Source organism: Alkalicoccobacillus murimartini, from assembly GCF_030813245.1.
Taxonomy (GTDB): Bacteria; Bacillota; Bacilli; order Bacillales; family Bacillaceae_D; genus Alkalicoccobacillus; species Alkalicoccobacillus murimartini.
In genome coordinates, this window is sequence record NZ_JAUSUA010000001.1 from 689179 (window position 1) to 919864 (window position 230686).

General features: G+C 39.0%; 238 protein-coding genes, 1 tRNA gene, 1 other RNA gene, 2 pseudogenes, 4 riboswitches and 1 other annotated feature (2 of these 247 running past the window's edge). Of the genes and pseudogenes, 115 read left to right on the forward strand and 127 right to left on the reverse strand.

All coding sequences use genetic code 11. From position 1 onward, the window contains the following. Nucleotides 1-2682: the 3' portion of a dynamin family protein gene (locus tag J2S05_RS03740; RefSeq protein WP_306980027.1), read on the forward strand. 882 nt of this gene lie to the left of the window's left edge; only the last 2682 of its 3564 coding nucleotides appear in the window; its start codon lies off the left edge, out of view; it ends in the stop codon at nt 2680-2682. Between the two features lie 43 nt (nt 2683-2725). Here J2S05_RS03740 and J2S05_RS03745 read toward each other — a convergent pair whose 3' ends face one another. Next, on the reverse strand, nt 2726-5491 hold the full coding sequence (locus tag J2S05_RS03745) for a PBP1A family penicillin-binding protein (protein WP_306980029.1): 2766 nt from the start codon (nt 5489-5491) through the stop codon (nt 2726-2728). Between the two features lie 26 nt (nt 5492-5517). Next, entirely contained in the window at nt 5518-6123 is a 606-nt protein-coding gene (recU, locus tag J2S05_RS03750; protein WP_306980031.1) for a Holliday junction resolvase RecU, read from the reverse strand. Nucleotides 6124-6295: 172 nt separating this feature from the next. Here recU and J2S05_RS03755 point away from each other — a divergent pair, with 172 nt between their 5' ends. Then, nucleotides 6296-7255 carry a DUF2515 family protein gene (locus J2S05_RS03755; RefSeq protein WP_306980033.1) on the forward strand — a complete coding sequence of 320 codons (960 nt, stop codon included), beginning with the start codon at nt 6296-6298 and terminating at the stop codon, nt 7253-7255. Nucleotides 7256-7315: 60 nt separating this feature from the next. On the opposite strand, the gene J2S05_RS03760 is transcribed toward J2S05_RS03755, so the two are convergent. After that, entirely contained in the window at nt 7316-7429 is a 114-nt protein-coding gene (locus J2S05_RS03760) for a spore protein (protein ID WP_306980035.1), read from the reverse strand. Nucleotides 7430-7645: 216 nt separating this feature from the next. Here J2S05_RS03760 and racA point away from each other — a divergent pair, with 216 nt between their 5' ends. Further along, the gene (racA, locus tag J2S05_RS03765) at nt 7646-8182 is read left to right on the forward strand and encodes a chromosome-anchoring protein RacA (protein WP_306980037.1); all 537 of its coding nucleotides are present in this window, start codon (nt 7646-7648) and stop codon (nt 8180-8182) included. 42 nt (nt 8183-8224) lie between these two features. Continuing rightward, entirely contained in the window at nt 8225-8596 is a 372-nt protein-coding gene (locus J2S05_RS03770) for a YppE family protein (RefSeq protein ID WP_306980039.1), read from the forward strand. Between the two features lie 48 nt (nt 8597-8644). On the opposite strand, the gene J2S05_RS03775 is transcribed toward J2S05_RS03770, so the two are convergent. Further along, a complete protein-coding gene (locus tag J2S05_RS03775) occupies nt 8645-8836 on the reverse strand; it encodes a hypothetical protein (RefSeq protein WP_306980041.1) in 192 nt (63 codons plus the stop codon). 223 nt (nt 8837-9059) lie between these two features. On the opposite strand from J2S05_RS03775, the gene ilvA reads away from it, so the two are divergent. The 6 genes from ilvA to J2S05_RS03805 all read left to right on the forward strand — a co-directional run bounded on the left by ilvA (nt 9060) and on the right by J2S05_RS03805 (nt 13188). Then, on the forward strand, nt 9060-10307 hold the full coding sequence (ilvA, locus tag J2S05_RS03780) for a threonine ammonia-lyase IlvA (RefSeq protein ID WP_306980043.1): 1248 nt from the start codon (nt 9060-9062) through the stop codon (nt 10305-10307). Between the two features lie 152 nt (nt 10308-10459). Continuing rightward, on the forward strand, nt 10460-10984 hold the full coding sequence (locus tag J2S05_RS03785) for a type 1 glutamine amidotransferase domain-containing protein (protein WP_306980045.1): 525 nt from the start codon (nt 10460-10462) through the stop codon (nt 10982-10984). 25 nt (nt 10985-11009) lie between these two features. Next, a complete protein-coding gene (gene rnz, locus J2S05_RS03790; protein WP_306980047.1) occupies nt 11010-11936 on the forward strand; it encodes a ribonuclease Z in 927 nt (308 codons plus the stop codon). Nucleotides 11937-11970: 34 nt separating this feature from the next. After that, a complete protein-coding gene (locus tag J2S05_RS03795; protein WP_306980049.1) occupies nt 11971-12318 on the forward strand; it encodes a thioredoxin family protein in 348 nt (115 codons plus the stop codon). A 4-nt stretch (nt 12319-12322) separates the two neighbouring features. After that, a complete protein-coding gene (locus J2S05_RS03800; RefSeq protein ID WP_306980051.1) occupies nt 12323-12766 on the forward strand; it encodes a BrxA/BrxB family bacilliredoxin in 444 nt (147 codons plus the stop codon). Nucleotides 12767-12768: 2 nt separating this feature from the next. Then, nucleotides 12769-13188, forward strand: coding sequence for a TlpA family protein disulfide reductase (locus J2S05_RS03805; protein WP_306980053.1), 420 nt, complete (start codon nt 12769-12771; stop codon nt 13186-13188). A gap of 52 nt (nt 13189-13240) precedes the next feature. Here the strand turns inward: J2S05_RS03805 and J2S05_RS03810 are convergent, their stop codons facing one another. After that, nucleotides 13241-13963, reverse strand: a complete 723-nt coding sequence (locus J2S05_RS03810) for a metallophosphoesterase family protein (RefSeq protein WP_306980054.1) — start codon at nt 13961-13963, stop codon at nt 13241-13243. 146 nt (nt 13964-14109) lie between these two features. On the opposite strand from J2S05_RS03810, the gene J2S05_RS03815 reads away from it, so the two are divergent. Genes J2S05_RS03815 through J2S05_RS03830 form a run of 4 tightly spaced genes read left to right on the forward strand, consistent with a single transcriptional unit; the run spans nt 14110 to nt 17414 of the window. Continuing rightward, nucleotides 14110-15252: a conserved virulence factor C family protein gene (locus J2S05_RS03815; protein WP_306980055.1), complete on the forward strand. Its 1143-nt coding sequence runs from the start codon at nt 14110-14112 to the stop codon at nt 15250-15252. Beyond that, on the forward strand, nt 15249-15473 hold the full coding sequence (locus J2S05_RS03820) for a hypothetical protein (RefSeq protein WP_306980057.1): 225 nt from the start codon (nt 15249-15251) through the stop codon (nt 15471-15473). Before J2S05_RS03815 ends, J2S05_RS03820 begins: the two co-directional genes overlap by 4 nt. After that, nucleotides 15473-15949: a PH domain-containing protein gene (locus J2S05_RS03825; RefSeq protein ID WP_306980059.1), complete on the forward strand. Its 477-nt coding sequence runs from the start codon at nt 15473-15475 to the stop codon at nt 15947-15949. The genes J2S05_RS03820 and J2S05_RS03825 overlap by 1 nt, the downstream gene beginning before the upstream one ends. After that, nucleotides 15942-17414 (forward strand): PH domain-containing protein, encoded by a 1473-nt coding sequence (locus tag J2S05_RS03830; protein ID WP_306980060.1) that lies wholly within the window; start codon nt 15942-15944, stop codon nt 17412-17414. The genes J2S05_RS03825 and J2S05_RS03830 overlap by 8 nt, the downstream gene beginning before the upstream one ends. Before the next feature lie 27 nt (nt 17415-17441). Here J2S05_RS03830 and J2S05_RS03835 read toward each other — a convergent pair whose 3' ends face one another. The 3 genes from J2S05_RS03835 to J2S05_RS03845 all read right to left on the reverse strand — a co-directional run bounded on the left by J2S05_RS03835 (nt 17442) and on the right by J2S05_RS03845 (nt 20554). After that, nucleotides 17442-18440: a DUF2777 family protein gene (locus J2S05_RS03835; RefSeq protein ID WP_306980061.1), complete on the reverse strand. Its 999-nt coding sequence runs from the start codon at nt 18438-18440 to the stop codon at nt 17442-17444. A 148-nt stretch (nt 18441-18588) separates the two neighbouring features. Continuing rightward, nucleotides 18589-19503 carry a hypothetical protein gene (locus J2S05_RS03840; RefSeq protein ID WP_306980063.1) on the reverse strand — a complete coding sequence of 305 codons (915 nt, stop codon included), beginning with the start codon at nt 19501-19503 and terminating at the stop codon, nt 18589-18591. Nucleotides 19504-19540: 37 nt separating this feature from the next. Next, on the reverse strand, nt 19541-20554 hold the full coding sequence (locus tag J2S05_RS03845; protein WP_306980065.1) for a toxic anion resistance protein: 1014 nt from the start codon (nt 20552-20554) through the stop codon (nt 19541-19543). Nucleotides 20555-21137: 583 nt separating this feature from the next. On the opposite strand from J2S05_RS03845, the gene gltB reads away from it, so the two are divergent. From gltB to J2S05_RS03875, 6 genes are all read left to right on the forward strand, one after another. Continuing rightward, nucleotides 21138-25730, forward strand: a complete 4593-nt coding sequence (gene gltB, locus J2S05_RS03850; RefSeq protein ID WP_306980066.1) for a glutamate synthase large subunit — start codon at nt 21138-21140, stop codon at nt 25728-25730. A 73-nt stretch (nt 25731-25803) separates the two neighbouring features. Further along, nucleotides 25804-27291 (forward strand): glutamate synthase subunit beta, encoded by a 1488-nt coding sequence (locus J2S05_RS03855; RefSeq protein WP_306980067.1) that lies wholly within the window; start codon nt 25804-25806, stop codon nt 27289-27291. Between the two features lie 44 nt (nt 27292-27335). Further along, nucleotides 27336-27986, forward strand: coding sequence for a YpjP family protein (locus tag J2S05_RS03860; protein ID WP_306980069.1), 651 nt, complete (start codon nt 27336-27338; stop codon nt 27984-27986). A gap of 157 nt (nt 27987-28143) precedes the next feature. Next, the gene (locus J2S05_RS03865; protein ID WP_306980071.1) at nt 28144-28413 is read left to right on the forward strand and encodes a hypothetical protein; all 270 of its coding nucleotides are present in this window, start codon (nt 28144-28146) and stop codon (nt 28411-28413) included. 13 nt (nt 28414-28426) lie between these two features. Further along, complete coding sequence (gene kapB, locus J2S05_RS03870; RefSeq protein WP_306980073.1) at nt 28427-28828, forward strand: sporulation phosphorelay system protein KapB; 402 nt, start codon at nt 28427-28429, stop codon at nt 28826-28828. A gap of 39 nt (nt 28829-28867) precedes the next feature. Beyond that, on the forward strand, nt 28868-29788 hold the full coding sequence (locus J2S05_RS03875; RefSeq protein ID WP_306980075.1) for a DMT family transporter: 921 nt from the start codon (nt 28868-28870) through the stop codon (nt 29786-29788). Nucleotides 29789-29837: 49 nt separating this feature from the next. On the opposite strand, the gene dapA is transcribed toward J2S05_RS03875, so the two are convergent. Together dapA and J2S05_RS03885 are read right to left on the reverse strand one after the other, a co-directional pair. Then, nucleotides 29838-30728, reverse strand: coding sequence for a 4-hydroxy-tetrahydrodipicolinate synthase (gene dapA, locus J2S05_RS03880; RefSeq protein WP_306980078.1), 891 nt, complete (start codon nt 30726-30728; stop codon nt 29838-29840). A gap of 120 nt (nt 30729-30848) precedes the next feature. Then, a riboswitch (Lysine riboswitch) is annotated at nt 30849-31029 on the reverse strand. A gap of 72 nt (nt 31030-31101) precedes the next feature. Then, nucleotides 31102-31266 (reverse strand): aspartyl-phosphate phosphatase Spo0E family protein, encoded by a 165-nt coding sequence (locus J2S05_RS03885; RefSeq protein ID WP_306980080.1) that lies wholly within the window; start codon nt 31264-31266, stop codon nt 31102-31104. Nucleotides 31267-31484: 218 nt separating this feature from the next. On the opposite strand from J2S05_RS03885, the gene J2S05_RS03890 reads away from it, so the two are divergent. From J2S05_RS03890 to J2S05_RS03910, 5 genes are all read left to right on the forward strand, one after another. Beyond that, nucleotides 31485-32354 (forward strand): Cof-type HAD-IIB family hydrolase, encoded by an 870-nt coding sequence (locus J2S05_RS03890; protein WP_306980082.1) that lies wholly within the window; start codon nt 31485-31487, stop codon nt 32352-32354. Between the two features lie 827 nt (nt 32355-33181). Continuing rightward, nucleotides 33182-33343, forward strand: a complete 162-nt coding sequence (locus J2S05_RS03895) for a hypothetical protein (RefSeq protein ID WP_306980083.1) — start codon at nt 33182-33184, stop codon at nt 33341-33343. 134 nt (nt 33344-33477) lie between these two features. Further along, entirely contained in the window at nt 33478-34158 is a 681-nt protein-coding gene (locus J2S05_RS03900) for a ThuA domain-containing protein (RefSeq protein ID WP_306980085.1), read from the forward strand. 37 nt (nt 34159-34195) lie between these two features. Next, complete coding sequence (locus J2S05_RS03905) at nt 34196-35338, forward strand: Gfo/Idh/MocA family protein (protein ID WP_306981086.1); 1143 nt, start codon at nt 34196-34198, stop codon at nt 35336-35338. A gap of 19 nt (nt 35339-35357) precedes the next feature. After that, entirely contained in the window at nt 35358-36320 is a 963-nt protein-coding gene (locus J2S05_RS03910; protein ID WP_306980087.1) for an aldose 1-epimerase, read from the forward strand. Between the two features lie 19 nt (nt 36321-36339). Here J2S05_RS03910 and J2S05_RS03915 read toward each other — a convergent pair whose 3' ends face one another. Then, nucleotides 36340-37515 carry an ROK family transcriptional regulator gene (locus J2S05_RS03915; protein WP_306980088.1) on the reverse strand — a complete coding sequence of 392 codons (1176 nt, stop codon included), beginning with the start codon at nt 37513-37515 and terminating at the stop codon, nt 36340-36342. 126 nt (nt 37516-37641) lie between these two features. Here J2S05_RS03915 and xylA point away from each other — a divergent pair, with 126 nt between their 5' ends. Both xylA and xylB read left to right on the forward strand, forming a co-directional pair. Beyond that, nucleotides 37642-38973: a xylose isomerase gene (gene xylA, locus J2S05_RS03920; protein WP_306980090.1), complete on the forward strand. Its 1332-nt coding sequence runs from the start codon at nt 37642-37644 to the stop codon at nt 38971-38973. A gap of 63 nt (nt 38974-39036) precedes the next feature. Next, entirely contained in the window at nt 39037-40533 is a 1497-nt protein-coding gene (gene xylB, locus J2S05_RS03925) for a xylulokinase (RefSeq protein WP_306980092.1), read from the forward strand. A 77-nt stretch (nt 40534-40610) separates the two neighbouring features. On the opposite strand, the gene J2S05_RS03930 is transcribed toward xylB, so the two are convergent. Next, nucleotides 40611-40811 carry a cold-shock protein gene (locus tag J2S05_RS03930; protein WP_203086826.1) on the reverse strand — a complete coding sequence of 67 codons (201 nt, stop codon included), beginning with the start codon at nt 40809-40811 and terminating at the stop codon, nt 40611-40613. Between the two features lie 184 nt (nt 40812-40995). Beyond that, nucleotides 40996-41193, reverse strand: coding sequence for a hypothetical protein (locus tag J2S05_RS03935; protein WP_306980093.1), 198 nt, complete (start codon nt 41191-41193; stop codon nt 40996-40998). 109 nt (nt 41194-41302) lie between these two features. On the opposite strand from J2S05_RS03935, the gene J2S05_RS03940 reads away from it, so the two are divergent. From J2S05_RS03940 to J2S05_RS03960, 5 genes are all read left to right on the forward strand, one after another. Continuing rightward, nucleotides 41303-41770, forward strand: coding sequence for a MarR family winged helix-turn-helix transcriptional regulator (locus tag J2S05_RS03940; protein ID WP_306980094.1), 468 nt, complete (start codon nt 41303-41305; stop codon nt 41768-41770). Beyond that, nucleotides 41770-42750, forward strand: a complete 981-nt coding sequence (locus tag J2S05_RS03945) for a ring-cleaving dioxygenase (protein WP_306980095.1) — start codon at nt 41770-41772, stop codon at nt 42748-42750. The genes J2S05_RS03940 and J2S05_RS03945 overlap by 1 nt, the downstream gene beginning before the upstream one ends. Before the next feature lie 21 nt (nt 42751-42771). Beyond that, on the forward strand, nt 42772-43386 hold the full coding sequence (locus J2S05_RS03950; protein ID WP_306980096.1) for an alpha/beta hydrolase: 615 nt from the start codon (nt 42772-42774) through the stop codon (nt 43384-43386). Between the two features lie 190 nt (nt 43387-43576). After that, nucleotides 43577-44290, forward strand: a complete 714-nt coding sequence (locus J2S05_RS03955) for a hypothetical protein (RefSeq protein ID WP_306980097.1) — start codon at nt 43577-43579, stop codon at nt 44288-44290. Nucleotides 44291-44390: 100 nt separating this feature from the next. Continuing rightward, entirely contained in the window at nt 44391-44546 is a 156-nt protein-coding gene (locus J2S05_RS03960; RefSeq protein WP_306980099.1) for a hypothetical protein, read from the forward strand. Between the two features lie 200 nt (nt 44547-44746). On the opposite strand, the gene J2S05_RS03965 is transcribed toward J2S05_RS03960, so the two are convergent. Next, complete coding sequence (locus tag J2S05_RS03965) at nt 44747-45022, reverse strand: hypothetical protein (RefSeq protein ID WP_306980101.1); 276 nt, start codon at nt 45020-45022, stop codon at nt 44747-44749. A gap of 122 nt (nt 45023-45144) precedes the next feature. Between J2S05_RS03965 and J2S05_RS03970 the strand changes: the two genes are divergently transcribed. Genes J2S05_RS03970 through J2S05_RS03980 form a run of 3 tightly spaced genes read left to right on the forward strand, consistent with a single transcriptional unit; the run spans nt 45145 to nt 47114 of the window. Next, complete coding sequence (locus J2S05_RS03970) at nt 45145-45951, forward strand: ABC transporter ATP-binding protein (RefSeq protein WP_306980103.1); 807 nt, start codon at nt 45145-45147, stop codon at nt 45949-45951. Nucleotides 45952-45955: 4 nt separating this feature from the next. Further along, nucleotides 45956-46501, forward strand: coding sequence for a GNAT family N-acetyltransferase (locus tag J2S05_RS03975; protein WP_306980105.1), 546 nt, complete (start codon nt 45956-45958; stop codon nt 46499-46501). A gap of 16 nt (nt 46502-46517) precedes the next feature. Next, nucleotides 46518-47114, forward strand: a complete 597-nt coding sequence (locus J2S05_RS03980) for a DJ-1/PfpI family protein (protein WP_306980107.1) — start codon at nt 46518-46520, stop codon at nt 47112-47114. Nucleotides 47115-47337: 223 nt separating this feature from the next. Here the strand turns inward: J2S05_RS03980 and pepF are convergent, their stop codons facing one another. Continuing rightward, nucleotides 47338-49143, reverse strand: a complete 1806-nt coding sequence (pepF, locus tag J2S05_RS03985) for an oligoendopeptidase F (RefSeq protein WP_306980108.1) — start codon at nt 49141-49143, stop codon at nt 47338-47340. Between the two features lie 149 nt (nt 49144-49292). On the opposite strand from pepF, the gene J2S05_RS03990 reads away from it, so the two are divergent. Further along, complete coding sequence (locus J2S05_RS03990; protein ID WP_306980110.1) at nt 49293-51581, forward strand: DEAD/DEAH box helicase; 2289 nt, start codon at nt 49293-49295, stop codon at nt 51579-51581. 20 nt (nt 51582-51601) lie between these two features. Then, complete coding sequence (locus J2S05_RS03995; protein WP_306980112.1) at nt 51602-53170, forward strand: bifunctional metallophosphatase/5'-nucleotidase; 1569 nt, start codon at nt 51602-51604, stop codon at nt 53168-53170. A 57-nt stretch (nt 53171-53227) separates the two neighbouring features. Here the strand turns inward: J2S05_RS03995 and phnE (J2S05_RS04000) are convergent, their stop codons facing one another. The 4 genes from phnE (J2S05_RS04000) to J2S05_RS04015 all read right to left on the reverse strand — a co-directional run bounded on the left by phnE (J2S05_RS04000) (nt 53228) and on the right by J2S05_RS04015 (nt 56650). Next, nucleotides 53228-54010: a phosphonate ABC transporter, permease protein PhnE gene (phnE, locus tag J2S05_RS04000; protein WP_306980113.1), complete on the reverse strand. Its 783-nt coding sequence runs from the start codon at nt 54008-54010 to the stop codon at nt 53228-53230. Beyond that, on the reverse strand, nt 54007-54807 hold the full coding sequence (gene phnE, locus J2S05_RS04005; protein WP_306980115.1) for a phosphonate ABC transporter, permease protein PhnE: 801 nt from the start codon (nt 54805-54807) through the stop codon (nt 54007-54009). The genes phnE (J2S05_RS04000) and phnE (J2S05_RS04005) overlap by 4 nt, the downstream gene beginning before the upstream one ends. Further along, nucleotides 54804-55574: a phosphonate ABC transporter ATP-binding protein gene (gene phnC / locus J2S05_RS04010; protein ID WP_306980117.1), complete on the reverse strand. Its 771-nt coding sequence runs from the start codon at nt 55572-55574 to the stop codon at nt 54804-54806. Before phnC ends, phnE (J2S05_RS04005) begins: the two co-directional genes overlap by 4 nt. A 113-nt stretch (nt 55575-55687) precedes the next feature. Beyond that, nucleotides 55688-56650, reverse strand: a complete 963-nt coding sequence (locus J2S05_RS04015) for a phosphate/phosphite/phosphonate ABC transporter substrate-binding protein (protein ID WP_306980119.1) — start codon at nt 56648-56650, stop codon at nt 55688-55690. Between the two features lie 383 nt (nt 56651-57033). Here J2S05_RS04015 and J2S05_RS04020 point away from each other — a divergent pair, with 383 nt between their 5' ends. The 17 genes from J2S05_RS04020 to J2S05_RS04100 all read left to right on the forward strand — a co-directional run bounded on the left by J2S05_RS04020 (nt 57034) and on the right by J2S05_RS04100 (nt 71793). Continuing rightward, a complete protein-coding gene (locus J2S05_RS04020) occupies nt 57034-58293 on the forward strand; it encodes a ribonuclease H-like domain-containing protein (protein ID WP_306980120.1) in 1260 nt (419 codons plus the stop codon). 233 nt (nt 58294-58526) lie between these two features. After that, nucleotides 58527-58982 (forward strand): spore coat protein, encoded by a 456-nt coding sequence (locus J2S05_RS04025; RefSeq protein ID WP_306980122.1) that lies wholly within the window; start codon nt 58527-58529, stop codon nt 58980-58982. 61 nt (nt 58983-59043) lie between these two features. Next, nucleotides 59044-59595 (forward strand): SLOG family protein, encoded by a 552-nt coding sequence (locus J2S05_RS04030; RefSeq protein WP_306980124.1) that lies wholly within the window; start codon nt 59044-59046, stop codon nt 59593-59595. A 102-nt stretch (nt 59596-59697) separates the two neighbouring features. Further along, complete coding sequence (gene gpsB / locus J2S05_RS04035) at nt 59698-60015, forward strand: cell division regulator GpsB (protein WP_306980126.1); 318 nt, start codon at nt 59698-59700, stop codon at nt 60013-60015. Nucleotides 60016-60033: 18 nt separating this feature from the next. After that, the gene (locus J2S05_RS04040) at nt 60034-60441 is read left to right on the forward strand and encodes a reverse transcriptase-like protein (RefSeq protein ID WP_306980128.1); all 408 of its coding nucleotides are present in this window, start codon (nt 60034-60036) and stop codon (nt 60439-60441) included. Between the two features lie 67 nt (nt 60442-60508). Continuing rightward, nucleotides 60509-60892: RNase P RNA component class B (gene rnpB, locus J2S05_RS04045), an RNA gene on the forward strand. 182 nt (nt 60893-61074) lie between these two features. Further along, nucleotides 61075-62070: an ABC transporter substrate-binding protein gene (locus J2S05_RS04050; RefSeq protein WP_306980130.1), complete on the forward strand. Its 996-nt coding sequence runs from the start codon at nt 61075-61077 to the stop codon at nt 62068-62070. A 71-nt stretch (nt 62071-62141) separates the two neighbouring features. Continuing rightward, a complete protein-coding gene (locus tag J2S05_RS04055; RefSeq protein ID WP_306980132.1) occupies nt 62142-63134 on the forward strand; it encodes an ABC transporter permease in 993 nt (330 codons plus the stop codon). Beyond that, on the forward strand, nt 63118-63912 hold the full coding sequence (locus tag J2S05_RS04060) for an ABC transporter ATP-binding protein (protein ID WP_306980134.1): 795 nt from the start codon (nt 63118-63120) through the stop codon (nt 63910-63912). The genes J2S05_RS04055 and J2S05_RS04060 overlap by 17 nt, the downstream gene beginning before the upstream one ends. Before the next feature lie 212 nt (nt 63913-64124). Continuing rightward, on the forward strand, nt 64125-65354 hold the full coding sequence (sstT, locus tag J2S05_RS04065) for a serine/threonine transporter SstT (RefSeq protein WP_306980135.1): 1230 nt from the start codon (nt 64125-64127) through the stop codon (nt 65352-65354). A 169-nt stretch (nt 65355-65523) separates the two neighbouring features. Then, a complete protein-coding gene (locus tag J2S05_RS04070; protein WP_306980137.1) occupies nt 65524-66666 on the forward strand; it encodes a THUMP domain-containing class I SAM-dependent RNA methyltransferase in 1143 nt (380 codons plus the stop codon). 408 nt (nt 66667-67074) lie between these two features. Then, a complete protein-coding gene (locus J2S05_RS04075) occupies nt 67075-67770 on the forward strand; it encodes a M23 family metallopeptidase (RefSeq protein ID WP_306980139.1) in 696 nt (231 codons plus the stop codon). A 352-nt stretch (nt 67771-68122) separates the two neighbouring features. Beyond that, nucleotides 68123-68476 carry a DUF4870 domain-containing protein gene (locus tag J2S05_RS04080; protein WP_306980141.1) on the forward strand — a complete coding sequence of 118 codons (354 nt, stop codon included), beginning with the start codon at nt 68123-68125 and terminating at the stop codon, nt 68474-68476. Nucleotides 68477-68629: 153 nt separating this feature from the next. After that, on the forward strand, nt 68630-69007 hold the full coding sequence (locus J2S05_RS04085) for a hypothetical protein (protein WP_306980144.1): 378 nt from the start codon (nt 68630-68632) through the stop codon (nt 69005-69007). A 33-nt stretch (nt 69008-69040) separates the two neighbouring features. Then, nucleotides 69041-70606: a gluconokinase gene (locus J2S05_RS04090; protein ID WP_306980146.1), complete on the forward strand. Its 1566-nt coding sequence runs from the start codon at nt 69041-69043 to the stop codon at nt 70604-70606. Nucleotides 70607-70732: 126 nt separating this feature from the next. Beyond that, a complete protein-coding gene (locus J2S05_RS04095) occupies nt 70733-71509 on the forward strand; it encodes an N-acetylmuramoyl-L-alanine amidase (RefSeq protein WP_306980148.1) in 777 nt (258 codons plus the stop codon). A 77-nt stretch (nt 71510-71586) separates the two neighbouring features. Further along, on the forward strand, nt 71587-71793 hold the full coding sequence (locus J2S05_RS04100) for a hypothetical protein (RefSeq protein WP_306980150.1): 207 nt from the start codon (nt 71587-71589) through the stop codon (nt 71791-71793). A 38-nt stretch (nt 71794-71831) separates the two neighbouring features. On the opposite strand, the gene J2S05_RS04105 is transcribed toward J2S05_RS04100, so the two are convergent. Further along, nucleotides 71832-72155 carry an iron-sulfur cluster biosynthesis family protein gene (locus J2S05_RS04105; protein ID WP_306980152.1) on the reverse strand — a complete coding sequence of 108 codons (324 nt, stop codon included), beginning with the start codon at nt 72153-72155 and terminating at the stop codon, nt 71832-71834. A gap of 137 nt (nt 72156-72292) precedes the next feature. Between J2S05_RS04105 and J2S05_RS04110 the strand changes: the two genes are divergently transcribed. Continuing rightward, nucleotides 72293-73801 (forward strand): carboxypeptidase M32, encoded by a 1509-nt coding sequence (locus J2S05_RS04110; RefSeq protein ID WP_306980154.1) that lies wholly within the window; start codon nt 72293-72295, stop codon nt 73799-73801. A 113-nt stretch (nt 73802-73914) separates the two neighbouring features. After that, entirely contained in the window at nt 73915-74373 is a 459-nt protein-coding gene (locus tag J2S05_RS04115) for an NADPH-dependent FMN reductase family protein (protein WP_306980156.1), read from the forward strand. 37 nt (nt 74374-74410) lie between these two features. On the opposite strand, the gene J2S05_RS04120 is transcribed toward J2S05_RS04115, so the two are convergent. Beyond that, complete coding sequence (locus J2S05_RS04120) at nt 74411-75043, reverse strand: MarC family protein (protein WP_306980157.1); 633 nt, start codon at nt 75041-75043, stop codon at nt 74411-74413. Between the two features lie 161 nt (nt 75044-75204). Here J2S05_RS04120 and J2S05_RS04125 point away from each other — a divergent pair, with 161 nt between their 5' ends. The 6 genes from J2S05_RS04125 to J2S05_RS04150 all read left to right on the forward strand — a co-directional run bounded on the left by J2S05_RS04125 (nt 75205) and on the right by J2S05_RS04150 (nt 83490). Further along, complete coding sequence (locus J2S05_RS04125) at nt 75205-76260, forward strand: ABC transporter ATP-binding protein (RefSeq protein ID WP_306980160.1); 1056 nt, start codon at nt 75205-75207, stop codon at nt 76258-76260. Continuing rightward, nucleotides 76257-77792 (forward strand): ABC transporter permease/substrate-binding protein, encoded by a 1536-nt coding sequence (locus J2S05_RS04130; RefSeq protein ID WP_306980163.1) that lies wholly within the window; start codon nt 76257-76259, stop codon nt 77790-77792. Before J2S05_RS04125 ends, J2S05_RS04130 begins: the two co-directional genes overlap by 4 nt. A 61-nt stretch (nt 77793-77853) precedes the next feature. Then, complete coding sequence (locus J2S05_RS04135) at nt 77854-78267, forward strand: CoA-binding protein (RefSeq protein WP_306980165.1); 414 nt, start codon at nt 77854-77856, stop codon at nt 78265-78267. Nucleotides 78268-78503: 236 nt separating this feature from the next. After that, nucleotides 78504-80480 carry a DNA topoisomerase IV subunit B gene (gene parE, locus J2S05_RS04140; protein WP_306980168.1) on the forward strand — a complete coding sequence of 659 codons (1977 nt, stop codon included), beginning with the start codon at nt 78504-78506 and terminating at the stop codon, nt 80478-80480. Continuing rightward, complete coding sequence (gene parC, locus J2S05_RS04145; RefSeq protein ID WP_306980170.1) at nt 80473-82917, forward strand: DNA topoisomerase IV subunit A; 2445 nt, start codon at nt 80473-80475, stop codon at nt 82915-82917. Before parE ends, parC begins: the two co-directional genes overlap by 8 nt. An 87-nt stretch (nt 82918-83004) precedes the next feature. Then, entirely contained in the window at nt 83005-83490 is a 486-nt protein-coding gene (locus J2S05_RS04150) for a TraR/DksA family transcriptional regulator (RefSeq protein ID WP_306980172.1), read from the forward strand. A gap of 187 nt (nt 83491-83677) precedes the next feature. On the opposite strand, the gene ytvI is transcribed toward J2S05_RS04150, so the two are convergent. From ytvI to motA, 3 genes are all read right to left on the reverse strand, one after another. Beyond that, entirely contained in the window at nt 83678-84799 is a 1122-nt protein-coding gene (gene ytvI / locus J2S05_RS04155; RefSeq protein WP_306980173.1) for a sporulation integral membrane protein YtvI, read from the reverse strand. 154 nt (nt 84800-84953) lie between these two features. Further along, nucleotides 84954-85766 (reverse strand): flagellar motor protein MotB, encoded by an 813-nt coding sequence (locus J2S05_RS04160; RefSeq protein ID WP_306980176.1) that lies wholly within the window; start codon nt 85764-85766, stop codon nt 84954-84956. Then, a complete protein-coding gene (gene motA / locus J2S05_RS04165) occupies nt 85756-86550 on the reverse strand; it encodes a flagellar motor stator protein MotA (protein ID WP_306980178.1) in 795 nt (264 codons plus the stop codon). The genes J2S05_RS04160 and motA overlap by 11 nt, the downstream gene beginning before the upstream one ends. 336 nt (nt 86551-86886) lie before the next feature. On the opposite strand from motA, the gene J2S05_RS04170 reads away from it, so the two are divergent. Next, nucleotides 86887-87756: a YitT family protein gene (locus tag J2S05_RS04170; protein WP_306980179.1), complete on the forward strand. Its 870-nt coding sequence runs from the start codon at nt 86887-86889 to the stop codon at nt 87754-87756. Between the two features lie 169 nt (nt 87757-87925). Beyond that, nucleotides 87926-88786 carry a DUF6612 family protein gene (locus J2S05_RS04175; protein ID WP_306980181.1) on the forward strand — a complete coding sequence of 287 codons (861 nt, stop codon included), beginning with the start codon at nt 87926-87928 and terminating at the stop codon, nt 88784-88786. Nucleotides 88787-88982: 196 nt separating this feature from the next. Here J2S05_RS04175 and J2S05_RS04180 read toward each other — a convergent pair whose 3' ends face one another. From J2S05_RS04180 to wecB, 5 genes are all read right to left on the reverse strand, one after another. Further along, nucleotides 88983-89318, reverse strand: a complete 336-nt coding sequence (locus J2S05_RS04180; RefSeq protein WP_306980183.1) for a hypothetical protein — start codon at nt 89316-89318, stop codon at nt 88983-88985. 131 nt (nt 89319-89449) lie between these two features. Then, entirely contained in the window at nt 89450-90388 is a 939-nt protein-coding gene (locus J2S05_RS04185; RefSeq protein ID WP_306980185.1) for a hypothetical protein, read from the reverse strand. A gap of 62 nt (nt 90389-90450) precedes the next feature. After that, on the reverse strand, nt 90451-91680 hold the full coding sequence (locus tag J2S05_RS04190) for a glycosyltransferase family 2 protein (protein WP_306980188.1): 1230 nt from the start codon (nt 91678-91680) through the stop codon (nt 90451-90453). 3 nt (nt 91681-91683) lie between these two features. Next, a complete protein-coding gene (locus J2S05_RS04195; RefSeq protein WP_306980190.1) occupies nt 91684-92457 on the reverse strand; it encodes a hypothetical protein in 774 nt (257 codons plus the stop codon). Continuing rightward, on the reverse strand, nt 92454-93590 hold the full coding sequence (gene wecB / locus J2S05_RS04200) for a non-hydrolyzing UDP-N-acetylglucosamine 2-epimerase (RefSeq protein ID WP_306980191.1): 1137 nt from the start codon (nt 93588-93590) through the stop codon (nt 92454-92456). Before wecB ends, J2S05_RS04195 begins: the two co-directional genes overlap by 4 nt. A 611-nt stretch (nt 93591-94201) precedes the next feature. Between wecB and katG the strand changes: the two genes are divergently transcribed. Both katG and J2S05_RS04210 read left to right on the forward strand, forming a co-directional pair. Continuing rightward, a complete protein-coding gene (gene katG, locus J2S05_RS04205) occupies nt 94202-96436 on the forward strand; it encodes a catalase/peroxidase HPI (RefSeq protein ID WP_306980192.1) in 2235 nt (744 codons plus the stop codon). A 190-nt stretch (nt 96437-96626) separates the two neighbouring features. Beyond that, nucleotides 96627-97229, forward strand: coding sequence for a CHRD domain-containing protein (locus tag J2S05_RS04210; protein WP_306980193.1), 603 nt, complete (start codon nt 96627-96629; stop codon nt 97227-97229). Between the two features lie 54 nt (nt 97230-97283). Here the strand turns inward: J2S05_RS04210 and J2S05_RS04215 are convergent, their stop codons facing one another. From J2S05_RS04215 to J2S05_RS04235, 5 genes are all read right to left on the reverse strand, one after another. Continuing rightward, nucleotides 97284-97718 (reverse strand): SRPBCC family protein, encoded by a 435-nt coding sequence (locus tag J2S05_RS04215; protein ID WP_306980194.1) that lies wholly within the window; start codon nt 97716-97718, stop codon nt 97284-97286. 169 nt (nt 97719-97887) lie between these two features. After that, nucleotides 97888-98259 carry a helix-turn-helix transcriptional regulator gene (locus tag J2S05_RS04220; protein ID WP_306980195.1) on the reverse strand — a complete coding sequence of 124 codons (372 nt, stop codon included), beginning with the start codon at nt 98257-98259 and terminating at the stop codon, nt 97888-97890. Nucleotides 98260-98403: 144 nt separating this feature from the next. Next, nucleotides 98404-99234, reverse strand: coding sequence for an ABC transporter permease (locus J2S05_RS04225; RefSeq protein WP_306980196.1), 831 nt, complete (start codon nt 99232-99234; stop codon nt 98404-98406). Further along, complete coding sequence (locus tag J2S05_RS04230; RefSeq protein ID WP_306980198.1) at nt 99231-100223, reverse strand: ATP-binding cassette domain-containing protein; 993 nt, start codon at nt 100221-100223, stop codon at nt 99231-99233. Before J2S05_RS04230 ends, J2S05_RS04225 begins: the two co-directional genes overlap by 4 nt. 188 nt (nt 100224-100411) lie before the next feature. After that, on the reverse strand, nt 100412-101428 hold the full coding sequence (locus J2S05_RS04235; RefSeq protein ID WP_306980199.1) for a saccharopine dehydrogenase NADP-binding domain-containing protein: 1017 nt from the start codon (nt 101426-101428) through the stop codon (nt 100412-100414). Between the two features lie 112 nt (nt 101429-101540). Here J2S05_RS04235 and J2S05_RS04240 point away from each other — a divergent pair, with 112 nt between their 5' ends. Further along, a complete protein-coding gene (locus J2S05_RS04240; protein WP_306980200.1) occupies nt 101541-102545 on the forward strand; it encodes a helix-turn-helix transcriptional regulator in 1005 nt (334 codons plus the stop codon). A gap of 18 nt (nt 102546-102563) precedes the next feature. On the opposite strand, the gene J2S05_RS04245 is transcribed toward J2S05_RS04240, so the two are convergent. The 3 genes from J2S05_RS04245 to J2S05_RS04255 all read right to left on the reverse strand — a co-directional run bounded on the left by J2S05_RS04245 (nt 102564) and on the right by J2S05_RS04255 (nt 104654). Next, nucleotides 102564-103226 carry a tryptophan--tRNA ligase gene (locus J2S05_RS04245; RefSeq protein ID WP_306981088.1) on the reverse strand — a complete coding sequence of 221 codons (663 nt, stop codon included), beginning with the start codon at nt 103224-103226 and terminating at the stop codon, nt 102564-102566. A 22-nt stretch (nt 103227-103248) separates the two neighbouring features. Beyond that, nucleotides 103249-103554, reverse strand: a complete 306-nt coding sequence (locus tag J2S05_RS04250) for a hypothetical protein (protein ID WP_306980201.1) — start codon at nt 103552-103554, stop codon at nt 103249-103251. Between the two features lie 105 nt (nt 103555-103659). Beyond that, nucleotides 103660-103916, reverse strand: a binding site (T-box leader). Between the two features lie 18 nt (nt 103917-103934). Then, nucleotides 103935-104654 carry a YebC/PmpR family DNA-binding transcriptional regulator gene (locus tag J2S05_RS04255; RefSeq protein WP_306980202.1) on the reverse strand — a complete coding sequence of 240 codons (720 nt, stop codon included), beginning with the start codon at nt 104652-104654 and terminating at the stop codon, nt 103935-103937. A 186-nt stretch (nt 104655-104840) separates the two neighbouring features. Here J2S05_RS04255 and J2S05_RS04260 point away from each other — a divergent pair, with 186 nt between their 5' ends. Further along, nucleotides 104841-105137 (forward strand): hypothetical protein, encoded by a 297-nt coding sequence (locus tag J2S05_RS04260; RefSeq protein WP_306980204.1) that lies wholly within the window; start codon nt 104841-104843, stop codon nt 105135-105137. 132 nt (nt 105138-105269) lie between these two features. Here the strand turns inward: J2S05_RS04260 and J2S05_RS04265 are convergent, their stop codons facing one another. From J2S05_RS04265 to htpG, 5 genes are all read right to left on the reverse strand, one after another. Next, nucleotides 105270-106775 carry a phytoene desaturase family protein gene (locus J2S05_RS04265; protein ID WP_306980206.1) on the reverse strand — a complete coding sequence of 502 codons (1506 nt, stop codon included), beginning with the start codon at nt 106773-106775 and terminating at the stop codon, nt 105270-105272. A gap of 20 nt (nt 106776-106795) precedes the next feature. After that, nucleotides 106796-107356 (reverse strand): methyltransferase family protein, encoded by a 561-nt coding sequence (locus tag J2S05_RS04270; RefSeq protein WP_306980208.1) that lies wholly within the window; start codon nt 107354-107356, stop codon nt 106796-106798. A gap of 21 nt (nt 107357-107377) precedes the next feature. Next, a complete protein-coding gene (locus tag J2S05_RS04275; protein WP_306980210.1) occupies nt 107378-107983 on the reverse strand; it encodes an SdpI family protein in 606 nt (201 codons plus the stop codon). A 1-nt stretch (nt 107984) separates the two neighbouring features. Next, nucleotides 107985-108254: an autorepressor SdpR family transcription factor gene (locus tag J2S05_RS04280; RefSeq protein WP_306980212.1), complete on the reverse strand. Its 270-nt coding sequence runs from the start codon at nt 108252-108254 to the stop codon at nt 107985-107987. 206 nt (nt 108255-108460) lie between these two features. Next, nucleotides 108461-110341, reverse strand: coding sequence for a molecular chaperone HtpG (htpG, locus tag J2S05_RS04285; protein ID WP_306980213.1), 1881 nt, complete (start codon nt 110339-110341; stop codon nt 108461-108463). 179 nt (nt 110342-110520) lie between these two features. On the opposite strand from htpG, the gene J2S05_RS04290 reads away from it, so the two are divergent. Genes J2S05_RS04290 through J2S05_RS04305 form a run of 4 tightly spaced genes read left to right on the forward strand, consistent with a single transcriptional unit; the run spans nt 110521 to nt 114542 of the window. Further along, complete coding sequence (locus J2S05_RS04290) at nt 110521-111951, forward strand: spore germination protein (protein WP_306980215.1); 1431 nt, start codon at nt 110521-110523, stop codon at nt 111949-111951. A 12-nt stretch (nt 111952-111963) separates the two neighbouring features. Next, on the forward strand, nt 111964-113055 hold the full coding sequence (locus J2S05_RS04295) for a GerAB/ArcD/ProY family transporter (RefSeq protein ID WP_306980217.1): 1092 nt from the start codon (nt 111964-111966) through the stop codon (nt 113053-113055). Beyond that, nucleotides 113052-114182 carry a Ger(x)C family spore germination protein gene (locus J2S05_RS04300; protein WP_306980218.1) on the forward strand — a complete coding sequence of 377 codons (1131 nt, stop codon included), beginning with the start codon at nt 113052-113054 and terminating at the stop codon, nt 114180-114182. Before J2S05_RS04295 ends, J2S05_RS04300 begins: the two co-directional genes overlap by 4 nt. 57 nt (nt 114183-114239) lie before the next feature. Then, nucleotides 114240-114542 carry a hypothetical protein gene (locus J2S05_RS04305; RefSeq protein WP_306980221.1) on the forward strand — a complete coding sequence of 101 codons (303 nt, stop codon included), beginning with the start codon at nt 114240-114242 and terminating at the stop codon, nt 114540-114542. Here the strand turns inward: J2S05_RS04305 and J2S05_RS04310 are convergent. The 3 genes from J2S05_RS04310 to J2S05_RS04320 form a co-directional block, all read right to left on the reverse strand. Continuing rightward, nucleotides 114539-115537 carry an LLM class flavin-dependent oxidoreductase gene (locus J2S05_RS04310; RefSeq protein ID WP_306980223.1) on the reverse strand — a complete coding sequence of 333 codons (999 nt, stop codon included), beginning with the start codon at nt 115535-115537 and terminating at the stop codon, nt 114539-114541. The genes J2S05_RS04305 and J2S05_RS04310 overlap by 4 nt on opposite strands. Before the next feature lie 87 nt (nt 115538-115624). After that, nucleotides 115625-116656 (reverse strand): LLM class flavin-dependent oxidoreductase, encoded by a 1032-nt coding sequence (locus tag J2S05_RS04315; protein WP_306980224.1) that lies wholly within the window; start codon nt 116654-116656, stop codon nt 115625-115627. Nucleotides 116657-116712: 56 nt separating this feature from the next. After that, nucleotides 116713-117303: a hypothetical protein gene (locus J2S05_RS04320; RefSeq protein WP_306980225.1), complete on the reverse strand. Its 591-nt coding sequence runs from the start codon at nt 117301-117303 to the stop codon at nt 116713-116715. A 426-nt stretch (nt 117304-117729) separates the two neighbouring features. Between J2S05_RS04320 and J2S05_RS04325 the strand changes: the two genes are divergently transcribed. From J2S05_RS04325 to J2S05_RS04335, 3 genes and pseudogenes are all read left to right on the forward strand, one after another. After that, nucleotides 117730-118080: a DUF2606 family protein gene (locus J2S05_RS04325; RefSeq protein WP_306980226.1), complete on the forward strand. Its 351-nt coding sequence runs from the start codon at nt 117730-117732 to the stop codon at nt 118078-118080. 993 nt (nt 118081-119073) lie between these two features. Further along, the gene (locus J2S05_RS04330) at nt 119074-119265 is read left to right on the forward strand and encodes a hypothetical protein (RefSeq protein WP_306980228.1); all 192 of its coding nucleotides are present in this window, start codon (nt 119074-119076) and stop codon (nt 119263-119265) included. Further along, a pseudogene (locus tag J2S05_RS04335) lies at nt 119244-119444 on the forward strand (YolD-like family protein); the annotation flags it as partial. The gene J2S05_RS04330 and the pseudogene J2S05_RS04335, both read left to right, overlap by 22 nt. A gap of 63 nt (nt 119445-119507) precedes the next feature. Here the strand turns inward: J2S05_RS04335 and J2S05_RS04340 are convergent. Beyond that, complete coding sequence (locus J2S05_RS04340) at nt 119508-119687, reverse strand: hypothetical protein (RefSeq protein WP_306980230.1); 180 nt, start codon at nt 119685-119687, stop codon at nt 119508-119510. A 769-nt stretch (nt 119688-120456) separates the two neighbouring features. Here J2S05_RS04340 and J2S05_RS04345 point away from each other — a divergent pair. Further along, nucleotides 120457-121446: a DUF6731 family protein gene (locus J2S05_RS04345; RefSeq protein ID WP_306980232.1), complete on the forward strand. Its 990-nt coding sequence runs from the start codon at nt 120457-120459 to the stop codon at nt 121444-121446. Between the two features lie 16 nt (nt 121447-121462). Beyond that, the gene (locus J2S05_RS04350; protein WP_306980234.1) at nt 121463-122149 is read left to right on the forward strand and encodes a hypothetical protein; all 687 of its coding nucleotides are present in this window, start codon (nt 121463-121465) and stop codon (nt 122147-122149) included. A 154-nt stretch (nt 122150-122303) separates the two neighbouring features. Here the strand turns inward: J2S05_RS04350 and J2S05_RS04355 are convergent, their stop codons facing one another. Then, nucleotides 122304-122723, reverse strand: coding sequence for a peptidoglycan-binding domain-containing protein (locus J2S05_RS04355; RefSeq protein WP_306980236.1), 420 nt, complete (start codon nt 122721-122723; stop codon nt 122304-122306). 21 nt (nt 122724-122744) lie between these two features. Between J2S05_RS04355 and J2S05_RS04360 the strand changes: the two genes are divergently transcribed. Together J2S05_RS04360 and J2S05_RS04365 are read left to right on the forward strand one after the other, a co-directional pair. Beyond that, nucleotides 122745-122957, forward strand: coding sequence for an Arm DNA-binding domain-containing protein (locus J2S05_RS04360; RefSeq protein WP_306980238.1), 213 nt, complete (start codon nt 122745-122747; stop codon nt 122955-122957). 9 nt (nt 122958-122966) lie between these two features. Then, nucleotides 122967-123821 carry a tyrosine-type recombinase/integrase gene (locus J2S05_RS04365; protein ID WP_306980240.1) on the forward strand — a complete coding sequence of 285 codons (855 nt, stop codon included), beginning with the start codon at nt 122967-122969 and terminating at the stop codon, nt 123819-123821. Nucleotides 123822-123964: 143 nt separating this feature from the next. On the opposite strand, the gene J2S05_RS04370 is transcribed toward J2S05_RS04365, so the two are convergent. Then, a tRNA-Arg gene (locus tag J2S05_RS04370) sits at nt 123965-124037 on the reverse strand. Nucleotides 124038-124483: 446 nt separating this feature from the next. Continuing rightward, a complete protein-coding gene (locus J2S05_RS04375; protein WP_306980242.1) occupies nt 124484-125239 on the reverse strand; it encodes an exodeoxyribonuclease III in 756 nt (251 codons plus the stop codon). 306 nt (nt 125240-125545) lie between these two features. Here J2S05_RS04375 and J2S05_RS04380 point away from each other — a divergent pair, with 306 nt between their 5' ends. Further along, complete coding sequence (locus J2S05_RS04380; RefSeq protein WP_306980244.1) at nt 125546-127660, forward strand: ATP-dependent Clp protease ATP-binding subunit; 2115 nt, start codon at nt 125546-125548, stop codon at nt 127658-127660. Nucleotides 127661-127726: 66 nt separating this feature from the next. Here J2S05_RS04380 and J2S05_RS04385 read toward each other — a convergent pair whose 3' ends face one another. Continuing rightward, nucleotides 127727-128515 (reverse strand): SDR family oxidoreductase, encoded by a 789-nt coding sequence (locus J2S05_RS04385; protein WP_306980246.1) that lies wholly within the window; start codon nt 128513-128515, stop codon nt 127727-127729. 479 nt (nt 128516-128994) lie between these two features. Between J2S05_RS04385 and J2S05_RS04390 the strand changes: the two genes are divergently transcribed. Beyond that, a complete protein-coding gene (locus J2S05_RS04390) occupies nt 128995-129975 on the forward strand; it encodes a C40 family peptidase (RefSeq protein ID WP_306980247.1) in 981 nt (326 codons plus the stop codon). Between the two features lie 63 nt (nt 129976-130038). Here J2S05_RS04390 and J2S05_RS04395 read toward each other — a convergent pair whose 3' ends face one another. Then, complete coding sequence (locus J2S05_RS04395; protein ID WP_306980249.1) at nt 130039-131022, reverse strand: acrylyl-CoA reductase family protein; 984 nt, start codon at nt 131020-131022, stop codon at nt 130039-130041. A gap of 187 nt (nt 131023-131209) precedes the next feature. Between J2S05_RS04395 and J2S05_RS04400 the strand changes: the two genes are divergently transcribed. Next, on the forward strand, nt 131210-132115 hold the full coding sequence (locus J2S05_RS04400) for a diacylglycerol/lipid kinase family protein (RefSeq protein WP_306980251.1): 906 nt from the start codon (nt 131210-131212) through the stop codon (nt 132113-132115). A gap of 425 nt (nt 132116-132540) precedes the next feature. On the opposite strand, the gene J2S05_RS04405 is transcribed toward J2S05_RS04400, so the two are convergent. From J2S05_RS04405 to J2S05_RS04470, 14 genes are all read right to left on the reverse strand, one after another. Next, nucleotides 132541-133125 carry a DNA-3-methyladenine glycosylase gene (locus J2S05_RS04405; protein WP_306980253.1) on the reverse strand — a complete coding sequence of 195 codons (585 nt, stop codon included), beginning with the start codon at nt 133123-133125 and terminating at the stop codon, nt 132541-132543. A gap of 162 nt (nt 133126-133287) precedes the next feature. Next, the gene (locus J2S05_RS04410; RefSeq protein ID WP_306980255.1) at nt 133288-133779 is read right to left on the reverse strand and encodes a hypothetical protein; all 492 of its coding nucleotides are present in this window, start codon (nt 133777-133779) and stop codon (nt 133288-133290) included. A gap of 121 nt (nt 133780-133900) precedes the next feature. Continuing rightward, complete coding sequence (locus J2S05_RS04415; protein WP_306980257.1) at nt 133901-134971, reverse strand: sulfate/molybdate ABC transporter ATP-binding protein; 1071 nt, start codon at nt 134969-134971, stop codon at nt 133901-133903. A 12-nt stretch (nt 134972-134983) separates the two neighbouring features. Continuing rightward, entirely contained in the window at nt 134984-135838 is an 855-nt protein-coding gene (gene cysW / locus J2S05_RS04420; RefSeq protein WP_306980259.1) for a sulfate ABC transporter permease subunit CysW, read from the reverse strand. A gap of 18 nt (nt 135839-135856) precedes the next feature. Further along, nucleotides 135857-136690 (reverse strand): sulfate ABC transporter permease subunit CysT, encoded by an 834-nt coding sequence (gene cysT, locus J2S05_RS04425; RefSeq protein WP_306980260.1) that lies wholly within the window; start codon nt 136688-136690, stop codon nt 135857-135859. A 20-nt stretch (nt 136691-136710) separates the two neighbouring features. Beyond that, the gene (locus J2S05_RS04430; protein WP_370873600.1) at nt 136711-137754 is read right to left on the reverse strand and encodes a sulfate ABC transporter substrate-binding protein; all 1044 of its coding nucleotides are present in this window, start codon (nt 137752-137754) and stop codon (nt 136711-136713) included. An 87-nt stretch (nt 137755-137841) separates the two neighbouring features. Continuing rightward, a complete protein-coding gene (locus tag J2S05_RS04435; protein ID WP_306980263.1) occupies nt 137842-137982 on the reverse strand; it encodes a DUF2292 domain-containing protein in 141 nt (46 codons plus the stop codon). A 151-nt stretch (nt 137983-138133) separates the two neighbouring features. Next, nucleotides 138134-138841 (reverse strand): thiaminase II, encoded by a 708-nt coding sequence (tenA, locus tag J2S05_RS04440; RefSeq protein WP_306980265.1) that lies wholly within the window; start codon nt 138839-138841, stop codon nt 138134-138136. Between the two features lie 22 nt (nt 138842-138863). Further along, nucleotides 138864-139670: an energy-coupling factor transporter transmembrane component T family protein gene (locus J2S05_RS04445; protein WP_306980267.1), complete on the reverse strand. Its 807-nt coding sequence runs from the start codon at nt 139668-139670 to the stop codon at nt 138864-138866. Next, the gene (locus tag J2S05_RS04450) at nt 139670-141118 is read right to left on the reverse strand and encodes an ABC transporter ATP-binding protein (protein WP_306980269.1); all 1449 of its coding nucleotides are present in this window, start codon (nt 141116-141118) and stop codon (nt 139670-139672) included. Before J2S05_RS04450 ends, J2S05_RS04445 begins: the two co-directional genes overlap by 1 nt. Nucleotides 141119-141133: 15 nt before the next feature. Beyond that, the gene (locus tag J2S05_RS04455) at nt 141134-141712 is read right to left on the reverse strand and encodes an ECF transporter S component (RefSeq protein ID WP_306980271.1); all 579 of its coding nucleotides are present in this window, start codon (nt 141710-141712) and stop codon (nt 141134-141136) included. A 115-nt stretch (nt 141713-141827) separates the two neighbouring features. Next, nucleotides 141828-141924: riboswitch (TPP riboswitch) on the reverse strand. Between the two features lie 73 nt (nt 141925-141997). Further along, nucleotides 141998-142786: an HAD family hydrolase gene (locus tag J2S05_RS04460; RefSeq protein WP_306980273.1), complete on the reverse strand. Its 789-nt coding sequence runs from the start codon at nt 142784-142786 to the stop codon at nt 141998-142000. A gap of 51 nt (nt 142787-142837) precedes the next feature. Further along, on the reverse strand, nt 142838-143911 hold the full coding sequence (locus tag J2S05_RS04465; RefSeq protein WP_306980275.1) for a branched-chain amino acid aminotransferase: 1074 nt from the start codon (nt 143909-143911) through the stop codon (nt 142838-142840). Between the two features lie 82 nt (nt 143912-143993). After that, nucleotides 143994-144806, reverse strand: a complete 813-nt coding sequence (locus J2S05_RS04470; protein ID WP_306980276.1) for a uroporphyrinogen-III synthase — start codon at nt 144804-144806, stop codon at nt 143994-143996. Nucleotides 144807-145089: 283 nt separating this feature from the next. On the opposite strand from J2S05_RS04470, the gene J2S05_RS04475 reads away from it, so the two are divergent. Continuing rightward, nucleotides 145090-145974, forward strand: coding sequence for a cation diffusion facilitator family transporter (locus J2S05_RS04475; RefSeq protein ID WP_306980278.1), 885 nt, complete (start codon nt 145090-145092; stop codon nt 145972-145974). 145 nt (nt 145975-146119) lie between these two features. On the opposite strand, the gene J2S05_RS04480 is transcribed toward J2S05_RS04475, so the two are convergent. Together J2S05_RS04480 and J2S05_RS04485 are read right to left on the reverse strand one after the other, a co-directional pair. Next, nucleotides 146120-147196: a peptidoglycan-binding protein gene (locus J2S05_RS04480; protein WP_306980280.1), complete on the reverse strand. Its 1077-nt coding sequence runs from the start codon at nt 147194-147196 to the stop codon at nt 146120-146122. 366 nt (nt 147197-147562) lie between these two features. Continuing rightward, nucleotides 147563-147934, reverse strand: coding sequence for a gamma-glutamylcyclotransferase family protein (locus tag J2S05_RS04485; RefSeq protein ID WP_306981092.1), 372 nt, complete (start codon nt 147932-147934; stop codon nt 147563-147565). Between the two features lie 94 nt (nt 147935-148028). Here J2S05_RS04485 and J2S05_RS04490 point away from each other — a divergent pair, with 94 nt between their 5' ends. Both J2S05_RS04490 and gndA read left to right on the forward strand, forming a co-directional pair. Continuing rightward, entirely contained in the window at nt 148029-148751 is a 723-nt protein-coding gene (locus tag J2S05_RS04490; RefSeq protein WP_306980282.1) for a class I SAM-dependent methyltransferase, read from the forward strand. 144 nt (nt 148752-148895) lie between these two features. Next, complete coding sequence (gene gndA, locus J2S05_RS04495) at nt 148896-150308, forward strand: NADP-dependent phosphogluconate dehydrogenase (RefSeq protein WP_306980283.1); 1413 nt, start codon at nt 148896-148898, stop codon at nt 150306-150308. Between the two features lie 586 nt (nt 150309-150894). On the opposite strand, the gene zwf is transcribed toward gndA, so the two are convergent. The 4 genes from zwf to J2S05_RS04515 all read right to left on the reverse strand — a co-directional run bounded on the left by zwf (nt 150895) and on the right by J2S05_RS04515 (nt 156795). Beyond that, nucleotides 150895-152382, reverse strand: a complete 1488-nt coding sequence (gene zwf, locus J2S05_RS04500; RefSeq protein ID WP_306980284.1) for a glucose-6-phosphate dehydrogenase — start codon at nt 152380-152382, stop codon at nt 150895-150897. Nucleotides 152383-152661: 279 nt separating this feature from the next. Continuing rightward, nucleotides 152662-153504 (reverse strand): ABC transporter permease, encoded by an 843-nt coding sequence (locus tag J2S05_RS04505; protein WP_306980286.1) that lies wholly within the window; start codon nt 153502-153504, stop codon nt 152662-152664. Further along, nucleotides 153501-154433, reverse strand: a complete 933-nt coding sequence (locus J2S05_RS04510) for an ABC transporter ATP-binding protein (RefSeq protein WP_306980288.1) — start codon at nt 154431-154433, stop codon at nt 153501-153503. Before J2S05_RS04510 ends, J2S05_RS04505 begins: the two co-directional genes overlap by 4 nt. Continuing rightward, nucleotides 154426-156795, reverse strand: a complete 2370-nt coding sequence (locus J2S05_RS04515) for a hypothetical protein (RefSeq protein WP_306980290.1) — start codon at nt 156793-156795, stop codon at nt 154426-154428. Before J2S05_RS04515 ends, J2S05_RS04510 begins: the two co-directional genes overlap by 8 nt. Nucleotides 156796-157025: 230 nt before the next feature. On the opposite strand from J2S05_RS04515, the gene J2S05_RS04520 reads away from it, so the two are divergent. Then, complete coding sequence (locus tag J2S05_RS04520) at nt 157026-157304, forward strand: hypothetical protein (RefSeq protein WP_306980291.1); 279 nt, start codon at nt 157026-157028, stop codon at nt 157302-157304. Nucleotides 157305-157368: 64 nt separating this feature from the next. Here the strand turns inward: J2S05_RS04520 and J2S05_RS04525 are convergent, their stop codons facing one another. From J2S05_RS04525 to J2S05_RS04560, 8 genes are all read right to left on the reverse strand, one after another. Next, complete coding sequence (locus J2S05_RS04525) at nt 157369-158193, reverse strand: methyl-accepting chemotaxis protein (protein ID WP_306980293.1); 825 nt, start codon at nt 158191-158193, stop codon at nt 157369-157371. 171 nt (nt 158194-158364) lie between these two features. After that, nucleotides 158365-159318 carry an L-glyceraldehyde 3-phosphate reductase gene (gene mgrA / locus J2S05_RS04530; protein ID WP_370873613.1) on the reverse strand — a complete coding sequence of 318 codons (954 nt, stop codon included), beginning with the start codon at nt 159316-159318 and terminating at the stop codon, nt 158365-158367. 110 nt (nt 159319-159428) lie between these two features. Continuing rightward, nucleotides 159429-159848: a hypothetical protein gene (locus tag J2S05_RS04535; RefSeq protein ID WP_306980295.1), complete on the reverse strand. Its 420-nt coding sequence runs from the start codon at nt 159846-159848 to the stop codon at nt 159429-159431. A gap of 76 nt (nt 159849-159924) precedes the next feature. Next, a riboswitch (SAM riboswitch) is annotated at nt 159925-160028 on the reverse strand. Nucleotides 160029-160073: 45 nt separating this feature from the next. Next, entirely contained in the window at nt 160074-160709 is a 636-nt protein-coding gene (locus J2S05_RS04540) for a hypothetical protein (protein ID WP_306980296.1), read from the reverse strand. A gap of 156 nt (nt 160710-160865) precedes the next feature. Further along, entirely contained in the window at nt 160866-161513 is a 648-nt protein-coding gene (locus tag J2S05_RS04545; RefSeq protein ID WP_306980297.1) for an MOSC domain-containing protein, read from the reverse strand. Nucleotides 161514-161729: 216 nt separating this feature from the next. Beyond that, nucleotides 161730-162452, reverse strand: coding sequence for an amino acid ABC transporter ATP-binding protein (locus tag J2S05_RS04550; RefSeq protein WP_306981093.1), 723 nt, complete (start codon nt 162450-162452; stop codon nt 161730-161732). A 5-nt stretch (nt 162453-162457) separates the two neighbouring features. Beyond that, nucleotides 162458-163081 (reverse strand): amino acid ABC transporter permease, encoded by a 624-nt coding sequence (locus J2S05_RS04555; protein WP_306981096.1) that lies wholly within the window; start codon nt 163079-163081, stop codon nt 162458-162460. A 90-nt stretch (nt 163082-163171) separates the two neighbouring features. After that, on the reverse strand, nt 163172-163930 hold the full coding sequence (locus tag J2S05_RS04560; RefSeq protein WP_306980299.1) for a transporter substrate-binding domain-containing protein: 759 nt from the start codon (nt 163928-163930) through the stop codon (nt 163172-163174). A gap of 348 nt (nt 163931-164278) precedes the next feature. On the opposite strand from J2S05_RS04560, the gene J2S05_RS04565 reads away from it, so the two are divergent. From J2S05_RS04565 to J2S05_RS04580, 4 genes are all read left to right on the forward strand, one after another. Next, nucleotides 164279-165469: a glycosyltransferase family 4 protein gene (locus J2S05_RS04565; protein WP_306980300.1), complete on the forward strand. Its 1191-nt coding sequence runs from the start codon at nt 164279-164281 to the stop codon at nt 165467-165469. 34 nt (nt 165470-165503) lie between these two features. Continuing rightward, a complete protein-coding gene (locus J2S05_RS04570) occupies nt 165504-166538 on the forward strand; it encodes a glycosyltransferase family 4 protein (RefSeq protein ID WP_306980302.1) in 1035 nt (344 codons plus the stop codon). Continuing rightward, entirely contained in the window at nt 166535-167572 is a 1038-nt protein-coding gene (locus J2S05_RS04575) for a lysylphosphatidylglycerol synthase transmembrane domain-containing protein (RefSeq protein WP_306980304.1), read from the forward strand. Before J2S05_RS04570 ends, J2S05_RS04575 begins: the two co-directional genes overlap by 4 nt. 85 nt (nt 167573-167657) lie before the next feature. Then, nucleotides 167658-168389: a protein-glutamine gamma-glutamyltransferase gene (locus tag J2S05_RS04580; RefSeq protein WP_306980306.1), complete on the forward strand. Its 732-nt coding sequence runs from the start codon at nt 167658-167660 to the stop codon at nt 168387-168389. An 82-nt stretch (nt 168390-168471) separates the two neighbouring features. On the opposite strand, the gene J2S05_RS04585 is transcribed toward J2S05_RS04580, so the two are convergent. Beyond that, nucleotides 168472-168948 carry a hypothetical protein gene (locus J2S05_RS04585; RefSeq protein WP_306980307.1) on the reverse strand — a complete coding sequence of 159 codons (477 nt, stop codon included), beginning with the start codon at nt 168946-168948 and terminating at the stop codon, nt 168472-168474. 189 nt (nt 168949-169137) lie between these two features. Between J2S05_RS04585 and J2S05_RS04590 the strand changes: the two genes are divergently transcribed. From J2S05_RS04590 to J2S05_RS04600, 3 genes and pseudogenes are all read left to right on the forward strand, one after another. After that, entirely contained in the window at nt 169138-169401 is a 264-nt protein-coding gene (locus J2S05_RS04590) for a hypothetical protein (protein ID WP_306980309.1), read from the forward strand. Between the two features lie 29 nt (nt 169402-169430). Continuing rightward, a pseudogene (locus J2S05_RS04595) lies at nt 169431-169943 on the forward strand (DUF2785 domain-containing protein); the annotation flags it as partial. Nucleotides 169944-170005: 62 nt separating this feature from the next. Continuing rightward, the gene (locus tag J2S05_RS04600) at nt 170006-170314 is read left to right on the forward strand and encodes a transposase (protein ID WP_306980311.1); all 309 of its coding nucleotides are present in this window, start codon (nt 170006-170008) and stop codon (nt 170312-170314) included. Between the two features lie 17 nt (nt 170315-170331). On the opposite strand, the gene gltS is transcribed toward J2S05_RS04600, so the two are convergent. The 4 genes from gltS to J2S05_RS04620 all read right to left on the reverse strand — a co-directional run bounded on the left by gltS (nt 170332) and on the right by J2S05_RS04620 (nt 173668). Further along, nucleotides 170332-171519, reverse strand: coding sequence for a sodium/glutamate symporter (gltS, locus tag J2S05_RS04605; RefSeq protein WP_306980313.1), 1188 nt, complete (start codon nt 171517-171519; stop codon nt 170332-170334). Nucleotides 171520-171577: 58 nt separating this feature from the next. Further along, the gene (locus J2S05_RS04610; RefSeq protein ID WP_306980314.1) at nt 171578-172264 is read right to left on the reverse strand and encodes an RraA family protein; all 687 of its coding nucleotides are present in this window, start codon (nt 172262-172264) and stop codon (nt 171578-171580) included. Next, a complete protein-coding gene (locus J2S05_RS04615) occupies nt 172257-172919 on the reverse strand; it encodes an RraA family protein (protein WP_306980316.1) in 663 nt (220 codons plus the stop codon). Before J2S05_RS04615 ends, J2S05_RS04610 begins: the two co-directional genes overlap by 8 nt. A gap of 116 nt (nt 172920-173035) precedes the next feature. Continuing rightward, a complete protein-coding gene (locus J2S05_RS04620; RefSeq protein WP_306980318.1) occupies nt 173036-173668 on the reverse strand; it encodes a GntR family transcriptional regulator in 633 nt (210 codons plus the stop codon). Nucleotides 173669-173869: 201 nt separating this feature from the next. On the opposite strand from J2S05_RS04620, the gene J2S05_RS04625 reads away from it, so the two are divergent. The 6 genes from J2S05_RS04625 (at nt 173870) to J2S05_RS04650 (ending at nt 178953) form a co-directional block, all read left to right on the forward strand. After that, complete coding sequence (locus J2S05_RS04625) at nt 173870-175063, forward strand: MFS transporter (protein ID WP_306980320.1); 1194 nt, start codon at nt 173870-173872, stop codon at nt 175061-175063. 609 nt (nt 175064-175672) lie between these two features. Further along, nucleotides 175673-176767, forward strand: a complete 1095-nt coding sequence (locus J2S05_RS04630) for a CAP domain-containing protein (protein ID WP_306980322.1) — start codon at nt 175673-175675, stop codon at nt 176765-176767. Nucleotides 176768-177713: 946 nt separating this feature from the next. Further along, entirely contained in the window at nt 177714-177878 is a 165-nt protein-coding gene (locus tag J2S05_RS04635) for a hypothetical protein (RefSeq protein WP_306980323.1), read from the forward strand. 222 nt (nt 177879-178100) lie between these two features. Beyond that, the gene (locus tag J2S05_RS04640; protein WP_306980324.1) at nt 178101-178238 is read left to right on the forward strand and encodes a hypothetical protein; all 138 of its coding nucleotides are present in this window, start codon (nt 178101-178103) and stop codon (nt 178236-178238) included. A gap of 19 nt (nt 178239-178257) precedes the next feature. Continuing rightward, a complete protein-coding gene (locus tag J2S05_RS04645) occupies nt 178258-178467 on the forward strand; it encodes a hypothetical protein (protein ID WP_306980326.1) in 210 nt (69 codons plus the stop codon). Nucleotides 178468-178536: 69 nt separating this feature from the next. After that, a complete protein-coding gene (locus J2S05_RS04650) occupies nt 178537-178953 on the forward strand; it encodes a hypothetical protein (RefSeq protein WP_306980327.1) in 417 nt (138 codons plus the stop codon). A 250-nt stretch (nt 178954-179203) separates the two neighbouring features. On the opposite strand, the gene J2S05_RS04655 is transcribed toward J2S05_RS04650, so the two are convergent. Beyond that, a complete protein-coding gene (locus tag J2S05_RS04655; RefSeq protein ID WP_306980329.1) occupies nt 179204-179467 on the reverse strand; it encodes a YjcZ family sporulation protein in 264 nt (87 codons plus the stop codon). Further along, nucleotides 179467-179781 (reverse strand): hypothetical protein, encoded by a 315-nt coding sequence (locus tag J2S05_RS04660; protein WP_306980331.1) that lies wholly within the window; start codon nt 179779-179781, stop codon nt 179467-179469. Before J2S05_RS04660 ends, J2S05_RS04655 begins: the two co-directional genes overlap by 1 nt. Nucleotides 179782-179964: 183 nt before the next feature. On the opposite strand from J2S05_RS04660, the gene J2S05_RS04665 reads away from it, so the two are divergent. The 3 genes from J2S05_RS04665 to J2S05_RS04675 all read left to right on the forward strand — a co-directional run bounded on the left by J2S05_RS04665 (nt 179965) and on the right by J2S05_RS04675 (nt 182916). Next, nucleotides 179965-180243 carry a hypothetical protein gene (locus tag J2S05_RS04665; RefSeq protein ID WP_306980333.1) on the forward strand — a complete coding sequence of 93 codons (279 nt, stop codon included), beginning with the start codon at nt 179965-179967 and terminating at the stop codon, nt 180241-180243. 238 nt (nt 180244-180481) lie between these two features. Then, nucleotides 180482-180850 (forward strand): PH domain-containing protein, encoded by a 369-nt coding sequence (locus tag J2S05_RS04670; protein WP_306980335.1) that lies wholly within the window; start codon nt 180482-180484, stop codon nt 180848-180850. Nucleotides 180851-181488: 638 nt separating this feature from the next. Further along, on the forward strand, nt 181489-182916 hold the full coding sequence (locus J2S05_RS04675) for a hypothetical protein (protein WP_306980337.1): 1428 nt from the start codon (nt 181489-181491) through the stop codon (nt 182914-182916). Here the strand turns inward: J2S05_RS04675 and J2S05_RS04680 are convergent. From J2S05_RS04680 to J2S05_RS04700, 5 genes are all read right to left on the reverse strand, one after another. After that, a complete protein-coding gene (locus tag J2S05_RS04680) occupies nt 182888-183769 on the reverse strand; it encodes a metallophosphoesterase (RefSeq protein ID WP_306980338.1) in 882 nt (293 codons plus the stop codon). The two genes, J2S05_RS04675 and J2S05_RS04680, sit on opposite strands and share 29 nt — an antisense overlap. 139 nt (nt 183770-183908) lie before the next feature. Next, nucleotides 183909-184037 carry a hypothetical protein gene (locus J2S05_RS04685; protein ID WP_306980339.1) on the reverse strand — a complete coding sequence of 43 codons (129 nt, stop codon included), beginning with the start codon at nt 184035-184037 and terminating at the stop codon, nt 183909-183911. Between the two features lie 58 nt (nt 184038-184095). Then, entirely contained in the window at nt 184096-184878 is a 783-nt protein-coding gene (locus J2S05_RS04690) for a S1 family peptidase (protein ID WP_306980340.1), read from the reverse strand. A gap of 36 nt (nt 184879-184914) precedes the next feature. Further along, the gene (locus J2S05_RS04695; protein WP_306980342.1) at nt 184915-185070 is read right to left on the reverse strand and encodes a YycC family protein; all 156 of its coding nucleotides are present in this window, start codon (nt 185068-185070) and stop codon (nt 184915-184917) included. After that, nucleotides 185067-185867 (reverse strand): YtvA family blue-light photoreceptor, encoded by an 801-nt coding sequence (locus J2S05_RS04700; protein WP_306980344.1) that lies wholly within the window; start codon nt 185865-185867, stop codon nt 185067-185069. The genes J2S05_RS04695 and J2S05_RS04700 overlap by 4 nt, the downstream gene beginning before the upstream one ends. A gap of 168 nt (nt 185868-186035) precedes the next feature. Here J2S05_RS04700 and J2S05_RS04705 point away from each other — a divergent pair, with 168 nt between their 5' ends. From J2S05_RS04705 to J2S05_RS04715, 3 genes are read left to right on the forward strand one after another with little or no spacing between them, the layout of a single operon-like run. Then, on the forward strand, nt 186036-186383 hold the full coding sequence (locus tag J2S05_RS04705; protein ID WP_306980346.1) for a YojF family protein: 348 nt from the start codon (nt 186036-186038) through the stop codon (nt 186381-186383). A 29-nt stretch (nt 186384-186412) separates the two neighbouring features. Continuing rightward, nucleotides 186413-187084: a bacillithiol biosynthesis deacetylase BshB2 gene (gene bshB2, locus J2S05_RS04710; protein ID WP_306980349.1), complete on the forward strand. Its 672-nt coding sequence runs from the start codon at nt 186413-186415 to the stop codon at nt 187082-187084. A 9-nt stretch (nt 187085-187093) separates the two neighbouring features. Beyond that, nucleotides 187094-188002, forward strand: coding sequence for a 5'-3' exonuclease (locus J2S05_RS04715; protein WP_370873601.1), 909 nt, complete (start codon nt 187094-187096; stop codon nt 188000-188002). A 12-nt stretch (nt 188003-188014) separates the two neighbouring features. Here J2S05_RS04715 and J2S05_RS04720 read toward each other — a convergent pair whose 3' ends face one another. Continuing rightward, on the reverse strand, nt 188015-188305 hold the full coding sequence (locus J2S05_RS04720; protein ID WP_306980354.1) for a hypothetical protein: 291 nt from the start codon (nt 188303-188305) through the stop codon (nt 188015-188017). Nucleotides 188306-188421: 116 nt separating this feature from the next. Between J2S05_RS04720 and J2S05_RS04725 the strand changes: the two genes are divergently transcribed. Further along, entirely contained in the window at nt 188422-188931 is a 510-nt protein-coding gene (locus J2S05_RS04725; RefSeq protein WP_306980355.1) for a hypothetical protein, read from the forward strand. Between the two features lie 978 nt (nt 188932-189909). Here J2S05_RS04725 and ytxJ read toward each other — a convergent pair. The 4 genes from ytxJ to J2S05_RS04745 form a co-directional block, all read right to left on the reverse strand. Continuing rightward, nucleotides 189910-190251: a bacillithiol system redox-active protein YtxJ gene (ytxJ, locus tag J2S05_RS04730; protein WP_306980357.1), complete on the reverse strand. Its 342-nt coding sequence runs from the start codon at nt 190249-190251 to the stop codon at nt 189910-189912. A gap of 72 nt (nt 190252-190323) precedes the next feature. Further along, nucleotides 190324-191172 carry a DegV family protein gene (locus J2S05_RS04735; protein WP_306981098.1) on the reverse strand — a complete coding sequence of 283 codons (849 nt, stop codon included), beginning with the start codon at nt 191170-191172 and terminating at the stop codon, nt 190324-190326. A gap of 135 nt (nt 191173-191307) precedes the next feature. After that, on the reverse strand, nt 191308-193425 hold the full coding sequence (gene recQ / locus J2S05_RS04740; RefSeq protein WP_306980359.1) for a DNA helicase RecQ: 2118 nt from the start codon (nt 193423-193425) through the stop codon (nt 191308-191310). Nucleotides 193426-193485: 60 nt separating this feature from the next. Beyond that, nucleotides 193486-194553 carry a PQQ-dependent sugar dehydrogenase gene (locus tag J2S05_RS04745; protein ID WP_306980361.1) on the reverse strand — a complete coding sequence of 356 codons (1068 nt, stop codon included), beginning with the start codon at nt 194551-194553 and terminating at the stop codon, nt 193486-193488. A gap of 189 nt (nt 194554-194742) precedes the next feature. Here J2S05_RS04745 and J2S05_RS04750 point away from each other — a divergent pair, with 189 nt between their 5' ends. Then, nucleotides 194743-196332: an ABC-F family ATP-binding cassette domain-containing protein gene (locus tag J2S05_RS04750; protein ID WP_306980363.1), complete on the forward strand. Its 1590-nt coding sequence runs from the start codon at nt 194743-194745 to the stop codon at nt 196330-196332. Nucleotides 196333-196390: 58 nt separating this feature from the next. On the opposite strand, the gene J2S05_RS04755 is transcribed toward J2S05_RS04750, so the two are convergent. Beyond that, on the reverse strand, nt 196391-196522 hold the full coding sequence (locus J2S05_RS04755; protein ID WP_306980365.1) for a hypothetical protein: 132 nt from the start codon (nt 196520-196522) through the stop codon (nt 196391-196393). Between the two features lie 139 nt (nt 196523-196661). On the opposite strand from J2S05_RS04755, the gene J2S05_RS04760 reads away from it, so the two are divergent. Continuing rightward, entirely contained in the window at nt 196662-197588 is a 927-nt protein-coding gene (locus J2S05_RS04760) for an aldo/keto reductase (RefSeq protein WP_306980366.1), read from the forward strand. 594 nt (nt 197589-198182) lie between these two features. Here the strand turns inward: J2S05_RS04760 and J2S05_RS04765 are convergent. From J2S05_RS04765 to J2S05_RS04790, 6 genes are all read right to left on the reverse strand, one after another. Next, the gene (locus tag J2S05_RS04765; protein ID WP_306980367.1) at nt 198183-198797 is read right to left on the reverse strand and encodes a DedA family protein; all 615 of its coding nucleotides are present in this window, start codon (nt 198795-198797) and stop codon (nt 198183-198185) included. A 117-nt stretch (nt 198798-198914) separates the two neighbouring features. Continuing rightward, the gene (locus J2S05_RS04770) at nt 198915-199115 is read right to left on the reverse strand and encodes a DUF6501 family protein (protein ID WP_306980369.1); all 201 of its coding nucleotides are present in this window, start codon (nt 199113-199115) and stop codon (nt 198915-198917) included. A gap of 103 nt (nt 199116-199218) precedes the next feature. Continuing rightward, nucleotides 199219-200478, reverse strand: a complete 1260-nt coding sequence (gene sucB / locus J2S05_RS04775; protein WP_306980371.1) for a dihydrolipoyllysine-residue succinyltransferase — start codon at nt 200476-200478, stop codon at nt 199219-199221. 15 nt (nt 200479-200493) lie between these two features. Beyond that, the gene (locus tag J2S05_RS04780) at nt 200494-203334 is read right to left on the reverse strand and encodes a 2-oxoglutarate dehydrogenase E1 component (protein WP_306980373.1); all 2841 of its coding nucleotides are present in this window, start codon (nt 203332-203334) and stop codon (nt 200494-200496) included. 267 nt (nt 203335-203601) lie between these two features. Next, a complete protein-coding gene (locus J2S05_RS04785) occupies nt 203602-203895 on the reverse strand; it encodes a hypothetical protein (protein ID WP_306980375.1) in 294 nt (97 codons plus the stop codon). Between the two features lie 54 nt (nt 203896-203949). Beyond that, nucleotides 203950-204582 (reverse strand): nitroreductase family protein, encoded by a 633-nt coding sequence (locus J2S05_RS04790; RefSeq protein WP_306981100.1) that lies wholly within the window; start codon nt 204580-204582, stop codon nt 203950-203952. A 144-nt stretch (nt 204583-204726) separates the two neighbouring features. Between J2S05_RS04790 and J2S05_RS04795 the strand changes: the two genes are divergently transcribed. Beyond that, nucleotides 204727-204957 (forward strand): hypothetical protein, encoded by a 231-nt coding sequence (locus tag J2S05_RS04795; protein ID WP_306980377.1) that lies wholly within the window; start codon nt 204727-204729, stop codon nt 204955-204957. Here J2S05_RS04795 and J2S05_RS04800 read toward each other — a convergent pair. Then, nucleotides 204944-205942 carry a class I SAM-dependent methyltransferase gene (locus J2S05_RS04800; RefSeq protein ID WP_306980378.1) on the reverse strand — a complete coding sequence of 333 codons (999 nt, stop codon included), beginning with the start codon at nt 205940-205942 and terminating at the stop codon, nt 204944-204946. The genes J2S05_RS04795 and J2S05_RS04800 overlap by 14 nt on opposite strands. A 149-nt stretch (nt 205943-206091) precedes the next feature. Here J2S05_RS04800 and J2S05_RS04805 point away from each other — a divergent pair, with 149 nt between their 5' ends. Then, on the forward strand, nt 206092-206703 hold the full coding sequence (locus tag J2S05_RS04805) for a lytic transglycosylase domain-containing protein (protein ID WP_306980380.1): 612 nt from the start codon (nt 206092-206094) through the stop codon (nt 206701-206703). Between the two features lie 42 nt (nt 206704-206745). Here the strand turns inward: J2S05_RS04805 and J2S05_RS04810 are convergent, their stop codons facing one another. Continuing rightward, a complete protein-coding gene (locus J2S05_RS04810) occupies nt 206746-206925 on the reverse strand; it encodes a hypothetical protein (protein WP_306980382.1) in 180 nt (59 codons plus the stop codon). 40 nt (nt 206926-206965) lie between these two features. Then, nucleotides 206966-208489: a sensor domain-containing diguanylate cyclase gene (locus J2S05_RS04815; protein ID WP_306980384.1), complete on the reverse strand. Its 1524-nt coding sequence runs from the start codon at nt 208487-208489 to the stop codon at nt 206966-206968. A gap of 155 nt (nt 208490-208644) precedes the next feature. Between J2S05_RS04815 and J2S05_RS04820 the strand changes: the two genes are divergently transcribed. Next, the gene (locus tag J2S05_RS04820) at nt 208645-209469 is read left to right on the forward strand and encodes an aldo/keto reductase (protein WP_306980386.1); all 825 of its coding nucleotides are present in this window, start codon (nt 208645-208647) and stop codon (nt 209467-209469) included. Nucleotides 209470-209602: 133 nt separating this feature from the next. Next, nucleotides 209603-210583: an ABC transporter substrate-binding protein gene (locus J2S05_RS04825; RefSeq protein WP_306980389.1), complete on the forward strand. Its 981-nt coding sequence runs from the start codon at nt 209603-209605 to the stop codon at nt 210581-210583. A 38-nt stretch (nt 210584-210621) separates the two neighbouring features. Here J2S05_RS04825 and J2S05_RS04830 read toward each other — a convergent pair whose 3' ends face one another. The 8 genes from J2S05_RS04830 to queC form a co-directional block, all read right to left on the reverse strand. Further along, complete coding sequence (locus J2S05_RS04830; protein ID WP_306980391.1) at nt 210622-210924, reverse strand: RNA polymerase sigma factor; 303 nt, start codon at nt 210922-210924, stop codon at nt 210622-210624. A 119-nt stretch (nt 210925-211043) separates the two neighbouring features. Continuing rightward, complete coding sequence (locus J2S05_RS04835) at nt 211044-211226, reverse strand: hypothetical protein (protein WP_306980393.1); 183 nt, start codon at nt 211224-211226, stop codon at nt 211044-211046. Nucleotides 211227-211340: 114 nt separating this feature from the next. Next, on the reverse strand, nt 211341-212234 hold the full coding sequence (thyA, locus tag J2S05_RS04840) for a thymidylate synthase (RefSeq protein WP_306980394.1): 894 nt from the start codon (nt 212232-212234) through the stop codon (nt 211341-211343). 79 nt (nt 212235-212313) lie between these two features. After that, nucleotides 212314-213537 carry an RtcB family protein gene (locus J2S05_RS04845; RefSeq protein WP_306980396.1) on the reverse strand — a complete coding sequence of 408 codons (1224 nt, stop codon included), beginning with the start codon at nt 213535-213537 and terminating at the stop codon, nt 212314-212316. Nucleotides 213538-214162: 625 nt separating this feature from the next. Continuing rightward, nucleotides 214163-214660 carry a preQ(1) synthase gene (gene queF, locus J2S05_RS04850; RefSeq protein WP_306980398.1) on the reverse strand — a complete coding sequence of 166 codons (498 nt, stop codon included), beginning with the start codon at nt 214658-214660 and terminating at the stop codon, nt 214163-214165. A 12-nt stretch (nt 214661-214672) separates the two neighbouring features. Next, nucleotides 214673-215383 (reverse strand): 7-carboxy-7-deazaguanine synthase QueE, encoded by a 711-nt coding sequence (gene queE, locus J2S05_RS04855; RefSeq protein WP_306980400.1) that lies wholly within the window; start codon nt 215381-215383, stop codon nt 214673-214675. Beyond that, on the reverse strand, nt 215380-215805 hold the full coding sequence (queD, locus tag J2S05_RS04860) for a 6-carboxytetrahydropterin synthase QueD (protein ID WP_306980402.1): 426 nt from the start codon (nt 215803-215805) through the stop codon (nt 215380-215382). Before queD ends, queE begins: the two co-directional genes overlap by 4 nt. Nucleotides 215806-215810: 5 nt before the next feature. After that, nucleotides 215811-216467 carry a 7-cyano-7-deazaguanine synthase QueC gene (gene queC / locus J2S05_RS04865; protein WP_306981103.1) on the reverse strand — a complete coding sequence of 219 codons (657 nt, stop codon included), beginning with the start codon at nt 216465-216467 and terminating at the stop codon, nt 215811-215813. 93 nt (nt 216468-216560) lie between these two features. Beyond that, nucleotides 216561-216604: riboswitch (PreQ1 riboswitch) on the reverse strand. Between the two features lie 146 nt (nt 216605-216750). Between queC and J2S05_RS04870 the strand changes: the two genes are divergently transcribed. Beyond that, nucleotides 216751-217980, forward strand: coding sequence for an aminopeptidase (locus J2S05_RS04870; RefSeq protein ID WP_306980403.1), 1230 nt, complete (start codon nt 216751-216753; stop codon nt 217978-217980). 49 nt (nt 217981-218029) lie between these two features. Here the strand turns inward: J2S05_RS04870 and J2S05_RS04875 are convergent, their stop codons facing one another. The 3 genes from J2S05_RS04875 to J2S05_RS04885 all read right to left on the reverse strand — a co-directional run bounded on the left by J2S05_RS04875 (nt 218030) and on the right by J2S05_RS04885 (nt 221202). Continuing rightward, nucleotides 218030-219382: an alanine/glycine:cation symporter family protein gene (locus J2S05_RS04875; protein WP_306980405.1), complete on the reverse strand. Its 1353-nt coding sequence runs from the start codon at nt 219380-219382 to the stop codon at nt 218030-218032. 148 nt (nt 219383-219530) lie between these two features. Next, entirely contained in the window at nt 219531-219806 is a 276-nt protein-coding gene (locus J2S05_RS04880) for an acylphosphatase (RefSeq protein WP_306980407.1), read from the reverse strand. A 61-nt stretch (nt 219807-219867) separates the two neighbouring features. Continuing rightward, nucleotides 219868-221202: a S8 family peptidase gene (locus J2S05_RS04885; RefSeq protein WP_306980409.1), complete on the reverse strand. Its 1335-nt coding sequence runs from the start codon at nt 221200-221202 to the stop codon at nt 219868-219870. 252 nt (nt 221203-221454) lie between these two features. Between J2S05_RS04885 and J2S05_RS04890 the strand changes: the two genes are divergently transcribed. Beyond that, nucleotides 221455-221733 (forward strand): spore morphogenesis/germination protein YwcE, encoded by a 279-nt coding sequence (locus J2S05_RS04890; protein WP_306980411.1) that lies wholly within the window; start codon nt 221455-221457, stop codon nt 221731-221733. A gap of 57 nt (nt 221734-221790) precedes the next feature. Here J2S05_RS04890 and qoxD read toward each other — a convergent pair whose 3' ends face one another. The 8 genes from qoxD to J2S05_RS04930 form a co-directional block, all read right to left on the reverse strand. Next, nucleotides 221791-222117, reverse strand: a complete 327-nt coding sequence (gene qoxD, locus J2S05_RS04895; RefSeq protein WP_306980413.1) for a cytochrome aa3 quinol oxidase subunit IV — start codon at nt 222115-222117, stop codon at nt 221791-221793. Further along, nucleotides 222118-222735 (reverse strand): cytochrome aa3 quinol oxidase subunit III, encoded by a 618-nt coding sequence (gene qoxC / locus J2S05_RS04900; RefSeq protein WP_306980415.1) that lies wholly within the window; start codon nt 222733-222735, stop codon nt 222118-222120. It abuts the gene before it with no gap. Continuing rightward, nucleotides 222736-224682: a cytochrome aa3 quinol oxidase subunit I gene (gene qoxB, locus J2S05_RS04905; RefSeq protein ID WP_306980417.1), complete on the reverse strand. Its 1947-nt coding sequence runs from the start codon at nt 224680-224682 to the stop codon at nt 222736-222738. A 37-nt stretch (nt 224683-224719) separates the two neighbouring features. Beyond that, a complete protein-coding gene (gene qoxA, locus J2S05_RS04910) occupies nt 224720-225703 on the reverse strand; it encodes a cytochrome aa3 quinol oxidase subunit II (protein ID WP_370873602.1) in 984 nt (327 codons plus the stop codon). Nucleotides 225704-226028: 325 nt separating this feature from the next. Continuing rightward, complete coding sequence (locus J2S05_RS04915) at nt 226029-227201, reverse strand: alpha/beta hydrolase (RefSeq protein ID WP_306980422.1); 1173 nt, start codon at nt 227199-227201, stop codon at nt 226029-226031. Nucleotides 227202-227327: 126 nt separating this feature from the next. Continuing rightward, nucleotides 227328-227846 carry a peptide-methionine (S)-S-oxide reductase MsrA gene (gene msrA / locus J2S05_RS04920; RefSeq protein WP_306980424.1) on the reverse strand — a complete coding sequence of 173 codons (519 nt, stop codon included), beginning with the start codon at nt 227844-227846 and terminating at the stop codon, nt 227328-227330. A 15-nt stretch (nt 227847-227861) separates the two neighbouring features. Continuing rightward, nucleotides 227862-228740, reverse strand: coding sequence for a UV DNA damage repair endonuclease UvsE (gene uvsE, locus J2S05_RS04925; RefSeq protein ID WP_306980426.1), 879 nt, complete (start codon nt 228738-228740; stop codon nt 227862-227864). A gap of 26 nt (nt 228741-228766) precedes the next feature. Beyond that, nucleotides 228767-229066 carry a HesB/YadR/YfhF family protein gene (locus tag J2S05_RS04930; protein ID WP_306980427.1) on the reverse strand — a complete coding sequence of 100 codons (300 nt, stop codon included), beginning with the start codon at nt 229064-229066 and terminating at the stop codon, nt 228767-228769. Nucleotides 229067-229216: 150 nt separating this feature from the next. Between J2S05_RS04930 and J2S05_RS04935 the strand changes: the two genes are divergently transcribed. After that, entirely contained in the window at nt 229217-229363 is a 147-nt protein-coding gene (locus tag J2S05_RS04935) for a hypothetical protein (protein WP_306980429.1), read from the forward strand. Nucleotides 229364-229388: 25 nt separating this feature from the next. On the opposite strand, the gene J2S05_RS04940 is transcribed toward J2S05_RS04935, so the two are convergent. Both J2S05_RS04940 and J2S05_RS04945 read right to left on the reverse strand, forming a co-directional pair. Further along, nucleotides 229389-230297 (reverse strand): chemotaxis protein CheV, encoded by a 909-nt coding sequence (locus J2S05_RS04940; protein WP_306980430.1) that lies wholly within the window; start codon nt 230295-230297, stop codon nt 229389-229391. 144 nt (nt 230298-230441) lie between these two features. Next, nucleotides 230442-230686: the 3' portion of a SurA N-terminal domain-containing protein gene (locus J2S05_RS04945; RefSeq protein ID WP_306980431.1), read on the reverse strand. Its footprint extends 502 nt past the window's final position; the window shows 245 of its 747 coding nt (coding positions 503-747); its start codon lies beyond the right edge, outside the window; it ends in the stop codon at nt 230442-230444.

Here is a 230686-nt window from a genome sequence, read left to right on the forward strand (position 1 = left end):
CAGCTAATTAAACAAGAAGAGTTACTTCAAAAACGAGAATGGCTTCAACAGGCGAAAGATCACTTTATTGAATCGTTTGAGAAAGAATGGGAAGCTCTGTTTAAACAGGTAACCTTGTTTCCGGCTACAACAACGGATCTCACTCGAGATTGGCTTGAGTCCATAGAACCATCCTTCAAAATGGGCCTATTGTTTGCCAAGAAAAAAACAGAAGAAGAGCGCGCATTACGTTTACAAAAGCTGATTCAAGAGACGCAAGATAAAGTCAATAGTCAGCTAGTTTTTCATCTGCAACAGTCTCTAGAAAAGGTAGAGCGACACACCTTAACAAACTCAGAACAAGTTGATCAACTACTTGAGAATGTAACATTTACCGTAACACCTGAATTTTTTACCGATCACGTCAAAACTGGTACAAAAAACCGCGAGTATGTTTATACGTTTACAAAAGAACGAACAGCTTCTGTTGTCCGTGCATTAAGAGAGAGAGCACGAGACGTTGTGTTACTCATGACAAAAGGGCAGGAGGATCATTGGCAAACGCAGCTGAAGGAGACAAATGAACAACTGTTGATCCTTCAAGATGTTTCTTTTTATGCGAGTAAATTAACTGAAGTAAACAAACGATTTGAACACCTCATTCAAGATTGTTTAACGCAGTCTCAGCAATTTGAAGATGCTGGTGTACTTGAAGAAAAGTTAGCTGAGGCCAAACAAAAGACATACCCAGTGAATGAGTCAGTGGATGTAGAATGGGGGGCCACCCGCGTTCATGAAGTAGAATCTGAGAATATAGAAGATGATGTTACGGATATACATACAGCGAATGTATATGATAGTGAATGGATTAAGCCTTTCCATGATACCTTGCAATCGTATAAACAAACGGATGCTCTTCAGATTGAGCGTACCCAACTTTTGTCGCGGATCAATCGAGTACAAAATCAAACGTTTGTCATTTCATTGTTCGGAGCCTTCAGCGCAGGAAAATCAAGCTTTGCTAATGCATTACTTGGCGCGCATGTTCTTCCTGTTTCACCTCATCCTACTACGGCAACGGTCAGTACTGTCATGAAACCAGATGCCAATCATGCGGATGGGACAGCTACAGTACAGGTGAAATCAAGACAGGAGCTAATGGATGAAATACGTATGGTTGCTTCAAAGCTAGATGAAGAGGTGACGTTGGATACACTTTCAGATTGGTCGTTAAAACACACGGATAACATTATTGGATGGCAAAAAACCTATGCCGAATATTTATTGGTGTTAAAAGGTAGCTTAAAGCAAACAACATGGCAGCTCGGGCAAGCCTTTGAAGTGAGTCATACAGATCTTCAAGCACTAATAGCGGATGAACAGGCAGCCTGTCTGTTGCACTCTGTTACGGTTTATCACGATTGCGAGTTAACTAGGAAGGGATTAATCCTTGTTGACACACCTGGTGTGAACTCAATCCATGGCCGCCACACAAATGTAGCCTTTACCCAATTAAGACAGTCAGATGCTATTTTCTATGTCACATATTATAATCATGCGTTTTCAAAAACAGATCAGCTATTTATCGAACAAATGGGTAAAATCAATGAGTCCTTCCAAACGGACAAGCTTTACTTTATTGTGAACGCTTCTGATTTAGCGAGTAGCCAACGAGAGTTACAGGGTGTCAAAGAGCATGTCAAAGATCAGTTAAAAACATTAGGTATGAAACAACCAAGACTATTTGCTGTTTCAAGTAAACAGGGATTAAAGGCTAAACAAATAAATAGCTCAGTAGAAAATGATTTTACGCTTTTTGAAGACTATTTCTACCAACAGATTGTGCAAGAATTGATTGCGCTAAGCTATCGATTACTAGAAGATGAAGTGCGTCGATATGTAAATAAATGCGAAGAGAGTATTACGTATGCGCGATCTGAAAAGGATGAGCAAGTGCGAACGCGAAATCAACTTGCTGAAGACATTAAAAGATGGAGTGCGGACATTGATCACTCTAGTACGAAACCAATCGTAAGTAAGTTAAAGCAAGAAGCCGCTCAACTATTTTTATTTTTACGAGAGCGAATTGGTTATCGTCTCCGAGATGAATTTTCAGAATGGATAAATGTTGCAACTATTCGAGGCAAAGGTAGAAAAGAAAAGCGTTTCGTCCTTGAGCAAGCGATTGCCGAATGGGCACAAGAAGGGGAGTACTTTCTCGAACAAGAGGGGAAGGCCACCTATATTCGATTGTCAGAGGCACTTTCACAGGCGTGTAAGCAGTGGATGAGGGAGTGGGAACTCCGTTTACAACAACATCGTCCAACCTTTTATGTAACTTCAGAACTTGAAGGCATTGAAATGGTACCAGAGAATACTAGTTACTCATTAGCCATTCAACCAACATCTTATTCATCTCTGTATACAACAGACAAAGCGTTTTTTGAGGGTCAACAAATTCGAACATTAAAAGAACAATTAATTTCTGATGGAACAGACTCAGCTTCGGTTATATTACTTAAAGATGAAGAGCATGCCATATATCAAGTGGATGCACGAATGAATGAACTGGAGAACATGGTGAAACAGAAACTGAAACAAGCATTAGAACGTGAATTGCAACAACTCGATGCCTTGACTCATGAAAAGGTGATAAAAGAACTTGAGGCAGAATACGCGAGTTTAAGAAATCGTCAGCCATAAGAAAAAGCCAACGTCCATAGACGTTGGCTTTTTTGTGAATAGTTTATTCGTTTGTTTCTTCTTCAGGTGGATCTTCTGGTTCGGAATCGGACGGAGGTTCTTCAGTGCCTCCGCCATTTCCTGAGCCATTTGAATCGTCACTTCCATCACCATTATTGTTTCCTTCATCACCAGGTGGAGTATCGCCATTTCCATTTGAACCATCGCCATTGCCAGAACCGGAATCTCCATTGCCATTATCCGGCTGGTCTTCACCGTTATCTTCAGAACCATCGTCAGGTGAGCCATTTTCGTTATCACTCGGTTCTTCTTCTGGCTGTTCTTCTTCCTCAGGAATGTCTTCCTCAACTGGTTCTTCTTCTTCCTCTTCTTCCTCAGTAGCCGGCACGCTCACACTTGCTGTAGCAGGGCTGCTGCGAAGACCCGAATCTTCATCTGAAATAGCAGTAACAGAGAATTGGTAGGTCGTACCAGGTTCAATATTTGTATAAATTGCTTGTTGATCAGACGTATTTTCAATCGTTTGGTTACTTCCACCGTCTGTTGATACCTGAACTTCAAAGTTTACGTCAACATCTACAGAACCTGGATAGTTCCAACTGACAATGATTTGATCAGAGCCTTCATCATAAGATGCTTGAAGTCCAGTAGGGCTTGGTAATTCTTCTAACTCTTCCTCTTCTTCTTCCTCTTCCTCATAGGTTTCAGACTCTTGAGTTGGTTCAGCACCACGAACAAATAATTCAGTCACAATTTCACTTTGTGGTGTTCCTGAGCTCGGCAATTGCTCTGTGCCGCGTTCTACTCGGCGCTCGACAACCGAATCAGGCTTAACGAAGTCTGCTGTTTCGACTCCTGATGAGACTTCTTGCATGACTGCTTTAAAGATATGCTGAGCAATTCGGTTTTCATTGTTATCACGGTTAATGTAGTTACCTTCTTTTACACCATTAAATCCTGTCCAAACAGCGGCAGTATAATTCGTAGTATAGCCAGCAAACCATGAATCTGGTGAGCCACTACTTGGAATATTATGTTTTTCTAGATCTGTGTCTTCAAAATTTGTCGTTCCTGTTTTTCCTGCTACGGGTACCCCAGCAATATTCGCTTGCTGACCTGTGCCACTAGAGACTACCGTTTTTAACATATCAGTAATCATATAAGCCGTATAATCTTCCATGGCTTTTACCGAATCGGGTTCAAGATTGATTTCACGGTCATCGGCGAATACAATTTTTCGAATCGTATACGGTTCAGTAAATGTACCACCATTTCCAAAGGCAGCATATGCTCCCGCCATATCTTTAGTTGATACACCCGTATCACAGCCACCAAGTGCACATGATTCATGTTGAAACGGGTTCTCATTATCAAGAGTTAGCAGCTGTTGTGCGAAAGCTTCAGCACGATCCATACCAACTTCTTGAAAAGCTTTTACGGCTGTTACATTTTGTGAACTTGATAAAGCTGAACGCATAGATATCGGCCCTTTGTATGTTCCGCCAAAGTTCCCGACATTTCCACCAGTAGAATATTGATATTCTTCATCCACAAGTATATGCGCTGTGGACCACTCGAGATATTCAATTGCTGGTCCATAATCAAGAATTGGTTTAATAGTTGAACCAGGTTGGCGTTTAATATCTGTAGCATAGTTAAAGTCGTTACGGTTGTCTGATTGTTGACGTCCGCTTCCAATCGCTTTAATTTGACCACTTGTTGTATCTAATAATGTTATACCTGCTTGGAAATCAGGATTATCAGGGTAGTTCGTAATAAATTCATCGCTTTCAAGCACATTTTCTACATGATCCTGAGCATCTGTATCAAGCGTTGTATAAACCTGTAGTCCAGAATTATAGATATCATTCACAGTAAAGTCATCATTTTCTTCTAGCTCTTTAAGCACTTCATTGTAAAAGGCCGCGTATGGAGAAGTAGTATCAGTCTCTGTGTAATTGAGTTGATCTTCAATCGCTACGTTTCTTGCTTCTTCTGCTTCATCTGCAGTAATTTTACCTTGCTCTTCCATTAACCCAATAATGAGGTTCCGCCTAGATTCGGCATTCTCTGGATTTTGTAACGGGTCATAATAACTAGGGCGACGCGGGATTCCTGCAAGTAGGGCAGAGTCTGCAATCGTTAGTTCCTCTAATGATTTATTAAAATACGTTTCTGAGGCAAGCTTGACTCCGTATCCTACAGATGAACCTAAATAAATTTGATTTAAATACATTGTAAGGATTTGTTCTTTGGAATACTGCTGTTCTAATTTAATGGCTAAATACTGTTCTTGAACTTTACGAGTTAATGCTTTTTCTTGGTTTAAAAATAAGTTTTTCACAAGCTGTTGTGTGATCGTACTAGCACCTTCTGCACCAAAGCCTTCTGTAATATTTGCTCGAACAGCACCCGCAAGTCTACGTAAATCGATACCAAAGTGATCGTAGAAACGCATATCTTCAACGGATATGATTGCATTTTTAAGGTTCTCTGGTAACTCATCGTATGAAGCATTAATTCGTCTTTCACCAGTGTCTAGAAGTGAGACCAATTCATCATCTTGATCATGAATTTGAATCGGTTGTGCCAACATGAGTTTTTCTTCATCTAATTCAGGAGCACCAGCGATAATCACACCTGCCGTAACCCCACCCGCAATAATACCTACAGCGACAAGCACAACGAGTGTCATGAAGATCTTTTTGACCAATCCTCGTTTCGGTTTACCATTGGGTTTCTTTTTATTGGAGGAATTCTCCTGCATACGCGCCTGTCGACGGCCTTGCCTTGTATTTTGATCAGACATAATTTGTTCTTCCTTTCATTAGTTGTTCAAGTAAGATAGACCTTTTGAACAATGCTTAAATAATCAAGTCTTGGTGCTAGACCAAGTGAGATCAGATATCCATTTGTTTCAATGGTTTGTTTTGATAATGATTTGCGTTCCGTTTGATCCTCATACGCGTCAATGAGAAATGCGGCGTCTATTAAGTACACCTCATCTGTGAGGGAGAAACGCAATAGAACAAAACAAATGCCTTTCTGCGACAGTACTTGTTTCATATGAGTAATCTGGTGGTCATGAAAGTTTTTTAAAGGGAAGGACGTTTTGTTTTTGGTTTCCTTCGCCTCAAAGTCTATATAGTGTCCCTTATATACTCCATTATAATCTGTGGTTGACGCCTGTTTAAAATAAGCCTCCTTAATAACGGCAGCACTTCTTTTAGGGTAATGCACATCAACAATTTGAACTGGTGTTGGTTTTTTATGAATGACAGCGATGGCAGTATCCAGATAGTAGAGGTTTGATTGATTAATGTCGTCTTCTAGCGTCATGCCACGATTGCTGTATGTAATCGACTTATTTGATTTTGACTTTTGCACAGAAGCTGACTGAACGGCTGCATACTTTTTTCCATTAGGATAACGGATCGCCATATCATGTTCACCCTTTCCAAACCTGACTTGTATGTTTTGGCGTATTGCAGTGGAACCTAATGCAGTAAAACCTAACAATGAGGTTCAAACCGTATCATACCATATCAAACTAAAAAGTGTGTGTAATGAAAACGTAAGTTCGTGAAAAAGTCATGAAAGGGTGAGTCGACTCGTGAAAGTGGAGAATCAATTACATTACATAAACAGGATCAAGAACCAAGTAGCTAAAGCAAATATAGATAATATTTCACGTACCGGATTTTATGAACATTTTTTTTACAAGCATACCGAAGTTAGATGGGCTTTACTTGCAGGCTTAGTTTCCCGGAACGCAGGCTGGAATATGACAGACCTTCGCAATCAATGGTTTAGAGAACTATTGACAGAGCAAGATCAGTTGCGGTTATTTGCTATTTATGAATGTGGCAATTGGACGATATTTGATGATGCTTGTCCACAATTGCTACTCTATGAACAATCCAAACTAGAAGGAGTACCTTTGTTTCATTTGCTACGTGAACTTGGTGTATCAACTTTTATGGAAAAGGAATGGCATCATTTTTGGTTGTATCGTGATGAAGAGAGACTTTGTACCGCTTTAATTATTAATGAACAACATGTCATAGAAGAAGCACTTATTCAAAAACAACTATTTCGTGACGTTATTTCATCTAAGCTCTTCTATAAGGTGGAACAGTACTCTCATTTTAGCTACGTCGTTCTTCCAACCATAACCGGTCATCTATATACCTTATACGTTCGTCGTTTCCAAAACGTTTCATCCAGAATTAAATTAGGACGACAACTGGCGTTTTTGTTGTTTCATCCAGACTTGCATAAAAACATTCTAGCTTTTATGCAACATCAACATCATACGGGTTCAAGACGTGATTATTATACGTATACAACCTGGTCACCTCGAGTTGAGAGCCAGGTATTACGACTTTTATATCCAGTCATTGAGCATGACAGGTCAGATAGAGAGGACTGGTACAAAAAGAGAAGAGAGGTTACTCATTTTTTTTACCCTATAAAGGAATGGAAACCCGTACCTAGAGAGAAGTGGATTCAACACAAATGGATGATGATTTATGTGGCAGCAACTTTTAAAAAATGGCTGGCTCCAGATTGAGTAAAAGGGATTGACTAAAAAAGCCACATCGTCTTAGAAAACGAGTGGCTTTGTGTTTAATTATTCAGCTGGTTTATTTGGTCCCCCAAGTTTTTTATCAGGGATGTGAGTGGAATTCGAAGCTTGTTTTTGTTGTTTTTCTGTTCCTTTTTCTCGTTTTCGATTTTCCTTCATTTACTCTTCACTCCTTTCAAAAGTCTCTTTTCTAGTATGGCGATCGAGAGAAAAATCATGTAAAAAAAGTCGAATAAGACGTGTCGAGAAGACAATGTTTGGCGAAAGCAAACTAGTTTTGTCAATCGTGCAGGAGCATGGATCTCTCAAAGAGAATCTCATGAGCAGGAACCGAAAATTCGATACAATCGTAAACATTATAAAGGAGGAAGGCAGATGGACGGAGCAATCAAAACGAAGGACATTTCGCAGAGGTTAGGTGTAAATCCAACGACAGTTCAACGGTGGACTAAGTATTTCAACATTAAGTGTGAACAAAATGAACTTGGTCACTATTTTTACACGGACGAACAGGTCCTATTGTTAGTGTCTATTAATCAACAGTTGAAATCAGGGAAAAAAATGAAAGAAATTCAACTTGATATGCAACCTAATTCTGAGCAAGAAATTGTGAGCAAAACTCCGTCGGTTTCTTCTGCTGATTACGAAAAAAAGCTTCAACAAATGATGAACCAACTACAAGAGATTGAAGCTAAATTGGCACAAAAAGCGGATGAAGTGGTGAGTTACCAGTTACTAAAACATCGTTCAGAGATGGACGAAATGGCGACCTTGTTAAAACGATTGGAAAATCGATTAATTCATATGGAAGTTGGTCATTCAAATACTAAAGAAAAAGAAGTTCTTCCTCTTGCATCTGGTGGATCGAGTCGGAAAGGGTGGAAAACCCTGCTCCACTTCTTTAGCTTTTAAGAACAGCTAACATTTGCTACACTGTTAGTTGGGGGGATTATGATGAATGAAGAAAAACATAATATGTTAACCACATATACGAATCGTCTATTGGAAATGAATGAATACGCTGAAGATATATATCTAAACCACACGAGAGAAGAAGGGTATGAGGTAGACTTCTTTGGTATTGTCAAACCGTTTGCAGAAGAAGTGAAGGTCGTTTCAGAGGCTTGGCTTCCACTTGCAGAACAACTTGTTCAGGAAGTGAAACCAAAGGACCTTCATCTAAATCAATTAACTCAAACGGTTGATAATTTTGAGGTTGTAGCTATCAAATCTTTTTACCCTGAAACGAGTCGTAAAAAGCAGATTGAGACATTTAAGGCCGTTACGTACGTTTTAGAACAATTAAAAGAAGTAGTAGAAAAATAAAAAAGAACGGTCCATTTTATTTAGTGGATCGTTCTTTTTTGGTTTGTATTAATTATTGTCTCGAACAGAATAATACATCATAAGTGCAAGTGTAGCGAAAGAAAAGATTGCGAGCACAGTTACGAAAAGTCCAGTTGATTCTGCTTCTGCAGCTGCTTCAGTTGCAGCGTGAACCGCTTTCATTGGTGTCAATATGAAAAAAAGCGCACATAATGAAAGTAAGCTTGATTTTATCCACATGTCTTAGCCCTCCGTTTCTTTTATCTTTTTATAGTATAAAAAACAAATGAGTGTAAAGCAACGGGAAGTGGTCGATTTTAGAAAGGATCACAATTCTATCTAGTTGTACTTATCAAACCTTTTTTAGTATGTTAAACTTATCATATTTACGTCTATGTTTCGAAAATAAGATTAGTCACTGTCAGTATAGTTTACCGGCAAAGAGACGAAAGGATTTAGTAGAATGGGTACCGTTCATCTTGAAGACATAATGATTGCGCACCAACGTATTAAAGACGTTGTGACGCATACACCCCTGCAGTTGGACCAGGTTTTATCCGAGCGGTATGACTGTAATGTGTATTTAAAAAGGGAAGACCTTCAGGTAGTACGTTCCTTCAAAATCAGAGGAGCTTTCCACCAAATTTCAAGTTTATCACAAGAAGAACTGGGCAAAGGTGTTGTTTGTGCTAGTGCTGGCAATCACGCACAAGGTGTTGCTTATTCCTGTCAGGCGTTAAAGATTAAAGGGAAGATCTTTATGCCAACCACCACACCCAGACAAAAAGTAGACCAAGTGAACTTTTTTGGGCGAGACTTCGTTGAAGTTGTTCTTGTAGGTGATACGTTCGATGATTCCTATAATGAAGCAATGATTTATTGTGACGAACATGATAAGTCGTTTATTCATCCATTTAATCAAGAAAAGATTATTGCTGGACAGGGAACAGTGGGTATGGAAATCCTAAATGATACCGAGTGCCACATTGATTACATCTTCTCATCTATTGGTGGAGGCGGATTAATTAGCGGTATTAGTACATATATAAAAAGTGTTAGTCCTAAAACTAAAATGATTGGCTGTGAACCACTAGGAGCCGCTTCGATGCAAGAATCCCTAAAACAAGGACAAGTAGTGGAACTCGAGCACATCGATAAATTTGTTGATGGGGCAGCCGTAAAACGTGTGGGCGACTTGGCGTTTGAGATCTGTAAGGAAACATTAGATGATATTATTTTAGTTCCTGAAGGGAAGATCTGCACAACGATCCTTGAGCTCTACAATCAGAATGCGATTGTAGCTGAGCCTGCAGGAGCGATGCCGATTGCTGCATTAGATTTTTATCGTGAGCAAATCAAAGGTAAAACGGTGGTATGCGTTGTGAGCGGTGGTAATAATGATATTGGTAGAATGGAAGAAATGCGCGAGCGTTCTTTAATTTACGAAGGACTTCAGCATTATTTTATGATTCAATTCCCACAAAGAGCTGGTGCGTTACGCGAGTTTATTCAAGAGGTACTTGGGCCTGAAGATGATATTACGCGATTTGAGTACACTAAAAAGAACAACCGCTCAAATGGTCCGGTCTTAATTGGGATTGAACTAGCCTATAATAAGGATTATGGACGCCTCATTGATCGTTTAAATGAAAAGAATTTTGAGTACCAAGAAATTAATAAGGATGAACATTTATTTCATCTGCTTATTTGATGGATTAGATATGGTGGATTAGATTAAATATCGGTGCCGGGTGATAATGCCGGCCCGGTTTTTTTAGATTGATGATACAGTTTGTTAGGTTTTGGTTGAAGCTCTGCTCATGCTATACTAAGATCAAATGATTGAGAAAGGGATTGATTTTTGTGCGTTTGAAGGATAAAAAAGTTCTAGCTGTAGTAGATGAAGAATTTGAAGATTTGGAGCTTTGGTATCCCATCCTTCGATTACAAGAAGAGGGCGCCACAGTTGATCTAGCTGGAGAGAAAGAAAATCATACGTATATCGGAAAATACGGAGTACCTGCCACTGCGAAGTATTCATATGAACAGGTGGAAGCTGCGGATTATGATGCCATACTTGTTCCTGGTGGATGGGCACCTGATAAGTTAAGACGTTTTCCGAAACTATTGGATATTGTGAGAGAGATGGATAAAGATCAAAAACCAATTGGGCAAATTTGTCACGCAGGCTGGGTATTAATTTCTGCTGGGATTCTAAAAGGTAAAAAAGTGACAAGTACGCCTGGTATCCGTGACGACATGGAAAATGCCGGTGCCGAATGGTTTGATGAAGCGGTAGTTGTTGATGGACATATTATATCCAGCAGACGTCCACCAGATTTACCACCCTATGCCAAACAATTCGCTGATATCTTATCAGCGACCTAATAAAGTGTAATGGAGAGCGTAACTCATGGAATTTCATTTTCTTGGGACAGGAGCAGGAGTTCCTTCCCTTATTCGAAATGTAAGCAGTTTAGCAGTACGTTTTTTACAAGAAAAAGGTACACAGTGGCTGTTTGATTGTGGAGAAGCCACCCAGCATCAACTTATGCGTTCAGCGATATCACCATCACGAATTGATAGGGTGTTTATTACTCATCTTCATGGTGACCATATTTATGGGCTTCCTGGTTTTCTTGGAACTCGTTCTTTCCAAGGTGCATTAACCCCTTTAACGATTTATGGTCCATCAGGAATTGAGTCATTTATCAAAGCGGCATTAGCCGTATCGGGCACGTCACTACGTTATGAGCTTCATATTGTAGAAGTTCATGAAGAGTTAGTGATTGATACTGATTTTGCTCAAGTGAGTGTTTTGCCTTTAAAGCACACGATTGATAGCTTTGCCTATCGAATTCAAGAGAACAATAAGCCGGGTGTCCTCCAAGTAGAAAAGTTAAAGGCCTTACAAATTCCACCTGGTCCTATCTACCAACGACTGAAGCTTGGTGAGATGGTGACTTTAGAGGATGGGCGAGTATTAAATGGTGAGAACTTCATTGGTCCTGCGCAACAAGGTAGAGTGGTTGTGATTGCTGGAGATACTCAGCCTATTGCTAATATGGTTGAATTCTGCCATGAGGCTGATCTATTAATTCACGAGGCAACATTTCGAACAGGAAATGAAGACAGTGCCCATGAATTCGGTCACTCAACCATTGCTGATGCAGCCGAACTAGCTAAAGCCGCTCAGGTCAAGCAATTGATTTTGACGCATATTAGTTCAAGGTATTCAGCGGAAGAAGAAGAATTACAATCCGAAGCAATTCAGGCCTTTGAACAAAGCTGGGTGGCAAGGGATTTATCTGTCTATCATTTGGACACGATTCAACCATGAAAATAGTGTTTTGTTGGTGCAGGAGGAATGAATCATGATCGACATCACAGCAAATGAAGTAGAGCATAAGTTAGCAAGCAGAGAAGAGCTTGAGATTCTGTTTATTCATACACCTTTGTGTGGAACATGTAAGCGGGCTGCGTCGATGCTGGAAATTTTAGAAATGACGTATGATCAATTAAGCATTGACCGATTAAACATTAATCATCATCCTTCTTTTGCTCATACTTGGCGAATAAAAAGTGTTCCGTGTCTAATGGTCTTCCAAAAGGGCCTAGGTGTTGAAAGAGTGTACGCATTTCAATCGATCCCTGCGCTACATGCTCTACTTCAACCGTATCTGAAAGACAAATCAAATGTACTAACTTTAAGAGGAGAGTGATCATATGTCGATGCATTATGATGAATATATGAAACAAGTTGTGTTACCAATGCGAGCAGAGCTAACGGAATCGGGCTTTAAGGAGCTACTGACGGCGAATGCAGTGGATGACTATATGGAGAATGCAGAAGGTACAACATTAGTTGTGATTAATTCTGTGTGTGGGTGTGCGGCTGGTCTTGCGCGTCCTTCAGCTGTAACTTCTTTAATGCATGATCATACGCCGGACCATTTAGTGACAGTCTTTGCCGGACAAGATAAGGAGGCAACGGCTCAGTTGCGTTCATATCTACCAGAGGTCCCGCCATCTTCACCATCTATGGCTTTGATGCAAGGTAAAAAACTAGTTCATTTTATCCCTAGAGAAGAGATTGAAGGGCACGAACCAGAATCAATTATTCGGAACCTAGCACTTGCCTATAACACGCACTGTGCTACCGAGGCATAAAAATGAAACAGGCGCCTTCGTTTACTCTTTCATCTGTACAAACGAAAGAGAGCTGGTCCTTAGATCAATGTATGGGTCAAGCGGTGATGCTGACGTTTTGGACGAGTTGGTGTCCAGATTCAAGAGTAGATCTGTCGTTAAAACAAAGGTTGTTTCAAGCGATGGATCAATCAAAGCTACAGATGATCATGGTCAATGTTACAGCTCGAGAGCGTATTGAAGATGTCGAATCCTTTGTGAATGAGCAAGGATATACATTCCCGGTCTTGCTTGATGAAGGTCGAACGGTGTATGACCTTTATGACTGCAAAGGCGTTCCTACAACTGTTCTACTTAATTCGCATCATGAAGTTGTTTCAGTGTTTGGTGAACAAGCTTCTTTCCAAGAAGTGACGGAAGGGCTTGTGCCGTTGTTAACATAAAAGACGTCCTGAGGGCTTACATAGCCTCAGGACGTCTTTGTTTTGTCTTATATTATGGTCGCACGCCATAGAAGATAACTGTTCCAAGTTCTTTCAGGTTCGGGTACCCGCTTTGACGATACAATTCTACAACATGTTCGCGATTGTACGGAACACGATTTAAATGAAAGCGGTGTCGACCTTCTTCAACATCAATGACAACATAAGATGCAAGAGGGTGACCATCAAAAGGAAGTCCAACACTCCCAGTGTTTATAACGCTTTTTCCGTGAAGAGAACGAAGGGATGGAATATGAGTATGACCATAAACGTAGATATCCGCTTCATCTTTTTGCATGATAACATCCTCTATAGCCTCTGAATCATCTGCTGATACAACGTCATATAAACTATCAGGAGTCGCATGAAAAGCATGAATAATAGAATCTAACTCATCCAGAACAAATTCTGTAGGAAGGTTTTTAAGATAATCTAAATCCTCTTCTGATAAACGTTGTAACGTCCAATTTCGCTCTTCATTCAGTGTTTTTAAGGCTGCTTCTGGAAAGTCCCCATCTCGGAAACCGTCGGTAAGCCATTCGTCTGCATTGCCTTTAATGACTTCTGCATGGTCCAGTCCTTGAATTAACTCAAGTACTCGTTTTGGTTCAGGGCCTCTAAAGCATAAATCCCCTAGTATGTAGATCTTGTCGATGTCCTGTTGATTCAATTCGTTTAAAACGGCCTCTAGTGCTGTAGCATTTCCATGAATGTCTGATAAAAAAGCGAGTTTCATTTAAGCGTTACCTCCTTTTACGTATAGTGTAACAGAGAATCCAAAAAAAAGCGTGTACAAACCCTATCTCAGGTGGGCACAATTGTCTATCGTCCCAAATTTGTGTTAAAATCGGGCTGTACAGCATGCAGAAGGAGGAGATAACAATGAAAATTATCTCGATTGAACCAACACCAAGTCCAAACACAATGAAACTGATTTTAAGTGAACATATGAAAGGTGGATCTCGAAATACATACCAAGCAGCCAATCATGCGGATGCACCGGCTTTTATCCAGTCTTTATTTACAATTGAAGGGATAAAGTCTGTCTATCACGTCGCTGACTTTTTAGCTATAGATCGTCATCCAAAAGTAGACTGGAAGATCATTCTTCCTAAAGTACGTGAAGTTTTTGGAGAGGATACAGAGGAAGGCAACAACGAAGAATCAACATTAGATGGATTTGGCGAAGTGACTGTTCAGATCCAAACATTTAAACAAATCCCTATGCAAATTAAATTAACAGATGGTGAGCAGGAAAAGAGACAGGGATTACCAGAACGATTTGCTTTAGCGATCGGTGCGTCTCAGCAGCCAGATGATAATGTTGTCATGGAAAGAAAATGGGTAGATCATGGTGTTCGCTATGGTGAGCTTGAAACAATCGCTGAAGAGGTGGCTGAAGAGCTTTCTGCTTCTTATTCACAGCGTCGATTGGATGCATTAGTAAAACAAGCGACGACAAGTGAAGATGAAGGTACCACGCCACAAGCATTTCTCGATCGCTATACCGTTACACTTGAAATGTTAGATGTAGAGGACTGGCGTGAGCGCTATGCAGCACTTGACCAAATGGACCCAAAAGAATCTGATCTTCCTGTATTAGAAAAGGCACTAGAAGATGAGAAAGCATCGGTTCGACGTTTAGCGGTTGTCTATTTGGGGATGTTAGAGGATTCCAAGATTTTACCATACCTTTACAAAGCGTTAAACGATCCATCTATCACGGTTAGAAGGACAGCTGGGGATTGTGTCTCTGATCTTGGTGATGCAGCAGCCATTCCAGCTATGATTACCTCACTTGGGGACAAGAATAAGTTGGTACGTTGGAGAGCGGCTATGTTTTTATACGAAGAAGGCGACGAAACAGCAATTGATGCCTTAAAAGTAGCAGAAAAAGATCCTGAATTTGAAGTAGCGTTGCAAGCTAAAATGGCATTAGAACGAATTGAAGGCGGAGAAGAAGCGAAAGGATCTGTTTGGAAACAGATGACAGAAGCCCGTAATCAACAGGAGGAGTCAGAATGAGCATAGAACAAGAGTTACTCACTGAATTTGAGAACAAAGAGATGAAGGACCTTATTGAAATGATGGAGGATGCGAAGACTGGCCATCTAAAAGAAGTCGAATTGGTTGAATCGATTGGATTACTATATGATCAATCGCTAAATCAAAAGTTATTAACGTGGTTAAAAGAGCAAGGTGTTGAACTTATATATGTAACGGATGATGAAGAGGAAGATGAATAATGAGAGAAGTGCCTACAAAGCGTCTCTCTAAAAAATCAATTACGATTTGGCGAATTCAGCGTAGCTTTGAAGGCATATTTCTGCTTATACTGCCGATTGGCTATGCCATTGCTCTAAACTATTTTGACTGGCCAAGTTGGATACTCATTGTACTCATTAGCATACTCGTATTATATATTGTAGCTCTTATCATTATCTGGCCACCTATCCAGTGGAGACGTTTTCGGTATCAAGTGCTTGAGCAAGAGATTGATATTGTACAAGGTGTCGTGATTGTAAGGCGTACACTTGTACCGATGACAAGGATTCAACATGTTGAAACGGAGCAGGGACCGATACTTAGGCGATACAAGATGGCCTCTGTTGAGATCCAAACGGCTGCGACAACCCATCGAATTCCTGTATTACCAATTGAAGAAGCGGATGAGTTAAGAGATCAGATTGCAAGGCTTGCGGCGGTGGCGCTGGATGAATAACCTCAAGAGACTTCATCCTTCAGCATTGCTTATCTCACTTGTGTCTGCGATTAAAAGCTCTATTATTCCTATCATTGCGACACTATTTATTGGGGCCGGTAGCCAGGGTTCTTATTTTAGTTATCTATGGATAGCTATCTTAGTGTTCGCAATAGTAGGGTCTGTTCTTACTTGGTTCACGTTTTACTATCGGTTACAAGAAGGCGAGCTCTATATTCAAAAAGGAATCTTTGTTAAGAAAAAAAGATATATTCAAAGACAACGTGTTCAAAGTATTAATATCACTGCGGGAATTTTGCAACGTTTATTTGGAATGGTCCGCTTAGAAATTGAGACGGCAGGAGGCGGAAGTGAGGCGGAGGCGCAGCTTGATGCCATTACAAAAACTGAAGCAGAAGCTATTCGCAAAGAATTGCTTCGAAAAGCCTCTTCAGAGCAAGTAGGAAATTCAGACATCATCCAACAAGAACTAATAGTGTCAGAAGAAGTAAATGAAGAGCAACCCCCTTCATTTACGTGGAAGCTAGGTACGGAGATGCTCGTTGCTATGGCGCTAACCTCAAGTGGAGTAGGGTTGATTTTTTCCGCTGTTGGTGCATTATTCAGTCAGTTTTACGCATTCATTCCAGAAAGCTGGTTTGATCAATCCGTTAGTTTAGTATCACGAATTGGTCTATCGTCTGTCTTAGCCATTACAGGATTGATTTTCTTGGCTTTATTTATCTCATGGACTATTTCAAGTGTCATTTCCATTATTAAATATGGTGGATTTCAAATTGAACATTATGGCACAGAGATCGTGATCTCTAGAGGTTTGCTTGAGAGAAGACAACTTACATTGCAGTTGAATAGAATTACAAGTGTCAGACTTGTTCGTAATGTATTTCGACAACCACTTGGTTTTGTCTCTGTCTATGTGGAGAGTGCAGGTGGAGGTTCAAAAGATGAGCAAGCTTCTACCTTGTTGATCCCCTTAGTAAAGCAATCAGAGCTACAAAGCCTGCTTGCAGACATACTTCCAAACTATTCGTTTGAACGCTCGTATGAGCCGTTACCGAATCGAGCATTGTGGCGTTTGATTGTTCGATATGTGACTTTACCCGTTATATTAACCGCTACTGCTATCTATTTCTTTGATTCAATTGGGTACTTTGGCTTTCTTGTTGTATGTGCCAGTGTTTTGTTAGCTTGGCTTACATACAAAGCAGGGGCAACAGGCACACACCAAGATTATATGTGGATACGATATCGCGCATTCAGTTTAATTGAGGTGATGGTCCCTAGATGGAAAGTTCAAGCAGGTGAAAAACACGTATCGGTGATCCAAGCGTGGCAGGGGTTGGCAACGTACAAAGTCACCGTACAATCGAGTGTGACAGGTAAATCCTTTCATTTGCGTGATATGACAGATAAAGAGGCTGATCATATGTTGGAATGGTATTCTTATACAGAAAAAAAAGGGTGAGCATCTGCTCATCCTTTTTTTATTTCGTTATTTTGAGAAGGCATTCGAATAAAATACAATCGAGCGATCCCCTTTATCCGTTGTGAATTCGAATCGATCGTAAATTTGATCTTCTTTATCTTTATACAATGTACGATCAAAATGATGTTGAACCATTACATGTAAATCTGGTGTGCTAAATGTTAAAAAGCTTACGCCTTTAAATTCGTGTGTTTGTTGATTACCAAGCAATTGATTAAGAAGAGCATTGTGACAGTGCGTTAGTTCATCATCTGTCAAACCAAATGCAGCAAGGCTATTTTGAAAAGCACTTAAAGCAGGAGGTTCAAGCTCATTTTTCCAAATGAAGTATGGGTTAAACTGCTGCTCATCCATATAAAAGACATCTCCTTCTTTAGCCGTAAAGCGTTGTCCTTCATGACTAACGAAGATTCCATTCGCTTCATATATGCCTTTATACCAGGAGGAATGATGATTCCATACAAACTCAAATGCCGAGCCGGTAAGTGGTAAAATCTCTCCGTGGTCATTAATAAAATAAAACGAGCTATCATTTGCCTGTAATGTATATTTAGCCATCTTCTCAGAGGGCTTAGGAACAGGTTTAGGCGCGCGGTCTGGACGCTGTTTCACAGCTTTTAATTTATTCATATACTGTTCCAGTGTATGAAGGAGATCCGCTTGCCCTTCAGGTTTTTTCTTCACCTGTTGATATTTTTTTCGAAGCTCAGTTGCAATGGATTGAGCAAACGATTCATTTCGAATGCCTCCAGAAGCTAATTCAATTTTTTGCCCGGAGATAACGGTCAATTGAGCTTCTTTGTATTTCATTTTATTTACATTGATCTGACCTTTACTAAACATACTTTGTGGCAGAACAAGAACGGACAAAATTTTGACCTTGCCTTTCCATGGTCGTTTGGGTTCTGTAATGACTTCAAGTAGTTCTCCAACGTAACGACCATCCGGTCCTTCGTCGATAATGACTTTTTTTCCTATTGTTTTGTGTGCCTGTACTCGATCCATGGCCACCCTCACCTTTTCAACACTTTAATAACGTACTCTATGACGTTTTGATTATAGTCTATTATGCCAATAGCTTGCTAAAATCGCAAGGGAGAGGACCGAAAAAAACACGATTCAATCAGAAAGATTGAATCGTGCGATAAAAGGATCACTCTGAATGATTTCCATAACGCTTCGATTGAAGTCGTATGAGGTGGTTCATGTGCTCAAGACGAACTTCTTCAAGGTATTGGGTGTAGGTAATTAATGTTAATTCCATTTTTGAAAGTGATACAAATACATTCTCTTTTTGTTCAAGCTGGTGTTTAAGAGAAAGACTGAGAAACATATTTAATAGTTTCGGGATATCTTCGCGTAACATTCGTCTAACCGTATGTCTTTGTTCAAAGTCAAGAAAATGAAAATCTTCTTGTAGCTTTTGCACATGCTGGATAATGCGAATTAATCGATTTTCAATCATAATGTCCACTGAAAAATGTTTAACCGTCTCAACATAACGTTTACCTTCTTCAACTAAAAGCCTAATATCATCTGTGTAAGAAGCACTCAATTGCTTCTCTTGATTTGAAAGGAGCTCAAGAGAGGTTTTGACCTGCTTGCCACCATGAACGTACGCTTGATCAAGACGGTATAGCTGATAGAATACTCCGCGAAAGTTTGGAGAATCCTTTAAGCTCCGTACATGAGAGCGGCCATCCTTTAGAAAATGAATAGTTGCCTCTTTTAGTGCGGCCACACCATTTTCTTCTTTTACGTATTTTCGAAAGACTGTGATCGTAATTCGTTTATGAACAGGTGAGCTGGAGTTCTTAGAATCTAAGATTTGTAACCGAATCGATTTGTACTTAATCTTTAGTTTAATTGTCCATTCTTTCTGTTTACGTCGCAAATTCCGTTTTTGATTGCGTCCGTCTGCTTTTTCAACTAGCTTCGAAAGAAAACGTTCTGTATCGGCAATCAATCGAGATGTTGTATCATCGCTGAGCAAGTGAGCGTCAATTGGTTTCTTATGAGACGGGGTTAGAAACCGAATGAATGCAGACTCTTGAATGGATTTAAGCATCACATATTCCTCCTTGTGCAAGTGCGATGAATGCTTTTTACTTGCCGATCAGTTTGGTTTTCATCTCTTTATTGAGCTCATCCATCTCTACAATAAATTGTTTGCCGCTTGTAACAATTCGTTCATTTGATTGCTCGGTTAGCTCAATGGCATCAAAAACATCCTGATAGGCTTTACGGAATGCTTCAAGTGCAATGGCTGGTTCTTCCAAGGTCTTAAGTGTTTGTTCAGTATTTTGTTTTAACAAAGCAGCATTCGATAAAAGCATAGATTCCGTTGCTTCATTGACATTCCGAACAGCTTTAATCACTTTTTGCTGGTTATTCAAAGCTAATTGAATCGACGCGGTTACGGTAATGATGTTTTTAGTCATGGTAATGGCATTAAAAATCGCTTCCTCAAGTTTTTCATTGTTCTCAATAATGAGATCAACAGAAGCAAGAGACTGCTGAAGAACCATAACAGCTTGAGACATATTCTTTACACGAGTGACAATTTTCAATTGGCCTTTTTTTAATTCATTCGAGTTGTCTTTCCACTGCTCAGAGGTCATCTCCGCATCTAACAGTTCGTGCAATTCATTTCCATGTGAAATCTGTGTATTTAATTTATCAATACGTTCACGGGCGACTCCTTTTAATTGCACCAACATGACATTGTCTTCTTCAAGCTTATCTTTACCAGTTAAAAGTCCTTCTATAATATGATCTACTTGAGACTCAACCGTTTGATATTTCTTCGCATATTGCTCAACTGGGTTACGACGTAAAACTTTATCTACCCACTTTTTCATTTGACCATCTTTTAAATAATCAGGCTCAAGCATAGAGACCATGTCTCGTAGTTCATGGAGCTGATTGGGAAGTGTATTAGAATTATCTCCCATCATCTCTCTTACAGGACGTTTTAAGGCTTCTAGAGACTCACCAGCTTCGCGTTGTTCTTCTTCACCCAATGTTTGTAGTGATTGAAGCAAGCTGTCAAGATCTTCATCTTGTTTGTATTTATTAATTGCTTCTGATGGTATAGATACAGATTGATTTTCACTCATATAATAACCTCCAATAGTAAGATGGCTGAATTGTTTTATTTGTTTTATATACGATGGATGTAGAAAAATGTTTCAACAAACATCTTTCTTAATCGACTTACTATTATTATGAAGGAATAGCTGTTGCTTTACAATCATTCTGCAGGCGGAGACTATTATAAAAGCAAATTAAGGGATATGACTACACGAAATAGGTTTAATTTGATAAAATGATCATTAATCTTGCTCAAGGAGATTAAATGTAGCAGACCTGTAGAAAGAATAAAGCTTGTTGAAAGTGAATGATTTTTATATAATGATGATTATTGTTCGTGTATGGACAATTGTCTCCTTGGTAGAAACAGAAAGAATAAGATGAATTTTAATGCAAGTAAGTAGATTTTTATGCAAGGTTATTATAGGTGTTTAAAAGATTCATATAGATCATACCAATGCTAAAACGTTAGAACAGACGGATACAAGAATTTATTAATCTTGTATGAGTTTGCCGAAATGTCAGAAAAATGATAGGATACATGTATATTAACTCGAGTTAAATTGGGGAGAGTTGATGACATAACTTTTTGGAGAGAGGTGGGTGCCTATGCGGAATGCAGGATATCCGAAGAAACAAGGGCTATATGACCCGCAATTTGAACATGATAATTGTGGTATTGGCTTTTTGGCGCACATGAAAGGAAAGAAGTCTCATCAGATCATTACGGATGCACTTCATGTTTTACGTAACCTCGAGCATCGTGGAGGTCAAGGTGATGAAGTGAATACTGGTGATGGAGCAGGAATTTTACTTCAAATTCCACATCGTTTCTTTAAAGTAGCTACTGAAGCGGACATGCAGCTTCCAAATGCAGGTAATTATGGAGTTGGTATGTTATTTTTGCCTCAAGATAAAAAGAAACGAGGCACCTGTATCTCTCGTGTTAATGAGATCGCTAAAGAACAATCACTCGAAGTTCTTGGTTGGAGAAAAGTACCGACAAACTATAAAATGCTCGGTAATGCAGCCAGACTTTCTATGCCAGAAATCCAACAAATATTTGTTAAACGACCAGATAATGTAACGGAAGAGCTGGCGTTTGAACGTAAGCTATATTCCCTTAGAAAACGTGCAGAGAATGAACTTACTTCACTTGTTTCTGATGATGAATCGTTTTACTTTGCAAGTCTCTCAAGCAGAACGATTGTTTATAAAGGGATGTTAACAACAGAACAAGTGGGGCAGTTCTATCTCGATATAGAAGATCCATTGTTTGAATCAGCTATTGCCCTTGTGCATTCACGATTCAGCACAAATACATTCCCAAGCTGGGAACGAGCGCATCCAAACAGGTATATGATTCATAATGGTGAAATTAATACGGTTCGCGGGAATGTTAATTGGATGCATGCGCGTGAAGCGAAGTTTGCAACGAACCTTTATGGAGACTCATTTGATGAGTTAAAACCGATTATTGATAAAGAGGGTAGCGACTCATCCATGTTTGATAATGCTCTTGAATTTTTGTCGCTATCTGGCCGATCACTTGCTCATTCAGCGATGATGATGATTCCTGAGCCGTGGCAAAATGACACCGAAATGTCTGCTAAAAAGAAAGCATTTTATCAATACCACAGCACGCTTATGGAGCCGTGGGATGGACCAACTTCAATTGTTTTTACGGATGGACGCCAAATCGGTGCTTGTCTTGACCGAAATGGACTACGCCCGTCGCGTTATTATGTAACAAAAGATGATTATATTATTTTATCGTCTGAAGTTGGCGTTGTTGATATAAAACCTGAGAATGTTCTTTATAAAGAGCGACTTCACCCAGGTCAATTGCTTTTGGTTGACACAGAACGTGGTTGTATCATTCCAGATGAAGAAATTAAGGAACAAATTATAAATGAACAACCTTACGAAGACTGGATAAAAGAACAGTATGTGCAATTAGAAGATATGCTTGAAAGCTCAGAAGTGCAGCAAACAGATTTTACGAAGGCGAGAGCTAGACAGCAAGCGTTTGGTTATACCTATGAAGAGTTATCAAAGGTTATTCTCCCTATGGCTAAGGATGCGATTGATCCAGTTAGTTCGATGGGATACGATTCTCCATTAGCTGTATTATCAAAAAGGCCACAGCTTTTATATAGTTATTTCAAACAGCTTTTTGCTCAAGTAACTAATCCACCTATTGATGCGATTCGTGAAGAAATCGTCACAGCTTTAGGTACAACGATTGGTGCTGAGGGCAATTTGATTGAGCCGAATGCTTCAAGTGCTCGTCACATTCATTTACCAATGCCTATTCTTAATAATGAAGAATTAGCAAAACTACGCCATAATAAATTAGACGGTTTTAAAGCAGCTGTTCTACCAATTTTATTTACTGCAGATAATAAAGCAGGTAGTTTGGAAAGAGCAATGCAAGAGTTGTTTGATCATGCGGATCAAGCGATACAAGAGGGCCACACGTTATTAATTTTAAGTGATCGAGATATGAACACGGACCAAGCGGCAATTCCTGCCCTTTTGGCAGTGGCTGGTCTTCATCATGAATTAATTCGTAAAGGTACTCGGACAGATGTTAGTATTCTCCTTGAATCAGGCGAACCTCGTGAGGTGCACCATCATGCAGTCTTACTTGGCTACGGTGCAGAAGCGATTAACCCGTACTTAGTGTTTGATTCTATTGATGAGATGATTCAAGATGGACTTATGGACTCTGTCTCCTATATTGAAGCGGTTAGTCGTTATATTAAGACAGCTTCTAAAGCGGTTATGAAAGTCCTTTCAAAAATGGGTATATCTACGATCCAAAGTTATCGTGGAGCTCAAATTTTTGAGGCAGTAGGTATTTCAACAGAAGTCATAGATACGTATTTCACTTGGACGACTTCAAGAATTGGTGGTTTGACGCTTGATTTGATTGCTGAGGAAGTATTGGCTCGTCATAGCAAAGCCTATACAACAGCTGAAGGTCGAGATGATACGTTAGAGCCTGGTGACGACCTACAATGGAGAAGAAATGGGGAGCCACATCAATATAATCCTCATTCTATTCATATGCTTCAGAATGCCTGTCGTCATAATAAATATGATCTTTTCAAAACGTATTCTGCATCAATAAATGAACAAACAGAGCAGCAAACAACATTGCGTGGATTATTCACATTTAAAATGTCAGATCGACCTATTCCTGTTCATGCCGTTGAACCAGTTGAGGATGTTGTCAAACGATTCCGCACAGGTGCGATGTCATTTGGTTCTATTTCAGCTGAGGCACATGAAACACTTGCCATTGCCATGAACCGTTTAGGTGGAAAAAGTAATACAGGAGAAGGTGGGGAAGACCCTGATCGCTTCACTCCTGATGAAAATGGAGACTTACGTAGAAGCTCTATTAAACAAGTGGCTTCTGGTAGATTTGGTGTAACGAGTCATTATTTAGTGAACGCAGACGAAATTCAAATTAAAGTGGCTCAAGGAGCGAAACCTGGAGAAGGTGGACAGTTACCTGGGAATAAAGTATATCCATGGGTAGCAGAAGTTCGTGGTTCGACACCTGGTGTTGGGTTAATTTCACCACCACCACACCATGATATCTACTCTATTGAGGATTTAGCTGAACTCATCCATGATTTAAAGAATGCTAATCCAAAAGCTAAAGTTAGCGTCAAGCTTGTAGCTGGAACAGGTGTTGGAACCATAGCAGCTGGAGTGGCGAAAGGCCGTGCTGACGGGATTATTATTAGTGGGTACGATGGTGGTACTGGTGCAGCGGCTAGAACTAGTCTGAAACATACTGGACTTCCTTGGGAAATGGGCCTTGCTGAAACTCACCAGACACTTGTTTTGAACAATCTGAGAGATCGAGTGACGATTGAGACAGATGGTAAGCTTATGACAGGTAAGGACGTCATCGTAGCTGCCCTTTTAGGAGCAGAAGAGTATGCATTTTCAACTGCACCGCTTGTTGTTTTAGGCTGTATCGTTATGAGGGTTTGTCATTTGGATACATGTCCAGTTGGTATTGCGACACAAAATCCAGAATTACGTAAAAAATATATGGGGCAACCTGAACACGTAGAAACCTTTATGCGTTTTATAGCTGAAGAGATGCGTGAAATCATGGCTGAACTTGGGATTACAACGTTAGATGAGTTGATCGGCCGCGCTGATCTACTTAAGGTAAGAGAAGGCGTTGAGAATAAAAAGGTTCAGAATCTTGATCTATCAAATCTTTTGTATCAACCGGATCCTGCTGACCATAAGAAGAATTATAAGACGAAGGAACAGGATCATCAGTTAGAGCTATCTTTAGATATGCGCGAACTGTTAGAACCGAGTCTTCCTGCAATTAATGAAGGTAAACCTGTTCAGATCCAGGCTAATGTAAAAAATGTGGACCGAGTGATTGGAACCATTATTGGAAGCAAAATCACAGAGAAATACGGTAAACAAGGTCTTCCTGATGATACGATTCAGATTGATCTAAAAGGATCTGCAGGACAAAGTATGGGGGCTTTCCTTCCACGAGGGATGACAATCTCATTAGAGGGAGATGCCAACGACTATACAGGTAAGGGTCTTTCTGGAGGTAAGTTAGCTATTTTCCCACCGAAAGAAAGTACGTACGTAGCAGAGAACAGTATTATTGTTGGTAATACTTCCTTCTACGGAGCGACTTCTGGAGAGGCGTATATTCGAGGCATTGCCGGAGAACGGTTTGCCGTTCGAAACTCTGGTGCCAAAGTAGTAGTAGAAGGCGTGGGTGACCATGGTCTTGAATATATGACAGGTGGAATTGTTGTAAATATCGGTGCGTTCGGTCGAAACTTTGCCGCAGGAATGTCCGGTGGAGTCGCTTATGTTTTTGATGAAAAAGGATTGTTCCATAAGCGTTGTAATACTGAAATGGTCTTGCTTGAGGAGCTAGTTGAAGCTGAAGATCAGACACAATTAAAACAGCTATTAGAAGAACATGTTCGTCTCACTGATAGTGCTCAAGCTAAACGCATCCTTGATCAATGGGAAGAGTACCTTTCACTATTTGTAAAAGTAATACCTAAGGATTACAAACGTATGCTTGCAGCCATTGAACGAGTGAAACAAGATGGTGTTCCAGAGAACGAAGCGATCATGCTAGCTTTCCAGGAAAACAAAAGTGATAAGTCAAGAGTGGGTGGAAAATAAGCAATGGGGCGCTTGATGCGTCCCCTTTTGTTAAATAAATTGTGATATTTAATGGGATTTGGAGTTGAGAGTGATGGGGAAGCCAACTGGTTTCATAGAGTATAAAAGAGAGAATCCTACAAAAAAAGACCCTTTTCAGCGGACAAAAAACTGGAAAGAATTCTCGATCATTACACCTGATCCGGTTCTTCGTGAACAAGCTTCAAGATGTATGGATTGCGGGGTTCCTTTTTGTCAGGCGGGTACTTCAATGGTAGGGTCTGGTGAGATTGGTTGTCCAGTCTATAATTTAATTCCAGAATGGAATGATTTAGTTTACCGTGGGAAGTGGAAAGAAGCATTAGACAGACTTCACAAAACAAATAACTTTCCAGAGTTCACAGGAAGAGTCTGTCCTGCACCTTGTGAAGGATCCTGTACGGTTGCAATAAGTGATGATGCTGTCACGATTAAAAATATTGAATATAGCATTGTGGAAAAAGGTTTTGAAGAAGGTTGGATTATTCCTGAACCACCGGCAAAACGCACAGGTAAACGTGTAGCTGTAGTCGGATCGGGTCCTGCAGGCCTTTCTGCTGCTGCCCAATTAAATAAAGCAGGTCACTTAGTGACTGTTTTTGAAAGAGAAGACCGAATTGGTGGGTTGCTGACGTATGGTATTCCAGACGTAAAGCTAGCAAACCATATTGTTGAACGTAGAGTCGATATCCTTAAAAAAGAAGGGATCGAATTCAAAACGAACATCGAAATCGGTAAAGATCTGACAACTAAAGAAATGGAAGCACAATTTGACGCGACCATTCTCTGTACGGGAGCAACAAAGCCGAGAAATGTAGAATTAGAAGGTCGAAATCTAAGTGGTATCGAATTCGCAATGGATTTCTTAACAAGTAATACAAAAAGTCTTCTAGATTCTAATCTTGAGGATGGAAACTATATTTCTGCTAAAGACAAGCATGTGATTGTTATTGGTGGTGGAGACACAGGAGCGGATTGTATTACAACGTCTGTTCGCCATGGTGCAAAGTCAATTACTCAATTTGATATAAATAAAATCAAATCTGAGGTTCGCTCAAATGATAATCAGTGGCCGATGTTTCCTGTTATTCATCAAAGCGAAGATGCTCATAAAGAAGCGAAAGCAGTGTATGGTGAAGATCCAAGAGCCTATCAAGTGAACACAACAAAATTTGAAGGTGACGAACAGGGTCACGTTCGCAAACTGCATACCATTTCAGTAAAAACAACAATAGATGAAAATGGAGTAAAAACCAGACATCCGATTGATGGAACTGAACAAGAATGGAAAGCAGATTTGATTTTGTTGGCTGTAGGATTTACGGGGCCAGAAGAAGAGATTATCAAATCTATGAAACTAAAAACAACAAAACGTTCAAACATAGAGGCAGAATATGGTCGCTATGAAACAAGTAAAAAAGGTGTTTTCGCGGCTGGTGATAATCGTCGTGGACAAAGTTTGGTTGTATGGGCTATTCACGAAGGAAGAGAAGCAGCCAGAGAGTGCGATCGCTATTTAATGGGGGCATCTAATCTTCCGTAATGTGTACATGTTTGTGATGGTATAAAGATAAGGGAGGGGATTGTGTGCTGAGTTGGGTTAAGCAATTTGTTCTTGTAGCATCTGCTTTAATGACATTAGGGCTTTCAGAGTTTGTAGAACCAGCTCATGCACTTTCTCCATTCTCGTCTGATAAAAGTAGCGATGAGCCAAATGACGTAAAATCATTTGTCTACAAAATAAGCGAACGAGATTATGAGTTATTTCACGCTGTCCTGCCATCTAGAGTAAACCAATATATTCATCGTGATGATGAATATACACGAGTGTTAGCTAAATACTTTGTTGAGCAGGCGAAAACACAAAGTTATCTCAAATTTGGGTCATCCATTGAACGGCGTATTGCTCCTGCTTTTGAAGGCACGGTATTACGCTCGTTAGAAGAAGCGATCACAAAAGAAGTGACAAATCTTTCTGTTTTGGAGCAACAGCAATTACAAATAACTGAACATCCTACAGCTGGTCGTGGCGAAAAAATTCTTCATGTATTTTCTCAGGATACAGGCGAGGATGTCATTCGCTTCCATGTTCGACGAGATCAGCCACCTAAACAGGGTCATTGGTTTAATTTTCATTATCACGTGGCGGCAGATAATTATGAGCACCACTATCCTTTAGCCTCTATCTATTGGGGGAAAGATGTCCCTCCAATGTGGAAGGCAACATCATTAGCATAAAAACAGTTCTATGCTCCTTCTGTCAACTCAATACAGAAGAGCGGGACTGTTTTCTTTTTTGGATGTACAATCTGTTCAATCTTTAGTCAAAAAAAATCAATGTTTTTTCCCACTTCATTTGGTACGATAAAGAGAGTAGCTTTATGGAGGGATTAGGATGGAAGCAAAAGCAACAAAGCAAGAAAATCAACAAAACCGAAAAAAGCCACGATGGTTAAAGTGGGTCATTCGATTAATCTTAGCCTATGTTTTATTATTAGCAGTGATTTTATCCGTAACTATTATCATTTTACTTGGAACATTTATTGTCGTTATTATTGATACTTTTTCTGATTCATCTGGATTAAGTGAGTTTATAGATACGAACCTAGTGCCGCTCACGAATGCATTATGGAATTTATTTACGTGGTTGATTCCTGGATTGTAGAAAGCTCGCACAAATGAATGTTAATCTTTTGGAGGGATCCATTTTGGTATTAGAACGAGCGCTTTATAAGACTGGAAAGTACGTGTGTGAACGTCTCGAAACAGACGAAGCCAATCGACGTGCGTTGGTAAAGGTACGTGCTGTATTAAAACATCCAACACAAGGTGATTTGCATCATCCTAAACAAGTCGATGTACCTCTTTTTCATGAACGAAAAGCGTTAGCAGAATTTGAAAAGACGTGGGTACCGTTATCAACCCTTCGCCCTTATGATGGAGAGCTATTATCTTACCAAACCTCACTACAGGAATCATGGAATGAGCAATACAAGCAACTTGAATTAGATGGATCAGATTGGGCAAAGCAAAGTCAAAAAGCATTAGTAGAATTACGAAACGAGTACCGCTTTGATTAAAAAGCGGCTCGTTTTTTTAAGAGGGGCGAACGAGTTATTATGAATCATCAAAAGGCTTCGACCATTCATTATGTAGGCGTAATGGGAGCCACAGTGTTATGGGGCGTAAATATCGTCTTATTGAAAGTACTAGTTGAATCGTTTGCACCAGTTACCATGACAGCATTCCGTATCTTAACCGCAGGCCTGGTATTGGCTGGAATAGCCATTGCTTGGAAACAAACAAGAAAACTGACTAAACGAGAGTGGTCCTATGTATTGGCAGCTGGAGTACTCGGAGTGTTTGCTCACCACTTGTTTCTATCTATCGGATTATTAAGAATTCCTGCATCAACAGCGGTTTTATTGTTAGGTCTTGTACCTGTCGTCACAGCTGTTTGTAGTGGGATTTTTTTACGAGAAACCTTTACATGGTGGAAGATAGGTGGAATCGGGTTAGCTTTTGTGGGTGTCTTGTTTGTGCAGGGCGGAGGGACACATTTTGGACAAGGTACGGTTTATTTACTCATTGCTGTTCTTGTGCAGGCCATTAGTTTTATCTTTGTTAGAAAGGCATCTGAAACGTTAAGTGCCATTCAAGTGACGATGATTTCATTAGTAGCAGGCGCTATTATGCTTTTTATAGCAAGTCTACGAATAGAACCTGATGGAATTTCAACATTAGGCTCAGGAAGTACGTTGCTTTACAGCATATTCTTATTTTCGGCCATTGGGTCAACGGCAGCTGGCCAACTGTTGTTCAACTTATCCATTGGTCGTATAGGACCGAGCAAAAGCGCATTATTTTTAAATTTTGTTCCGTTTTTCGGACTTGCTAGCTCTGCTATTTTTCTGAAAGAGGTCATTTACTGGTATCAATGGTGCGGTTTCTTGTTCATCGTAATGGGTGTTCTTTTTGGCACAGGTTATGTTGAACGAAGTTTATTACGGCACCATCATCAATCTAAGAAAACAGCATAAGAAAAAGAGCCGTTCACGAATGTGATCGGCTCTTTTTGAGTACGTTTATTTAGCTGACGAATGTAGCGCTCCAAATCGGCTCAAGTGTAGAACGTAAGACTTTTTCCTGTTCTGACGTAAGTGGCAGAAGAGGTAGGCGCACCGAGCCAGCGCGAATGTGATACATTTCAAGCGCTGCTTTTACTGGAACTGGATTAGGTGCTGCAAATAGAGCTTTCATTCCAGGTAGTAGCTGACGGTGTAGCTTAGCTGCTGCTTGGACTTGTCCGTTTGCATAGAAAGAAGCCATTTGTTGCATTTCATTCCCAAAGATATGAGAAGCTACTGAAACCACACCAGCTCCACCGATAGCCAATACTGGTAGTGTTAAGCTGTCATCCCCACTATATACTGTGAAGCCAGTAGGGGCTTGATCGATTAACAAAGCCATGGCATCTAGATCTTCACTTGCTTCTTTCATCGAAACAATGTTTGGCAGTTCTGCTAGACGAAGTGTTGTTTCCACTTCAATTGTTACAGCAGATCGACCAGGTACATTATAAAGCACGATAGGCAGCTTCGTTGATTCAGCGATGGCTTTAAAGTGCTGATAGAGGCCCTCTTGGCTTGGGCGATTGTAATATGGTGCTACAAGCATCACTGCATCTACACCTAATTTAGTAGCCTGTGCAGTAAGTTCAATGGTAGCTTGTGTATTATTTGATCCTGTACCTGCAATAACAGGAATTCGACCCTGAACAGCTTCGACAGCAGTTTTAAAAACCAATATTTTTTCATCTGTTGTTAAGGTTGGTGATTCTCCTGTTGTTCCTCCAACCACAATGGCATCTGATCCATGAGTAATTAAATGCTCGATCAACCGCTCAGTGGCTTCAACATCAACTTGTCCAAATTCATTAAACGGTGTTATCATAGCCGTAATTACTTTACCAAAATTCATAATGATCACCCTCGATTCTGTGTTTTGTTGACTATAAGTGGGCAGAATCTTTAAGACCACAAAAAAACAACAATGATTAGGGACTCATTGCTGCATGGTGATACGAAAACCCATACCAATGTGTAAGATAGCCCCCCACATAGCCAGATGACTACATGACAGTTCTGCATTTATTCAATACAGACCCAACCTTTGATCATGAGTGATCGCAAGCTTCGGCAAATTCCCCTTTCCATCTGTTTCAACAGAGCTCATTCTCCTCCACAGATTTACTAATGGTTTCTGCACCTCTACCCTCACTTCAACTATTGAAGTAAAGATTTATTCTATTAAATTCACCTTACCAAATAGATGGCACGAATGCAAATACTATTTATCGAATCGTTGTGAGCCCCTCTGAGTATACTGTGTGATGTAAATCATTTAATAATTCATCGAGTTCTTGACTGCAACGAATTGTACGCTCGGATGTCATTCCGTACTCCTGTGCTAAACGAAACATTTGTAGCCGTTTCTTTTCAATCTCCTTATATTTCATTTTTCTCACCTCAATCATTTCATAATAATATTCACTAACCTAACCCTTTTCAATCATCTCTGAATAAGTATAACCAATTTTCCCAATAGTAAAAGCGATTCTACTAAGACTGTCATCAGTCGCTAGAAATAGTTATGATTCGACAGCTTGATAGGCGAGTCATTTGTACAAATCATCAAGGAAGAGTAAAATGTGTTGGAGAGCGTTAGGAGGAAAAGATGATTAAATTAATTGCAACTGATATGGATGGTACGTTATTAAATGACGAGAAAAAGGTATCAAAGGAAAATGTAACAGCCATTAAATTAGCACAACAAAAGGGGATTGAAGTAGTTGTCGCTACCGGGAGGAGTAAGAAAGAAGCACTAGAACCTCTTCAAGAAGCTGGTCTAAGCTGTCCGATCATTTCAATTAATGGTGCGCAAACTTGGGATAATCAAAGTAAGCTACAGACAACCAATGCGCTTGACTTGTCCGTAGCGAAATGGGCGATACAGATTTTACGTGAACATTCGATTTACTTTGAGCTATATTTGCAATCAGGTACGTATAGCGATAATAAAAAACAAGCGTTAGATGTCATTGTTGATTTATTTGAGACTACAGGAGCGTTAAGTACGCAACAAGAAATAAAAAAAATGGCTAATTACCGTATTGCAAATGGGTCAATAACATTTGTTGATCAGTATGAGAGCTTACTAAATGAGAAGGATCCCGCGTTAAAGTTGCTGGCTTTCTCAACAAACCTCATTTTACTTGACCAAATTGAAGAAACCTTAGCAGAACATTCCGAGTTATCAGTTACAGCTTCCGCCAGAGGCAATTTAGAAATTAATGCGATTTCAGCACAAAAAGGAATAGCTGTACAAGCCTTTGCACAACAGGCTGGAATTTCAATGGATTCTGTTATGGCATTGGGGGATAATTTAAACGATGTATCCATGATGAAAGTCGCAGGATACCCTGTAGCCATGGACAATGCAGCATACGAGCTAAAACAACTCTGTAAATACAAAACACTCTCGCATGATCAACATGGTGTTGCTGAGGCCATCTATACGTACACAGATATCGAAAGACCGTTGTAGCTTTAAAACATTCCTCTACATGTAGAGGAATGTTTTTTGTTGTGTAACACATTTATAAAGTATTTACTATTATATAACAGTGAGATATACTATCACTACACATCGATACCAATTCTTTATTATTATAAGGGGGAAGGTCAGATGAACAATCAAGCTGAAGAGATAAACAAAGAAGACGAATATGAAAGTCCATCTATTTTAGAACAAATAAATGATTATTACAGTCGCTGAGTATTTACTCAGCTTTTTTTCAGTTTACATTTCTATTAAAAGGGTAACAAGAGAGTGAGAGTCGAAATGATTAAAGATATTATTGACTTATTAAGAACATAATAGTATAGTAAAGAGTGAAGGTTTGAATCTTCCACAACGTTAGGCGTCTTACATTCAGATGGCGCGGTCATTGGAGCCGCAACGATGAAAGAGAGGCAGGGCTTTTATTGTTTGGGAGAAAAACAGAATCCTAATTACATGGCAGTTTTTAATAAGTCTGTATAGTTGCAGACAAAACGATGCCATCTTTAACTACTGCATGAAAGATTAACCCACTTGAGAAGCAGAAAGGTCAACATATTATGTTGATATCACTTGAGATAAACGTATAATTAGTAATTGATTCGGTTTTTTGAAGAGATAAAGACTAACACGTACGATTCTTCAACGCACTAGCGATTATGAAGAATTCAAATCCGCCCGAACGTTTTACGCGTTTGGGCCTCTTTATGTTTAAATAATAAATTTCACGTACCGCAATAAGAATGAATAGGTTTACATTAAACCAAAAGAGGTTACTAAAAGATTATAAACAAATGGAAGGAAGGATCGATATGACCTCGAAGCATAATCCAGATACTCATGAATTAAAAGAGAAAATCAAAGTCATGAAGAGAGATCAAAGAGAATACAAAGCCGAAGCATTTATTGAGATTTATGATCAATATGTTGAACTTCTCGAAAGTGAAATTAGAGAACTTCAATCTACTAAATAATCCTTAGACTGTTTGCGAAGATATAAGCCTCGCAAACAGTCTTTTTTTCTGAACAGGATTGTTATTTTTCTAAGATTCACGTACGATAGATTAGAAGTAATGAAAACGCTATCAACTTATGAAGAGGTGGTCTTTTGAAGAAAGCATTGATTTTTCAAGGTGGATGGCCAGGTCATGAACCAGCTGAGGTTGCAGAAATATTGCGAGGTGTATTAGAAGAGGAGCAATTTATTGTTACAGTAACAGATACTTTAGAAACACTAGAACAAGAAGATCTTACTACATTTGATCTAATTGTTCCCAACTGGACACAGGATTCTATTACACAGGAACAGTTGCAACCCTTGTTAAAAGCTGTTGAATCTGGTGTTGGTTTAGCTGGACTTCATGGAGGAATGGGCGATTCGTTTCGCCAAGAGACTGAATATCAATTCATGGTAGGAGGTCAATGGGTGTCTCACCCAGGAAATGATGGTGTAGCTTATACGGTTAGAATTCATGATCAACATCATCCTTTAACTAAAGATATTCCTCACTTTGAAGTGAAAAGTGAGCAGTATTATCTTCATGTTGACCCTGCCGTAACCGTGCACGCTTCAACTGATTTTCCTTTGGCGGATGGACCACATACACCAAATGGACCTGTGCAAATGCCAGTTGTTTGGACAAAGAAATGGGGAAAGGGTAATGTTTATTATTGTGCATTAGGACATGTAGCTGAGATTGTCCGTATACCTGAGGTTACTAGTTTAATGAGAAATGGAATGGTATGGGCAGCGAGGGCTGAACAGGAAGATAGGAAAGGTGGCGTTTGAAGTGATAAATCACTCGAAAAAAGATATTAGAATAGGTATGATTGGGTATCAGTTTATGGGCAAAGCACATAGTCATGCATATCGAGATATTCCTTTTTTCTTTGAATCAAAAGCTAACCCTATATTGCAAGCTCTCTGTGGGAGGAATGAAAAAGCGGTTCAAGAGGCAGCTGATAAAATGGGATGGCAGTCCATTGAGACGGACTGGCGTGACTTAATAAAACGAGAAGATATTGACGTAATCGACATTGTTACACCTAATCACACACATGCTGAAATCGCTATAGCAGCTGCAGAGGCAGGTAAGCATATTATTACTGAGAAACCTCTTGCCTTAACGGTTGAAGAAGCAGCGCGCATGAAAGAAGCTGTCGAAAAACACAATGTGATCCATATGATCTGTCATAATTATCGTTTTGTGCCTGCCGTTCAATATGCAAAGAGATTAATTGATGATGGACGATTAGGCAAGATCTTTCATTTTCGTGCAAATTACTTACAGGACTTTATCATTGATCCGTCCTTCCCGCTCATTTGGCGCTTAAAAAAAGAGGTTTCAGGTTCAGGTGCATTAGGCGACATTGGTGCGCATAGTATTGATTTGGCTCGTTTTTTAGTCGGAGAAATCGATGAGGTTGTAGCTATGTCTAAGACCTTTATAAAAGAGCGCCCTCTAGGTGAGATGTCAGGTGGTTTATCGGCAGAGGTTAGTAGTCAAGAGGTAGGAGAGGTAACTGTGGATGATGCGGTGGCTTTTATGGCCAAGTTTGACTCAGGAACCTTTGGTACGTTCGAAGCAACACGGTTTGCTACGGGGAACCGTAACAAAAACACATTTGAAATAAATGGTGAAAAAGGATCGGTTCGTTGGGATATGGAGAACATGAATGACCTTCATGTCTATTTTACAGACGATGAAAAAGGAGTACAGGGATTTAGAAGAATCCTTTGTACCGAAGAAGAACATCCTTATGCAGGCGCTTATTGGCCAGCTGGACATATTATTGGTTATGAACATACATTTATTCATTTGTTATATGAGTTTGTTGAAGCCATCGCCGACCAAAGGCAGGTTTCTCCTAACTTTCATGATGGATATAAAAATCAATTGGTTTTAGCTGCGATAGAAAAATCAGCAGAGCAAAAATCTTGGGAAAAAGTTGATCAGTTAAATAACTAAGGTGAATTGGAGAATACGTATGAGTACTTATGTAAGAGAAGGCAGTTTTCAAGGAATACCAACAGTGGAAGCAGGAAATGATGTTTTAGATTTAATCATTGTCCCGGAGTGGGGATCCAATTTAATTTCAATTAAGACAAAAAATCCTCAAGTGGATATACTAAGAACACCTACCGATATAGCGGAATATGAGCGCGCCCCTGTTCAATTTGGGGTTCCGATATTGTTTCCTCCAAATCGAATTAGTGATGGTACATTTACATTTGAGAATCGCAACTATGTGTTTGATTTAACTGAACCAGAAAAACAAAACCACATCCATGGTTTTGTCTATTCAAAACCATGGAAGATCAAATCAATGGATGCTACTGAAGATCAGGTTCGCATTGTGACATCGATTCATTCGGAAGATCATCCTGATATTTTAAGGCAGTTTCCTCATTTTTTCAGCATTGAAATGGTTTTTATATTAAAAGGCGGCATGATTTACAAGGACGCTATCATTACAAATCATAGCGACCAGACCTTTCCTTGGGGCATTGGCTATCATACAACCTTTCAATTCCCTGAAGAAACTAGCCGCTTCTCCCTTCAATCAACTAATCAGTGGGTCCTTAATGATCGATTGCTTCCAACCGGAGAATGGATGGAGACCCCTTACAAAGGTCTTCAAGAAGGGATTAGTCTAAAAGAAATAGAGCTTGATGATGCATTTTTGACAGATCAAAGTGCTAGTACAAATCAAACAGTTATAACAAGATCTGATCAGCCTCTTCGAGTATCCTATCGTGCGGATTCTCAGTTTAAGCATTGGGTCGTATACAACGCAGATGCCAAACAGGGCTACGTTTGTCCTGAACCATATACATGGATCACTAATGCGCCAAATCTTGAACTCTCAGACGAGATCACTGGTATACAAGTATTAAAACCTGGAGAATCAACTACAGCAAAAACTGAGATCGAAATAACGAATGTATAACCAAAAACCCGCGCGCATTTTAAAATGTTTGCTGCGGGTTTTTTTTATGTTCAACTGGATTCAATAGAAATTGTTCAGAAGCATAACCTGATGCACCAAGGGCCGTGGATTTATTACGTAGACTTGAGAACACAATACTTGTATTTGCTAATTGTTCTGGTAGCATTCGTGATTGTAAAGTCCGGTGTAATTCAGCTTCAAGGTATTTTTCTGCAAGTGAAAGTCGATTACCTATGATAATTTGATTTGGGCTAAACGTATGAATAAGCGAAACAATACCAACGCCTAAATCGTGAGCGAGCTGGTTAAAAGTCATTAGAATTTCTTCATTCCCTTTAGCTGCGAGCTCAAGGCAAGCTTCTAAACTATTGACCTGATCTAATTTGTTAAGCAAAGCCTGTTCAGAAGCATACAGTTCCCAGCAGCCAGAATTTCCACAGCGGCATAATGGACCATTCATCTCCATTGTCATATGTCCAACTTCTCCTGCATACCCTTTTGCACCTTTGTAAAGCTCAGAACCGAGTATAAGCCCAGCTCCTATACCGATTCCGGCACTAACATATAAAATGTTTTCTCCGGCTACATTTGACCCAAATGCCTTCTCGCCAATTGCGCCAAAATTCGCTTCATTATCAACCCAAACGTTACTATCAAATCGTTGCATAAGACGAGATTTAATCTCTACACGCTTCCAATCAAGATTTGGGGCACTTAAAATGGTTCCATCTTTTGAGACAATTCCAGGTACGCCTATCCCTATCCCAATGACTCCATAATGGGAGGGAGGAGCTTGATTAATTAGTGTCTGGATCAAATGCTCCAGATCTGAAACGACTGAATCTAAATCAGTGGAGTGAAGTGGTTGATGAATCTTCGTAATGATGTGACCTTGTAGATCCGTTAATAGTCCAAGGAGGTAATGAACCCCTAAATCAATTCCGATTGAATACCCTGCCCCTGCTTGGAAATGAAGCATGACTGGTTTTCTACCACCACTTGATTCACCATGACCTATTTCATGAATAAACTCTTCTGTTATGAGCTCAGCAACTAAAGAAGAGACTGTGCCTTTATTTAGACCAGTTATTTGTGCAGTTTCAGCTCGAGAGATCGGAGACTGGGTTTTTACGATTTGTAAAACGGTTAGTTTATTTTCTTTTTTTACGAGTGTTTGATTTAATGGTACGGCCATTTTTACAACTCCTTACGTAACTTCTATATTACTTAGTTTATTCAATAGACAAAGTTAAAGCAAGCTGATATACTCACCTTAATGATGGAAGCGTTATCATAAACTAATAATGGAGGAGTGATTAGTATGACGGCATTTAAAGAAGTAGGTAATATCCTGTATGAGGGTCCGACTTCAACGAATCCACTGGCATTTAAATATTATAATCCGAATGAGATGGTTAATGGTGAAAGGATGGAAGACATCCTACGTTATTCTGTTGCCTACTGGCATACGTTCACCGCTGGCGGTGAAGATCCGTTTGGTGCTGCTGTGATGCAAAGACCTTGGTTGCATCTACAAGGGCTAGACCTCGCTAAAGCGAGAGTGGAGGCTGCGTTTGAATTATTTGAAAAACTAGATGTGCCTTATTTTTGCTTCCATGACATCGATATCGCTCCTGCTGGTGCTTCTCTAAAAGAAAGCAACCAGAATCTTGATATTATAAGTGCAATGATCAAAGACTACTTAAAAACAAGTAAAACTCAATTACTTTGGAATACAGCCAATCTCTTTACGCACCCAAGATATGTTCATGGTGCTGCAACGTCTAACTCAGCTGACACGTTTGCTTATGCTGCAGCACAAGTAAAAAAAGGATTAGAAATAGGTAAAGAGCTAGGCTCCGAAAACTATGTTTTTTGGGGTGGAAGAGAAGGCTATGAATCTTTACTAAATACAGATATGAAACTAGAACAAGATAATTTAGCGCGTCTTCTTCATATGGCCGTTGACTATGCTAAAGAAATTAATTACACAGGTCAATTCCTAATCGAACCAAAGCCGAAGGAGCCGACCAAGCATCAATATGATTTTGATGTTGCAACTGGACTTTCTTTTTTACAGACATACGGATTAAAGGATCATTTTAAATTTAATGTTGAGGCTAATCATGCTACATTAGCCGGTCACACGTTTGAGCATGAGCTTCGTACAGCAAGAATCCATGGTATGTTAGGATCTGTCGACGCAAATCAAGGAGACCCTCTTTTAGGATGGGACACAGATGAATTTCCTACTGATATGTATGCAAGTACGCTTGCTATGTATGAAATATTGAAAAATGGAGGATTAGGAAGTGGTGGACTGAATTTTGATGCGAAAGTCCGAAGAACTTCATTTGAAGCCATCGATCTATTTGAAGCTCATGTCGCAGGTATGGATTGTTTTGCGGTAGGGTTAAAAGTTGCTTCTAAGCTGATTAAGGACCGAGCTCTCGATGATTTTGTTGATGATCGTTATGCTAGTTTTAGAGAAGGAATTGGTTTAGACATTGTTGAAGGTCGCAGTAGCCTTCGCCAATTAGAGGAACATGCGTTAAGTTTAACGGAGATTCGTCATCGTTCTGGTAAACAAGAAAAATTAAAAGGGTTAATTAATCAATATTTACTGGAAACCATGAACTCAGTAAATGTGTAACTTATTGCGCTGGAGATTAAATCCTCCAGCGTTTTCTAATCTATAGTGAGCCGGGGTGACATGATGTCTTATGTAATTGGGATCGATCTAGGAACTAGTGCTGTTAAATTGTTGCTTGTCTCCAAAGAAGGAGAAGTAAAAGTAGAGGTTAGTCAATCATATCCATTACAACAGGTCCGGTCAGGATACAGTGAACAGAATCCAGCTGATTGGCTAGAGCAAACGATAGTAGGGTTATCAGAATTGGTGACTCAATTTAAAGGGTCAGTAGATGAAATTAAAGGAATTAGTTTCTCTGGACAAATGCACGGCTTAGTTTTATTAAATAAAAGCAATGAGGTTCTTAGGCCAGCTATCTTGTGGAATGATACTCGAACAACTAGTCAATGTCGTCAGTTGGAGCAAACCATAGGTAAAGAAGATCTGCTTCGCATAACTAAAAATCCCGCACTTGAAGGATTTACATTGCCAAAACTATTATGGGTAAAAGAACACGAGCCAGAAATTTTTGAACAGACTAATGTATTTATGCTCCCGAAGGATTATCTTCGCTATGGTTTGACAGGGGCGATTCATACGGAGTATTCAGATGCAGGAGGTACTTTACTCCTAGACATTGAAAAGCAGACCTGGAGCTCGGAACTATTAAGCCGGCTTGGAATCGATGAAACAATATGCCCACCACTTGTTTCTTCACATGCCTTTGTCGGACATGTAACAGCACAAGTAGCGGAGGCGACGGGTTTATCTCCTCAAACTAAAGTGTTTGCAGGTGGAGCAGATAACGCGTGTGGAGCCATTGGTGCAGGTATCCTATCTGAAGAAACCACACTTGTCAGTATTGGAACTTCAGGTGTTGTTCTCTCGTATGAGAAGGATAAAGAAACAAGAGTGGATGGCAAGGTTCATTTTTTTCATCATGCAGAACCAGGTGCCTTTTATAAAATGGGTGTTACGTTATCTGCTGGTTACAGCTTAAGTTGGTTTAAGGATACGTTCGCAAAAGAACAAGATATTGAACAATTGATTCGAGAAGCAGGGGAGAGAGAACCAGGAGCTAACGGATTATTATTTACCCCTTATTTAACAGGGGAACGATCGCCACATGCTGATGCAGCCATTCGAGCTAGTTTTATCGGAATGAGTTCCACACATACTCAAGCTGATTTTGTCAGAGCGGTACTTGAAGGGATCACATTCTCGTTAAAGGATTCAATTGAATTATTCCGCGAAATGGGAACGAAAGTAGAAAAAATAATCTCAATCGGGGGTGGGGCTAAAAGCGAGGTTTGGTTGCAACTACAAGCTAATATATTTAATGCGCGTATTGTAAAACAAACAAGTGAACAAGGACCTGGAATGGGTGCGGCGATGCTTGCGGCTTTTGGCGTTGGCTGGTTTGATTCATTAGAAACATGTGCGGAGGCGTTCTTAAGTGAACAGTCAACATATGAACCCGATCCAATCCAAGTTGAGAGGTATGCTGAAATGTACCCCTTATACAAAGATGTCTACACACAAACAAAGCAGTTAAATCAAGCATTAACCACTTATCGATAAGTAGTGAAATTAAAAAAGGAGCAACCCGTTAGGGTTGCTCCTTTAAATTAAAACCCCCTCGAAAGGGGGAAGGTTAATTATGCTTTTTCAACGTTAGCTGCTTGCTCGCCACGGTTACCTTCAACGATATCGAAACGAACTGCTTGGCCTTCTTCAAGAGTCTTGAAGCCTTCGCTTTGGATAGCTGAGAAATGTACGAATACATCGTCCCCGTCTTCGCGCTCGATGAAACCAAAACCTTTTTCTGCATTAAACCATTTTACTGTACCTTCTAACATGTGTGTTTCCTCCTTGAAATTGTAGTACTAATTACGTTAACCATCAAGCTTCAAGAGGAAACAACATAAGGTATTCCTTCTATCCACGTTAATAAAACAATAAGTAGCATAGATTCATAATAGCACAGACGTTAAGATAAAACAAGACGTTATCTTATTTATTTATACTTGTTACTACGAATGGCTACTCACTAGATGATTTGTTTTTTGAAGACTCAGGATTGCGTCTTTCCTTCTCCTCGTGATTGATTTCTTCTAATGGTAATTCGTCCACTGGCATTGAAGATTGGTCGTGGTGACTTTGATCGTCCTTAGAACGTTTGAATTTTTCTTCTTGCACTTCTTCTTTTTTAGATTGGTGGTTTTCTTGATCTTTACTCATTGAAAATCCCTCCCTATATTATTCTGGGTTCCCTTTACATAACTTTTAAAACCCATACTTGACATCTATCAGTTTAGTGCTAAACTGATGTTGAGAGGGAGGTGATTGGATGTCCGAAGATCATTCGGTACACGCTAAGAAACAAAGACTAAGTTTGTTACTGTGGTTTCGGATTGCTCGTTTCTTTAACCAAAGTAACCGAATGTCCAACGAACATGTCAAATCATTCGATCTGACCATTTCTCAGTTTGATTTATTAGTACAGACGCAGGCCAATCAGCCGATTTCGCAAATGGATCTAGCTAGTAAGCTCCTTGTTACTAAAGGAAGTATTACACAGGCTCTTGTAAAGCTAGAGCAGCGTGATTTGATACAACGTCAACAAGAATGGCGTGTAAAACGAATCTCCTTAACTGAAAAGGGTGAAGAGCTTTTAGACAAAGCATTACCCAAGCAATCAGCGTTTCAATCTTCTTTGTTTTCAACATTAACGAGAGAAGAACAAAAACAATTGAATGATCTATTAAAGAAATTACAAAAAGGGATCGAATCCCATACTAATCAGGAGGGTTCATAATGGAACTATTACCACTAAAAGGACAGCACCACGTATCATCGATCACTGCAAACGCAAAGGAAAATCTTCATTTCTATACTGAAATCCTTGGAATGAGACTTGTTAAAAAAACGGTGAACCAAGATGACACATCTGTTTACCATCTATTCTATGCAGATGAGCGCGGTAACCCTGGTACAGATTTAACTTTCTTTGAAATCCCACATGCTGGCTCAACATACGAAGGTACAAACAGTATAAGCTTAACTTCACTTCGTGTACCGACAGATAAAGCATTAGAATACTGGGTGAATCGATTGGAAGAACATGATGTGAAACATGAAGGAATCGTAGAAGACTCTGGAAGAAAAACATTGAATTTCCGTGATTTCGAAGGACAACGTCTGCAATTTGTCTCTGATGAACACAATGTAGGAGTTGCTGGTGGAAAGCCATGGGATCATAGTCCAGTCCCTGTTGAACATGGTGTCGTTGGATTGGGACCTGTTCGTTTAACTGTTAGTCGCCCTGAACTTACATCAAAAGTTCTAGTTGATGTAATGGGCTTTAATGAGCTGCGTACGTACACGGAAGAAAGTACAAAACAAACAATCCGTGTCTTTGAGACTGGTGAAGGCGGTACAGGTGGAGAAATCCACTTAATTGAAAGAAATGATCTTCAACGTGAAAGACCTGGAAGAGGTAGTGTGCATCACGTGGCATTCCGAGTGGAAAATCAGGATGAATTAAATAAATGGGTGGAACATGTAACAGCATCAGGTCTTCCAAACTCTGGCTTTGTTGAGCGTTACTACTTCCGTTCTCTTTATTTCCGTGAGCCAAATGGTATTTTGTTTGAACTTGCAACAGATGGACCTGGATTTGAAGGCGATGAGTCCTTTGATACATTAGGAGAGAACTTAGCCTTACCACCATATCTAGAGAATCAGCGCGAAGAGATTGAAGCAAAAATTAAACCACTTCATACAAAAAAAGACTGAAGTAAAGAGGGGGAGAAGGTCATGAATCATGAACATCTATTTATAAAAGGGGAAGAACCAAGTTTACCAACTTTACTTCTACTTCACGGAACAGGTGGAGATGAAAATGATTTACTTCCACTTGCAGAAATGATTGCTCCAAAGGCCTCTATTCTGAGTGTCCGAGGAAATGTCTCGGAAAATGGAATGAATCGTTATTTTAGAAGGCTAGCAGCAGGCGTGTTTGATAAAGAAGATTTGGCGAAACGAACAGAAGAATTGCATACATTTGTGCAGGAAGCCGCAAAAACATATCATTTTGATGCGCGAAATGTGATAGCAGTAGGTTATTCAAATGGAGCCAACATTGCAGCTAACTTACTGTATACGATTAAAGACTCTTTAACTGGAGCGGTGCTTTTTCATGCAATGCAGCCACAAGATCACGTTCAAATAGACCGGATGGAGCAAACCTCTGTGCTTGTCTCATCAGGTAGAAGAGATGGTATGATTCCAGCAGCGGAATCGGAGAAACTGATTCAAACGCTGAAAGATGCCGGTGCAGATGTAACAGAATTTTGGACTGATGGCGGTCATGAGTTAACGCGAGATGAAGTATTAGAAGCGCAAAAATGGTTTGTACAGCAAACAGATTAGAAAGCAAAAGGAAAAAACCATCTATTCAAAAAGTGAATAGATGGTTTTTCTTTTATAATCATATATTTTTCTTTACACTTATGTAAGATAGTGCGAAAAGACGTAAAGTGGTTGACTTTCACTTCGATGCTTTATAGTATAAAGGGGTTTCAGAGATTTATTTTATTTTTGCTAGAAATGAGGTCATTAAATGACAGAGCATGATACAACCGTGAATGATGATCAGTTATCGAAACGAAAGAACTGGGTACTTTTTGGTGTTATAGGAGTTATGACTTTAGGTATTATTTATTTAGCCATTTTTCAAGATATTTGGTATCGGATCGTCGTCTTGGCTTCAGTAATTACTGGAGGAATCCTAATTTATCGACAGTTGCAGAGTATACAAAAACTACTTAGAGAAAAAGTAGAGTTGGAGCTACCATCACCATCTGTGGAAGAGACGCATCACCTTTCAGAGCCTGAATTAATTGAGAAAGAATCTGAACTACAACAACTTGATTTGGATCGTACACAGATGTTTGAAGAGCTTTTAAGTCGATCTGCCATTGAAGAGCACGAAAAAACGGCGTTCCGAGAAAAGCTTGCTCAAAAAGAAACGGAAACCTCTAGAATTCGTGAAGAGCTAGGGCACGCTCCTAGTCGACTGCAACAGGTGTATGAAGGAACTAAGAAGTATTTTGTTAAAGATAACCCTATGAAAGAAATTGCGGCATCACTTGATACGGAAATCATTGAAAATGGGAGTCTATCAGAATTGAATGATGAAATCCAAAGAATGATTCCTCGATTATCAAGAGAAAGTCTTGAGTCACTTGAGAACTCCAATTATATGGATGAATCCTATAAATTGACCCGTTCTGGTTATAAAGAACTTGTGCAAGCAGCTGAGCAATTAAACTAAACCAAAAAGCACGCAACTCATGTATTGAGATGCGTGCTTTTTGTTGTTTCATATGGATACAATAGGGAAATCAATCTAAACAATAGAGGGGGGAATATCATTGGCTGTGATTATTGGTTTTTTTCTATTTTTCATTGTATTAATGCTGGCAATCATTCAACTTGTGAGAGCATCACACTACAAAAAAGAAAAACAGATCGAGCAGCTTATTGATCGAAAGTTAGAAGAAGAGCGTGAACGAAGGAAATCACAGTAATAATTGCCCTAACAAAAACTTGGTGTATTCTTTATAAACATCAGGGTTATCTTTGGTTTCACATATTTAGGGAGATTTTTTATAAATAAAAAAGCCTCTTGTTAGAATAGGTTCGTCCCTATTCTAACAAGAGGCTTTTAATGAGATACTAGCTTAAACTAATGTGTAATTGAGTGATGTAAAGAAGGAACTAAAGTGTTCTAAAGAAATAACCGGAAGCTTAACAAGCTTTGTTTGGTTGAAGTGTATCGACCAATGATCGCAAATCCGTAACAAAAGCCCATACAAGCACCAATCATCGTACTCTGACGATAGGTTAAGCTTTTGGAACAAGCTAAACCGTAACCAAGTAAGACAGAAGGGATACACGGATACTTTACATAAGCTAAACGGCTTAACAATTGACTAAGTAAGCAAAAAACGGGTGCTAAAAAGGCAGAATCAACGACGGCAGTTTGAACAAAGGTAGTGATCATCCTGCTTGCTCCTTCGATTTTTTCTTTAGTATGCGCCATTTCATTTTAGCTATTCTAAAAATATAAAATTCTCTATGCTATACTACATTTTAAAGATATGTTGATGACTGGAGAGGGTAGGAATGAGCACCAATATTATTTCATTAGAAGACGTTTCATGGAGACGTCAAAACAAACAAATAGTAAAGAATGTCCATTGGAATGTCGAGCAAGGTGAACATTGGGCCATTCTAGGCGCAAACGGATCTGGAAAAACATCCTTACTAAAAATTATTACAGGGTATGAATGGGCATCAAATGGAACGGTGGACGTTTTAGGTGAGCGGTTTGGTCAGACACCGATCTATGAATTGAGAAAACGCATCGGATGGTTAAGTGCATCTTTAGATGAGAGATTTCGTCATTATGAAGGGTTAGCTTGTGTAGATGTAGTAGTTAGTGGGATACATGCATCTATTGGAATACACGATGATATAAAGAATTCAGACATCCAGAAGGCATTAAAGCTCGCTAATGAGATGGGCTTGTCTCATATAATCAATTCTCCATTACGTTCGCTTTCGCAAGGCGAAAGAAAGAAAACATTTTTTGCGAGAGCCTTGATGGCAGACCCTGAGCTTATTATTGTAGATGAGCCGACAAGCGGACTAGACTTGCTTGCTAGAGAGCAGTTTCTTCAGCAACTCCAGACTCTACATAGCAAACCGGATAGCCCTACTTTACTTTATGTGACTCATTATCCTGAAGAAATTATCCCTAGCATTTCACATGTATTATTGTTGAAAGAGGGTCAAATCATTGCGGCTGGAAAAAAAGAAGATGTTCTAACGAATACACTTCTTTCTCAAACATTTGATGTGCCGATTTATGTAGTATGGCGAGATGGGAGACCGTGGATCCAGATCGCATCAAATTCATTCAAAGGGTGAGGTCATGGAAGGAAATTTAATCTATTTACGCTCGTTTCAATTAGAAGATGCCAGCGAGTTACTTCAAATGCAAAAGCAAAACAAACACTTTTTTGAACAATTCTCCATGTCACGTACAGCCGATTATTATTCACTAGATTATCAAAAACATTTAATTGAACAATTTATTCGCCTTAAAGAACAAGGAATTGAATATCATTTTGGTGTGTTTTTAAAAGGGTCTGGCCAACTAATTGGGACAATGGATTTGTTTCACATCTATAGAGGGTCATTACAGAATGCCATGATCGGATATTTCTTGAGCGAAGAACATAACGGAAAAGGCTATGCTTCAGAAGCATGTGCTTTACTTGTACACTATGCATTTTCAAACTTAAAGCTACATAGGATAGAGGCTGGAGTCATGCCTCGTAATCACGGGTCGATTCGAGTACTAGAAAAAGCAGGTTTTCACAAAGAAGGAATCGCCAGAAAAAATGTTCGTATTCAGGGTATTTGGGAAGATCATCAGGTACTTGCCTGCTTAAACCCAAGTGAGATAAACGGATAAAGAAGGAGGATGTAATGTGACTACTCGACCCTTAACGGTATTAATCTATTTGTTTGATGAGATAGAAGTCCTTGATTTTGCTGGCCCTTTCGAGGTGTTGTCTTTAGCAATGAAAGAGGAGCAGCCTTTTTTTCGCGTGAAAACGATCTCCGAAACGGGTAAAAGCGTGCGAGCACGAAATGGTTTAACGGTTGTACCTGATTATGGCTTTGATACATGGGATGATAAGGCAGACATCGTCATTATTCCTGGTGGACATGGTGCAAGAGAAACGGAGATTCATAAAAAGAATGTTCTAGAATGGATCCAAACCGTTTATCAAGAAACAACCATTTTAGCATCCGTGTGTACAGGTTCATTTTTACTTGCTGAAGCCGGTTTACTCACTGGGAAAGAAGCTACTACTCATTGGGCTAGTCTAGAACGTTTTAAACAAACCTATCCAACTGTTCAAGTAAAGCAGCAAGTGAAATTTGTTGACCAAGGGGATATCATTACTTCTGCAGGAATTTCAGCAGGGATCAACATGTCGTTTCATCTAGTCAAAAAGCTTGTAGGGCTAGAACAAGCAAAATCAGTCGCCAAACGTATGGAATATGATATTGAGATGTAAGGATAAAAATGAATAACATAGAGGCTGAGAGACAATAAGTGTATATACGTGAAAGTAATGGAGAATTTACGTGGATTACGGACCCCATTAGGTTAAAAAGTATGTTTTTTATTTATAAGAGAACTCCTAACTACTATTATTGATAGAGGTAATCTTTATTTATATAAAAGGGCCGAAAAATGATGTGTTTGACGACGTCATTTTCGGCCCTTATTGTTACTGTTTATTCTGCATAACTCTCTTCAAGTTGGGTAATTAACTCACCAACGTAGTGAACGGCAGTCCGAATGGTTTCGGGATTAGCCATATCAACTCCAGCATCACTTAAAAGATCCAGAGGGCTTTTGCTTCCTCCTGCTTTTAACATATCCAACCAACGATCGATCGCAGGCTGACCTTCTGTTTCAAACTGCTTATAAGCAGCTGTAGAAGCAGCAAGTCCCGCTGAATACGTATATGGGTACAGTCCCATATAATAGTGTGGCTGTCTCATCCATGTTCTGCCCGCTCCAACATCCAACATAACGGAATCACCCCAGAAGCCTTCAAGCACTTGATTTTTAGTTAAGCGCAGTGTTGTTGCTGTAAGTGGCTCACCAGCCTCAGCCAACTCATACACACGACGCTGAAATTCACCTTCTAATAAATGAGTGACAAAATTGTGATAGTAAGTACCTAAGAATTGCAAGATCACCCAACGTTTCATTTGTGGATCATCTGTTGACTGTAAAAGGTGATTACCAAGTATCAGTTCATTCATCGTAGAAGGTGCTTCGATGTTATATAGCGATGGACGGACTGATGACAACGGTTGGTGCTGATTCGCTAAATAGAAGTGCCCAGCATGTCCTAGTTCATGAGCAAGCATAAATGCACCACGCATATTGCCAGTCCACGTCATTAAGATATAGGGGTGTGCACCAAATGGGCTTGAGCAGAACGCCCCTGTTCGCTTACCTATGTTACTTGAGCGATCTACCCAACGTTCATTCAACGCCTTATTAAGCATATCTGAGTATTCAGGTCCCATCACTTGCAAGGCTTCCTGAATAAGATCAGATACCTGTTGATAAGATGTTTCAGGCTGGAATGAAGGGTCAAGAGGTGCCTTTAGGTCACTAAATGTTAATTCATCAAGACCAAGCACACGTTGCTTTAATTTTGCAAAACGCTGCATGTGCGGAGCCAATTCCTGATAAATGATATCTAGCTGATTTGTGTACATTTCTTGGCTGACCTTCTGCTCATGTAATAGCATGTCTGTAGCAGATTCGTAGTTACGCAGTCGAGCTAACGTTACATGTTTCGCTACTTCTGTTGCGTATGTTTGGGCATACGTATTCTCGTATTTGGCAAGCGTAGCATCAAAGGTTTTGTATGCATTTCGACGTTCCTCTGTATCCGGGGATAATTCATATTGATCCTCAAATAAAGCAAAGGAAAGCTGTTTTTCTTCTCCATCTGCACCAATAAAAGAAGGGAATGTCATATCCGCTGATTTACTAGCTGAATAAATCGCATAAGGGGATGTTAATGTCGGGTTTAGAGCCTGTAGTACTTTTTCTGATTCTGCACTCAATGCATAAGGCTTCTTCGCTAGAATTTTCTCTAGTAGAACAGAGAACTTACTTAGTCCTTGCTGCTCTTCTGAAAAATGTTGAATCGTTTTTTCCGGAATAGACAGAATGTCAGACTCAATAAATGATAGAGAGGCAGCAACATCTGCCAAAATATCAGTAGCGACAGCATAATCAGCCTGTGCTTCCGCATTTGTGCCATCCTCAGATAATTTCAAGGTTGCATATGTAGAAATTAGCACAATACGTTCCATGATCGATTCTCTTGCTTCTAAGCAGTTTAAGAGATTCTCAGAACGTTCAGCCAGTTTACCAGAGAACCCTGTGATTCCTTCTGCTGCTGGTTGCAAAGCATAAAGGGCCTCTTGCCAAGCTTCTTTTGTTTCGAAAAGATCTGTCAAATCCCATGTTTCTGAATAATCAATCTCTGAACGGTGTGCTAATGTTGTCATTTTGTTTCCTCCTTTTTATTCGTAAATCGAATTAAATGTAGTATACACTAGTTTTGATTGGAAGTTTAGCGAAATGATCTAGGTTCTTCTATGGAAAAACAAACAAACATTCGCTACAATGAAAAGAGATGATCACTAGGGGTGTACGTATGTTTAAAGAATCCTTACAACAAATACTACAAGACTTACGAGAGAATGACTCTTACAAGGATCAAATTGTTCATTGGCGGGAGATGGAAGCTGTAGAAGCAAGGACATCCCCCTTTCCGGAACAGATGAATGATCAGCTTGTTAAAGCATTGCAAAAAAGAGGAATTGGTGAGCTTTACACGCACCAGGAAGCTGCCTATTCAGCTACGAAGCAAGGGGAGAATATAGTAGCCGTCACCCCGACAGCATCAGGTAAAACACTCTGTTACAACTTACCTGTTCTTCAACGGATATCAGAGGATGCTGAAAGTCGCGCTTTGTATATCTTTCCGACAAAGGCATTAGCCCAGGACCAGATGAGCGAATTAAATGAGCTGATAGAAGAAATGGAGGTACCGATTCGTTGCTTTACGTATGACGGGGATACTTCTCCCTCAATAAGACAAGCCGTGAGAAAAGCTGGACATGTGGTCATAACCAATCCTGATATGCTGCATTCAGCCATTTTACCTCATCATACGAAGTGGGTATCTTTCTTTGAGAATTTACAATACATTATTATTGATGAATTACATACATACCGAGGTGTCTTCGGAAGTCATGTTGCTAATGTGATTCGAAGGCTGAAACGAATTGCGGCTTATTATGGGGCAAATCCACAGTTCATTTGTACATCTGCGACCATTGCCAATCCTCAGGAATTAGCGGAAGAATTAACAGGAAAACCGATGCGATTGATCCAAAATAATGGTGCTCCACGTGGGAAAAAGCATTTTATTTTTTATAATCCTCCAATCGTGAATGAGCCACTTAATATTCGCCGAAGTGCAACGGTTGATGTTAATGATCTTGCCAAACGCTTCCTAACAAATGGTATTCAAACGATTGTGTTTGCACGAAGTAGAGTACGCGTAGAAATCATCTTAAGTCATTTACAGGAACTTATAAAACACCGTTTTGGCCCAGATACAATTCGTGGGTACCGTGGAGGATATCTACCTAAACAGCGACGGGAGATCGAGAAAGGTCTTAGAAAAGGGGACATCCTTGGTGTAGTCAGTACCAATGCATTGGAGCTAGGCGTGGACATTGGCCAACTACAGGTATGCGTGATGACTGGTTACCCAGGCTCCATTGCAAGTGTATGGCAGCAAGCAGGACGAGCAGGTCGTAGACAAAATGAGTCGGCGATTATTATGGTCGCTGGATCCTCTCCTATTGATCAATATATCGTCCAGCATCCTGAAGCATTTTTTGATCGTTCGCCAGAATCAGCAAGGCTAAACCCAGAGAATTTGATCATCTTGATGGATCACCTGAAATGCGCAGCCTATGAACTTCCGTTTAAGCGAGGAGAGACGTTTGATGGTGTCGACATTGAAGAAATTCTCGAGTACTTAACTGAACATCAAGTACTACATGAACGCGCTGAGAAATGGTATTGGATGAATGAATCGTTCCCAGCACATGGAATTAGTTTACGTTCGGCTTCACAAGAAAATGTCGTAATTATTGATCAGAGTGATGTGACTAGACATACTGTGATTGGAGAAATGGACCGATTTAGTGCGATGACACTCCTACACGATGAAGCGATTTATTTACATCAAGGGACACAATATCAAGTGGAGTACCTTGATTGGGATGAACGAAAGGCCTTTGTACGTGAAGTATCTGTAGAGTATTATACGGATGCCAACCTAGCTGTGAAGCTAACCGTACTTGAAGAAGATGAAACCAAAAAACGTCCCTACGCACAGCTTTCCTATGGGGATGTTATGGTAAATGCAAAAGCAACCATTTTTAAGAAGATTCGAATGAGTACGTTCGAAAACATCGGGTCTGGTCCAATTCATTTACCAGAGGAAGAACTTCATTCAAGTGGAATGTGGTTTAGTTTTTCACCAGATCTCATTGAGCAATTTGGAGAAGCAGCACTTGAGGCTGGTTTAATGGGACTTGCTCATGTATTAGGGGCAGTTTGCCCAGTCTTTGCGATGTGTGACCGAAATGATATCCATGTAGTGCCACAAATCAAAGCGGATCATTCGGAACTGCCTACTGTCTTTATATATGACAGTTACCCAGGAGGGATAGGGCTCTCAAAAGAAATTTATCAAAAGGTTGAATCAGTTCTTGAACATGTGCAGAGCCTCATCGAATCATGCCCGTGCGAATCAGGCTGTCCAGCTTGTGTTGGCGCAACGACTCAATTTGGGCAAGTTGAATCCAAACACATTGTGACTAGATTAGTAAACGGACTTCTTGCAAACACAGCTTCCCACTAAATAGAAACAGGAGAGATACTATGAGCAAAATCCAATTGAATGTTATTGAAACAAGTGATGTACATGGCCATATTATGCCACACCGATACCGTACGGAAAGTGATTTACCGCTTGGTTTAGCCAAAATCGGCTCTCTCATTCGAGAAGAGCGCACGAAACATGATCACGTTTTGCTTATTGATAACGGCGACCTCATTCAAGGAACGCCATTAACAACCTATTTCTCAAAACTGGACACTGAGCAAGAACATCCATTAATTCGAGCGGCAAATTTACTAGATTACGATGCAAGTGTGCTTGGCAACCATGAATTTAATTTTGGACTTAACACTCTTAACAAAGCAGTAAAAGACTCTTCATTTCCATGGTTAGCAGCTAATATTGTAAACCGGGAGACAAAGCAATGTTATTTTGGAAGACCTTACATTGTAAAGGAGTTTGAAGGAGTGAAGGTGGCGATATTAGGGTTAACCACTCAATACATTCCTAACTGGGAAGATCCTCATCATATCGAAGGACTTGAGTTTGAAGATTGCGTAGAGTCTGCTAAAAAGTGGGTCAAACAGATTCGTGAAACAGAGGAACCTGATGTGATGATTGTTTCCTACCATGGGGGATTTGAACGGAACCCAGAGAATGGGGCAGAGGAAGAAAGAGAGACAGGAGAAAATCAAGGCTATGCGATCTGCCAAGAGGTGGAAGGGATTGATTTACTGCTCACTGGTCACCAGCATCGTTTGCTGGCAGGGAAGTGTGGGGACGTTCATATTCTTCAGCCAGGATGTTTTGGAGCAGTAGTTGGAAAAGCAGTCATTGAACTAGAGAAACGTTCAGAAAAATGGAGCATCACCTCGATTCATACCGAGCTGATTGAACCCATAAATGTCGAAGCGGATCAAGCAGTTGTAGACGCCTCAAACGCGTTGGAGGAAGAGGTCCAAGCTTGGTTAGATGAACCAATTGGACACGTAGAAGGTAGCTTACGGATAGAAGATGCGTTTGATGTACGTTTGAACAAACACCCGTTTACGGAATTTATTAATAAGGTTCAGATGGAAGCATCAAAGACAGCCATCTCTAGTACCGCTCTGTTTGATAATACGTCAAAAGGCTTTCCTGACACCATTACAATTCGTGACGTCATGTCTAATTATATCTATCCGAATACACTAAAAGTGTTAGAGATTACGGGTGAAGAGCTAAAAGCAGCTTTGGAGCGGAGTGCTAGTTATTTTCAAGTAGTTGATGGAAAACCAGACATAAATCCTGCTTTTCTTTATCCAAAACCTCAGCATTATAATTATGATATGTGGGAAGGAATTCGATACACGATTGATCTCTCAAAAAATGAGGGAGAGCGAATTGTTCAGTTAGAAGAAGAGAATGGAAAAGCAATTAATATGCAAGAAACATATGAGGTTGTAATGAGTAACTACCGCGCTAGTGGTGGTGGCGAATACACGATGTTTAAGGACAAGCCTGTCATTAGAGAGATGCAAGATGATATGACGGATTTAATCATTCAATATGTTCAAAAGCATAAAACGATCTCATCTACTGTGAACCAAAATTGGCGAGTAATCTGGTGATAAGGTCATAAAAAAACAAGCAGGGTCATGTATACATGGCACCTGCTTGTTTTTATTTTAAACGAGCTTAGCTCGAATTTTTCCAGAAACAAAGTCAACGAGTGTAATCATCACAATGATTCCAAGTAAGATAATCCCTACGCGCTCCCAATCACGAACTTGAAGAGCAAAAATCAATGGTGTACCAATACCACCAGCTCCAATAATACCTAAAATGGAGGCGGCACGGATGTTCACCTCAAACCGATACATCACAAAGTTTAAATAACTAGGTAAGATTTGTGGAACAACAGCAAACCACAACGTCTTAATTGGATTAGCTCCCGTTGCAATTAATGCTTCCGTTGTACTTAGGTTCACACTTTCAACATCATCTGAAAAAAGTTTACCCAGCATACCGATCGAACCAATTCCTAGTGCAAGTACACCTGAGAACGAGCCCGGACCAACGGCTTTAATAAAGAGAAGGGCAAAGATGATGTCTGGAAAAACACGAATAAAACTTAGAATGAATTTCCCGAATTGAGAAATCACTCGTGATTTTACAATATTACGAGCGGCAAGAAACGCTAATGGAATACAAAAAATCGCCGCAATGAACGTTCCTAAAATCGCAATGGCTAGTGTTTCAATTAACTTTCTAATTAAATCCTCACCAGCTGGATCATAGACATAATCCCAATCGGGACTAAACAATCCATTAAAGATGGCTCTAACAATTTGACCTGAGGTTTCTTTCACCTCAATTGTAGGTAATCCAGCAAATGCCCATATGTATATTAGCATTAGAACGATGACAACAACAAAACGTGTGAATATCTTCTTTTTCTGTGGGTTCATGATAACTTCTCCCTTAGAGATGTACTGATAAAATCGATTATCAATACAACAATTAAGGTATATAGAATAATCGTAGAGACCCTGGCATAATCAAAGAATCCGAGTGCCTGGTCATAATACAATCCGATACCTCCGGCCCCAACGAGACCTAAAACTGCCGCAGCACGAACATTTACTTCAAATGAATACAAGGTAAATGATAAAAATTGCGCTGTAACCTGTGGGATGACACCATACATAATAAGTTTAATTTGGTTAGCTCCAACCGCACGCATTGCTTCAAGCGGACCTTCATCAATTCCCTCAATAGACTCATAGATTAATTTACCGATAATTCCTAGTGAGAAACCGATTAAAGCCAGAACACCTGAGAATGCTCCAATTCCAAAAATAGCAACAAAAATGGCGGCTAGCAGTAAATCAGGAATCGTACGAATTAAATTTAACAGCCAACGCGCAGGAAGATTAATCCACTTCGCACGCAGCACATTACGAGCAGCTAAAAGAGCAAGAGGCATGGCAAGAATTGCGCCAAATGTAGTACCCAAAATAGCCATTCGAATTGTTTCAAGAATAGGTTCAGTAATTCTAGTGAAGTAAGCCCAATCGGGTGGAACCATCTCAATGATTAAGTCACCCATATTTGGCAGTCCTCGTTGTAAATCAGAGAACGAAAATCCAACGGTTAGCCCACTAGCATATAAGATCGCTAAAAACAATAGAACAGTGAATGATTGTTTTGTTTTTTTCTGCCTGTAAAAAGAAACTGGTTTTTGATTCGTTGAAGATGAACTCATGCTTTAACACCTAGCATTTCTTTATCATCAATTGGGCGTCCGTAAATCTCAGCAAACGCTTCATCCGTAGCTTCTTCAACAGGGCCATCAAAAACAATTTCACCCGCTCGTAAACCAATAATACGCGTAGCATAAGCGCGTGCTAAATCAATAAAGTGTAAATTAACAACCGTTGTAATACCTAAGTCTTCATTTATACGTTTTAAGTCATCCATTACTTGTTTAGTAGTTAATGGGTCAAGAGAAGCAACCGGTTCATCAGCTAAAATAATTTTAGCTTCCTGTGCCAAAGCTCGAGCAATAGATACACGCTGTTGTTGTCCACCTGAAAGCTCGTCCGCTCTTGAGAAAGCTTTATCAGGGATATTCACGCGTTCTAATGCTTTCATAGCTAAATCCTTGTCCTCCTTTGGAAAGAGGCCAAAAATCATTTTTAATGTTGAATGATAACCAACTCGTCCAGATAGTACATTACGGAAAACAGATGAACGTTTAACAAGGTTAAAGTTCTGGAATATCATCCCGATGTCACGTCTAATTTTATATAGACCTTTACCTTTAGCTTTTGTAATAGACTGACCGTCAATCAATATTTCACCTTCGCTAATTTCATGAAGACGATTAATTGAACGAAGCATGGTTGATTTACCGGCACCTGATAATCCAACGATTACAACAAACTCACCTTTTTCGATCGTTACATCCATGTTACTAAGACCTTTTGTTCCATTTGGGTAGACTTTTGATACATTTTTAAACTCAATCATTGAATAAATCCTTCCTTCTGTTAGGAATCATAAAAGGGCTGATGACTCCGTTAAAGCACGGAATCATCAGCCACCTACATACCGTTTCTCACTAAATCTGACCCGCGTCAGTACTACTCAGTTTTTACTTTTTCGTTGTACTCACGAACGATTTCAAACTTGCTGTCATCAGATTCTACATACCCTTCATGTGTGTAAACATCTTTGATGATCGCGCGACCTTCATCACTTTCACCAATGGCGATAAATGCTTGTTGAATCTTCTCTTTCCAATCTTCATCCATATCAGGAAGAACAGCAATTGTGTCATTTGGAATATCTTCTGTAAATTCTAAGATTTCAGTGTCCTCAAATACAGAAGGGTAGTCACTTGTTACAACATTACGAGCATCTTGGAATGTTGCAGCAGCATCAACATCACCATTTAGTAGGGAGATAATCGCTTGGTCATGACCTTTAAGAGTCACAGGCTCCACATCAGTTAATGGATCTAAACCAGCATCAATTAATACAGCAGCCGGCCATACATAACCAGCAGAAGAGGTAACACTTTGGTAACCCATTTTCTTACCTTCTAAGTCTTCAATGCTTTCAATACCGGAATCTTTTTTAACGATAATTTGAGATTTGTATGTCTCTACTAAATCTTCTGTAGGAGATCCGTCTTCATCATTTACACCGTAACGCAATGCTTGAAGGATAACCTCTGCAGCTCCACGCTCTTCAGCTAGAACATAAGCAGTAGGAGGAAGGAACCCTACATCTACTTGTTCTGAAGCCATCGCTTCTACAATCGTGTTGTAGTCAGTAGAAACACTTACTGTTACAGGGATATCAAGTTCTGCTGATAACAAATCTTCAAGTGGTTTCGCTTTTGCTTCCAGTGTGTCAGCATTTTGTGATGGAACAAATTGTACACGAAGAGTATCAGGCACATAACCTGTAGCTTCTTCTCCCGATCCGTTATCGTCACCGCCTGTTGTTTCTTCAGGTGTATCTGAATCACTACCACAGCCAGCAAGCAAAACCGCTGCTAGAGTGAACGTTAAACCAGTACCATACAAATGCTTTTTCATTAAAAGACCCCCTAATATTATGTATAAAATTAATCAAGCAAATACTATTGTATCAAATTATTATTAAAAGAATGTAAAAGTTTCGTAAATTATGTGGTCGAATATAGAATTTATGATCAGGATATTGACAGGTTCCCTCCTAATTAACCTACACTCTCCTGAAAAAATGTAGATAAGTAGTGAGTTTGTTAGACTAGACTAAGTATGAATCAACAATTGCCAACATTTACATTATACAAGCTATCAACGATAAGACAATAACTTTTGTGATAAAATTTATCAATGTCAATTCCTCAATAAAAGGATGGATAAGAGGATCTTGTGGAAAAGCAAACAGACATTCGCTACAATAAAGCTATCATATGAATAAATGAGGGACAGCGATGAAAATTCGCCAAAAATTAAAGCAGCTTGAAAGACATACAGGCTTCAAAACAGTTGATCAGAAGCCTGTTGAAAACGATCAGACTACAACTTCTTCTACTTCTGTTCCATATCAAAAAGAGTGGGAAGAATTAGGGGCAGTAATCAAGCATTTAGATGATCAATACGTCATTGTTCGAGAAGTTGTGTATCCATTGGACACACAACATGGTCAGTATGCATTTCATACATTGCAGCATGCTTTCTCTGAATGGGAGCGGTCAGCCTTTGATCATCCACTCTCCCCAGAAGGCTTACAGCCTGAACAACTACTTTTCTTTGATACAGAAACAACAGGACTTTATACAGGGGCTGGTCACCATATCTTTCTGCTTGGCTATGCACAAGTGAAAAAGACAGGTGTTCATGTCACTCAATACTTGTTGCCAGGTCCAGAATCTGAAGCAGCTCTCTATTATCATTTTTTATCAGATGTTGAAGACCTCGGTCATTTAGTAACCTATAACGGAAAAGCATTTGACTGGCCACAAGTTAAAACCCGTCATACTTTTGTCCGTGATCAAGTACCAAAACTGCCTGCTTTTGGCCACTTTGATATTCTTCACGCCTCGCGTAGATTATGGAAGAATGAACTTAGTTCCTGTAGATTACCGATCGTGGAAGAACATAAATTAAGATTCAAACGCCAACAAGATACACCAAGTTATTTAGTACCTATGCTCTATTTTGATTTTGTTAAAGAACAAGACCCTGAATTAATGGTTGGAGTACTGCAGCATCATGAATGGGATTTGCTTTCACTCATTACGTTGTATAGTCACATTTCATTGAAGATCACCAACAGTCAAGATGAAGAAGTGACTGGAAATGAACACTATGAAATTGGAAGATGGTTTGCAGCATTAGGGGAAGCTAAGAGGGCGGTTCAGCATCTTAATGAATCCATTTGCTCGGATGATCAGGAAGTCGTCTCAAAAAGCATCTATGAAATGGCTATGTTGTCGAAGAAGCTGAAACAAGACAAAGAGGCGATGAAGTACTATGTACAATCCATTGAAAGAGGCTATCGAGTAACTGAGGCAGCCATAGAATGTGCGAAACGAATGGAACACACCTATAAAGATCTTGAACAAGCCTATTTTTATACACAAGTAGCATCAGACGCTTTGACGAATAGTACGTCTCAAAGTAAAATAAAGCTTGAGAAAGACATTCATAATCGCTTATCTCGAATAGAAAAAAAGTTAAGAAATAAATGATTAGTAAAGGCACGCTATTTCCTGGGCAAGCGCATAATAGCTGTGTTTTCAGCATTTTTTTCGAAAAATGTATTTCGAAAGCTGTAAAATTATGTTGAAACAAAGGGAAGCAGAGTGACCGTGTGAGCAATAATATTTACACAACCTTGTAAAATAGGTGATACAACTAGTACACATGTACATGTTTGAACATAGGTTATTAGTGATTCTAAATAAAAAGGAGGCACTACCCTATGTATGGAAAGAAAAAGCACTGTAAACCTTGTAACCCTTGTGGACCAACTATGCCAGCTTATTCACAAAAACCAACGAACACGCAAATGATGCCGGCTGTTGTTCACCCAACAAAATACAGCGTAGTAGAAAAAACATGTGAGTATATTGTTCCTGAGGTTCATCCAACTCACACAGATTATGTAACAAATCACGTATATAAGCATGTTCACAGTTGTCCTCATACTGAGTCTAATCATCAAAATGTGAGCAACCAACAGTTCATGTCTAACAACCCTGTAATGGGTGCCCAATCAAATGGACCTGTTATGGGAGCACAAAACAATGCTCCAGTAATGGGTGCACAAAATAACGCACCAGTCATGGGAGCTCAGAATAACGCTCCGGTTATGGGCGCTCAAAATAACATGCCAAATTGGCCAGTAATGGGTGCACAATCTGGTAAAAAGAGATAATTGTTAACTGGAAGACGGGTCGATATTGACCCGTCCTCTTTCTATAGAGGAGGACAATACTTTGAAAACATTACTAATTACAGGGTATAAGCCACATGAACTTGGTATTTTTGACACCAAACATCCTGGTATTCAATACATAAAAAAAGCTCTTAGCAAGCAGCTAATCTCTCTCATCGAAGAAGGCATAGAGTGGGTAATTATTAGTGGGCAGCAAGGAGTAGAACTATGGTCAGCGGAGGTTGTCTTTGATCTTAAAGAGCTCTACCCAGATGTAAAAGTGGCTGTTCTCCTTCCATTTTTAGAACAAGAAGCGCAATGGAAGGAAGCGTCCAAAGAACAATATCAGCACGTTTTGAATCATGCTGATTTCGTAAAAGCTATTACGAATCGAGTGTATGATAGTCCAGCTCAACTGCGTCTTAAAAATGATTATCTTGTTGACAAATCTGATGCCTTGCTTATTCTATATGATGAGGACCATCCAGGGACACCTAAATTTTATTTAGAACCCGCTTTAAAGAAACAAGGGGGTCAACAGAATTATCCAATCTATTATTTAACTCCTGAAGATATCGAAGACGCGAGAAGGGATGAAGAAATGGATTGGTAACCGAAAAATCCTTTTAGAATCGAAACAAAATTGACTTTTTAGAGGACTTTTGAAAAAATAAAGAGGATACGAGATCGTTTAGACTAAGCAGGGGTGATATGTATGAGTAATCAAGAGATCAAGCATTCAGCAAAAGAAATTCTTAATAAAGATTTTAAAACAAGTATGAGAGGGTATAATCCGGATGAGGTTGATAAGTTTCTAGATTCTATTATCCAGGATTATGAACTATATCAGAAGAAAGTTGAACTATTAGAGCAAGAAGTTCAACAACTACGTAAAGAAAACAAAAAGTTACAGGAACGTCCAACAAGACAAGCTGCAGCACCTGCTCCATCTAGCAATAATACTAACTATGATATTTTGCAACGTTTATCCAACTTAGAGAAAAAAGTGTTTGGAAGTAAGATGTACGAATAAATTCGGGGGGAATGACTGTTGATCGAGGTGTATTTTGATGGAGCCAGTGCCGGCAACCCAGGGCTTTCTGGAGCAGGGGTATTCATTAACTTCAAGGATGGACGTGTAGAAGAGAAATCGATTCCTCTACCAGTAATGTCTAACCATGAAGCTGAATATGAGGCATTTTTATTGGCTCTACAATCGTGTATCGATCTTGGAATGATGCGAGCATCTTTCCGTACGGATTCACAATTGATTGATAAAGCCATTGAGAAACAATTTGTACGCAACCCGTTGTATAAACCATATTTACATCGTGCGTTAGAATTAATCGAGCAATTTGATTTGTTTTACCTTAAGTGGGTCCCTAGCAAATCCAATCGTCAGGCCGATCGATTAGCTAGACATGCGATTTTGAAGCAAAAGAACTCTATTTACGAATGAGCAGTTGCATCTAAGTTGCGATCGGGCTATAATAGGTGAGCGCGATCGCGTATAAGGTTCAAGTTAAGCATTCAGGTGGCCGCTGTGCAGCAATGCATAGAGGAAAGTCCATGCTCGCACGGGCTGCGATGCCCGTAGTGTTCGTGCCTAGCCAATTCATAAGCTAGGGTAGTCAGGTAACTGGCTAACGGCAGGAGGATTGCCTACGTCCTTTGGATACGGTAAACACTCCTTGAAAGTGCCACAGTGACGGAGTCCATTTGGAAACGAATGGAGTGGAACGAGGTAAACCCCTCGAGCGAGAAACCCAAAATTAGGTAGGGGCATTTTCTGGTTTGGAACTGAACAAAACCAGATGAACAGGATTTAATCCTGTAGATAGATGGTCACCACCAGCGTACGAGGCTCATCACCGCTTGTAGTGCAACGGTACAGAACATGGCTTATCGAGTGCTTAACGATGCATAACCTAACTTATTTTATGACTTAAAAATCCCTAATTGAGGGATTTTTTTATTTTGTCTGAATCCTTCACTACCTACACGCATTAATGCGAGAAATTTTTTTGTTTACATGTCTACATTCTTCGATTAACATAAACCGTATACAAAAAGAAACCAAGGGGGAACCAATTTGAATAAAAGATGGGGTATTTGGTTTTCAGCACCTGTTCTCGCTGCAACGCTTGTAGCATGTGGTGATTCAGGGGATGAAAGTACAGAAGGAGCAAACGGTGAATCGTTTGTTATTGGAGCAACACAAATTTTGGAGCATCCCTCTCTTGATGCAGCTTATGATGGATTTCAAGATGCAATCGAGGAGGCTGGTTTGGATGTTGACTATACATTCCAGTCGGCGCAAGGAGACCAAAACAATACATCAACCATTGCAAATAACTTTGTTTCTGATGGTGTAGATTTGATCTTTGCTAATTCAACGCCTAGTGCAATCAGTGCCTTACAGGCTACACAAGATATTCCGATTGTCTTTACTTCAGTAACCGATCCAGTGGGTGCTGGACTAGTTGAGGGATTTGATCAACCAGGTGAGAACATTACGGGTGTATCTGATTTACATCCCGAAGCCATTGATATGACGATCCAATTCATTGATGAGCATTTTGCCGATTCAACAGTTGGACTAATTTACAACACTGGAGAGTCAAATTCAGTTGTTCAAGTAGATGCGATTAAAGAAGCAGCATCTGGGACAAGTTTATCAACTGTTGAACGAACAGTCGCAACGTCTGCTGATGTTCAGTCTGCCACAGCTTCTTTAGCTGAAGAGGCGGATGTGATTTATCTAGTAACAGACAATACTGTGATTTCAGCTTTAGAAACCATCGTTGGTATCTCAAATGAACAAGGCATTGCTCTTGTTGCTAGTGATCCGGATTCACTTGAAAAAGGGGCCTTCGCAGCATATGGTACTGACTTTTATACGTTAGGGTATCAAACAGGTGAAAAAGCTGTGGCCATCCTAACAGGCGAACAAACACCATCTGAAATTCCTGTTGAATCTCCTGCTGAGATTAACTTGGTCATCAATCGTGAAGCGGCTGAGGCACAAGGAATAGAATGGAAAGACGAGTGGGATTTAGCAGCTGACGCTTATGAATCCACAAAATAAATAGTGTACAAAAGAGACCGACCTATCCTTTTGGAGGGTCGGTCTGATTTTAGCAAGAGGAGTGAAGTTGCATGCTCGCATATTATGGTGCGATAGAATTAGGATTAATTTATGCCCTTATGGCATTAGGTGTTTATATCACGTTTCGTATTCTTGATTTCCCTGATTTAACGGTAGACGGAAGCTTTGTGACAGGAGCAGCCGTAGCAGCCGTAGCGATTTTAAATGGAGTTGACCCGTTTGTCGCCACAATTTTAGCAGTTTTAGCTGGTTTTGTCGCTGGCTGTATCACTGGTTTACTACATACGAAAGGGAAGATTAATCCTTTACTCGCAGGGATTTTGATGATGATTGCCTTATACTCAATTAATTTACGAATAATGGGTATGCCTAATATGTCATTATTGAACCAAGACACGGTTTTTAGAACCATTCGAGAAGGATGGTCGGCTCTTGGAATAGACGATGGGTTAAAATCATTTTTTGGATCAATAGGCCTTAGTGCATTTCCTTCAACGTATTCTTTATTAGCTATTATGCTTCTATTACTCATCATCATTAAATTTACTCTAGATTACTTCTTAAAAACAGAGGTTGGACTTGCTATTCGCGCTACAGGTGATAATAAACGAATGATTCGTAGTTTTTCTGCTAATACAGATGCTCTCATTATCCTTGCACTTGGGCTTTCAAACGGCCTAGTAGCCCTCTCTGGTTCTTTATTAGCACAACAGGGTGGATTTGCTGATGTACAGATGGGAATTGGAATGATCATTATTGGACTAGCTTCCGTTATAATCGGTGAAGCCCTTTTTGGTGCCAAATCCATCTTTCGCGCCACGCTTGCGATTATATTGGGTGCAGTGATTTACCGGGTCGTTGTCACATTTGCGCTAAAAGCGGACTTCCTTGATCCAGGTGATATGAAACTCATAACAGCGGTATTAGTTATTGGTGCATTAATTGCTCCTAAAGTGATCGAAAAACAGCGGGAAAAACGAAAGCGTAGACTCAAACATAAGCTAGCTAAGCAAGGAGGTGGAAATGATGCTAAATCTACATGATGTCGCCTTAACGTTTAACGAAGGTACAGCCGATGAGAAAAAAGCACTTCAGACCATTGAGTTAAATCTCGAAAAAGGTGATTTTGTCACGATTATTGGGAGTAATGGGGCTGGGAAATCAACTTTAATGAATGTCATTTCAGGAGCCCTAGTACCTGATCAAGGCGATATTCAGATTGATGGGCGAACCGTCATTCGACACCCAGAATACAAACGATCAGCATTTATTGGCAGAGTCTTTCAAGATCCTATGGCTGGCACAGCACCATCCATGACAATTGAAGAGAATTTAGCTATTGCTTATTCACGAAATAAGAAACGAACATTAAAGCCAGGAATGAGTAAACAGCGTAGAGAATTTTTCAAACAGTCTCTCGAAACACTTAATCTAGGATTAGAGAATCGTTTTACAGCTAGAGTTGGCCTTCTTTCAGGTGGGGAGCGTCAAGCCCTTTCACTACTAATGGCCACTTTCACTGAGCCAAAAATCTTGTTGTTGGACGAACACACTGCCGCTCTGGATCCATCAAGGGCTGAGCTAATTACGAATTTAACACGGGATATTGTAGCGAAGCATCAGTTAACAACGTTGATGGTGACACATAACATGCAGCAGGCGCTTGATTTGGGTAATCGATTAATTATGATGGACCAGGGTCAAATTATTCTTGACATACCCGAATCAGAAAAGCAGACTCTTACTGTTGAAGGTTTACTACAAGAATTCAAACGGATTCGTGGCACACAAATGGAAAGTGATCGAGCTATATTAGGATAATAAAAAGGATAAAAGCTGCCTCTTCAGTGTAAGAGGCAGCTTTTTTGTTCACACATCGTCCAGTCTTTATTGGACTAAAATGACACTTGTTTTTGTCAGGAAATATTACTATAATTACACCTATCGGAGACAGATGTCCTGTTAGTGTGGACGAATCTTTTATCTACCCATCTTAGTTTCTAAGAAATTTACATCTTGAGAGTGGAGCTATCATGAAAAAAGTAGTAAATCATTGGACAAGACTTGGACTTGTGAAACAAATTATTATTGGACTCATTTTGGGTGTGGTTCTTGCGCTAACCATTCCTGATGTGGCTGAACCTATTACCATTTTAGGCACATTATTCGTCGGCGCGCTAAAAGCCATTGCTCCTGTGTTAGTATTATTTCTCGTCATATCTGCAATTGCTCAGCACAAAAAAGGTCAGCAATCAAATATGAAATCAATTATTGCGCTGTATCTTATTGGCACGTTCTCGGCAGCTGTTGTCGCTGTGTGCGCGAGCTTTTTATTCCCGGTGAGCTTAGATCTTGCAGATAGCCCAGAAGGATTTCAAGCACCTGAGGGACTATCAGAGGTGCTGCAATCATTATTGCTGAATGTGGTAGATAATCCTATAAATGCGGTAATTGAGGCTAATTTTATCGGTATATTAGCTTGGGCAATTGTCTTTGGGCTTGCTTTTAGAAGTGCATCAGATTCAACAAAAGCCGTGCTATCAAATGTATCAGATGCAGTCCTAAAGGTTGTTTCGTGGATTATCAAACTAGCCCCCCTTGGTATTTTAGGATTGGTTTTTGAAGCTATTTCTACGAGTGGACTTGATTCACTTGTGAGCTACGCACAACTACTTACCGTATTAATTGGCTGTATGATTGTTGTCGCATTAATTATCAATCCATTAATTGTGTTTGTCCTGAGTAGAAAAAACCCTTATCCATTGGTGATCACATGCTTAAAAGAAAGTGGCATAACAGCATTTTTCACACGAAGCTCTGCTGCGAATATCCCTGTAAACATGAAGCTCAGTGAAAAATTAGGGTTAAATAAGGATACATATTCTGTATCAATCCCATTAGGTGCAACAATTAATATGGCGGGTGCGGCTGTGACGATATCGGTGTTGACCCTTGCGACCGTTCATACGCTAGATATTCAAGTAAGTCTCTTTACGGCCTTGATTCTTTCCGTAATCGCAACGATAAGTGCCTGTGGTGCGTCAGGAGTGGCTGGTGGATCATTACTACTAATTCCCCTTGCAACTAGCTTGTTCGGTATCCCACCTGAGATCGCCATGCAAGTGGTAGGCATTGGTTTTATTATTGGCGTGTTACAGGATTCTGCTGAAACGGCGTTAAACTCTTCTACGGATGTTATGTTTACAGCAGCAGTGGAAGCAAGAGAAAAACGAAAAGCTCGAAAAAAAGATCAAATGGCATAATGCTTTACGTAGCGTAGCTTGTCACAACAAGCTACGCTATTTTTATGTGCAAATTAAAAAAAGTAGATATTAAAAGGCATGTTGCTGGGTGATTCTTGATCGTTTCTTGTCACGGCAAGCTTCAGACCGTATAATGAGGAAAGCTGAAATAATAAGGGAGTTTTGATGGATGGATAAGGTAACACTAATTGCCACAGCAACAATGGGGCTTGAATCAATTGTGGCAAGAGAAATAAAAGACTTAGGATATGAAGATATAGAGGTAGAGAATGGCAAGGTTACCTTTACCGCAAGTATGGATGCCATTCCACGTGCGAACCTATGGCTACGCACGTCAGACCGTGTAAAACTGAAAGTTGGAGAGTTCAAAGCCTTTACATTTGATGAATTATTTGAAAAAACAAAGGCACTTCCATGGGCAGATCTAATTCCTGCTAATGCTGAATTCCCGGTTATTGGCCGGTCAGTGAAATCAACATTATTTAGTGTGTCGGACTGCCAAGCTATCGTAAAAAAAGCAGTGGTAGAGAGTTTAAAGAAGAAGCATAATATTAATTGGTTTGATGAAGACGGACCTCTTTATCGTATTGAAGTAGCATTACATAAAGACGTGGCTACGTTGACGATAGATACAAGTGGTGAAGGACTCCATAAACGAGGCTATCGCTACCTTCACAATGAAGCACCTCTTAAAGAGACTCTTGCTGCGGCACTAATTAAGCTGACAACTTGGAACCCAGATCGTCCCTTTGCTGATCCTTTTTGCGGATCAGGTACATTGCCAATTGAAGCAGCCATGATTGGACAAAATCTTGCACCAGGCTTTAACCGTGAATTTGCTTCTGATGAATGGGACTGGTTGGGTCGCGATGTTTGGGACAAGGCCAGACAAGAAGTAGAAGATCTTGCTCGCTACGATCAAAAGCTTGATATTCTTGGTTCTGATATTGATCACCGAAGTGTGGAGTTGGCTCAAAATAATGCAAAAGAAGCTGGATTTGCTGACTTAATTACGTTTAAACAAATGCAGGTGCGTGATTTTAGTCACAAAGGCAGCTACGGTATAATTATTGGTAATCCACCATACGGTGAACGTATTGGGGAGCGGGATGAAGTGGAATTCATGTATAAACAAATGGGTGAAGCCCTGCGTAAACACGACAGCTGGTCTGTCTATATGCTGACTTCCAACGAAAATTTTGAAGAATTATACGGAAAAAAAGCCTCCAAAAAACGCAAGCTTTATAACGGTAATCTGAAAACCGATTACTACCAGTATTTCGGTCCGAGACCTCCGAAAAAGGCCGATTGAAGGTAATGTAATAATCAGTACTGAGACATACTGATCTTTTCAGAGAAGAACACATTTATTTTTTAGATCATCTATTCACTTTAGAATAGATGAAGCTGAGAAAAGGATGTGTTCTTTTTTGTTGTATCTCAAGTAGCTAGTAGTGATCTTGGAAGCCATTTAGTATATGTACAAGTAAAGCAAATGACATTAGTTAATATTAGAATTCATTCAGTATAATGATCACAACATAATTTTTAGATATACGGGATAAAGATATGATCATAACGAGAAACCAATTATGTAAAGATATTAATTTCATGTACTATAATGTAAAAGCTCTTTATCAAATCGCCACAACAAAATAACGTAGTTAGAATAGTCTTTCTCAAGAAAGCAGGCAAAGAATTGACCGAGGAGGGATTTAAGATGAGCGACGCGCGTGAGCCGATAATTGTAGAGTTTCCTTTAAGAGGAGAGTGGTACGCTCCAAACACGCCAGGGACCAAAATTCCCAGTCACGGCACAAACAAATTCGGATCAAGATATGCTTATGACTTTATTCAAGTGGATTGGGAAAGAAAGGGCTGGCCCGGCTATCGCGTGAGTTTGGCGCAATATTTGCTTTTCGGGGTTCCCTTAGATGAATATTATTGTTGGGGGCAAGACATCTATGCTCCTTGCGACGGGATTATTGTCCAAGCGGAGGATGGTTATAAAGAACGAACAAGAACGAAATTGATTTCAGATATGTCTAGCGCTTTTAAACATGCTCATTATTTCGACCCGAAAAAAGATGACATACAATCAGTGGCTGGCAACTACATCATTATAAAATGTGCTGACAATGTATATGCTGGATTAGTCCATCTTCAAACAGGGTCCATTCAGGTTTCAGTTGATGAACGTGTAAAAAAAGGTGAACTTATTGGTAGGGTGGGTCATTCAGGAAATTCCTTTTCTCCGCACTTGCATATTCAATTTATGGATAGTAGCGACATTTCTAGTGCAAAAGGTTTGCCATTTGCTTTTGAACAATTCGAACGATTTAAAAATAGAAAATGGGAAAAAGTATATAATGGGATTCCAACCAATAAGGATAGAATAAGATTCCAAAAGCAATAAATTAAAAGGGTACTTGAACATGTCTTACGAATTTTGTTTATTGATATTTTTATAAAGGGTGATCATAAGACCTGAAACGACTATGACATTAATAAATCCTATTGTCCGAAATGTATTAGTTTGTATTGGGTTGACATAAAAGTGATAGATTCCTGATGAAACTGTAATCATGACAATAACGACATATACACAGGCTATCATTTTATTAGTCAATAATCTCACTCCTTTTTTCATGAATTGTTAGCTAACATTAATTCCTCTTTCTATCATTTAGTAAACATGTTTATCATGAACATATTAGGTTATATAAAGAGTAAGGATCATGATACATAATTGAAAAGGAGTGAAATATATGTCTAATGATATCAGCACTTATGATGGTCAGCCGAGCTCAGATGAACGAATTATGGCGATGCTCATGTATTTACTGAGTTTTATTACTACGATTATAGCCCCATTGATCATTTGGGTTATAAAAAAAGACGAGTCAAAATTTATAAATTTTCATGGGAAGCAGTATTTTAATTTTGTTATCTCATATTTTATTTATGGCATTGTGGCTTATATTCTCACGATTGCGTTAATCGGTTTTGCTCTGATACCTATCTTTTTCGTATTAAGCTTAATCTTTATAATTGTTGCAGCAGTAAAAGCTTATAATGGTGAGATGTACGTTATTCCGCTCACAATTCGTTTCATTAAATAATGGACTTTTTGAATCACTCATAATCAAACAACCAATGGCAGAACTAAGCGTCTGCCATTGGTTGTTTTTGTTCGTACCCTTGTTACTGGTTCATCGTTTCAAACAATGCTATCATGAGCGGTAGAGAAAAGACAGGTAAGGAGGCAATCAAAGATGAGCAAACTTATTGTTACGAGCTACCCTTTAGCTGCAAAAGGAGAGAAGTCCATTTTATTTGAAAGTGAAGCAGACAACCACGTGCATCAGGTGTTGTTTGATGCACTTCATTCTCATTTTAAAAGTGTTATACCCGCTGTATTGCCAACAGAGGGGGAGGTCCTAAATATAAATGTGGTAGAAGAAATTGAGGGTTCTTCCCTTCCGAAAATTAGGCACTTTTCATTGTTAGGAACACATGATCTTGCATTATTAGATGCGCTGGAGGCAGCACAAGAGAAAATTGAATCACTCTCTAGTGAATGGGATCTAACTCAAGCAGATGACTACGAAGAAGTATTAAATCAATTGCTACGATATTTAAATACTATGTAGGTTTACTCATTATCAATCTAGGAGGTTATTTAAATGAATACTGAAGCGGTTACACTGGGTATTGATATTGGAACAACGAGTACAAAATCTGTGCTTTTTCAATTAAACGGAACAGTTCTATCATCAGCAGAAATTAGTTACCCTACGTTATCTCCGCAGTCAACTTGGTCTGAGCAAGACCCGGAGATTATCTTGAGAGCGGTAAAGCAGTCCATTAAACAAGCGGTGACCTTATCACCCGTTTCACCAGCTTCTATCACAGCAGCTGGTTTTTCTACTGCAATGCACTCTATTTTAGCAGTAGATCGACAAGGGAAAGCATTAACAAATAGCATCATTTGGTCAGATAACCGAAGCTCTGATTTTGTTACGAAATTAAAGGAAACGGATCAAGCTCAACAATTTTATTTGCGGACAGGTACACCCATTCACACAATGTCACCGCTAGTTAAGCTGTTATGGATAAAAGAGCATCAAACCGATCTTTTCTCTACTTCTTATAAATTTATCTCCATTAAAGAATACGTTTGGTTTCATTTATTTGGTGAATTTGTCGTAGATTTTTCCATTGCATCTGCGAGCGGATTAATGAATTTAAAAGAAAATCAGTGGGATAAAGAGATACTAGCTTATATTGGCCTATCGGAAGATCAATTATCTGAGCTTGTTCCAGTCACATATCTAAAAAAACTCCCTACTTCAAGTATGGCTCATGAGCTAGGCTTGTCCCCGTCAATGCCCTTTGTCATAGGAGCAAGTGATGGGACGCTTGCCAATGTTGGTGTAGGAGCTGGGTCCAATGACAAAACCGTTGTAACAATTGGGACAAGTGGAGCCATTAGAAGGACGGTAACCGAACCGATGACGGATGCAAAGCAACGCACATTTTGTTATGCCTTAACAGACAATTCGTGGGTCATTGGAGGAGCAACAAATAATGGTGGGAATGTTTTACGCTGGTTTCGTGATGAATGGTCGCGCGGTCAAGTGGCGATAGAAGACCAAGAAAGTAAAGCAGATTTGTATAATCAGTTACTATCCTTAGCTGAGAAGTCTCCTGTTGGGGCACAGGGGTTGTTATTTTTGCCCTTTTTAAATGGGGAGCGTGCACCCTATTGGAATTCAAATGCTAGGGGGAGCTTTGTTGGTATTGGAAACCATCATACTCAAAACGACTTTATCCGATCTCTCCTTGAGGGCGTCATCTTTAGTGTGTACTCAGTTGGCTTGGCTTTACGTGACTTAAGTGGACCGTTCACCGACATTCGTGCATCCGGTGGGTTTGCCCGTTCGCCATTTTGGTTGCAGATTCTTGCTGATGTATTCAAAAAAGATATTCACGTTCCTACAAGCTACCATGCTTCAGCATTTGGGGCAGCAATTGTTGCCTTGCTCGGCACAGGGCATTTGCAGTCATTAAGCGAGTCAGATTCTTGGACGACGATAGCCAATGTGTATGAACATCAAGCGGAGACAAATGAAACATATCTTGAACTTTTTGAGTTATATTCTACCCTTTATCAAGCTCTAGAGGGACCTTTTGATCAACTAGCCAAATTCCAACAACATGGGACAAGCGCCTTCACTACATCCAAGTAGATAATATCATTATTATGTAAACCTAAATATAAATATAAATAGTTTTGTATTGTACCAGATGATCTCCCCTTACGATAAAAAGTCTGACGATTTATTGTATAAGCACATAAAAAGGGGGAGATTGGTTTGACAAAACTATTTATTGATCCAGGTCATGGAGGTCGTGATCCTGGTGCTGTTGGGAATGGGTTAAAGGAAAAAGACCTCACGCTTGCAATAAGTAATCGTGTCCGTCAGATGTTGATTGACGATTATCACGGTGTCGAAGTTAAAATGAGTCGAACAACGGATACATTTGTTTCACTAGCCGATCGGAGTCACATGGCCAACAATTGGAGAGCAGATTATTTTCTATCCATCCATGTGAATGCAGGTGGGGGGACAGGCTTTGAGTCTTTCATCCATTCAAGTAGGGCGACTAGAACAGTTAGTCTTCAAGCAATTATTCACGACCAGATGATGAACACTATACACGCTGTGGACCGTGGTAAAAAATCGGCTAATTTTGCTGTTTTGCGCCAAACGGTCATGCCAGCCATTTTAACTGAGAATCTATTTATTGATCGTGTAGCTGATGCAGTGAAGCTAAAATCAGCGTCTTATATTCAGTCTTTAGCGCGTGGACATGTGGAGGGACTGGTTCGAGCTTTTTCACTACAAAAAAGGTCAGCTGAGCTGCAGCCTACCACGTTGCATAAAGTACAGGGAGGGGCTTTTCGCAGTAAAGCAAACGCGGATCAGCGAAAAAGTCAGCTTGAACAAGCGGGTTACCATACGTTGATTGTTTTTCACGAGGGATTATACCGAGTACAGCTTGGTGCTTTTGCTAACTTGGGAAAGGCGAACTCACTTGCGACAGAATTAAAACAAAAAGGGTTTGATTCCTATATCGTTCGCACATAATCGATGACTCGTATGAATAGTATAGAAAAGGAGACACTGATAGACGTCTAGCCTTTGACTATTTTGGAGAAATGAGTGTGAGCAGATTGAGAAGGACAGAACCAAGCCAAATGTATGATGTACTCGAACGAGTGGAAAAAGCCATTCGAACAGCTGAACAGAATGTTCATGAAGAGTTAGCTGCGATGAACCCAAGTCAGTCTGTTGCAGCGAAGCAATTCATCGAGCAGGCTCGAGCCGATTACGATATAGCTCAAAAATATTACAATTCAAGCTTAGATTAAGGGATTTCCCCCAATAAAAAGAAGCATAAACCCTAGGCTTATGCTTCTTTTTTTATGTGTTCTTCTGGGTGTGCTGCATCTAGAAATCGTGGTTGATGAAATTCTACTCTGTCTAGATCCGTATTATAATCAATCGACATTCCATCTACATACCAAAAATCGTCTTCAGTCACAAAGAATGTTACATCTTGTTTGTTAATCTCATAAGCTTTTTTGGGTGGTGTATCTCTCATGACTCCAACCGAAAATCCACCAGAGCCAACGCCTCCAACTCGCACAAACAAACGAATGGATTCACCTGGCTGTAATTCCATTTCTTTTTTATATAAAGTAACAACTGCATCTGATAATGTAAGTTGCATCCGTGTAACCCCCTTACCTATGTTTAGTTTATCACAATTTGACGATTTTTTAATCAGAGAAGAAGGACTAATCATTTCGAATGTCGAAGTAGGTTGTGATTGATTACGATATTTAGATGATTGGTGGGAATTACATAATGAGCAAACACTCAACAGAAACAACCTATTTGGAATTTGTAAAAAAACAAAATCACTACAATCAAGCTCTGGCTTTATTAGCCTGGGATGCACGAACAGGAGCACCAAAAAAAGGGGCAGGGCAACGATCTGAAGTGATTGGGACACTCTCCTCTGAGTTATTCGCGCTTTCAACTTCGAATGAGATAGAAGCTTTATTAACGGAATTAGAGACAACTTCAGATTCATTATCCGACATCACAGTGAAAAGCGTGAAGGAATCACGTAAAGAGTTTGATCGGAATACGAAAATACCCGCTGCAGAGTATAAAGAATATGTAACCTTACAATCACAAACAGAGACACTTTGGGAAGAAGCCAAAGATAAAGCTGATTTTGAGATGTTCCGCCCTAACTTAGAAAAGCTGATTGACTTTAAAAAACGATTCATTGGATATTATGGTGAGGACACAAGCCATCCTTACAACACATTGTTAGATGATTATGAGCCAGGTGTGTTTGTCGATACGATTGATGAGGTATTTCAAGACCTTCGTAAGAACTTAGTGCCATTAGTACAAGCAGTAACGGAAGCGGATCATCAGCCAAAAATGGACAGCTTATTCACTCACTTTCCTAAACAAAATCAACAGGCCTTAAGTTTAGACATTCTTAAAGAGATTGGCTTCGACTTTCAAGCAGGACGAATGGATGAGACCGTTCACCCGTTTGCGATTGGAATTAATCCGAATGATGTTCGGGTAACGACCAAATATAACGAAAATGACTTTAGAGTCTCATTATTTGGTACTATCCATGAAGGAGGACATGCGCTGTATGAGCAGAATATCTCACCTGATCTAATGGGCACACCTCTTTGTAGCGGAACGTCTATGGGAATCCATGAGTCGCAATCATTATTTTGGGAGAAGTTTGTTGGTCAAAACTATTCATTCTGGCAACGAAATTACCCACTATTAAAGAAACATGCTAGCGGGCAGTTTGATCATCTATCCCTTGATGAATTTTATTTTGCTGTGAATCAAGCAAAACCATCACTCATTCGTATTGAGGCCGATGAATTAACTTACTGCCTTCATATCATTTTACGCTACGAGTTAGAAAAAGCATTAATTGATGGTAGTCTTCCAGTTAAAGACCTGCCGCATGTTTGGAATGAAAAAATGAACGAATACCTTGGTGTGAAACCATCGCATGACGGTGAAGGAGTTCTACAAGATGTTCATTGGTCTTTTGGTGCTTTTGGATACTTCCCATCCTATGCTTTAGGTTATATTTACGCAGCGCAGCTAAAAGACGCATACACAAAATCGAATCCATCCTTTGATACGTTGATTGAAAAAGGAGATTTCGCGCCAATTCGTAGCTGGCTGACAGAGAATGTGCACCAATTTGGTCGGAGTAAAAAACCGTCTGACATTCTTCAGGATACAACTGGTTCTGGTATTGATGCGAAACCGCTTATCCATTACCTTAAAAACAAATATACTACATTATATAAGCTTTAAAATAAAGGCGGGCAGTAGCCCGTTTTTTCTTTTGTTCATTATTCCTAGTTGACTACTATGAATAATGGGTGTATGATAATTAAAATGAATCATTCATAGGAGGAGCGATCGGTATGGCACATATTGCATTATTAATGAGCGAGACTACAACCAGCAAAAAAGACAAATTGCTTTTAACCCAACTTGAAGATTGGATTGTGGCTCAAGGTCATCAGTTAGCAGAGGTGTCTACTTACTCCGATGGTCAAGACCTTAACAAAGCTGATATTGTTATTTTGGCTATCCCGGTTGAGCAGCAGTCCTATCAAGCCGTTAAACAATTTATGAGTGATCTGCCTGCTAATAGCTTATCGGCAAAAAAGGTTTGCCCCTTTATTTTAGGAGGCACACCAGCTCACCTAAGCATTATGGAGCTTTATTTAGAGCCACTTTTAACCCGTTTAGGTGTCAGCGAACAAATCAAACCCGTTACACTTCAGACATGCAAACATAAAAAGAAGCCTAAACATACATTTACAATCGATCGTTTTTATCAATTTCTACAAACAAATATTCCTCAATCTGTCTCATAGAAAAAAAGGGTGAAACGATAAACGTTTCATCCTTTTTTTAGGTCAAACTAGGAAACACCTCTAGCAAGCCTTTTACAATCATTTCGATAGCAATGACAGTAACAATTAACCCCATTAACCGCGTAATGACTGCAAGCTCTGTTTTTGATAACTTTTCGTCAATCCAGCTTGAGTAGTAGAAGATCACAAATGTGACTAACAAAATAAGCGTAAAAGCAATAAATACACCGATTGAGTGACTTAGTTTGTCTGTTTGGCCAGAAGCAAGGCTCATAACGGTAGCAATGGTACCTGGTCCAGCCATCAGAGGAATCCCCAATGGAGTAACGGATATATCTTCCTTTTCTACACCTTCTTGATGTTCTTCTTCATGCAAGGCATGACTTTGAGTCGATTTGGCAATGACTAGTTTATACCCAATGCCAAATATGATAATTCCACCGGCAATTCGTAAGGCGTCCACAGTGATACCAAAAGCCTTAAATACATAGGAACCTATGACAAGAAAGATCATCAAGATAATAAAAGCGGTCAGACATGCTTTAAATGCAATATGCCTTCTCTCTTTGAGTGAATTGGATTCTGTCATGGCCAAGAATAGAGGAATATTACCAAGCGGATTCATAATAGCGAATATCGAGATAAGGGCTTGAAGCGTAAAAGATACCATATAGACTCAGACTCCTTTAATTAAACAGTTAACTTAGTATGTCCGATCTCAAAACAAAAAAACGTCAAATTGGCTTGAAATGAAGAAAGTTCGGGTATAAATAGCTTGTTATCGTTTTTCTATTTTTACATTACAATTTACAAGTGAGAGGTTGTGCACGATTGATTACGTTTAAAGAAGTAACAAAAACGTTTGCTGACGGGACTAAAGGAGTAGACAATCTCTCTTTGACCATTCAAAGTGGCGAGTTTTTTGTCTTAATAGGCCCTAGTGGATGCGGGAAAACCACGACGATGAAAATGATTAATCGCTTAATTGATCCAACGTCGGGTGTGATTGAAATTGATGATGAACATATTCAAAATATGAATATGAACAAACTGCGTTGGAATATAGGCTATGTTCTTCAACAAATTGCGTTATTCCCTAACATGACCATCGCTCAAAACATCGCTGTTGTACCTGAGATGATGAAATGGTCGAAACAAGATATTACTCAACGTGTCGATGAATTACTTCAGATGGTTGGGTTAAAACCAGAACAATTTAGAGACCGGATGCCGGATGAACTTTCAGGTGGTCAACAACAACGTATTGGTGTGGCTCGTGCCTTGGCAGGTAATCCGAATATTATCCTAATGGATGAACCTTTTAGTGCCTTGGACCCTATTAGTCGAGAACAACTTCAAGAGGACATCCGTAAGCTTCAAAAAGAAATAAAAAAAACGATTGTCTTTGTCACACATGATATGGATGAAGCGTTGCACCTTGGTGAAAAAATTTGTGTCATGCGCGATGGAACCGCTGTTCAAATTGGAACCCCTGAGGAATTACTAAGTCATCCTAAAGACGACTTTGTGAAACAATTTATAGGTAGTCGTGGTCAAAAATCATTTAATCGTCAGACTATAGCTACGATAGAAGATTTTGTGAATCACCAAAACCAGTTTGTTCGTCCAAGCATTGATGAGCAAGATTCAGCATTACAATTTACGGTTAAGCCAAATGGATCACTTGATCGGGTTTATTATCAAGGTGTGGAACGGGCAGAACAGGCAAGCCTTTCACCAAAAAGCAGTCCCAAAGACGCCTATTCTCTGTTACAAACAGTAAAATTACCTGCTCTGCCAGTTGTAGAAAATAATCAACTTGTCGGGAGCATCTCCTTTGAGGATCTAGCCAAGATGGCTGCTGAAGGAGGCGGGGAGGCGCAATGACTTATTTACAGGATTTTTATCAACTTTTCTTACAACGTCAGGATATGCTTTGGACAGCCTTATGGGAGCATCTGCAGTTATCGATTATTTCGTTACTGATTGCGGTATTTATTGCCGTTCCAATCGGAATATTATTATCCCGAAAAGATAGAATGGCTGAATTTATTATTGGTATTGCTGCTGTGCTGCAAACCATTCCCAGTCTTGCTTTGCTTGGATTTATGATCTTGTTTGTTGGAATTGGAACGACACCAGCAATTATTGCTCTTACTGCCTACGCACTTTTGCCGATATTGCGTAATACATATACGGGCATCAAGGAAGTCAATCCAGCCATTCGAGAAGCGGCTCGTGGAATGGGAATGAGCACGTATCGTAGCTTAATTAAAGTTGAATTACCGATAGCACTGCCAACGGTTATGGCAGGTATTCGGACTTCTATGGTACTAATTGTCGGAACAGCAACTCTTGCTGCGTTAATTGGTGCAGGAGGACTTGGCGATTTGATCATGACCGGTATCCAACGATCCAACAATGAATACATTTTGCTTGGAGCCATACCTGCTGCTTTGCTAGCATTAATCTTTGATGGAATTTTGCGTGTGACCGAGCGTTTAACAAAACGAAACTCTTATAAACCAGTCATCGCTGTTATTGGTCTTGCTCTGGCCATTATTTTCGTGCCAATGATTGCGATGAGAGGCACAATAGGACCTGACCTCGTTGTTGGCGGAAAGATGGGGGCTGAACCAGAGATTGTTGGAAATATGTATAAACACCTGATCGAAGACGGTACAGACCTCACTGTACAAGTTCAAGGGAATTTAGGTGCAACTGACTTCGTATTTAATGCTTTACGTGTAGGAGACATTGACATGTATCCTGAATTCTCAGGAACGATTGTTGGTGAGCTTTTAGCACTTGAAGACTTCAGTTACGATCCTGATGAAGCTTATGAGCAAGCTCGTGAAGGCATTTTTGATGAATATCAATTTCGCTTTCTTGAACCAATGCTGTACAATAATACCTACGCTTTAGCTGTCACTAGAGAAGTAGCTGAAGAAAATAATTTAGAAACCATCTCTGATTTAGAGAGATTTAAAGATGAATGGACATTTGGGTTCTCTTTTGAATTTGTCGATCGACAGGATGGATATGCAGGATTTGCAGATCAATATGGATTTGAATTAGCAGATGTCCGATCACTTGATGCAGCTACAGGTATTCAGGCGGTTGCTAACGGGGAAGTTCAAGTAACGGATGTCTACTCGACAGATGCTCAAATAGTCGAACAAGATCTTGTTGTCTTAGAAGATGACCAAAATTTATTCCCACCATATCAAGGTGCTCCTCTAATTAGACAAGATACACTTGATAAGCATCCAGAGCTTGAAGACATCTTAAATCAGTTAGAGAATGAACTTTCTGAAGAAGATATTCAAGAATTAAATTTCCGTGTCGATATTGAGGATGAGAACCCGTCCGATGTAGCGTGGGATTATCTTGTTGAGATAGGTTTGCTAACAGAGTGATGAGTGTGATTCTTGAAATTAGGGTATGATGTTTGTACAAGATTGAAAAGGAGTGAACGATGTGACCATTGAAAATCCGTCTAACCAAGCTATTCAAAATATTTTCCACACGAGTAAACGAATTGCCGTTGTCGGTTTATCGGACAATCCAGAACGAACTTCTTATATGATCTCAGAGGCAATGCAAAAGGCAGGTTACGAAATCATCCCTGTCAATCCAACGATATCTGAAGTGTTAGGTGAAAAAGCTGTTTCTTCACTTAAGGATATTGAAGGTGATGTCGATATTGTTAATGTGTTTAGAAGAAGTGAATTCCTTCCTGATATTGCAAAAGACACGGTCGATATTGGCGCAAATGTATTCTGGGCACAGCTTGGAGTATCTAACCAAGAGGCGTATGACCACTTACGAGAGCATTCTATTACAACAGTGATGAACCGCTGTATCAAAGTGGAGCACGCAAAGTTTAAATAACATGATTCAGGAGGATGCCTGTAAGGTATCCTCCTTATAAATGATTACATTCTACATACTTATGATGTACAAATTAGCTAAAATCAAAGACTCCTTTGAACAAATATCCAAAAGAGCCTTGATATAACTGAAATAACCATTAGAATTAACATATATCTTACTATAACGACACTGAGAAACGTACGTTCGTTTTTTGTGCTACAATGATTGTAGCAATGTTGAAAGGGGTTCAGAATTTGGCAAAATCACAGATAGAATACAATGATGATGCGATACAGGTACTTGAGGGGCTCGAAGCAGTCCGTAAAAGACCTGGAATGTATATTGGAAGCACAGACGCCAGAGGATTACATCATCTTATATATGAAATTATGGATAACGCTGTAGATGAGGCGATGGCCGGCTACGGGAATTACATAAAGGTTACTCTGCATTCAGATGGCAGTGTATCAGTTACAGATGACGGACGCGGAATGCCGGTTGGAATGCATAAGACGGGAAAACCAACTCCAGAAGTTATATTTACAGTTCTTCACGCAGGTGGAAAGTTTGGACAAGGAGGCTATACGACAAGTGGCGGTTTACACGGTGTTGGGGCATCTGTCGTAAATGCACTCTCCGAATGGCTAGTTGTTGATATAAGAAGAGATGGCCAACACTACCAGCAGCGATTTGAGAATGGCGGAAAACCAGCCACTACGCTTGAGAAAAAGGGAAACACACGCAAGTCAGGAACAAGCGTTCGTTTCAAGCCTGATCCGACTATTTTCAGCACAACAACCTTTAACACAGAAACACTTTCCGAACGTTTACGTGAGGCTGCATTTCTATTAAAAGGATTACAAATCGATTTAGAGGACGAACGTGGTTCTGAGACAATTGAGGAATCCTTTTTATTTGAAAATGGAATCGAAGCCTTTGTGGAATATCTAAATGAAGGCAAAGAAATCCTTCATCCGGTTATTACCTTTGGTGGCGAACATAATGGCATGGAAATGGAGATGTCTTTTCAATTCCATGATGCCTATACAGAGAATTTCTTAAGCTTTGTTAACCATGTGCGAACTCGCGATGGAGGAACTCATGAGCTTGGTGCAAAATCAGCCATGACACGTAGCTTTAATGAACATGCTCGAAAGTTAAAGCTATTAAAAGAAAAAGATAAAAACCTTGAAGGTGCGGATATTCGAGAAGGCTTTACCTCCATTATTTCGGTCCGTGTTCCCGAGGCCAAACTACAATTCGAAGGACAAACCAAAAGTAAGCTTGGAACACCAGAAGCACGTTCAGTTGTAGACGGGCTTGTTTCAGAGAAATTAGCTTACTTCTTTGAGGAGAATCCTGATATTGGCACAAGTCTTATTCGCAAAGCAATTAAAGCTTCTCAGGCACGGGAAGCAGCACGAAAAGCACGAGAAGACTCGCGTAATGGAAAACGTAAAAAACGAGATGTGCTACTAAGTGGGAAACTGACACCAGCCCAGTCTCGTAATCCAAAGCGTAATGAACTTTACCTTGTGGAGGGAGACTCTGCAGGAGGTTCTGCTAAACAAGGACGAGACCGTAAGTTTCAAGCGGTTCTTCCACTACGCGGAAAAGTTATTAATACGGAAAAAGCAAAACTAGATGACATCATGAAAAATGAAGAAATTAGAACCATTATTCATACAATTGGTGCGGGAGTTGGAGCTGACTTCACGATTGAAGATGTTAACTACGACAAAGTTGTGATTATGACAGATGCCGATACGGATGGTGCACACATTCAGGTTCTCCTGCTAACTTTCTTCTATCGCTACATGAAAGAGTTATTTGATGCAGGTAAGATTTATATTGCTTTGCCTCCCCTATATAAGGTCAGCAAAGGAACAGGCAAAAAAGAAGTGGTAGAATATGCATGGGATGAACGTGAGCTGCATAAGGCTACACAAGCTGTAGGAAAAGGCTATGCTCTCCAACGTTATAAAGGACTTGGTGAAATGAATCCAGTTCAGTTATGGGAAACAACGATGGACCCAGAGACGCGTACCTTAATTCGAGTGACGCTTGATGATGCAGCAAGAGCAGAGAAGCGTGTGACGACCTTAATGGGTGATAAAGTTGAACCACGAAGAAAATGGATTGAAACACATGTAGCATTTGGTCTGGAAGAAGAAACGAATATTCTTGAAAATGAAAACCTGGGAGTAACGGAGGGCGAGAAAAATGTCTAAGAGTGAACGATATCTGGATCTTCCGTTAGAAGATGTAATCGGTGACCGGTTTGGACGCTATAGTAAATATATTATTCAAGAAAGGGCTTTGCCGGATGCACGAGACGGTTTAAAGCCAGTTCAAAGACGAATTCTTTATGCAATGTATAAAGAAGGCAATACAAGTGAGAAGGCTTACCGGAAATCAGCTAAAACGGTTGGTAATGTAATCGGTAATTACCACCCTCATGGAGACTCTTCTGTATATGAGGCGATGCTCCGTATGAGTCAAACGTGGAAAGTACGACAGCTTCTAGTGGATATGCATGGGAACAACGGTTCGATTGATTCAGATCCACCCGCTGCCATGCGTTATACAGAGGCACGTCTTTCACCTATTAGCTCAGAGCTTTTACGTGATTTAGAGAAAGAAACAGTTGAATTCATTGAGAACTTTGATGACACAGAAAAAGAACCTGTTGTTCTTCCTGCAGGGTTTCCAAACTTGCTTGTGAATGGCTCAACTGGGATATCTGCCGGTTATGCTACCGATATTCCTCCACATAATTTACGAGAAATTATTGATGGAGTCATCATGCAAATGGAAAAACCATCAACAACCTTAGATGATTTGCTACAGGTGGTTACCGGACCTGATTTTCCAACCGGTGGAATTGTTCAAGGCTTAGATGGAATTAGACAGGCCTATGAAACAGGTAAAGGTAAGGTAGTAGTCCGCGCCAAAACCGAACTTGAAGATATGCGTGGTGGTCGCCAGCAAATTGTGATTACGGAAATTCCTTATGAAGTCGTTAAGTCAAACCTTGTCAAAAAGATGGATGAGATACGTTTTGACAAAAAAGTAGACGGGATTACAGAGGTTCGTGATGACACAGATAGAACTGGATTACGGATCGTTGTTGAACTAAAGAAAGATGCTGATCCAAATGCTATTCTTCATTATTTATATAAAAACACCGATCTACAAACAACCTTCCACTTCAATATGGTTGCTATCTATCATAAAGCGCCTCAATTAATGGGCTTACAAGCACTTATTCAAGCTTATATTGATCATCAAAAATCAGTGATTAAGCGTCGGTCTGAATTTGAACTTCGTAAGGCACAAGCGAGAGAACATATTGTTGAAGGTCTAATAAAGGCTGTCTCTATTTTAGATGAAGTCATTAAGGTGATTCGTGCGTCTCAAGATAAACGAGATGCAAAGAATAACTTAATTGACTCGTTCCAATTTACAGAGGAGCAAGCAGAAGCAATTGTGAACCTCCAGTTATATCGCTTAACGAATACGGACGTCACAACCTTACAACAAGAAGCGGATGAGCTTAAAAAACAAATCCTAGATTTACAAGCCATTCTAGGTAGTGAAAAAAAGCTTATTAACGTTATTAAGAAAAATTTACTACGCGTACAAAAAGCATTTGCTGAAGAGAGACGAACTGTGATTACCGCTCAAATTGAAGAGCTTAAAATCAACATGGACGTTCTTATTGCAGCAGAAGATGTTCGCGTAACTGTGACAGAGTCTGGGTACGTTAAACGAACAAGTTTACGCTCCTTCTCTGCGTCAAGCAAAGAGGCACCAGGTATGAAGGAAGGGGACAAGGTCCTTTTCAATGCCGAACTAAATACAACTGATACACTGCTCCTCTTTACAAAGCAGGGTAATTATTTGTTTATTCCGATTCATCAGCTACCTGATATACGGTGGAAGGAAAATGGACAGCATGTTGCGAATCTCGTCACACTCGATCGAGACGATTCATTCTTGAGCGCGATGGGTATTCGAGAATTCTCAGAAGAAGATTCCCTATTATTTTTAACGAAATCAGGCATGGTCAAACGTTCACAGCTTTCACTTTATCAAGCAACAAGGCATTCGAAAGCGCTAGTTGCATTAAAAATTAAAGAACAAGACGAATTATTAGCCGTCATGCGCACAAAAGGAAATAGCGAGATCTTCCTAGCTACGCAAAATGGATATGGATTATGGTTTGGTGAAGAAGAAGTTGGTTTGGTTGGCCAACGTGCAGCCGGAGTAAAAGCCATTAACCTAAAAGATGACGATTTTGTTATTGGAGCGGAAACGTTCTCGTTAGATGAAAAAGTTGAGTTTATCTTAGCCACTCATAGAGGCTCCGTAAAAAAAATGGCGATCACTGAGTTTGAAAAAGGCTCACGTGCCAAGCGAGGGCTCGTAATGTTAAGAGAGCTAAAAAGCAACCCTCATCGATTAGTAGGCTGTAAACGAATCTTAACAGCCTCGGATGAGTTCGTGTTACTCACAGACAAAGGAACGGAAGAAGTCATTCAAGCAAAATCCTATCGACCAAGCGATCGATATAGCAATGGATCGTATGCAGTTGATACACAAAAAGAAGGATTCTTAACAGACATCAGACGCGTCGCTAAGGATCTACCAGAAGAAAAAGAATAAGCCCTAGGGCTTATTCTTTTTCTATATAGGCAATAGGTTTAAAAGAAGGAGAGAGGGGAATAAAAGATAGAAAGGAGGCATCATTATATGCCATTAACAGACAAGCAAATAAATACATTAAAAGAATCTCTTGTGAAGATAAAAAGTGAACTAGAAGGCAAAGAAGGATTCACAACGGATTATAGTGAATCAACTGGAGAAGTTTCAAATGGTGTCGATAATCATATGGCTGATCAAGCGGCTCAATACGAGGATCGCATGAAGGAGCAAACCTTTCAGCGTGTTGATCAAGAGAAGTTACAAGAGGTAGAGGAAGCGTTACAACGAATGGAAGATGGTTCGTATGGTGTCTGTATAGACACTGGTGAAGAGATTCCGTTTGAGCGACTTGAGATCGTTCCTTATGCTAAACGTACGATAGAAGCGCAGGAAAAGGCAGACCAAGATGGTTCTGATCAAAATGCGGATAAACAATTTGAAGAAGCGATGAACAATGTGGCTGACCGTGATACGTTACGTGAAGACACACTCACAACACAGAAGTTAGATAAAGAACAGGATGCGTATAAATAAAGCAAGAAGGTACTGTTTTAGTCGCCTTAAAACCCGAACTATGTATTGGTTCGGGTTTTGTACGATCATAATGAGAGACTAAGGCTACTTCTCCGGACATACACTCCGCTTGTAAAGTCCAAATTAAGTTTAGTTCCGAGATATCAAAAAAGTGCTTACTCAGTTGATCTTGAGTAAGCACTTTTTATTATGTCTTTTTCCATCCATCTCGTATAAAGTGGCCTACTGAAGTAGTCATGCCTATATCATGGAAGATCATAACTAATACTAGGATAAGAGGTCCGACGATAATTCCGACCGCTCCCATTAGTTGAAGACCCGCAAACATAGATATAAGAACAGCCACAGGGTTCAAGTTTAGACTACTTGAGAGAATCTTTGGCTCGATCATCTGGCGAATCACTACGATGATGGCATAGAGAATAAGGACACCAAAGGCTAGTGAGAGGTCGCCACTAATCAGTAAATAGATTCCCCACGGTATCAGTATGGTGCCTGTACCGAGATAAGGAAGCAATTCAGCTAAACCAACGATAATGGCTAATGTTAATGCTCCATCGACACGAATAATCAGTAATCCAATAAAAACAATAACCGCCGTAATAAACATTAGAATAACTTGTGCGCGGATAAAACCTAACAACCTTACACGCACTCCCTGGATAAAGGCCTGAATTTTACTTCTAACACTTAAAGGGATCACTTTGCGAAAAGCTGATTGATAGCTGTGCCAGCTTTTACCCATAAAATATATACTGATGACACCAAACAAGAAGGCAACGAGAAAGCCTGGTAAACCAAATATTACTCTGGATGTCCAATCAAGCAGTGCTTGACCTGTTGAACCAACTAAATTACCTAATTGAGTACCAAGCTGCGAAATACTTTGTTTTAGTGCATCCTGCTGTGTTTGATCAAGACTATTAAAGAGACCAAGACCTTGCTGCCAGAAAGGTAACACCGTATCATTAAAGAAAATCTGAATTTTGCTTGAGCCTAATTCAATCCACATGGGCACTTGTTCAAAAAAGCGTCTAAGACTAAAGAAAATCAAAAATCCGATACCCGTTAATAGAGATGAAATGACAATAATTCCGACAAGTAAGCCAAAAAAGCTAGCAAAACCGGAATTTAATCTCAATTTATTTTTGAGTAATCTCATAAACGGCTGCATCATCCATGCGAACAGGGCCGCAATCCAAAATGGATACGTAATGGAGAATAGTTTAATAAACAGCCAACTTGCTACAATAAGCACAAGTGCGAATAATACCGCACGTAACGCCATAAAGGCGTGAGCCTGGGTCATATAATGTTTGTTCCTTTCCGTTCTCCAATGATGACTCTCTATTTCTATGTTATACACATACTGTTTCTTTTATATTAATTCCCTGAAAATACCTTGTCAAACCTATTGGAATAAAAGAAAAAAGAAACACCCAGAGAGTGTTTCTTTAATCATTCTAATCTGTATATTCAGCTTCTAATTGTTCACGTTCTACATTAAACGGGAGGATAAGAATTTCTACCCGACGGTTTTTCTGACGACCATCTTCCGTTTCATTTGACTCTATCGGCTTGTATTCACCATGACCCGCGACAACAAACTGACTAGGCTTCAAGCGATCATTTTCTAAGAAGAACCCGAGAACATTTTCCGCACGAGCAATACTTAACGTCCAATTAGACTGGAACTGAGGCGTATTTATCGGACGATCATCTGTATGACCAGAAATCTGAATATACCGCGGTGGATCCGTAGCTAACATATCTGAAATTTCAAAGACTATATCTTGAGCGCCAGATTTTAATGAATCACTGCCTGAATCAAAAAGAATATTATCGTTTATCGTGATCAGAAGCCCTTCCATTCCAATCTCCGTTGATAGACGATCGCTCAGACCTTGCTCCTCAATAAAACGATTTAATTCTCTTTGAAGCTGCCATAGATCTTCAGAGGGACCATCTTCACCATTGCCATCTGAATCAGTCTGTTGAACATCCTCATCTTGGTCATCCGATTCATCGGCAGCAGCCGCTGAATCGGATGGGGAGGTACCGTCTCCTTCTAACGAATCTGAATACTCTAGTATGCTTGTTCCACCTAAGGCGTCATTAAGAGCTGATTTTAGTGATTCATAACGTGTATTATCTACTTGACCCATAGCGAATAAGATAATAAAGAGTGCCAATAATAATGTAAGCATATCAGCATAAGGCAATAACCAGCTTTCATCTACATGCTCTTCATCGTGTTTTTTTCTTCTAGCTGACATATTCCTGTTCAGCTCCTTCTATATAAGAAAGCTGTTCTTTTTCACCCATGTAAACACTCAGGTATTCCTCAATAGCACGGGGAGAGCTTCCATTTAAGATGGCGATTGTTCCTTCTACAATCATGTGATTATGAAGAACCTCGGCACGTGATTTTCGTTTTAACTTATTAGCAAAAGGATGGAATAATACATATCCACAAAAGATCCCAAATAACGTAGCAACAAATGCTGCAGCAATGGAATGACCTAATGCTTCTGTATCATCTAGGTTTCCTAATGCAGCGATAAGTCCAAGTACTGCTCCTAGAACTCCCAAACTAGGTGAATAGGTACCAGCTTGAGTAAAAATAGATGCGCCAGAAGAGTGTCTATCTTGCATGGCATCAATACGTTCATTCAATGTGTGGCGAATAAACTCTGGCTCTTGTCCATCAATCATCATACGAACAGCTTGCTTAAAGAAGGGATCTTGAATTTCATCAACCTTTGATTCTAGTGCAAGCATACCTTCACGACGAGATATTGTTGCGTACTCTACAAATTGTTTAACTAATTCATCTTGGGATACTTGTTTTTTCTCTGTGAAAAGTACTCTAAATAAGCTCGGAATACGTTTAACCTCATTAAACGGAAATGCAATTAAAATAGCTGCGGCTGTACCAGCAAATATAATAAGTAGGGCGGCCGGATTTACAAGGACCGATAGACTGGTTCCTTTAAAGACCATTCCAATTAATACAGCAGCCACTCCTAGAAAGATCCCAATATACGACGTTTTATCCATAGTGATTCTCCTTCAACAATATAATAATAGTACCAGTATACTATACTTAAGTCCTAGTTAGTAAGAATGGGGGAAATTTAGTTAAAATACTTGATTAGACTTAGTTATTTACCATAAATTGATTATAAATAGGGATATTTGAAGGGTAAATAATCATAAAAACTTGTCGATATCGCACTTTAAATAAAAGGGTATATTCAAAAACAAGCATGATAAATTGAATCATAATAAGCCTAAAGACCTATATGTGTGACAAGCACATTTCATTTAATTGTCATAATTTGATATACTAATTTGAACGAAAGACTGGTTTTTGTGTAGAAGGGACGTAAATACATGCCAAGAGTACATAGGAAAGAAACGATTTTGCATTTAATGGGCCGTATTCCTTTAATCATCATTGGTGCCATCATGGCTGCAGGATCTATCGAGTTATTTTTATTACCCAGCTCCATTATTGATGGAGGTATTATCGGAATCTCTCTCATTCTAAATAATTTAACAAATATAAACTTTGGAATCCTTGTCTTTGTGATCAATCTGCCTTTTCTTTACTTCGGATATAAATTTATCGGTAACAAATTTTTAGTCTCTTCATTAATAGGCATTTTAACCTTATCGTTAGGTGAAACCTATTTGCATCATCTACACTTACCTGCATTTACCACATCACCATTGCTTGCAACAGTGTTTGGAGGCGTATTTTTAGGTGCTGGTGTTGGAATTGTTATTCGATATGGAGGAGCACTAGATGGTACGGAAATTCTCGGGATATTACTGTCTAAGAAATTTCCTTTTACAGTAGGGGAATTTGTCATGATTTTTAATGTATTTGTCTTTGTTTGGGCCGGTTATGTTTTAGGAGCGGAGCAAGCGATGTATTCAATTATTACATATTTCATTGCAGCTAAAACAATAGATGTTGTCATTCAAGGCATAGACGAAACAAAAGCAGTACTTATTGTCTCGGATTATTATGAAGAACTGGCTGAAGCCATAACATCAGAACTTGGGCGGGGGATTACGATGTTAAATGGAAAAGGCGGGTTCAAAAATGATCAGAAAGAAATTTTGTATGTAGTTGTAACTAGACTTGAAGTGATGACCCTTAAAAATATTGTAACCGACATCGATAAAAACGCATTTATAACAATTATGAACACACAAGAAGCGCACGGATCAACATTTAAATCAGGAGTTCATTAAGCAACCATGCCTAGTATGGTTGTTTTTTTATATAGACAGTAGGTATTTAGACGTGAAATGATTGCAACGGCATAATTGATGACATATAGAAGAGCAAAACATGATACAATGTGTATAATTGTGAAAATGCTTTTGTTTTTTTAACAGGATTTGAAAAAGGAGTACGCCTATGGTAAAAGAAGCTATGTTTAAGCTTTTGTTGCTATTTAGTCTATGTCTATTAACTTCTTGTACAACAACCGATAAAGATGATCAAATTGTACCAGAGCTGGAGCAACCAGAAAGTCATGACATTATTCAACAAGTTCAAACAAATATACGAGATATTAATAACTTTACATTAACATCAGAAAGTAAACAGACCGTATCTAAGGGAGATCTCAACCAAGAAATCATTTCACGCAATTCCCACACACTTTACAATATCTCTCCAGTTACATATCATCAAAAAATCGTGACAAACACCAGCCAATCACAATCTTCTAGAACAGAAACGTCTAGTGGTGAACAATACGTAACCGAAGATGGCGCATATTTATTAAAAAACTCAACAGATATATGGATGGAGATTCCATTAGAATTGACCCAGGAAGTCATTGATTTTCAAAATCCTCATCTTGATCCCAATAGCTATCTGGAATTAATGGAAGAAAACAAAGAAATGATTGAGATCGAAGAGACCGAAGAGTATTATATCTTAGGGATCGAAGGAGAGGGACCAGAATTACGTGATATGGTGATGCAACTTTATCATATAAGTAACTTAGCCAATGAACAACAATCGATTGAGATAATGAATCACATGGACATTACATCGATTCAATATGATCTGTATATCAATAAAGGAACATATTTACTCGATCGAGCAGAAATAACGATTGATCTCATCACAATGTTTGAAGGAGATTCAGTGAGCATTGACATGAATGTCGACACAAACATTATCGATTATAATGATACCGAAGTCATTCAAATTCCAACTGACATTATAAATAATGCTGAGGAATACAGATTAGAATTAAATGAATAGATGTAAACCAAAAAAACTGTGAGTAAAAATCTCAGTTTTTTTTATTTCGTCTCAAAACTACAAGAATACTTTAGAAATGAGACGATTTGTCGATTTTCTTTATTGGTTCCGATAATATATATTATGTAAACCTAGAAAAATACTCTTTTGAAAAGCAGCATCATTTACGATGCTGCTTCCTACTCTTTAATTTTTTTCAATCTGAAACTTCTACAATATCTAAAATGCGTATTTCACGGTTTTCTTCATATCGAAACTCAACAATATAATTCGACTCATTTCCTTCTAATTCTAAATAATTTGAAGAACTTACGAAGTCGCTAGATCGTATAAAATCTTGAATCGCCGCTATAGAGTCTGCTGTGGCTTCACTATTTACATTTTCTAAATTGCTCTCCACAAGCAAATCCTCAATTAGTTCAGGTGTAGTTATTGTTTTGTTTGCTTCCGTTATATATAACGATGCAAAAATTAGTAAGCCCACAAGAGAAATTATTAACGCAATGATAGATCGCAATTTTTGATTTTTCATGTTGTGAAACACCTCAAAAGTCTAATTTAAATAAAAATTTTCTAAGACAACATTGTATATCCCTATGTCTAGCAACCACTGGCAGTACGATTGCCCTCCTGTTATCAATCATTAGCGAAGGATATTCATGTTTAATGACTTTCTTTTTCTAACCACTCTAACGCTATTGAACTCAACATATAATCAAAAAAATGGGTGTCATTATTTGGTGCTTCAGCGTCATAGATACTTTTTAATGGTCCCTCCCATTTTTTTGCGGATTCAACATCTTTTTTGTTCAAGAAATGAATAATAAGCAGAGCATAAACGGCAGGAGCCTCATAATCTACAGCCTCTGTTCCAGTATTACGATCATACCGTCCAACAAGCCTTTCATTTTTGTTGTATGTTTCTACTAGCCATGTTTCCAGAGTTTGCTGCTCTTCATTTAAAGAATCTAGTTGTGACATAATCAGGATTTGGTCGATCATATTTACTTGTTGAGCATTGTAATAACCCGGTTTTTGTCCTTCAATATCGTACATTTCAAAATAAAAGACATTCTCAGTATCCTGAGCCATGTTAAGAATTTCAAGACCATTTCCATTCCAACCGAAACTATTCCAAGCTAGACTAGAGAAATAGCTGAAGTGAACTTGATTGGAAAGAGATGGACTCTGCCAATCGTAAAAATCATGCCAATATCCTTCTTTATATTGATGTTCAATAAGTGCATCTTGAATAGAACTAGACAACTCACTGTAAGCTTTGTTCTCAAATTGAACTCCTGCAAGATCAAGAACATAAGCGATTCGAACATCATCAATCAAAGCATTAACTGTAATACCCTCTTCCACTTTCCATTGAAGGAATTTGTCCGAATTCACTTCTCTCACGTATGTTTTGAGGCGTTGGTATTCTTTTTCAAACGCCTCTTCTTCATTCGATAGAACAAGATACTGCATATAGAGCCCTATTGATTCGGATAGATATTCTTTTTGACCTGAACCTGGGTAATTAGCAATTAATCCATTCTCATCTCGATAGTAATCTTCCACTGTGGAAACAACTGTGTTATTGATGTTTTGCATGAGAAGCCACCTTCCCCCTCCTATGCATGAAACAATAAGTAACAGAATAATAAGGCGTTTCTTCAAGAGGACTCTCCTTTAAATCGTTCTGTTTTATCCCAAAGGATGGTGCGTTTGCGGATCCGATTCCATGCATAAGAGAAAATACTTTTAGCAAGTAAAACTAAAAATAATTGAGCATAAGTAAAGTACATGAGTCCTCCAACAGCAACCTGGAATGGGCTAGTATCCCGTTCGAGTACCTGTGCAGTCAATATTTGACTTGTATAAACTACATAGCTCATAAACCAAACCATTAACAAAGGAATTGTTAATGAAACGGATATAACATCAAGTAAACTGAGAATTAAGGTGGCATTTGAAGCAAAAAGCAACAAAACAAAAAAGAAATAGGTTGTTACGTGCTGGACGGAATGAATAAATGTTGACCTGTTCCAAAATGAAAAATCTTTTAATGATTTTTCTAATAAATAGATATTTCCGATCAACCAACGAGTACGTTGCCTCAAGAATATACTCATTTTTTCAGGCTCTTGCTCCCATGTGCGAGCTTCTGGAACAACAGGTAGAGCCCAACCTTTAGACGCTATTCGAATAGTTAATTCTGCATCCTCTGCTAGTGCATATTCATCATATCCGCCAAGTTTCTCCAACGCACTGACCATAAGCAGCATGTTCGTGCCGGCAAGCGAACCCATTTTCCACCAATACCAACGGCCACTTTGCATAAGAAGCTGAAACACCTCAAATTCCAAGGCTATCATTCGAGTTAATAAATTCTTTTTTGCATTTATGGTTTTAACGTAACCAACTGCACCTACAGCATCTTTCGTTTGCTCAGCTGCCTCCACAAGTTTTAGAACCGCATCCTGCTCTGGTTGGTTATCCGCATCGTATACAAGAAAGTACTTTGTATCAATTAGCGTTAATCCATAATTTAGCACTCTTGATTTTCCTTTAGGTTCACCTGGTGGGACTTTTACATAATGAATTCGGTTAAAAAGTTTACTATATTCTAAACCGATGGCTTCCGTCTCATCCGAAGAGTTGTCGTCTAATAAATATACCTGTAGGTTTCCTGGATATTCTAATGCCTGCATTGCCCGAAGTGTGTGTTCCATTACCACTCCCTCGTTATGTGCAGGGATGAGGATTGAAACAGAAGGATATTGGTCTAATGGTTGATACGGATATTTTCTTCTTCGATGAATGATGCCACCTACTGTTAGCCAGGAATAATAAATAAGTAAGATCCAGAAGAAGGTCATGACAGATATAAAAAAGATATCCACTTTCTATGCCTCCTTCCTTTGCATGTAGAGATAATCAGAAGAGATTTTTAAATTATACTCTTTCATTTCATGTGTGTATGTTGAGTATGGCGGTTCCTTTGATGTTATAACTTCTATACGATTTGTACTTATTCTCTCTAAAACTGTATTTAATCCAACTTCATTCGTATTTTGTAGAAATATCGAGAAACTACCATCTTGATTTTGAGTCAAAAAGTCAAAATGATTGCGAATGGAATCCAGAATAATCTGACCTAGACTTTTCTTTAATGCTGCATGTGTGTATGTTTGTTGTTTCGGAACAATATGAATTAGATAGCCTGATTCATTCCTTCGTCGCATTCCAGTCAGCATTAATTCTACTCGGCTTTCAAACTCTGAATTGGTCAAAAGCTTTGTAACTGGTTCATACTTTTTTAAATAGTTTACTTTGTTCTCTAGATCCGAGTTTCTCTGTACTAATGATCTAGTCTGTGAAAAGAACAACCAACTGCAAACCACAAATAAAGTGAACAATATGTGTTGAACAATTAGGTCTGTTTGTGGTGGGGCTGTTTGAAAAAAGAGACTCCATCCAGTTAATAAGAATCCAAATAAAAGAATTCCAGACAAAGCTGTCGGAAAAATAAAGCGAGTTGAAATAATTGTCATAACAACAATTAAAGAAATTAATAATCCGAGAGTGGCTAAGTTAAGTAGTGTGTGTTCTTGAAACATAAACACCATTGAAATTGCCATAACTCCAATAAGGCTCGTTAGGGAATACGTTGTTCTCATTTAGCAAACTCCTCTTCTTTCTGGACAACTTTAAATACGTTAATAATATGATCAATAATTCTTTTTGAGGCTTTCCCATCTCCATAAGGATTAATTCCTTTTGTCATTTTTTCATATTCAATTGGATCTGTGAGTAATTGCACTGCACTTTCCACTATTAACCTTGTATCCGTACCTACTAGTTTTAGAACTCCAGCATCCACACCTTCTGGCCGTTCTGTCTGCTCTCTTAACACCAACACTGGAACACCTAGTGATGGCGCCTCTTCTTGTATTCCTCCAGAGTCAGTTAAAATTAGTGAAGAATGAAAAGCAATATTGTGAAAGTCAATTGTGTCTAACGGCTCGGTCAAATGAAGTCTAGGGTGAGCGAATACCATCTCCTCCATAATCGCTCGGATTTTTGGGTTTTTATGAACAGGATACACGATATGTAGATCAGGAAAGGTTTGTAACAGCTCAAGTGCGGCTTTAAAAATGCCTCTCATTCCTTCACCTACATTCTCTCTGCGGTGTGTTGTTAATATAAGAAAACGATCATTCCCAATCTTTTCAAGAAGGGGGTGTGTATAGTCAGGTCTAACTGTCATCTGCAACGCATCAATGGCTGTGTTACCAGTCACAATGATACTTGCCTCTGTTATATTTTCTTTTAAAAGGTGCTGTTTAGCTTTATTAGTTGGAGCAAAATGCCAATCTGCTATAGCTCCGGTAATTCGTCGGTTCATCTCTTCTGGATATGGAGAATATTTTTCCCCCGTTCTCAGACCAGCCTCTACATGTCCCACATGAACTTGTTGATAGTAAGCCGCTAAGCTCGCTGCTAAGGTTGTGGTTGTATCTCCGTGAACTAATACTATTTGAGGTTTAATCTCCTGTAAGATAGGCTCTAATCCAGTCAGGGAATCCGCTGTTATAGAGGTTAGAGACTGATTACTTTTCATAATATGAAGATTTATATCTACTTCAATTTTAAATGATTCAAGCACTTGGTCCAGCATCTCTTTATGCTGTCCCGTTAAAACCAAATAAGACTCGATTTCCGGATGCTTTTTTAATTCAATTAACAAAGGTGCCATTTTAATAGCTTCTGGCCTTGTCCCAATTACACTCACAACTCTAATCTGCCGCATTATCACCATTCCCCCAATGCTCTCTACATTTTAGTTTAAAATAATATTAAATACTTTTTAGCTATGCTAATAGTATCTATTCATCTATTTTAATCATAATTATCAATAGATTCAATAAAAATATGGTCCTTATAGACTATTTAATTCCTATTAAATGATACATTTTGTAATATTAGACCAATGGGCAGTCTCGATAATGATGAAATGAGCATTAAAATAAGAAAAGCTTCAGGTAAAATACTTAACGTCACCCCTCAGTTAACCAACTCTTTATTGTTATAATTTTCTATAAATGATCACGATCACTATAATACGAGAAATATAAACACTTTTTGGGTATTAAAATTAGTTTATAAGAAATACCTACCTATTCAGTCAACCTCTATCATCTACCTTCAATCGTTATCATTAAATAATTACATCCTTCACTAAAAATACCCTTAAACTATACCTTTTTTTACCCTAAGAATTATCAATGTATTGATTTATTTTGTAGATATAGCTTTCAATTTTATCAGTATTTTATTATAATGATTATATAATAACGATTATCATCTGATAGTTGTTGTTCTATTTTTCTACTAAATTCGACAAAGAAAAGGAGAATGATAATGAGTCGTAACAACATTATTTCTGAAGCGAATAACCCTGATGGGAATCAATCAGGAGGAAAATGTCCTTTTTTACATGGGAGTACAACAAGTGCAGAGTCTAGTGGTACAACAAATAAAGACTGGTGGCCTAATCAGTTAAACTTAAACATCTTACATCAGCATGATGCTAAGTCGAATCCTATGGGAATAGAGTTTGATTATGCGGAGGAATTTAAAAAGCTAGATTATGATGCCTTAAAAAAGGATCTTCATGATCTCATGACAGATAGCCAAGACTGGTGGCCTGCAGATTATGGTCATTATGGTCCCCTTTTCATTCGTATGGCATGGCATGCTGCTGGTACATATCGTACTGGTGATGGTCGTGGAGGCGGTAATAGTGGTAACCAACGTTTTGCGCCACTTAATAGCTGGGCTGATAATGCAAACGTTGATAAAGCACGTCGCCTCTTATGGCCGATTAAACAAAAGTACGGAAATAAAATTTCATGGGCTGATTTACTTCTTTTAACTGGTAATGTTGCGATTGAATCAATGGGCGGTAAAACATTTGGTTTTGGTGGTGGCCGTGAAGATATTTGGCACCCTGAAGAAGATGTGTATTGGGGTAATGAAACCGAAATGTTAGGTGACAATCGTTACACAGGAGATCGTCAGCTTGAAGACCCTCTTGCTGCAGTTCAAATGGGATTAATCTATGTGAATCCAGAAGGTCCAAATGGTAAGCCTGACCCGGTTGGTAGCGGTCGAGATATTCGCGAAACATTTGCTCGTATGGGTATGAATGATGAAGAAACTGTCGCTTTAATAGCGGGTGGACATACATTCGGGAAGGCTCATGGAGCTGGCGATGCCGAGCAGGTTGGTCCAGAACCAGAAGCTGCTCCTCTAGAGGCCCAAGGCTTAGGCTGGATGAGCTCACACGGCAGTGGAAAAGGCAGAGATACGATTACGAGTGGAATTGAAGGAGCTTGGACAGCTAACCCTATTCAGTGGGATAACGGCTTCTTTGACCTATTATTTGGTTACGAGTGGGAATTAACTAAAAGTCCTGCCGGTGCCTACCAATGGGCAGCTATTGACCAGGAGGAGAAACATCTTGCTCCAGATGCAGAGGATGCATCTACCCGCGTGAAAACAATCATGACAACAGCTGATATGGCCTTACGTATGGATCCAGCGTACGAGAAAATTTCTCGCCACTTCCATCAAAATCCTGAAGAATTTGCTGATGTGTTTGCTCGCGCGTGGTTTAAGTTACTCCATCGTGACATGGGACCACGTGACAGATACCTTGGGCCAGAGGTTCCAAAGGAAGAGCTAGTATGGCAAGATCCTGTTCCAGCTGTTGAGTATCATTTAACAGATGAAGATATTGCTGAGCTAAAAGGGTCTCTTCTCAACTCTGGACTTACGATTAGTGAGCTCGTTTCAACGGCATGGGGATCAGCCGCGACTTTCCGTCAGTCAGATAAGCGTGGTGGCGCAAACGGTGCTCGTATTCGTCTTGAGCCACAACGTAATTGGGCAGTGAATCAACCTGAGCAGCTTTCAAAGGTATTAAATGTACTAGAGGGTATTCAAGCAAAATCAGAGAAAACTGTGAGTATCGCCGACTTAATCGTTCTCGGTGGTAGCGCAGCCGTTGAACAAGCAGCAAAACATGCAGGATTTGAAGTAACGGTCCCATTTGCTCCTGGACGTGGTGATGCCACACAAGAGCAAACAGATGCAGAAAGCTTTGATGTGCTAGAACCATTTGCTGATGGATTCCGTAACTACCAAAAGGATCAGTATAGCGTAACTGCCGAAGAGCTTTTAGTAGATAAGGCTCAACTTCTTGGGTTAACAGCTCCAGAAATGACAGCACTGATTGGTGGCTTACGTGTCTTAGGTGCAAATCATAATCAAACAGATCATGGTGTTTTCACTGAGAATGTTGGTACACTATCAAATGACTTCTTCACTAACCTTCTTGATAATGGTATTGAATGGAAGCCTGTTGATGGTAGCACATATGAGGCTCGCGATTACAAAACAGGTCAAGTATCTCATACAGCAACACGCGTTGATCTTGTATTTGGTTCAAACTCAGTATTACGTGCGATTTCCGAAGTTTACGCGCAAGATGATAACAAAGGAAAATTTGTTTCTGACTTTATAGCAGCATGGGTAAAAGTGATGAATGCCGATCGTTTTGACCTTACATCTAAAAAAACACAGTTAGCTTAATTTTTATGAAAATAGACACATGACCGACAAGGGTCAGTGTCTATTTTTTTTATGTCATCCTCTTCCCTACTCCAATCTTTTATTAATTTTTTAAAAAATTGTGATCTTAGTTTATCTTTCTCTCGTTACCTTAATAGGTAGTTATGTATGTAGGCATAGCTATAAAACTTTTTGAGAGGGGTTCTGATTCATGAAGAAAGCAATCGTTGCAACAACGTTCGCAGGAGCTTTGGCATTTACAACGTTTTCAGGAACAGCTTTAGCCGATCACGAGGGTAGAGAATTTTTAGTCGATCTAACGCCTTATGAGGTAGTGAATGAGGATACTGATGTAACCAGTGATGCATCGGGTGAGGCTCATATTCAAGTGAGTGATGATGGAAGTTATTTAGAATATTGGGTTGAAGCTGAGTATCTGGAAGATGCAGTAGCTGGTCACCTTCATAGTGGACCTAAAGGAGAAAACGGACCTCCTAAAGAGTTAGTTTTGTTTGAAACGGACGAGCCTATGGATTATAACGGAGAGGTTGCCTCAGGAACATTAACAGAGGATGATCTAGTCGGTGAATTAACATGGCAGGAGTTCTCTATGGCATTAGTTGCTGGAGAAGTTTACATTGATATTCATACTGAAGAGTATCCAGATGGCGAACTTCGCGGCCAATTAGATGAATATGCACAAGATGCTGCTAAGATGCCTACAGAAATGCCACAAACCGGATTTGGCGGTGCAAGTAACGAAGGATGGTTTATGAATGCTTGGAATAGCATCACCTCTTTTTTTACTAGATAAACGAGGATAAGATTTCTTTCGGTAATTCCTTCATGTAAGGGGTTACCGATTTTTCTATATGTTTGTTCGCAACTTGATCCCGAACTCCATATAAGCCTTCAATAGCATTAACGCTTCTCCCCAACCACTTGCGCAATGAACAAGTGTGGCTAGATGATCTTTTGTGTAACCTGTTTCTGTGATCGTTATGTAGGTGCCACTACTTTCTGTTTCCTCAAGATCAAAACTGACCGTTGTTATTAATTGATCTGCCGGTGACCATTCAAATGAAAAGTGTTGATTGTGAATTTGTTTGACGATCCTCCCCCCATCTTTAATTGTCATTTTGTCATCACCCCAATTGGTCCATACAAGTAAAATGTCATGATCACTTATAGTGGTTTCATCTGTAAACCATTGATTCCATTCATTAGCTGAGATAAGCGTTTGATAGACCTCGTCAATCGATTTTCGAATGAGAGTTTTTTGTGAAATTGATGGAATATTCACCATAGGCCTCCTTTGTGAATTTTCTAAGCAATAGTCTTTCTGTTTCTATTTGAGGCGTACCATTAAATTGAATCATCGTATCCTCCAAGGGTTAATCGTTCTTTACATACCATTAGTAATTCGATTTATTTGTTGTAATTCCTCTCCAATAAACTTTACTATAAACATTTTAATGCAGATCAAAATCCTCAATAGCTCTCAGCAATACTTTATGTGATCGTCTTACCTCGTCTGCTATATGTTGTTTTAATGCATGGGCCTTTTCAGCATCACGAATATAATAAATGGTTATTTCTTGGTATGAATCTTCTGTAAGCTTTTTTTGTCCTGAGCGTACGATGCCTTCATCAAGTAACTCATGTAAGGCTCGATAGATTTCCGCATGATTCGGCGTGTACCCAAGTGGTTTAAAATGCTGCTTTAATTCATCAAGCATTTGAATACCATAAGGCCTACTAGTTTCAATATAGGTGATAAGATAGCCTTTAATAAACAAACGTTGTTTAATCAAAAATCCAGAAGACTTCCTTGTATGACTCATGAGTAAATCCCCTCCCCTTATTGTACTAATTGTACAATAATGTCGAAACAAGAGATACAGTACTACTCTCTTTTTGACAATTAATTTCAGCATGACATAATAAAGACCTCATTATGACATGAAATCACAATGAGGTCTGCGGGTTTATTTCTTATTTCGATAAAGATACATCGTTAAAGGGGCAAAGATGACAACAAGTATACCAGAAGCTAGTAGGACCCAACCAACTTGTTCAAATGTAACTGTACCGTACATACACCCTCGAACGGCAGTGACTAATAGCGAAATAGGGTTAATATCCACAAAGCCTTGCAGTAAGTTAGGTAGCGTATCAGGATCTACAAACACATTACTAACGAAGGTTAGTGGAAACAATACCATCATGCTCACCATCATTAATGACTTTTCCGAACGCATAATAATGCCAAGCGTTGTCCAGATCCAAGACAGGCTGAAACAAAAAATTAATATTAATCCTAACGCTGAGATAACACCAATGAATCCGCCCTCTGGCCTGAATCCAAGCACCAATCCCAAAAGGATCATTATCGTAGATGCCATTAGATAGCGAACAGCGTCTACCAACAAAGCACCAACTAACGCTGAAGGCAGCCAAATTGGTAACGTTCTAAATCGGTCAAATACACCTTTACGAATATCATTATTTAAATCGACACCGGTGTACATCGTGATTTGTGATACGGTCATGACCAAGATACCTGGTAACAGAAACTGAAGATAGTCGGAGGTTGAGCCAGCAATTGCTCCTCCAAATAAATAAGTAAACATGAGTAAAAAAATGATCGGAAACATCGTAACATCGAACAATTGTTCTGGAACATGTTTAATTCGCAGTAATGCTCTAGAAGAAAAAGTAAGAGAAGAGGACATTGCACTTGGTTTTGAAGGGCGAACACTCGAAGCGATCGCATCATGAAGACGTTTATCTACTTCTTTTGAGGTATAATCACTCATGCTTTACCTTCCTCCTTCCGTTCTTCATCATCCACCGTTTTTCCTGTTAGAGTTAAAAATACTTCATCAAGACTTGGTTGTCCCAATGAAAAGTCACTAAGAGAAATGCCAGTATCATCTAACGTAGCTAGTGCTTTGATTACTCTAGAGGAATCTTTAACTTGTGATGTTAAAACAGCTGCATCATTCCCCACAAAGACAGTTGAATGTAATGTTTCCTCTAAGATGTGGATGGCCTGGTCCCTTGTATTAGGATCACTCAGGCGAAGTTGTAATGTACCGGAACCAACGGACGCTTTTAATTCATCGCTGGTCCCTTCAGCAATGATTTTTCCTTTATTAATAACTGCGATACGATCAGCAAGTTGATCAGCTTCTTCTAAGTATTGTGTCGTAAGGAGAACAGTTGTTCCTGCACTTACTAATGCGCGAACAATATCCCATACTTGATTACGACTACGAGGATCCAGTCCAGTAGTTGGTTCATCTAAAAATAAAAGCTCTGGTGTCACCACGATACTAGCAGCAATATCAATACGTCGTCTCATGCCTCCGGAATATTTCTTCACCTGTCGTTTGCTCGCTTCTTCTAAGCCAAATGCATGAAGTAGTTCAGTCGCTCTAGCCTTCGCTTGTGCTCGGCTGTAGCCCATTAATCGAGCAATCAGTACTAGATTTTCGATACCTGTTAGATCTTCATCAATTGAAGCATATTGACCAGTTAAACTAATCCGACTTCTTACTTCAGCCGTTTCAGAAGCAAGGTCATGACCAAAAATTCGAGCCTCGCCCTCATTTGGTGTTAGTAGAGTAGCCAGCATTCGAATCGTTGTTGTTTTACCTGCGCCATTCGGTCCTAAGAAACCATACACTGTTCCTTTTCGAATGGACAGGTCTACCCCATCCACTGCACGATGTTTACCAAAGGTTTTAACCAATCCCTTGGCTTCAATCGCTAGCTCTGAGGCTGCTACAAAATGATTATTCAAATCGTTTCACCACTCTTTTCTTTTTGGACTTATGTTGATTAGTTTATTTTAATACATTCGTGTAGACTTAACTATGTCCTTTATTATTGATCTTATTATTGTTTTTTAAAGGTATGTTATTATGGTAAATGAAATTAATTAAGCTTAATCAAAAGTGCACGTACATTCGCTTCATCTGTTGTATCAGATTAACGGTACACGGTACCATTTCCTTTATACATAAGTTGTATATCTTCATTGCTTGTACCAACCAGTTCAAATAATTGCTCGATGTGGTACACACCTTTTGGCATCGCATTTTCATATATAACTCTTACCGTTAAAGCAGCTATTTGTGCCGTTATTCTTGTTTGGTTATTTCCTATAATGCATCGTTGGACATGAGCGCTAGATGAATAAGCGTCTACTTTTATTGCAAAGGTATCTGTTCCTCTATTGATTCGATCTAGCCATCGAATCATCCATTGGCGTACCTTTTTACTATTCAATAATTTGCTTAACTGCACCATTCGAAGAGTAGCGGCCAACATTGTCAAAAGCTTTGAGTCAAAACAAAGCCTTGTTGTAACATTAGGTATGTGTAACGTATTAGGTAATGTATGCTGATCAGAAAAGGGAAATCCATAGGTTGCTCTTTTTCCTAAATAAGAGCCAAAATCAATCTTTTTTTGATTGGTGAATGCATGTGTCATTTGTTTTAGTGTCCAATCAACTGCTGCGGGGCCGTGCTTCTCTCCACTTCCAAGCATGATCGAAATATCCAGCTGCAATACGTCACCCTGATCTTGAACAGCCTGTTGAGCTAATAAATTTGTTAGTCCTGGAGCCAGTCCAACGCTTATCAAACCAGTAGCCTGTAGTGAATGTTTATTTAGTTTAATTAATTCCTCTAAAAAATCCCCATTCGCCGTAATATCGATATAGTGAATTCCCACTTGCAAACACATTTTCACAAGTTCAGTTGAAATTAAATCAAGACACATCACAATAACGTTTACATCTGAGAAGAATGTAGGCTGTGCTCTAGCATAAACGTCATAAACTAATGGCCATACGCGGCCTCCCGTTTCTTCTGAGAAGTCTTGGGCACTCTGTTTGTTCCGTCCAGCCGCATACACTTTGTTTGGAAAGTACTCAACAAGCTGATGACATATCATACGCCCTACCTTTCCGTAACCCCCAATTACTACAATCTTATCTCTCATAAGGCCTCACTCTTTCTTTTATCTATGATAAACTACAACTAATAATTATTCTCAATTATAACTGACCCGTATTTTATTGCTATCCCACAAACATGGGATTATTGGAGGCACCATGACAAGCGAATATGCTACTTTACATCACTTAAGAACATACATTCGTAAAACGTTATTTAAGCATCTTATCTTTGATGCAGCGTGCATAACAACGGTAGATCCAAACTCATTATTGTCAACAGGATCTTTAACAGATGCAGAAATTGAGCCCTTTCATGATCAGCTGTTAGAAAATGAATACCTTACTGAGGATCTTCTCTCACATGTGCAACTTGCTACAAGCCCTTCTATAAAAGCATATTCCTTACAACAAGCAGTCGATTCGGATTTGAGTGTCCGCCTACATACTATTTTGATGCCTGCTGGCTTTGGTGATGAACTTCGTATCGCTCTTGTTTCTAACAACAGGTGCTGGGGATTTATCAGTCTTTTCCGTAGACAATCTCGTTCGTTTTTTAACAAGCTGGAATTAGACCAGGTAACCACATTGGCTCTTGACTTCGCTCAAACGATCGAAGAAATCGTTTCAAGACAAGCTAAGAAACATGTTGTCCTTGAATCAGGATTACTTGTTACATCTACTGACCTAAACGTGATCTATGTAAATACAGCTGGAGAACAATGGCTATCTAACTTCCGAATTTGGGAAGGATTAAATCATTCGCAGCTCCCGCGTTCCATACATAGCCTTCGTGTTCAGTTACAGAAAGAGAACACACTAAAAGCGAATCTAGTTGTGAGTATTCCAACTGGAGGCTATGTACAGCTGCGCGCAGAACAACTGCATAAAAATGACCTGAGTACAGCGATTGCCTTTTATTTTGAAGAAGCTTCTTATAAGGATATCTACATCTATATAAAATCACGATATGATCTAAGCGATCGTGAGTCTGATGTGATTGAATATATCCAAAAAGGACTGTCCACTAAACAAGTAGCAGACAGTCTCTTTATTTCATCGTATACGGTTCAGGATCATCTTAAATCCATCTTCAGGAAGACCGGTGTGCACACACGCCGGGAATTGATTAGTCTTTTACATGGGTATAACCAAGATCATTGAAAAGAGATTTTTTTATATTTATTCAAAGTAGTTCATTTGCATCGCTTCCCTTACCTCTCGCATGGTTTGTTCTCCAATCAGTCGTGCTTTTGAGGTACCTTCTAAAAGAATCTCATCTATTCTCTTTGGTTGCCGTTCAAACTGGTGTCTCCGTTCTCGCATCGGTTCAAGCAGTTCATTAATACTTGTCGCAACCAGTTGCTTACATTCGACACACCCTAATTGAGCGTTTGTGCAGCCTTCATAAATAGCTTCGGTATCTTCTTTACGAAATGCTTGATGATACGAGTAAACTGGACAAATTTCAGGATGGCCGGCATCTGTTTTTCTTATTCTTAAAGGATCTGTTTTCGCTTTTTTCATTTTTTCGATCACATCTTCTTTAGAGGCATCGAGATTAATTGTATTTTCTTTACTTTTACTCATCTTACTTTGGCCATCTAAACCAATGAGACGTGGGGTCTCTCCAACAATGGCTTTCGGTTCTTCGAAGATAGGAGAATATAGTTGATTGAATCGTCGAAGGATCTTTCTTGTTTGCTCCATATGAGGAACTTGATCTTCACCAACCGGCACAATCGTCGCTTTACAGAAAGCAATATCTGCTGTTTGACTAATTGGATATCCTAAAAAACCATAGTATAGGTCATTGTATCCTCTCTCACTTGCTTCTGCCTTAATTGTGGGATTATGTCTAAGTGTATTAACTAACGGTTACAAACATTGAGAAATAAGCCGTTAACTCTGCAATTTCTGGAACCATTGATTGGATAAATATATTTGCATGGTTAGGATCTATTCCTGCAGCCAAATAATCAAGTGTTACTTGTCTAAGGTGTATTGATAATTGTTCAGGTTGTTCAAAGTGAGTGGTTAATGCTTGAACATCAGCAAGCATTACAAATGTGTCATACGTATGCTGCAAATCCACGCGATTTTTTAAGCTTCCTACATAATGGCCAAGGTGTAGCTTGCCTGTTACTCGATCTCCTGTTACTAGTCGTTCCATCATGATTCCTCCTACTAAAATAATTGAATGTTGTTATATGTTTTGTCCACCACCAACCATCTTCCATGGCCATCACCTCCTTAAAAAACACAAAAAACCCCGTCCAAAAAGGACGAGGTTCTCGTGGTACCACCTTTGTTAGCTACTAAACCTAGCAACTCACTTTCCATACGGAAGACAAACTCTAAGCCTTCAATACGCCTCTAGTTGATAACGGATAGAGAGACCCGATTACACCTACTTTGCATTCAGTGTAACGATTCAAAAGCCCATTCCAAAACAAAAGATGATTGGTTCGCAGCGACCACCAACTCTCTGAACATCTAGTTTGATTTGTACTCACTCTTCATCATCATCGTTGTGTTATTTGAACTCCTGCATTATTCACCTAGGTCAACGTTGTGATACACCTGCTGAACATCTTCCAAATCTTCAAGTGCATCCACAAGCTTCTCAAATTGATCTTTTGATTCTTCAGGAATCTCTACATCATTTTGAGCAACCATCGTTAATTCAGCTACTGAGAACTCACTAACGCCTAATTTCTTAAACGCCTCTTGAACAGCATGGAATTGCTCAGGATCTGCATGGACGATGACCGTGTCATCTTCTTGCACGATGTCCTTAACATCTACGTCTTCCTCCATCATATGTTCTAATACCGCATCCTCTGAATGGCCTTCAACACCAATGACTGCAGCTGCATCAAACATATAAGCAACAGAACCACTCACACCCATGTTTCCGCCATTTTTTCCAAAAGCCGCTCGCACATCAGATGCCGTGCGGTTTACGTTATTTGTAAGTGCATCTACGATGATCATTGAGCCATTTGGACCAAAGCCCTCATAACGAAGCTCATCATAGTTCTCATCTAATCCGCCTTTTGCCTTCTCAATGGCACGATCAATAATTGCTTTTGGCACATTATATGTCTTTGCACGCTCTAAAACTACTTTTAATGCTTGATTTGATTCTGGATCTGGTTCACCTTGTTTAGCAACAACATAGATCTCCCGACCAAACTTTGCATAGATTCTACTTGTATTCGCATCCTTTGATGCTTTTTTTTCTTTAATATTATTCCATTTACGTCCCATTACGAACACTCACTTTCCCTTGAACTCTATGAGTTAATCATATCCTAACTCATATGTTTCTGACAAGGTGTTAGGACACCCCTTCCGATAATATACTGTAAAAAGTTGTTTTAAAGTGGAATTATCAGGGTATCTATTTAGCTGTGCACTAGTAATTATTCTAAACATTAATTAGGAGCTGAGGTATTGAAAAGAGTTGAAGTCAAGAAATTAGCCATTGGTAGCGTATTAAAAAGTGCCATTTATTTTTATTTTATCCCCATTATCCTTATGATCTTTGGTTTGATCGTTGTAACGATTATCCTCATTGCTCAGGATGAAGCCCCTGGCTATGTCATCATTCCTGCTTTCTTAATCGGGATTGTTTTTTATACAGGGCTGTACGCTGGAATCATTGCATTAGTGACACTCTGCTACAATTGGTTAGCAGGTAAATTTGGCGGACTTATTGTAACGATTAAAGATGTAGATACGGAAGAATGATTACCAAGAGCTTGCCTAGTGAGTGCACAGGCAAGCTTTTATCTTATTATGAACTAAAATATACACCCGTATAGTAATTGATACAAAAAAACTCACTAATCCATTTAAGGATCAGTGAGTGTAAACATTCATTTACCCAGTATAACGTCCTGACTGCAGTTCATCTTCAAGAATTAAGTCTGCAGTGAGTTGTCCCGACAATGTGACCATTGGAACCCCTCCACCTGGATGAGTTGAGCCTCCCACAAAATAAAGATTAGACAACACCTGACTTCGGCTTGGAATTTTGAAGCCACCATTCGTTTTTCGATCTGCTGCGACTCCGTAAATTGAGCCACCATTAGATCCGTATAATTTATTAAGATCATTTGGCGTAAAGACATATTCAAATTCAATATGTTCACGAATCTTGGTTAAGCCATTGCGTTCGAGCTTGGTAAGAACGGTTTCACGATAGGTATCTTTATACAGATCCCAGTTCTCTCCATCCTTTAAAGGCGGGACATGAGTCAGTACAAAATGATTCTCTGCTCCAATTGGTGCTTGTAACGGATCAGACTTAGACGATATCCCTACATACACGGTTGGATCATCAGCTGGTCGTTTTTCCTCAAAGATTTGTTTGAATTCTAACTTGGGATCCTTCGAGAAAAAGAAATTATGATGAGCAAGTTGCGGATACGTGTGGTTTATGCCCAGAAGGAGCACTAACCCAGAAACACTTGGTTCGTAGTTGCTCAGCTTCTTAACTTCTTGTGCTGCTTTTGGAGCTTTCGAGAGTAACTGATTATACGTTGGTATAACCTCAAGATTTGAAACAATGATGTCCGCACCAACAATCTCTCCGCTCGCTAGTTGAACTGATTGTGCCCGTCCATCCGACTCTATGATTCGTTCAACTCTTGCATTCGTACAAATCTCTACATCAAGCTCATGTAGCACTCGTTCCATCGCTCGAATGATGTTATACATGCCGCCTTCAACATAATGTACGCCTAAACCAAATTGAACATAAGCAAGTTGTGATAAGACAGCTGGAGCTTGATACGGAGATGACCCTACATACATAACTAAGAAATCAAGAAATTGCTGAATGTGAGGATCACGTATATATTTTTTTGTAGCCTGGTTCATACTTTTCATTGGATCCATCGCAAGCAAATCTTTAAAGCTATGCAAGGTACGCAAATCCTTTAATCCACTTAAGCTTTTTTGATAGAAGCTTTTGGTACATAGCTCATAGATTTGACTACTATAATGAAGATAATCAAGAAACCCAGACTTATCCTCTGGAGAAATTTTATCAATTTCAGCTAGCATATCCGGTAAATCACCTTTAAGATCAATGGATACACCATCCTCAAAAAACGTTCGCCATTGAGGTTCAATTCGCTTGATCGTTAGATAATCAGAGAGTTTACGTCCAGCACGTGTAAACAATTGTTCCAAAGTCCATGGCATCGTCAAAATGGATGGCCCTGTATCAAACGTATAGCCAGAACCGCTTCGGATATTACACTTTCCCCCGATTCGCTCATTGGCTTCTAAGACTTGAACCTGATATCCTTCTGATGCTAGGCTTATTGCTGATGATAACCCACCAATTCCGCCACCAATTACAATTACTTTCGTCTTCACACGTAGTTACCCCTTTTCTCTTAATAGATCCAAGGCAGTAAAATCCAGCGCTGTTGCTTCCATTGATCATAGGTTCCACCCAATGCTTCCGTTAACATGGCCTCTTCCAATTTAATTCGAAAAAGCAATGTAGGAAGAACGAGCAAGATAGTGGTTACCAAACCTACCCATGAAGCTAGGTAGCTGGATAGACCAATCATACAAATGAATAAGGCTGTATATAAAGGGTGCCTCATATACCGATATGGACCATGACCAACTAGCTTTTTATCAGCAGATACCTGAACATGCCTTGTAAATTCTTGCTTTAACGTCAGCATTGACCAGTATCTGAGAAAAATACCTATAAAGTAGAGAATAAGGCTAAACCATATAAAAAAAAGATGTGTGGTAGTAATCTCACTCAACTCACGAATGAGCAGGCTAACGATTACACACAGTATAATTGTACCTAGAATCAAGTAATAACTTCTTTGTTCCTTTGATTGAGCATTGGTTTTGGTCCGAGATCCCCTAAACAACATAAACTCCAGTAACCAACTAACACTTAACACAAGAAAGACCCATTCTTGGATATCCATTGGACTCCCTTCCACTCATGATTAATTGGATGTGATTCGACGGTACGTTACAGCGGAATAATATTGAATAATAACCACAATGAGAAGAACAGGAATGAGAATGACAGCCATTTGATAAGACGGAGCAATAATTGAACCGATAAAAATAAGTAAACCACACGCGAAAAAAAGTTTCCCAGCTAGTCGGTTCACAATGGCCCAAACTTTATCGTTTTGAAGTGTCCATCGATTCCGCGCTCCAAAAATAGCATTCCGTTTTACTTGTGGCATGATATTGCCAATAAGCATCATTAAAGCCCCTAAACTTATACCCAGAGTGACTTCTACATTAATAGTATAATCAAGACCACTAAGGATTATAATGGCATGGATGATAAATAAGAACGCTGGTAACACAGAGTAAATAAATTGGGTCACCTTTGCTTGTCGATTAAACAAATAATTGATAAAAAACATGAGCAGCATAAAGGCTGGCATGATAGAAACAGCCGCCAAAGTTGGAAGAGTGTTTGTTACCTCCCCATTTGTCCAATGAACAGCTAGTCGATCAGGTAATTGATTATACGTAGCTGCACTTAAAATAATCGATGCTACAAACAAAGACATTGCGATAAACGTTGCTTTCATTCTAGTCCTCTCCTTTATTTTTGAATTGATGTAACCAGGCAAACACATCTTGTAAAACCGTTGTATTTAACGTGTGGTAAATGTATTGCCCTCTTTTATCGGCTGTGACGAGGTCTGCCTGCTTTAAGAGTTGTAGATGATGAGAAATACTTGGTTTACTCATATCAAAATGCTCAGCAATCTCAGATGCCGTTAAACAGCCATGTTTACTTAATAAACTCATGATCTCCCTTCTCGTTTCATCGTTTAAAGCTTTAAACAATTCATTCACAGCCTTGGCTCCTCTAATTAAGTAATTAAACAACTATCTAATTACAGGATATCATAATTAGGTAATTAAGCAACTGTCTAATTACTAGGTATATTTTTGAATTCAACAGGAATGGACACTACGCGAGTTAAAGATTTTTTTGCACACAAATACCTTACCAACAAATGAAGCCGACTCAAAAGGGAGTCGGCTTTTCATTATTCTATTTAAACCATGACCTTACACATATCTTTTGTAAATTCTACAGGATCTTCAAGTGGAAGTCCTTCAATCAATAGTGCTTGGCTATATAACAGATTTGTGTATAGCGTTAGCTTCTCTTGATCCGTTTCATGAGCTGCTTTGATGGCCTTAAAGACATCATGATTTGGATTGATTTCTAGGACTTTCTCTGCTTTGACATGCTGGTTATCTGGCATCGCCTGCAGGACCTTCTCCATTTCAATAGTCACTTCACCTTCTGCAGTTAAGAAAACAGGATGTGTTTTTAATCGTTTTGATAGACGAACATCCTTCACTTTTCCTGAAAGGACCGATTTCATTGTCTCAAAAAGAGCCTTATTTGCATCCTTTTCCTCTTCAGACTCCTCTGTATCATCTTCATCCATTTTCAGATCCGCACTAGAAACGGACTGGAACTCTTTTTCTTGATAGCTTTGTAGCATTTTAATCGCAAATTCATCCACATCTTCCGTGAAATATAAGATCTCATAGCCTTTATCCGCAACAATCTCTGTCTGTGGTAATTTCTCAATGCGTTCTACAGATTCACCCGTTGCATAATAAATGTAGCTTTGATCTTCCTTCATACGTGAAACATATTCAGAAAGAGAAACTAAGCCTTTTTCTGTAGAAGAATGGAATAATAATAAATCCTCGAGTACCTTTTTGTTCGCACCATAGTCATTATATACACCAAATTTTAGCTGGCGACCAAATGACTGATAGAACGTCTCATAGGCTTCTCGTTGATTTTTTAACAGGGTTTGCAGCTGAGATTTAATTTTAGACTGAATGTTTTTAGCAATAAGCTTCAATTGACGGTCATGCTGAAGCATCTCTCTTGAAATATTTAATGAAAGGTCTTCAGAATCAACCATCCCTTTAACAAAACTAAAGAAATCAGGTAATAAATCCGCACATTTCTCCATAATCAGTACGCCATTTGCATACAGTTCAAGGCCTTTTTCATACTCTTTTGAGTAAAAATCAAATGGTGTATTCTCCGGAATAAACAGGATCGAGTTGTAACGAACGGCTCCATCTACACTTAAATGAATGTGCTCAAGTGGCTTATCAAAACCGTAGCGCTTATCTTGATAAAACTGCTCATAGTCTTCCTTCGTTAATTCACTTTTGTTTTTGCGCCAAATTGGCACCATGCTATTAATCGTTTGAATTTCCTGAACTTCCTCTGTCTCACCCTCTTCGCCACCTTCTTTTGGCTTAAATGTGGAGACATCCATTTTAATTGGGAAGCGGATAAAGTCAGAATATTTCTTAACGATCGCTTTCAAACGATAGTCTTCAAGAAACTCATCAAACGATTCATCTTCGGTATTTTCTTTAATATGTAATGTGATTTCCGTTCCAGGTGTGTCTTTAACAGTCTCTTCAATAGTGTATCCATCACTTCCATCAGACTGCCACTTGTACGCTGTGTCAGCATCAACAGACTTACTATTCACAGTCACCATGTCAGCTACCATAAAAGCTGAATAAAAACCTACACCAAATTGGCCAATAATATCATGACCATCCTTGATTTCGTTTGTTTTCTTAAAAGCTAGTGAACCACTTTTCGCGATGGTGCCCAAGTTATTCTCTAACTCTTCTTTTGTCATGCCAATGCCTGTATCTATTAATGTCAGCGTTCGTTTTTCTTTATCCGCCGTGATATGGATCGCATATTGATCTTGCTCAAAGCTTATTGCATCATCTGTTAGTGCACGATAATACAATTTATCAATCGCATCACTTGAATTAGAGATTAATTCTCTGAGAAAGATCTCCTTCTGAGTGTAAATGGAATTAATCATCATTTCCAAGAGACGTTTAGATTCAGCCTGAAACTGCTTTTTTTCCATTAGAAACACCTTCCTTACCATTCGATTTTAATATTAGCACTTGCAATCGCAGAGTGCTAACTTAATTATCATTTTACACATTTGACTGAACACGTCAACACATTCCATCGTTCAAATGTATAAATGGAGCCTACCAGAACAAACTAATTTAAATCATGGAGAGAAGAAGGTGATACTAGATGGATGACACGATTCATTTTACTTCTGAATCAGAATACAACAAACAACTGTTGGTGACCTTTTTTTCCAATCAATCAGATTTTGGTCAAAGAGACCTTTACATGACGGAACTGGATATGAGCTGTACCTTATTTTTTCTGAAATCGAGAACGGACTTCACCACACTCATGCAATTCATGCAAAAAATCGAGCGATTAACACCCTCTTTGTTTCAGGATTTCTCTCAAAAAGACGTAGTAGTGAAATCTCTTGAGACCTTTTCATATCAATCATCTTATCTTCTCTCCGATACCGTAGACTTTATCTTTGAAGGGAAAGCCATCCTGCTGCTCGAAAATCATGCTGAGGTTTTTATTCTTGATACTGCACGAAACATAAAACGTAGCATTGAAGATTCATCAAGTGAAAAAGTGATACGTGGACCTAAGTTATCATTTATAGAAAGCATTATTGACAATGTCGGGATCGTTCGTCAGCTGACTCGAGATCAAAACATTATTGTGAAAGACCATCATATTAACGTGCAGAACAACGATAAATTAATTCAATACCTCTATAACCAAAAACAAGTCAGTGATGAACTATTAAAGGAAATAGAAAAGCGATTATCCTCCATTAATACGAGTAATTTAGAAGATTCAGGAATGCTCGAAGAATTAATTGAAGATAACCCGATGTCACCATTTCCTCAAATTCAAAACACAGAACGACCGGACAGAGTGATTGCAGCAATTAATGAAGGGCGCGTGGCGATGTTTATAGATGGTTCGCCTTTTGCCCTAATCATGCCTACTACCTTTGATATGTTACTTCAATCTCCAGATGATTATTATGAACGATGGCTCGCGGGAAGTTTCTTGCGGGTTTTACGTTACTTGTCCATTTTCATCACACTTTTTCTCTCGGCATTCTATATTTCCATGGTGTCTTTTAGCCAAGGCTTATTACCAACTGAGCTTGCTATAACCATTGCAAGCACAAGACAAAACGTACCTTTCCCTCCATTTATAGAAGCGATCATTATGGAGATAACCATTGAATTATTACGAGAGGCTGGTATTCGACTCCCTACTCCACTTGGACAAACCATTGGACTAGTTGGAGGGGTCATTATTGGTCAAGCCGCAGTTGAAGCCAATCTTGTTAGTTCGTTGATGGTCATTATCATTGCTTTAACAACAATTACGTCATTTACTGTTCCACAATATAGTTTTGGACTTTCTTTTCGAATGCTTCGTTTTGGAGCGATGATCTCTGCAGCTATATTTGGCTTGTTTGGGACAGTCTGTTTCTTTATTTGGGTAAGTATTCACCTATCCAACCTGAAAAGCTTTGGTACTAGCTACTTTTCCCTACAGTTCTCGTTTTCTAGAAAGAAATTCCTTGATTTGTTCATTCGATTACCGAAAAGAGTAAAATCGGCCCAATAAGGAGGGTAAAGCGTGGAACAGAAAATCGATCCAATTTCTACTTATCAGTTAACCATCCTAATTATTAACTGCATGCTTGGCGTTGGTTTTCTTGTTCTGCCTAGAAAAGTTACCATTGTGCTTGATTCTCCTGATGGATGGATTTCCCTTCTTTTTTCCGGTGGGGTCATACTGATCGCGGTCCTGCTTCTGTTTTATTACTTTTCCAAACATAACGTCAAAGACATTGTTGAATATAGCCAATTGGCCTTTGGGAATTGGTTGTCCAAAATCCTTTGTGTATTGCTAGTCGTCTATTTTGTTGCAATTGCTGGTTATGAAGCGGTTGCCATGAGTGAAATGGTTCGATTTTTCCTACTTGAAACGACTCCGCAAATGCTTGTTGTATTTATTATCCTAGTATTGGCTGCCTACCTCGCAAGTAGTCCAGTTAACACATTGATTCGAATTTGTGTATTTTTTCTTCCTTTCTGTTTAGTTGTTGTGTTCTTTATCTTTCTATCTGGTGCGAAGGAAGTAAATATAAACAACCTTCTTCCAATCTTAGAGACTGGTTTTGACCCATTTACAAAAGGTTTTTTTAGTACAAGTCTTTCCTACCTAGGTCTTGAATCTTTGTTGATCTTTACGGCTTTTACTTCTGCTAAAACAAAAAAGGTCAGAGCCGCTATCACTGGTGTTGCGTTTACATCTATTCTCTATGCGATCACGTATATCATTGTAGTTGGAACGTTAAGTTATCAAGAAGTAAAAACACTAACATGGCCGACTATTTCTTTTATTCAAACCTTTACAATTCATGGAATTTTTCTTGAAAGACTAGATTCGTTTTTATTATCAACATGGATTTTACAATTCTTTACGATTTGTGCAATCAATTTATTTAATGCATGCTACATCATGGAAAAAACATTCTCAGTCAAACCATTTAAAACCTGTTTTGTTCTTGTACCACTTGCTTATCTTGTTGCATATATTCCGCGAGATTCTACTGAAATTGTTATCCTTGGAAATATCGTTGACCGAAGTGGCTTGTTTCTTTTAATGGTTCTACCTTTCCTCTGTTTTGTTACGGTTATGATTAAAAAGAAGGTGACAGCATGAAAAAACTCAGGTTCATCTTACTTCTCTTTTGTACACTCACTCTTAGTGGTTGTTGGGACAGCAGGAGCATTGAAGATATTTCTCTTGTTATTGGTGTTGGTGTAGATATTAGTGAAAGTGGGGAGTATATTTCTCTGGGTCACCAGATTATTGTTCCTCCAAGTAATAGCGGTGACAGCTCACAAAGCTCTAGCTTCAAAAACATATATACTACTGGTCAAACGGTTCATAATGCCATTCGTAATGTGGCCCTTCGTGATAATTCCGTGATAAGTGATCACCAACGCATATTAATTATTCGCAAGGACGTATTACGTAAATGGACGATGGATGAAGTCATTAATCAAATGATTAAGGATGACCGAACTCGTCGTAGTTTATTTGTATTTATAACGGATGAGCCCATTAAAAAGATATTAGGAACGAGTGACTCAGGTGAAATTCCATCTAATCAACTCTATGATTTAATTGATAATAGAGGAAAGTCCACAAAGATCCTTCCTGAAGTATCACTAGGAAAGCTATCTTCCAACCTACAAAAAAACGTAAGCTTTGCTCTTCAAGATGTACAAATCATTAATAATCGTCTCGCTTTATCCGGTGGAGGTGTCATTAAGAATGGAATGATCCTTGATGAAGAGTTATCTATTGACGATATAGCTACCCTAGATTGGTTAACAGGTGAAGTCGAAGGTGGGATTCTCTCGACGCGCTTAGACAATATGCCGTTGGCGTTTGAGATTCTTGAAGAAGTGAAGGTTAAGGTGAAAACATCTATAGAAAACGACCAAGTTCTAATCGACGTTCAAGCAGAGACATCTGGGCGAATATCAGAAGATTGGAATGAACAAGAAGATTCCTTTACAGATAAATACAATGAACAAAGGAGAAAAGCAATAGAAAAAGAAATTGAAAATCGAGTCAATCACTTGATCGAAAAATTACAAAATGAGATACAGGCGGACGTGACTGGTTTTGCAGAGTATATGAGAGTTCAACAGCCTGCGTTTTGGAGACAACACAAGGATCAGTGGGACCAGTATTTTTCCGAAGCTGAGATTTCATACTCGATTTCCGCAATAATTGAAGATTTCGGCACGAAAGGTTCAACGAAAAAGTTGCAATAAGAACACATTAGATTATGGTATGATGGGGTCTAACTTGTTTTAGGAGGAAGACGCATAATGGAACCATCAGAACGTGAAGACTTTATTATCCAAAAATATAAACAAGAAGAGCAGCTTATGATTCTTCTATTTGCTCAGTGGTGTGTGAATCATGACCTTGACCCCGCTGCTATTTACAAAAAAGCCTTTCCTGCTCAAACCAAAAATCAACAACTTACTGAAGCAGTAGAACAAACACTCCCTAAATCTGAGGCAGATGAGATCCCTCTCCCTTCTCTTTTAGAAGTGTTATCTTGGTTTGAACAGGATGAGTTGGCTTTTATCGTATCTGAGGAAGCAAACCAATTAGAGAAACGTTAAGAAAGCATCTCTTTTCCAAGTAATCGAAAGGATTCCTTTCGATCTTCAAATGAATGAACGTTTGTTAAAAGCATGCACTCATCTGTGTCATATTCCGTAGCTAGCTTAAAGAGGTCTTGTTTGACCTCATCAGGTGTACCGATGAGTTGCTTTTGCTCTAATTCCCGCATTTTATCTTCTTCATCCGTGGTGAGGGGATAGCTTTTTGCATGATCTTTGCTAGGTAACCCGTCTAATCCTTCTCCCTTAGCTCGTTCAATCGACCAAATGTAGCCACTTCTCGCGATTTCTTTTGCCTTCTGATTGGATTCTGCACAAACAATCGATACAGCTAACATTAATCTAGGTTCTTGATTCTGTTTTGTTGGTTGAAAATGTTCTTTATATGCTTTAGCTGCTTTTTGACTAGATTCCTTATTCATAAAATGACCAACTGCATAAGGAAGACCATGTGAAGCGGCTAGCTTTGCACTTTTGATACTTGTTCCGAGGATCCAAGGAACAGGAGGCTTAATAGGCACTGGAGCTGCTTTTAAAGAATGATAAGAATGCCCTTCAGGGAAGTCATTTTGAATAAAGTGCAGAAGTTCTTCTACTTTTTTTGGCATATCATAAATCGCTTGAAGCATATTAGGTGTTAAGGCTTGAGATGCCTCAGCTGACCCGCCTGGAGAGCGCCCAACCCCAATATCCACGCGATCTGGATACATCGTCGCAAGGACGTTATAGGTTTCAGCCACTCGATATGGCTGATAGTTCGGTAATAGCACCGCACCTGCGCCAATACGAATTTGACGTGTAAAAGCTCCGATTATGCCTAACAAGACTTCTGGCGCTGGACAAGCAAGCCCGGGCAGATCATGGTGTTCAGCAATCCAATAACGAGTGAATCCCCACTCATCAGCAAAAATTGCCAGCTGTTTTGTCTCTTCGATCGCATCTTTAGCAGAGCGCCCCCGCGAAATGACAACTTGATCCAGTATACTAAGCTTCATAGAATAAATCCTTTCAGTAGAAAAGCCATGACAAATTGGCCATGGCTTTCGTTTTTTATCCCGCTCTGAACGAGCAGCTACTCATTTTCAAGTTAACAACTCTGCTACAATTTCATGTGAACGTACACGCGCATCGTTGTCAAAAGCATCCGATGAAATAATCACTTCATCTGCCTTCGTTTCATCTATAAAGGCACCCAACTGTTGCTTAATTGTTTCTGGAGAGCCTGTCATATAGGAGCTTGCTCCTCGATTGCGCTCAAGTGCAGCAATCTCACCTGGTGCATAATGATCAGCTAGATTCTTAACCGGTGGTTTGAATTGACCTGGTTTGCCACGCATTAGATCAAGCATTTGCTGCTTACGTGAGGTTGATAAATACTCTGCTTCCTCATCTGTGTCAGCTGCTACTAAACTAACACCAAGCATAATGTGTGGTTTAGATAACGTTTCAGATGGCTCAAACCGACTACGATACAAATCAATCGCCTGATGCATATAATCAGGAGCAAAATGCGATGCAAATGAAAATGGAAGACCCCTTTGAGCCGCAAGTCTAGCACTAAAGCCACTCGAACCAAGGAGCCAGATCGGTACATCCTGTCCTACTCCTGGGTACGCCTTAACGCCTGTAGAAGCTTCTTCACTCAAATAGGCTTCCAGCTCTTCAACTAAATCAGGAAAATCATCACCATTACTAAATAATGTCCGACGCAGAGCTCGAGCCGTCAATTGATCACTTCCTGGTGCGCGACCAAGACCAAGATCAATTCTCCCTGGGTGAAGAGCATCAAGTGTCCCAAATTGCTCCGCAATCATGAGCGGTGCGTGGTTAGGAAGCATGATACCGCCTGAACCGACACGAATATGTTTTGTTCCCTGTGCAATATGATTAATAATAATCGACGTAGCGGACGATCCAATGCCTGGCATATTATGATGCTCAGCTAACCAATAGCGATTAAATCCCCAATCATCAGCCTTTTGAGCAAGATCTAAGCTTCGTTTAAATGTTTCTGACGCATTTGACCCTTGTGTAATCGGAGCCAAATCAAGTACAGAAAGTGGTGTGTCCTTAAAGCGTTTTGTTTGTTTATGTGTTAATTCCATGTTTGTCATCTACCTTTCTCAATCCAATACATGCACCTATTGTAAAGAGTAAGGAAGTGCAATGTCTATTTTTCTGCCTGTGAGTTGAATCCACTCCGACGATTAAGGTACGTAGTAATCTCTTCATTCGAATAAGATAACTCAGCTATTCCCTTAGCAATCGTCTCTATATAGGGTTTTGCAGGAGGCGAAAATGGATCCGTTCCTACGTTGTTTGGATTTGTAAATGTCACTTTAGGATACCCCTCATCCATACCAAGATATACAACTCGACCATACCATCCATCATCTAACGTAACCGAGCCCTTTTCAATTAATTCATCAAACGATAAACCAGACGCATCCGCTTGATTCTCCTGCTCCACCACATCAACAAATTGCTCAAATGTAATCAAATATTGACGCGCAATCGTTTGCTCACGCGTATCCTGATCATGACCAATAAACGCAACGCCGCCTTTCCCCCACTTACTCTCATCCTTTGCGAAGTACAAAGGGTATGGCAGAGTGCAGCCACGATTATCACGCGGAAGTGTCGCATCCCGACAGCCTCTCTCCGCTTGTTTAGAACCGATTGGAACGCCACCTTTAATATAACAATGAAAACGTTCCTCCATTAAATTGGATCCGTAACTTACATACCACACTAAATTCATGTTACCGCCTCTTTCTATTGAACCGTACTAGTTAAATACGTTGATTATTATACTATTTGAGGTGAAGCTGTGTAAAACATGGTAAGTAGAGATGTTTTACGGGCTATGTAAAGGGATTTTAAGAGAGGGATTAAGTTCTATGTTTTTTCCATCTTGGTAAATTCGGTTAACCTCTGAATAAATGGATTAAAGCTCTTGCTAACAGTCCCCTCCTCTTACTAAATCTTAATTCGTCTGGACATGACATCGATATCTCTTGCTAAAGGCTCCTTCCTCTTACCAAATCCTAGTCCGTCTGAATGCACAATCGATCGCTCTTGCTAACAGCTCATCTTAAAGAAATTAATAAGTTACTGTAAAAAGCGAACTTCCGACCCTGACCTGGTACATTATAGGATATATAGAAAAAAAGAGGAGGATTCTACATTGGTATCAGCGAAACGTCTTTTACTACCTATGTTGTTTCTATTATTTATTTTCGGTTGTGAAAACAAAGAGAGCTCTCAAAAAGTTTCACTCGTCTCCAATGTAACATTTAAGGTCATTGATCAAGATGGTGATCCTGTTCCATTTCTTGAGATTCCTATGGATAATGATATAAGGGATGAAAGTCGAGAGATCGGAGTATTTCTTGGAACAACGGATAGCGAAGGCATGATTTATGCAAAGGAATTAGAAGTACGAACCTATAGATTAGAATACTATAATAGATCTTTTAGTATCGATGAGCATGACGAGGGAGAAACGATAGTGATTGATTTATATTTAAATAAATAAAACTTAGACTCATAGGTTGAGCACCATATGTTTTCATAATTCCTTAGTCTAAATTTATTTTAAAAAAGAATAATTTAAAGCCCTCCAACAGGAGAGCTTAGTTACTAATCTTTTCTCTTTTACCACAGACAATACACTCATCCGTATAATAACTATACCTATGCTTCTTTTGAAATTTACACTTAAACCATGTTTTAAGTTTCACGAGAAAGTCATCCAATCTTAGTTAATGCACGCATTATCTTTTGTTTATAGATAATAGTGCATAGTTAGAAATACTAACTTTATTGGAGTTTACAATGTAAATGTTACATCCGTGTTTTATATTGATGTGAAAATTAATAAGAATCTGTTTTTCTACCATAATGAAACTACTTTTTAGGGGATTTTCCCTGTTATTATTTTTTGTTCATTCATATGAAAACCCTCCATATGGGAGGGTTCAAACTATGCTACATTATGCCCTAGGAGAGACTCTATTAACAACTCAATGTACTTGTTTCAAAAGGCTTTTATAATAAATATGTGTATAATTTGCGTAAAAATATATGTCATAAAAACTTTGTGAAAAGGATAGCCCTTTACAAAAATAATGGGTATCCTTTTTTCAAAATTAATAGCTCTTGCTCTTTATCCATTTAATCAAAAACTTCTTCGTTTCGTCTGCAGGAAAATACCACTTTGATCCTATCTTGAATTTTGGGAATCCAGATTCATAGAGAAATTCTTTTTGGATAGTAGTCCAGCACATGCAAGTGCGTCTTTCTAACTCTTTACGATCTCAAAATACTAAATCTGATTCGATCTGCTTCATTCGCTCTTCTAACTGCTCAAGATATAATTTCTTAGCTTCTACCTTATCAATTTAGACCTCGAACATATAAATCACTCCCCTTTAATATAACTTCTAAAATAAATGTTAAAAACCGCCATTGTAATACGAACATACATTTGTACATAATAAACATACTATCTTTTATTAGGAGGTTTATTATGCATCAAATGGATAGATTAAAAGAAGAGCAAGAGATGTTTCTGCGGCGTGGGAATTTATTGTGGGAAGGTAGCAGAATGATGTTGCCGGAACATAAAAAAGAGATAAGAAGTCAAACGAACGAGACAAACGTTGTGAGAAGCACGATCTTGATCCTGATGAGTTACAGGAGATCGGTTACGTTGTTATAAATGCGTTGAACCACACACATAATGTCGTCATTAACTACTGGGATGATTGGGCTTACAATGATGCTGTTGGGATAATTGCGAATGTGAGCAAAGACCAAAAACAAATTAAGCTTGAGACTGATGATGGTGAGTATGTTTACATTGAAGTTGACTGTCTTCGGAGTGTTGTAATTTTATGATGATGAGCAGTTTTGCGATATTACTATGTTCATGTTTTGTGACTGGCAAAGTGAGCTACCTTATTACGGATAAGTATAGAGTGTTTTAGTAATCGGAGTGTTAGCTGGTTTGTAATGCTGTGAATGATGCTGAAGCACTTCTTTTGCGTTGAGAGTGTAGTTGTACTCTTTGAGGTTGTGGCGATGGATGAGTGTGTGGTTGATGTTTTCTAAGTCTACATAGGTTTGGGATTTGTATGGCATGTAGCACCTCCTATATAAGAGGTTCTTTATTATGATTAGATATCCTTCGACAGTTTTCTAAAGAATAATTAATGTATATTTATTTTATATTTTTATATTAACGGTGACCGCCGCCGTTGTTTCAATATTTTATTTACTTATTTGGCGGCCCCTAATCCTAAGTAGTAGCGATCAGGTCTTATTTTTAATAGATGAAGTTGAACAGTTGTAATAATAATTGAATTACAACGATTACTAATTCTTCATTCATTTGACCACCTCCTTTTAGTGGCAGTTTTATTATGTGCACTTCCAAAAAAATAATACAAAAAAGCCCTTCCAAATAGAGGGGTTTATGATTATGTGCTTAATACAACCGGTATTGTTTTAAGACATAAAATAAATATAACCCCCTCTGGAAAAAAATAAACCACCCAGTCGGACAGAACGAAACAAACGTTGGCAGGTGAAAAACAGAGAGAAAGCCAGGTATCAACGTAACCGCTCTACTGCTCGTAGCTTTATCCGTAATCAAGCCACACTGGAAGATCTCCAAGAGCTAGAGCAACTAATGGATAAGCGCTACGAAGAAATAAAAACAAGCCCTACTGATTAAGGTAGGGCTTGTTTTAAAAATTAAATACTATATAATGAAAATAAGAACACATGTTCCCGAAACAAATCTTAGATTATTTTGTCTATTATTGTCGAAATTCACATCACTTTTTCGAAATGCTGTATATTGGTATTTGTTAGAACAAATTACCCAATACAAAAGGAGTGCTTTAATGTGAATTTTTATTATTATAATGCTTTCATTACTTTGAATGGAGAGAAAACCAATATTCCGTTCTCTGATTTACTTATGAAGGTAGTAATTCTTGATGCTGGAGAAAAGTTCAAAGTAACTAGATACGGAGAATACTCTCTATTAAGAGCTAAATTACCTGAAAATAATCTGAAAGATATCAATGATGTTTCAACAGTATTTGCAGATTATAGAGAAAGAAAGCCTAAAGTTGGCGAAAAAAGAAGTAATAGAATTGATGATATTGAAGATGATGTTTTAGAGTACACTACTTTCTTTTATCAGAACACTAACAAACTCTTAATTATGCAGTATAATCACTATGGAGCTAAAATAAAACAATTCGAGTATTATCTTAACCGCTTCCTCCCTTCAGACCACATTAACAATTGGGGAGTCGAGATAATTGAAATTCCTGCACCAGTTGGTTTAGATGATGTTTTTAATTCAAATGAATTTAAATTTATTGATATAAAAATGGATGTATCAGTTTCCGAAAGTAAGAATATATATGATATTTCTAAGACACAACCTCGCTCGATTTCTGCCGATGTCTTAGGCAGTGTTAAAGATGCTCAAGAAAATCTAGGTGGTAATATAGCAAGCATTTATTTCGGAAACGGAAGAAAAAGAAGTAATTTAATCAATCCTGATGAAGCTAAAAAACTTCTCGCATCTTTAGATTTAGAATCTGATTTATATGTTTCAATAAAAGTAAAATATTTTAGTGAGAAACTGAAAAAGGTTCATGAACTTAATCTTAAAAACTCAGCTGTTCTTAAGAATGAGGTCTCAGTAGATGGTGACTCTTGGGAGGCTATTTCAGATGGTATAGAGATTGACTTTTATGAAAATGGAAGAATTGGTGAAAATAATGCGCGATCTTATCAGCTTATTTCAGCAGAGTTGCCCGACCTAGTAATTACTCCATATGAAGTAGAAACTGAAAAAAACGAAGAACCTAATAAATAAAATTGAGGTGGATGGCATGGATAACGAAAAAGATGATAATTTAAAAGATAGGATATACAATTTTTTAGAAAAGTATATTATTTTCATCTCTAACAGTGCCATCCTCTTTCTTCTAACCATTAATAAAATTTTGTTGATTACTACTTCAAATTACGGCTCTAATAAGTTTGATGAATTCTTTATTAAAACACTTGCTTCTACTCTAAATAATAAAGATGGTACATTAATTACTTTAGCTGCTGTTTTTATCGGTATTTACTTCACCATCTTTACTCTTTTAGGTAGTCTTAAAGTAGATTCTAGTTTCTCAATTTTAACTAAGGAAAATTTCGAAAAACTTATTATCTTTATTAGAAATGCTTTTATTGGCTCTTTTTTATATTTATTATATTCATTATTTATAATTGAAATATTAGAGCATTGGATAATAAACTTATTCGGTTTATTACTTCTTATTTATATGCTTTTAGGTGCATTAAGGTTTGGCACAATTATCTATATAATCTTTAATAAAGACGTTAAAAAATACTATAACAGTATTGAAGAGGCAAAAGTAGAAAAAAAGAATCAAGACTATATATTTAACGAATTAAAGATTTTTCTCGAAGAACAAAAAACAAAAAAACAAAATGAAAAAGCTATGATCTATAATAATTTATTAAAAAAGCAACAAGAAATTGATAAGCAACATGATAAAAAATAGGCCCCTTCAACCTGAGGGCACTGAAAAAGTATTATTAATGATTAAAAGAAGCTAACCACCTACGATATGTTGATGGTTAGTTTCTTTTAGTTTCTGAATATAGTGTTCTGTACTATGCAAATGAATGAAAAGCAGAGTTTTTTATTTATTTTAATTACTGCTCCCATGTATTCGCTCCTGCAATTCCATCAGAGGTGATCCTGCGAGATGATTGGAAATCACGTACAGCCTTTTCAGTACCTACCCCAAAATCACCATCAACCGCAAGCTTATAGCCATTAGCATTAAGCGCTGATTGTAACAGACGCACCCACCATTGATGCGTAGATCCGCGACGCAATGTGTTGGCAGCTCGTTTACTAATAGGTCCAAACTTGCCATCCGTATTGACTCCAGCAAAGTATTGATACACTTTGATTAGAGCTGTTTCTGTAAGTGGTCCAGAGACACCATCTACAACAAGTGGCTTGAAGTTTGCCTTTGTTGGATAGTCACGGCTATTTAAGAACGATTGTGCTGCTCTGATAGCTGGTGATCCAGTTGGTGTTGAAATAGAAGGTGCTGGTGCCGTCACCTGTTCACCTTTTGTCTCAGTTTGAACGATTTAAAAAAAGAGTACTTTCTTTTCGACAAGCCCATTAGAAAAGGAGGCTTCAGGACTAAAAAAGAAGCACTATCTGCAGCAGCTGAAATCGAAACTCAACTCAGGAGAGGTATCAACCCTCATTTGACATTAGAGCCTTTTGATAACTACTTTGAATCTTGGTACATAACGTATAGACCTAATATTACTGACAATACATTGTAATGATATGAATTGACCTTAAGTATTATAAAAAGTCAGTTTGGCAATAAACCAATTCAGCACATCAAAAAAAGAGAATATCAGATTTTTCTAAATGAATATGGTGCAAAATTTTCAAAAGCAAGTGCAAAAAAACTAAATGGACATATCCGAACTTGTGTAAGAGAAGCTATAGAAGAAGGAGTTATTCAAAGTGACTTTACAAATAAAATTATAGTGACGGGTAAGAACGAAAAATTCCAAGAAGAGAAACATCTTCATTACGATGAAAGTAAACAGCTATTAAAAGAAATTAACGCTAATCTCCATCAAGGAAAAGTCTATTATATTTTACTTTTAGGTCTAACAACCGGAATGAGGTTTGGTGAAATTATAGGTTTAAAAAGAGAGGATTTTAATTTTTTCAAAAGTACAATTTCAATAAATAAAACATGGGGGTATCTGACTAGAATGCACAATGGCTTTGGGCCAACTAAAAACGAAAAATCAAATAGAGTTATAAGAGTTGCTAAGCACGTAATGCAAGCTTTTAAGAAGCTATTTAAGGAAACACCCGAGAACATTCATCAACTCGTATTTTTTAGCTCTTCATCTAAGTATAAAGTTATCAGCAATTCCTACGCTAATAAAGTTCTTCGAAAACTGCTCAATTCGCTTTCTATAGAGAACCTTATTACGATGCATGGTTTAAGACACACACATGCAAGTGTATTACTCTATAAAAAAGTATCGCTACTTTATGTTGCAGAAAGACTTGGACATACAGATACAGAAATGACATCAAAAACTTATGCTCATATTTTGAAAGAATTAAGACAAGAAGATGAAGAAAAAACAGTTGAAATTTTCGAAGTAATGGCTAGCTAGGTGTATAAAATGTGTATAATAAATCTTTTTTTTACTCGTTTCTCATCTTAACGTTTTTTAAATACACTTCTTGAGAAACCTTAATATAGCAATAAAACTAAGGAAATGCAGTTTTATTATCGATGCTTACTTAAACCTAGTTATGCCCTAGGAGAGACTCGAACTCCCGACCTATGGTTTAGGAAACCAGTGCACTATCCGCTGTGCTACTAGGGCTGATTTTTATTGCATAATCTATATTATTGAATGATTAAGGATTTAGCAAGATTTGTGACTTTTATAATATAACGATTCGTGAACTGTAATGATATCAAGAGGAAGCGCCTGTTTACCAAGCCAATTCAAGAGTTTATCAAGCGCAAGAATCCTTCATAAAGAGAGATCCACCTTTTATAAAGATAGATCAGCTTTTACCAAGATGAAGGACTCACTACTAAGAGCTCTCTTGACTTTGCCAATAAAAAACTACATTTAGCAAGAACATCGATGATATGAAGCTGACTACTTAATACTTCCTAGATGAAAATATGATCAAGTACAGCAATCAAGAAAGATCTGGGCTTCTCAAAGAGGGATAATCATTTACCAAGCCCCCTCCTCTCCCCACTAAACACAAAAGAAGCAGACAACATCAGCTGCCCACTCCCTCTTCTAATTAAACTCTAAATCTCAAGCTCCAGCTTCACCGGACAATGATCACTACCGTAGATATGTGAGTCAATTCCTGCATCCTTTATCTTTTCTTCCAATTGCTTAGAGACAATAAAGTAGTCAATACGCCAGCCGATATTTCGTTCACGGACCTTAGCCATATACGACCACCATGTAAAGGCGTCATCGTGGTCTGGATAAAAGTAGCGGAAAGAATCTAAGTAACCGGCATCTAAAAGTCGGTTGAATTTCCCGCGTTCCTGATCGGTGAATCCAGCGTTCCCTATGTTTGCACGGTCATTGCGGACATCATTTGGTTGGTGAGCTACATTTAAGTCTCCACATAAAATAACGGGCTTGCTCTCTTCAAGTTGGCTTATATACCGACGCGCTGCCTCTTCCCAAAGCATGCGGTAGCCGAGACGCGTGAGATCTCTTTTAGCATTCGGTGTGTACATTGTGATGAGGTGAAATTCTTCATACTCTAATGTAATGACACGACCTTCAAGATCTTCAATTTCTTCGCCTAGTCCGTAGGTAACCGCAAGAGGTTCTTTTTTTGTGAAGATAGCTGTTCCGGAGTACCCTTTTTTCTCTGCATAGTTCCAATATTGATGATAGCCTTTTAAATCAAGTTCAATTTGTCCGGCTTGTAGCTTTGTTTCTTGTAAGCAGAAAAAGTCTGCTTCCTCCTCATGAAAATAATCTAAAAATCCTTTTTTGACGCAGGCACGAATACCATTTACGTTCCATGATATAAATTTCATACTTTCCCCCATAACGCTTCAAGCTAATCATTTGATGTTTTTCAACTACTCCATCATAATAAACAAAACCTACTTGGTCTACCTTTTGATTTTTGAGTTCTTTGAGCAAAAAACTTGAAAGGTCAGAAATGGTCAGGTATAATACGGTTATAATCAAAAAACACACAGGCAGTTCATTTGACGATGAGTTGCTTACGTTTTAAGATTAAGGTCAGACTTAGTCAGATCCTTTGATCTTTTATTTTTAGATCAAAGGTCAAAGTTAATCAAATTCTATTTTTAACCTTACTTAGGAGGAATGTATACATGAAATGTCAACATTGTCAGCAAAATGAGGCAGCAGTAGATGTGAAATTAATGATTAATAATCAGGCACGGGATATACACCTTTGTGGGGAATGCTTTCAATTGATGCAGCAACCATTAAATAATCAAGGTGGATCATTTGATGATCTGTTTAAACAATATTTTTCAAACCAACAAGGATCAAATGCATCATCTGGTGTACGACAAAAAGTACGTAAAGACAAAAATGCAGGCGATGGCTTCCTTGATCAATACGGAAGTAATTTAACCGCTCAAGCAAAGAATGGTCAAATCGACCCTGTCATTGGCCGTGCTGATGAAGTTGAACGTGTGATTCAAGTTTTGAGCCGTCGCACTAAAAACAACCCTATTTTGATTGGGGAAGCTGGAGTCGGTAAAACCGCAATTGCAGAGGGCTTAGCCCGTCGCATCGCAGAAGGATCTGTTCCTTTTAAAATGAAGGATAAGCAGATTTACAGCTTAGACCTTACCTCACTTGTAGCAGGTACTAGCTATCGTGGACAGTTTGAGGAGAATATTCAAAAGCTAATTCAAGAAGTTGAGCAACGAGAAGATGTCATTCTCTTTATGGATGAGATTCACATGATGGTTGGTGCAGGGGCTTCTGCAGAAGGAAGTATGGATGCTTCAAACATTCTAAAACCAGCTCTTGCTCGTGGTAAGTTCCAATTGATTGGGGCTACCACATTAAAAGAGTTCCGTCAGATCGAAAAAGATGCTGCGCTTGAGCGCCGCTTCCAGCCGGTCACTGTGAAAGAGCCAACACTTGAGCAAACGTTTGAAATCTTGCAAGGACTGCGACCAATCTATGAGTCATATCATCATGTCGCTTATTCAGATGAAGTACTTCGTGCAAGTGTTGCCTTGTCAGACCGGTACATTCAGGATCGGTTCTTACCTGACAAAGCGATTGATCTTTTAGATGAAGTTGGTTCTCGACTTTCCTTATCAGATGAGAATCAAGATAAAGAGCAAATTGAAGAACGCTTAACGAAGATTCGTGCAGAAAAACAACAAGCATCTGAAGTTGAGGACTATGAAAAAGCCGCCCTGCTTCGTCAAGAAGAACTCGTTCTTCTTGAACAGAAAGAGAAAGCTGGTGGAGCTGCTCTTGAAGTGACAGTTGAACTTCTTCAAGATATTATTGAAAAACGTACCGGCATTCCAGTACAAAAACTACAAAAAGCTGAGCAGCAAAAAATGAAAGACCTTGCCTCTCGTCTTGAAGGTCAAGTAATTGGCCAAGAAGAAGCTGTAGAGAAAGTAGCCAAAGCAGTTAAACGAAGCCGTGCTGGTTTAAAAGCAGCGAATCGTCCTATTAGCTTTATGTTCATCGGTCCAACTGGTGTAGGTAAAACGGAGTTAAGTAAAACACTCGCTGCAGAAGTCTTTGGTAGCCGAGATGCTATGATTCGTCTGGACATGAGTGAGTTTATGGAGAAACATTCTGTCTCTAAACTTATTGGTTCTCCTCCAGGATATGTTGGTCATGATGAAGGTGGACAATTAACTGAACAGGTTCGTCGTAAACCTTACAGCATTATCCTACTTGATGAGATTGAGAAGGCACACCCTGATGTACAGCATAGCTTCCTTCAAATTTTAGAGGATGGCCGTTTGACAGATAGTCAAGGTCGTGTGGTTTCATTCCAGGATACGATCATTATCATGACATCTAATGCGGGTGCAGGTGTTCAAAAAGCCGCCGTTGGTTTTAATGGTGGTCAAAGCAAAACACTTGGTATGCTTGAGGCTTTAAATGACTACTTCAAGCCAGAATTTTTGAATCGCTTTGATGGTCTCATTGAATTTAATCAACTTACTCAAGATCACTTAGTTGCAATTGTAGATGTGATGCTTGATGAGCTACGCGGCAGACTTGATGCTCAAAATATTCAAATGACAGTATCAGATGAGGCGAAACGCAAATTATCTGAACTAGGATATCACCCATCATTTGGTGCTAGACCGTTACGTCGCATTATTCAAGAAACCATTGAGGATGAGATTACGGAGTTTATTATTGATGATGAATCTCTTCAAGCGGTGGATGTAAAAGTCGAAAATGAAAAGCTCATAGTAGAAAAAGTGTAACCTAAACACAAAAAAACGCTAAGCCCTCGGATATGTCCGGCTTAGCGTTTTTTTAATTCTAGAAGTTTAGAGTAACGATTGTGCGCCATCCACATAAATTTCAGTTCCAGAAATATGTGATGAGTGGTCCGAGCATAAGAACCCAACGAGATCAGCAACTTGCTGCGGTTGACCCTGATCACCTAATGGAATTCCCCCATCTACGTAATCGATATGGGTACGGATCTCCTCCACATTATCTCGGATGTGTGTGTTATCTCCAATGTTTGTTTCAATGGCTCCAGGACATATTGCATTTACGCGTATTTTAAATCTCCCTAACTCTACTGCTGCCATTTTCATAAATGCTACCTGAGCTGCTTTTGAAGCACTATAGGCACTCATTCCTGCTCCAGTGTATCTTCGGTTTCCATTAATCGAGCTTGTAATGACGATGCTCCCACCTTGTTTCTTCAAATAAGGAATCGCAAATTTTGTTGTAAGAAACGTCCCTCTTAAATTAATCTGTAACGTCTGATCCCAATCACTTACTTCCATATGTTCGATCGCAGAGAACACACCATTGATTCCTGCATTCGCAAACACAGCTGTAATTTGATCATCCCACTCATGTTCCACTTGCTTAAAAGCTGCCTTTACCTCTTCTTCCTTCTGAACATCAACCTCAACAGCCAGGCCTTTTCCACCTGCCATTTCGATTTGTTCAACGGTTTCGAGCGCACTTTTCTCATTTAACTCAAATACTGCTACACGATATCCTTGCTTGGCTAACTGGATGGCTGACTGCTTTCCAATACCAGAACCACCACCCGTTACAATCGCAATTGGATTACCTTTTGTCTCTTCCATTTTCATTCTCCTTTATCATTCGATAGTATTATCTACCCTAACTACTCCTATAATCAAACCATTGTGATAGACCGGTTTATTGTAAGGACTAAGCTTTTACTGAATTTGCACCTGGATAATACAGGGTATTTATTGTACATTCTATCATTACTGATAGATATTCATACTCTTATATAGAAGATTTAGAAACCCTGATACATTCTAAAAGAATGACTCGTAAATTTCATCATTCTACATCACTCATTTATACCTATTACTTTTATATCAGAATTTAAATTAATTTGAATGATTTTGAAAAGGATAGCTTTATTTTTAATTACCGTTCACTATTTTTCGAAAATAAACGACATTTTTCAAATTGTAATCAAATTGTAATCTCATTAAAATCTCTCTGTTATTTAAGTACGTTAAGTTAGTAATTGTTAAAGAAAGTATAAAAGATTATCACATAGTGGTTTAAAAACATTCATTCGGAGGTACATAATATGTTTACAACTAAAAGAAAAGTTAAAGGGCTTGTTATTAAAACGAGCTTCGTAGTAGGACTAGCTTCTGCAGCAACGATCGCTGCTAACTCAAGTGCGTATGCCAATGTTGATATGAGTAAAGTCGTGGAAGAGGATAAAGCAGCTGAAGTACAACAATCTGTATCTGAACAAGCAGAAACGGAACCAGCAGTAGCTCAAGAAGAAACACAAAGCGTATCTACTTCAACGCTTAAACAAGGTCAATCTGGCGAATCTGTTAAAAACCTACAAGAAAAACTAGTTGACCACGGCTACAGCACAAATGGTGTTGATGGAATTTTTGGAGCTGGTACTGAAAGTGCTGTTCGTGAATTCCAAGCTGACAATGGTTTAGCTGTTGATGGTCTTGCAGGTCGTCAAACAATATCTGCACTTGGTGGACAAGCTACATCGTCAGCACCAGCAAGTTCAAATACAGCATCAGCAGATACATCATCTGAAAGCGAAACAGCTTCTGTTTCAGAATCTACTTCAACAGAAACTGCAACGGCTTCAGAGTCGACTGCGACTGCATCTGAAACCACGACAGTAAGTAACGAATCACAAGTGGCAGGAACTCAAGTTTCATCAAGCTATGGTTCTGTTATTGCTGCAGCACAAAGCCAAGTTGGCGCACCTTACAAATGGGGCGGTACAACACCAGCAGGATTTGATTGCAGTGGATTTATCAACTATGCGTTTAATCAACAAGGAATTAGCCTAGCGCGTACTGCACAAGGAATGTATGATTCTACTTCTAGCAAATCAAAATCAGACTTACAAGCTGGTGATCTAGTATTCTTCACGAATACGTATAGCGGTGCACCAACTGTATCTCACGCTGGTATTTATGTTGGCGGCGGACAATTTATTCACGCGAGCAGCAGCGGTGTTCAACAAAGTAACTTAAACAGCGGATACTGGAGCAACCATTATTATGGAGCTGGATCTGTTAACTAATTTACTCATCTAATAAAAAAGGAACGAAGGAATGATAGATTCCTTCGTTCCTTTTTTTTCTATTTAAAGCTTCACGAGTACTCTTCCTTTTACCTTACCTTCTAATATATCCGAAAATGTTTGATCTAATTGCTGTAATCCAATTTCGGCTACTAGTTCATCTTCTAACGATGTTGGCTTTAGATCACTCGCCAACCTTTGCCAAACTTGTTTTCTTAGTGGCATTGGGCATTGGACAGAATCAATCCCAAGCCAGTTTATTCCTCTACCAATGAATGGTCTTACATCCGTCTCCACTTCTAAGCCCCCAGCTAAGCCACTTGTTGCAACAGATGCTCCGTATGAAAGACTAGATAAAATGTACTGCGTTGTTTTACCACCAACTGGATCTACGGCACCAGCCCATTTTGACTTACGTATAGACTTATTTTCCTTATCAACGAGTTCATCCCGATGAATGATTTCAGTCGCCCCTAATTTCTTTAAATACTCATGTTCATGATCTTTGCCAGTTCCCGCAGTAACCTGGTAGCCTCGATTAGATAGCATATTCACTGCTAGACTTCCTACTCCTCCACTCGCGCCGACCACGAGCACTGGTCCTTGCTCAGGAGCAAGTCCATTCTTTTCAAGCTGCATGACGGATAAAGCCGCTGTAAAACCAGCTGTTCCTAAAATCATGGCTTCTCTAAGAGTTAACCCTTCAGGTTTTTCTACAACCCAATCAGCCGGAATTCTGGCCATTTCGCTAAATCCACCGTGATGCCCCGTACCAATACGATAACTGGTAGCAATCACTTCGTCTCCTTTACTGTATCTAGGGTCAGATGACTCAACAACAGTTCCCGCTAAATCAATTCCAGGTACTAGTGGTGTAAACTCCGCCAAATTCCCTGTATGACCAACTAAACCATCCTTATAGTTAACACTTGAATAAGCAACTTGAATAAGAACCTCCCCCTCGGGAAGCTGATCAACGGTCCATTCCTGGATGTTTGTTTGTACTGGTTTACTATTTTCTAGAACAAATGCTTTAAATGTATTCATATGCACACTCCTATCTTACGTTTCATCTCTACTATTTCCTTATTCATAAAATCATAAACATTATAAGTTTACATAATACTATTATCGTATTCCTGTTGAGACTTCAAAACAATCTAAGCTTGAAATCGGTGGATTCGGGTAATAATAGAGTAAGAAAGAGTATTAGTTATATGAGGGGATGATCAGCATGTATAATCAAGCAATTCTACTATACAACAACAAAGCAGGACAAGATGAAATTAGTGAACAACTAGGATATATTGCTGGTGAACTCCTACCTCTCGTTCATCAATTTACCTTTATTCAAACACTCGAGCAAGGTGAAGCAGAGAAAATATGTGCAGAAAAAGGTGCAGACACAGATCTACTTTTAATTTTAGGTGGAGATGGTACGGTACACGAATGTATAAATGGACTAATGAAGGTTGATCATACAGAACGGCCAAAGGTTGCTATTCTTCCCGGCGGTACGTGTAATGATTTCTCAAGGTCTCTTCAAGTACGTACCATCAAAGAAGCGGTTGAGGCTATTAAGTCAGGTGAATCTCAAAAGATTGATATCGGTGCTGCTAATGACCGCTATTTTTCAAACTTTATCGGGGTTGGTCTAATTACAGAAGCATCTCAAGCAAAAGAAGGTCATTTAAAAGAAAAATGGGGAAAGCTTGGCTATATTATGAGTGCCCTTCAATCTCTTAAAGATCCCTCCTCTTTTTCATATTCCATTCAGACCGAATCTGAATCGATTGATGGTGAAGCAGTGATGGTCTTAGCTATAAATGGCCACTATCTTGGTACAGCAGGATTATTTGTAGAAGATAACATCATGAATGATGGATTCATTGATCTCTATATATTAAAAGAGGCCGGCTTCTCTCTTTTAAAAAATGTATATAATAAATCTCGTTCGGAATCTGCAAAAGAATGGCTCTCAACTGCTGAGGATATTAAAGTCATTCGCACAAAATCCTTCAGCCTAAAAACAGCGGAACCACAGCTTGTTGACTCAGATGGAGAGCTATACATGGAAACACCCGTTGATATCTCAGTTCATAAGGAAGCCATTGAATTTCTATACTTACGTGAACAATAAAATTCTTTAATCACAATAAGAACCTAAAAATGACGTCATCAGACCATCATTTTTAGGTTCTTTTATTTATGTAAAATTAAAAACCCTAGAAATTCTGGATTCAACTGCTCTAACAAAAGGGTTCGTAGGTTATCTGGATCTAGTTCTCCGTTGTCGCTCACGAAAACGGGGTAACTGAAAAAGGATCGATATTTAGTGAGGAGTTCTCTTATAAATATAAAACTGAAGAAAAGTTTGGGATAAAAAGATCTAGGCAGACCAAAACGACGAATATTTCTACGAAGGAACATTCGGTTCGTCATTGTTTGATCAGAACAGTAGCGGAAGGAGAAACCGACGACTCCACTGGTGTGCGAACAAATCTACTTTAGCGATATCTTTTAATGTTCGTAATTTATTTAACAAGATTTGTTGTGTCCATCCTTTTACTTTGAAACATAGCTATTACCTGTCTCCCAAAATCGATAAGGATAATCACGTGCATCTCCACTGTTATCAATGCCAATGCGTTTGCCTACTGATATATCAGATGGTAGATCCCCTTCTATTACATAGAGTGACCCTTCATTAAGGGTTTGTCCGTAATGAGCCATCGTGATACCCATCGCTTTTGTCAGCTTACCAGGACCATTTGTAAGGACACGCCCTTGTCTCTCTGCGCCTCTTCTCTTTACCATCAAGTCTTCACCTTGCACTGGTTCTATGGCTCGAATTAGCACAGCTTCAGGGACATTCTCTCGATTGGACACAATATTAAACAAGCAATGTGTATGCATCACGTATGTATAGACAACCCCTGGAGCACCAAACATTATTTCTGTTCGTTTGGTCCTTCGTCCTCCAAAACTGTGGGCCGCTTGATCTTCTATTCCCAAATAGGCTTCCGTTTCAACGATTCGACCAATCGTTGTTCCCTCGTCACTTTCATGAACTAGTAAAGTACCTAGTAGTTGTTTAGCTAACATAAGGGTCGGCTGCTCGTAAAAAGCTTGATTCAGTTTTTTTCCCATTCGCTTACCTCCACCCGATGCTCAAGATACCCAACATATTTTGGACTCTCCAGTACCTCCATCATCTTTTTCTCTCCTCCTATGTTTTTCATTTTAACCTTATATACCCTTTCTGAAACGAAAAAAACAGAGTGCTGAATCACTCTGTTTTTAGAACGGCTTCTATTCATATTCTATATTATGCTTATCCATTAACCGTTCCAATTCGTCACGAAATTCTGTGTGTTCTTCAAATTCAATAAACAGTTCATCTGCTTCGTCTAACAGATCTTGATCTCCCTGATAATGACCCTCTACTTCTTTTTCCCCAGCTTCCCAATAGATTTCATTTCTTTCTAAATAAATCGCATGTAGGTTTTGTACTTCTTCTGTCTCTGGTTGTATGGCATGAAATTCTTCATAGTACTCATCAAGTTCAGGTTTTAAACTAGATTGATATTGCTCATAAAATTCCTCATCTGATAACTCATCTGTTTCGATATAAAAATCGTCCCATGCGGCGAAAACATCATCTTCAATAGGTAGGATGGTTTCATTCATGTAAAACTCTAAATCATCTCCGGCAGCCTCATTACTACCAAACAACCCACATCCACTAACTACTAAAAATAGTGGAATGCTTAAACAACTCAATACCAACTTCTTACTCTTCATTTAGCAAATCTCCTATTCTATAAGTGATGTATGTTACAAATTCTAGCATGAATCAACAAATCTTTGCAAAGACTAACATAGAAAAAACGTATGCTGAATCAGCATACGTTTTTCTTTACTACTAAATACTAAATTCTTCTGGAGAAAATACATGAACATGTTTTGGTTTGCTGTGTACTACATCATCAAGCCGAATCCCAAGTTCAGTAAATTCACTTTTCGGTAATTCAATATCAATCGTTTCCTCTTCATCGAGTTTAATAGCCTCTAAGAATACGATGGGACCTACAGACTGAATATGAACAATTTTGATCGGGAAGGAACCTTCCACACTCGTCCGATGAAGTTCCATTTGGTGAGGGCGAATATATCCTACAACATCTTGATTTTCAAGGTTAGCCCCGCCTTCTGTTCGTAGAGATACATTTCCAGTTTTTAAATTCCCTTGCTGTAGGCGGCCTTTAAATAAATTCACGTTGCCCAAGAAATCAAATACAAAAGGACTATTTGGGTTCTCATATACTTCATCAGGTGTACCTACCTGCTCAATTCGACCATGATTCATCACGACAATTCGATCGGCCACATCCATTGCTTCTTCTTGATCATGTGTGACAAAGATACTCGTTACATCAAATTGATTATGAAGATTACGTAACCAACGTCTTAGTTCTTTTCGTACTTTAGCATCCAATGCTCCAAAAGGTTCATCTAACAGAAGGACTTCAGGTTGGACGGCAAGCGCCCTAGCGAGAGCAACCCTTTGTCTTTGTCCACCAGAAAGTTGAGATGGGTATCGTTTTTGTAAACCATCTAATTTCACTAAACCTAGCAATTCATCTACCTTTAGTTGAATGTCTTTTTTACTTGGCCGTTTGTTACGAGGCCGAACTCTTAATCCGTACGAAATATTATCAGCTACAGTCATATGTGAGAATAAAGCATAATGCTGAAACACAAAGCCAACTTGCCTAGATATTGCATTCACATTGGTCATATCTTCCCCATTAAAATGAATCGAACCGGCAGAAGCTTTCTCTAGACCTGCAATGATACGTAATAGTGAGGTTTTACCTGAACCCGAAGGTCCAAGTAAAGCAATTAATTCTCCTTTTTTGATAGACAGTTTGATTTGTTCTAAAGCTTGAAAATCTCCAAACGACTTTGACACATCATTAATATCAATAGACACCCTACACACTCCTTACATCTGTGGACTTTTCCGTTCTACAATATTTTTAATCACTAGTGTGACAATAGCTAAGATCGACATCAGGGATGCTACGGCAAAAGCAGCTGTGAACATATATTCGTTATACAAAATCTCAACATGTAATGGCATAGTGTTCGTTAACCCTCGAATCTTACCTGATACGACTGACACTGCCCCAAACTCTCCAATCACTCGTGCATTACAGAGGATGACTCCGTATAGTAGTCCCCATTTGATATTTGGAAGCGTTACATGCCAAAAGGTTCTGAATCCATTCGCTCCAAGAGACAGTGAGGCTTCTTCCTCCGCTGTACCTTGTGCCTGCATTAACGGTATTAACTGTCGTGCGACAAAAGGAACCGTTACAAACATAGTAGCCAAAACGATCCCAGGTACCGCAAATATGATCTTAATATCGTTTGCTAACAGCCATTCTCCAAATAGTCCATGAACACTAAATAACAAGACAAAGACAAGACCCGCAATGACAGGTGAAACGGCAAAAGGTAAATCAATAAGGGTGATGATAAAGCTTCTACCTTTAAACTGGAATTTAGATAAAGCCCATGCAGCCATCACACCGAAAATTGTATTTAATGGTACAACTATTGCTACGGTTAACAATGTTAGTTTAATAGCTGATACAGCAGCTGGGTCTGTAATGGATTGAATATATACACTCCATCCTCCCTCAAATGCTCGTATAAAAATAGCAGTGAGTGGGAGGACTAAGACTAAAGCAAGAAACAGGAAAGATACAAAAAGTAAGGTCCATTTCACCCATGAACTGTCTTTCTTTCCTATAATCCTAGCATTAGGTTTAGCAGTTTGTAGTTCTGTACTCATGTAAGGCTCTCCTCCTCTTTATGTATGACGTTTAGATGCCCACCATTGAATGAGATTCATGATGAACAGAAGGAGAAAGGAAAATAGCAGCATGACAGCAGCAATGGCAGTAGCTCCCTCATAGTTAAACTGTTCAAGTTGAGTCATTATTAATAGAGGGGTGATCTCGGTTTTCATAGGCATATTGCCAGAAATAAAGACAACTGATCCATACTCACCTAATGCTCTTGCAAAGGCAAGCGAGATGCCAGACAGTAATGCTGGAAGCAGGACTGGAATAATTACTTTGGTAAATGTGTGAAAACCACTGGCTCCCAAACTTGCCGAAGCTTCCTCCCATTCTTTACTTAAATCTCTAAGAACTGGCTCAACCATACGTACAACAAAAGGAAGTCCAATAAACGTTAGCGCAGTCATCACTCCAAGTGGTGTAAAGGCTACTTTTATGCCAAGTAGGTCAAGGTATTGTCCAACCCATCCATCTGTTGTATAGATTGTCGTCAAGGCAATGCCAGCAACAGCTGTTGGCAATGCAAACGGCAAATCGATAAGTCCATCAATGATTCGTTTACCTGGAAAGCTATATCTTACAAGAACCCATGCAAGGATTAATCCAAATACTCCGTTAATTAGAGCCGCCGCTAAGGCAGCTCCGATACTAAGCTTATATGAGGCCACAACACGAGGGGCTGTGACCGTTTGCCAGAAGTCACTAAAGCCCATTGTGGATGTATTCAGAAAAATCATTGAAAGTGGGAGCAGGACAATGATCCCTAGGTACATCATGGTCATTCCAAGGGTAAGTGAAAAGCCTGGAATGATACTATCTTCTTTTATTCGAATTGTTCTCATACTGTCCTCCCATTACACGATTACTGCTCATAAATTTGGTCAAAGATACCGCCATCACTAAAATGTTTCTCTTGAGCCACTTGCCATCCTCCAAACACATCATCAATAGTAAACAAATTAATCTCTGGGAAGTAATCCTTATACTCCTCTAGAACCTCTTCGTTTCTTGGACGATAATAGTGTTCAGCTGCAACTCTTTGACCTTCATCCGTATAAAGATACTCAAGATATGCTTCCGCTACTTCTCTAGTTCCTTTACGGTCTACATTCTCATCAACAACCGCAACCGGTGGTTCTGTTAAGATACTTATGGATGGGGCCACAATATCAAATTGATCTTCTCCTAATTCTTCAGTGGAAAGAATGGCTTCGTTTTCCCAAGCTAAAAGCACATCGCCAATCCCCCGTTCAACAAATGAAGTTGTTGATCCTCTAGCACCTGAGTCGAGTACAGATACATTTTGATATAGGTCGCCAATGTATTCTTGGGCAGCTTCTTCAGTTCCATACTCCTCTAACGCCCAAGCCCATCCAGCTAAATAGTTCCAACGAGCTCCACCCGATGTTTTTGGATTTGGTGTCACAACCTCAATATCATCACGAATTAGATCATCCCAGTCGGTAATATTTTTAGGATTCCCCTCACGCACTAAAAACGTAATAGTTGAAGTATAAGGTGTGGAATTATCAGGAAGTCTTGATTGCCAATCTTCCGGGATCAAGTCGCGACTTTCGTGTAGAACATCAATATCGTAAGCAAGAGCCAAGGTTACTACATCGGCATCAAGTCCATCAATAACAGATCGTGCCTGACTACCTGAACCACCATGTGACTGATTAAAGGTAACCGTTTGACCCGTTTCTTCTTGCCAATGGTCCGCGAATACTTGGTTAAAGTCATCATATAGTTCTCGAGTTGGGTCATAGGATACATTTAGGATTTCAACAGGTTCTCCTGCTTCTCCAGCCGTTTCATCTCCAGACCCGCACGCACTCAATGCTCCTATCGCTGCTGCAAGTGATGTTAATCCAATCATTGTTTTCTTTTTAGATCGCTGGTTCAATCCAATCTCCCCCTATAATGTAATGTTCAATAAAAATCAAATAAGTGCGTGTTTTTTTGACGATAACCAGTTAATCAGTGAAAATCTTCATCGTAAAAATCTTGTTTTTTCCGTAGCATCAATTTGGGTGATTTGATCATTATGAATGGTTATTAGCACCGTGCCATACTTAATACTACTGATCTTTTTTTCAATCTCATCGATTTTAATAGGATCCTTTTGGGCCATGATTCAAATCCCTCCTTTCAATATATTATATTAAGTATAGTGGTTTACTAGGCTTTAAAGACAAAAAAAGAAAAGACCTCCACCAGAAAAAATGTTCTAGTAAAGGCCTTCGGTTGTCCGATCAGCTTTTATAATGTTTTATAGTCATATATTATCCATGCTTTTCCGATGTGTCAACTATATTTTGAGATTCTTTCAAATCCGTCCATTTTTCAGAGGTATAGGCCATCTCCCAAAAATTAAGCTCATATCTGCTACTTATCATAAAGTGTTCAAGCATTTGCTCTCTTTGTGCCACGGTTGATTGTTCTGCAATGCGATCCAATCTATGAATCTGTTCGAAGGTTAACTCTTTAAATTCATCACCACCATAAGCCTGAATCCAATCTCTATAGATAGGCTCTGTAGGTGCATATCCTTGAAGTTTCTCTCCGATCTCATAGTAGAGCCAATAACAAGGAAGTAAGGCAGCAATGGCATCTCCCGTATAACCATTGTACGCTGCTCGATACAAATGAGACGTATATGCATAGGCTGTTGGTGCTGGTTTGAATTGTTCTTTATCTTTCGAGGTAATCCCTAGTCGACCTGAAAATTCGCGATGAAGAGCCATTTCAGCTTCATAGGAACTTTGTGCATGAATGGCTAATCTGTTGGTTGTTTCAGGATCGACAGCTTTTGCTGCAGCAAGAGACTGAACACGTGCAAAGTGAGATAAATAATACGAATCTTGCATGACATAATATTTAAAACGAGAAAGAGGCAAACTTCCATCAGCTATCCCTCGAATAAATGGATGGTCAAAACTTTTTCTCCAAATTGAATCAGCCTCGTTGCGAATAAAAGACGTAAATGTCATCTAAAACAACTCCTTTTTCCATTTATGAATGGGTGTACCGTACATCCGTTATCTCAAACAATGGGAAGACATCTGCTAATACATACGTTCCAAACGGTGCTGCCACTAATACAATTAAAAAGATTGCATCAAAATACGATAGCCGCGTTTCATAGAAATAGGTTCTTTGTTTCACTTGCATAAACCGCTTTGCCTCCATCGCTACAGCGATACGTTGTGCTCTACGTATACTCTGAGCAAGTAATGGGACGGAGAAAAATGCAAGCTTCTTGTAGATGGATTTGATGCCTTTCTCAGGAACAGCCTGCCTAATAACTAAGGCATGTCGTAAGGTTTGAAACTCTTCAATCATAATGGGAATAATTCTGATAGAAGCTAAAAAGCTATATGCATATTTTGATGGTACTTTTAACTGCTGCATTAATGAATAAAATAGTAGAACAGGTTTTGTAGTCAACGCAAAAATCATTCCGAGTACAGCAAATGATAACGCGCGAAACCCTAAATGCACACCACGATAAAAGCTCTCCTCCGTTACGTGGAAAATGCCCCATTTAAACCACGTCGTATCACCTCGTCCAAAGAAAATCATGGAACTAGCAGAAGAAAAAAACACAAGAATAAAAGGCGCTGTGAAAATAAGAAGATAGCGCAATGGATGGCCAGAAAAAGCGAACAATAACATAGCGAATACAGCCGTAAGATAAACAAGATGAGATGGATTATGGATAAAGATCATATATGCAAACAAACAAATAGATAAAATTAATTTGACGCTTGGGTTTACATGAGTAATCCATGTATCCTTTGTAACATATAGAGCTGACACTAGTTATACACCTTCTTATCTTGACTCAACACTTCTTCCTGTAACATTTCATTCTGAACAGTCCATACTCTTGTAGCGAAATATTTGAGAATCTCCATGTCATGTGTAACCATAACAATGGCTATACCTCGCTCTCTACATTGTTCAATCATTTCTAATAAAGCAAATGTATTTTTAGCGTCCTGTCCAAATGTGGGTTCATCTAATAACAAAACAGTCTGGTTCTTTACAATAGCCGTAGCCACACTTAATCTTCTCTTTTGGCCAACAGATAGTTGATAAGGATGCTGATTCTCTTGTTGGCTTAAAGAGAACGATTGCAAACAGGTGCGTACGGTTTCTTGAATTGACTCTTCTGCCTTCTGTTCTCTTTTTAATGTAAAAGCAACTTCATCAAAAACACGATTGGTCACAAATTGATACTCTGGATTCTGAAAAACAAAGCCAATTGAATCACTTACTTGATCCTTTTTCTTTACTTGTGACTGATGGAGCAGATACGTACCTTTTGTGCGTAGTACATTCATTAAACCAAGTAGAAAAGTACTTTTCCCTGCTCCATTTTTCCCTGTAATACAAATCCAATCACCCGCAGAGATTTCGGCATCGGACACCGTTAATCGTACTTCTTTTCGACGTAAAACTTGATATTCATTCAGCTCGATTATAGGCTCTTCTTGAACGTCTTGTGGTGACCTTGTCCAAACTCTAGAGGCAGCATATTCTTCCCACACACCAGGAAACCAGATGCCGAACTCTCTTAATTTTTCTTTGTATGTTGTGAAAACTTGTTCAGTCGGACCATCAGCTATGACCTGACCTTCTGTATCAAGCACGATGACTCGTTCCACAAAATCGAGTACTTGATCGATCTTATGTTCAACAATAATGACAGTTTTGTTCTCCCCAATCGTTTGGATTGTATCCCAAATCTGCTCCGTACCCTCTGGATCGAGCATAGCTGTTGGCTCATCAAATACAAGTGTAGAAGGTTGAAGTGCGAGAACTGATGCAATAGCTAAGCGCTGTTTCATTCCTTGTGAAAGCTGAGATATTGGTATATGAACATCCTCAAATTCTAATCCCACTTGTTTTAGATAAGCTACAATCTGATGATCCATGTCCTTACGAGCTACTCCGAGATTTTCAAAGACAAATGCCAATTCTTCGTCTACATACGGCATACAGAATTGACTGTCAGGGTCCTGAAATACATAGCCCCACGAATCTGGTTGAATCAGTTCATCCGCCTTCAAAGGCAATTGAATGGCCTGTGGAACTAATCCTGTGAGTACCTGAAGGAGTGTAGACTTTCCACTTCCACTCGGTCCAAGAATAAGAACCTTCTCGCCCTTATTAATACTAAGTGATAGATCGTCAAATAATAATTTCCCACTTCCAGGAAAGGTTAATCGTAAATTTTTTACGGACGAAACAACTGAGTTCATTTACTTCCCCCATTTCTATTTTTCCAGTGTATCGAGATCTGATTTAGAAGAAGGCCTCAGTAAGTCCGTCACTCCGGTTTTTTCAAGAGCACGAACTAAATAATAAGCAAGCACACCGGCAATCAGAATACCACTCAACGTCCTGAGTACAAGAACCAGCGTTAAATTCCAGGTAGCAAGATCAGCCATATACCCTCTATTCCAATCCATTACAAAGGAACCTCCAGCAGATGCCGCTCCAGCTAATGAGGTTGTAAATAAGGAGAAGCTTTTGTAGAAAAATAACGCAAAAACAATCTCGGCTCCGAGTCCTTGCATCACCCCATATACTAAGACTTCCAACCCATACTGAGAACCAACAATAAATTCACCGGATGCCGCCGCGGTTTCGGCGATTAAAGCCACACCAGGCTTACGAATAATTAAAAAAGCAACAGTTGCTGCAATAAACCACATGCCATACATCAGTTCATTAATTTGCAAAGGAAAGAGCTTCAAGCTATCGTTTACTGGCCCCCACAATCTATAGACGATAGCAAATACTACAGCAATGATAACCGTGACCAAAATGTCTGTTAATGTTAATCGTTTCATCAAGTCATCCCTCTCGTTCATCATTTCCCTAGCGACTCCAAAAAAAGAAGCCACTCCAAAGTTGGAGTGGCTTCTTCGTTATTGTACACACTTGCCCATAAGCAAATCGTAAATGGAAGAGTCGACTCCACTTTCCTACGCTAGTATTATCTAGATCAGGTCAAGGGTTAAGGCAAAAGCCTCTCTCAGCATACGCGCCCCTAGTGGAAATAACGATATTTTGTTTTGTACGATTATAATTTAAACACAATCAGCAAGCCACGACAATACTTTTTCTAAATTCTTCTAACTTAAAGTTTTCAGAATCTCTACTATTTCCGTTAGATTCTTAATTTCATAGGTTGGTTGAACATCATTTGTGGACTGTTCATTCCGATTCACCCAAATTGAAGAGATACCAGCTCGCTCTGCCCCAAGGATATCTGTCATAAGGTTATCGCCAACCATGACAGCCTCATCCTTCTCAAGCTCCATTAACGAGAGAGCATGCTCAAATATGCCTTTATCAGGCTTACCTACTCCATATGCACCAGAAATCACAATGTGGTCAAAGTAAGGAACAAGCTCCGGTGTCAATTCAAGCTTAATATTCTGCAAATCAGGTGATCCATTTGTGATAAGCAACAATTGATACTTTTCCTTTAAATCATCAAGGACTTCAAACGTTTCTTCGTAAACAATAGGATTTTTGCGACGCTCTAAAGGAAAACGCTCAGATAATTCTTTAGCGAGGGTGGCATTCTCCACTCCGATTTTCTTCAGACCAAGCTCCCAAGAAGCATTACGATAGCCAGGAGCCAACTCTTTTAACTTTTGAAAATCTTCTTCTCGGTCTTGAAAATTCGCCCAGAGACCTTCAAATGGATTAATCCCAATTAACTTCGTGAACGGATAGGTTTCATAGGATGCATATAACTTTTTGGCCTCTTCGCGAACAGATTCCTCAAGTTCTTCCACATCTATACGATTGTCCTGTTCCTTAGCATATTCGCATGTAGCTGTGAAAGCCTTTTTCACACTCTTTTGATCCCATAAAAGGGTATCATCTAAATCAAAAAAAACAGCTTTTATCATCAAGACTTCCCTTTCTTATCGCTTAATTTAAACAAGTAAAGATCCATTGAATTACTTCACTTCATGGGTCCAATTAAATGGATCAGGTTGTTTTCCTTTTTGAATACCTGTCAACGTTTCATAAAGTTTCGTTGCAAGAGGACCTGTTTCACGATTGTTAATGAGCGATTGCTTCCCTTTCCAGCTCAGTTCACCTATTGGCGAAATAACAGCAGCTGTACCGGTCCCAAAAGCCTCTTCTAAACGATTTTCCTCAATGGCTAAAAGAACCTCATCAATGGATAACTTTCGCTCCGACACAGGCATGTCCCAACTATTTAATAACTCAATAATCGACTTACGAGTTACACCTTCAAGAATACTTCCGCTTAAAGCAGGAGTGATAATTTCTCCGTCGATTTTGAAAAACACATTCATACTTCCTACTTCTTCAATATATTTCTTTTCTGAACTATCTAACCAAAGAACTTGGGCTTGCCCATGTGCAGTGGCTTTATCTTGCGCTTTATAAGCAGCAGAATAATTCCCGGCTGTTTTGGCTGTCCCTGTTCCACCTAAGGCAGCTCTCGTATACTCATCTTCTACATAGATGCCAACCGGAGCAATACCTTCTTTATAGTAAGAACCAACAGGTGAAAGAATAATCATAAATTTATAAGTTGCAGAAGGAGCTACACTTAAATTGGGCTCAGTCGCAATAATAAATGGTCGAATGTATAATGAGGTTCCTTCGTATGTAGGAATCCACTCTTTATCCAATTTCAGTAACTCTGACAAATACTCTATGACAAGCTCTGGGTCAATATCAGGAATGCTTAGTCGATCACTTGAACGATTTAGTCGTTTAAAATTTTGGTCTGGTCTAAATAAAAGAATTCGCTCGTCATCCGTACGATAGGCTTTTAACCCTTCAAAAACTGTCTGTCCATAATGATAAATCATTGCAGCCGGGTCTAACGTTAATGGCTGATAAGGGATGATACGCGGACTATGCCAACCATGATCGATTGAATAATCCATGATAAACATATGGTCTGTAAATGTTTTACCAAACTCAAGAGTTTCAGGATCTGGTTTTGTTTTATGATGTGTGGCTGTCATAATTTCTAAATTTTGATCGGACATGGTTAGAAACTCTCCTTTTATTCACAATACTTACAGTGTAACGAATCTATTATACCACGTGAATAGGTATTTTGAATGAGCCTTAAACCCGGTTTTCTTTCACAAAGTGCGCAAGTTCCATGATCATTGCTCCCATACGTTCGATTTCAGGGCTGACTATCCTTTGTACACCTTGACTACTAAGTTCTTCTGAAGTTACCTTACCTACTGATACAGCCACGACTTGTTTCTCAAAAAGGTTTAACAACTGCTTTTTTTGATTGTACAAACTAGCTACTTTAAACAACTCTCTAGCTTGAATAGCTGTAGTAAAACAAATCGCATCATACACTCCATTAATTAATTCATCAAGTAACTTTACTACATCCTCTTCTTTTGCAGATATGTGTTGATACGGAAGGATTTCATGAACCTGTGCTCCATTTGTCTCAAGAAACGAACGTAAAGCTGGCGCATTCATGCCATGTAATTGGACAAGTGTTGTTTTATTTCGAACATCCGTCTCGTTCATCACGTTCATTAAACCAGCCGTGGTTCCATCTTCATCTCGAAGGTCCGGACTATATCCATATTTCTTTAAAACAGCAAGAGTTTTATACCCTCTTGCAGCAATCGTTGCTCCATCTAATGCTTCAAACAATTCCTTTTCGAACTTCTCCTTCTCAGCCAATCGGAAAAGTGTTTCGGTCCCAATTCCCGTTGTAAAAATAAAAAGGTCCGGTTTTTGCAAAATGATGGACTGAAATTCAGCAGCCACATCCAGTTCTGCAAGGAATACAGTACCCTGTAAAGACCTCACCTCACTTGTTCCACCTTGTTTCCGAATAATCGTTTGCATCTCATCCGTTTTTCGAGAAGCAGCTAAGGCAATATGGTAATTTGAAAGACTTTTCATATCGTGAACATCCTTCCGTACCTACTCTAATGAATGATTGACAGTTTCTTATGTTCAATAGATTGAATATATCATGTTTTTTGTTTTTCGTTAAGTTTTGAAGGATTTAAGTAACCAATACGGTATGTGAAATTATTTAAGGATAAGTTTCCTTTGGTCAACTCTCTTTTCTCAAGCCTAGATTGCTGTCGTAAGCTAATCATCTTGCTATAGACCCACTCAATTATCATCTGTTACGATACATGAGTAAAAATGAGATGAACAAAAAGTGAGGAAAAAATATATGGAGCGCTATAATCAGCTTAAACGAGGAGAAAAAGGGGCATGGCTTAGCATCGTCACGTATGTGATCCTTTCAGGTGTAAAGCTTGTCATTGGGTATATGTTTTTGTCTCAAGCATTAATTGCAGATGGCTTAAATAATGCAACGGATATCATTGCCTCTTTAGCTGTTCTCATCGGCTTACGCATTTCACAAAAACCACCTGACGCGAATCATCCTTATGGGCATTTTCGGGCAGAGAATATTGCCTCTCTTATCGCAGCATTTATCATGGCTGCTGTTGGTTTGCAGGTACTTGTAGAAGCTGGACGCAATTTAGTTACCTCCTCCACTGAATCACCTGACATGATTACGGCATGGGTCGCTTTGATATGTGCAATCATCATGTTTGCCGTTTATCGTTATAACAAAAAGCTCGCTAAGCAGGTAAATAGCCAAGCTTTAGCAGCTGTAGCCGCTGATAACCGATCAGATGCATTAGTAAGTCTAGGGGCGATGATTGGAATTCTAGCTTCACAGTGGAACTTAGCCTGGATTGATACGTTGACAGCCTTGATTATTGGACTTTTAATTTGTTACACAGCCTTTGATATTTTTAGGCAGGCGACTCATTCGCTTACAGATGGGTTCCACGAGCGGGATTTACATGAATACAAAGCTTCAATTGAAGTTCTTGAAAATGTTGAGGCGCTAAAAGTTGTTAAAGCTCGCCAAGTTGGTTCATCAATTTATGCAGACGTAGTCATTGAAGTTTCACCCGATCTAAATGTAAGAGACAGTCATTTAATTGCAGATCAGGTTGAGGAAGTGATGCGGACGGAGCATCGAATTGAAAACACACATGTTCATGTTGAACCATCAGAAGAAGAAAAATTAAAAAGCTAAAAGCCATGTGATTTTTTATCACATGGCTTTTTTTAATATTAATCAAATTATCTGAATTATCCGGTTTAACTCCTAATTAATCGGGTAAATAAAAATAAGAAACAGACGGAGCCCCAAGCCCCGCCTGTACGTATTGTTCTTCCTATTAATCTAGGATGGTTACATTAATGGTTTGGCGACCAAATGCAATGGCATCACTATGAGATTGCATATACAAATCTACTTTATTTCCGTTAATCGCGCCACCAGTATCTCCAGCAATGGCTTCCCCATAACCTTCAACATGAACACGAGATCCTAGAGGGATCACACTTGGATCAACAGCAATAACTTTTTGGTTAGGGTTTTTGTTTAGATCAATACCCGTTGCCGTCACACCTGTGCATCCTGTGCAATTCGCTGTATAAGCTGTTGCTTCTACTTGAAGAGTCGTACCTTCTGTTTGACTCGTTTCTGATGATTCTTCAGATTGAGCAGAAGCCTCTTCTTGGGCTGGCTCTGATTGAGGCTCAGCTGACTCTGCTGGTTCTTCTGAAGATTCTTGCTGTGATTCTTCTTGTTGTGGTTCTTCTTGTTGTGGTTCAGCTTCCTCTGAAGCCGTTTCTTCTTGTTGTTCTTGTTGCGGCTGTTCCTGCTCAGTAGTGGTTTCCTGAGCTTCTGGTTCAGCGGTTACTTCTTCTGCTTTCGTTTCAGTTTTCTGTTCTACAACTTGCTCTTCAGTTATATAGTACAGCTCTTTAAACGTTTTAGGTCCAGCGATTCCATCTACAGACAGATGATGGTCAGCTTGGAATGATTTCACGGCTTCTTCTGTATTCGGACCAAAAATACCATCGTGTCCTCCATTAAGGAATCCAAGCTCAATTAATTGACCTTGTAGATCCTCAACTAGTTCCCCTTCATCACCTTCAGCTAATGTATGAAGAGCACCTACTGTTTGCGTGCCAGCTATTCCGTCTTGTGCAAGTTCATGCTTTTGTTGGAATGCTTTCACAGCTTCTGCTGTTTCAAATGTATAGGTACCGTTTATTTCGTCTTGAAAGAATCCTTGTTCAGATAACAACTCTTGAATTTCTTCAACGTTTTTACCTTCATCTCCCTGATTCAACGTTTCAAAGCTGCTTGCCTCTGAGATGCTTGGGGAAGCAAATAGGACAAATCCAGCCGTTGCAACTGGCAACGTTACGTATCTAAGTGTTTTAAATGGAATTTTAGCATTCATGGTGCCAACCTCCTTTGATTTCAACCACTGTTGCATACAGTACCAGTCACTTTAGAATCTATCAATGCTTTTGCGACCTACTTAAATGAATTGCAATCTGAATGTAACAAAAGTCAAAGGAAGGACATATGAATTCCATTTATTAGTTTAAAAACCCTCTTGTTTTTAGAGATTTGCACACATTTTGCGTGTTTTGATCCGTATTTTACGAATAACTTTAAAAATAATCTATTGGACTAGTTGATTATGACTTAAAATGTACTCTTTCAACATCATTCGCTACTTTGTTAGACGATTACCTTGTCATACATGTAATCATCCTGTTATAAATAGCACCTTTCGACACGCGTACTACGTGACTTTTTGCTATCGATTTCTCCAGCTGCCAGAATGAATAAATGATAAATGCGCCGTTTTAATGGAGGGAAAGACATAAACCAGGGCTTGTGTAACTGATTGCTTACGATAGACATTTAAATAAACTCGATTATACTCATTTTTTAACTCGTCCCCAATATACCCTTCAAGTGCATCAATTTTGTGCAGGACTTCCTCTGTTACATCGTAAAGTTCGCCCCAGACCGTCTTACTTGTATCATCCACACAGACAGCTGGATACCCTAAACTAGTGTCATAAAGCTCACCATAAATAAAACAATTTGAGTCAACACAATCTGAAGTAGCTAATAAATGACTGTTCGATTCATTTTTTAGTAAAGTCCCGTAAACAAAAACCATTGGCACATGTCATCATCCTTAAATTATTCTGTTTTTATTTACGGTATCAGATTTTCTGAATATTGCATAGGCTGTATAAAAAAAGAGGTGTCTTGTGTCTTATTCTTATATGGATGTTTTAGCTGAATTCGGGATCGGAAGTGCCCACCCTGGAGGATTTACTTTAACAAAAGAGCTTTTATCTCAAGTAGCGATTCATAAACAAGATCATGTTCTAGATTGCGGATGTGGTACTGGCCAAACGGCATCTTATCTTTCTTCTAGCTTTAACTGTTCTGTCACAGCATTAGACATCCATCCACTTATGATTGAAAAGGCGAGAAATCGGTTTAACATAGAGGATCAACCAATTACACTAATAGAGGGTAATGTGGAGGCTATGCCTTTTGAAGATCAGACTTTTCATTATGTCCTTTCTGAATCGGTCACTATTTTCACAAATATTGATCAAACTTTAAACGAATATGCTCGAGTTTTAAAACCAAATGGTACTCTCCTACTTAATGAGATGGTTTTATTAGAGAGGACCACTCAAGATGAAGAAGCTGAATTAAAAGAGATGTATCAAGCTTCGGATTTTTTATTCACAGATCAATGGATCAAGAAACTCAAAGCACATGGTTTCTCTTCTGTTCTGAGTTGTATTGCTAGCCCCATCTCTGCTCTTTTGGCACAGTCAGATGACAAAGGGAATGACTTCTTTCCTTCAGACGTGCTTGACCCTGCTCTCCATGACATGTTGGGGAAGCATCATGAACTTTCTAAATCGTTTGCCTCTAAACTAGGGTTTTTGTTGATCATCGTCCAAAAAACGTAATAAACAGACCAAGGTTTCTTTGTATTCATGCAACCTTGGTCTATTTTTTTGCAATTTGGCAATTGCGTTAGCTTGAGCGGTTACATCGGTTGTGGTATGTTCTTAAAGATAGACATTTTGGATGTAGGAAGGAAGTCTTGATTCATGGAAAAACAAAACATTGGCATTATTGGTGTTGGTGTAATGGGTAAAAGCTTAGCACTTAATCTTGAGAGTCATGGATATTCCGTTTCAATGTATGACGTCTCCGCAGAGCGTGTTAAACGCATAATTGATCTCGAGAAAAAAGAACGTCTCGTAGGCACATACAGTTTACAGGAGTTTGTTTCTTCATTAGAGAGCCCTAAGAAGATTCTTCTGATGGTACAAGCCGGTGCAGTAACAGACTCTGTTATTAATGAATTAATACCTCTTTTAAACCCTAAAGATATCATCATGGATGGTGGAAATACATATTACACTGATACCATCCGTCGAAATGAAGCGTTAGCTGAATCAGGCATTCACTTTATCGGCACAGGGGTTTCTGGTGGCGAGGAAGGTGCTTTAAAAGGTCCTTCTATCATGCCAGGCGGACAAAAAGAAGCATATGAGCTAGTACGTCCTATGTTCGAAAAAATTGCTGCTAAAGTAAATGGCGAACCGTGTACAACCTATATTGGACCAAATGGCGCTGGCCACTATGTAAAAATGGTTCATAATGGAATTGAATATGGCGATATGCAGTTGATTTGTGAAGCATACTGGCTTATGAAAGAGCATCTAGGTTTATCAGCAGAAGAGCTACACCAAACCTTCAAGGAATGGAACCAAGGTGAGCTCGATAGTTATCTGATTGAGATAACGGCTGACATCTTCACTAAGATAGATGAGAAAACAGGAAAGCCACTTGTTGATGTGATTCTTGATACAGCGGCACAAAAAGGAACAGGAAAATGGACAAGTCAAAGTTCACTTGACCTAGGTGTTCCCCTTCCTATCATTACAGAATCTGTATTCGCTCGCTTCATCTCAGCAATGAAAGATGAACGAACAAAAGCCAGTTCTGTTCTTCCTAAACCAGCCGGAAAACCTTCCGAGGCAACTCGTGAGGAATGGTTAGAAGCTATCCGTCAAGCACTTTTCTTTAGTAAAGTGATTTCCTATGCTCAAGGTTTCTCTCAGCTACGCTTTGCTTCCGAGGAATTTAATTGGGATTTACAGTACGGACAAATTGCTAGCATCTTTAGAGGTGGTTGTATCATCCGTGCCGGTTTCCTACAAAACATTATGGATGCGTATGAGAAAAATCCAGAGTTAGATAATTTGTTACTTGATTCGCATTTCATTACGATTGCAGAAAAGTATCAGCAGTCATTACGTGATATCGTTTCATTATCAGCACAAACGGGTTTACCTACTCCAGGATTTGCGAGCGCATTATCTTATTATGATAGCTATCGTTCAGCAACGCTTCCAGCTAACTTGTTACAAGCACAACGAGACTACTTTGGTGCTCACACGTATAAACGTGTTGACGAAAAAGGTGTCTTCCACACAAATTGGTTAGAATCATAAGAATAAAACGAAACCTAAGCATGTTGACTTAAACCGTCGACATGCTTTTTTTCGATCGCTTTGCTTTAGTTCACTATTTTTTACTTCGACTGGAAGAAGACAATATTAATTCAAGCTCTTTAACTAAATTCGGTTAAATGACTCTAAAAGACCTGAATAAACTTGATCTATTGATTGGAAAGAATTATACCTAATTGAAGATCCAACTGACGAGTCTTCCTAGAAAGGACGTTCGCCAGTTGGTTAAACAGAAAAGTAGCGGAAGGAGAAACCGAAGACTCCTACGGAACAGAACGAGTCTGAAGACATTGAAGGGGTGCCCTTCCACTTCAAGGGCTGAAGCCGTTCTTGTGGGTGCGTAGGTTTCTCCTGGAGCGGTGCTTATGAACCTATTTCTAGTTGACCGGGCTTTCTAGGGTCGTTCAAAGCCTGATCTCGGCTAAGTGCTTCATTTTTGGGAAGAACCCTTTTTCCAGAAAAAAAGACCGAACAATGGAGTGTCAGACACATCATTGTTCAGCCCTTTTTATGATTTAGAGATTTTTTTCCAGCCTTACAATCATTTTTATTCTCTATACATTATTTATTACATCTTTTCAATCGGCCACCAATGAAACTCATCCTGTTCTAATAGCTCGTTTGCTTCACGTGGGCCCATTGAACCGGACGGGTAAGAAGGCAGATTAGATTGATCTTCATCCCATGCCTCAGAAATGGCATCAATATACGCCCATGATAAGTTCACTTCATCCCAATGAGCAAAATTGGTTGCATCTCCAATCATGCAGTCAAATAAAAGACGCTCGTAAGCTTCAGGTGTATTGATTCCATCAATACCATGCTGAGAATAATTCAAGTTTACCGAACTAGTATCGCCGGTTGTCCCGATTTTTTTCCCATTTAACATCAACGTCATGCCCTCATCAGGTTGTATATGGATAACAAGAAGATTCGATCCGTTCTTCTCAATCTTATCATGATACAAGTTGTGTGGTTGTGGCTTGAACTCAATGACAATTTTAGTGGACTTAGCGGCCATGCGTTTTCCTGTTCGAATATAAAATGGAACGCCGGCCCAGCGATAATTATCAATTAATAACTTTCCTGCCACAAAAGTTTCCGTTTGAGAATCAGGTGATACATTCTTTTCCTTTAGATAGCCTTGAACTGTCTCACCATCATACACACCTTGTCCATACTGAGCTCGGATAAACGATTCTTGTACCTGCTGATCCGCGATTGGACGTAACGCGCGCAGAACCTTAATCTTCTCACTTCTAATTTCCTCAGTACTTAGACGCAACGGTGGCTCCATTGCAAGTAACGTAACCATTTGCATCATGTGATTTTGAACCATATCTCGTAGTGCACCGGAGTTCTCATAATAACCACCACGATCTTCTACACCTAATCGTTCACTTGATGTCACCTGGATATTAGCAATATGTTGGTTATTCCATAATGGTTCAAACACCGCGTTAGCAAAACGAATCACTTGGATATTTTGGACCATTTCTTTGCCTAAATAGTGATCAATACGATAAATTTCATCTTCACTAAACGCTTCACGGATCTCATCATTTAGTTTTTTAGCCGAAGCCAGATCATGACCAAATGGTTTTTCGATGACTAATCTTGTCCATCCTTCTGTTTCTGTTACACCTTCTGATTTTAAATATTGAGCTATTGTACCAAAGAACTCTGGGGCCATCGCCATATAAAACACACGATTCCCGCCTATTTGATGACGTTTGTCCAATGTATGTAGCATCTCTTTAAGCTCTGTGTACGAATGTTGACTTGTGACATTAAACGGTTTGTAATAAAACTGGTTACAAAACTCATCCAGATTTGTATGATCTCCGCTTATCTCTGTTTGAATGGATTCCTTCACCTGCGATCGTAAGGTTTCGTCTGACCATTCGCGTCTTCCTATTCCTACAACAGCAAACTGTTCACTGATACTTCCTTTTTGAAATAATCGAAAAAGCGAAGGATATAGCTTTCTTTTAGCCAAATCACCTGTTGCTCCAAAGATAACGATAATGGATTTAGGCTGCTCATTATTTTGCATGAAATACCCTCTTTTCTGATCTATGTAATAGTATTAGGTTACATTCTCAATTATTTCAGTTTGTTCAAGTAGTCTTGATACTAAACTTCAATTAGTATACAGCAAATTCGTTATTTTAGATAATTCAATGCTTCATAAAACGAAAATAGTTTTAAAAATAAAAACACAGGCTGTTAAAACAAGAACAGACTGTGTTTAGTATACACTGGATTTTAATGAATCCTTCACTTTAAACAGAATTCTTTTCTTGAAGCTACCTAAATATTCCGATGAGAAGAATTATCCTTTCACCTTCGTACGTGGACGAAGCTTACGAATAGCTGTGATTAGTAAAAAGATCACTAACAGAATATAAAAACTAATGAATATCCACCAAGGACTCATTGTCCAACCTGAAAGATCCAGCAATACTTCGAATATAGAAGGCTCAAACATATAGAAGAACATAATCGGTATGTTAATAGAAGCCAAAAGAAACGGCCAAGGATAACTTGATCCTTCTAATGAAGAGACTTCTCCGAACATGATTAACATGAACGTTAAAATGGCAAACCCACCTGTCATAAAAAAAGCCATACCATAGGTAGTAACGATCGCCACAATCGTTTTTCTAAAAACGGTTGATGCCCAAACCCCAATACTTGCAATGATGATCATCGTAAATAAAAACATACAAAATGCTAGGAATACCAGCAAAGGAGAAATACCACCATATAGGAAAACAATTACGTATAACGGGAATGATAAGACCACAAACAATAACAGAAAGGCTAAGGAAGCAATCATCTTACTAATTATAATGGTGGAAGATGATTGATCGGTAGTCAGTAGAATGGGTAACGTCTGACGCTCTCTTTCTAAACTTATCACGCCAGCAGTTAGACCAGGTGTGATAAAAATAAGCATGGCTAATTGAAACATACATAGCATCATAAAGATCATTCTGCTCTGAGAAGGTTGAAACACATGATTGGTCTCGAAACTCATTAAAGCTCCCATATATCCAAGAACAAGAAGTCCAAGCACAACTAAATATGAGCATATACCGATGTAACTTTTAACAGAGCGAAACCTCAACTTTATTTCTTTAGTTAGGACAGGGTTGTTCATCCAGTTGCTCATTTGCTTTCCACCTCTTTAGTGATATCCATAAAAATATCCTCAAGATCCGTCTCAATTTGATTAAATCCAAGAAGTGGTAAATCAGCTAGAACAGCTCTTTTTAGTAGCTTCTGCTGCTGATAATCAGAGCCCTTATATCCAAATTCAATGCTTCCGTCAGCTTCCATTCGTATCGTCGTCACATCGTTGTCCTCTTTAAAAAAGGAGAATACATCTTCATGTCGATCAAATGCATGGACTTGAATCATTTTTTGTTGCTGAAGCTTATCATGTATTTCCATTACACTTCCGTTGGCTACTAGCTTTCCATGGTCCACTACGCCAATTTGATCACACATTTCAGCAAGCTCAGGAAGTATATGTGAAGAGATGATAATTGTCTTATCCATTGATTTTAGTTCTTTTAAGATTTCTCTCATTTCAATTCTTGCCCTTGGATCTAATCCTGAAGCTGGCTCATCTAGTATTAATACACTTGGGTCATGAATGAGACATCTTGCAAGACATAATCGTTGCTTCATTCCTCTAGACAAGACATCGACATAATCATTCGCTTTGTGTGATAAATTTACCAGCTCCAATAGCTTTGGAATGACTTGTTTACGCTCAGTGACAGTTAACCCATAACTTCCTCCATAAAAATCAAGGTATTCACTCGTCCTAAATTGATCATATACACCAAAAAAATCTGGCATATAGCCTATTCTTCTCCTTACCTCTGCTGGGTTTTTGACAACATCTACTCCGTCAACAATAGCCGTGCCAGAGGTTGGAACCATAAGAGTCGACAGAATTTGAAACGTTGTAGATTTTCCTGCTCCGTTCTGACCAACTAGACCATATACTGAACCTTTTTTCACCTCTATATTAAGCTCATTAAGGGCGGTGAACGAACCGTAGCTTTTTGTGAGATTTATTGTTTCAATCATTTGAGAATTCACCCTCCACCTTTATCTGAGGCAAATCAAGCATATCCTTTGAATCATTTTTTTGAATTTGCACTTGAATATAACCCCATTCATCGATATAAGAATCTGCCTGTTCCAATTCAACGATTCCAGCTATTTCTTCAAAAGATCCTGAATCGTTATTATAAATTTCAAATAAGGTTTCATTCTCACTTAAGGCAGAGATCGTCATTTTTGATATTTCAAACGTACCATCAATTAAATCATTTGGCACATTAAATCCGATTTCATAGTTCCCGTTTTCAACGTATATTTGACTCTCACCAGCAGCAACCTCTTCTTCAAAATACGTATCCCCCTTATCACTGTAGCCCATAGGAGACAAATCACGATTTTCTAAAGTTAATGTTCCTTGTTGTTCGGAATGAACAACGGCTGTTTGTAACAGTAGATTGTGAATAGACTGTGTACCTGATTGCCCATTCAAGGACGCTTTTAGAATAGACTCATCCATAACGCCCGCAAAAGCCGGGAAGCCTTTGTCAAATAAATCCTCTGAAAATGAAGCCTCGAACAGACCTCTTTCAACCATTTCATCTAATGATTCATCACTTGTATAGGTAGAAACATACGTTGGTGAAAACAGTGTTTTTCCAGATAAAGAGAACGTTACTTCCTTTTCCTCACCTTTTTCAAAGGTCCCTAAGTTAACCTGTTCATGTCCAGCCAAAAAATAAAGGGATTGAATCGTGTAATTTGTATTGTTACGTACCGTTCCTCGAATTTCATTTTCAGAATACGTAAGGTCGGATTCAATGGTACCTGTATCAATGTTGTAAATAGGTCCAGCCACATTACTTATTGTCCAAAAATCACGATCTTGAAACGTAACTTGCTGTTGACCCATCCTATACAGAACACTCATGTTTCCATGCTCCGAAGTTTGGTTAAATGAGAGATCTTCCGAAATAGGAAATGGCATAAATTGATTTCCTTCAAAGGCAAGATTATAGGTCCCTCCAACATTATTTAAAAAGGATGCAGCACCAATTCCATACGCTTTTCCATTATCATCAATCTTTAATACGACATTTTCATTTAATTGACTAGCATTAATCCGGTCCTTTCCTCCAATTAGAAAAATAACTAAACACAATAAAATGGATACACTAGGTAGCACCCACCAAGCATGCTCCCTCTTATCCATTTTCCGAAGAACAACATACATCACAGGAAAAAGAATAAGATAGCCGCCAAAAATGCCCACCATCAAAATTAAGGGTAGTACAGAGGAAGGAAATAAGTTTGAAATATAAGAGATGGAATACTGATAGTTTTCATACAATGACACATCTGAATCAGGATAGTTGTTTGTCATGATCGGTTGGAGAAAATGTGTCCAAGCCTCAGAAGATCCTTCCCATTCTATAAAGGGTTCTGAAAATGGCGACAATAGCAATTGCGCGTATTCACCCTTTCCTGCCTTTTGAGTGACTAGTACCGGTTGATCATTACTTGTTTTTAAGAGTACTGATGATTGATCTTTTGGACTTCCCTCTAACAAATCAAAGGTTCCGTTTGTAAAATCACTATCCGTTAACTCTGTTAAAAAATCAGCATCTACCTCGACTTGACGTAAGTCATCTTGTATGGGCATTTGATGATAGAAAAAAGTATCTTTCTCAAGGTGATTAGAATCTCCTGCTATAAGCATGGTTCCACCTTGGTGCACCCACATATCAATTACTTGCTGCTGTTCATTCGTTAAGGTCTGCATCTCAAAGTCTGAGACAACTAACATCGATAACATATTTAGCCCCAAACCAGTCTCAGGGATCATATCTGGTATTACGTGTACGATTTCAGAACGTGTACCATTGATTGAACTGATATTTTTTAATGCAGATACAGATTCAGATTCGTTGGATAAAAGACCAATAACAAAATCTCTATCACTCAGTCCTCTCGCAGACAAAAATGAGTTCCCTTCAAATTCTAGCTCTTGTCCATGTTCCCACCCTTGCTCATAAAAACGAATCGTAGTAGGTGTAGCTCCTGTTCTTGAATAAGCATCATAACCAGGAATACTGATTGTGTAGCTTTCCTCGGAATTAGCTTGGAGATTTACTTCTAGCAATATATCCGCTGCATGAAGGGAATACGATGGACTAACTGTAAAAGCCAGCTCACCAGAAATACCTCGTGGGCTGTTATTTTGTATGGTTACCCTCACCGGAAATCCGTTGGCTGGGTTAGCCTTACCTTCAAAACCAATCTCTGTCATGATGGTTAAATCTTTTGGTTCATCCGCACGCACTGTAGTTGGGAAGATTAAAAAACCAATAATACCTATCATGATACATATGATGCTTTTTTTACTCATCATTTCTCCTGCTTTCTTTATAACCTCGATATTGAACTGATTCCTTTTAAGATAGCATATTTTCTTTTCATTCTTTCTCAAGTTTTTATAAAATTTATCAAATAGAAATGAATGAATTTTGTCGAACTTTCAACAGAATAGCGTGAGAAGTGTCGCAAGAAATATAAAGGGAATGAAAGAAAAAAATAGAATAACTGTTAACAGGACATTATTATGCGGAGGGAGTATATATGACCCATACGGGAGAGAACAAAGATTGGCTAATCAAACAGATTAAACATAACACTAAGAACGGCTTAACTACAGCCATTGAGGAACTAAGCATTAATCAAAAGATGGAAGGAAAAGAATTGTATTGTTTATTGGATGAGCTGGTAGACAATCAATCTGTACAATGGACTAGCGAGGAACAACTTATTTCATTACCACTGCCTTCCTGGTATGCCAAACGATTAGACGAAATAAAGCGATCCAGATATGCTGTGTTAAATAGAAATCTCAGTTTTTAGAATGTATGTACATAAAAAACCATCCTTTAGATAGAATCTAAAGGATGGCCTATTCACGTTCTACTTAGTAGTCATTTAATGTTTCTACAAACTTTTCAAACCGCTTATTTTGCTCATTAAGCAATTCAATGTTTTCCATAAAGGTTGCTACTAATTGAGCTTGGTCCGTAGATGCACCGGAAATATCGCTTATTTCCTCTTGCATTTTCTTCACAGATTTTTGAACCGTTGAAAGATTTTCATCTATTTGATTTGCAGCTTTTTTTGTTTCATCGGATAACTTACGAACTTCCGTTGCAACCACTCCAAATCCTGCCCCTGCTTGACCAACACGCGCAGCTTCAATCGCTGCGTTAAGTCCAATGAGGTTCGTCTGTCTGGAAATATCTCCAATGAAGTTCGTGATTTGAGACACACTGCCAGATTGATCCACCGTTTTAACAGCATTTTTTAGCAACTGATCGGATGTCGCTGAAAGTTGTTGCGAATGAGCGGCTACTTGTTGAATTCCACTTAAAAGATTATCTGAGATTTCTGCTGTTTCATTCATAAGCTCTTGTAGACGCTTCTTGTTTTTATGGCTAAAGTTTGCCGTCAAAACTGCCACAATCTCACCCGTATCTTCTTTAATTGGAATAAAAACAACATCAAACTCTACTCCAAATAATTCTTCAGGGATAGACCCAAATGTGATATCGTTATTTTTAATATCTTTAAAGTTCGTATGTGGCTCTACCAAGGGATCTCCTGGTTGTTGGCCAATTTTTAATGAATCACTGTCACACCAATATAATACTTTTTCATGATCATACACAGAGAGCGCTACATCACCTTTAAATAATTGCTTCACAAAAGGCATACTAGCTACCAAGCCTTCAACTAACGTCATTTCTTGAAATCCCCTCTCTACTAAACATCTTCTACTACTATATCGGTTATTTTTTTACTTATTTTAGTCCTTTTTCTTTTTTTATGATTAAACGCTCCAACGCCTTTTTTGACGAACTGATAAAGAACAATAAAAAAACCTCAAAGGATGAACACCCTCTGAGGACCTTGTTTAAAGTAGAGATTCAATTGCGTCTAGTTCTTCCTTACTAAATGTCTGATTTTCTAAAGCTTTAACATTCTCTTCAATTTGACTCACGCGGCTTGCTCCGATTAATGCAGACGTGACACGACCTTCTCGTAATACCCATGCTAAAGACATTTGTGCAAGTGTTTGGCCACGTTGTTTAGCTATGTCATTTAACTTATTTAGTCGTTGCACTAGCTCGTCACCAACTTGGTTTTCAGAAAGAAACTTGCTGCTGCCTCCTGCTCTTGAATCTTCAGGCACAGAGCCGCTTAAATATTTGTTTGTTAACAAACCTTGATCTAATGGACAAAAAGCAATAGAACCTACTCCATTTTGGCTGAGAACATCTAATAATCCTTCCTCAGGTCTGCGATCAAGCATTGAATACCTTGGCTGGTGAATCAAAAGTGGTGTCCCCAAGTCATCTAGAATACGAATGGCTTCCGCCGTTTGTTCCGCATCATAACTTGATATCCCGACATATAAGGCTTTCCCTTGCCTGACAATTTGATCTAGTGCCCCCATCGTTTCTTCAAGTGGCGTATTTGGATCTGGACGATGAGAATAAAAAATATCCACATACTCAAGACCCATTCTTTGTAAGCTTTGATCTAGGCTTGCTATCATGTATTTCTTAGAACCCCAGTCACCATAAGGACCTGGCCACATATCATAGCCTGCTTTAGATGAAATCACCAATTCATCACGATATGGCTTAAAATCTGTTTTTAGAATTCTACCAAACATCTCTTCAGCTGAACCCGGTGGTGGTCCATAATTGTTGGCAAGATCAAAATGGGTTATGCCTAGATCAAAGGCTTTACGCAGCATGGCACGTCCATTTTCATAAGAGTCAACTCCACCAAAGTTGTGCCATAGTCCTAAGGATAATGCAGGTAACTTAAGCCCAGATAGTCCACACCGGTTATACGTCATACCATCATATCGATTTGTTTCAGCTACATAACTCACAATTATTTCTCCCCTTTAGAAAGCGCATTCATAGTTAATATATGTATCATATATCAGCCTGTTGTGTAAGTCTATTAAAGTATCTGAGTACTATGCCTATTTAATGGCTGTATCCTTTTTTGAGTAGATTGATTATTAAATTTGTCATAAGCATCTTGAAGTGCTCGAAACAATTCCTGCTTGTCAACATAGCCAGACAGTAGCCTTATAGGTACACCTCGTTGATCCACTCTATTTACCTCCAACTGTACACCGATTTTTCCTGTCCTTATCTGACAAATCACTGTTTTTCCATAGCCTATGTCAATCTCACAATGATCTTGTTCCATGAGGGAATATAAACAAGCCCAGCTTTTCTTTAGATCATTTATATATAAGGATGAAGGGAGCAAGGTGGTATGACCTATTTTAAAGTGTATTGATCCACTTCGACTTAGCTTTGATGTACTCTCTTTTTCTTTAGCCTCAGCTTCATACGTTTCAATTACTATCATCTTTAGCACCTCATAAATTTTTTTCAAAACAAAAAAAACCTCTTTTCCGAAGAAAAGAGGTTTTTTGTTATATTCTCTCTTATCTCCCAGGTTAAAAAACCTGCAGGAATTAGCACCTTCCACTAAAGTGGGGTTGCTGAAGCTTCATCGGGCCAGTCCCTCTGCTTCTCTTAATAAGTATGTAATTTTACGTAATCTTAACAGAGAATAGATACACAATCAAGATCAGAGATCCCTTACTTTATCTTTTTCTCTAATTTGTATGTTTTGAATTGAAAACGAGCCCTCACCCTTCCCAAAGACATGTTCCCTATCGAATACCATTCTGCTTAGTTCAATACCGTGAGTGGATCTACTTACTAATGTAATTGGTTCTTCACCCTCCCTAGCAAACAAAGGATGTTCTGGATCTCCTATATATGGTTCATATATGTTCAACATCAAGTCTACATCGTTAGAAGAGTGGTTGCTTAATACAAGATGACAGGTAATTTCATGCTCACCTGCTTGAATGCTATTATACCTACATTCTGCTTCTTCAGAGTCAAATGAAACAGCATCAACTCCACTCGCAAACGTATATTGATATCCTTTCACTATTATTTCAGGAATCCAAGCCACCATGAAAATAGTTACAATAGAAAGGATAAACTTACGTTTTGATAAGGAGCGAACATAGATAAACATTATAATGATAAAGACAAATAAGTAGAACAGCTCACTTCCATAATTCAGATGAAAACTTAATACACCATAAGAATTTGTACCTAATGGAGACATATTTGGAAAAGGGGTTCTTAAAACCATGAAGATAAGGAACAGTATGATTGAGGCTGAAAATAACCACTTGTTTTTAATCATTAATCTCCCTCCATTTTTTGTATTATTATCAAACATACCACAGTTTCTTTTCGATCATGAAACAATAAGTAAAAAGCTTGAAAAACCATGTTTGGTTTTTCAAGCTTTTGAGGAGTCATTTAATTACAAGCAATTTACATTTTCATTCAAAAACATCTACATCTTATCCTTTAACCTTATAAAGTGCCCACGCCATTGAGCTGCTAATGCATCCACTTCCAATAGCTGATCAATTTGAGATGGGTCTTTGACCTGCTGAAAGAAAAGTTGATTAGCAGTATGGACAGACATTTGCCTAGGATCTCTTTCCACTAGAGTTATGGAAGAGTCCCCTCTAATGATTCCTTCCTTTAGAACTTTTGCGAAATAACCTGTATACCCTGTTTCCATTATTCGTTTAAAAAGCCCCTTTGACTCTGTTCGACGGTCAATGGTGATGCAGGGAACTCGGCCTTGAGTAATAGTCACTACAGCCTCCCCAATTTGATAGACATCTCCAATACACACATCTTTCTCAAGCATTCCTTTGACCACAAGATTCTCTCCAAAGGCTGAATCTGAAAGTGTTGTATTGAATTCCTCATTCCAGTCCTCATAGTGTTCATGCGGATAGAAACAAACAGCTCTCTCTTCGCCACCGTGATTTTTTAAGTCTGCTACCTTATCACCTTCAAAGCCAGATTTCCGAAGCATTACAGACTGAGTCTGTTTTTTACGAATGGCTGTTTTCATTTGTTTGTTATGGTTATATGTCATCACCTCAGGCTCACCAACAGCTAGATAACTTATCGAGAATTGATTCATATGTACTCCTTATATTCTTATTTTTTTCAGTTTATCATATGTAGCCCTTGCATTTAATCTATGTTTAAACAAATGAAAACCTATCTAGAATATACGATAACAAAAAAAGTAATTAACACAAGAAATAGAAATCACTAAATTTAGTTTACATAATTATATTATTGAACACCTTTAAAAAAAGGATCGCAATGAATAAACAGCGATCCTTTTTTCTATCTAAAGTACTTTACTTAAAAAAGCCTGTGTTCTTTCATGTTTAGGATGATCAAAAAGATCCGTTGGCGAACCTTCTTCAACAATTCTTCCATCATCCATAAAGAAGACTCGATCTCCTACTTCTTTGGCAAAACCCATTTCATGAGTCACCACTACCATTGTCATACCTTCCTTAGCTAGATCCTTCATCACCTCAAGTACATCACCTACTAATTCTGGATCTAGTGCAGATGTAGGTTCATCAAACAGCATAATTTTTGGATTCATTGCAAGAGCTCTTGCAATAGCAACTCGCTGCTTTTGTCCGCCTGAAAGGCTAGATGGATAGACAGACTCTTTATCAGAAAGACCTACTTTGGATAAAAGCTGTCTCGCTTTTTCTTGCGCTTCTTTTTTTTCTGTTTTACGAATAATATGTGGAGCCATCATAATATTCTCAAGTACCGTTTTGTGTGGGAATAAATTAAAATGCTGAAAGACCATTCCTACATTGGTACGAAGCTCATTAATATTAGTTGTTGAGTCCGTCAAATTGATTCCTTCAATATAAACATCACCCTCAGTAATGTCTTCTAATACATTTAAACATCGTAAAAATGTGCTTTTTCCAGATCCAGATGGTCCGATCACACACACAACCTCTTTTTCTGAAACGGATGTTGTAATGCCTTTTAGTACCTCATTTGGACCAAATGACTTATGTAAATTCTGAACATCAATCATTTTTGTCATGATCGCTCTAATCTCCTTTCTACTCTACGCAATAAGAGAGATATTGGGATGGTTATCATCAAATACATGACACAAACAATAAGATACACATCAAAATAGATGACATTTGAGCTTGCCACCTGTCTACCTTGGTACATTAATTCCCCGACCGCGATAGCAGAAAGTAGAGAAGTATCTTTTAAACTAATGACAAATTGATTTCCAAATGGTGGTATCATTAATTTTAACGCTTGTGGCCAGATGATATAGCGCATCGTTTGACTCGAATTGAACCCAAGTGATCGTCCTGCTTCCATTTGCCCTTTATCAACAGACTCAATTCCACCTCTTACAATTTCGGCAATATAAGCACCTGAGTTTAACGCAATAATGATATTAGCTGTTAGCATTTTATCAAGATTAATACCTAATAGCTGAGGCAAACCAAAATGAAGAAAGAATATCTGTGCAAGCATTGGTGTCCCTCGTACTAATTCTATGTAAATAGATGCGATACCATATAAAATTTTACTCTTTGATGTACGCATCAGACCAAAAATTGTTCCAATTACACAACCAAGTGATATACCTACAACAGTAATTATAAGCGTGTATTTTAAGCCTTCAAGTAGATATGGCATGGCAATCTGAATCGATTCTAACAATGAACATTTCTCCTTCCTGTAACACTGACGACTTTTCTATATTTAATAGAAAAGTCGTCTGCCTATTTATTCAGATTCCCCAAACCATTTTTCATAGAGCTCATCAAATCGTCCATTTTCTTTTAATGTCGTTAATGCTTCATCAACAACATCTCTTAGCTCTGAATCCTTAGGAAAAGCAATTCCGTAATCTTCCCCTGTTAATCGTTCACCGACACGAACAATTTCACCATTAGCATCAGATTGGCTATAGAACTCAACATTTGGTACATCATAAAGAACAGCCTCGACATGACCTTGAAGTAATGCTTGATAGGCTTCTGTTATCTCAGGATAAGCTTCAATATCAGCGTCTGTATTATCCTCAAGGTAGGATTGACTAGTAGATGAAGATCGAGTTGATACGGAAGTGGACTCAGTCAAATCATCTATTGATTCAATATCTTCGTTTCCTTCCAATACAGCAAGAGTTAATCCCGCTTCATAATAGGGCTGTGAAAAATCAATATTTTCTGCCCGGTCTTCCGTTATTGTAATTCCAGCAATACCTAAATCATACCGACTTGTTTCCATACCAGCTAAAATACCTGAAAATTCCATTTGTTCGAACTCTACTTCAAAGTTCGCTTCTTCAGCAATTAGTTCTACAAGCTCAATATCAAAACCAACTAATTCTCCGTCCTCAATAAATTCAAATGGAACGTAGCTATTGTCTGTTGCTACTGTGTATGTATCTCCTTCGTTAAATGATCCTGTCGAGCTACAACCTGCCATTAATCCAATTGAAACCGTAACCACCGTACAAATTCCCCACTTCGTTTTCATCAAATTCCCCCAAGTCTAACTATTTTATTTTTTCTAAATATGAAAACTATACACACTGTTTATTCCTTTATTATTCATAATTTAAACATGTTTTTTCTTTTTATTTCATATTCTCCTCATTTATTCTTCTTTTTTGACCTAATCTTTAGAAAAGCTTGATAAATATCATCCTTTTTTTATGCTATCTTATTAATCATAAAGCAATTATTCGCATAGTTATCTTACAAGATTGTCATGTATCTGAAAGCTAAATGGATTCTAGTTTTTTGAAACGTAAGGTATATTATCAGTAGTTTCGCATACGATTTTTACACGTCATTCATTTGATCGTCCGCTAAAGGGGTTTTTATGATGAGAATTGCTCTGTTCACTGACACATATTATCCTCAAATTAATGGAGTCGCGACGTCCATCATGATATTGGAGAAATATCTCGCGAAACGCGGGCATGAGGTGTTCATCTTTACCTCCTCAGATAGTCAAGCAGATTTACTTAAAGAAAGCGGGAAGGTCTTTCGCTTTCGGAGTTTAGGCGCTATTTTTGTACCTGAACGTCGATTAGCTATTGCTGGTTTATATCGTGCTTCTCATCTAATCGAAGAGCTTGGTATTGATGTGATACACACACATACAGAATTCTCTATGGGTTTTATGGGAAAACTCTTAGCTAAGAAGTATCATTTGCCTTGTATTCATACGTATCACACGATGTATAAGGATTATCTTCACTACATTGCTAAAGGCAAATTGATCACCCCTTCTATGGTCGGGGCATTCTCCCGTTTATTTTGTAAACGAACGTTTGCCGTCATTGCGCCTACTGAAAAAGTAAAAAAGCAACTTGAAACGTATCAGATAAATGAACAAATACGCACCATTCCAACTGGCATTGATTTTGAACGATTCAGGCGTCGGTTTAATTATTCTGAGGTGAATCAGACCATAAGAAGTCAACTCGGCATTAATCAATCAGATAAAGTATTATTGAGCGTTGGTCGTATTGCCATTGAAAAAAATATGCGTGCGATTATTCTTGCCATGCCTGAATTAGTAAAAAAACAACCACACGTAAAATTGGTGATGGTTGGAGATGGCCCCGCAAAAAAAGAGCTCGTCGCTCTAACAAAACAGTTAAATCTTACTTCAAACATTCTGTTTACAGGGGCTGTCAGATGGGATGATATTCATATGTATTATCATATGGCTGACATTTTTGTAAGTGCCTCTACTTCCGAAACACAGGGATTAACCTATATCGAAGCAATCGCATCAAATCTTTTGGTCGTTGCGAAGGATGATATTTGTATAAAAGATATGCTTATTCATAAAAAAACGGGCTTTCTTTTTCAAGAAGATCATCAACTGGCTACATTGCTTGATCAGATCATGACAAAAACAAGTGAGATTTCTTTAATTAAAAAGCAAGCAAGGCGTCAAATAGAACACTTATCTGCCACTCATTTTGCTAACCATATTGAACAATTGTATTCAGAAGCTGTACAAATATATAGTCCCCAACCTTCACGAATGTTCTCCTAACATATACGTGAATGAGTCAGAAAGTGAGAGTCTCATGATACGATTAGCGATGTTCTCTTCTGCAGAGAAAATAAAAGGTCAAGGAGTTGCTTCTGCTTATCGAGAGTTACTCAACTTACTTGCCCAATACCCACTGACTTATCAAATGAGCGTCAACAAATGGGACTCTGCTGATATTTCACATTACCACACTGTGGATCTTCATTTTTATCTATCTAGTTTCTCGAAAAAAAGAGGAATAAAAGTGGGGTATGTTCATTTCTTACCAGAAACGATTGACGATAGTTTGGAGCTTCCAAGTTTATTTCGAACGTTTTTTTATCGTTATTTGATTTCCTTTTATAATCGTATGGATCAACTGGTTGTAGTCAATCCTTCGTTCATCTCCAAGTTAACGGCACATGGCATTGATTCAGAAAAAATACATTACATCCCAAACTTTGTTTCTGGACAAACCTTTTATCAGATGGATTCCTTAACCCGAAAACAAATCAAAGATGAGCATAATCTTAATAGTCATGCCTTCACTGTAATAGGTGCTGGACAAATTCAACATCGAAAAGGCGTGTTGGACTTTATTGAGGTTGCAAAACGACTTCCAGATGTGCAGTTTGTATGGGTTGGTGGCTTTTCATTCGGAAAAATTACGTCTGGCTATAAGGAATTAAAAGATATTGTGGACAATCCTCCCTCTAACGTTCGTTTTACAGGGATTGTCGATCGAGACCAGATGAACACATACTTTAATATGGCTGACCTAATGTTTCTGCCTTCCTTTCATGAGCTTTTTCCGATGACGATCCTAGAAGCGATGAGCTGCGGATGTCCAATTTTGTTACGAGATCTAGAGTTGTATGAAGATATTCTCTTTGATTATTATGTCAAAGAAAACTCTATAGATGGATTTGTGGATCAAGTTAAAAGGCTGAAGGAAGATAAAAGCTACTATCAAACAGCCAGTCAAAGCGCACAACGAGGAGCCTCTCATTACTCAGAAGAGCGATTAACTGACTTGTGGAATACGTTTTATCACTCGTTGCATGGAGCCAATCAGGTTTCACACATATGAAGAAGTCGACACGTACGCATCTCTTAAATATTTTGTTCATCTTACTCATCAGTGGAGGATTTATCGCTATAGCTTTTCGTGATGTGGATTGGGTATCCTTTCAACAAGGATTACTTAATATACACTATGTATGGTTATTGAGTGGTGGTGTAGCGATGGTGATGTATTGGCTGATAGAATCGCTCGTGCTCCATCGTATGATCAACTCTCAAACGACTGGACTTCATTTTGGTTCATCCTTTAAAATTACAATGGTTGGGCAACTATTTAATATCATCACCCCTTCTTCTACTGGTGGACAACCTGCTCAACTATATATGCTACATAAAAGGGGGATGGATCTGGGCATAGCAAGTTCTGTTCTCATCCTGAAGTTCATTCTATTTCAAACGATGCTAGTCATTCTTTTTATTGGCATGTTTGCCTTTGGTTATCGTGATTTGGCTGCTAGTGTTCCAAATATGAAGTACTTTGTGATGTTTGGTTTCACTATAAATGTTGCTGTTATTGCGGTACTTCTTTTAGTTTGTTTTAGTAAACCAACCGTATTTGCCTTGATTCATTTTTTACTCAAGCCCGTATCCCTTTTCAAAAAGAACAACTACATACGTTGGAAAGAAAAACTAATGACAAAAGTGGAAGCATTCCATGCCGAAAGTAGACGGTTAATTCATCATAAAAGCTTGTTAGCAAGTTGTTCTTTTTTATCTGCTTTACAGCTACTATTCTTTTTCTCCGTTCCATACTTTGTATTCTTAAGTCTTGGATATAGCCAATTAAACATTTTAACCGTCATGTCCTTTCACGCCTTTATTATGATGTTCTCATCCTTAATCCCTACTCCAGGAGGAAGCGGGGCTGGAGAATATAGCTTCACGCTTTTATTTGGATCGATGGTGATTCAGACAGATCTACTTGTCGGGTTGATTCTTTGGCGTGTTCTCACTGCGTACAGCTGTGTATTAATAGGACTGTTAGTTATGGTAATCAAACCAAGCAGACAAAATACAAATCCCCACCCAGAAGTGTCCTAACGTTGGATGCTTCTTTTTAATTAGGTCTAATTGATGTCCTGCTTTCATAGGTATGCTTGAAGTCTGTTTATAAAGGAGACTGCTTATGATTCGCATTAACGGTCAGCTCATTCAAGGCAATCAATTGGATGCATTATCAGTTTCAAATAAACAACGGCCTATCTTAAAAAGTATGGCGGGAAATCAAACGGTTTATGACTTTTATACACAAGATGAATTGTTATTTGAACTCACCGTTCGCGCTAATACCACACAGGCTTCTTATGACCTGCTTCAAAGTGGTGTAGGCTTTGCAGACTTTGATCATTCCACTTGTAATCAAGCCATATGGACGCTAACAAGAGAAGGTGGTTTTCTGTTAAAGTCATCCGTCACCCCACAACGCGGTATTGACGATATCTTTAGGAATGGTAACCTCTATTCGTTTGAATGTGCGGTGGCTATTATCATTATTTTTTACAAGGCGACACTTGATTCGATTGGTGCCGCTTCTTTTAATCAATTATTTAGAGGGTTATATTTATTTTCTTGGCGCTATGATGAGGATTTACACTTAATTAGTCATTCTGGGTCAGAGTTCTTACCAGGTGATTGTGTTTATTTTAATAATCCTGAATTCAATCCAGAAACACCTGAATGGCGCGGAGAAAATACGATTGTCATGGAATATGACCTGTACTTTGGTCATGGCATTGGTATTGCTCCTGGAGCAGACATCATCAAATCCTTAAATGAACAAAGAAGGCCAGGCGCAAGGCTCTCTGCTTATCTTGAGAATCGAATTACACATCCTGAATATCGATATTTACGCAACTAACCCTCTATCATAAACCAATAAAAATAAGGACTTTTTCTTTAGCCCACATCTCTGGCTTGTAGAAAAGTCCTTTTTACAATTACTATACTCGAATAAGCTCAATCAAGTAGAGACGCTCTTCCTGATCTAACCAAAACCGAATTTCCGCGTGCCGATCTTGGTAACTAATATACGTCTCTCCAGTATCCGTTGTTTTCCCATAATAATTCCGTCCATATTTTATAATAATATCGCTTTTGTCAGCCCCAACTGAGATTCCTTCACTCGTCTTACTATCTGAATCCACGGTGGAGACATAAATAATCTTATTGGTTTCATTTAAAGCGAACGTAACATCATAATAGGTAAACAAATTCTTAAACTGTTTCGTTCCTTCTGGTATCACTTTAATATTTGAAGGATCTAGATCTCCTACTTCACTATCTAGATACACCTCGTCAATCTGTTCATAAGACATATCTCGATTAAGTTCTTTGGATTCAACCACTAATGATCGAAGCACAGCTGCTCCAATTAGACAACAGACAACAATGCCTATAACTAACAGCCCTTTTTTCAAATAATCACTCCAACACTTTTGTCCTACTGTCATAGTGAAGGAAGAATCTAAAGAAACTCTAAATTCTATATCAAGATTTTGTGAACATATTAAGTATAAATAGTTTACTTGGTGGTTTCTTCAATTATAGTAAGGAAGTACAAGTTTCTAATGTGTTATCAACGGCTTAGCTTAGTGGGAGTGAATAACATGCATGAGTTAAAGCAAACCTTACAACATGAACCAAAGGTCTCCGATGAATTAATTAAAAAGATGCTCCAACATGTAGGTTCCACCGATGCAGAATTACGTGATCAGTTAATTTATTCTCAACTTGCAACGTGGATCGCTACAGATCAATTAACACATACTCATTACAAGCTGATCATCGAAAATAGCTTAATTAAGGCAACAGAATATTTGGGCTCAGTTGATTCTGATACTATTTTTCACGGTCTTTCTCTCTTTTATTAAGTGCCTCCTGTGTCACCTATTATGCTGAATTATCTAAAGAAGATTTTAATCGACTCTTACATACAGCGAGTAATTATCTACAAAACGAACGAGATCTAAGAGGATATGTTGATGGAAAAGGATGGGCTCATGGCATAGCTCATTGTGCGGACTTGGTGGACGCAGTAGTGTCTCACCACTATTATGAACCTAGATCGATTCAAGCCACATTATATAGCCTACAATCTCCACTTTTTAGTGAAACTGTTTATATAGATGATGAATGCGAGAGATTAGCTGCCCCGGTCACTACATTAATTAATCGCTTTTCTGAAGATGTGACTCCTTTTGTCATATGGTTGACCGGCTTTCCAAGCTCTCTGCTTGAATTAAAAAAACAAAACACTTCAAACCAAAACCTACTGTATTACCGTTCTCGAACAAATACTATTCATTTTCTCACGGCCATCTATTTTAATTTAAAGCAATTGGAATCGGCACAACCAAGTACAACAGACCTTATTAAAGTGATGAATCATGTCATACAATCCATTAGAAAGTAGTTATGTTTTCAGTAGTTAAGGGAAATATAATGAAAAGGTTTGTATACACTGGGGGTCTTTATATGTTCTTTGTTGTGTTCATCATTACTATCTTACTTTCAACGATGATGTTTGTACTACAAAAGAAATGGACGGTGCTTGTCTCTGTTTTTGATATTGTAGCGCTGCTTTGTCTGCTTGTCTTTAGTAGCATTACAGCGACAGCTATTTATGAAATTCTCGCGGATAACACCGTATTTATGACCAACATTCATGCTCTCTTCTTAAATGGCTACTTTCTCGTATCAGGTGGTTATGTAATACTTTACTCAATCTATAAGCTCATTAAACAGATTGTTAAAGTTGAACCACAAAAAAATCGGCAAGTCTAAACTCGCCGATTCAAAACTTAACTAAAGATGTTTATAAACAACGTAATGACGACTGGGTTAAAGATGTTGATGAATACGACTGTAATAACCGGTAAGACAAACCATGCATTGGGTGCTGGTCCGTGTTTCTCAATAACCGCTTCCATATTAGCAATCGCGTTTGGTGTTTGTCCAATACCTACACCACAATGTCCAGCTGCCATAACGGCTGCCTCATAATCTTTACCCATTGCTCTAAATGTTACAAAGTAAGCAAAGACCATCACAACTAGGGCCTGGGCAACTAAGATTGCAAACATCGGACCTGCTAGGGCAATTAGCTTCCAGAACTCAAGAGACATAAGCGCCATTGAAAGGAATAATGTCACAGAAACATTGCTGATGACATCAATCTCGTTCATCTTGTCCTGTGTAAGCTGTTTGTCAAATACATTCCGAACGATAGCTCCAGCAAATAAACACCCTACGTAATAAGGGAATGTTAATCCTGTTAGATTCAGCAAGTATGAGATTAATGAACCAGCAGCTGCTGCAAGTAAAACAATCATCACACTGTTTAAGACACTAACTCCTACAATGTTTGTTACTTTTTTCTCTTCCTCTTGTATAACTTGACCATTTGCTACGTGTGAACTTTTTAGCTTATTCTTATCAATTAGTCGTTTGGCTACTGGTCCACCAATTAAACAACCAACAAGTAGTCCGAATGTAGCCCCAGCTATACCAACGGCCGTTCCATTATCTGCACCAAGTGCTTCTAAAGTAGGTCCGAAAGCAGCGGCTGAGCCAATCCCACCTGACATGGAAATAGAGCCCATTGCCACACCAAGTAAGTTATTTATTCCAAATAGTTCAGATAGTGCTACACCAACTAGGTTCTGAATAAATAAGAATATGACTGAAATGACTGCTAGTATAGCGCCTAGTTTTCCGCTTCGCTTAATTAAAGCAACACTTACTGAAAATCCGATACAAGTGAAAAACAAATTCATAAAGAAATCTTGTAAGGTTGTATCTAACAAAAGAGTGACCAATCCCGTTTGATAGCCTAAAAAGGTTAATACGCTAAATAGCAACCCTCCAATGACTGGCGCAGGAATGAAATACGTTCTAAAAAAGGCCACTTTACTTTTGATCCATCGCCCAACTATAAACACAATAACGGCTAATCCAACTGTTTGGATAATATCTAATGAAATCTCCATGTGATTTCCCCCTTGTTCCTCTTAAAAAAACTATCAAAATGTCCGTATTCTTAACGAGTTACTTTTTGGATTCGACAAACTCGCATCCTTTTTCTTTTAGCTTCTCGTCAACCCATGATCGATTCCACGTTCCATTTTGAATGGATTCCATCATGGCTTTCTCTGTTTGAATAACGGCTTTTGCTTTTTCAAGAACAACAGGAGCATCTTCAGATTGAATTACAACAACTCCATCCCCATCACCTACAATGATGTCCCCTGGATGTATTGTCACTCCACCACATGAAATAGGCACATTAATTTCGCCAGGTCCATCTTTGTATGGACCTGCTGGACTTACACCTGCAGCGTAAACAGGGATTGTCATCTCTGCGATATCATCCGCATCACGAATGGCACCATCTACGATAAATCCAGCAATGTTTCGATTATTCGCCCATGTAATCATCATCTCGCCTAATAGTGCATTACTTAATTCTCCACCACCATCAACAACGATGACATCACCAGGTTCTGCCATGTCAATGGCTTTATTCAACAATAAGTTATCCCCTGCTCTAGCTTTCACAGTGAAAGCGGAACCTAAAAGTGGCACACGATTATATGGACGAATTCTAGAATTCATACAGAATGTACGATTGATTCCATCTCCGATATTTGCTGCCGGAATACCAGCAAATGATTGAATTAGTTCTTTAGATGGTCGATTAGTTAATTGATTGATACGAAACCCAACGTTAGTCATTAGATAAATCCCCTTTATTTTGTAATTCATGATAGTTGTAACGGGTACGTGCTTCATCTAATCTCATGCCTTTTTCTATCGATTGACGAATGAGATCTTCATTTTTTTTAATTTCAAGTGCAGCAGCTACTACCTCTGCTTCTTTCTCCACTGGAATCACTACAACGCCATCACTATCACCTACAATGATGTCACCTGGACAAACTTTTACATCTGAGATATATACGGGTTCATTGATCTGCTGAACCTGTACCCTTCCTTTTCCTGTACGCATATACGCACCTTTACTAAATATAGGATAGTCTAGCGCAAGGCTTTGAGAAGAATCACGGTTCACCCCATCAATGACGGTTCCAGCAATGTTTGTTCGTTTTGCGACACTTGTTAATATGTCGCCCCATACCGTACAATCCATTCGTCCTTCGTTTGCAAGCACAATGACTTCGCCAGGCTCTACATCATCAATATAGTCACCTACTGTACCGCTTTCATTTTCCTGCTTTATATATTGAACGGTAAACGCTCTTCCTACGATCTTGTGTGTATGATTTTTAGATTGAATACCGAAACATTGACCGTTAATCTCAAGTTTGTCCAAAGCATCCGATATCGTTGAAGTATCTAGCTGTTTTAGTAGCTGCATGGTTTCACTCAACTCGAATTCTCCTTTCTGAAACATTTGATAACCCTTACATCATCTATTGTACACTCATTGTATTCATATTGTCGACAATAATATCTAAAAATTTAGCTTGATGACATTTTATCTTTTTAAATATTTATTCGCTTTGATGCTTCTAACGTACTTTTCTTCACGTTCTCTAAGTGTTTTATTAAGCTTTCTTCAGCAGATGTAACGTCCTTCTTCTTAATAAAAGAAATAATTTCAAGGTGCTCTTTCTTTGAAAAAGATAACCGATTTGTGTCAAAAGCAGCCACTCTTCTAAATCGTTCAATTTGTACACTCAACATCATCAAAAACTGCTTTAACCTTCGATTTCCTGCTCGATCCATAATTAGCTGATGCAGACTAGTATCCGCTTCATGAAGATCTTCTTTTGAACTATCCTCATCTAGAGAAGTAAACATGTCTTCTAATCTGTCTAATTCTTGAGGATCAATTTTTTCGATTGCCTGCTGCAAGGCAAATACTTCTAACATGATTCTTAGACTAAATATTTCTTCTACATCTGATGCAGATATATTTGTGACAAAAGCCCCTTTTGATGGATAATGGTAGACTAATCCATCCGACTCAAGTTCTTTGAGTGCTTCTCGTACAGGTGTTCTGCTCGTTTGTAGCTCTTTAGAAATGTCCATTTCGATGAGTGGTGAACCAGACGTTAATTTATTTGATAGGATAAGTTCTAATAAATGCTCGTATACTTGCTTTTTTCGACTCATATAACCCCTCTATTCACACCAATATCTATGTCGACAGACTGTCGATTATTAAATTTTACCATATGCTATGTCAGCGTCAACATGTGATCTTTCTTATTTCCTTTCACACCACGTTGTATTGTTGTTTTTGTATACAGTTGATATGCTCATAAGAGAATGGTTTCAACACCCCTTTTTTTCTTATAGAAAGAAGTGACCTTTATGTTCAAGCTCCCCTCTTTAAAATCTTTGAATAAATACGGTTGGCGTGCGACCCTTTTAATTGTTACTGAGTTCTTCCTAACATTTAGTTTCTTTCTGTTTGTGCCGTTTATCTCTTTGTATGTGACAGGAGAATTGGGCTATTCGCTCACATTTGCAGGTGCTTTACTGGCATTACGGTTAGTTGGCCAACAGGGCTTTATGATGTTTGGCGGGTATTTCGGTGATAAATTCGGATACAAACGAATGATGTTTATTGGGTTTTTATGTAGAGGTATTGGCTTTGCAGGTATCGGACTGGTTGAATCTTATGGATTTTTACTCATCATGGGGCTTATTGGTGGGCTTGGCGGCGCCTTATTTAGTCCAGCTCTTAAATCATTACTAATTTATAATCAACCTAAAAAATACCACAGAGACCTTTTTTCTTATATTAATATGACAGGAAACGCTGGTACGATTCTTGGACCACTAGTAGGCCTGTTATTTTCAGTACAGCAATTCCCCATGCTTAGTTTAATTTCTGGGCTTATGTTTGCATTGATCGGTATCATCTTACTTCTCTTACCTATTAAACAAAAAATGGCTGATCAAAACGTATCGTTTCGTTCTGGAATTAAGCAAATTACTTCAAATCATTCACTACTGTTTATTATTGGGCTTATGATTCCCTTTCACTTTATCCACCAGCAGTTATTTCTCACGTATCCGATTATCGCCACAGAACTAACTGGTAGCTCAGGGTGGATGTTTACGTTAATCACAATCCTTGTCATTGTAGGACAAATGTCTATAACAAAACACACGAAACAACTCTCTACTTCATTTTTAGTAACGCGGGGTTACTTTATTCTATCGATCACATTTTTACCATTATTTCTTTTTGAACATCCTATAACTCTTGTACTCTCTTTAGTTGGCATTGCATTTGCAGTTATGCTCATTCAGCCAACCTTCCATTCGTATATTGTTGGCCACGCAACTTCAGCTACACTTGGCATTTATCTTGGATTTTCAAATCTTGCTATGGCCATTGGTGGAGCCTTTGGAAACCTTTTTGGTGGGAGTTTGTATGATTTACTCTCAGAACAAAATCAAAGTAAATTTTATTGGTTGTTACTGGCACTGCTTTGTATTGTTGCCTGTTTATTTGGACATAAGCAACAATCAAGAGAAGCTGCGGCATCAGATTGAATCAGCTTTAAAGCGCTTTATTTGGTAAATCCATATCATTTGATGAGGATTTGTGCGACAATAAGGGGACAGCTACTCAAAGCTGTAAGAGGAGTTGATCCGTTTGTACAGAATTATACGTACACAAAACGGTGAAACGAAAACTTTAAAGGCCTCAAACAGTCATTTGGATAAATCCTTTTCAGAATTCGTTGATGCAGAATTGCTAACAAAGAAACTTAACCAGCACTCTCGTCGCGGTTATTCTTGGTCTGTAGAACCTAATAATAATACAAAGAGCAAATAGGTGACTGCCTATTCGCTCTTTTTTTGTTCCACTCCTTTTGGCATCGTCGTTCTTAAATTATTTTATAAAGCGTTGGTTGCCACGTATACTTCTCAAATCATTGACTATAAATGTGTATACTAGCATATTAGATTACAAATAATCCAACACTTATTTATGCGTAGATTTTACAAAGTTCTCGCAATGTTTTTAACTTAACATCAAGTTTGATCCACGTTAAACTTAGGACTACGTTAACACTTATACGATAAAACGTTCTGTGTTTCTTTTTAGGAAATACAATCTATTAATAGAGAAAGATTCTATTTATAAGGATGTGGCGAATGAAACGACTTTTATTTTTGGTTGTCATTGGATTGATTGCTTATGGTTCAAGATCTCTATGGTTGGATTCAGCAAAAGAAGCTCTTCCATCCTTGCCTGATACAAGTGAAATAAACCTCTCGCTTGATTCACTCACAAGCTATATTGATTCACTTTTTTCAGACGTGCAGAATCGTTCTATTCAAATAGGTGAGCAGCCTCCAAACAGAGAGCTTCCAGAACTAACAGAGCCTGAGGATCAGTTATTTTCCATTCTTAATACTGAATTAGGAGATACGAGATCGGATGTGGAAGATGAATTAGGTGAACCTAATAGATCTTCTGAAAATGAATATGGATTGGATTGGGTGACGTATCATGAGGACTATCATGACTTTGTCATGGTGGCATACGATCAAGAAGATAGAGTTAGAGGTCTTTATACTAACCAAAATCTTATTTCATCAACAAATGAAATAGCCTATGGTAGTGATCAACACTTTGTACGTGAACAACTCGGAGAACCCGAAACCTCCATGAGAAAAGGTAGATTCCAGTATGAAATGAATCAGGATGAGGAATATGATTTATTTCAAATCGATAATAGTTATGTGACCATCTTCTATGATGAGCATCAAGACACGACGGTGACAGCGATTCAAGTGATAGACTATGATCTTGAGCAAGGCAAAAATGATTTATATACTGAGCCAAGCGAGGAACTAAAAGAAGGGTTCGAATATCAATTATTTGATTTAACGAATGCCTCTCGAGTCAATCATGATTTATCGGTTCTCACATGGGATGAGGATGTAAGAGAAACTGCAAGAGATCATAGTGTAGACATGGCGGATAACGGTTATTTTGGCCATACAAATTTGGAAGGTCAATCCCCGTTTGATCGGATGCAGCAAGACGATATTCGTTTTACTACGGCAGGAGAAAATTTAGCCTATGGGCAGTTCAGCAGTATTTATGCTCATGAAGGGTTAATGAACTCCTTAGGCCACAGAGAAAATATTCTTCAAGGAGCCTTTTTACATCTTGGCGTAGGTGTAGCTTTTAACGACCAGTCACAGCCTTTTTATACAGAGAAATTTTTTAGTAATTCCTGATGAGGTTATTGTTAAAGTCAAAATGAGGTTGAGACCGAAGTGTTTTAATCACCATAAGAGCCGATCAATGACGTCATCTGACACATCATTGATCGGCTCTTTTACATAAATAAAATGAATCAATCCAGTGCTAATAAAAAAGGGTTCAGATGTTATCCGAACGAGGGTCCTCGCCTTCGCTCCCGAAAATGGGTGCACGCTTACCGCGGACAGGCATCGAACTAACAAGGCAGGTCATTTCATTTCAATAAGCCTGAAACCGAGTCGACAAATAAGCTCATGTTCGCCGCTCCAGGATAAACCTTCGCTTTCCACGGGAACGGCCTCAGCCCTTGAAGTGGAAGAGCACCCCTTCAATGTCTTCAGACTCGTTCTGTTCCGTAGGAGTCTTCAGTTTATCCTTCCGCTACTTTTCTGATCAACCAAATGAACTTTCTTTTTAGCAAGAATCGTCATTTGGGTCTGTCTATATCCTATTACTCTGGACTCTTCATCAGTATTGCTAAGAATATAACAACAGCCTTCCCTTTCCAAAACAAAGGAAATAGAAGACTGTTTTATTTTTATAGAATATCTCCTAACTAAATATTGATTATTTATAGCGGCTTCCCTGAAACCCGCCAGGTGTCGGCCCTCCATTCTCGTCCGCTTGTTTGGTAGTAAGCATTCGAATTTACTATACATAATTAAGAACATTTAGAACACCTAACAATAGCGAATCCGAGCGATATCGTTCATATTGTTCTAATGTGACCCTAAAAATTAAAGTTCGACTCAGGAGTCAAACCTGTCTCACATGCCTTCTTCATCTTCTTTTTGTTTTCATCTGATCTGTACAAATGAAATATATTCATAGTCTTTGCCTCCTAAACATTTACTCTTGCAGGTTTAAAGTGCCTAGTGCTAAAGTATTAGAATGACTTATCTACTTAGAAGGAGATGTATTATGTTAATTATTTCTATTCTTTTACTTGTATTCGGGACAGTTGGTCTCTTATTATCAACACTCATGTTCGGAGATATTGGTATTGCTACTGCCGTAGGCGCTATTACAGCTATATTAAGTGGGATTGGCTTTTTTATAGTTAATAAACGATTGCCTAAAATATAATGTTTCTTATTATCTTTTAAGTCTACCCTTAGAATTTTTTCAAGATGGGTAAAATGATTACTCTACCTCGATTTTTCCATGGTTAACCCCATTCAAACAGTATACAATTAAAATTCCAGCAAAATATATCCTTTTCGCTTTAATTTTTCCTCTTTTTTTAGTAATGTTAAATGAGAAGAGTTTATGAGGTATGCAACGAACTTAAAAAGAGGTGCTTACTGAATGGGAAACGTTAATGTAGTATTGCACGAATTTAGTATGACTGATTTTATGTATGATTTCTCAGCTTTATCCCTTACCGCTTTGGTCATCTTCGCATGTCTAAAGGTCATTAAAAAGAAATCCCTTCCTGCTAAATAATATAGGAAGGGTTTTTTGTGTGAGTAAATTAGAATATCTAGTGACAGGGGTGGGTTCATTGCGTACATTCTATTTCATTACATGTGGTTTTTTTGTCTTGCTCGCATTCATAAAAATATTTGTTTATAATAATCCACTTTACTATGTTTCTTCAATTGGCTTAGCTGTTTGTTATTTTGCTTCTGGTTTATTAGAAACCAAAAAAAGAAAACAGACTAAATCAGGTTAGGTAACGAGAAAGTACTTTGTGTTAATTTCTCAGACAGAGGAACAATAAAGAAAAAAGGGTGTTCCTCATTTGAAAATAGTTCAGTGTTCTCTCTTATTATTACTGCTAATTCTCACACCATATTCTGTAGCTCAAGCGGAGACGCAAATAATAAACCAAACCACGCATCCCTCTTTGGTAGAGCGAGCATTCCTCCGATCCCTTGGTACAAGTGTCATTCTTGACGTGATGTCTTCCCACGGAGACAAGCAACAGTATTATGGTCCAAGAATTGAGAAGGTCATTCGAGATGATACCAATGATATGTATGATATTTCCTTACGAGTTATAGGCTTTGAAGGTCCACATAATCCTCCATACACATTGATAAAGATGACCATTCGTATTCCTGGAAATGACTTTAGTTCATACACTGTTTTAGACTATACACACAACGTTATTTCTAGTAATGAAGCGAAGAAGCTTTTAAAGTTTGCTCCAGATTAATACGTATTCTTATCTAATGTAACAATACAATATAAGATGACCACCTTTTAAATACAAGATGGTTTTTCTAATTATTATTTATTGTAATCACACATGAATAAGACTCGCATATATTGAATTTAAGCATCACCAATTCACCTCATTTTTACAGTCTAAATGACATAGTTGTTATTTGCTTAATCACTGCTATTTATAATAGAAACAAAAGAAAACAGTCACTTAATTTAAGCGACTGTTAACAAACAACTTGCTATGCATGATATTTGCAGTATGCGTAGCCTGCACCTAGGATGATTAGTAGAATAAACAAAACAATAATTAATGAGTAATTATTTACGGCACCAATCACTGGAGGAGTCTCCTCGACAGGTACTTCAACTTCTGGTACTTCGACTTCTGGTGTTTCTTCTAAACTTTTTTCAAACGTTTCAACAGTTGAACTTAATTCATCTAATTTTTTCTGAAATCTAGGATCTTTCTTTGCTCGCTTTTCGTACTTCCTAATCATACTCATTATAACTGTAACCCTTCAATTCTTTTAGCTTCAAGAATTAACGTAAATCCCTCATCTTGAGTGAAATAAACTAGACCACTTTTTTTGTCATAACTCGAAAACCAAATGTCCTCATATACAGTTCCATTTTTTAAAGATAGATAGTCGATAAAATAACCTGGTAGAAGTTTTTCCAGAATGGATTCGATACCCTTTTCTTCATGTCTACGCTTATCTTCGTGATGTTCACATTTGCATTCCTTTTTGTGATCCTCCTTGTCATTTTTACAATTGTTCTCCCCACTTTTTCCATGCATGAAATTATCCCAATTCATAATAATCGCTCCTTTTTTTTAATTTTTTGTTACTCTACATACTATGAGATAAGATTGTTTATGCATGGGGGAATTTTCTGATGTAAAAACACATTTCTTAATTAATAGACAATGACCTTTTTAAATGAGTTATAATGTAATAGAAATACATTTCTCCTAAAATTCAATAAGAAGGACATAATAATGAAAAAACTCTACTTTGCCATTTGTCTACTTTTAATAAGTTTGATCTATGTGATTTCTAGAGTAACAAAAGATACGTTATATTTGTCTGATATGTCTGTTAGAGCTGATAATCCAGTAAGTCTAACATTGAACTCAATTAGCATCGATTCGGGTTTTGTGGAACCTACTATACCTGAATCGATCTATCACATTTGGATGACACCCGTTTATATTCTCGTGTTAATCGCTCTAGGCTTAACAATTTATACGTTTACAACAAAAAAAAGAAACGGATAATAGTATCCGCTTCTTTTTTTATTCATTGATTTCTTCTAGCAGCAGAATTGCCTGCTCTCTTACTTTCATCACTTTAGTATCTTCTATCTCTACCTGTTTGTCACTCTCTTCAATAACATTACAAGATATAAATGGAAGGAAGGGCGCGACACAGATGTGGATCAGCTCATTTTCATTTCCCCAAAAAAGAAAATTTTGTAGTATACTGGAATAAAACACCTATAAGGATGTGACCAGTATGAGCACGTTTAAAGAGCAAGTGGCTCCTCTCGGTAAAGTGTATTTAATCGTATATAGTAAGCACTTAGAAATACTTCAAAGTCTATTAGATTCAGATGAGAATATAATTACAATCGGAACCCAATCATCTAAAAGAAACAGGTTATTCGCCATCACCGAAAACCGCTTAATCGTTGTAACGTTTGATGGAAAAGGTAAAGAACATCAAATATTCGAGCGAGATAAAATCCAAAACATAAGAGTTAAGCCTAAAATGCTTTATTATGATGTTTCTTTTAACTTCGATGAAGATAAATATAATTTCTTTCCTGATGAAGGCCATGCTCTCTTCTCACCTATAACAGGTTCAGAAGTACATAATCAGTAAGGGGCTTCGGCTCCTTTTTTATCGTTCACCCGACAAGATTGGAGAGTGAGGTATGAGCAAATTTACGTACATTGTTTAGGACGTACGTTCTGTTTGCAGAGATAAAATAAGAGAATGTTTCCACTCCCTCTTTGGCCGTTAATACTTTCCGTCTAGATAATGTCCGACCTTCTCTAACTTGTTGTTGCTCTCCTTGCTATTAAGTTAAGACTTCCCTTTATCATCTGTCGTGAGATGCCCTTTACTTTCTTCTCTCACATAGATGCCTACCTTCTGAGGGTTATCTTCACTAGTCCAACCATTCATTACTATGTAGCCGAATTTAAGGTCCCCTCCTTTAAGAGTTAATAGAAGCCTCGACCTTCTCACTTCTTACAATCAATAACCGTACGATGCGATATACTTTTGAGGCATACATTCTTCTCGCAAACTCTCTTCTCCTTTGGGTTGGTTTTTCAGTAACTATCCCATCAAACTTGATAAAGCGCCCTGCAGACAAAATGAAAACGAAGAAGCCCGAAAAGCTTTTAAAAAAAAGGTGATTACATCAATCATGTACCCTAACCCATCACCCTTGTCACCCCCTCCCCCTAACCAACATAGGCTATTGTACTAAGTTCATGAGGGAGAGGGTTAGTTTGGTTGAGCTGACGCTGGCGCATTGGGTGTATTTGGCTGGGACGGTTTTGATTATTTTGACGATGTTGGTTCGGCAGAATGTGTTGGTTCCATCTTTATTGATGACATTTGTGGTTGGTTGGATGTATATGGGTTCGTTTGCGGAGGGGCTTCAGACGATTTTTAGTGCGAGTCTGGTGGCGGCTGCGGAGTTGTTTAATATCTTCTTAATCATTACGGTCATGACGGCGCTTTTGCATTCGTTACAGGCATTACAGGCAGATGAGCGGATGGTGCGTCCGTTTGGGTATGTAATGAAGACGGGGCATTCGTCGTTTTGGGTGTTGGCTTTGATTACGTATGGGATTTCGTTGTTTTTTTGGCCGACGCCTGCTGTTCCCCTAGTTGGAGCGATTTTGATTCCTGTTGCGATTAAGGCGGGTCTGCCACCAATGGCGACGGGTGTAGCGATTGCGATTGCTGGCCAGGGGATGGCGTTGTCATCGGATTACATGATTAAGATTGCTCCGATGCTTAGTGCAACAGCAGCTGGAGTTGAGGTGTCTTCTGTGGCTGATAAAGCATTAGTGCTTTCGCTTATTACAGGTATAACGGCTTTGCTTCTGGCTTACGTTCGCTTGCGAAAAACTATTCGGAAGCCCTCAATCCGACATTGGCATACTTGGGCCAAAATCAATAGTACAGAGAAAGTTCGGGCGTCTCGGCTTCAGTCTGAAAAAGAAGCGACGTCGAGTCTTGTCTTTGCAATTGTTGTCCCTCTAGCTTTTTTAGCGATTGTTGCTTATATGGTGTATGCGACACTTACTGAAGGAGCATCTCTTGAGTGCGGTGCTGGTGCGGCTTTGATTGGTGGCGTAGCTGTATTATTAATGATAACAGCAAGTGTTGTGTTTAACTGGAGACAATCGTTGAATCAGGTCAGTGATCATCTAGTGGAAGGGTTCACGTTTGCTTTTCGGGCCATGGGTCCGGTTATTCCAATTGCCGGCTTTTTCTTCTTAGGAAGCGGCGAAATCTCTGCGAAAATTTTTGCTTTAGATCAAGGAGTGCAGGCGCCTTCGTTTTTATTTGAGTTGGTGGAAGCCGGTCAGCATTATATTCCGGAGAATCCATTCTTTGCAGGGTTTGGGCTTCTCATTGTAGGCATGGTCACTGGACTCGATGGGTCAGGCTTCTCTGGACTGCCTTTGGTTGGTGCACTATCAGGAGCCTTGGCACCAACCGTTGGTGTAGATGCTGCCACACTTGCGGCGATTGGGCAGATGGGAGCAGTTTGGGTTGGTGGCGGTACATTAATCGCCTGGTCATCCATCGTAGCTGTTGCTGGTTTTGCCAAGGTATCTGTTATTGAGCTTGTTCGACAATGTTTTATACCGGTTATTACAGGGTTAATTCTTTCTACGATTGTGGCGATTCTGTTGTTTTAGATAATGTAACAACCGTCATCTCTGGGCGGTTAAATAGTCGCTGCGGAATAACGCTGTTACCGAGTCCTCGGTTCACAATCATGGTTGTTTCATTATAATGATAGGAACCCGATGTATAATCAGGAAAAAAACCTTGGCCAGGAGCTACCAGCCCACCTATAAAAGGTAGTCGGACTTGGCCTCCATGTGCATGACCCGTAAATACTAAGTCAATTGGCCACTCTGTATACACTGAAAACCATTCAGGACGGTGAGACAATAGAATGGTAAAAACCTGTTCTTCAGAGGTGTCCTCAAAGGCAGCCTCAATGGAAGCTTCGATAGCTTTGTCTTCAGCCATTCCTGGAGAAAAATCAGGATCTGCTATCCCTAATAGATTAATAGATGCTCCACTAGACTCAAGCGAAACAGCTGCATCATTTATAACAATCGCTCCTGCTTCCACAAGTTGTGGTTCCAGTTCATCATAGTTTCCTGAATGCCACTCATGGTTGCCTGTCACATAATATACTGTCGCAACGTCTGTTAGCTTTTCAATAAGCTCGATAGCTGGTGCTGCCTGATACCTTCTACTGTCAATGATATCTCCTGTAAAAACGATGACGTCAGGCTGTGCATCTTTCACTTTACCTACTAACGGTTGTTGATCGCGTCCAAATTGTTTGTTATGTAGATCCGATAACTGAACGATACGGTACCCTTCCAATTCATCCGGGAGTGTCTCAGCTTCAATTACTAGTTCAGTCGTTTCGATCGTATTATTTTGATCATACAAAAACCAACCTACTAATAATACGACGATAAAAAATATTGTGATGATTCTGCCGCGATAGCGATACAGTGTCGTGATCATACCTATACGTCCCTTTCTTAACAAGAATGGCTTCAGTTAGTATAGTCGATCTTCGCAGAGAGAGCAATGCATGGGGATGGCTGCTTTGTTCAAACCAAAAACCTCCCATTCTGCATAAGCAGAACAGGAGGCGATTTTTTTACTTATCTTTTTTTTCTTTATCTTTATCTTTGTCTTGTTCGATCGTTCCATCTTCTAAACTTTTATCGAACAGATCCTTCGTTTCTTCTTCACCTGATTTGTTTTGATCTTTGTTCTTTTCACTCATGCAAACACTTCCTTTCTCTCTATAAGGTACTATACCCATATAGGGGAAAAGTTAAGCATTAATTTTTTTCAGCTAAAAAGTCGTGGACAAGATTAATTGGAATCGCAAGACCTACAGATTCTTCCTCACTCCTGAACCCTGGAACGGTTTTCGCATAGACAACGCCAATGACTTCACCTGACTCAGAGATAACGGGACTGCCACTATGACCTTGGAAAATACTTGCATCAATGCGAACGGCATCGTATTGCCGCTGACTTTCAATAATCCGTCCGCTGATGGCAATTTGATTATGGGTCATTGGATTGCCTACGATATAAACTGGCTCGTCACCGCCATCTGTCTCATCTTGGCTTAAGGTTAATGCCGGGTGATCTCCATCTGACTCAATCTGTATTTGTGCCAGGTCCGCTTCCTCGTCTTCATTAATTACTTCTCCTTGATACTTAACTCCCTCTGCTGTAGTAATAATAAGAGGTCCATCTCCATCGGCTACGTGATGATTAGTGAGAATCCGTCCATCTTCCTCATAAAAGAACCCTGTGCCTCTTGATTGATCTCGTTGAACCGTCACGACACTTTCTTTGTATAGTTCAATCTCAGGGTTGCCAGAGAGTTCTTCAGATTGACTGAGTAGGTCACGCCCATCTTGACCAAAATGTTGGAAAAGAAAAGCACCAGCATTTCCGATTAAAATCAGAGAAATCACAAGTGCACCAATCTTTACCCACCATTTAGGTTTTTTTTGTTTTTCATTTGGCTCAGGCAAAAAATCCTCGGCCTCTGGTTCGCCTTCCATGATCTCTTCTTTGCGGCGGTCATCCCAATCCTGATCGTGCATTACACTCACCTCTTGCTAAAAAAGACCTGAGTGAATTCAGGCCTCTTTCTCACTTTGATCTTCTTTTTTTGCAAGGTTCGTTAATTCAGCTAGTAAGATATGTTGAGGCATATGAACTAAATGTTCAATTGGCACGTTTAAATGTTCAGCTAATTTTTGTGCAGTTTCTGGTGATAATTGTAGGGGTCTCATGATTCATTCTCTCCTTTATCTAGTAAATAAAGCTCGCTTAGAATTTTCTTTACGGAGCTCGCCGTTTTAATGGCATGTAATCCTTCTCTATCTAACTGAATGGACTTCATTGCAAGATCTGGTCTCATTCCACATACAATGAGCTCTGTCCCAATAAGCGTTAATACATCACGTAGTCTATAGATTCCATCAACTACTTCATCATCAAACGTTTCTAGTCCTGAAAGATCAAGTACCAATGTTTCGGTCTTGAGCTTCACTGTCTCAGACGTAATCTGGCTAAACATTTCCGTAAATCGTTCTCCATCCACTTGTCCAATAAGTGGTAAGACAGCAAGACCATCCAATAAAGGCACAATCGGTGTTGAGATAGACCTGATTTGCTCAAGAGAATGTTTGTACTCATTCTCTGTTAATTTTTGATCCGTTATATCTTTTTGAATGCCAACAAAATAATGTTTATCTTCTTTTTCAAGATAGACCGGGTCTATTGTTAACTCATTCCAGAATGGCTTCCCGTTTTTCTTATAGTTTAGAATTTCAATGGTAATGGATTCTCGTTTTTGAATGGCCTCACGAAGTAATTGCACCGATTCAGGATCTGTGTCTTCGCCTTGTAAAAATCGACAATTGGTTTGTAACGTTTCTTCAACCGTATAACCCGTCATTGACGTGAAGCCTTTACTTACATAGATGATCTCGTTATCGGGTAGATCAGGGTCCGTAACAAGAATGCCCACTCTAGTATAATCAAGGATTTCTACTAATAATTCTGCTTGTTCAATAATCGCTTTCAATGATTAACCCTCCAATTTTCATGGACAAACGTATCTATTTCTAAAGATTAAAAGTCTCGTTCATTGCCTGTAGCATGTCTTTGAAATATAATAAGATACACTAATCGTAACTTTTTTCATAAAGACGGTCAATTTATTTACTTATTAAAGCCTGGAGGGTACAGTCATATGAAACCTATAATCACCGAAGAAGCGCAACAACAAATAAACAAATACGCGAATACAACGGTATATATACATCTAGAAACAACAAATGGAGCGTATGCGACTCACAACAATGCTGACTTCTTTTCAGCAAGTGCTTATATTAGAAATGCGAAAGTTCACATTGAACATGGTAAAATCCTCGGTGAAGGTCCGTATCGAGTAGGACTAAAAATTGATATCGGTTGGGTTTATGCTGAAGGACTTACACATGTTGAAGCTGATCAAGAAGGTCGTCTTTTATTTGCTGGGCATGGAGCTGAAGGAAAACTTGCAGTAGCCCTTCAAATTAGTCAAACACCATTTGAATAATATATTTAGAAAGATAGGAGCGGTTCTAAATGAAACAACAAAAACATGTACTCGTTATTTTCCCTCATCCAGATGATGAAGCCTTTGGCGTATCAGGTACAATTTCAGCATACCGTGCAGCAGGTACACCCGTTACTTATGCCTGCTTAACACTTGGTGAGATGGGACGAAATTTAGGCAATCCCCCTTTTGCAACAAGGGAGTCCCTACCGGAAATCAGAAAAAGTGAATTGCAACAAGCAGCTAAAGCAATGGATATTCAAGATTTGCGTATGATGGGCTTTCGTGACAAAACCATTGAATTTGAAGATGATTCAAAAATGAAACAGATGGTCTTAGATTTAATTGAGGAACTTGACCCATCCCTAGTTATTACCTTTTATCCTGGATACTCTGTTCACCCTGATCATGAAGCCACTGCTCGAGCGGTTGTTTCGGCCTTTGAAGAACTTGAAACCGATAAGCGACCTGAATTATATTGCCTCGCTTTTTCAAATGGACATGAAGATGAAGTGGGCGCGCCAGATGTGATCCATGATGTAAGTGCTTATGCTGAGCAAAAGAAAGATGCGATGCGCGCGCACTTATCCCAAACGGTTTGGATGCTTGCAGATATGGAGCCAAAATGGGAAGCAGGTGTTCAAGAAGCCTTAGCCTGGTTAAACAACGAACGATTTTGGACCTACAAATTTAATGATTAAACAGACGGGGTGTACAGATTGAATCAAGAACGTTCATTACTATTAATAGATGGATTTAACCTTTTAAGCCGGGGATATTTTGCGACCGCCTACGGGAAAGATGAAGCGGATTTGCCAAAAACGGAGGATGGTCTTTATACAAATGGCCTCCGGGTCTTTTGGCAGAAGCTTTTTCAGCTGGTGACAAAACACCAGATCACTCACTTAGCCATTGCATGGGACGTGAAACGTGAGGAAAGTATCCGTAGACTAGAGTTTCCTGATTATAAAGCGACACGCGGAGAATTACCTGAACCGCTTATTCAACAATATCAAACCTGTTTAACGTTAATAGAAGAGCTTGGAATCAAAGAATTGACGACGCCTCCTTATGAGGCCGATGATGCCATTGGCGCGATTGCTGGCATATGGGAACAAGAAGAGTCAGGACCTTGCTATATCTACAGCAATGACAAGGATTTGCTTCAACTACTGAGTCCTCAAACCTCTCAAATTATTGCAAGTAAAAAAGGCGAAGAAACCTACACACTTGAGCACTTTAGGAGTGAGTATGGCATTGAACCAAGTCAGTGGCCTGATGTAAAAGCCTTATTAGGAGATAAAAGTGACAATATCCCAGGATGTGCTGGTATCGGTCCTAAAACGGGACTGCCTTTAATTCAACACTACGGGACCATTGAAGGAATCTATGAAAATATTGATGCACTCGAACCAGAATTCACTCGCTGTTTAAAGAAACTGCACGCAGGCAAAGAAGCCACTCACGTAAGTAAGCAGCTCGCAACCATCATCTGTGAGATTGAAAGTTTAAAAGGAACACAATTTACAGAGTATGAGCTTCGTATCGATGCAGATACGGTGGCTACGGTCCTCAAGCCTTTTTCTATACGAACAAGCTTTCAGCAGCCCCTATTTTAAAAGGGCTGCTTTTTAGCGTTCAGGAACCAGCTTTTTAAATGGCTCGTATAGAAAGCAGCTTAAAAAAATAAAGAGTGGCAAAACACCTAGGATCAATTGTTTAAAGAACAATGTGTTCAGTACCATTAAAATCAAGCCAGATACTAAGGTTACATATTGCGCAAGCAAAATTGGCAGTGCAACGACCTGTTCTCTCTGACAAGAAGGACAACGCACAGTTCGGTTCAGGATACCTTTAAATAATACCTTTCGATAAGGAACTACTATATGACAATGTACACACTCTCGATTAGATGTGCTCAATTAAACTCCCCCAATATGTGTTTCAAATCCAATTATAGCAAACTACTTGATTTCAGTCCTGTAGTCTTTTATAATACTAAAATTGTGAGCGGATTATTTTGTAAGGGAGTGATTGGGTGCCTGCACTGGAACACCGGACGAAAGAGGCAGAATATGTTTGGCCTGAGCAGACAATCAGCGAAAGTGATTATGAACTGATTCGGATGCAACAGAACCTAAAAGAAATTGCCAAAGATCATAAGGTGCTCGGAATTGAGCAGACAAAAGAAGAAAAATGGGTGATTGTGTCTCAAATAGATGATGGTCATACTTGTCAAATTATGATTAATACCTGCACAACTTCCTATCAAGGACATTGGGAATTTGCGATTCAAGCAGAGTATTATGACTCCTATTCTCTTCACATAGATGATATCAAAGGAGAGGAAAATAGAGGATTTGGCAGCATCTGCATGCAGTACCTAAAAGAGCATGCAACCCGCCAAAACATTCAAAACATCACAGGGGACCTAGCCAAACGAGATTGGCAACATCTGGATAGACTCATCTATTTTTATAGAAAGCATGAATTTGAGATTGACGTTAATCACGATCAATACTGCGGTTCTGTCGTAACAACCGTTTAACAAGAAAAAGAAGGGTGCTCCTTCTTTTTTATTTATGTATATGGATTGAGATACATCTCTAAACATTGAGGCTACTTCGCTGGTTAATCCGTCTCTTCTTATGTAAGATTCATGTTCCCACTCGTTAGACTCCCTCTTTGCATATTAGATTCAGCTTTTACCACGTTACCCCTTCTCTTCACACGTTAGATTCAGCTTTTCCCACGTTACTCCTTCTCTTCACACGTTAGACTCAGCTTTTCCCACGTTACTCTTTCTCTTCGCACGTTAGATTCAGTTTTTCCCACGTTACCCCTTCTCTTCGCACGTTAGATTCAGCTTTTCCCACGTTACTCTTTCTCTTCGCACGTTAGATTCAGTTTTTCCCACGTTACCTCTTCTCTTCGCACGTTAGATTCAGCTTTTCCCACGTTACCCCTTTTCTTCGCACGTTAGATTCAGTTTTTCCCACGTTACCCCTTCTCTTCGCACGTTAGATTCAGCTTTTCCCACGTTACTCCTTCTCTTCGCACGTTAGATACAGAATTCCGCTCATTAGACCTTATCTTCACTCGTTAGCCCCCGCTTTCCCCTCGCCACCGCCCACATCTCTAAAAAGCTATTGCCGTTGCGAACATACCTGCTAGGACGACCATACTTGTTATCATTAACCATCTTTCTTCCTTTGTTTGTCTGCTTCCATTCATTATGCATACCCCTTGTCCACTTGGTTTTTACCAAGATACGCGGGGGATGGTGAATTCAGAACAATTTTTTTGAGATGAATGAAGCATAAAATGGAAGGCGATGGAAAACCTATCCTACATACTATTTTTTACTTTGGGGGTTGGATGACGTGGATTGGTTTAGGATGGTACAGCATTTTTGTTCGATCATGGCTTTTGTTTGTTTGATTTTAGTGTATGTGAAAATGGCACGTGAGTCTCGAAAGAAACATGCACATAAAAAAGACAGCTAAATAGCTGTCTTTTGGTGTTATTATAAAGCTTTTTCAATGCTTTCTTGTGTAATGTTCCAATGGGATTCTGTCCATTTTACTTCTCCGTTTTGAAGTAAAAAGATTTGTGGGGATTTGTGTACGACTGCCAGATCTTCAGCAATTTGATTTGATACAGGACGTGATTCAATCACTTTTACAAAAGCAGTTGTTAGTTGTTGTCCTTTTTCTGTTTCTATAAACGCCTGGAATTGCTTATAGGCATCTGCACTGATTGGGCACGATGTACTATGTTTAAATAGTAAAACTGGTTTTTCTGAAGTGGCTGATTCGTGAAGTTCTTTCCACTCTTGTTCGGTTGTTAGCTCTTGTAATTCTGCCATAAAGACCGCCTCCTTAAGTATGTATCGTTGACTATACCGTTTTCCTATCAAAGATTCAATCAATCGGCTTACTTAGTCTGTATAATACATTAAAGCAATCGCACCTGGGCCTGTATGAGTGCTAATAATAGGCGATGTGATATTGATCGCATGAGGAAAATTCCCTGCGATTGATTTTAAAGAATCCAACAATCGATGAGCAAGGCCCTCCGCCTCGATATGGCTGATGCTTACTTTCTTGACTGATTTGCCTTTTGTCGCCTTGGCAAAACCGTCCGTTAAATATTCAATGACCTGTTTATGGGTCCTCATATTTTTGATTGGTGTATACTCTCCATTATCCAGAGAGGCAAGTGGCTTTACCTTAAGCAATGAACCAAGTAAGGCTTTCCCTTTACCAATACGTCCACCCTTCACAAGATAATCAAGAGTATCGACCATAATGAAGAGATGAGATTGATCTCTCACTTCTTGCATACGAGTAAGGATCGCTCCCATTGTCGCTCCATCCTTCGCCATTTGAGCTGCTTCTTCGACTTGGAAGGCAAGAGCTCCTGAAATAAATTCTGAGTCGATGACAAGGACGTTGGCATCTGATTGGCTGGCAGCAAGCTCAGCAGATCTGAATGTCCCGCTCATTTTGGCAGTCATATGAATGGAAAGAATCTCTACTTCAGGATCTTCTCCCTTTAATTGATCATAGAGTTCTTGAAACGAACCAACTGATGGCTGGGAGCTCTTAGGAACATCATTTGAAATCGCAAGTAAATCTACAAATTCCTCTGGGCTTAAATCCACGCCATCCAAATAGCTTTCTCCATTTGCTTGAATCGTTAGAGGTACAACATGTATATCTAATTTTTTTAACATTTCCTCTGGTAAGTCACACGTTGAATCGGTTACAATTTTGATCATCACTATTCTCCTTGGATTGAAAAAGACATTCAAAAGCCTGAATATCAGGCAGATCATACTGCAATGCTGACATTCAGGCTATAATAAGTATAACATCTCATTACCTAGTACTAAAGTAAAACAATTGACAAAACAATGAATTTATTTGCCGATGACAAAACGAATTTCATCGTAGGTGTATTCTTCTGGTAATTCTTCTTTAATAGGACGAAGAAAATCAGACCCAACTCGTTCAGCAGTCTTTAAAATTATTTCTCGTTTCTCTGGTGGAACTAATTCAGCCAGTTTTAGGTCGGTTCCTTCTGACTCAGCACGAATTAAATGATTCACAATGGTTCGCTCAGATAATTCCCGCTGTTGGACAAGCTCTGAAATCGTTGCGCCCTCTTTAAACAATTGGGCTGTCTCTAGATGATTTCCTTTTGACGAAGTTGATTTTGATGCTGTAGGTTTTAGTGTAATATCAACGTCTGGTTTTTGGTCCTTAAATTGTTTAAGTACGTCAATAAAAGCTGCACCATATTTTAGTTTCTTTTGTTCACCAACGCCACTAATAGCCCCAAACTCATCCTCTGTCACAGGAATGTATTTGCTCATTTCCCTTAAGGTTTTATCAGAGAACACCATATAAGGCGGAATACCTGCTTCTGCAGATAGATTCTTCCGCAGATCCCGAAGTTTTGTAAAGACTTCATCTTGTTCTTCAGGTTCCTCTGCTTCCGGCACGAGACGTCTCATTACCTGTTCTTCACCCATTAATACTCGGATAGCTGATTCATTGAGTTGCAAAGTAGGAAACTCTGAATTGGTTCTACCTATATACTCTTCTGCTACTAAATAATCAATGAAAGCTTGTACAGATTTTAACGTTTGGTCTTTTAGTAGCCCGTATGTTGGAAGTTGATCTAGGTTAAACTGCTTAATTTTTTGATTAGAAGAACCTGTAAGCACTTGGGCAATCATCATTTTTCCGTATCGTTCACGCGTACGCTTTACACATGAAAAAACCATTTGCGCTTCCTTTGTACAATCCTGCTTCTCACCATCTTGTAAGCAATTGCTACACCTTCCACAAGGCTCGCCACCTTCTTCTCCAAAATAACGAAGAATCATCAGTTGTAAACAACTTTCTGTGTGGCAATAGGAAATCATTTTCTGCAGTTTAGAGAACTCATTCTGCTTATATTCTTCTGCTGCTTCAGACTGTTCAATAAAAAATTGTTGCGTTCGAATATCCTGTCCACCAAATAGCAGAACACATTCGCCTTTTTCTCCGTCTCGCCCTGCACGTCCTGCTTCCTGGTAATAGGCTTCAATGTTTTTCGGCAAATTATAATGCAGAACATAACGAACATTGGATTTGTTTATGCCCATTCCAAATGCATTCGTGGCAATCATCACTTCCACTCGATCATAGAGAAAGTCATCTTGACTTGATGCTCTTTGTCTATCCGTCATACCGCCGTGGTAAATTCCAGGTTTTCGATTCTTTTTTACTAGAAAGCTTGCAAGCTGTTCTGCCTCTTTTCGAGTGGATACGTAAATAATGCCCGGACTTCCTTGATGACGCTCTGTATAACGCGTCACATAAGCACGCTTATCTACTCCCTTTACCACTTGAAAATGAAGATTACTGCGCGCAAATCCAGTCACTACCGTTTGATCATCTTGAATGGATAGATGCGTCTGTAGATCTTTCTGAACATCTTTTGTAGCTGTGGCTGTTAAGGCCAAAACGACTGGTCGAGTTGGCAAGCCATTCAACCAAGATGCGATCTTCATATAACTTGGTCTGAAATCATGTCCCCATTGCGACATACAATGCGCTTCGTCCACAGCAACCATTGAAACAGTAATGGAAGCCAGTAGATTTTGAAAAGATGGGTTTTCCAAGCGTTCAGGAGCTACATATATAAGTTTATAGCGATTGCTTCGAATGCCTTGAAGACGCTCCTGCTCTTCTTGGGGAGAGAGAGTACTATTAATATAGGTTGATTCGACTCCCACTTCTTTTAGCGCATCTACCTGATCTTTCATTAATGAGATCAATGGAGAAATAACCAACGCCGTTCCTTCAAGCATCATTGCTGGAATCTGATAGCAGATGGATTTCCCTCCACCGGTAGGCATAATTGCGAGAGAATCCTCTCCAGCTAGAACCTGATCTATGACTTTTTGTTGCCCTGGCCGAAATTGATCATAGCCAAACGTTTGCTGCAGGAAGCTGCGGGCACCCTCCTGCGTATAAGGTGATGACAAAAGCAGTATCCCCTTTCTTTTTCTCTATAGTATAGAACAAACGTTCGTAATATTCAAACTTTATTCTAATTCAACTTCTAACAGTTTATCATCTGTATCGTCTGGATTTCCACGACCATCTGTGTTATTTGTTAAAATATATAGCTTATCATCATCAACATATACATCACGGATGCGCCCAAAGTCTTCTACAAAAGTCTCTAATTCCTCGATGTCAGAATCAAAATGATAAACAGCCTCCCCGCGAAGTCCTGCCATATATAGATCATTTTCATGTGCTGTTAATCCAGACGGAGCCCATGTATCATCACCTGAATGAATAACTGGAGCTACCGTATCCTCAGACGTTTCATCTCCTTCGTAATTTGGCCACCCGTAATTTTCACCTGGCTCAATTAAATTAATCTCATCTAATGCCGTTTGCCCATGTTCTGAGCTGTACATGGTCCCATCTTCAATCCAAGCAAGACCCTGTGGGTTACGATGTCCATAGGACCACACATAAGAGTCTTCCATTGGCATATCATCTGCATAGGTTCCATCTAGATTCATCTTTAGAATCTTACCTGCTAAATTATCAACGTCTTGCGACCACTCTGGTTCTTCAGCGTCACCCGTTGTCACATACAGTTCGTCTTCAAATATGGCTAACCTACCTCCATTATGTGTAGGGGCACCAGGAATGCCGCTTAGGAGCTCTTCCTCTTCTATCCACTCATTTCCGTCTCTCACTACTTGAATGACTCGATTTGAAAGTCCTTCACTTGTTTCATAGGTATGATAAATATATGCCTGTTGGTTCGACTCAAAATCAGGGTGAAGAACAAAACCTAATAAACCAGATTCAGCTTGCTGTACAACTTCTTCATTTATTTGCAACGATTGGTCTGTCACGTCTCCATCTTCAATGGCTACTAAGCTTCCATCTCTTTCTGTAAGTAACCATTCATTATTATTTCGTTGCATGGACCACGGTGACTGTAATGAATCAGCTATAATATTTATTTCACCGTCTCCTTCTGCTCCATTGTCCACATTATTTACAGTACCATTATTTTCTTCTCCTGTTTCCATCCCACACGCTGACAGCATGCCAGCCGAAAGTCCAAATATCATTATTTTTCTCATCTCGATCCCCTCCTGTTCTGCCTATTACCTTCATCTAATGTAGGTAAACTCATTTCTTTTCAATTCCCTCCCTACAAAACATGGTTTGCCGTTTACATTGAGCTTTTAAGATTGTAGAATGGACAAGATGGGCGCAATTCGCATAATAAGCGTAACTTCGCTTGTAAAGATAGATTGGAGGCTGTAAATATGATTACTGTTCATAATGTAGGATTACAGTATGGAGACCGCAAGTTGTTTGACGAAGTTAATATTAAATTTTCACCTGGTAACTGTTATGGCTTAATTGGAGCAAATGGAGCTGGAAAGTCTACGTTTCTAAAGATTTTATCTGGAGAAATTGAACCGCAATCTGGTGGTGTAAGCTTGAAGCCTGGTCAGCGTTTAGCTGTGCTAAAGCAGAATCACTTTGAATACGAAGAAGAAGAAGTTCTAAATACAGTTATGATGGGACATCCACGTCTGTATCAAGTCATGCAGGAGAAGAATGCGATTTATATGAAAGAAGAGTTCTCTGACGAAGATGGGATGAAAGCTGCTGAGTTAGAAGGAGAATTTGCTGAGTTAAATGGTTGGGAAGCTGAATCAGAGGCTGCTGTGCTCTTAAAAGGGCTTGGTATTGATGATTCGATCCATTACAAAAAGCTTGCTGACCTAACTGGTTCAGAGCGCGTAAAAGTTTTGCTTGCTCAAGCACTTTTCGGTGAACCTGACGTTCTTCTACTAGATGAGCCTACTAACCACTTGGATCTTCAAGCGATTCAATGGCTTGAAGACTTCTTAATTAATTTTGAGAATACAGTAGTGGTTGTATCCCATGACCGTCACTTCTTAAACAATGTCTGTACCCACATTGCCGATCTTGATTTCAGTAAGATCCAAGTGTATGTAGGTAACTATGACTTCTGGTATGAGTCTAGTCAGCTTGCATTAAAAATGGCACAAGACAATAACAAGAAAAAAGAAGAAAAGATTAAAGAATTACAAGGCTTTGTTGCCCGTTTTAGTGCAAACGCATCGAAGTCAAAGCAAGCAACTTCAAGAAAAAAATTGCTTGATAAAATTGAACTAGATGATATTAAACCTTCTTCTAGGAAATATCCATATGTTCACTTCACACCAGAGCGTGAAGTCGGTAACGATTTGCTGCGTGTAGAGAATCTTTCTAAAACCATTGATGGAGTCAAAGTATTAAACAACATCAGCTTCACAATGAACAAAGATGATAAGATTGCGCTTGTTGGTACACACGAAACAGCAAAAACAACGTTATTTAAGATTTTGACTGGAGAGATGGAGCCGGATTCTGGTAGTTACAAATGGGGAATTACGACAACTCAGTCATACTTCCCGAAAGATAACTCTAGCTTCTTTGAAGGCAATCAAGATTCTATCCTTGATTGGTTACGACAGTACTCTCCTCAGGATGATAGCGACACATTCCTACGTGGTTTCCTTGGCCGTATGTTGTTCTCAGGTGAGGAAGTTCACAAGAAAGCTAATGTTCTTTCAGGTGGAGAGAAAGTTCGTTGTATGCTCTCTAAAATGATGCTAAGTGGTGCTAATGTTCTCTTACTTGATGAACCAACCAACCACTTAGACCTTGAGTCGATTACAGCTGTCAATAATGGTTTGATTAACTACAAAGGGTCAATGATTTTTGCATCACATGACCAACAATTTATTCGTACCATCTCTAATCGTATTATTGAATTTACAGATGAAGGCTTGATTGACAAAGAAATTTCATACGAAGAATATTTAAAAGAAAGAGCATAAGATAAAAAAAGCAGTCCCTTCACCTGGGACTGCTTTTTTTCGATCTCAATTATTATCTCTATTCTTTCACAGCACCCTCTGCAACACCCGCCATAAATTGACGGCTGAAGATGATAAAGATCACGATTAACGTTCCAGCCATGATCATGGCATAATTGGTATCATACACGCCATTTAATTGTGCAAGCATTACTTGCAGCGTGCACCCTTCCATGAAATATTAACGTTCACAAAAATATTTCTTAAAGATACTTTCAAAAAGGTTGGACGTACAAGTTTTTTTATATTAAAATGAAACCGATTACAATAAAAATACTGGAGGCCTATCCATGAAACATATTACCATTAATAATGTTACCCAACCAATTAGTTCCCTTATCATGGGATCTGATTATTTTACACCCGATAATCAAGAAAAGGTTAATAGTGTGATAGATTCCTTTATCGACATAGGTGGTAATACAATTGATACAGCCTTTATTTATGCTGGTGGACAAAGTGAAGCCGCTATTGGAAACTGGATAGATCAAGGAAATAGAGGTCGTATTAATGTCTGGACTAAAGGCGGTCATCCGAATCAAAATGGACATACAATTAATCGAGATGAACTTCAAGAGCAATTGAAGGTAAGTCTAGATCGACTAAAATCTGAGAGTGTAGAACTTTATGCCCTACATAGAGACGATCCTACTGTACGTGTAGAGGATATTCTTGAATGGCTGAATGAACATGTACAATCGAAACGCATCCAAGCATTCGGTGCTTCAAACTGGTCTGTAGAACGTTTAGAGGAAGCAAATACGTATGCAGAAAAAAATGGTTTGGCTGGATTCTCTTTTTCAAGTCCTAACTTAAGTTTAGCTAAGGCAAAAGAACCTTATTGGCCTGGATGTGTCAGTGTGAATCAACAAATGATCAACTGGCATGAGAAATCTCAGTTACCTCTATTCTCTTGGTCTTCTCAAGCAAGAGGTTTCTTTACTGGACGTTTCACACGAGATAATTTAGAGAACGAAGACTTGGTCCGTGTTTTTTATAATGATGAGAACTGGGAACGTTACGATCGTGCCGAAAAGCTTGCATCTGAAAAAGGATGCAGTCTCATAGAAATTGCATTGGCCTATGTATTGAATCAAAAGTTCCCAACAGGTGCGATTATCGGACCACAAAATCGTGAGGAATTACAATCTTGCGGTGAGGGTGCCAAGATTACATTAACAACCGAAGAAGTTGCTTGGATTAATTTAAATTCGTAATAGAATAAAAGTTAAAGTTACTAGACCACAACCTAAGTGTATTTTATGTGCTTAATAAAACATGTAAAAGTCAATCAGATGATATCACTAAACAAGCGGACGAAAATGGAGGGCGACACCTGCGCGATTAAAAAGAGTCCCCTGAAAAAGTTAGCTAAAAATAAGCTCATAAGCACCGCTCCAGGAGAAACCTACGCTTTCCACGGGAACGGCCTCAGCCACTGAAGTGGAAGGGCGCCCCTTCAATGTCTTCAGACTCGTTCTGTTCCGTAGGAGTCTTCGGTTTCTCCTTCCGCTACTGTCCTGATCCACCAAATGACGACCATTCCTTTTAAGAATAGTCGTCGTTTTGGTATGACTAGCTCTTTTTACACCTGATTCTTCTTCAAATTTGATAAGAATCTTAACTAACTATTGATCCTTTTTCAGTGGGCTCAATAAAAAGGTATTCAACTAACCGCGGTAAGCGTGCCTCCATTTTCGGGAGCGATAGTGAAGAACCAATATTCATGTAGAAGGGCCGAACAATGACGTCATCAGACAAATCATTGTTCGGCCCTTCTTGTGATTTAAAAAGCTATTATCCCTGCTACCTTAATTTATGGCTTTATCAGGTTCAGACACACCTTTTCTATATTTCCGCAACCAATAGACACCGATAATGAAAACCGCTGCTACCACAACATAACTCAACGTTTCGAGTATATTTTGTATTTGTCCAATTGCCTGTCCAAAAAAGTAGCCGATTGAAAAATAAAGAGTAACCCATACGGCTGCTGAAGTGAAGCCATAGATCGCAAACCTTCCATATGAGATAGATGACGCCCCTATTCCAAGCGGTACAGCATGACGAATAAACGGGATAAAATAACTAATTGTTAATGCTTTTATCCCCTTTTGATTAATGATCTCTCTGCTATGTTCTACTGTATGCTTCCACTTTCCTGATATCCTTTTACTTTTATGTGAAAATCGATCCATCCGAGTACCGATTATATACCAAATCGTTCCATGAACAAGGACTGCTGAGTAGATAACTATAAAAGCAGGAAGAATGTCTAAAAACGTTGCGGTAACAAGCCATCCGCCCGTCATTAGCAAGACTTCATTAGGTACAGGAAAAATGAATAGTCCAACGACACAACTGACAAATAACGCTATATAGCCATAATGGGAAACCCATTCAATCATTCCAGCTGTTAATTCCATTGGTTTCATCTCCTTAAAGATGATAGTACCCTATTTCAGATTTAGAAAACCTTTCCACGCAAAAAAGAGCGACATTTTTTACTGTCACTCTTTCGCTAAAAAGATGTTCCAATCGAATCAACCTTTAAAGTATTCCTTGTAATACCCACCTATTTTGCCTGTGTTATCAATGACAAAATAAAATTCTTCTGTCTCATTTTTCAAAGGATACGTTTTTCCGGCCGTGAGCGCACGATTAACCATATATTTCTTGGCATCCGTATGTACACATGTCAGTTCACGAATCGTTTCAGATGTTTCCCAGTTGTGATGAATCATATTCATAAAATCCTTTCCATAGATAAAATAGAGAAGCTGAATAAATCAGCTTCTCTCAGACTGAATTTAACTACCGTCTTCTCAGTCTTTTATTTTACAACACTTACCCTTCTAACAACAAGTTTTCTGGATCTTCTAGCATTTCTTTCACTTTCACTAGGAAGCTAACAGCTTCTTTTCCATCAACGATTCTGTGGTCATAAGATAGTGCAATGTACATCATTGGACGATTTTCAAATGTCTCCTCATCAATCGCAACAGGTCTCCATTGAACCTTATGCATACCTAGTATACCTACTTGAGGTGCATTAAGGATTGGTGTTGACCAAAGTGAGCCGAAGACTCCTCCATTTGTAATCGTGAAACTTCCACCTGTTAGATCCGCTAATGCTAGTTTGTTATCACGAGCTTTCAAACCTAGATTACGAATCTCACTTTCTATTCCAGCAAATCCTAGACGATCTGCATCACGAACAACTGGAACAACTAAGCCATCATCAGTTGATACGGCAATACCGATATCATAGTATTTTTTCATCAGAATTTCGTCGCCCTGAATTTCCGCATTTAGAAGAGGGAATTGTTTCAGTGCACCGATTACTGCTTTTGTAAAGAATGACATAAATCCAAGTTTTACGCCTGTTTTCTCTTGAAACGCATCCTTACGTCTTTTACGAAGGTCCATAACATTTGTCATGTCAATTTCATTAAATGTTGTCAGCATCGCAGCTGTTTGCTGTGACTCAACTAAACGTTTAGCGATGGTCTGACGGCGTCTCGACATTTTAATACGCTCTGCTGGTTTAGCAGGATCCTGTGCAGGTGCTTTTGTTTCTTTTTTCTTTTCTTGCTTTGGCTCATCTTTCTTAGGCGAATAATTATCAACATCCTGCTTACGAATGGTGCCTCCGGATGAAATGTCTTTAAGTGAAATCCCTTTTTCTCTTGCGCGCTTACGAGCAGACGGTGTTGCTTGTCTACGTTCGTCTTCACTTAGTTCTTCAGAGGAAGAAGCGGCAGGTGTATCTTCTTTCTTCTCTTCTTTTTTAGGCTCTGATTTTGTCTCAGTTTCTGGTTCTGCTTGTTTTTCTTCCTTAGCATCAGAACCACTATCACTCGAACCATCCGCACTTTCATCAATAACAGCGATCACTTCTCCTACTTCTACTGTATCGCCTGGCTCACGCTTTAATTCCTTAATCACTCCAGAGAATTCGGAAGTGATTTCAATATTGACCTTATCTGTTTCCAGTTCTGCAATGTATTCTCCTTGGTTCACATGATCGCCCACTTCTTTTAACCACTGGGCAATTGTTCCTTCGGTAATCGATTCAGCTAGTTCTGGTACTTTAATTTCAGTCATGTTGGAATGGCCTCCTTAGTTTTTACGAGTAAAAGTCTCGTTTACGATGCGTGATTGTTCTGTTTTGTGTGCAGATGATACGCCCTCAGCGGGACTAGAACGATACGTTCTTCCGATATAGCTCAGTTCTACCTCTTCAGGCAGAATTTCGAGTATACGTGTTTCCATAAACGTCCAAGCTCCCATATTTTTCGGCTCTTCTTGAACCCATTTCACTTCTTGCAGATTAGGGAAACGTTGGAGCAATTCTCTAATCAAACGACGAGGGAATGGATATAATTCTTCCACTCGTGCAATGTGAATCCAGCTGAGATCTTCTTCTTTGTTTTTGTTTACATAGTCATCTAGCTCTACTCCAATTTTTCCACTGCACAACACAACTCGTTGTACCTTTTCTGCATCTGTCCCTAAGTTTGAATGCTCAAACACAGGATTAAATTCACCTTCAGTGAACTCAACAGGTTTAGAAGAAGCTGCTTTGTTACGCAGTAAACTCTTAGGAGTCATAATGATTAATGGACGAACAGCATTTTTCTGCAAAATCGCAGCTTGACGACGAAGAATATGGAAATACTGTGATGCTGACGTACAGTTAGCCACAGTCCAGTTATTCTCAGCTGCCATCTGTAAGAAACGCTCTAATCTCGCACTTGAATGCTCAGGTCCCATTCCTTCGTAACCATGTGGAAGCAATAGTACTAATCCTGATTTTTGACCCCACTTTGCACGTGCGGCAGATACCCATTGATCTAAAATAACCTGTGCGCCATTTGTAAAGTCTCCAAATTGAGCTTCCCAAAGCACAAGTGTCTCAGGAGAAAAGACATTATAGCCGTATTCATATCCTACCGCTGCCTGTTCTGACAATGGCGAATTATAGACCGAGAATGAGGCTGCAGCATCTTCAAATTCGTGAAGAGGCGTAAAAGTTTTATTCGTCTCACGATCATGCAAGACAGCATGTCTGTGAGCAAACGTTCCACGCTCCGTATCCTGTCCAGTTAAACGAATTGGCGTTCCATCAGCAATAATAGTTGCGAAAGCAAGATATTCACCTAAGCCCCAATCTAATGCTCCTTTTTCGGAAAAAGCATCTAAGCGACGGTGAAGAATCTTTTCTAGCTTTTGATTCGGCTTAAATTCTTCAGGCCATTTCAAGAGTTGCTCATTAATAGATTTCAATCGATCTAGGTCAACTTGTGTCTTCACTTTAGGTAGACCGTTCACAATAAAATCAGGTGGAGCTAGTTCTTGCTTATTCTCTGATTTTTTATTGGAAACCTGGTCATACTCCTCTTGAAGTTTGTCAGCTTGCTCTTGATCTAACTTGTCTCCATAATCAGCCTTTACCGTTTGTTCTTCTTCAAGCTGTTGTGCATAAAGCGCTCGCACAGTTGGATGCTTGCGAATCTCGTCATACAGCACAGGTTGAGTTACAGCAGGCTCGTCTCCTTCGTTATGACCATATCTACGGTACCCGATCAGATCAATAAGGAAATCTTTTTTGAAGCGTTTTCTATATTCAATAGCTAGCCTTGCTGCCTTCACACAGGCTTCCGCATCATCCGCGTTAACATGGACTATTGGAATCTCAAACCCTTTTGCAGGGTCACTTGCATATGTAGTTGACCTAGAGTCAAAGATTTCCGTTGTATAACCAATGTTATTGTTTGCAATGATATGCAGACTGCCACCGATTCGGTATCCGTTCAATCGGCTTAGGTTAAGAGTCTCTGTCACAACACCTTGTCCAGGAAAAGCCGCGTCTCCATGAATTAAGATGGCCAGTGCTTTTGATTCGTCCTGTTTAGGAAGCCCTTTACTAGAACGATCTTCTTGCGCTGCACGGGCAAAACCTTCAACAATAGGGCTAACAAACTCTAAATGACTTGGGTTATTTGCTAACGTAATCGTTGCAGAGTTTTGATCCTTCTCTATCGTACGATTGGCACCAAGGTGATATTTTACATCGCCTGTCCAACCATAATTTAAATCTTCTGAGCCCTCTGTAGGTGCTGTACTTTCTTTAGGAGCTTGTAAAAACTCAGAGAAAATCATGTGATAAGGCTTTCCTAAAGTATGTGCTAACACATTTAGGCGTCCTCTATGTGCCATACCTATTAAAATATTTTCTGTTCCTATATTAACCGATTTTTCAATTGATTCGTCGAGCATAGGAACCATTGTATCCAAGCCCTCAATTGAAAAACGTTTTTGGCCAACAAATGTACGGTGAATAAATTTTTCAAAGCCTTCAACTTCTGTTAAACGTTGCAACAACGCTTTTTTACTCGAAGTTGATAAGTCCTCGGCGAATTCACCTGTCTCTACAGCATTCCGAAGCCAAATTCTCTCTTCTTCATCCTGTACATGTTCAAACTCAAACGCTGTTGTATTTGTATAACGGTCTTTTAGAAGTTCAATAACTTCATATCCGTTTCGAACGTGAGAAGGAGCGTGTTTCATTAAAAGGTGAACCGGAATTCGAATTAAATCCTCTTTTGTAAGTTGAAAGCGCTCTAAACTTATAAATTCGTCACTTAATTCTGATTGTAGAATAGGATTAATATTTGAAACCAAATGTCCTTTTGCTCGAATCATATCAGCAAGTCGGACGGCACTTACTACTTTTGTCATCATGTCCGGATCAAGATTAGTACCTGTCGTGTTCTGCCCATTTTGTGCAGAATCTATTTGTGATGGAGGCGGGCCCCAAAGGTCAAATTTCTCACGCAGTTCTGGATCCACTGAGTTCGCATCATTCAGATATTCTTCATACAATTCGATCACAACACCAAGGTTAGGACCATGAAATCCCTTCCAAGGCGCTTCCTGGTTATTCTCCTTGCTGGACATGTGATAAATAACCCCCTAAGAAACTTTTCTTCTATTGTCATTAAAATATAAATAGTGCAACGCTTACACAGATAGTTTACCACGATTCTCGTGAGCACTCAAAGAAATCACGAAATTTGTTGTAAATTAGCATCATCATTGCAAGAACCACTAAAATTGTACGCCTTTTCATACATAAAATCTAGTCTTTCTTTTACCTATGCCCTTGAATTGATAGGTTTTAAACCTATATGTAGTTGGTTAGTCAAAAAGATTCAATATTATCACTCAATATCGAATCTGTTTGGTTTGATACCACTGAATGATTTGATCTTTCTCTTTTTGAGTCAATTGATATAAAGTACTTTCAGAGCCTTCTTCAAGTAATAGAACGTGTAATGGCTCGTACTCTTTATTTAGAATCAATCGTGCTGACATATTTAAGTCAGCAATAAGCTCCTCATCAGGTTTGAATACCAAGTCTACTTCAATGTGAGTCCATTGCCCCACTCTCTTACGCTGTTGTTCGGTCATTGTGACTATTGTTTGTTCTGAAGAACGTTCAAATAATATGTCGATCATGAATGTTGTCTCCCTCCACACAAAAACAGGACCCTATAAAGGCCCCATGTACAATTAAAATTTGTTGTAGACCACTTTTTCAGATAGAGGTTTTCTAGAAGAACGGTGTGCAGGATGCAAGGCTTTTCCTAAAGAAATGAGCATAATCGGTTTATAACGAGCAGGTACATTAAAATCTTCTTGGAATTTTTCAGCATTAAAGCCTCCCATAGGACATGTGTCATATCCTTTAGCTTTTGCTGCAAGCATTAAGTTCATTGATGCAAGTGACGCATTCATTAACGCTTGATTATGACCGACTAATTCATTTCTTTCATACGCTTTGTTAATTTGATTGACTAGTAGATTTTTGACTTCTTCAGTCATGAATCCCGCCTCTACAGCAGACTGATTGACTGAGTCCGCTTCTTTATTCGCTTCAAGATCGCCTAACACCGCAATCACTGCGGATGAGTCGACAATTTGTTGCTGATTAAAGGCAATCGGTAATAGTTCTTCTTGTCTTTTCGGGTCATCTATCACAAAAAATTTCCAGTGTTGAAGATTCCAAGAAGATGGTGCTTTGTTAGCTGCATCTAAAATCTCTTCAAGTTCGTCCCTACTAATCTTAGCCTCAGGATCATATTTCTTCACTGAGTGTCTCTCTTCAATTGTTTGGAATAAGCCTAAATCTTCTTGGATATTGATGGTGTTCCACTCCTTTTATTCATCTTTTCTTTTATTCTGACACTATTATACGTTAAAGGGCCAATCCAAGTAAAACAATTGGCATAATGAGTGCATAAAAACTCAATCTTCGGTGATACTGTTTGATGAAGTGGAGGGATTAATATGGAACAAAGCTTACAAATGCATGCCTCAAACAGCCCTTGCCTTGTCATTGTTGATACCGTCAACGGACGATATGCTATACGAACAGAAGATACAAGTGGACGTACCTTCTCAAATGGAGCCGATGTTCTTGACTGGATCAAGCATTCATGGCAAAAAGAATTATTCGTCCATCCTTCTGAATACGATAAATTACTTAAGGCAATCGAGAGCGAACTTACTTCTTCTTAAAGACTAAAATATACCAACCACCTTCACGGATGACGGGTGTACAGGTAACCAGACTAAACCCAGACTGTTTTGCATAAGAAGTTAATTCCTTCTGAGTTGGAACAGGATACATATCTTCATGCGCCGACATAAAACTGTTAAATCCAGATGCAAATCGTTGACCGTGTTTTGAACGGGCTAACGGAGACATAATTAACAAATGACCTTTAGGCTGAAGCAATTTACGAGCTCGTTTAAAGAGCCTTAAGCGGTCCTCAAAAGTGAAATAATAGAGCAAGTTGTTCATCATCAAAAGATCATACTGATCTTGATCTACATAGTTCATAAAATCTGCTTCAATAATGGAAATATTTGTGCCTTTTGCTTCTTTAAGTGCCAGCTTTTGTACTTCTTTGTTGGATTCTATTCCATTTACTTTGATATCAGGGAATTTTTGATGCAATCGATGGAGATACCCCCCATGTCCGCAGCCCACATCAAGTACACTTTTGACTTTTTGTTTTTTAACCACATCAGCAATCTTTGGAAACATAACAGACTCAAGTAAACCTGATGTTTCGGCAACGGTATATCCAATATCTTCTTCTAATATTTTCACTTCAGTACCTTGTAATAAATTACGATATGTAAGCATGGTTGGAATATGCAATTCCATCATTTCCTTTAACAAAACGCCTACATTTTGATCACTGTCTTTTGATAAGTATGTAACCATCGATTTTTTCGCCTGTACTTTGCCCCCTCTTTTTTCTTTTAAATGTCCTAAAGCAACCCCTACTTCTACCCATCGTTCGAGTAGATCTAAGCGATATCCATATCTCTCTGCAATCATTTGTGGCGTATTCGGCACTTGAAACGTTTTAAATAAATCCAGACTATATCCTAAATGTGCATGCCAAGCTTGAAGAAAGGGTTCATTCTTCTTCATCCATTTCCTTGCCTGCCAAAGTCGCTTATATTCTTTTAACAATTTTCTCTCTCCCATCTCAGTCGCATCCCGTTTCGTCGTATCTTTCCATTCCCAAACTACGTGTATTTGAAACCGTTGCTGAATTGTCGCTTTTCTTCTGTGAAGTGAAACGATATAATAAGAATTCAATTTCTATTAATTTGTTCATTAAGGATGTCTGCACTATGAAAAAACTAGTTGTGATCGTTCTTTCGGGAATCGTTGTTTTGATTGGATTATTTATCTTTTTATTTAATGATAATAGTCAAGTGAGACAATTCACTTATAAAACTGTGATTGGCGAACATCAAATCCCCGAAAAGTATATAAATGTCTATCAAGAAGCCGCAGATGAATATGATATCCCATGGCAATTACTTGCATCTGTACACCGAGTAGAAACCATTTTCTCAACAATGGACCCAATGGAAAGTCCTGTTGGTGCATTAGGTCATTTTCAATTTATGCCTAGAACGTGGGTAGGTTGGTCTCATCCAGGGGGCGATGTAGGAGAGCTTGATGATGATGTTGATATTACAGATGTAGAATTAATAGATGAGCATAACGGCTATGGAATAGATGTTAATGGTAATGGTGTGGCCGACCCTTTTGACATCTACGACGCTACTTATGCTGCAGCAGCGTTTCTAGCAGACCATGGTGCGTCAAATGGTGATTTAGAAGGAGCTTTATTCTCCTACAATAGAAGCGATGACTACGTTAATGAAGTAATGGGTTATTACAACGCATACAATGAAGATTATGAGTTAATTACCATTCCTCTCGATAAAGAATAATGTTCATAAGAAAAGGACCCGCATGCACGCAGCGGGTCCTTTTTAGTGTTGGTTCGTATAGACAGCTTCTTCTTGCTGCTCTTCAATTTCAATCGGTTCAATATATGAGGGTTCACGCTTTATTTGAGTAGGCTTGAGCGGTGAATCTTGATCCTCTAATTCTAGAAAACTACATCCACTTAGTACAGCCGTACATATCAATGCTACAAAAAGTCGTTTCACAAGAACCCTCTCTTTTCATTGCTAGTTTCATTAGGTGAGATTAGATGAGATTAGATGAGATTAGATGAGTCTTCATCATTTTTTTGTTGATATACATATGTTTGTCAGCTTTAAGGATTAGTTCATCTATTGTATCATGCATCCCTTGTTCAAAAAAGGAAAATCCACAACTGACAGAAACTAGATACGCACGGTCACTTACATGATTCAGTCTATCTAACGCTTCATGAATCTGCTGCCACTTCTGCTTCCCTTGCTCCAGACTACATTGACTAAAAACTAAAACAAACTCATCTCCCCCATAACGGAAAAACACATCCTGCGGATCACGGAGCATCTCAATGATTTGACACATTGTTTGGATGAGCTGGTCTCCTTCCGAATGGCCATACTGATCATTCACAGATTTAAGATTATTTATATCAATAAAGCAAATAACTAAACCTGGTGATTTTGCTTCTTGTATCAATTCTTGAAGAACGTTCATTCCAGTTCTACGATTATAACAGCCTGTTAAACTATCTCTAGATGCGTGAATTAGTAAGTCTTCTTCTGTCTCTTTTAAGTGCGTTATGTCTGAAAAACCAATCAATACACTGGATTCCTGATTAAAATCCACGAACTCGCCATTTATTAAAAGCCAGCGTTTCTTTCCTCCTGATAAGAGATCAGCAACGATGTAATCTTTACAAGCTCCTTCTCGTTTTACTTTTTGTATAAATTCGATCATTTCTTGTTTGGACAGATAACGCTCTATGTTACGAATCGCCTCTTGAGCTTCTCCACCAAATACTTGTAGCGCTTGTTTATTCACTAAACGTACCCTTGTGTTTTCAGCGCCTATCATTAGTAATGGGTAGGGATTTACTTCAAACAGACTTCTAAAATTCGTTTCACTTTCCCTTAAATCTTTTTCTCTTATAAAGTTATTCTTACGGTAGAAATAATACATCGTCACAACCAAGATGGAAATGCCCACTGCGGCCGTTGTATTAATTTGTTTAATTAAGATGCTAGCCCCCGTTAAGTCTACTTGATATAGCAAAATCATAAACACGGTATGGATGAAAAGAGCCATTATACTAAATAGTAATGGATGGAGAGCAAAAACCGTAGCTACGCCCATCATAATGACGATATACGAATCTACATTTGCCGATATACCCTGGCTATTAATAGAGCCTACAGCTCCTATTACTAGATATAAGCCTACATATCCGTATAAGATAACCGAACAAATCGAACGATGATAAAAATGAGAGCTTGGATTTCGGAGTAATCGTTTAGCTACTACAAATACTAAAGCTGTGACAAGACTGATCATGTGGATAGCTGTCAATCGCCAGAATGCTTTTGAATCCCCTACTTCACCATATAACTTTATATCCATAAAAAGATAGATTGGTGAGACCATGATGATTCCCCAGCAAATTATATGTAATCTAGAATAGGCTAACGCCATATCCTCAGCCTTAAACAGTCGATTAATGTGAGATCGATTAGCTGAACTCTTATAAGATATGCGAAGTAGACGACAGATGGAATGAATAATAGATTGGATCATCTGTTTACCCTCTCATTATTTTATCTATATTATCGGCACTGTACGCAAACCTTTGTAGAAGAAGGAAAAGACTTCTATGCATATTAGTCGAATTCCAATCTTTACACGTGATATAGTTAACACGTATCACATCTTGTTAAAAGGGGTTGGATTCAATGGAGTTTGTGACATTAAATAACGGATTAAAAATGCCTCAACTAGGTTTTGGTGTATGGCAGGTTCCTGATGAAGAAGCAGCACCCGCAGTTAAAAATGCTCTTGAGGTTGGCTATCGTTCAATCGATACGGCGATGATTTACAAAAATGAAAAAGGGGTTGGCCAAGCACTTAGCGCGTCAACAGTCGAACGTTCTGACCTATTTATTACAACCAAGGTATGGAATAGTGACCAAGGCTACGATGCAACGATTAAAGCGTTTGATGAAAGTTTGGAGCGTCTCGGTCTTGATTATGTTGATCTCTATTTAATTCACTGGCCTACTCCGATGTACAACAACTATGTTGATACATATAAGGCGTTAGAGACCCTTTATAAAGAAGGTCGCGTGAAAGCCATTGGCGTATGTAACTTTGAAATTGAACACTTACAACGGCTGTTAGATGAGTGTGAAGTAGTACCCGTTTTAAACCAAATTGAATGTCATCCTTACCTCGCTCAAAATGAACTAAAAGATTTCTGTGCGAAGCATGATATTTTTGTAGAAGCTTGGAGCCCGCTTATGCAAGGTGGAGATGTACTAAATGATTCCACTGTCGTGGACATTGCCAAAGCTCATGATAAAACACCTGCACAAGTTGTATTACGCTGGCACATTCAGAGTGGCTCTATTGTCATTCCTAAATCAGTCACTCCGTCTCGCATACAAGAAAACTTTGATGTGTTTGATTTTAAGCTAACTGATGAAGAACAAAACAAAATTAATGCACTTGATAATGGAACTAGACGTGGCGCTCATCCGAACGACATGGACAAGCGTTAATAATAAAATGAAAAAACCGATGCCGTTTGGCTTCGGTTTTTTTACTTTGTATATGAGAAATAATTTGCTTTTGATAATGAATATCATTATTATATAAGAGTAGTTCATAGACAACGATTCAGGGGGAAATACATTGAAAAAAATACGTACTTATAAAAAATATGCTGTTGCAGCATTATCTGTCACAACTATGTTCTCACTAGCAGCATGCGGAAACGCTAATGAGGAAGACCAGACAACAGAAAACACACCTTCAGAAGAAACGGAAGAAACGGAAGGACCACGTGTTGTCACTGATGCCATGGGCAATGAAGTGGAGATTCCAGAGAATCCAGAGCGAATTCTAGGCTCTTACCTAGAGGACTATCTTGTCACCCTTGGTGAAACACCTGTTGCACAGTGGTCTGTAGCAAACGGTACTCAAGCGTATCTTCAAGATCTACTTGAAGGGGTTCCTCCGATTACATCTGATCTTCCACCTGAAGAGGTAGCTAGCTTTGAACCAGACTTAATACTCATTAATGATGAAACCCAAGTAGAGTCAGGTTTGTATGATCAATACAACCAGATTGCTCCTACCTATGTATTAGGTGATGAGATCACAAATGACTGGCGCAAAGCTCTTGCAGAAATTGGAGATTTACTTGGAAAATCAGAAGAGGCCGATCAAGCATTAGCTGACTATGAGGCCTTGGTAGATGAAACAAAAGAGGATTTACAAGCATCTATTGGAGATGAGAAAGTAGCGGCCATTTGGTATGTTGCAGATACTTATTATGTTGTATCTCCATCACAATCCAGTGGCGCAACCTTGTTTGAAGATCTTGAATTGACTCCTGCTAATGTCATTGCTAACCTTCCTGAGGATAATGTTGCACAGTGGAACGAAGTGACTTTAGAAGCCCTTGCTGAGATGGATGCAGATCATCTCATTCTTATTAATAGCGCGGAAAGTTCAGTCGAAGAAATTTTAGAAGATCCTGTTTGGGCAAATGTACCAGCCGTTCAGGAAGACCATGTCTATGATGTATCTAGAGATTCTTCTTGGTTGTATACAGGGATTCAAGCACATACACAAACCGTTCAAGAAGCAAAAGAAATCTTGACAAAATAAACAAAAAAACAATCGTCCATATGGATGATTGTTTTTTGTTAAGAAAGCAAACGTTCATTGTTTGCGACCGTGTGAATTTGTTTTTCTTTTAAATGGACAATGACATGCTGGCGTGCAGTGGAATATAACCACTGACGATAGGTCTGATTCGGTAGATGCGGTGTTTCTTTCCATAACCTTTTAAATAAAAAATGTATGATATCCTCCGTTTGTGCTTTATTTTTAATGGTACGGTAAATAAAACGATATAAGGCATGTTCATTTTCCACATAAAGCTGCTCTAGGGCTTTAGGATCCTTTGCTCGTATGCGATTACAAAGTGTTTGGTTCGTTTCAATCATAAGTGGTTTACCCCTCTTGGCCATCTTATGTATAACAAAATGGCACGGATGATGCTTGATATAACCTACATACCCGATTTAAAAGAAAAGTAAGCCTAAAGTCATAAAAAAAATATCATTCAGCCAAATAAGATCGCTATGATTGGAATAGAGAGAGCCATAATAGGCACAATGATCCAATACCATTCATAGCCACTTGAATTTTCTTCAACATAGCTGCCAGCTTGTAGCTCCTCTACCTCCTTTTTCAATTCATCAATCTCTCTTTGCATTTTTTCAAGCTTCAATTCTGTTTCAGTCATGAGTGATCCCCTTTCACCATGTATTTATGACAAGTATAACGTACATCCATTTCCATCACCAATTAGTTTTTACATAAAAAGCCTGTTCTCTAGTAGAGAACAGGCTTTTTATGATTAGATCGCAATCTCCATCGCTACCTTATCACCATGTTGATAGTCGTTCAGGCTAAAATCGTCAATGCTAAAATCATAAAAGGATGTGATCTCCGGGTTGATTGAGAGTACAGGTGCAGGATAAGATTCTCGATTTACTTGTTCTTCTAACGGCTCAATGTGACGCTCATAGATATGTGCGTCTCCAATATGAAAGATATACTCACCCAGCTCGTAACCAGTCACTTGTGCAATCATTCGTTGTAAAACATTATATTGGAAGACATTAAACGGATTCCCCAACCCCATATCGTTGGAACGGCAACGAACTTCAAGATGAAGTTTCCCCGCTTTCACATGCCACTGTGTCTCGTATACACATGGAGTCAATGACATCTCATCAAGCTCATCGGGGTTCCAGAGCATCGTAATATGTCTGCGCGAAGATGGATTATTCACAAGCTCTTGAATTAAATAATCCACTTGATCAAGTAACATCGTATCCCCTGAGACGGTATTATTTTTTGGGTCCAATAAGTTTGTCTTTAGCTTTTGGATCGGATACTGACGATTTCTTTTAGCTAATTGATAGCCATATGCTTTTCCGATCGTTCCGTCCTCTTGCTCCCACTCATTCCAGATCTTCACATTCATTTGCCGAAGCTCTTCTACTTGATTTGATTTTTTTTGCCAAATCCAAAGCAGCTCTCGAATAGCCGTTTTCCAGGCTACTTTTTTAGTCGTTAAGATGGGTAACTCTTTATTAGTAAAACGCATAGATTCAGATATGATCGACTTGGTATAGGCTGGCTGTCCATCCTTCCAAACCGTGCGTACTTGCTCATCTTGATTGCTATATCCCTCATGAGAAATCTTATCTATAATTTGTTTGTACTGACGATCTGCTTCATTCAATGTTCTTCACTCCTAAAAAAATCTCTCCTCAGTATATCGCAAATGGAGAGATTCTTATAGAGTGAATACTTAGAAGTCCCTAATCTTTGTAAGGGTCAAACTCATTGGCACCTGCCATACAAACACCAATTGGGCGAAGAACATGTTTGATATCAAGTGTTTCATTGTGTGCCTTTAGCACGGTTTTAAGTTTCTTATACACAAATGGACTTTCGTCTGTTCCACCGCCACGAAGTTCCACTCCGTAAGACTTTAAAGCGTCATTCATTCGCGTAGGTGAAATCTCTCCACCTTTTCGTTGCTTTGTTTTCCAGTTCATTTTTCCCGCAGCCTGTGTTCGGCTCATGGTTCGGCCAGCTCCATGGACAGTGCTATAGAAGGCTGCCTTATTTTCCTCTGTTTCTTTTCCTTGAACAATGACTGACTCATCACCCATGCTTCCACCAATGAAACCCCACTGCCCTGGAGCGTTTGGAGTGGCACCTTTTCGTACAACAACGACGTCTTTACCATGATGTGTTTCCTTCCAGGCGAAGTTGTGGTGGTTGTGAACAGAAAATGTAACATCAGCTTTTAAGATATCAAGGACTTTATCAATCACATAATCACGCCCTGCATACGCGTACTGGCCTGCTAATGTCATCGCCTTAAAATACATGTCTCCTACATCTGAATCAAGCTCAAATAACGTCGGCACATCTTCCATTTTTTCGCCACCGACCTTATCATGAAAGGCTTTGCCTTTCGCTAGATTTAGAAAACCACTTGCTGTTTTATGTCCAAATCCTCGACTACCAAAATGATTTGCAATCCAAATTTGATTTGTTACTTCTTCCACAAACAAATCAACAAAGTGATTGCCACTACCTACAGTACCCAGTTGCCTTTGAGCTAGCTGCTTAAATGTCTCTCTTGTTGTACCATCAATCTCATCAAACACGTGCCAAGCTGGATCATCAAATAGTTCGTGATCCACCAATTCTTGATTCTGTCTCCCGATGCCAAACGAGATCGTTCGCGCGATCTCATCCATGATTTTAGGAAGCTTCCGTTTAATATCTTTTAATGTTAAATCTGTCCGAACCGCTTTGTTTCCACAGCCAATGTCATAACCAACTCCAGAAGGAGAGATCTGACCATCATACACCATCACTCCACCTACTGGCTGACTATAGCCTTTATGATGGTCTGCCATTAATAAGCTTTGAACCACACGACCATGACTTGCACACGTCACAGCCTGATCCACCGCACTATCAAGTGGACTTCCCCACACTCGCACAGAACGAATGTCTTGATACATCCAATCACCTCAAACAATTTGTTTTTAAAGATCATACCATAAAATAACATTAATTAAAGCTACTATTTCTCATTGCTTCTCCCAACTATTGTGCAGGATCGAGCAAGGACAAAAACATTGCTATGATGACTAAGACAATTACTCTATTACGATCAACAAAATAGATCAATAATAGTTTCTAAAGCAACCGCTCCATCAGAACCCTTCGCTTTCCGCGGGAGTCTCAGGATTCTGATTACGCTAGTATGAGTTATTCTAATTGATACGTGTTACAAACTTCACGAATACTTAATCTAACTCTTTATACGCTTTAGAAATCTTGCGAATTTGAGGTTTAAATAAATACATACAGAGTAATAAGCGGACGAAATTGGAGGGCCGACACCTGCGGGAAGTACAGACAGGGTGAAATGAACTGGCAAAGCCAGTTTAGTTCAGCGTCTGCCCGCGGTAAGCGTGCCCCCAATTTCGGGAGCGGAATCGAAGAGACTAACTTACAGCACGCTGGACATTGTACTGATTCATTAATCTTACTACTTATTTCATACCAAACAAAAAATCCGACCACTGGCATCGTACCTTCCAGTGGTCGGATTAAACTTTATCTTAAATACGTACATGCTAACTAGCGATTATCAATCTTCTCCGGATATAGATCGTGGTTCATCAATCGATGATCTGCAATCTGCTCAAACTTCGTGCCTGTTTTTCCGTAGTTGCAGTATGGATCAATGCTGATGCCGCCACGTGGAGTGAACTTGCCCCATACTTCAATGTAACGAGGGTCCATAAGCTCAATTAAATCGTTCATAATCTTGTTCATGCAGTCTTCGTGAAAATCTCCATGATTTCTAAAGCTGAATAAATAGAGCTTTAACGACTTACTTTCAACCATTTTCACATCAGGAATGTAACTGATATAGATGGCCGCAAAGTCTGGTTGCCCTGTAATTGGGCACAGTGACGTAAATTCCGGACAATTAAATTTTACAAAATAGTCCCGGTTTGGATGTTGGTTCTCGAATACTTCTAAAATGCCTGGGTTATATTCAACCTCGTATTTTGTTCCTTGGTTACCGAGTAGCGTTACTCCCTCAAGCTCGTCCTTCTGTCTTCCACTCATTATGCTCTCTCCTTAGACACCACGTTTATTACCCCAAACCAATGTGTGAAGTTGCGGCAATACTCGGGCCTTGTTCATTGTTTTTGAAGCAACGGCCTTATCAATCAGCCATTCGTACTTCTCTAATAGATCAGAAACCAGTGCTTGATCATTCGTTGTTGTCGCATCCTCATTTCCAACCTGTAAATAAAACGGAAATTCTGGATAGCGTGAATGAATGTCTTCTGCATAAGCAAAATCCACATCATCAAATACAACAACCTTTAAGCTCGTTTGTTCTTTTGAAAGTCGCTCATAGAACACATCTAGTTTTGCAAAGTCAGTTGTCATACCTGAACTAGGTGGCTTAGGTGAAATGGTTACATCCGTTATGTCTGTTAACCAATCCTTCCAAAAGGTCCCTTGTGTTTCTACAGCTGTTTCAATCCCTAAAAACGAAAGCTGATCTACTAACTCGCCTATCCCCTTATGCAAAGCAGGGTTTCCACCTGAAATCGTCACATGAGAAAATTGATCGCCACCTATTTTTTGCAGGTCAGACACAATCTCTTCAGCTGTCATCGATGTGCTTGAACCCGTCCCATCCCATGTAAAGCTTGAGTCGCACCAAGAGCATTTATAATCACAGCCACCCGTGCGGACAAACATTGTTTTTTTGCCGATGACCATGCCTTCTCCTTGAATTGTTGGACCGAATATCTCCATTACAGGGATCTTGCTCATGTGCTTTCACCTGGCTTTGGACGGTACACGACATAGCTTGTTGGTGTTTCGCGAACAAGCACCTGCAAACAAACGGGTTTATTATCCATTGAGTCCAACTCAGCCTGAACAGCTAGTCCAATTTGACGAGCGACCTCTTCTGTAGTTGGGGGACGACTGGCAAACTCTTGATGATCATTTAATAAGGTGTGATCGTAGCGTTTGTGAACGATGGTTTTGAGTCTTTTAAAGTCAACTAAAAAACCAAGCTCATCCAGCTCGTCTCCGGCAATTGTCAGGTTAATAAAATACGTATGACCGTGCATATTCCGACAATCTCCAGCTCGTTCATCATCAATGTAATGAGCAGCAGCCAGATGCATATCTTTATTTAGTTCAAAAGTATAGGAATGTGAAACCTGTGGGTAAAACTGCTGAAGCATTATGCTTACGCCTCCTTCCGACGAAGATAAGCATCTAAGCCATTTCTTCTTAGGATACAAGAAGGACATTCGCCACAGCCGCCACCACGAATTCCGTGATAACAGGTTAATGTTTTTTCTTGAACAAAGGAAAGCGCGTCTAGTTGATCAGCCAACTCCCACGTTTGCTCTTTGTTTAACCACATAAGTGGTGTATGAATAACAAATTGTTCATCCATAGCTAGATTTAATGTCACATTCAACGACTTAATAAACACATCACGACAATCTGGGTATCCGCTAAAGTCCGTCTCGCATACACCCGTGATTAGGTGACGAGCTCCCATTTCACGTGCATAAACAGCAGCAAATGAAAGAAATAGATGGTTACGTCCGGCTACGAATGTAGATGGCAGTTCCCCTTCTTCTCCAACACCCACTTCAATGTCAGAGCGAGTTAACGCGTTCGCGGATAATTGATTAATTAAGCTCATATCAAGTACATGAAAGGATACACCAAGTTCTGCGGCTATCTCTCGTGCACATTCAATTTCCTCAGAATGACGCTGACCATAATCAAAGGTCACTGTATGGACCTCTTTAAATTCTTTTAATGCCCAAAATAAACAAGTTGTACTATCTTGTCCGCCGCTAAATACAACTACGGCCTTTTCTTCTTTTATCATGCACTCATTTCTCCTTTGCTTAAGGGAAAAGAGCATTCGTAACCCCATACACAGGAAAAAAACTGGCTCGGTTAAAGAACTGAACACAGTTTACCGTTAGTTTTTTATAGAGGGAGTTCGCGAACCTCTTATGCCTATGAAGATGGCATCCTTTATCTTTTTTATTCATCCAATAGTGTACCATAACGTACGGCGATCAGCTATTCTTTTCACTTTGCGTAAAACTTGGTAATATAGGAGAGAATATAAATTCAGTTTGCCCAAAATGAGGAGGCTTTTTATGTCTTTTGTAAATCAAGTAGAAAAATATGCAGAACTTGCTGTTAAAGTTGGCGTGAACATTCAGCCAGGTCAAACCCTAGTGGTTCGTACCCCATTATTTGCAGCAGATTTTGTTCGAATTGTTGCCAAGAAAGCATATGAAGCTGGAGCTGGTCATGTTGAGGTTGAATGGTCTGATGAAGAGATCGCTAAGCTCAAATATAAGCTAGCACCGGATGAATCCTTCCATACATACCCCGAGTGGCGTGCAAAAGGATTAGAAGAAGAAGCTGAGAAAGGTTCTGCTTTCCTTAGCATTACAGGTACAGACCCAGACCTACTTAAAGGCGTAGATCCTGAGCGTATTGCGAATGCCAATAAAGCAGCTGGTGCAGCACTTAATGGTTTCAGAAACTATATTACATCTGATAAGGTCAGCTGGTCCATTGTTGCTGTACCATCAGTTGGTTGGGCGGAGACTGTTTTCCCTGAAGAAAAAGGCGAAGCAGCAGTTGAAAAGCTATGGAATGCTATTTTTGCTGCCACACGTATCGATCAAGCTGATCCTGTAGCCGCATGGAAAGATCATCTCGCAACTCTCGATGAGAAAATGGAGATTTTAAATAAACATCATTTCCAAGCCCTTCATTACACAGCAGAAGGTACAGACTTAACGATTGAGTTACCAGAAACACATCTTTGGGTATCAGGTGGAAGCATTAGTAAGGGTGGCGTTGATTTCGTCGCAAATATGCCTACAGAGGAAGTCTTTACGGCGGCGAAGAAAACAGGAGTAAACGGACATGTAACAAGTACAAAGCCACTTAGTTATGGCGGATCTCTGATTGAAGATTTCAAGTTAACCTTTAAAGATGGAAAAATTATTGAAGCATCCGCAAAAAAAGGCCAAGAAACGTTAGATCGCTTACTTGAAAATGACGAGAACTCTCGTTACATTGGTGAAGTTGCCCTCGTGCCTCATAAGTCACCTATTTCGGATACAAATATTATTTTCTTCAATACGCTTTTTGATGAAAATGCGTCAAATCATTTAGCGATTGGTAGTGCTTACGCCTTTAATATTGAAGGTGGTAAAGAAATGTCCAATGAAGAGCTTGAGAAAAATGGTATTAACACAAGCCAAACTCACGTTGACTTCATGGTTGGATCAGCCACTATGGATATCGATGGAATTCAAGAAGATGGTAGCCGTGTGCCTGTGTTCCGTAACGGAAACTGGGCTATCTAAACAAAATAAAAACAGCACCCGCCTAGGCAGGTGCTGTTTTTTTGTTGCGTTATGGTTCCAAACGCTCTCCACGTCTAAATTCCTGAAATTTTCTCGTTTCACTTACGACAACTCCAGATAAGAATAGGAGTCCAATTAAGTTAGGGATAGCCATTAGAGCATTAAAGATGTCGGCAATATTCCAGACAATCTCCAGGTGAGCGACTGCTCCAATAAAGACGACAATGACATAGATGGAACGGTAAATATACGCATTCCGATCTCCGAATAAGTAGCCAAAACACTTTTCCCCATAATACGACCAACCCAGAACGGTTGTGTACGCAAAGAAGATAATCCCAATTGTAACGATTAAGCTTCCATAACCAGGAAGGAAAGATTCAAAGGCAGCGCCTGTTAAAACATCTTGATCCGCATCGCCTAATCCAAATTGCATGATACTCATCACAATCACAAGCCCTGTAATGGTACAAACTATCATCGTATCTAAAAATGTTCCAGTCATAGAAACGAGAGCCTGACGTCCTGGATAATCTGTTTTAGCTGCTGCTGCCGCAATAGGAGCAGAGCCAAGTCCAGCTTCGTTCGAGAACACCCCTCTCGCAACTCCATAACGGATTGCCGTACCAATGGCACCACCAGCTGCCGCTTCTCCACTAAATGCTGCTTTAAAAATCATAGCAAAGGCCTCTGGGACTAAAGTGAAGTTCATAACAATAATGATTAAACCACCCAGAAGATAAAAGATGGCCATAAACGGCACAATTACAGAAGCGAATTTCCCGATGCTTTTAATGCCGCCTAATAAAACAAGGCCGGTTAATACAGCTAACACAATCCCCGTCACCCAAGGAGTCACACCAAAGGTTGAGTTAAGTGCGCCAGCTACAGTGTTAACTTGAGTCATATTTCCAATCCCAAATGATGCAAGGAAGCCAAATAAAGCAAATAAGACGGCTAGCCATTTCCAACCTAATCCTTTTTCTATGTAATACATCGGGCCACCCGAAATCTCGCCCTTTTCGTTAACTACTCGATACTTCACGGCTAAAATGGCCTCTGCATATTTGGTCGCCATTCCAAAAAAAGCGGCAGCCCACATCCAGAATATTGCACCAATTCCACCTAATAAAACAGCTGAAGCAACACCCGCCATATTACCAATACCAAGAGTCGCGGCCATCGCTGTCATTAGCGATTGAAAGTGAGAGATGTCTCCCTCTTCATCTTTATTTTTATCTGATTTTGTAAATACAAGCTTTAATGCATATGGAAGCTGGAAAATTTGTAGAAAACCTAATCTCACAGTTAGTAGAATACCTGTCCCAACGATTAATAATAAGGTAGCAGGACCCCAAACAATATCTCCAATGACACCAACTAATTGACTAAACCAGTCCATCCAATTCTCCTCTCATCTCAACAACATCTTTATCTATAAGATCTTAGTCTAATTATTTCCCACCCTCCAGTCAACATGTTTGTCATATAATTCGACAAGAACAATGAATATCCTCCAAAAAAAAAGAGAGATCCAAAAAGGATCCTCTCTACTGTGTAAAAACAAACTCTGCTTCAAATCGTAAATTCTCTACTAATTGAAGGTGAACTTGATCAACTCTAGCAAATCGATTTTTTGTTTTAAGTGCGTCAAAAAATGGTTCCATTTTATCCTCATCACCTTCTACTTCCACTTCAACCGTTCCATTATCAAGGTTACGAACCCAACCCACTAGTCCAAACCGAGTCGCTTGTTCTTGAGTAAAATAACGAAATCCAACCCCTTGCACTTTACCTTCTATAATTAAATGATATCTATTTTTCATGTAAACTCCTCCATAATAAAGTCCTTTTTCTATGTTTGACCTCATTTTAGAGAAATTAAACTTATTTTAAACTGATATCGTATAGTGATTTTGCTATATCTAGATGAACAGGACCTTGCGCTGATTCTTGATCTCTATCTGAACTAAGCGTTTCTTGCATTAGAAGTTTTTTAATCTCATTTGGTGATAATGTACGATCATTTTGTATTAATAGTGCCGCAGCCCCCGCACAAAGAGGGGTGGACATAGATGTGCCAGACATTTTTGTATAATGTTTTTTTATCCTGTTTGATTTTTGTGTCCGATCGACCATGGATCCTGGTGAGCGTAAAGAGATACTATTGACCCCTGGTGCCAAAATATCAGGTTTGGCTTTTCCGTAGATGGTTGGACCTCTACTTGAAAATGCCGCTGTATTTAAGAGGCCATCCGATTGGTGATCAGAGTCCAAAGCTCCAACTGTAATGATTTTATCGCTTACTCCAGGACTCGCTATGGTATACGCATCTGGACCATCATTTCCAGCTGCTGTCACAACTGTGATCCCACTCATCCAGGCTTCTTCGACCATTCGAACAACAGGATCTTCTTGCTCATTCTTATACTTTAGTGCATGGGTTCCAAGAGACATCGAAATAATATCAATCGGACGATCTGGATGAATTTGATTATATTTGATACACCAGTCTACTCCCTGAATAATCGACTCAAGCGTCCCTGTCCCTGTTCGGTCTAGTACCTTCACACCAATAATTTCAGCCTCTATAGCAACACCTTTATAATCACCATTTGACATTGAACCATTTCCTGCCACATTTCCTGCACAATGAGTTCCATGTCCATTATCATCGTACGCTTTGGTACGCTGGTTAATAAAATCAACGAAGTCCCGCACTCTTCCTTCTAAATCTTCATGAAGGTAAACTCCTGTATCGATAACAGCAACTGTCACACCTTTGCCTGTTAGACGTTCGTCATCAGTTGTTCTATTACTTTCAAACTTACTATTAATCCAATGGTTGCTTAAAGCCTTAATCGTTCTATTTAAATAAACGCGTTTGATTTCATTGCAGTGAATGAGTATAAACTCTAATCGTTCTGGGGTAATACTTGCGCTACAACACGAAATGGCGGCAAATTTATTATTAACCCGACAATAGCGACTACCCTCTAGTAATTGTTCGACGACAAATGAGCTAAATATATTTGGTGTTTTTTTAAACTCAATAATAACTGAGAGTTTTCGCTTTTTTTTCATTCTTTTTTCAAGAAATTGATGGATAAAACAAGGTGTAAATCGAAATGGTTTGTATAAGCTTATTATGGCTTCTCGCAATGGTTTATCTAGTTTTTCCGAATGACTCCGAACCAATTTAACCATTGAATAATGAAACATATTTAACCCCCACCCTATTCGCCACACACTATACCTTATGATGATTCATAGTGACGGATAGGATCATTGTCCTAGTTTAAAGAATAAAAGGCAGACGTATAGAAAAGGATTAAAAGGAAAAATTTCTGAATGTAAGGGTTTTCAAATGAAGAGTTATGGGGTATACTAAAAATATCACAAAAAAGACACAACTTTGACACGTAATGTTCATATAATAATGCAAATGCAAAATTTCTGAGGAGATGAGCTAAAATGGGAATTTTCTTTTTCTATATGTTTGTAGCAAGTGCAACTCCACTATTTCTATGGTTAGAGCATCATAAGATTGCCGTCGCAAGTATACCTGGAATCTTCCTCATGTGGATTCTTGGCTCAATCTATATTATTAGTCCGTCAATCTGGATAGAAGCTACATTTATCGTTACGTTTGCTGTTAATGTCATGCTTGCTCATTATGCAGCTATTGTATTGTACGGTATGCCTCTTTTCAAACAAAAACGGTTACTGCGTAATTCAAAACGTTTAGTCTGACACCAAACAAAAGAAGCCGCTCCGTTTTCAAAAACGGTGCGGCTTCTTTCTGTTTTATTACTGATGTTGCGGAAGGTGAATTCCAAATTGTAAAACAAAAACGGAACCAATAACAATCACAACAGCAATAAAAATTGCAAACACAGTATGTCCTAACTGTGTAATTCCATCTTTTCCTTCACGAATGTGCATAAACATTAGTAATTGTACACCTGCTTGCACAAAGGCAAACACGAATATAATAATAATTTTCATTAGTGAGGAAAGATCTGTGTAAAGTGCAATCCATACTGCGAACAATGTCAGTACGATAGACCCTATAAATCCGATAATATGTGTCCACGGTGTGTGAGATTTAGTTGATTCTGAATGATTCTGACTCATCTACAATCCCCCCATACCCATTAGGTATACACCCGTAAAGATAAAGATCCAAATAACGTCTAAGAAGTGCCAGTATAGACTTGAAATAAAGATCTTTGATGTTGTACGAGGAGTTAACCCACGGCGTTTTACTTGAATTAACAATAAGAAGATCCAACCAATCCCTACAGATACGTGAAGTCCGTGTGTACCTAATAGAACAAAGAAAGCAGACCAGAAAGCACTTGTAGATAACGTTGCGCCTTCATGTGCATAATGCCAAAACTCATAGATCTCAAATCCAACAAAACCGAGTCCAAGTACTAAAGTAATGGCCAACCATATAATCAATTGTTTTATCTTATTGGCACGCATCGCATGAATAGCTAGGCCACACGTGAAACTACTCGTTAAAAGCAAAAATGTCATGATTAGCACAAGATCTAACTCAAATAAATGCTCAGCTGTAATTCCGCCAGCTGTTCGGTTTACGAGTACAAAGTACGTTGCAAACAGGGTAGCAAAAAGGGCAAATTCTGCTCCAATAAAGATCCAGAAGCCGAGAATGTTATTCCGTCCCTCTGATGATTGAAACTCAAGCGGTTCATTGGCATATTCCGCATCTTCAGCATGTGCCATTTACTTCGCCTCCCTTGCACGTTTTTCAGTTTCTTCTATTTCTTCCACACTTACATAATGACCATCGTTGTAGTCAAACGAACGGAATGCCATACAAGCAAAGATTCCAATTCCGCCAACTATCCCCATCCAGAACCATTCAAACACTAGACCAAATCCAGCGAAGAACATGAAGGAGGACATGACAAATGGCAAGGCGGTATTATTAGGCATGTGGATTTTTTCATACTTCTCTATTTTATTTGGATCAATACCATCTTCTTTCATTTTCCAGAAAGGATCCATTGAGTTAACCTCTGGTACCTTCGCAAAATTATAGTGCGGAGGAATCGCAGAAGAAGTTGCCCACTCAAGTGTACGTCCATCCCACGGGTCGCCCGTTGTTTCTCTTGGAGAGTAACGGAAACTGTAGTAGATGTTGTAAACGAAAATGATAAAAGCAAGACCCATAATGAAGGCACCAACTGTAGAGATGAAGTTTAATGCAAACCAGCCATCTTCAACTCCATAAATATTAATACGACGAGGCATACCGTCAAGGCCTAGGAAATATTGCGGGAAGAAACAGATGTTGAACCCTGCAATAAAGATCCAGAAGAACCATTTTCCGATACGTTCGTTTAATTTGTGACCAAACATTTTTGGATACCAGTAAATCAACCCAGCAAAGCAGGCAAAAACGGTAGCCGCAATTAATACGTAATGAAAGTGAGAAACCAAGAAATACGTATTGTGGTACTGATAGTCAGCTGCAGCCATGGCTAGCATAACCCCAGTTACCCCACCAATTACAAAGTTCGGTATAAACGCAAGTGACCAAAGCATTGGTGTTGTAAAACTAATACGACCTTTATGCAAGGTTAAGAGCCAGTTAAAGATCTTAACACCTGTCGGAATGGAAATCGCCATCGTTGTAATCGAGAAGAACGAGTTTACTATAGCGCCTGCACCCATTGTAAAGAAGTGATGCACCCATACTAAGAAACTTAGAACGGAAATGGCAACAATTGAGTATACCATCGCGTTATAACCAAACAAACGTTTCTTCGAGAATGTAGAAATGATTTCTGAAAATATACCGAATGCAGGTAATGCAACAATATACACTTCAGGGTGACCCCAAATCCAGAATAAGTTTGCCCAAAGCATTGGCATACCACCGTTGGTTAAGTTAAAGAAATGAGTACCGAATAAGCGGTCAAAAGTCATTTCAGCAAGAGCCACGGTAAGTACTGGGAATGCAAGAACAATAATCATTGATGTAATTAATGTTGTCCATGTGAACATCGGCATCATCATTAATTTCATGCCTTTAGCACGCATCTTAAAGATTGTAACCATCATATTGATACCTGTTGCGAGTGTACCAATACCTGAAATTTGTAGTCCAAGCAGGTAGTAGTTTTGACCTGGTCCTGGGTTCAATTCGTTTGATGCAAGTGGCATATAACTGGTCCACCCTGCAGATGGTGACCCACCTATGATGAATGAAATATTGAACAAGCCCATACCAATAACAAATGTCCAAAAACTTAAGTTGTTTAAGAATGGGAATGCTACATCACGTGCCCCGATTTGCAAGGGAATGATGACGTTCATTAAACCAATTAGAAACGGCATCGCCATAAAAATAATCATGATCGTTCCGTGTGTTGTAAAGATTTCATTGTAATGCAGTGAATCAAGGAATGTCATATTTGGTGCGGCTAACTGCGTCCGCATCATTAAGGCATCTATACCACCTCTGAAGAACATCAGAAGCGCAATTAAAATATACATAATCCCTAGTTTTTTATGGTCAACACTTGTGATCCATTCATCCCAAAGCCATTTCCATTTCTTGAAATACGTGAGCACGAATACTGCCCCAATTCCAGAAATCAGGATGGAGATTTGGGCGCCTAGTATTAGCGGATCTCCAGTGATAATAAATTCATCCCATTTCAAAAGTAGCGTCCCCTTTCATTTGAAAGTACCTTACATGCTATTCAGTAGCTGTTTGGCTTTCAAATCCTTCTATCTCTCCAGATTCAGATTGTGTCAGCTCTGGCATTTCATAAGCTTTACCAGCACGGGAATGTGGGTTTAGAGGTTCATACCCCATACGTTCCCAAGCATGAATTGCATATTCTGCATTTGTTGCATGATCCACCCAATCCAAATGTGTTGAACTAAATGTCATTTCTGATGCAGATCCAGGAACCATTAATTTGTCGTACTCATCTTCCGTTAGCTCAGGTGCATTTTCTTGTTGCTCTGTAACCCAAGCATCATAATCGCTTTGCTCCATCGCATTCACATCAAATGTCTGGTCAGCAAAGCCTTCACCTGTATAGTTGGCATTACGGCCATCATAGGTGCCAACATGATCAGCTTGAAGATAAAGTTGTGTTTCCATTCCAGCCATGTTGTACTTTTGTCCTCCAAGCTGAGGAATCCAAAGTGCAGCCATTGAATCTGCAGACGTTAGTTTAAACAGAATTGGACGATCCGTAGGAATGTTTAGATAGTTAACGGTTTCGAGTCCTTCCTCTGGATAACTAAAGATCCATTTCCAGTTTACACTCGTCGCATGCACAACAACAGGCTCTTTGTGCGCAGTAGCAGCAGGTGCTTCCTCTAATTCAAAGATGGTCATAATGGTTGGTACAGAAAGAATAATAACGATAATGACAGGTATGATCGTCCATATAATTTCCAGCTTGTGACTTCCTTCGATGTCAGGCTGATAACCTTTATGATCTTCACGATCTCTGTATTTCACTAAGATAACTGTTAGTAGGATAAATACTACTAGAACAATTAACAGCATGAATGCGATCGAGAACCAAATTAACCAAGCTTGTGATGAAGCAACCGGTCCTTTTGGATCTAGCACACTCATATTTCCACATCCGCTCAAAAAGAGGCTTAACGCAAGGAACGCCAGCCATTTAAGAGACTTTCCATTTTTCAGCAAAGGTATCACCCTTCTTTCTAAGACGTAATTGCATATTACTTTTTTGTGAACCCTTGAACATACCTTTCATTGCTTATATCCTACCATAGATGAGGATATGAAAGGGTAGGAATCACACAAACTCTCACAAAAATATCACAAAATAAAGGACGGTTTTTAATTAGTCTGCCACATAATTGGGAATAGATCCCATCATTCGAAACACGTACCTCAATAAGCCATATTTTTGCAGAAAAATTTGATCCGTTTTATGTACAAAAGACTTATTGATTGTGCCATATTTTAATTTGAATGTACATTTTTTTGCTTATTTAAACTAAGAAAAAACCCTGTCTTAGTCTCCAAATGTGAATGGAAACATAGACAGAGCTTGTTTACTAACCAAAAAGGTACCAATTGTGTAAGCTTCAATTTCATCTCGAAGTGAGGATTTTAGATCTCCATGGTCATAATAGGCAAGTTCATACGGTTCATTTATTAATTGATCTTCAAATGCAGCATTTAAAAAAGAAGCCGTTTCATTTAGACTTTGCTTACCACTCTGCATCACTTCAAAAAATGAGGCAAAGCCATGCATGACTCCGTTATAACGAGTAGCCTGAACCGGCACCCCGGCATCTGATAGCCTCTGTGCGTATGCTTCTCCTTCATCTCTTAAAGGATCAAATTCTGCCGTAATGACTAAGGTCTGTGGCATGTCAACAAGATCAGCTTCAAGAGGTGAACTATATGGTGATACCCACATCTCTTCCTCAGGAGTGTAAGACTTCCTCGCTAACTCCATGACATCACGAGACAAAAGGTAGTATCCACTTGAATACAAGTCTCTTGATACAAAGTCGTCATCCAAAAAAGTCGTGAGCGGATAAAGCAAAGCCTCTGCTTTAATGGCAGGTCCTTCGTTGTCACGAGCCATCAAGGCAACAGCAGTAGCAACATTACCGCCAGAGCTATCTCCCACTACTGCAATATTATTGATATCCCCTTCCAGTTCATCTATATGATCATGGGCCCAGTTTAACGCATCATAGCCATCCAAGATCGCTGTAGGGAATGGATAATCTGGTGCAAGGCGGTATTCTACTGAAATAACAACGCTATTTGTTTTTGCAGCAAGAGAACGAACGATATTGTCATGTGTATCAATATTTCCATAGCCTTTCATAAAGGCGCCCCCATGAAAGTAAAGGATGACGGGGTGTGGACCCGACTCTTTTGGCTGATAGACTCGCGCCTTTACCGTTTGGCCATCAGCAGTCGGTATATCTATTAATGAACGATCAAATCGTGAAGATCCTTTTGCAGCTAAAAATTTTGGTGCTTTAAGATCTGAGGGAAGCAAATTATTTGATACAGCATGTAAAATAACAGCTGTTTTCACTGGCACCTTGCCAGCTTCTGTATGAGTCCAAGCCTGAACAGTAATCGTCATCGTTAACATAATCATTACGACACCCAAAAGAAAAATTGAAACAGCAACTAATCCTTTACGAAAAAAAGCCTTCACAGACTTCCTCCTCTATATCATCGATTTCATTTTTATTAGTATATCAGAATACCCTAGAAATGATAGAATATTTCGCGACATTTTCATAGATTGTCACATATTTATCGATGACACTTCAGTAAACAATTAGGCGTTCCAATTTTCTTCGATAAATTCGTCTCGACCTGACTGTTTACGATCTTCCTTATATGCTTTTTTCTCTTTTTTATAAAAGTCTTGATGTTCTTCCTCCGCTGGATAAAACACAACGGCTGGTAATACGCTTGTTACTATAGGTTTTTGAAACCGTCCACTACTTGCTAGTTCTTCTAGAGACTGCTCAGCAAGTTGTTTTTGCCGATGTGTGTGATAAAAAATTGCTGTACGGTATTGATCCCCACGGTCTTGGAATTGCCCACCCGCATCCGTTGGATCTATTTGCACCCAGAACAAAGATAACAATCGTTCGTATGGGAATAATTCCGGATCAAACTCTATTTGTACCGCCTCATAATGGCCTGTTTCTCCTGTTTTAACTTGTTCATATACGGGGTCTTCAACATGACCGCCCGTGTATCCCGATGTAATAGAAAGAATACCTGGTAACTCATCAAACGGTTGGACCATACACCAAAAGCATCCTCCCGCAAATGTAGCTTTCTCCATTTTACATTCCCCTTCTTATTCAAGTTGCTTTCTTAATGAAATAAGCGCAAGCTCTTTTGATTTGGCTTCTAGCATACAATCAATATCCGTGCCCTTTGTAACTTGTTGCAAACGCTCGAAATCCTCTAATCTAATTTCATCTGCATGGGCTGGATCTCTTTCAGATCGTTTGCCTGAACTAATATGTACTTTCGGTATGAGCTCGCTGTCTTTCCATGTCTCTTTAACTTGTGAGAATAACTCAGTCAATTCATCATCTGTTCGACCAAAACACATTTCATGGTGGATATCAAAACATACAGTAACCCCACATTGATCAGAAACATCAAGTACATCGCGTGTATGAAACACCTTATCATCGTTCTCTAAACGAATCATGTTCTGAATAGCAAGAGGTAATGTTTGGAAGGTGTTTATAAATGTCTCTTTCGCTGTTCCCTTATCGCCATAGGCACCACCTGTATGCAAAATGATGTCATTTCCCCCCACTGCTTTTAAAAAATCATAGTGATAATGAAGATCCTTGATCGCATTTTGTACCACGTGTTCTCTAGGTGAATTCAACACTAAATACTGACCAGGGTGCATGGAAAGTCGCAAGTTCCATTTTTTTTGGAACGCTTGGATGTCTTTAAGTTCTTTTTGTACATCCTCATCCTCCTGCCACTTCCAGTCCATCACCTCATGAGTTGCAAACGGGATCATGTCACTAGATATACGAAAGAAGAAGATTTCATGTGAGACATTCCATTCTAGAACGTTTTTTAATTCACGAATGTTATGTAAGGTGAGGTCTTTTACGACCTCGTTCCCTTTTTGTTGAACCGTTTTTAAACGACACGTTTTAAAAACCGTTGGTATGGTGAGATTCTGACATGGATAGCCTAGACGCATCTTGTCATCCTTCTTTCTTGACCTTTTTAACGGGTAACCTCTTGTGACTCAAATTCAATTTCATCATGTGTTCGGCTATATTTTACTTTTAGGTCATGCTGATTAAAGTACCAAGCGTCCTTCTCTTCTACAAAGAAAAGAAAATCGTCTACTTGTACTTCAGCTAATGGATGTTCCGGTTCCTCTTGACTTATTCCAAGTGAAAAACCACTCTGAAATGAACCGCACCCTCCATATCTTGCAAAAAAGCGAATCGATTTATGCTCATTTTCTTCAAATTGTTCTTTGAACCACCGTACCGCTGGTTTGGTCACTTCAATATTCATCCTAACACTCCTCTAATCATTCATCTTTCTATCATAACAAGTTATGAATCAAAAAACCATGAATCAAACCGAGATAAGTTTACCTAAGGAAACTTTTTGTCGTGACTGCATACTCTATATAAATAAAATGAAACGAAGGAGTGAGATCCAGTGAATTATCATAAGACGGTTGGGTATGCTGTGATTCTTCAGTCATTAGGTGTCATTACAAAAGCCGAGAAACAAGCCATGATCTCAAATGATCATAAGCAGACAAATCCTCATGTGAAACCTAAAACACCTCACAACCTATCATAAATAGGTGTGAGGTGTTTGAACGTCCTTAAGATGATTCGTTTAAAAGCAAAGAGTCAATCAGTTGAATTAAAGACAAGATTTCAGGCTTGCTAACTTGACCGTTCGCTCCAACCGCTTGTCCTTTATGAAACAAATCATCCGAAATGATAGATGAGAAGATAATAACCGGTGTATCCTTGTACAAATCATGTTCTTTAACCAACTTGGTTAAACGATGTCCATCCATTAGCGGCATTTCAATATCGGTAATAATGAGATCAGTATGAGCATTGGCATCCGGTTTATTTAACGCATCCCATGCCTCTTGACCATTTTCATACAGAACTAATTGAGAATAGCCTGCTTCTGATAACGTGTCTTTTAACAATTGACGAAGGATACCTGAATCCTCGGCCACCACAATACGTTTCCCTGTGCGGTTACGTGCTTCAAGCGAATGAATACTTGAACGTTTGATTCCAGCATCAGGATGTATCTCCACGACGATTTTCTCGTAATCTAACATAAAGGCTACATACTCTTCCATTTTCACGATACCTGTTACATGACTGAACTCACCTTGCGATAACTCATTTGGTTTCTCAACTTGACTCCAAGACACCCGATGGATTCTAGAGACATTATGAACGCGGAAAGCCACTTTAAGTTTATTTAATTCAGCAACGACAAACTTATGATTCGTTTGATCAGTCTCTTCCTGTACTTGAAGAACAACGGATAGGTCAATAAGTGGGATGATTTCCTCACGAATTCGTATAACCCCTTCTACATATGGGTGGCGATTGGGTGTAGACGTCACGTCGACTGGTTGAACGATTTCACGGACTTTCAATACATTAATTCCGTACGATTCCTGTCCAACCTTAAACATAACAAGTTCTAGTTCATTTGTGCCGCTTTCTAATAATATAGCTGATTGTGATTCCTGGGTCATTTCGTTTCCCCCATTATTCAGGATGTTGCATAGTCAATTATCAAGACTATCCTCTTTAGTTGTTTCGGCATAAATGGGCAAAAACTTAAGTCTATTCAACAAAAAAGCATTCATTGGATTCGCTCCAATGAATGCTTCATTCTCTTACACAAAAATTTCGATGTCGCCTTGTTCTTCTAATTCATCAATAATCCCAGGTGCAGCTTCGTTTGCTTGATCGATTTTGATTTGCTCAATAATTTCTTCTCTTGTATCATCAAGAGGTGGAGCTTCATCACCCATCGCCTCTGTTAACTCTTCGTACTTTGCTTCAATTTCCTCATCTGTCGGTTCTTCAATATTAGCTTTTTCTTCAATGTATTTTTGAGGTTTCATACTTTCTCTGATCT

Bases quoted from the DNA above. Each gene is read 5' to 3' on its own strand.
- dapA (WP_306980078.1), bottom strand. From the start codon at position 30,728: ATGAATTTTGGTAAAGTAATTACGGCTATGATAACACCGTTTAATGAA.
- J2S05_RS04665 (WP_306980333.1), top strand. From the start codon at position 179,965: ATGAAAAAACTCTACTTTGCCATTTGTCTACTTTTAATAAGTTTGATC.
- J2S05_RS04780 (WP_306980373.1), bottom strand. From the start codon at position 203,334: ATGTCCAGCAAGGAGAATAACCAGGAAGCGCCTTGGAAGGGATTTCAT.
- J2S05_RS04820 (WP_306980386.1), top strand. From the start codon at position 208,645: ATGGAGTTTGTGACATTAAATAACGGATTAAAAATGCCTCAACTAGGT.
- J2S05_RS04705 (WP_306980346.1), top strand. From the start codon at position 186,036: ATGAAACCTATAATCACCGAAGAAGCGCAACAACAAATAAACAAATAC.
- J2S05_RS04555 (WP_306981096.1), bottom strand. From the start codon at position 163,081: ATGCCATATCTACTTGAAGGCTTAAAATACACGCTTATAATTACTGTT.
- motA (WP_306980178.1), bottom strand. From the start codon at position 86,550: ATGGATAAAACGTCGTATATTGGGATCTTTCTAGGAGTGGCTGCTGTA.
- J2S05_RS04550 (WP_306981093.1), bottom strand. From the start codon at position 162,452: ATGATTGATGTTCAGAATTTACATAAGTCATTTGGTCCAAATGAGGTA.
- J2S05_RS04300 (WP_306980218.1), top strand. From the start codon at position 113,052: ATGAAAAAACTCAGGTTCATCTTACTTCTCTTTTGTACACTCACTCTT.
- J2S05_RS04075 (WP_306980139.1), top strand. From the start codon at position 67,075: ATGAGCGACGCGCGTGAGCCGATAATTGTAGAGTTTCCTTTAAGAGGA.
- J2S05_RS04250 (WP_306980201.1), bottom strand. From the start codon at position 103,554: ATGGAACGACTAGTAACAGGAGATCGAGTAACAGGCAAGCTACACCTT.
- queF (WP_306980398.1), bottom strand. From the start codon at position 214,660: ATGAGTGGAAGACAGAAGGACGAGCTTGAGGGAGTAACGCTACTCGGT.
- msrA (WP_306980424.1), bottom strand. From the start codon at position 227,846: ATGGAGAAAGCTACATTTGCGGGAGGATGCTTTTGGTGTATGGTCCAA.
- J2S05_RS04195 (WP_306980190.1), bottom strand. From the start codon at position 92,457: ATGAGAACAACGTATTCCCTAACGAGCCTTATTGGAGTTATGGCAATT.
- J2S05_RS04695 (WP_306980342.1), bottom strand. From the start codon at position 185,070: ATGAGACCCCTACAATTATCACCAGAAACTGCACAAAAATTAGCTGAA.
- gltB (WP_306980066.1), top strand. From the start codon at position 21,138: ATGCGGAATGCAGGATATCCGAAGAAACAAGGGCTATATGACCCGCAA.
- bshB2 (WP_306980349.1), top strand. From the start codon at position 186,413: ATGAAACAACAAAAACATGTACTCGTTATTTTCCCTCATCCAGATGAT.
- J2S05_RS03995 (WP_306980112.1), top strand. From the start codon at position 51,602: ATGAGCAAAATCCAATTGAATGTTATTGAAACAAGTGATGTACATGGC.
- J2S05_RS04320 (WP_306980225.1), bottom strand. From the start codon at position 117,303: ATGAATTTAGTGTGGTATGTAAGTTACGGATCCAATTTAATGGAGGAA.
- J2S05_RS04220 (WP_306980195.1), bottom strand. From the start codon at position 98,259: ATGAGTCATACAAGGAAGTCTTCTGGATTTTTGATTAAACAACGTTTG.
- J2S05_RS04655 (WP_306980329.1), bottom strand. From the start codon at position 179,467: ATGAGTATGATTAGGAAGTACGAAAAGCGAGCAAAGAAAGATCCTAGA.
- gltS (WP_306980313.1), bottom strand. From the start codon at position 171,519: ATGGAGATTTCATTAGATATTATCCAAACAGTTGGATTAGCCGTTATT.
- J2S05_RS03845 (WP_306980065.1), bottom strand. From the start codon at position 20,554: ATGAGTGAAAATCAATCTGTATCTATACCATCAGAAGCAATTAATAAA.
- J2S05_RS04805 (WP_306980380.1), top strand. From the start codon at position 206,092: ATGAAAAAACTAGTTGTGATCGTTCTTTCGGGAATCGTTGTTTTGATT.
- J2S05_RS04480 (WP_306980280.1), bottom strand. From the start codon at position 147,196: ATGAATGCTAAAATTCCATTTAAAACACTTAGATACGTAACGTTGCCA.
- J2S05_RS04105 (WP_306980152.1), bottom strand. From the start codon at position 72,155: ATGCAACTTACATTATCAGATGCAGTTGTTACTTTATATAAAAAAGAA.
- J2S05_RS04885 (WP_306980409.1), bottom strand. From the start codon at position 221,202: ATGTTTCATTATTCAATGGTTAAATTGGTTCGGAGTCATTCGGAAAAA.
- J2S05_RS03800 (WP_306980051.1), top strand. From the start codon at position 12,323: ATGTCGATGCATTATGATGAATATATGAAACAAGTTGTGTTACCAATG.
- J2S05_RS04240 (WP_306980200.1), top strand. From the start codon at position 101,541: ATGACAAGCGAATATGCTACTTTACATCACTTAAGAACATACATTCGT.
- J2S05_RS04760 (WP_306980366.1), top strand. From the start codon at position 196,662: ATGAAACATATTACCATTAATAATGTTACCCAACCAATTAGTTCCCTT.
- J2S05_RS03855 (WP_306980067.1), top strand. From the start codon at position 25,804: ATGGGGAAGCCAACTGGTTTCATAGAGTATAAAAGAGAGAATCCTACA.
- J2S05_RS04620 (WP_306980318.1), bottom strand. From the start codon at position 173,668: ATGAGTCGAAAAAAGCAAGTATACGAGCATTTATTAGAACTTATCCTA.
- J2S05_RS04510 (WP_306980288.1), bottom strand. From the start codon at position 154,433: ATGATTGAAACAATAAATCTCACAAAAAGCTACGGTTCGTTCACCGCC.
- J2S05_RS04210 (WP_306980193.1), top strand. From the start codon at position 96,627: ATGAAGAAAGCAATCGTTGCAACAACGTTCGCAGGAGCTTTGGCATTT.
- J2S05_RS03915 (WP_306980088.1), bottom strand. From the start codon at position 37,515: ATGGCCGTACCATTAAATCAAACACTCGTAAAAAAAGAAAATAAACTA.
- J2S05_RS03930 (WP_203086826.1), bottom strand. From the start codon at position 40,811: ATGTTAGAAGGTACAGTAAAATGGTTTAATGCAGAAAAAGGTTTTGGT.
- J2S05_RS04255 (WP_306980202.1), bottom strand. From the start codon at position 104,654: ATGGGACGTAAATGGAATAATATTAAAGAAAAAAAAGCATCAAAGGAT.
- J2S05_RS04015 (WP_306980119.1), bottom strand. From the start codon at position 56,650: ATGAAAAAGCATTTGTATGGTACTGGTTTAACGTTCACTCTAGCAGCG.
- katG (WP_306980192.1), top strand. From the start codon at position 94,202: ATGAGTCGTAACAACATTATTTCTGAAGCGAATAACCCTGATGGGAAT.
- J2S05_RS04160 (WP_306980176.1), bottom strand. From the start codon at position 85,766: ATGTCAGCTAGAAGAAAAAAACACGATGAAGAGCATGTAGATGAAAGC.
- pepF (WP_306980108.1), bottom strand. From the start codon at position 49,143: ATGACAACATTAGCACACCGTTCAGAGATTGATTATTCAGAAACATGG.
- J2S05_RS04340 (WP_306980230.1), bottom strand. From the start codon at position 119,687: ATGCCATACAAATCCCAAACCTATGTAGACTTAGAAAACATCAACCAC.
- J2S05_RS04930 (WP_306980427.1), bottom strand. From the start codon at position 229,066: ATGAATATTGAAGTGACCAAACCAGCGGTACGGTGGTTCAAAGAACAA.
- J2S05_RS04830 (WP_306980391.1), bottom strand. From the start codon at position 210,924: ATGATTGAAACGAACCAAACACTTTGTAATCGCATACGAGCAAAGGAT.
- J2S05_RS04275 (WP_306980210.1), bottom strand. From the start codon at position 107,983: ATGAAAGCAACGTTTATCGCAATGTCTTTGTTTGTAGCATCGATTATT.
- J2S05_RS04590 (WP_306980309.1), top strand. From the start codon at position 169,138: ATGCATGAGTTAAAGCAAACCTTACAACATGAACCAAAGGTCTCCGAT.
- J2S05_RS04560 (WP_306980299.1), bottom strand. From the start codon at position 163,930: ATGAAAACGAAGTGGGGAATTTGTACGGTGGTTACGGTTTCAATTGGA.
- J2S05_RS03745 (WP_306980029.1), bottom strand. From the start codon at position 5,491: ATGTCTGATCAAAATACAAGGCAAGGCCGTCGACAGGCGCGTATGCAG.
- J2S05_RS04755 (WP_306980365.1), bottom strand. From the start codon at position 196,522: ATGCTTGCACAATTAAATGGCGTGTATGATACCAATTATGCCATGATC.
- J2S05_RS03815 (WP_306980055.1), top strand. From the start codon at position 14,110: ATGAAAATTATCTCGATTGAACCAACACCAAGTCCAAACACAATGAAA.
- parC (WP_306980170.1), top strand. From the start codon at position 80,473: ATGTCTAAGAGTGAACGATATCTGGATCTTCCGTTAGAAGATGTAATC.
- J2S05_RS03890 (WP_306980082.1), top strand. From the start codon at position 31,485: ATGATTAAATTAATTGCAACTGATATGGATGGTACGTTATTAAATGAC.
- J2S05_RS04630 (WP_306980322.1), top strand. From the start codon at position 175,673: ATGAAACGACTTTTATTTTTGGTTGTCATTGGATTGATTGCTTATGGT.
- J2S05_RS04090 (WP_306980146.1), top strand. From the start codon at position 69,041: ATGAATACTGAAGCGGTTACACTGGGTATTGATATTGGAACAACGAGT.
- J2S05_RS04845 (WP_306980396.1), bottom strand. From the start codon at position 213,537: ATGTATCAAGACATTCGTTCTGTGCGAGTGTGGGGAAGTCCACTTGAT.
- J2S05_RS03835 (WP_306980061.1), bottom strand. From the start codon at position 18,440: ATGGATCGAGTACAGGCACACAAAACAATAGGAAAAAAAGTCATTATC.
- J2S05_RS04815 (WP_306980384.1), bottom strand. From the start codon at position 208,489: ATGATCCAATCTATTATTCATTCCATCTGTCGTCTACTTCGCATATCT.
- J2S05_RS04635 (WP_306980323.1), top strand. From the start codon at position 177,714: ATGTTAATTATTTCTATTCTTTTACTTGTATTCGGGACAGTTGGTCTC.
- J2S05_RS04060 (WP_306980134.1), top strand. From the start codon at position 63,118: ATGCTAAATCTACATGATGTCGCCTTAACGTTTAACGAAGGTACAGCC.
- J2S05_RS04680 (WP_306980338.1), bottom strand. From the start codon at position 183,769: ATGATCACGACACTGTATCGCTATCGCGGCAGAATCATCACAATATTT.
- rnz (WP_306980047.1), top strand. From the start codon at position 11,010: ATGGAATTTCATTTTCTTGGGACAGGAGCAGGAGTTCCTTCCCTTATT.
- J2S05_RS03940 (WP_306980094.1), top strand. From the start codon at position 41,303: ATGTCCGAAGATCATTCGGTACACGCTAAGAAACAAAGACTAAGTTTG.
- J2S05_RS04485 (WP_306981092.1), bottom strand. From the start codon at position 147,934: ATGGTTTTTGTTTACGGGACTTTACTAAAAAATGAATCGAACAGTCAT.
- J2S05_RS03950 (WP_306980096.1), top strand. From the start codon at position 42,772: ATGAATCATGAACATCTATTTATAAAAGGGGAAGAACCAAGTTTACCA.
- J2S05_RS04565 (WP_306980300.1), top strand. From the start codon at position 164,279: ATGATGAGAATTGCTCTGTTCACTGACACATATTATCCTCAAATTAAT.
- J2S05_RS04080 (WP_306980141.1), top strand. From the start codon at position 68,123: ATGTCTAATGATATCAGCACTTATGATGGTCAGCCGAGCTCAGATGAA.
- J2S05_RS04580 (WP_306980306.1), top strand. From the start codon at position 167,658: ATGATTCGCATTAACGGTCAGCTCATTCAAGGCAATCAATTGGATGCA.
- queE (WP_306980400.1), bottom strand. From the start codon at position 215,383: ATGAGCAAGATCCCTGTAATGGAGATATTCGGTCCAACAATTCAAGGA.
- J2S05_RS04835 (WP_306980393.1), bottom strand. From the start codon at position 211,226: ATGACTGAAACAGAATTGAAGCTTGAAAAAATGCAAAGAGAGATTGAT.
- J2S05_RS04180 (WP_306980183.1), bottom strand. From the start codon at position 89,318: ATGAAAAATCAAAAATTGCGATCTATCATTGCGTTAATAATTTCTCTT.
- htpG (WP_306980213.1), bottom strand. From the start codon at position 110,341: ATGGAAAAAAAGCAGTTTCAGGCTGAATCTAAACGTCTCTTGGAAATG.
- J2S05_RS04515 (WP_306980290.1), bottom strand. From the start codon at position 156,795: ATGAGTAAAAAAAGCATCATATGTATCATGATAGGTATTATTGGTTTT.
- J2S05_RS04085 (WP_306980144.1), top strand. From the start codon at position 68,630: ATGAGCAAACTTATTGTTACGAGCTACCCTTTAGCTGCAAAAGGAGAG.
- xylB (WP_306980092.1), top strand. From the start codon at position 39,037: ATGTCTTATGTAATTGGGATCGATCTAGGAACTAGTGCTGTTAAATTG.
- J2S05_RS04330 (WP_306980228.1), top strand. From the start codon at position 119,074: ATGCATCAAATGGATAGATTAAAAGAAGAGCAAGAGATGTTTCTGCGG.
- J2S05_RS04410 (WP_306980255.1), bottom strand. From the start codon at position 133,779: ATGAAGAGTAAGAAGTTGGTATTGAGTTGTTTAAGCATTCCACTATTT.
- J2S05_RS04750 (WP_306980363.1), top strand. From the start codon at position 194,743: ATGATTACTGTTCATAATGTAGGATTACAGTATGGAGACCGCAAGTTG.
- J2S05_RS04110 (WP_306980154.1), top strand. From the start codon at position 72,293: ATGAGCAAACACTCAACAGAAACAACCTATTTGGAATTTGTAAAAAAA.
- ytxJ (WP_306980357.1), bottom strand. From the start codon at position 190,251: ATGGCAGAATTACAAGAGCTAACAACCGAACAAGAGTGGAAAGAACTT.
- sstT (WP_306980135.1), top strand. From the start codon at position 64,125: ATGAAAAAAGTAGTAAATCATTGGACAAGACTTGGACTTGTGAAACAA.
- J2S05_RS03875 (WP_306980075.1), top strand. From the start codon at position 28,868: ATGAATCATCAAAAGGCTTCGACCATTCATTATGTAGGCGTAATGGGA.
- J2S05_RS03990 (WP_306980110.1), top strand. From the start codon at position 49,293: ATGTTTAAAGAATCCTTACAACAAATACTACAAGACTTACGAGAGAAT.
- phnE (WP_306980113.1), bottom strand. From the start codon at position 54,010: ATGAACCCACAGAAAAAGAAGATATTCACACGTTTTGTTGTTGTCATC.
- J2S05_RS03865 (WP_306980071.1), top strand. From the start codon at position 28,144: ATGGAAGCAAAAGCAACAAAGCAAGAAAATCAACAAAACCGAAAAAAG.
- J2S05_RS04465 (WP_306980275.1), bottom strand. From the start codon at position 143,911: ATGTCCGATCAAAATTTAGAAATTATGACAGCCACACATCATAAAACA.
- sucB (WP_306980371.1), bottom strand. From the start codon at position 200,478: ATGACTGAAATTAAAGTACCAGAACTAGCTGAATCGATTACCGAAGGA.
- kapB (WP_306980073.1), top strand. From the start codon at position 28,427: ATGAATGTTAATCTTTTGGAGGGATCCATTTTGGTATTAGAACGAGCG.
- J2S05_RS04290 (WP_306980215.1), top strand. From the start codon at position 110,521: ATGGATGACACGATTCATTTTACTTCTGAATCAGAATACAACAAACAA.
- J2S05_RS04795 (WP_306980377.1), top strand. From the start codon at position 204,727: ATGGAACAAAGCTTACAAATGCATGCCTCAAACAGCCCTTGCCTTGTC.
- J2S05_RS03795 (WP_306980049.1), top strand. From the start codon at position 11,971: ATGATCGACATCACAGCAAATGAAGTAGAGCATAAGTTAGCAAGCAGA.
- J2S05_RS03820 (WP_306980057.1), top strand. From the start codon at position 15,249: ATGAGCATAGAACAAGAGTTACTCACTGAATTTGAGAACAAAGAGATG.
- J2S05_RS04170 (WP_306980179.1), top strand. From the start codon at position 86,887: ATGCCAAGAGTACATAGGAAAGAAACGATTTTGCATTTAATGGGCCGT.
- wecB (WP_306980191.1), bottom strand. From the start codon at position 93,590: ATGCGGCAGATTAGAGTTGTGAGTGTAATTGGGACAAGGCCAGAAGCT.
- J2S05_RS03830 (WP_306980060.1), top strand. From the start codon at position 15,942: ATGAATAACCTCAAGAGACTTCATCCTTCAGCATTGCTTATCTCACTT.
- uvsE (WP_306980426.1), bottom strand. From the start codon at position 228,740: ATGCGTCTAGGCTATCCATGTCAGAATCTCACCATACCAACGGTTTTT.
- J2S05_RS04670 (WP_306980335.1), top strand. From the start codon at position 180,482: ATGAGCACGTTTAAAGAGCAAGTGGCTCCTCTCGGTAAAGTGTATTTA.
- J2S05_RS04270 (WP_306980208.1), bottom strand. From the start codon at position 107,356: ATGGATATCCAAGAATGGGTCTTTCTTGTGTTAAGTGTTAGTTGGTTA.
- tenA (WP_306980265.1), bottom strand. From the start codon at position 138,841: ATGACATTTACGTCTTTTATTCGCAACGAGGCTGATTCAATTTGGAGA.
- recU (WP_306980031.1), bottom strand. From the start codon at position 6,123: ATGGCGATCCGTTATCCTAATGGAAAAAAGTATGCAGCCGTTCAGTCA.
- gpsB (WP_306980126.1), top strand. From the start codon at position 59,698: ATGAGTAATCAAGAGATCAAGCATTCAGCAAAAGAAATTCTTAATAAA.
- J2S05_RS03910 (WP_306980087.1), top strand. From the start codon at position 35,358: ATGAGTACTTATGTAAGAGAAGGCAGTTTTCAAGGAATACCAACAGTG.
- J2S05_RS04870 (WP_306980403.1), top strand. From the start codon at position 216,751: ATGTCTTTTGTAAATCAAGTAGAAAAATATGCAGAACTTGCTGTTAAA.
- J2S05_RS04310 (WP_306980223.1), bottom strand. From the start codon at position 115,537: ATGAAGCTTAGTATACTGGATCAAGTTGTCATTTCGCGGGGGCGCTCT.
- J2S05_RS04400 (WP_306980251.1), top strand. From the start codon at position 131,210: ATGTATAATCAAGCAATTCTACTATACAACAACAAAGCAGGACAAGAT.
- qoxC (WP_306980415.1), bottom strand. From the start codon at position 222,735: ATGGCACATGCTGAAGATGCGGAATATGCCAATGAACCGCTTGAGTTT.
- queD (WP_306980402.1), bottom strand. From the start codon at position 215,805: ATGCTTCAGCAGTTTTACCCACAGGTTTCACATTCCTATACTTTTGAA.
- J2S05_RS04460 (WP_306980273.1), bottom strand. From the start codon at position 142,786: ATGATAAAAGCTGTTTTTTTTGATTTAGATGATACCCTTTTATGGGAT.
- J2S05_RS04475 (WP_306980278.1), top strand. From the start codon at position 145,090: ATGGAGCGCTATAATCAGCTTAAACGAGGAGAAAAAGGGGCATGGCTT.
- cysW (WP_306980259.1), bottom strand. From the start codon at position 135,838: ATGAGTACAGAACTACAAACTGCTAAACCTAATGCTAGGATTATAGGA.
- J2S05_RS04685 (WP_306980339.1), bottom strand. From the start codon at position 184,037: ATGAGTGAAAAGAACAAAGATCAAAACAAATCAGGTGAAGAAGAAACG.
- J2S05_RS04120 (WP_306980157.1), bottom strand. From the start codon at position 75,043: ATGGTATCTTTTACGCTTCAAGCCCTTATCTCGATATTCGCTATTATG.
- racA (WP_306980037.1), top strand. From the start codon at position 7,646: ATGGACGGAGCAATCAAAACGAAGGACATTTCGCAGAGGTTAGGTGTA.
- J2S05_RS04395 (WP_306980249.1), bottom strand. From the start codon at position 131,022: ATGAATACATTTAAAGCATTTGTTCTAGAAAATAGTAAACCAGTACAA.
- J2S05_RS04225 (WP_306980196.1), bottom strand. From the start codon at position 99,234: ATGAGTGATTATACCTCAAAAGAAGTAGATAAACGTCTTCATGATGCG.
- J2S05_RS04690 (WP_306980340.1), bottom strand. From the start codon at position 184,878: ATGCACGATCAGGATTGGGATGACCGCCGCAAAGAAGAGATCATGGAA.
- J2S05_RS03895 (WP_306980083.1), top strand. From the start codon at position 33,182: ATGACCTCGAAGCATAATCCAGATACTCATGAATTAAAAGAGAAAATC.
- J2S05_RS03805 (WP_306980053.1), top strand. From the start codon at position 12,769: ATGAAACAGGCGCCTTCGTTTACTCTTTCATCTGTACAAACGAAAGAG.
- J2S05_RS04235 (WP_306980199.1), bottom strand. From the start codon at position 101,428: ATGAGAGATAAGATTGTAGTAATTGGGGGTTACGGAAAGGTAGGGCGT.
- J2S05_RS04640 (WP_306980324.1), top strand. From the start codon at position 178,101: ATGGGAAACGTTAATGTAGTATTGCACGAATTTAGTATGACTGATTTT.
- J2S05_RS03810 (WP_306980054.1), bottom strand. From the start codon at position 13,963: ATGAAACTCGCTTTTTTATCAGACATTCATGGAAATGCTACAGCACTA.
- J2S05_RS03975 (WP_306980105.1), top strand. From the start codon at position 45,956: ATGGAAGGAAATTTAATCTATTTACGCTCGTTTCAATTAGAAGATGCC.
- ilvA (WP_306980043.1), top strand. From the start codon at position 9,060: ATGGGTACCGTTCATCTTGAAGACATAATGATTGCGCACCAACGTATT.
- J2S05_RS04520 (WP_306980291.1), top strand. From the start codon at position 157,026: ATGACCCATACGGGAGAGAACAAAGATTGGCTAATCAAACAGATTAAA.
- xylA (WP_306980090.1), top strand. From the start codon at position 37,642: ATGACGGCATTTAAAGAAGTAGGTAATATCCTGTATGAGGGTCCGACT.
- J2S05_RS04540 (WP_306980296.1), bottom strand. From the start codon at position 160,709: ATGATTAAAAACAAGTGGTTATTTTCAGCCTCAATCATACTGTTCCTT.
- J2S05_RS04625 (WP_306980320.1), top strand. From the start codon at position 173,870: ATGTTCAAGCTCCCCTCTTTAAAATCTTTGAATAAATACGGTTGGCGT.
- J2S05_RS04880 (WP_306980407.1), bottom strand. From the start codon at position 219,806: ATGAAAAATAGATATCATTTAATTATAGAAGGTAAAGTGCAAGGGGTT.
- J2S05_RS04380 (WP_306980244.1), top strand. From the start codon at position 125,546: ATGAAATGTCAACATTGTCAGCAAAATGAGGCAGCAGTAGATGTGAAA.
- J2S05_RS03840 (WP_306980063.1), bottom strand. From the start codon at position 19,503: ATGCTTAAATCCATTCAAGAGTCTGCATTCATTCGGTTTCTAACCCCG.
- J2S05_RS03935 (WP_306980093.1), bottom strand. From the start codon at position 41,193: ATGAGTAAAGATCAAGAAAACCACCAATCTAAAAAAGAAGAAGTGCAA.
- J2S05_RS04020 (WP_306980120.1), top strand. From the start codon at position 57,034: ATGAAAATTCGCCAAAAATTAAAGCAGCTTGAAAGACATACAGGCTTC.
- J2S05_RS04745 (WP_306980361.1), bottom strand. From the start codon at position 194,553: ATGAGAAAAATAATGATATTTGGACTTTCGGCTGGCATGCTGTCAGCG.
- J2S05_RS04505 (WP_306980286.1), bottom strand. From the start codon at position 153,504: ATGAGCAACTGGATGAACAACCCTGTCCTAACTAAAGAAATAAAGTTG.
- J2S05_RS04185 (WP_306980185.1), bottom strand. From the start codon at position 90,388: ATGCAAAACATCAATAACACAGTTGTTTCCACAGTGGAAGATTACTAT.
- J2S05_RS04785 (WP_306980375.1), bottom strand. From the start codon at position 203,895: ATGATCGACATATTATTTGAACGTTCTTCAGAACAAACAATAGTCACA.
- J2S05_RS04545 (WP_306980297.1), bottom strand. From the start codon at position 161,513: ATGAATCAATTCTCGATAAGTTATCTAGCTGTTGGTGAGCCTGAGGTG.
- J2S05_RS04305 (WP_306980221.1), top strand. From the start codon at position 114,240: ATGGAACCATCAGAACGTGAAGACTTTATTATCCAAAAATATAAACAA.
- J2S05_RS04940 (WP_306980430.1), bottom strand. From the start codon at position 230,297: ATGACCCAGGAATCACAATCAGCTATATTATTAGAAAGCGGCACAAAT.
- J2S05_RS04875 (WP_306980405.1), bottom strand. From the start codon at position 219,382: ATGGACTGGTTTAGTCAATTAGTTGGTGTCATTGGAGATATTGTTTGG.
- J2S05_RS04350 (WP_306980234.1), top strand. From the start codon at position 121,463: ATGGATAACGAAAAAGATGATAATTTAAAAGATAGGATATACAATTTT.
- phnC (WP_306980117.1), bottom strand. From the start codon at position 55,574: ATGATTGAGTTTAAAAATGTATCAAAAGTCTACCCAAATGGAACAAAA.
- J2S05_RS03885 (WP_306980080.1), bottom strand. From the start codon at position 31,266: ATGAAATATAAGGAGATTGAAAAGAAACGGCTACAAATGTTTCGTTTA.
- J2S05_RS04800 (WP_306980378.1), bottom strand. From the start codon at position 205,942: ATGGGAGAGAGAAAATTGTTAAAAGAATATAAGCGACTTTGGCAGGCA.
- mgrA (WP_370873613.1), bottom strand. From the start codon at position 159,318: ATGACGTATAACCGGTGTGGACTATCTGGGCTTAAGTTACCTGCATTA.
- J2S05_RS04525 (WP_306980293.1), bottom strand. From the start codon at position 158,193: ATGACGTTAGTTGAAGGCTTGGTAGCTAGTATGCCTTTTGTGAAGCAA.
- J2S05_RS04025 (WP_306980122.1), top strand. From the start codon at position 58,527: ATGTATGGAAAGAAAAAGCACTGTAAACCTTGTAACCCTTGTGGACCA.
- J2S05_RS04570 (WP_306980302.1), top strand. From the start codon at position 165,504: ATGATACGATTAGCGATGTTCTCTTCTGCAGAGAAAATAAAAGGTCAA.
- cysT (WP_306980260.1), bottom strand. From the start codon at position 136,690: ATGAGAACAATTCGAATAAAAGAAGATAGTATCATTCCAGGCTTTTCA.
- J2S05_RS03825 (WP_306980059.1), top strand. From the start codon at position 15,473: ATGAGAGAAGTGCCTACAAAGCGTCTCTCTAAAAAATCAATTACGATT.
- J2S05_RS03965 (WP_306980101.1), bottom strand. From the start codon at position 45,022: ATGATCACTACCTTTGTTCAAACTGCCGTCGTTGATTCTGCCTTTTTA.
- J2S05_RS04660 (WP_306980331.1), bottom strand. From the start codon at position 179,781: ATGAATTGGGATAATTTCATGCATGGAAAAAGTGGGGAGAACAATTGT.
- J2S05_RS04455 (WP_306980271.1), bottom strand. From the start codon at position 141,712: ATGAAACGATTAACATTAACAGACATTTTGGTCACGGTTATCATTGCT.
- J2S05_RS04390 (WP_306980247.1), top strand. From the start codon at position 128,995: ATGTTTACAACTAAAAGAAAAGTTAAAGGGCTTGTTATTAAAACGAGC.
- J2S05_RS04535 (WP_306980295.1), bottom strand. From the start codon at position 159,848: ATGATAGTAATTGAAACGTATGAAGCTGAGGCTAAAGAAAAAGAGAGT.
- J2S05_RS03955 (WP_306980097.1), top strand. From the start codon at position 43,577: ATGACAGAGCATGATACAACCGTGAATGATGATCAGTTATCGAAACGA.
- J2S05_RS04115 (WP_306980156.1), top strand. From the start codon at position 73,915: ATGGCACATATTGCATTATTAATGAGCGAGACTACAACCAGCAAAAAA.
- J2S05_RS03970 (WP_306980103.1), top strand. From the start codon at position 45,145: ATGAGCACCAATATTATTTCATTAGAAGACGTTTCATGGAGACGTCAA.
- J2S05_RS03760 (WP_306980035.1), bottom strand. From the start codon at position 7,429: ATGAAGGAAAATCGAAAACGAGAAAAAGGAACAGAAAAACAACAAAAA.
- J2S05_RS04610 (WP_306980314.1), bottom strand. From the start codon at position 172,264: ATGACTAACGTTGGGTTTCGTATCAATCAATTAACTAATCGACCATCT.
- J2S05_RS04405 (WP_306980253.1), bottom strand. From the start codon at position 133,125: ATGGGAAAAAAACTGAATCAAGCTTTTTACGAGCAGCCGACCCTTATG.
- J2S05_RS04600 (WP_306980311.1), top strand. From the start codon at position 170,006: ATGTTCTTTGTTGTGTTCATCATTACTATCTTACTTTCAACGATGATG.
- J2S05_RS04315 (WP_306980224.1), bottom strand. From the start codon at position 116,656: ATGACAAACATGGAATTAACACATAAACAAACAAAACGCTTTAAGGAC.
- J2S05_RS04375 (WP_306980242.1), bottom strand. From the start codon at position 125,239: ATGAAATTTATATCATGGAACGTAAATGGTATTCGTGCCTGCGTCAAA.
- J2S05_RS04435 (WP_306980263.1), bottom strand. From the start codon at position 137,982: ATGGCCCAAAAGGATCCTATTAAAATCGATGAGATTGAAAAAAAGATC.
- J2S05_RS03905 (WP_306981086.1), top strand. From the start codon at position 34,196: ATGATTGGGTATCAGTTTATGGGCAAAGCACATAGTCATGCATATCGA.
- J2S05_RS03775 (WP_306980041.1), bottom strand. From the start codon at position 8,836: ATGTGGATAAAATCAAGCTTACTTTCATTATGTGCGCTTTTTTTCATA.
- J2S05_RS04770 (WP_306980369.1), bottom strand. From the start codon at position 199,115: ATGATTCATCACAACTGGGAAACATCTGAAACGATTCGTGAACTGACA.
- J2S05_RS04150 (WP_306980172.1), top strand. From the start codon at position 83,005: ATGCCATTAACAGACAAGCAAATAAATACATTAAAAGAATCTCTTGTG.
- J2S05_RS04450 (WP_306980269.1), bottom strand. From the start codon at position 141,118: ATGAACTCAGTTGTTTCGTCCGTAAAAAATTTACGATTAACCTTTCCT.
- J2S05_RS04575 (WP_306980304.1), top strand. From the start codon at position 166,535: ATGAAGAAGTCGACACGTACGCATCTCTTAAATATTTTGTTCATCTTA.
- J2S05_RS04070 (WP_306980137.1), top strand. From the start codon at position 65,524: ATGGATAAGGTAACACTAATTGCCACAGCAACAATGGGGCTTGAATCA.
- J2S05_RS04890 (WP_306980411.1), top strand. From the start codon at position 221,455: ATGGGAATTTTCTTTTTCTATATGTTTGTAGCAAGTGCAACTCCACTA.
- J2S05_RS04055 (WP_306980132.1), top strand. From the start codon at position 62,142: ATGCTCGCATATTATGGTGCGATAGAATTAGGATTAATTTATGCCCTT.
- qoxD (WP_306980413.1), bottom strand. From the start codon at position 222,117: ATGAGTCAGAATCATTCAGAATCAACTAAATCTCACACACCGTGGACA.
- zwf (WP_306980284.1), bottom strand. From the start codon at position 152,382: ATGCAAAATAATGAGCAGCCTAAATCCATTATCGTTATCTTTGGAGCA.
- J2S05_RS03770 (WP_306980039.1), top strand. From the start codon at position 8,225: ATGAATGAAGAAAAACATAATATGTTAACCACATATACGAATCGTCTA.
- J2S05_RS04470 (WP_306980276.1), bottom strand. From the start codon at position 144,806: ATGAAAAGTCTTTCAAATTACCATATTGCCTTAGCTGCTTCTCGAAAA.
- J2S05_RS04765 (WP_306980367.1), bottom strand. From the start codon at position 198,797: ATGGAATTAACAGCTGGAATGATTGAATGGGTTTCCCATTATGGCTAT.
- J2S05_RS04130 (WP_306980163.1), top strand. From the start codon at position 76,257: ATGACTTATTTACAGGATTTTTATCAACTTTTCTTACAACGTCAGGAT.
- phnE (WP_306980115.1), bottom strand. From the start codon at position 54,807: ATGAGTTCATCTTCAACGAATCAAAAACCAGTTTCTTTTTACAGGCAG.
- J2S05_RS03945 (WP_306980095.1), top strand. From the start codon at position 41,770: ATGGAACTATTACCACTAAAAGGACAGCACCACGTATCATCGATCACT.
- ytvI (WP_306980173.1), bottom strand. From the start codon at position 84,799: ATGACCCAGGCTCACGCCTTTATGGCGTTACGTGCGGTATTATTCGCA.
- J2S05_RS04175 (WP_306980181.1), top strand. From the start codon at position 87,926: ATGGTAAAAGAAGCTATGTTTAAGCTTTTGTTGCTATTTAGTCTATGT.
- gndA (WP_306980283.1), top strand. From the start codon at position 148,896: ATGGAAAAACAAAACATTGGCATTATTGGTGTTGGTGTAATGGGTAAA.
- J2S05_RS04385 (WP_306980246.1), bottom strand. From the start codon at position 128,515: ATGAAAATGGAAGAGACAAAAGGTAATCCAATTGCGATTGTAACGGGT.